Below are 230,686 nucleotides of genomic sequence, written 5' to 3'. Positions count from 1 at the left end.
GGTGGCTGGCGCCCGGGGCGATCACTTACTGTGAAATAGTGATGTTCTGCAAGGCGATGCGTGTGGGCGAGTTCACGCATGGCTGTTACCTGGCCCATCGTTCGTCCGCCGTTCGCGGGCTTTCTGCCCCGTCATCGGTGAGGCGCCGTGGCTCGCGTCAAGGGTGACGACCGGTGAGGTGGGTGGGCGACGAAGTTTTCAGGCGATTTCGTGACGATCTGGCCGATCTGTTGGGCAAGCGATCCAGCGGAGAGTCCGACCTGACCCACCAGCATGCCGACCGGGCCGTGCTGGGCGCTTCTGCCGGCGAACGCGCCAGCGGGCAAGGGGAACAGCTGCTTGCTGCTACGGCGCGGGACCACTCCGGCGGCGCTCCGGAAGTAACTTTGCCCCGCGCCGACGCGGAAGGGACCGCGCGGGCTTGGGATTGGCTCGATCAGCAACTGCCGGATTGGCCCGCTGGGCGGAGAGACGATATCGGGTTGACCCTGAGCGATACGACTGCGTATTCGGCTCGCTCTACCGGTAGGGATTCTCGCATCGTGTTGGAGACAACGGGCGAACGTGGCGATCGGGCACTACGTGTCCGGATTTTCGACCGAGGTGACAGCGCTCCGCCCGATGCTGTGCTCGATGATCCGGTATTCGGGCGACTCGACCACCGGTTGCTCGTGGACGATCCGGGCGGGTGGACCAGGGAGATTTCGTTCGGTGTCCGGGAGACGCCCGCGCTCCCGCAATGGCTCGGCGAGGCGTTGCAGTCGGCGCGCTACGTGAGGTTGAACGTGGGCGATGATCTGGCCATCGGAGTGCGGTCCAAATTCCTGCCGAAGCTGGAGGACTCGCTGGGTTCGTTCGCTGCCAGCGGATCTCCGATCGAGGTGGCCAAGGACAATATGGACGCCGGTTTGCGTCATGCGGCGCGAATCAACCACGGGCGCCTGCACGCGGGCTCGACCGATCTTCAGCCGTCCTATGTGCAGCTGCGCTCCGGAGACGAGCGAGTCGAGCTGAGTGTCTACCCGTTCTGGGACCAGGACTTTCGAGATGGACTACGCCACCTGGAGGTGAAGGACAACGGCAGTACTGTGGTCCCGGTTTCGGACTTCGCGAATGCTGTGATCGAGCGATTGGGCGAGCGCGCGGCCGAGCCCCGGCTGCCGGCTGATCCGGCCCCGTGAGGAGCGTGGCCGGGCCCTTCAGTGCTGTTTCGCGGCCTGGGCGGCCGGGCGGCGATCGTCGGCGAGTACTTCGTGCAGCCGGGCGGTGAAGGCGGCCGGATGAGTGGAAAGGCTGTGGCCGCCCGGGAATTCGGTGACCTCAGTGCCCAGTAGGGCCGCCAGTGCCCGGGCGCAGTCGTAGTTCCATATCTTCCGGGATCCGCGACCGGCGGCGGGCACGACGCGGACAGCGGTCGTGGCGAGTGCGGCGACACGCTCGGCGTGGAGACCCGATGACCGGATCTCGGGGAGATCCCGGGAGAGGAAGAAGTTCAGGTCGTTCAGGTCTCCGGGCTCGCGCGGTGCCGGCGGGACGACATCCGGTTCTGTATCGGAGAAATCGGCGTGGACGAGTTCGGCGAGTTTCCGGAGCGCGGATCGCGCGCCCTCTTTGCGGTAGACCTCGTCGAGGGCGGCGAGATCGCGTGCGGCGCGATCACGAGCCGGGACCGGTAGCAGGCAGATCGTGGCCGGGTCGTGGGCGACGAGAGTGCCGACCTGTTCCGGATGATCTCCGGCCAGGGTGAGTGCGATGAGCGCGCCGTAACTGGAACCGAAGATCCGGGCGGGCTCGTCGGTGAGGGCCGCCAGTAGACGATGGGTGTCGTCGGCGTGGGTGGCCACCGTGACCGGTGCGGCCGGATCGTCGAGTGTGCTGCCGGACAGGCCGCGGCGGTCGGGGAGGACCACGGTGTAGTCGGTGGCGAGGCGTTCGGCGAGGCCGGCGCCGCGGGCGGTATTGCCATCGCCGCCCTGTAGCAGCAAGAGCAGGGGGCCGGAGCCGCGGATCTCGTAGTTCAGGGACGCGCCGGGAACAGGAAGACGGCCGGTTCGGAAATCGCTCATACCGAGAAACCATAATTCATCCTTTTAGATACATCAAGAAAGATGTATTTGGAATGATGCGTTTCCGGTAGCGTGCCGGGGGTGAACGGAGTGGAACTTTTCCTGCTGGGGCGCACCCTGATGAAGATCGGCGAGGAGGCGATGCCGACCGAAGGGCTGCCGGGGTACTCGACCAGTGTGCGTTCGGTACTGATCGTGGCCAGCGATATCGTCGAGAATCCCGGTAGTGCGGTGGGGGAGATCGCATCGCGCACGAGTCTGCCGCAGAGCCAGGTCTCCGGGTGCGTCGCGCGGCTGCGGGAAGCGGGCGCGATCGTGAGCGAACCCGATCCGGCCGATCGGCGGCGCGTCCTCATCCGTCAGGCGCCCGAGGCATCCGATCGGGTCGATATCGTCCGGTCCACCACGATCGATACCGCGCTCGCCGCCGCGCTCGGCGCCGACGATCCCGACGATGTCGCGGGGGTCGTGACCGCGCTGGAGACACTCGCGCAGCGGCTGACGCCCGGAACCTTGTCCCGTCTGCGTTCCGGTTCCGGTCGGTCTCGGTCCCCGGCTCGCGACTGATCGCCCTGTCCGGACTCGCGGCAGGCGCCTGTGGCGTCCTCATCGGGTCGTGTACGCGCCGCCGTTGACATGAATCGTCTGTCCGGTGATGTGACGGGCGTGTGGCGAGGCCAGGAATTCGATCACGCCGGCCACATCGTCCGGGGTGCCGGCCCGGTTGTTGTGCGTGGACCCGATCAGCTGGGCGCGCCGCTGTTCTGTCATCGTCCCCTGGAAGAATTCGGTGTCCTCGATATAGCCCGGCGCGACCGTGTTCACGGTGATTCCGGTCGGTGCCAGCTGTGCCGAGAGGCCCGCCGACCACGCTTCCAGTGCCGCTTTCGCGGCCCCGTAGGACGATGCCGCGTATTCCGCGCCGATCGAGCCGATATTGATCACCGATCCGCCCGCGCGTAACCGGCCGCGCAATGCCGTGGTGGTCAGGACCGCGCTCAGCAGGTTCGCGGTCAGGTTCGCCTGCCACCGTTCGGTGAGCTTCTCCAGCGAGGTCGCGCCGGGTTCGGTGGCGGTGAGGTCAGTGTTGCCGCCGGCCATATTGACCAGGACGTCCACCACTGGTCCTGCCAATTCGGCGAATCGCTCGACCGCCGCCGGAACCCCGGCATCACAGACGATGCCGCGCACGCCCAGTTCCTCGGCCGCCTGCTGGACCCGCTCGGTGGATCGCCCGGTGATCACCACCGTGTCACCCGATTCGGCGAATTTGCGGGCCACCCGGCGGCCGATTCCGGCGGTCCCTCCGGTGACGACGACTGTCCGGCTCATTCGTCTCTCCTTCCGGTGCGTTCAGCACTGAACATATAGGGAGGGAAGCCGCCGACCGATCAGCGGCCGACCGCCCTGCTCGACGTGTTGGCGGCTTCCGGGATCGCCCGACCGGAACGGCCTCGTTCGAAGGTCGATCGGTGCGCCGGGACGATGCGTTCCCGCCGATGAGTTCCGGGCGGTCGGCACGTCCGCATTACCACCGCCGACCGAAGGGAATACCACGTGGATACACCAGAGATACTGCTCGAGGGGGTCCTGTTCGGTGAATCGCCGCGCTGGCACGAGGGGCGGCTGTGGTTCTCCGACTGGGGCGCGAACCAAGTGATCGCCGTCGACGGTCCGGGGCGTCGCGAGGTGGTCGCATCCGTGCCCTCGTTCCCTATGTGTATCGACTTCCTGCCCGACGGGCGGCTGCTGATCGTCGATTCGGTTCGGCAGCGGCTGCTGTGCCGCGACGCGGACGGCAGTCTGGCGACCTGGTCCGACCTCGCCGCCGAGACGGACAAGCCGTGGAACGATATTGTCGTCGACGCCCGGGGCAACGCCTACGTCAACAGCATCGGATTCGATTTCCCCGGTGGCGAGTTCGCGCCCGGTTTCGTGGTGATCGTGACGCCGGACGGCAGGGTGCGCCGGGTCGCGGAAGGTCTCGCGTTTCCCAACGGGATGGCGATCACCGCGGACGGCGCCACACTGATCGTCGCGGAATCCTATGCCGAACAGCTCACCGCCTACGACATCACCGCCTCGGGTGATCTCACCGGCCGCCGCGTCTGGGCACCCACCCCCGGCGACCACCCCGACGGCATCTGCCTCGATTCCGAGGGCGCGGTCTGGTACGCCGATGTCGGCAACCGGCACTGTGTGCGGGTGGCCGAGGGCGGAGCGGTGCTCGGCACCGCCGAATTCGACCGCGGTGCTTTCGCCTGTGCCCTCGACCGCGACCCCGACAGCCCCCGGCTCTTCGTGGTCGGCCAGGAGTACGGTGCCGATACACCTGAACCGACCGGCCGGGTGGTGGCTTTTCCCGCGCCCGCACCGGGTGCGGGAAGGCCCTGAAGCACCGTGGGCATGATGCCGGACGGGGGACCTGGCCGCGGGCCGTATCCGGCTAAGGGACGACGACCGTGACCGTTTCGCCCAGCTCGTATCCACCTGCTGGACTGGTGTCCGCGCAACCGCCGCGCGCGGTGATGGTGGAACCCGATTCGAGACCGGTGAGTGAGGTTTCGACGGTCTGGCCGGGGCCGGCCAGCGATTCCGGTTTCGCCTCGCCGAAGAAGGCGTGATTGTTGTCCGGGCCGATTCCGGCCTCCGCCCAGCACTGGCCGCGGTCGTTCGGATTGTGCAGGGTGGCGGTCACTGTTCCCGGCGCGGTGCCCGCGAAGGTGACCCGGGGTGCGGTGAAGGGCGCGTCGGCGACCGCGGGCGCGGTAGTGAAAGGTGCGAACGTCGCGGCGGCCAGAGCCAGCAGGGCAGCTCCATGAACTCGTCTGATCATCACACGATCAGATCGTGCCCGATAAACTCCACGGGCACAGCGGAATCCACCCAGATCGGGCGATCGAGACGCGGGTGCCGCGGGCTCCGGCGCAGTCCCCCCGAGACGGACGCGGCCCCGCGAAGGGGTCTGTGGTGACAGAACTCCTCCGCGGGGCCGGGCGCGGCGACCGGTCCGGTCGTGGTTCGGGTCCCTATCGGATCACCAGGACAGCGGTACCCACCGGTCGAGGAACCAGAAGCCGTGACCGTTCGGCTGGTCCGGTCCGCGGTTGTTGTCCTGATGATGCTGGTCCCAGTGCGGCTGGTTCTGCTGCGGCTGGTTCGAGTGCTGGTCCGGGCCCGGCTGTGCGCTCGCCGCGCCCGCGCCGAGGCCGACCATCCCCAGTCCGACACCGCCGACCACGGCCGCCTTCGCGAGCTTCGACTTCATCACCTTCGGCATTGCGAGATATTCCTCCTCTGGCATGCGGCCTGACCCTCAGGCCATCGGTCCGGGGCGAACCCGGTCCGACTCGGCCATCCTGTGCAACCGGGCTCGAGATGGCCTGCCAACAGCCTGCGAACTTCCTGGCAACCGGAAATTACCTGCTCAGGTCGCTCGGCCCGGATCGGAAAGCCGCGTGGTCGCGCGCGGCCCCCGGGGCCGCCGACTCCCAGCTTCTTCCCAGCCTGTCCCCAGGGGCGGGGGAGCATCGGCAGCGATCGTTGATCGCATGACCGACTATTCGAGCAGTTCCCACGGCACCGGCCGTCCCGTATGGGAGGTGGCGCGGTGACCACACTGATGGCGCGCCGCCCGGCCCCCGTGCCGGAGGCGGCGCCCACCCGGCGGAATACTGCCTGGGAGGGGATCGGCCTCGCGGTGCTGCTGGTGGGTACGGCTGCGGCCTATTTCTGGAATCTCACCGCGAACGGGTTCGCCAACTCCTTCTATGCGGCGGCCGTGCAATCGGGCGCGAAATCCTGGGAGGCGTTCTTTTTCGGCTCCTCCGACTGGTCCAATGCCATCACTGTCGACAAAACCCCCGCCGCGCTGTGGCCGATGGAGCTGTCGGCGCGATTGTTCGGGTTCGACAGCTGGAGCATGCTGGCGCCGCAGGTGCTGATGGCCGTCGCCTCGGTGGCGCTGCTGTGGGCGACGGTGCGCCGTTCGTTCGGTGCCGCGGCCGGGTTGCTGTCCGGTCTCGTGCTGGCGGTGACACCGGTCGCGGCGCTGATGTTCCGGTTCAACAATCCCGACGCGCTGCTCGTATTGCTGATGGTGGCGGCGGTATGGGCGATGGCCCGGGCGGTCGAGGACGGGCGCTGGCGCTGGCTGGTGCTCTGCGGCGCGTTCGTCGGGTTCGGGTTCCTGGCCAAGCAATTGCAAGTGATGCTGGTCCTGCCCGCATCGGCGCTGGTCTACCTGTTCGCCGGGCCGCCGCGACTGGGCAGACGTATCGGGCAGCTGTTCGCGGCCGCCGCGGCGATGGTGGTGGCGGCGGGCTGGTGGATTCTCGTCGCCCAGCTGTGGCCGCCGGATTCGCGGCCGTATTTCGGTGGCTCGGAGCACAACTCGATCATCGAACTGACCCTGGGATACAACGGGCTCGACCGGCTCAGTTCCGCCGGCGGCGGTCCGGGCGGTGGCTTCGGTAGTGACGCGGGTATCACGCGACTGTTCGGCGCGTCCATCGGAGGTCAGATCGGCTGGTTGATCCCGGCGGCGCTGATCCTGCTGGTCGCGGGCACGGTAGTGCGCGGGCGGGCCGTACGCACCGACCGGCAGCGCGCGACACTGCTGTTGTTCGGCGGGTGGGGCTTGGTCACCGGTGTGGTGTTCAGCTTCATGACCGGGACTTTCCACCAGTACTACACCGTGGCGCTGGCTCCGGCGGTCGCGGCGGTCATCGGTGCGGGTGGGGTCGCGGTATGGCGGGAACGCGACCGGCTGTGGGTGCGCCTGGTTCTCGCGGTGACCGTGGCACTGACCGCGGCGACCTCATGGGTGTTCCTGGGCCGGTCCGCGGAATTCGTACCGTGGCTGCGCTGGGTGGTGCTGGTGGCCGGGGCGATCGCCACGGTGGCCGTGCTGTTCCCGGCGCCACGGAAGGTCTCGATGGTTGCGGCGCTGACGGCGCTGTTCGTGGGACTGGCCGGACCGGTCGCCTATACCGTGGATACCCTGGCGACGCCGCATACGGGTTCGATCGTGCTGGCCGGGCCGAGTACCGGTTCGGGCGGGTTCGGCGGGATGGGCGGGGGACCCGGCGGTGCGCCCGGCGATATGGGTAGCGCACCGGGTGGTATGGGAACTGCCCCGGGTGATATGGATGCCGCCCCCGGTGCCTCGGGGGACGGAGACGCGATATCCGGCGAGCCCGGTGCCGCGCCCAGCGGGATAGGCGACAACGGCCGGGCCGACAGCGCGGACGGCCGGCCCGGGGGACGGGCCGACGGACAGCAGGGTGCCGATGCGGGCGCACCCGGACAGGGTGGTGGCCCCGGTGGCGAGAGCAGTGCGGCCGTCACCGCGCTGCTACAGCAGGACGCGGGTTCCTACACCTGGGCGGCGGCCGCCGTGAGTTCGATGAACGCCGCGGGTTATCAACTGGCCGGAGACGTACCGGTGATGTCGATCGGGGGCTTCGGCGGCGGCGACCCGTCCCCGACGCTGGAACAGTTCCAGCAGTACGTGGCCGACGACGCGATCCACTATTTCATCGCCGGTGGGCACGGTGGCGGCCCGGGATCGGGCACTGAATCGGAGGCGTCGAAGATCAGCCAGTGGGTACAGGACAACTTCACCGCCACCGAGGTCGACGGGGTCACGGTCTACGACCTTACCGGCGAGCCGGTGACCGGCCCCGCCTGACCGGCGCGAGGACAGGCAGGCTCAGGGACGGGCAAGCGCCCGCCGGGTGGTGAACCCGGCGGGCGCACAGCCGATTCCCGGTTGGTGCACAGCAGAGCGTGAGTTCCCCGATCTCTCCAGCCCGAGTGAGTGAAGGGTTCCCGCGCCCGCGCTGGGCGGAACCGTTTCGCGCGGCACCGGCGGATCACGCCCCGTCCACCGGGAGCAACCGGTCGGCGGCCGCCTCGATATCGGATTCGTTCAACAGGACGGTTGCGGCGGCGGGCCCCAGGGGCACGAAACTGTCCACACTGGTGACCCGGGCCAGGGCGCCGGTGAAACCGGCGTCCACCAGCGCCGCGCACACGGATTCGGAAACACCGCCGCTGTGCCGGGTCTCGTCGGCGATCAGGACCCGCCCGGTGGCCTCGGCGTGCCGGATCAGGTCCGCGTGGGGGAGCGGGCAGAGCCAGCGCAGGTCGAGGACGCGGACGCCGAATCCGCGCTGTGTGAGTCGGCGGGCCACCCGCAGGCTCATCGGCACCGAGTTGGCGAAGGCGACGATCGTCAGATCGGTACCGTCGCCGTACACACGAGCCCGGCCGATCGGCACATGGGCGGGGTCCGCGGCGGCCTGCGCCCACTGCCCGTCGCCGGGTTCGTGCAGGTCACGGGTGTGGTAGAGGGCGATGGGTTCGAGGAATACACAGACTCGGCCGTCCACGCGGGCGGCCGAGACGCAGGTGCGCAGCATCGCCGCCGCGTCGTCCGGCCGCGCCGGCGACGCCACGATCATGCCGGGTATATCGCGCAGTGCGGCAACGGAATTGTCGTTGTGGAAATGCCCGCCGAAACCGCGCTGGTAGGCGTAGCCGGCTATACGCACCACCATCGGGTTGCGGTAGCGGCCGGCCGAGAAGAACGAGAGGGTCGCCGCCTCACCTCGTAGTTGGTCGAGCGCGTTGTGGACATAGGCCAGGTATTGGATCTCCGGAATCGGTACGAATCCCGCGAGACCGGTGCCCAGTGCGGTACCGAGAACGCTCTGTTCGTCGAGCAATGTATCGAAGACCCGGCGCGGCCCGAACCGCTTCCGCAGCCCCTTGGTCACACCGTAGACGCCACCCTTGCGCGCGACGTCCTCACCGAAGACCAGGACATCGGGATCGCGCGCGAGCAGCTCGGCCAGTGTGCGGTTGACAGCCTGCGCCAGAGTTTCCGAATTCGGGTCCTGCGCGCCGCCGCCCCCGTGCGCGGCGACGGTACCGTGCGCGGCGACGGCACTGTGCCCGTCGGCTGTCCGGTGCGGTGGGGGCGTGGATGCTGCGGTTACCGGCCTCCGCGGATTCCGGCACTGTGCGTCGTCGTGCACCCGGTCCGGGTGGGCCGGGGCCGATGGGGCCATCACGGCCTCGGCGGTGGTGAGTTTCGGCTCCCGGCACACCTCTTCCGCGGTCGCGGCCACCCGGTCGGCCAGGTGGTCGTAGTGGCCGAGTAACTCTCGCGGAGTGCGGATACCGGCGCCGACCAAGAACCGCGCGGTCGCGGTGACCGGATCGCGGGCCAGATCGGCCTCGATCGCGGCGGTCTCGCGGTAGGCGGTTTCCACATCGGAACCGGCGTGCCCGAACAACCGCACCGTACGCAGATGCAGGAAAGCCGGACGGCGGTGGGCGCGCACCCAGTCGATCGCCGCCGTCGAGGTGGTGACCGCGGCGCGGAGATCGCCGCCGTCGGCCGCGAACCAGCGCAGGCCCGGCCGGTGCCCGTAGGCGTGTTCGATCCAGTCGGGCGGAGTGGGCACACTGATCCCGATCCCGTTGTCCTCACAGAGGAACAGCACCGGGACGGGAATGCCCAGATGCGCGGTGTGGACGGCGGTGTTGATCGCGCCCGCCGCGGTCGAGTGATTGGCCGAGGCATCGCCGAAACCGCAGAGCACCACCGCATCCGATGGCCACGGGCAGCGCACGCCGAGCCGATCGGCGCGGTCGAGGGCGAACGCGAGACCCACCGCGCGCGGCAGTTGCGAGGCGATGGTGGAGGTCTGCGGGACGATATTCGCCGCCGCGCTGCCGAATACCTTGTGCCGGCCGCCGGATATGGGGTCGGCCGCGGCGGCCACCACACCCATCAGCAGGTCGCGCACCGGGTCCGCCACCCCGGCTCGCCGGGCCCGGTGGATGAAGAAGGCGCCCGAACGATAGTGCGGCAGGACCGGATCGGTGATCCGGGTCGCCGCCGACAGCGCGACGTTCCCCTCGTGTCCGGACGATCCAATGCTGTAGAAGCCCCGCCCGCTCGCACCCAGCCGGCGGGCGGCGAGATCGGCCTGCCTGCTCAGCACCTGCGCTTCGAACAGGTCCAGGAAATCCTGATCGCCGAGCCCCGGTGGCAGAGCCGCTTCGGATGATGGCGCTGCGGGAATGCGCAGCGCCGCGATCTCCGCGCGGAACCGCTGGTCGGGGTCCTGGACGCTCACGGGGTCCTCACCGCAACCAGCCTATGCGTGCCGCGGTGATCCGGCGGCGTACCGGGCCCGGATCGTGTCGCGCATCGTGCGGCTCCGCGTAGGTCGCGGCGCCGCATGTCCCGATCGGTATCACCGAGCAGCTCGGGTCGTCCCGACTCGCGATCAGCCGAATCGGACGGTGTCGAGCATGCGCCGTGCCGCGGTCTCCGGATCGGTGGAGGAGGCCAGCGGTGAATCCTCCAGTGCGCCTTCGCGCCACAGCGAGGCGAAGCCGTGGACGAGCGACCAGGCCGCGAGCTGGACGGCCTGCTGATCGGCGTCCTGCCCACCGACCACGCGTGCGCGCAGCGCCGCGCCGGAACGAGCGCGCGCGGCGACGAGCTCCGTGTCATCGGTGCGCAGCAATCTGCGGCGGAACATGACATCGAAGTGCCCCGGATAACGCAGGGCGAACCGGATATAGGCCACCGCGGCCGTGCGCGCGTCCGATGTCGCCTCGATTTCGGCGGCGAGCAGTTCGAACCCCTCGGCCGCCAACGCGGTCAGCAGGCCCGCGCGGTCACCGAAATGATGGGCCGGCGCGGCATGGGAGACTCCCGCCCGGCGGGCCAGCGCGCGCAGGGAGATCGCATCGATACCCTCGGCCGCTATCTGGTCGGCGGCGGCCGAGAGTATCGCGGACCGCAGATCGCCGTGGTGGTATCCGGTTTTCGCCATATTCCGATCCTCACCCATAATCTTGCCATTGACAAGTTTGATCCGGCGCTCGTATCTTTGCGGTGTCAAGATTCGCTCGTGAGGAGTTCCGATGGCCCCGCTCATCACGCTCGTCGTAGTCACCGGGCTCGCCCGGCTCCTCGGCTGGGCATTCGGTCCGGAATGGCTCGATTCCTGGCCGCACGCCACAGCGCTGGGGCTCGCGGTCATGTTCCTGCTCACCGCGAGCGCGCATTTCCAGCAGCCGCGACGGGGCGGGCTGATCGCCATGGTCCCGCCGCGGCTGCCCAACGCACCCGCATTGGTCACGCTCACGGGTGTTCTCGAACTGGCGGGGGCGATCGGACTGCTGATACCGGTCACTTCGCGATTCGCGGCCGTCGCCCTGCTGGTCCTGCTGATCGTCATGTTCCCGGCCAATATCCGAGCCGCACGGGCGGATCTCGGTATCAAGACGATGCCGCTACCGCTGCGAACCTTGGTTCAGGTGTTCTTCGTCGGAGCCTGCGCGATGGTCGTCATCGGGTGACCCGTGGCGCCGCGCGCGGTCGCGGTTGCGTGGTCGGTCGCAGGTGAACGCGACCGGCCGCTCGTCGTGGAAGTGCTTCCGCGGTAACGGCACTCGTCGACTCGTATCCTCGGTTTCGCGCACCGCGGACCCGCGTCGGGCACCCGCCGGCCTCGGGTTGCGGTGGGGTGAGATCAGGTCGGGAGTGTGAAGCCTTCGGGCGGGGTGCCTTCGGTGAACAGCAGACGTATCCGCATCTTGCCCTCGCGGATCCGCCGGGCGCGGCGGTACTCCGGCGAGTCGTACCACTGTCGGATCCGGTCCATATCGGGAAATTCGATGATCAGGAGCCGGGGTAGATCCCAGCTGCCTTCGACGGTGTCGGACGTGGGTCCAGCGACCAGGTAGCGGCCGCCGTGGTCGAGTATCGACTGCTGGGCGACGGGGGCGTAAGCCCAACTCGCCTCCTCGTCCAGTACTTCGACATTGGCTATCACATAGGCGGGCATGCGTTTTCCCAACTGTGGACACGGTGTGTAGTAATGACACACATAAGACTATTGACGCTCGGTATCCTATCGAGGTGGTAGAGATCGTCAACCCATCCGATGCGGGAATACCGAGCCGCCGGGCGCGGCTGCGTGCGGAAACCACCCGGGAGATCGAGTCCATCGCGCTGAGGCAGATGGCCGAGGACGGTCCGGGGGCGATCTCACTGCGCGGAATCGCCCGGGAGATGGGAATGACCGCGCGTGCCATCTACAGTTACTTTCCGACCCGGGATGATCTGATCACCGCGCTGATCAGCGGAATCGGTGAATCCCTGGCGGAGTCGCTGCGAGCCGCGGTCGATTCCGTGCCCGCGGGCGACCCGGGCGGCAGATTAGTGGCCTGGGGTGCCGCGTTACGCACCTGGGCGCTGGCCGACCCGGAAGGGTTCCGGCTGTTCTACGGGCGTCCGGTGCCCGGGTATCGTCCGCCGGCGGACGGTCCGGTGGATCGCGCCGCGCGCCGCGTCTGCCGCGAACTCACCCGTCTCGTCGCCGCCGCCGACCCGCCGATGCCCGAGGGGAACTCCTGGGCCGAGCTGCACCCCGACTACGTGGCGAAGATCCGCGAAGACATACCGGAGGTGGCCCCGGCCGCGGCGGCGATGGCGCTGCGGGTGTGGGGTCGTATGCACGGCCTGGTGGCCCTGGAGATCGACGGTCATATCCATCCGGTGGCGCGTGATCCCGCCGCGCTGCACCATGCCGAAATGCTGGATCTCGTGGCATCGCTGGGCCTGGCCCGCCCGGCCACCGCGCCGACCGACTGATCGACGACCCCGGACCGCCGGAGTATCTTGCCCGACTCGCCTGTGGATCCCGGTGGTTTCAGGGCCGCGGTGATGTGTCGCCGGTGAAGAGCCCGGCGCGCGCGGCAGTCAGCGCGATTGCCGCCGCCGTATCGGCGGTACGGTCGTCCACCTTTTCGCCGGTAATCAGTACGCGCAGGTAGATGGGTGCCACGAGGGCTTTGATCAGCTCTGCCGCTTCAGTATCAGCGGGAAGCTCACCGCGCGCGACGGCCCGGGTGACCAGCGGGAGCGCGCGGCGGATGCGGTCACGAAAGACGTGGCGAACGGGATCCGAGGGAGTCGGTGCTCCAGTGGGGCCGGTCAGCATCACCGCGAGGACCGCCCGGCCGGCCGGGCTGGTGATCCACTCGACCAGGCTGCGGGCCAGGGTGCGCAGATCGTCGTCGATCGAACCGGTATCGGGAATGGGGATTTCCGTGGCGACGCTCGCGGTCAGCGCGTCGGCGATCAGGGTGTCGCGGTCGGGCCAGCGACGGTAGACGGTGGTCTTGTGCACGCCCGTGCGGCGGGCCACGTTCTCGATGGTGAACGCCGCATATCCGTGCTCGCCCAACTCGGCGATGGTCGTGGCCAGTACGGCTGCGCGAACCTTCGGTCCGCGGCCCAGTGGTGCGGCACTCATTGCAACTCCTTGTTGCGATATTTGCGGGAGACGGGCATGCTGACGATAACGCAACTCATTGTTGCGATATCGGTAAGGGAGTTCAGATGTGGTCGACACCCGTACGCGCGGCAGCGCTGTTGTTCCCCGGACTGCTGGCCGGGGCCTTCGGATACGGGGCGGTGAACGTGCTGTACGCGTTCCGTGAGGTACCCCTCGACGTTCGCTTCACGTTCCATACCGCGCTGATGCGGGTGAACGGCCCGGTCATGCAGTCGCTGATGGGCCTGGCGGTACTGAGCACACTGGTGCTGGCCGTGCGCACGCGCTCGCGGCCGCGCTGGATCGCCGGTGGCGCGTCGGCCCTGGCGTTCACGTCTTTCCTGGTCACCCGATTCGGGAACGTACCGATCAACCAGCACATCAAAGCGTGGGCCGTGGGAACGCCACCGGTGGATCACGCCGAGATCCTGCGCCGCTGGGAGATGTTCCACTTCCTCCGGACCGGTTGCGCGCTGGCCGCGTTCGTCCTGGTGATCGGCGTCGTCCTCGCGACCACCCGGGCCGAGCGTCGTGGCGACGGTGCCGGTTGCGCGGGACCGGAGGCGACAGTCGAGCGGCAGTCAGTTTAGGCCGGTGGCGGCGTCCTCATCCAGCAGAAATGTGGTGGACTCCGATCCGTGCGCACCCGCCGCCGGAATCTCCAGCGGGTCCACGCCTTTTATCGCCGCCGCCACCGGATCGGCCTTACCGGAACCGGAGACCACCAGGACCACGTGGCGGGAGCGGCGGATCGCCGGATAGGTCAGCGTGACCCGCACCGGCGGCGGTTTGGGGGAGTCGGTGACCGCCACGGCGTATTCGCGGTCCTCGCCGATCGTGTCGGCGTCACCGGGGAACAACGAATTGATATGCCCGTCGGGGCCCATCCCGAGCAGATGCAGATCGAAGGCGCCGTGGGCGGCGAGATGGGCGCGCACGGCGGTGGCGTATTCGGCGGCGGCCTCGACCGGATCGGGATATTCACCGTCGGAGGTGGCCACCGTGTGGATTCGCGCCGGGTCCACGGGAACGTGGTCCAGCAGTGCTCGATGGGCCTGGAGTTCGTTGCGCTCCGGATCGCCGGCGGGGACGAAACGTTCGTCGCCCCAGAACACATCGAGTTTCGACCAGTCGAGATCGCCCGGGTCGGCGCGGACCTTCTCCAGCAGGGTGATGCCGGTCCCGCCGCCGGTCACCACGACCGAGGCCGAACCGCGTTCGGCCTGTGCGGCTACCAGTACCTCGACGAACCGCCGGGCGGCGGCGGTGGTCAGCGCGTCGCCGTCGGTATGGACTTCGACGGTGGCTTCGGAGCTAGTGGTCATAGGTCACCCCTTCGATTCCGGCCAGGGCCTCGGCGTAGATCTCGTCCGCGTCCAGCCGGCGCAGTTCCTCGGCCAGGCAGTCGCGGGTTTCGCGGCGCGGCAGCGCTATCCGCTGCACGGGGTCGCCGGTGCGGGTGAGAGTGGCGGTGACGCCGGTCTGCGGGCGGGCGATGGCGACGGATACCGACTTCCGGTGCAACTCGACCCGCAGATCCCCGGTCCGCCGATGCACCGGGCAACCCAGGCGCCGGGACAGCCAGCCCGCGAGGATATCCAGGGCCGGTTCGTCGCGCAGACCCGAAACGGTCACCGAGTGCACGGGTTCGAACGGAGGCACGTCCATCGCGGCAGCCAGCAACGCCCGCCAATACGTGATGCGGCTCCATGCCAGATCGGAATCCCCGGCCGCGTAGGAACCGTGGCGTTTCTTGATGGTCGCCTGCGGATCCGGGGCGAAGGTGGCGTCGGTGATCCGCCGGGTCGCCAGCCGGCCCACCGCATCCTTCGACGGGAATTCGGGGGCGCCGCGCGGCCACCAGGCCACCACCGGGGTATCGGGCAGCAGGAACGGGATCACCACGCTGTTCTCGTGGTTCACCAGCTGGCCCTGCAACCGCAGCACGATCACCTCGGCGGCACCCGCGTCACCACCGACGCGGATCTGCGCGTCCAGCCGGGTCGCCGCGGACCGGTCGCCGCGCGCCAGCACCACCACCCGGCAGGGGTGTTCGCGGCTGGCGTCGTTGGCGGCGTCGATGGCGTCCTCGGCCTCGGAGCTGTCCAGCGTGCACACCACCAGGGTCAGCACCCGGCCCATGGTGATCACACCGTTGCTCTCGCGCAGCTGCACCAGGCGTTTGGTGACCGCGCCGGTCGTCGTGTCGGGGATATCGATGATCACGGCCGCCGCCATTCCCGGCCGGTGCGGGCCAGCATCGCGTCGGCGGAGTCCGGACCCCAGGTACCGGCCTCGTACTGTTCGGGTTTCCCGTCGGCGGCCCAATGCGCGAGCACCGGATCCAGGATGCGCCAGGACAATTCGACCTCCGCGTTGACCGGGAACAACGAGGGCTCGCCGAGCAGCACATCCAGGATCAGCCGCTCGTAGGCTTCCGGGGACGATTCGGTGAACGCTTCGCCGTAACTGAAGTCCATGTTCACATCGCGCACTTCCATCGACGACCCGGGCACCTTCGAGCCGAACCGCATGGTGATGCCCTCGTCCGGCTGAACCCGGATGACCAGTGCGTTCTCGCCGAGGTCCGCGGTCATGGTCTGATCGAAGGGCAGGTGCGGGGCGCGTTTGAACACCACCGCGATCTCGGTGACCCGGCGGCCCAGCCGTTTACCGGTGCGAAGATAGAACGGCACCCCGGCCCAGCGCCGGGTATCGACCTCGAGGGTCAGCGCGGCGTAGGTCTCGGTGCGCGACTGCGGATCGAAACCCTCCTCGTCCAGCAGGCCCACTACTTCCTGGCCGCCCTGCCAGCCGGCCGCGTACTGGCCGCGGGCAGTGGTCTCGTCGAGCGGTTCCACGAGTTTGGTGGCGGAGAGGACCTTGATCTTCTCGTTCTGCAACTGGCGGGGTTCGAAGCTGATCGGCTCTTCCATGGCGGTGAGCGCGAGCAACTGCAGCAGATGGTTCTGGATGACGTCGCGGGCGGCGCCGATACCGTCGTAGTAGCCGGCCCGGCCGCCCAGCCCGATATCCTCGGCCATGGTGATCTGGACGTGGTCGACGTAGTTGGCGTTCCAGATCGGATCGAACAACTGGTTGGCGAAGCGCAGCGCCAGGATGTTCTGCACCGTCTCCTTGCCGAGATAGTGGTCGATCCGGAATACCGTCTCCTCGGGAAAAACCCGATTCACCAGCGCGTTCAGCTCGCGCGCGCTGTCGAGATCGTGCCCGAACGGTTTCTCGATCACCACCCGGCGCCAGGGTGCGCGCCCGAGCGCGGCCGCCGAACTGGTCAGCTGGTGGCGGTGCAATTGGTCCAGCACCACCGGGAAGGCGTTCGGCGGAATCGACAGGTAGAAGGCGTGATTACCGCCGGTGCCGCGCTCGTCGTCGAGCCGGGACAGCGTCTCGGCGAGGCGGCCGAACGCGTCCCCGTCCTCGAAGGTCCCCTGGACGAACCGGAAACCCTCGGCCAGATGGTCCCAGACCTCCTGGCGGAACGGGGTCCGTGCGTGTTCGCGGACGGCCTCGTGCACGATCTCGCCGAAATCCTGGTCCGACATCTCCCGGCGGGCGAAGCCGACCAGCGCGAAACCCGGGGGCAGCAGCCCCCGGTTCGCCAGATCGTAGATGGCCGGCATGAGCTTGCGCCGGGACAGATCACCGGTGACCCCGAAGATCACCATGCTGCAGGGGCCCGCGATGCGCGGAATCCGTTTGTCCCGGCCGTCCCGCAGCGGATTACGCCACGGTGTGCCGGATGCCGTCTGTGTGCTCTCCGGAGCGCCGGCCATCTGAGTCAGTTACCTCCTGCGTCCGCAGCGTTGGGCCCGGAGGAGGTAGCCTGCGTGGCCACGGAGGGACCCGCGGAGGACGCCGTCGATACAGCGGACTGGAGTTCGGCCGCGGTGGCCTCCAGCAGTTCCTCCCAGGACTTCTCGAACTTCTCCACACCTTCGCGCTCGAGGACGACGAAGACATCGTCGAGATCGATTCCGGCGGCCCGCAGCTGGTCGAAAACCTCCGCCGCGGCCGCGCCGGTGCCGGAAACCGTATCCCCGCGGACCTCGCCGTGATCGGCGACGGCCTCGAGCGTCTTCTCCGGCAGTGTGTTCACCGTGTTCGGCGCGACCAGTTCGGTCACGTAGAGAGTATCCGAGTAGTCGGGGTTCTTGACGCCGGTCGAGGCCCACAGCGGCCGCTGCCGGTTGCCGCCGGCCGCGGCCAGATGCTGGTAGGTGGAGGCGTGACCGCCACCCGGTGCGAAGACGTCCTCGTATTCGGCGTAGGCGAGGCGGGCATTGGCCACCCCGGCCTTACCGCGCAACGCCAGCGCTTCCGGTGTACCGATGGCCTCGAGCCGTTTGTCGATCTCGGTGTCCACCCGGGATACGAAGAACGACGCCACCGAATGGATCTTGGCCAGATCGTGGCCGGCGACCCGCGCCTTGCGCAGACCGTCGAGGTAGGCGCCCATGACCGAGCGGTACCGCTGCACCGAGAAGATCAGCGTGACGTTCACGCTGATGCCCTCCTCGATCACCGCGGTGATCGCGGGCAGGCCCTCTTCGGTGGCCGGGATCTTGATGAACAGATTCGGCCGGTCGACGATCTTCCACAGTTCGACCGCCTGGGCGACCGTCTTGTCGGCGTCGAAGGCCAGGCGCGGATCGACCTCGATGGAGACCCGGCCGTCGACCCCACCGGTCTGTTCGAATACCGGGGCCAGCACATCGCACGCCGCGCGGACGTCATCGGTGGTGATGGTGCGGATCGCGGCGTCGACATCGGCGCCGCGGGCGGCCAGCTCGCGGACCTGTTCGTCGTAGGCGTGGCCCTTGCTGAGGGCCCCCTGGAAGATGGTCGGGTTGGTGGTGATGCCGACGATCCCGCGGGTGGCGATCAGTTCGGCGAGGTTGCCGGAGTTGATCCGATCGCGTGATAGATCGTCCAGCCACACCGATACCCCGGCCGCGGCCAGGGCGGCGATGTTCTCGTTCTGTGCCATGGGCACTTATCCCTTCACGTTGTCGAGCGTGCGCTGCGCAGCGGCCACGACAGCCTCCGGCGTGAAGCCGAACTCGCGGAACAAGGTCTTGTAATCGGCCGAGGCGCCGAAATGCTCGATCGAGACGATCTCGCCCGCGTCACCGGTGAACCGGTACCACGGCATCGCGATACCCGCCTCGACGACGACTCGAGCGGCGACCGCCGGAGGCAGCACCTCGTCGCGATACGCCTTGTCCTGCGCGTCGAACCACTCCACGCACGGCATCGAGACCACCCGGGTGCCGATGCCCTGCTCTTCCAGCGTAGTGCGCGCGGCGACGGCGAGCTGGAGCTCGGAGCCCGTACCGATGAGAATCACCTGCGGTACGCCGGTGGAGGCCTCGGCCAGGATGTAACCACCCTTGGCGACACCCTCGAGGCTGGTGCCCTCCTGTACCGGCAGGTCCTGGCGGGTCAGCGCCAGCGCGGCCGGGCCCCCGGTGCCCACGTCGTCACTCGAGACGAACGGCGAATTGTGCTTACCGCTGTGCTTCTCGATCACCGTGCGCCAGGCGTACGCGGTCTCGTTGGCGTCGCCGGGGCGTACGACCGACAGGCCCGGGATCGCGCGCAGGGCGGCCAGATGCTCGATCGGCTGGTGGGTCGGGCCGTCTTCGCCGAGACCGATCGAATCGTGGGTCCACACATAGGTGACCGGTACCCGCATGAGCGCCGCCAGCCGCACAGCCGGACGCATGTAATCGCTGAACACCAGGAAGGTGCCGCCGTAGGGGCGAGTGGGGCCGTGCAGGGCGATGCCGTTGAGGATCGAGCCCATCGCGTGCTCGCGGACACCGAAGTGCAGGGTGCGGCCGTAGGGGCTCGCCTTCCACATACCGGTCGAGATGGCCTCGGGGCCGAAGCTCAGCGAATCCGGGATGGTGGTGTTGTTCGATTCGGCGAGGTCGGCGGAACCACCCCACAGTTCCGGCAGCACCGGGCCCAGGGCGCCCAGCACCTTGGCCGACGCCTTACGGGTGGCCAGACCCTTGGCGTCGGGCTCCCAGGTGGGCAGGCCGTCGGCCCAGCCGGCCGGAAGCCGACCGTTGAACAGCCGGTCGAACAGCGCCTTGGCCTCGGGCGCGCGCTGGGCCCAGGCATCGAACTCGATGGTCCAGTCCGCGTGCGCCTTCGCGCCGCGCGCGGCGGCCTTGCGGGTGTGCGCGATGACCTCGTCGGTGACCTCGAAGCTCTGCTCGGGGTCGAAACCGAGGGCGCGTTTGGTACCCGCCACGTCGTCGGCCCCGAGCGCGGCGCCGTGCGCGGCACCGGTGTTCATCTTGTTGGGGGCCGGATAGCCGATGATGGTGCGCAGCAGGACCAGCGACGGCTTGCCCGTCTCGGCCTTGGCCGCGGCCAGCGCGGCCTCGATCGCGACGACATCCTCGCCGCCCTCCACCACCTCTACGTGCCAGCCGTAAGCCGCGTAGCGGGCCGCCACATCCTCGGTGAAGGCGATGGTGGTGTCGTCCTCGATGGAGATCTTGTTGTCGTCGTAGATCACCACCAGATTGCCCAGCTGCTGGGTGCCCGCCAGCGAGGAAGCCTCGGAGGTGACGCCCTCTTCCATATCGCCGTCGGAGGCGATCACGTAGATGTGGTGATCGAACGGGCTGGCGCCGGTCTCGGCCTCCGGGTCGAACAGGCCGCGCTCGCGGCGGGCGGCCATCGCCATACCCACTGCCGAGGCCAGGCCCTGGCCCAGCGGACCGGTGGTGATCTCCACACCCTTGGTGTGCCGGTACTCCGGGTGGCCCGGGGTCAGCGAACCCCATTTGCGCAGGTTGCGCAGATCATCGAGTTCCAGGCCGAATCCCGCCAGGTACAGCTGGATGTAGAGAGTCAGGCTGGAGTGGCCGCACGACAGCACGAACCGGTCGCGACCGACCCATTCGGGATCGGCGGGGTCGTGGCGCATGGTGCGCTGGAACAGGGTGTAGGCCAGCGGCGCGAGACTCATCGCGGTGCCCGGATGGCCGTTGCCCGCGGTCTGCACCGCGTCGGCGGCGAGGACCCGGACGGTGTCGACAGCTTTGGTGTCCAGATCCGTCCAGTCGTCCGGAAGGTTCGGCTGGGTGAGGGCGCGGATGTCGTCTGTCACTGACACGACCGTGTTTCTCCTGACATTTCGAGGCGTCGAAAATTGGGGGCGGGCTGGGCGGCGGACCGGTACGGCGCGGTGACTGTGGCGCCGCATACACCCCCCTACCCTAATTGCGCCCGGCCGCCCCTGTGCACGCCCCCCGGCTAGTGCCGCGAGCCGGTCATCGCCCGGATGGCCCCGGTGGCCGACCGCGTGGGCACACCCCGCGACCCGGCGCCCGGGTTGGTGCCCAGGGGCGCGCGGCGGCGCGCGCCGGGTGTGGGTCTACCATCGTGCGTAGTAGTAGCCGCGTCGCAGCCGCGCGCTGCTCCTTCCCAAACCGGATGCGAAGCACAGCGTGCGAGGAGAGATAGTGCGGATCGGTCATGACACGGGGGTCGGCGGCGCCCACGATTCCGCCCCGGCACCCGCGGACCGCGTCCTCGGCAGTGAGAAGCTCGCCCGCGTCGCCCACCGCCCGCTCTCCTATATCGCGCTCACCAAACCCCGCGTCATCGAACTGCTGCTGGTGGCCACCATCCCCACCATGCTGCTGGCCGATCGCGGTCAGATCGATATCGGGCTGATCCTGGCCACCTTGTTCGGCGGCTGGATGGGCGCGGCCAGCGCCAACACCCTCAACTGTGTGGCCGACGCCGATATCGACAAGGTGATGAAGCGGACCGCGAAACGGCCACTGGCCCGGGACGCGGTACCGACCTCGCACGCCTTCGTCTTCGGTGTCGTACTGGGTATCGGCTCGTTCGCCTGGCTGTGGTGGCAGGCCAATCTGCTCAGCGGTGTGCTGGTCGTCGCGACCATCCTGTTCTACGTTTTCGTCTACACGCTCGGCCTCAAACGGCGTACCTCGCAGAACGTGGTGTGGGGCGGCGCGGCCGGTTGTATGCCCGCCCTCGTCGGCTGGTCGGCGGTCACCGGCACCGTCGGCTGGCCCGCCCTGGCGCTGTTCGGGGTGATCTTCTTCTGGACGCCGCCGCACACCTGGGCGCTGGCCATGCGCTACAAGGAGGACTACCGGGCGGCCGGAGTTCCGATGCTGCCGGTGGTGGCCACCGAACAGACCGTCACCAAGCAGATCGTCGTCTACACCTGGCTGACCGTGCTGACCACCCTGGCGCTGGCCCCGGCCACCGGGGTGATCTACACGGCGGTCGCACTGGTCGCCGGTGCCTGGTTCCTGCTGATGGCCCACCAGCTCTATGCGGGAGTGCGGCGCGGTGAATCGGTGAAACCGTTGCGACTGTTCCTGCAGTCCAACAACTACCTCGCCGTGGTGTTCTGCGGTCTGGCGGTCGATTCGGTGCTCGGCTGGACCACACTCGGCGACGTCTTCTTCGGCTGAGCCGCCCCGTCACGCCTGTACGGCCGCGCCCGTCACCCGGCACCACTATTCGGTTACTCGAAACCGTCGCCGGTCAGCCGATCTGCCCGATATAGCCGTCCGGCCGGATCAGGATCCGCGTCCCGGCCACGACACCGTACGCGGCATGTGCATGGCCTTCGATATCGATCACCGCATGGCCCGGTGCCGTGGCGCCCGGCTCGACCACCGAGTAGCTCCGGGTACCGGGCAGGGCGGGCGATTCTCCCGTGGCGCCGAAACACAGCAGGGTCGCGTGTGGACCGCGGAAGAGATCGAACAGCCGCAGCGCCCGCCCGTCGGAGTTCTTCAGCGGTGCGTCGGGAGCGCGGTCGCCGGGTGCGACCGGGCGGGTGTCGGCCGGGTCGCGGTAGCTGATATCGAGCTGGCGGGTGTCCTCGCCGCGTTCCATCGCGTCGACCAGTTTGCCGAGCAGCTCCGAGCTGATACCGAGCACGCGGGCCGCGACGGTACGGCGCTCCGGTTCGTAGGTCGACAGCGGCCCGTCGTCGCCGTCCAGTGCGGCGGCGAGTTTCCAGCCCAGGTTGTAGGCATCCTGGATCCCGGTGTTCATGCCCTGCCCGCCGGTCGGTGGGTGGACGTGGGCGGCGTCTCCGGCGAGCAGCACCCGGTCGACGCCAGCCTGGCGATGATGTTCTGCCTCGTCCAGGCCATCTCCGCGGCGGTCGAGGACGGCGCGGTGCGGATGTCGGACGACGAAGCCGTCGAATCGCTGACGCGATTCGTCTACCGCGGCCTGACCGGACGCGACTACTGAGGCGCGCGCCCGGCCGAACGGGTCAGGGCAGCAGGACGATCGAACCGGTGGTCTTGCGGCTCTCCAGATCGCGATGTGCCCGCTCGGCATCGGCGAGCGGATAGGTCGCGCCGACCCGTACGGTGAGCGAACCGTCCGCGACGGCCTCGAAGATATCGCCCGCCCGCCAGTCCAGTTCCGCCCGATCGCGGGTGTAGTGGGCGATATTGGGCCGGGTCACGAAAACCGAACCCGCCGCGTTGAGTCGTTGCAGATCCACCGGCGGTACCGGGCCGCTGGCCGCGCCGAACAGCGCGAGCGTGCCGCGCACCCGCAGCGAGGCGAGGCTGGCGTCGAAGGTGGCCGCACCCACCCCGTCGTAGACCGCCGCGACGCCCTCGCCGCCGGTCAGTTCGCGGACCCGATCGGCGAGATCGTCGCCGTAGCGCAGCACTTCCCGGGCGCCGGCGCTGCGCGACAGTTCTTCCTTCTCGTCGGAGGACACGGTGGTGATCACCCGGATATCACGAGCGACCGCCAGCTGGGTGAGCAGCAGTCCTACGCCGCCCGCGCCCGCGTGGACCAGGATCGTCTCGCCCGGTTCCGGACGGTAGACCGATTCGATCAGGTAGTGCGCCGTCATACCCTGCAACAGTGCCGAGGCGGCCACCGCCGGATCGATATCACCGGGTACCGCGACCGCGACCGCTTCGTCTACCACCGCGCGCGGTGCGTAGCTGTTCGGCCCGGCCGCCCAGGCCACCCGGTCGCCGACGGCGAATCCGGTCACCCCCGAACCGATTTCGGCCACCACTCCGGTACCCTCGGAACCCGGAATGTAGGGCACCGGGCGCGGATAGGTTCCGGTGCGGAAATAGGTGTCGATGAAATTCACGCCGACGGCATCGATATCGACCAGTAGCTGATTCGGTCCGGGCTCCGGATCGGGAACCTCGGCGAGGGTCAGCACTTCCGGACCGCCGTGCCGGTCTACCTGGATCGCGCGCATGGGTCCAGTTCTACACGGGTACGCCCATCCGGGATACAGGGGTCCGCCACTGTTTCCACGACCGCCGCTCGGTGGGATGACCAGGCGCTTCGGACCGGGTTCCGGGACGTGTTCCTACTCGCCGGTAAACTCCTCGGCATGAGCGCAGATACCGCCACTGTCACCGCCGACGCCCCGAAGGAGATCGTCGAATCGGTGCGCAAGTTCGTCGCCGCGCACGGGGGTTCGGCCGAGGCCGTCCTGCAGCCGGTCGGCCGCCGGGGCGTCCGGATCACACTGGTCGGCTCCGATGGGGTCCTCGGGGATCGGATGGTCGCCGATACGGCCGTCGCGCGGGCCGTGGTCGACGCGGTGGACGGGCTCACCGCCGCCGAGGGCTGGGAGCGGGAATTGGTATCGCGCACAACTCCGCGGACCGGGCACTGGGCCAAGATGGCCGGCTGGGTCGCCGGTCAGGTGCGGTTTCCGAAGGCCCGCAACGAGAAATGACACCTGTGGGTGCTCACAGGCCGACCGCCGGGCGTCAGGTAGCTCGAACAGTTTCCCGAGCAAAAACTACTGACGAGTAACCGGTTCGCGCTACCGTTAGTGCCTCGAGCGTCAGCCCCGGGGTAAGAAGGAGCCGATATGACGGTCAGCAGTCCGACCCGTTCCAGACTCACGGTGTCCGGCCGTCCGATCTCGAACCACCTGCGGGATGTATCCACCCTGTCGCGTCAGATGGTCGGGCATTTCGTCGAACACGTCGCACCGTGCGGAACGCTGCCGGGCGACGCGCTCCAGGGTGATGTCACCGCGGTGACCCGGCTCTGCCTGGAACTCACCCTCAGCCGGCTCGACGGCCGGGAGCTACCGGAGAAGATCGAGCAGGTCCGGGAGGCCGCCGCGGAATGGGCGCGTGAGGGTATCCCGATCGACACCATCAACCACGCCATCCACGAGGGTTTCAAACTCGGTTTCGACCGCATCATGTCCACCGCGGGACCAGCGGATTCGGCCACACTGGTCGCTACCGCCCGCCGTATGCTGGAGATCCTGGACACGATCACCTCCGAAGTGGCGCTGGCGTATGTGGGTGAATACCGGGGCGTGGTCTCCGAACACCACACCGCGGTGCATACGCTGACCTCGGCACTGCTCGGCGGGCACAGCACGGCCACCATGGCCCGCGAATGCGGGATCGAGATCGCCGGGTCCTATCAGGTGCTGGCGCTGGCCCTGCCGCCGCATCCGGACGAATCCGCACAACAGGTCGACGGACGTATCGTCGCGCGGCGCAAACTGCGCCGGATCCAGGCCGAACTGGCCCGCAGCTGCGGTGAGAAGGCCCTCTCGCTGCTCAGCATCGACGGCGGCACGGTGCTGTTACCGGCCGACGGTTTCCCGGACGAGGCATTGGACGATCTGATCGCGCGGCTGGCGCAGGCCGCACAGGTGCCGGTCACCGGCACCGTGGTCACCGCGGCCACCGCCGAGATCCCCGACGCCACCGACCGCGCGCACGAACTCCTCGATACGGTGCAGCGCATCACCGACGGCGGTGGACTGCACCGGTTCACCGATCTGGCCCTGGAATTCCAGATCACCCGGCCCGGGCCGGCACGCGAACACCTCAGCGCCATCCTGGACCCGCTCGACGAACATCCCGAACTGCTGGAAACGCTGCGCCAGCACATCGCGAACAATTTCAACCGGCAGCGCACGGCCCGGCTCATGCATATGCACACCAATACGCTCGACTACCGGCTCAAAAGGGTCCGGATGCTCACCGGATTCGATCCGGCCGTCCCGACCGGACTGTGGTATCTGACCTCGGCGCTGGTCGCCCGCAGCTATCAGAACGGGCCGAGCGCGACCTGAGGTCGTCCCTCGCTCCGGCGGCGGAGCATCGGCTCTGTCGCTCGGCCGCGTCAGGCCGGCTGGGCGCTCGTTTCCGCTACCTCGGCGGGTAGCGGCTCGCGGGTTCGTAGGGAGGCCCACAGTGCGGCGGTCGCGGCGGTGCACAGCGCGGCGCCACCGACGTGGATCGCGACCAGCGCCGCCGGGACATCGGTGAAGTACTGGACGACACCTACCAGCGACTGCGCGAGAACCAGCCCGATCAGAACGAACAGGCGGTCGCGTACCGGTTTGGTGATACCGGTCGCGAAGAGACCGAAACCGAGACCGATCAGCAGGGCGAGGTAGCCGATCAGCAGCTGTGAATGCAGATGCACCAGGGTGACGATCTCGACCTCGAGCCGGGCCACTGGACGTTCGATGCTCTTATCGCCGGCATGGGGGCCGGCGCCGGTCACCAGCGTGCCCGCGACGAGGACCCCGGCCAGTGCGATCCCGCTCAGCACGGTGAGCCGGCGCAGCGGCTCCGGCGCACGGACCGTCTCGACACCGTCGTCGGGGGAGGCGACTTTCGCGTACATCACGGCGGCCACCCACACCATGAGCATCGAGGCGAGTAGATGTAGCGCCACCGTCCACCACAGCAGGCCGGACAATACCGTGATACCGCCGATGACCGCCTGCAGCACGGTCCCCGCCGGCATCAGCCAGGCGTAGACGAGTACTTCGCGCCGGCGCCGGGCCCGGGTGACGGCCAGGACGATGAGCGCGGCGCACAGCGTCACCGCGAAGGTCAGCATCCGGTTGCCGAATTCCACCGCTTGATGGATCACGGCGACTTCGGAGACTCCGACGGGAGTGAAACTGCCCGGGAAGCATTGCGGCCAGGTGGGGCAGCCCAGACCGGACGCGGTGACCCGGACGATCGCGCCGGTCACGGCGATACCGGCCTGGGAGGCGATCACCGCCAGCGCGATCAGCAGCTGGGTGCGCCGCGACGGCAGCGGTAGCCGGTCGACGAGTCGCAGGAATGCGCGATACAGCACGTCACGATGGTAGCGGGCGGTCACCGACGGCCCGCAGCCGGACTACTACGACTTGTCGTGGGCCGTTATTCGAAGCGGAACCAGCGGGCCGCCAGCAGCCCGGCACCGGTACCCCAGATGAGCAGCGCACCGACACCCAGCCAGTCGACACCACCGGCCAGCGCGTGTTCCAGCGCGACGGCCAGCGCGCCCGAGGGCACCAGTCGCACCAGCGTGTGCACCACGGCGGGTAGTTCGTCGGAGGCGAAGACCACACTGGCGATACCGAGCATGACGAACCAGAGGATATTCGCCAGCGCCAGCACCACTTCGGCCTTGAGCGTGCCGCCCAGCAACAGCCCCATCGCCGCGAAAGTGGCGGTGCCCAGCGCGATCAGGACCGCGCCCAGCAGTAGCCCCAGCGGTGTCGGCCGCCAGCCCAGCGCCACCCCGATCAACCCGAGCAGCACCGCCTGCAGGATCACCACGAGCAGTACCGCGCCGCTCTTCCCCGCGACGATCCCCCAGCGCGGAAGTGGTGTGGCGCCGAGCCGTTTGAGCGCGCCGTAGCGCCGATCGAAACCGATGGCGATGGCCTGCCCGGTGAACGCGGTCGACATCACCGCCACCATCATCACCGCAGGCACGATCTTGTCGATCTTGTCCGGACCCATATCGCCGAACGGGAGCAGCGCCAGCCCGATGAGCAAGGTGATCGGAATGAACATGGTGAGCAGCAATTGCTCCCCGTTGCGCAGCAGCAGCACCAGATCCAGCCGCGTCTGCGCCGCCAGCATGGCCAGGCGCGGCGCGGGCCGCGGCCCCGGCGCGAAGGTCCCCGGCTCGAACCGGTTGCCCGTCAGATCAGGCTTGGTCACGGGACTTCCTTCGGAGCTGTGGGATGCGATCCGCGGAGGCCGTAGCGAAGGCGGAGGTATCGCATCACGGGGCTTCCTTCGAGGCTGACAGATGCGGTCCGCGGAGGCCGCAGCGAAGGCGGAGGTATCGCAGTATCGCAGTATCGCATCATGCGCGCAGATCCCGTCCGGTCAACTCCAGGAAGACATCCTCGAGCCGGCGCTGATCGATCCGGATATCGGTGGCCAGCACGTTCACCCGGGCACACCAGGCGGTGACCGTGGCCAGTACCTGCGGATTGATCTCACCCTCCACCAGATACGAGCCGGGGCTGGTCTCCTGGGGGGCGAAACCCTCCGGCAGCGCCATCTGCAACAGCTCGAGGTCGAGTTTCGGCGGTGCCGCGAAACGCAATTGACCGGCTGCGCCGTGCGCCGTGACCTCCGCCGGAGTGCCCGAGGCGACGATCCGCCCGTGATCGACGATCACCAGATGATCGGCCAGTTCTTCGGCCTCGTCCATGAGATGGGTGGTGAGCAGCACACTCACACCGTCCCGCCGAAGCGCATCGATCAACTCCCACACCATGATCCGTGCCTGCGCGTCCATTCCGGCGGTCGGTTCGTCCAGGAAGACGATCTCCGGACGGCCCACCAGCGCGCACGCCAGCGACAGTCGCTGCTGCTGTCCGCCGGACAGCCGGCGATACGGGGTCCGGCGATGGTCGGCCAGGCCGAGGACGCCGAGTAACCAGCCTGGATCGAGTGGGTTCGCCGAATACGAGGCGACCAGATCCAGCATCTCCCCGGTCCGGGCGCCGGGATAGGCGCCGCCACCCTGCAGCATCACCCCGATCCGGGGCCGCAACTGTTCGGAATCGGAGATCGGATCGAGGCCGAGCACCCGCACCTGCCCCGAATCCGGGCGGACGAAGCCCTCGCACATCTCCACCGTGGTGGTCTTTCCGGCGCCGTTCGGCCCGAGAAGGGCGAACACCTGCGCGGGTTCGATGGTGAAACCGATACCGTCCACCGCGATCGTCTCGCCGTAGCGTTTGGCGATGTGGTCCACCTGGACGGCGGGTACGCGGGAAGCGGTCACGAGGTCCCACCGTAGGCCCCGGCCGGCTGTGACGGCGCCGACACCCCCTGCTGCGCCCGCCAGGGCAGCGCGTTCCGGGTGACCACGATGAACAGCAGTGACACGATCACCGTCGCGACGGCCGACCCCACGATCTGGAACACTTCCAGGTCGGCACCCCGTGGCATCAGGATCACGCTGACCACCGCGGAGATCCCGATCGCCGGAGCCCGGAAGACCGGGCGGGTGGCCCAGGCTGCCATCGGCACGATGGCCCACAGCAGATACCAGGGCTGGACCACCGGGAACAGCAGCACGATCGCGCCCAGCGAAACCCCCAGCGCGCCGACCGGATGCAATCGTCCGGTCCAGGTGGCGACGAGCATTCGCACGGTGATGAATCCCGCCACCACGGCGGCGATGGGCCGGGTGATGCTCAGCAGGGCGGTGGTGTGATCACCCAGGCCGAGTAGTACGCCGCCGAATCCGGTGACGATCCCCAGCGCCGTGGGCAGTGACATCCAGCTGCGTACCGCGTTGGCCGTATTCAACGTGTAGAGCCAGCCGAAACCGAGACCGCTCGCGGTGCTGATCACCACCGTCACCGCCACGGCGATCAGTCCGAGCAGTCCGGCGGCGGCCAGTATCGGCCGCAGGCCCGGACCCCAGCGGCGGGCCAGGGCCATGCCGGCGAATCCCAGGGCGATGATCGAGGTGACCTTGACCGACGAGGACAGGCTGATCACGACCGCCCCGCCGATCAGCAGCGCCCAGCCGCGACCGTCCAGCGGTGGTGGCCCGCCGTTACCGGGGATCCCGTGGATCGCGCGCAGCATGAACTCCAGACCGGCCAGCATCAGGCCGAGCATCAGTGCGTCGTTGTGCACACCGCCGATGAGATGGAACAGCACCAGGGGGTTGGCCACCCCCAGCCACAACGCGCTCACCGGGGCGACCCCGCAGCGCACGGACAGGCGTGGCAACGCCCAGACGATCAGTGCGACCCCCGCCAGCGCCAGTAACCGGTGTACCCAGACCCCGGCCAGGATGTTCTCCCCGGTGAGTTCGGCGATGCCGTGCCCTATCCAGAGGAACAGCGGGCCGTAGGGCGCCGGTGTCTCGCGCCAGATATTGGGGACATTGTTGGTGAGCACATTGTCGATGCCCAGCCCCGCGACGGGACCCTCCTGGTAGGGGTCGATGCCACGGGCGGCGATTTCGCTCTGCGCGAGATAGGAATAGACGTCGTTGCTGAACATCGGCGGCGCCACACACAGCGGAATGATCCAGAGCAGCAGCGTGCGATCGAACTGGCGCCGGGTGAGCCGGTGCAGTGGCGAACCGCCGAGCCCGCCGACAGCGAACCGCCCCAGTAGCAGCCACGCCAGTACGACGGTCACCGTGCCGACCATGCACATGGCCAGCGACCCGGTGTGCGCCCGCGCGAAAATGCCCAGGACACGCATCCCCGAGGTCGGATTCTGGTGTACCGGTTGGGCGCCGATGCCGAGGGCGCTGATCGCCATGAGCACAGTGCCGGTGGCGCCCATCAGCCGGATCCGGTCCAGCTGCGCCCGTTCCCGGCGGTCGAGGCCCGGGGCCTCTGATTCGTCGCTGTGCAGAATCGCGATGGTGTGGTCCGGGGGCGGGACATCCAGTCCGAGGGCGCGCCGCACCAGTTTCAGTGCGCGCTGCCCGCGCGACGCCACTGCGCCCGGGGCGCCTGCCTGTCCTGCCACGGTCACCGAGACTAGTTCGCCGCGGGCGCGGTGTGTCCCGTGGCCGCAGCATCACGTAGAGGTGTGCGAAGGAATCACCGCGCGCTCTCCGGGTTGCGGTCGCCGGATTCGGGCCCGGATACCTTCCAGCTACCGTGGAAATCAGTGAACGGGGCGGTGCCGGATGCCGCGGGGATCCGCGAACGACACCCGGGTTCGGGGGCCGCGCGTACGGCGGTTTCCCCGTCGGCCGGTGAGCGCGCGCGGCAGTGCATCCGGGCAGCGAATTTTCCGGCGGCGAACCGGGTGCGACGGCGGACCCCCGGCGCAGTGAAGCACATCACTCCACTGATCCGGTAAGGGCCTCGCGAGCGGGTCTTTCTCGCCCGAGCAGGAGATTTCGTCATTTCCGCCGGAGGGAGTGCCATCGGACGACCCGCCTGGTCAGGGCACCCTTATTAGATTTCGGGAACGAATTCCGCCACACTGATGTTGTGAAAACTATGGGTTTGCCGGATATGGACGAAAGGGCTGGTCACCGGGCCGGTACCGGGTCCGTCGGTGTGCCCGCGACCGGAGGTGAGGGACATACTCGCGCCGCTATCGTCCGGCTGCTGCTGGAGGAGGGACCGATCACCGCGACCGCGATAGGTAGTGCTCTGGGCCTGGCCCCAGCGGGGGTGCGCAGGCATCTGGACGCGCTCATCGAATCGGGTCAAGCCCGCGCCGGGCGTTCGGCGCCCTGGCAGCAGAAGGGCCGCGGGCGGCCCGCCAAGCAGTACCAGCTCACCGCCGCCGGGCGCGGCATGCTCGGCCACGCGTACGACGATCTGGCCGGCGCGGCCATCCGGCAGCTGCGCGAGATCGGTGGCGAGGAAGCGGTCACCGAGTTCGCCCGGAAACGCGCGCGCACCCTGGTCGACGGGATCGACCCGCTGCCCGCGCACAGTCCGGAGCCCGCCACGAGCAGCTCCGGCACCCGCAGCGCTACCGTGCAGTCCGGTACGGCGGAGAAGGCCGAGGAGATCGCGACCGCGCTCTCGGACGCGGGCTTCGCCGCCAGCACGCGCCGGGTGGGCGCGGGCGTGCAGATCTGCCAGCACCACTGCCCGGTCGCCCATGTCGCCGAGGAGTTCCCGGAGCTGTGCGAGGCCGAACTCGCGGCCTTCCGAGAGGTCCTGGGTACCCATGTCCAGCGTCTGGCGACCATTGCCAACGGTGACTGCGCCTGCACCACCCACGTACCGCTGACGGTGCTGCCGACATCGGCCGCCGACCGACCGAACAACGCTTCACCCTCAACCGTTGCACAGCCCGCAACGGACGCACCGAACGACTCCGGAAGGAGCGCCGAATGACGACCATCACCGATCAGGTGCCACCGCTCACCCAGGAGGAGGCGATCGCCTCACTGGGTAAATACGGTTACGGCTGGGCCGACTCGGATGCGGCGGGCGCCAGTGCGCAGCGTGGTCTGTCCGAGGAGGTCGTTCGTGATATCTCGGCCAAGAAGGACGAACCGGCCTGGATGCTGGAGAACCGGCTGAAGGCGCTACGCATCTTCGATCGCAAGCCCATGCCGAACTGGGGCTCCAACCTCGACGGTATCGATTTCGACAACATCAAGTACTTCGTGCGCTCCACCGAGAAGCAGGCCGAGAGCTGGGAGGACCTGCCCGAGGACATCCGTAACACCTACGACAAGCTGGGCATCCCGGAGGCGGAGAAGCAGCGGCTGGTCTCGGGTGTCGCCGCTCAGTACGAGAGCGAAGTCGTCTACCACCAGATCCGTGAGGATCTGGAGCAGCAGGGCGTCATCTTCCTCGACACCGATACCGCGTTGAAGGAGCACCCGGAGCTCTTCCGCGAGTACTTCGGCACGGTCATCCCGGCCGGGGACAACAAATTCTCCGCGTTGAACACCTCGGTGTGGTCGGGCGGCTCCTTCATCTATGTACCGCCGGGCGTGCATGTGGATATCCCGCTCCAGGCCTACTTCCGGATCAACACCGAGAACATGGGCCAGTTCGAGCGCACCCTGATCATCGTCGACGAGGATGCCTACGTGCACTACGTCGAGGGCTGCACCGCGCCGATCTACAAATCCGATTCGCTGCACTCGGCGGTCGTCGAGATCATCGTGAAGAAGGGCGGCCGCTGCCGCTACACGACCATTCAGAACTGGTCGAACAACGTCTACAACCTGGTCACCAAGCGGGCCAAGGCCGAGGCGGGCGCCACCATGGAGTGGATCGACGGCAATATCGGCTCCAAGGTCACCATGAAGTACCCGGCCGTGTGGATGACCGGTGAGCACGCCAAGGGTGAGGTGCTCTCGGTCGCCTTCGCCGGCGAGGGGCAGCACCAGGACACCGGCGCCAAGATGTTGCACCTGGCCCCGCACACCTCCTCGACCATCGTGTCCAAATCGGTGGCCCGCGGCGGTGGCCGTGCCTCCTACCGTGGTCTGGTACAGATCAACAAGGGCGCGTACGGGTCCAAGTCGACGGTGAAATGCGATGCGCTGCTGGTCGACACGATCAGCCGCTCCGATACCTACCCCTACGTCGACATCCGCGAGGACGACGTGACCATGGGGCACGAGGCGACCGTGTCCAAGGTGTCGGAGGAGCAGTTGTTCTACCTCATGAGCCGCGGAATGACCGAGGACGAGGCGATGGCGATGGTGGTGCGCGGCTTCGTCGAGCCCATCGCCAAGGAACTCCCGATGGAGTACGCGCTGGAGCTCAACCGCCTGATCGAACTGCAGATGGAAGGAGCCGTCGGCTGATGGCATTGGACAACGTTGCCGAGGCCGCCGAGGCTCGTCAGCCGGCGATCAACAAGGGGGAGGTGTTCACCTCCTTCGATGTGAACGCCTTCGAGATCCCCTCCGGTAAGGACGAGGCGTGGCGGTTCACCCCGCTGCGCCGGCTGCGCGGTCTGCACAACGGCACCGCCACCGCCGACGGGCAGGCCGGCGTCGAGGTCGGGCAGGTCGGTGGCGTCACCGTGGAGACCGTGGGCCGCGACGATTCCCGCCTGGGACAGGGCGGCACTCCGTCCGACCGGGTCGCCGCGCAGGCGTACTCCGGTTTCGAACAGGCGACGATCATCTCGGTGGGCAAAGAGACCGAGGTCGCCGAAGCCGTCATCGTGCGTATCACCGGACCGGGCGCGGAGAAGACGGCCTACGGCCACCTCCAGGTTCGACTCGCCGAATTCGCCACCGCCACCGTCGTGATCGATCAGCGCGGCAGCGGAACCTACGCCGAGAACATCGAATTCGTGCTCGGCGACAGCGCCAAGCTCACCGTGGTGGCGGTCCAGGATTGGGCCGACGACGTCGTGCACGCCACCGCGCACCACGCGCTGGTGGGCCGCGACGCGGTGCTACGGCACACCGCGGTGACCCTCGGTGGTGATCTGGTGCGGCTCACCGGCAATGTCCGCTACGCGGGTCCCGGCGGCGACGCCGAACTGCTCGGCCTGTACTTCGCCGACGCGGGCCAGCATTTCGAACAGCGTCTGCTAGTCGACCACGCGGTGCCGCACTGCAAATCGAACGTGCTGTACAAAGGCGCGCTCCAGGGCGATCCCCATTCGCCCAAGGGTGACGCTCGCACGGTCTGGGTCGGTGATGTGCTGATCCGGGCCGCCGCCGAGGGAACCGACACGTTCGAGGTCAACCGCAACCTGGTCCTCACCGACGGCGCCCGCGCCGATTCGGTGCCGAACCTGGAGATCGAAACCGGTGAGATCGTCGGCGCCGGTCACGCGTCGGCGACCGGCCGGTTCGACGACGAGCAGTTGTTCTATCTGCGTGCCCGCGGTATTCCGGAAGACGCCGCCCGCCGCCTGGTGGTGCGTGGTTTCTTCCACGAGATCATCCAGAAGATCGGGGTCGGCGAGGTCGCCGAGCGGCTCGAGGCGGCCATCGAGGCCGAACTCGCCGCGATCGGCGTCTGACCGGACCACCCCGCCCACAGCCACGAAGGAATTCGACAACCTATGACCACCCTGGAAATCAAGGACCTGCACGCCGAGGTCGCCACCCCGGACGGGGACACCGTCAAGATCCTCAACGGTGTGAACCTCACCGTGAAATCCGGCGAGACACACGCGATCATGGGCCCCAACGGCTCCGGTAAGTCGACGCTGTCCTATGCGATCGCCGGACATCCGAAGTACACCGTCACCTCGGGTTCCATCACCCTCGACGGTGAGAACGTGCTGGAGATGTCGGTGGACGAGCGGGCGCGGGCCGGACTCTTCCTGGCCATGCAGTACCCGGTCGAGGTTCCCGGTGTCTCGATGTCGAACTTCCTGCGCACGGCGGCGACCGCCGTCCGCGGTGAGGCGCCGAAGCTGCGCCACTGGGTCAAGGAGGTGAAGGAGTCGATGAACGAACTCGATATCGACGCCGCCTTCGCCGATCGCAGTGTGAACGAGGGGTTCTCCGGCGGCGAGAAGAAGCGCCACGAGATCCTGCAGCTGGGCCTGTTGAAGCCGAAGATCGCCATCCTCGACGAAACCGACTCCGGCCTCGACGTGGACGCGCTGCGTATCGTCTCCGAGGGTGTGAACCGCTACCGGGAGCGGGAGAACGGCGGGGTCCTGCTGATCACCCACTACACCCGCATCCTGCGGTATATCCAGCCGCAGTTCGTGCACGTCTTCGTGAGCGGGCGCATCGTCGCCGAGGGCGGCCCCGAGCTCGCCGAGGAACTCGACGCGAACGGCTATGTGAAGTTCACCCAGAGCGCACCCACCCCGTCGGCTTCGCCGACTGCCGTCCCCCATCCCGCCGGAGCCGGAGCCTGAGATGACCGCGACCCTCCCCGCCTTCGACGTCGCCCGGATCCGGGCCGACTTCCCGATCCTGAACCGTACGGTCCGGGACGGGAAGCCGCTGGTGTACCTGGATTCCGGGGCTACCGCGCAGCGGCCGCTGGCGGTGCTGGACGCCGAACGTGCCTTTCTTCTCGAGAGCAACTCCGCGGTGCACCGCGGAGCGCACCAGCTGTCGGAGGAGGCCACCGACGCCTACGAGGACGCCCGCGCGCAGATCGCGCGGTTCGTGGGTGCCGCGGCCGACGAGATCGTGTTCACCAAGAACGCGACCGAATCGCTGAACCTGGTGACCTACTCCTTCGCCGACGACCGGTTCCCGTACCACGTCGGCCCGGGTGACGAGATCGTGATCACCGAGCTGGAGCATCACGCGAATCTGGTGCCGTGGCAGGAACTCGCCCGCCGCACCGGTGCCACGCTGCGCTGGTACGGGGTCACCGACGACGGCCGGATCGACCTGGACTCGCTCGAACTGTCGCCCGCCACCAAGGTCGTTGCCTTCACCCACCAGTCCAATGTCACCGGTGCGGTGGCGCCGGTCGCCGAACTGGTGCGCCGGGCCCGTGCGGTCGGTGCGCTGGTAGTGCTCGACGCCTGCCAGTCGGTACCGCACGCGCCGGTCGACTTCCACGCGCTGGACGTGGACTACGCCGCGTTCTCCGGGCACAAGATGCTCGGTCCGTCGGGAGTCGGTGTGCTCTACGGGAAACGAGCACTGCTCGAGGAGACCCCGCCCTTCATCACCGGCGGATCCATGATCGAGACCGTGACCATGGCGGAGACCACCTACGCCCCGCCGCCGCAGCGATTCGAGGCCGGGGTGCCGATGACCTCGCAGGTCATCGGGCTGGGAGCCGCGGTGCGTTATCTGGACCGGATCGGGATGGACGAAGTCGCCGCCCATGAGCACAACCTCGTCGACGCCGCCCTCGCGGGGCTGGGTGCCGTACCGGGTGTACGGATCGTCGGTCCGACCGAGAACGTCGATCGCGGTGGCGCGGTCGCCTTTCTCACCGAGGGTATCCACGCCCACGATCTCGGCCAGATCCTCGACGACGAGGGTGTAGCCATCCGGGTGGGACACCACTGTGCCTGGCCGCTGCACCGGCGCTTCGGCGTCGCCGCCACGGCCCGCGCCTCGTTCGCGCTCTACAACACCGTGGACGAAGTGGACAAGATGGTCGCCGCGGTGCGGAAGGCCCAGAGCTTCTTCGGGGTTGGCTAGAGCATGCGCATGGAGCAGATGTACCAGGAAGTGATCCTGGATCACTACAAGCATCCGCACAATCGCGGGCTGCGGGAACCGTTCGGTGCCGAGGTGCACCACGTGAACCCCACCTGCGGCGACGAAGTGACGTTGCGAGTGCGGCTGGGCACCGACGGCGCTGTCGAGGACGTGTCCTACGACGGCCAGGGGTGCTCGATCAGCCAGGCGTCGGTCTCGGTGCTCACCGATCAGGTGATCGGGCTGCCGATCATCGAGGCGCTGGGTGTGGTCGATTCGTTCAACGAGATGATCGGCAGCCGGGGCACCGTCGAGGGCGACGAGGACGTCATCGGTGACGGAATAGCCTTCGCCGGCGTCGCGAAATACCCGGCCCGGGTGAAATGCGCACTGCTCGGCTGGATGGCCTTCAAGGATGCGGTGCTGCGGGTCGACGGTGCGGCCGATTCCATCGCGGTTCCCGGTGTCTCCGACACCGATCCATCACGAAACGGGGAAACAGCATGACCGAAACTCCTGCCACCGAGGCCACCGCGCCGGAGAGCGCGGCCGCCCCCGAAGTCGAGTTGTCGGCCGAGGATCTGGCGCAGCTCGCTGATCTCGAGGAGGCCATGCGCGATGTGGTCGATCCCGAACTCGGTATCAACGTGGTGGATCTGGGCCTGGTCTACGGTTTGCGGGTCGAGGAGACCACCGCCGTCCTGGATATGACGCTGACCTCGGCCGCCTGCCCGCTCACCGATGTGATCGAGGATCAGTCCCGGAACGCCCTGGTGCGCAGCGGCCTGGTCGACGATCTGAAGATCAATTGGGTCTGGATGCCGCCGTGGGGTCCGGACAAGATCACCGAGGACGGCCGGGAACAGTTGCGGGCGCTCGGTTTCACGGTCTGAGTCCGGCACACCCGCGCGGGTAATTCGCGACGGCGACCGATACGGTCGCCGTCGCGTTCTCGTCTGTACCCGAATTGGTCCGGACAGCGGGCGGGGAAGCGGGCCGCTGGTACGGACCGGTCGACCCATCCGGTACGCCGGTCGCATTTCGCCCGGTAATGGTGGGCCTTCACTGGAATACAGCTATTTCACGTTCCCGTGGTGACCGTCGCGGTGTCCGTTCGGCGGCCCGCATTGCGGATTTCGCCGGGGATCCGGGCCCGATTCGACCGGCCCGGTGCAGTATTGAATCTGTCTTGATATCAATTTTCCGGGCCCGCCGCCAATCGCCGACCGGCCGGTCTGTTTTTGGTGCTCCGCTGCTGGTGATAAGGGATGCGATCGAGGTGTGCGCTGGAGCACCCCCGGCCGCACGTGCGGCCCCGCCGGTGCCCGGCAGTGTCCGGCGTTCGTGATCTTCACCGGCGCAATACCTTTCCGCATTCTGCGAGGTCGCGGCCCTATCACGGAAAGGTGACAATCGATTATCGGCCGTTATTGAGAGAGTTCACCACAATGCTGCTACTGTGGGCGAGTCGTCGGGTTCCGGGCCATCGGAGGATGTGCTCCGATAGTCATCGATCGGCCGAATGACTTGTCCCTTAGTTACTTTCGAGTAGTCGAAAGTAACTAAGGGATATGTCACCGACCGTTATCGCGGTGCCCGGCACGGACCCTCATCCGGCCAGGGGCGAATATGGTCGGCGTCGCGAGGAAGGCGAAACGAAGTGCTGTGGCCCGCCACAGCACCGCGTGGCGCACCTCGAGCCCCGTCAACGACGAGAAAGCTGATGAATCTGAATACCGCCGTGCTGCTTCCCTGGATACTCGCCCCCATATTGGTGCTCGGCGTGGCGTGGTACGCCGTTCGGGCCGTGCGAGAACAACAGAAACGACTCGATGTGCTCGAGCGGGAGCTAGCCGTGCGCGAGGATGCGCTCGAGCATCTCGCGGCCAGCACCTTGCCCGCAGTCTCGGAGTCCTCGCGCCGGTTCGACCAGACCGCCGTCGCACCCGAAGTGCCTCCGGGACTGGAGAATTCGCGCTTCGCCCAATGCCTGCGCTGGATCATCGACCGCGTCTCGGAGGATCTGCGCACTGTGCAGACCGAGACCCGGGAAGCCGTCACGCGGGAGATGGAGGAGCAGGTCCGTACCTCCGTCTCCGCCGCGGAGCGCAACGTGCGTACCGAGGCCGACGCCGGCCGTGAGCGCTCGGAAAACCTTGCGCGTGAGGCCACCAGCGCGGCGGTCCGCTCGTTCGGTACCTCCGTGGTGAGCCTCGGGGCCGACGTCTCCCAGGTCGTGAGTTCCGCGCTGCGTGAACACCGCGACGACCGCGTCTACGAGACACTGATCCGTATCGACCACACCGTGCAGCAGATGATCCGTCAGGCGCAGTCCTACGTGATCGTCTGTGGTGGTCTGCCCGGTCGCCGCTGGCCCGCCCAGTCGCTCACCGACGTTGTCGGCGGTGCGACCGGTCGTGTCCGTGACTACCTGCGGGTGCGCCCCTCCCAGTTGGACCGGATCGTCATCAGTCGTGCGGTCGAACCGCTGGTGCATACGCTGGCCTCGCTCATCGACAACGCGCTGCGCTACTCGCCGCCGACCTCCTTCGTGGACGTGACCTTCCAGGAAGGTCATCACGGTGTCACCGTGATCGTCGACGACGCCGGCGTGCGGATGAACGCCGAGCAGATGGAAGAGGCCCGGCAGGTCCTGGCCAACGAACGCTCGATCGATATCCATCAGCTGGGCCCGGCTCCCAAGGTCGGCTTCCCCGGTATCGCCGCCCTGGCCCGCCGCTACGGGTTCACCGTCTACATCGACGGCCCCAATGCCTACGGCGGTATGCGCGCGATGGTCTATATCCCGGAGGCTCTGCTGGTCGCACCGAAGACCAACCAGGACAACGACGCCGTACTGCCCAACGGTGCCCCGGCTCAGCGTGAGCTCGCGGCGGTGCCCGGCGGCCAGACCTCGTCGGTATCGGGAAGCTCGGGTAACACCTTGGTCGGCAACGCCGTATCGTCCGGTGGGGGAGCACATTCGGCGACGACCACCGGCGCACACGCCGCGGTACCGGTATCGCCGGAGATCTCCCGCCCTGCCGAACGGACCCCGGCGGCAGGTGTCACCGACGAGACCGAGAGCGAGCAGCGTACGACAGTCCACGACATCACCAGCGGCGGCCTGCCCCGGCGCCGGCGCCGGGCCGCAGCCGTCCCTGGCGACATCAATGATCGCGTGTCCGGAGAGGACAGGACCGAAGCGGGGCAGCCCCGCCCCGATATCGCCGCCGCCTGGCAAAGCGGCTCCAAGAGCGGCCGTGCCGCCGCAACCGAACACACCGAAGGGATGACATCCTGATGGGTTCACCGAGGACAGTGGTATCCGACAGCACCAATAAACTGGGCTGGTTACTGGACGATCTCGAGGTTCCCGGCGTCCGATTCGCCGTCCTGCTGTCCGAGGACGGGCTGCGCATCGCCCATTCGGCGGGTATCGCGAAAGACGATGCCGAACGTTTCGCTGCCGCGGCCTCCGGGCTGCGTTCACTCGGCAAAGCGCTCGGCGAGTTCTGCGGCAGCAACGGAAACGACGTGCGGCAGAACATGACCGAATACGACCAGGGCATGATCATGATCACCGCGGCGGGCGAGGGCGCGCTCCTGGGTGTGGCGACCATGACCGATATCGATGTGGGCCTGATCGCGCATCGGATGAACGAGCTGGCCAGCCGAGTGGGCCACGAGCTCGGTAGTGAACCTCGCAGAGGCGCACACGGCGGCGATCTGCAATGAGCCGGTCGCGGCGTGATCCAGACCTGGTCCGTGCGTACGTGCGGACCGGCGGACGCTCCCGTCCGACCCGTGAGCTCGGCCTGGTAACCCTGGTCGTCGCTGTCGGGGATCCGGCGCCGGGCTCCACGCCGGACGCACGCCGGGTGGTCGATGTCTGTGCTCGCGGTGCCCTGTCGATCGCGGAGGTCGCCGCCTATCTCGACCTCCCGCCGTCGGTGGTGACGATCGTGGTGTCCGATCTGCTGGACAGCGGACATCTGAATATCCCGACCCCGGCGGAGATAATGCCGGAGATCGCCCTGCTCGAGGAGGTACTCAATGGGCTCCGTGCTCTCCCGGCCTGATCGGCCCGCGGATTACGGTCGCGCGGTCGACTATGTGCCGGAGACGGTGACCCGATCGGTGAAATTGCTGGTTGCCGGTAATTTCGGCGTCGGCAAGACCACCTTCGTGAGCAGTGTTTCCGAGATCAAACCCCTGCGTACCGAGGAGACCATCACCGAGGCCAGCGTCGGGATCGACGATCTGGGCGGGTTGGGATCGAAAACGCAGACCACGGTCGCGATGGACTTCGGCCGTATCACGCTCAACCCCGAACTGGCCCTGTACCTCTTCGGTACTCCGGGCCAGCAGCGGTTCATTCCGCTGTGGGAGGAACTGGCCAAGGGCGCACTCGGCGCCCTGGTCCTGGTGGACACCCGGCGTATCGAGAAGGCCGACGAGGTACTTGCCGTGCTCGAAGAGCGCGGTGTGCCGTACGCGGTCGGGGTGAACGAGTTCGAGGGTTCGAGTCGCTTCCCGCTGTCGGAAGTGCGCGAGGCGCTCGACCTCACCGAAGACACTCCGCTCATCGCCCTCGACGCTCGTGATCGGCGCACCTGCCTGCAGTCGTTGATCACGCTCGTCGAATTTTTGTTCCGCCGATTGGAGTCTCGTCTTTGACCACGCAGTTCTCTCCGGTTCCGCAACAACAACCTCCGTTCGCCGGATGCCCGGTCGTCCACGGAGACCCCACCGGGGGCATCGGCGATCGATTCAGCCTCTTTTCCGAAGAATTCGCCGGTGATCCGCATCGGGCCTATGCCGCGATGCGGAGCCGGTACGGATCGCTGGTTCCCATCGATCTGGCTCCGGACGTACCCGCCACCCTGGTGATCGGCTACGAGGCGGCGGTCCGGATCCTCAACGATCCCGATCGGTTCCCGGCCGATCCGCGGACCTGGCAGACGAGTATCCCGCCGGATTCGCCGGTCAAGCCGATGATGGAGTGGTACCCGAACGCCCTGCGCAACAGTGGCGATCTGCATCAGCGGTATCGCCAGGCCTATGTGTACGCGATCGAGGGTATCGACCTGCACGAGCTGCACCAGACGGTGGAGAAGACCGCGGTCCCGCTGATCAACTCCTTCTGTGGGACCGGCGAAGCCGATCTCGTCACCCAATACGCGTTCCCGCTGGTGTTCGAGGTGCTCAATCGGATGGTCGGTTGTTCACTGGAACTGGGTGAGCGGGTCGCCAACGGAATGGCCGCGCTGTTCGACACGGTCAACGCCGAATGGGGAATGAATCATCTCAGCGAAGCGCTGATGGAACTCATCTTCCAGAAGCGTTCCGATCCGGCCGACGACGTGACCTCCCGGCTGGTGCACCACCCGGCGAAGCTCGACGACGAGGAGTTGCTGTCCAACCTGATCAGCTTCTACGGCGCCGGGGTGGAGCCGCAGCAGAACCTGATCAACAACACGCTGCTGCTGATGATGACCGACGACCGGTTCGGCGGGAACATGCTCGGCGGTGCGCTGTCCACCCGCGACGCGCTGGACGAGGTGCTGTTCAACGACCCGCCGATGGCCAACTTCTGCACCACCTACCCGCGGCAGCCGATTCTCGTCGAGAACACCTGGCTACCGGCCCACCAGCCGGTGGTGATCAGCTTGTCCGCGTGCAACAACGATCCGGCCATCCGGGGCGCCGACCACACGGGTAACCGGTCGCATCTGGCCTGGAGTATCGGACCGCACGCCTGTCCCGCGCAGTCCCCGGCCTTCGTGGTGGTCCAGGAGGCGATCGACCTGTTGCTCGACGCGCTTCCCGAACTGGAGCTGGCGGTGGCGCCCGAAGAGCTCGTCTGGCGCCCCGGGCCCTTTCACCGGGCTCTGGCGGCTCTGCCGGTCGCCTTCCCGCCTTCTCCACCGTTGAACCTCGTGTAAGGAGTCAGTCGTTGGACCGCGAACTCATCGTCCTGGACATGGCCGGTGCGGATACCCAGGGGGAATCCGCACGGTTGCGTGCCCAGGGTCCCGCCGCGCTGATCGCACTGCCGGGTGATGTCCCGGCCTGGTCGATCACCGACGCGGCGGTACTGAAGAGTCTGCTGGCCGATCCGCGGGTGTCCAAGGACCCGCGCCAGCACTGGACGGCGTTCGTGAACGGCGAGATCACCGAGGACTGGCCGCTGCTGCCGTGGATCGCGGTGGAGAACATGTTCACCGCCTACGGTTCCGACCATCGCCGGCTGCGCCGGCTGGTGTCACCGGCGTTCACCCATCGACGGACCGCGGCGCTGCGCCCGCGCGTGGAAGCTCTGATCGCCGAACTGCTCGACCGATTGGCCGCCGTACCCGCCGGAACGGTGGTCGACCTGCGTGAGGGCTACGCCTACCCGGTTCCGATCCGGGTGATCACCGAGTTGCTCGGGGTCCCCGAGACGCTGGAAGCGGGCTTGCGGGTGTGTGTCGACCGGTATTTCGATACCACGATCGATCAGGCGGGGGCGCAGGCGAACTATGTCGAGATGTACGGCCTGGTCACCGAGCTGGTCGTCTATCGGCGCGATAATCCCGGCGACGATATCACCAGTGTGATGATCACCAGCCGCGACGAGGACGGTTCGCAGCTCACCGAGAAGCAGATCGTCGAGACGCTGATGCTGGTCATCAACGCCGGTCACGAAACGACGGTCAATCTGCTCGATCAGGCCATTGTCGCGTTGCTCACCCATCCGCAGCAGCGGGCGGCCGCCCTGGCCGGTGAGGTGAGCTGGTCGGAGGTGGTGGAGGAGACGCTGCGCTACGAGGCGCCGGTCGCACATCTACCGCTGCGGTTCGCGGTAGAGGACATCGAGATCGAGGGTCTGCGGATCGGCAAGGGCGAGGCCATCCTCGCCTCCTATGCCGCCGCCGGCCGCGATCCGAGGGTCCACGGCGCCACCGCCGATATCTTCGACGTGACGCGGGCGGCGAAGGATCATGTGTCGTTCGGGTACGGGGCGCACCACTGCATCGGCGCGCCACTGGCACGGATGGAAGCTGAAATCGCGCTGCCCGCGCTGTTCCGGCGCTTCCCGGATATCCGGCTGGCGGCGGATGTGAGCGAACTGACGCCGGTGGTCAGCTTCGTTTCCAACGGTCACCAGGAATTGCCTGTGTACCTGAGCTGAAACCGGTAGCGTAAAAGGTTCCGGTTACTACAACTTCATGCTGATGGCTCGTCGCGGACGTCGCTGAGCGGGATGTATGGGTCGGCGGATAGGTCTGCGAAAACGCACTATTCGCCGATTCATACGAACCTCGGAGTGTGACGCCTTGACCACAGCACAACACGAGCAGTACCGCGTTTCCGATCCACGCCTGGTGATCCACGGTTCCCCGATGGATCCCATCGGCCCCTATATTCCGCTGTATTCGGAGGAGTTCGCCGCCGATCCGCACAAGGTGTACCGGGAGATGCGGCAGCGTTTCGGATCGTTGGCCCCGGTGGAGTTGGCGCCGGGGGTGCCGGGCACTCTGGTGATCGGCTACCACACCGCGCTGCGAATCCTCAACGATCCGGAGCACTTTCCCGCCGATCCCCGGATATGGCAGCGCGGAGTGCCCGAGAACTGCCCGGTACTCCCCATGATGGAGTATCGGCCGAATCCACTGCGCACGGTCGGCAACGACCGCATCCGCTACCGATCGGCCGCGGTTTCGGCCATCGGTGCGGTCGATATGCACGAATTGCATTCCACCATCGAGCAGATCGCGGTCACGCTGATCAACTCGTTCTGTACCGATGGCTACTGCGATGTGGTCGGCCAGTACGCCTCGCCTCTGATCTTCGCCACGCTGAACGCCATGCTGGGTTGCCCGCCCGAACTCGGGCATCGCGCGGCCCGCGGCCTGGCCGCCATGTTCGATACTGTCGGGGCTGCCGAGGGCAATGCGACCCAGGCCGACGCGTTGCTGGAACTGGCGCGCCTCAAACGGGTCCGGCCCGGTGACGACATCACCACCCGGCTGGTCCAGCATCCGGTGCAGCTGAGCGACGAGGAGACGCGGCAGCAACTGGCGCTGCTGTACGGCGCGGGTACCGAACCGCCGCAGAACCTGATCGTGAACACGCTGCTGCTGATGCTGACCGATGAACGGTTCGCGGCGAGTGTGCTCGACGGCAGTCTGTCGACCCGGGACGCGCTGGACGAGGTGCTGTTCAACGATCCACCGATGGCCAACTACTGCATCAGCTATCCGCGGCAGCCGATGCTGATCGACGGTATCTGGTTGCCGGCTCATCAACCGGTGCTGATCAGTATGACCGCGTGCAACAACGATCCCGCCATCAAATCCGGTGGGCTGACCGACAACCGGTCACATCTGGCCTTCAGCGTGGGCCAGCACAGCTGTCCGGCACGTTCGGTGGCGCTGCTGGTCGTACAGGACGCCATCGATCAGCTGCTGGACGCGATACCGGAGATGGAACTGGCGGTACCGTCCACTGAATTGCGTTGGCGGCCGGGTCCGTTCCATCGAGCGCTGGTATCGCTTCCGGTCACCTTCCCCGAGAGTCACCCGATCCGGCTCGGGTGAGCACTATCCATCGATAGCGCCCGCCTGCGGGTCGCCGGAGGGGCGCGGGTGGACCCGTGGGCGCGGTGCCGACCGGTCGTCGTATTGCTTCGTCCCGGCTCTCCACCCACGGGGTGATGATGCCGGGACTGGGGAGCTTCCGGCGTCGGCGAATCGGTAATTCGACCAGTCGTCGCAGGTGGGAGGGAATGTGACCGTTTTCCGCCGGATCCTGAAGTGATTGTGGCGCTGCGAATTCGATCGCATCTGCTGTGTTCCGGGTAGAGTCGCGTGCTCAGCCCAGCGGTTGGAGCCCCGACCGCGATCAGACTCGCAGGAACCAGCAGACGTTGAATATCGACAGCGAACCCCTATCGCCGGCCGGGCCGAGGGATTCCGGCGGACCACGTATCCCTCTGTATACGGAGGAGTACGCGGCCGATCCGCACAAGGTGTACCGGGAGATGCGACGCCGCTTCGGGTCGTTGGCCCCCGTCGAACTGGCCCCGGGGGTACCCGCGACTCTGGTGATCGGGTACCACGCCGCATTGCAGATCCTCAACGACCCGGATCATTTCCCCGCCGATCCGCGTATGTGGGAGCGCAATATCCCGGCCGATTCACCGATCCGGCCGATGATGGAATGGCGGCCGAACCCCATTCGAAGTGCGGGCCGTGAACATATGCGGTACCGCTCGGCGGCCGCGTCGGCCCTGGGCAAGATCGATCTGCATCGGCTGCACCAGGTAGTCGAGGCCAATGCCATCCCGCTGATCAACGCGTTCTGCGCGGACGGTTACTGCGATGTGGTCAGTCAGTACGCGCTACCGCTCATCTTCGCGACGCTCAACGATATGCTCGGCTGCTCGACAGAGATCGGGCAGCGGGCGGCCACCGGTATGGCGGCCATGTTCGATACCGTCGATGCCGCCGCCGGTAACCAGATGCTGGCCGAGGCGCTGCTCGAGCTCACCCGCGTCAAGCGGGTCGAACCGGGCGCCGACGTCACCAGCTGGCTGGTGGAGCATCCGGTGAAGCTGGACGACGAGGAGATGTTGCACCAGCTCGCGCTGCTCTACGGCGCGGGCATCGAACCGCCGCAGAACCTGATCGTGAACACGCTGCTGCTCATGCTGACCGACGAGCGATTCGCGGCCAATGTGCTCGACGGCAGCCTCTCGACCCGGGACGCGCTGGACGAGGTGCTGTTCAACGACCCGCCGATGGCCAACTACTGCATCAGCTATCCCCGGCAGCCGATTCTTATCGCCGACCTCTGGCTCCCGGCACATCAGCCGGTGATGATCAGCATGGCCGCCTGCAACAACGATCCGGCCATCCGAACCGGCGATTTCACCGATAACCGGTCGCATCTGGCCTTCGGTACGGGCCCGCACGCCTGCCCGGCGCGGCCGGCGGCCCTGCTGATCGTGCAGGACGGTATCGACCAGCTGCTGGACGCCCTGCCGGAACTGGAACTGGCGGTGGCGCCCGAGGAACTGCGCTGGCGGCCCGGTCCCTTCCACCGGGCGCTGCAATCGCTGCCGGTCACTTTCCCGCCGAGCCCGCCGCTCAGCTCGGCGGGCATTCAGTAGTTCGCTTGTCGAGTGAGGAGTTCCCGATGCAGAACCGTTCCGTCCCCGTCGTCCTGGACCCCGGAGGCTCGGATATCCAGGGCGAGATCGTCCGGCTTCGGGAACAGGGCCCGGTGGCCCTGGTGGAGCTGCCGGGTGGTGTACGCGCATGGTCGGTGACCGACGCGACCATCCTCAAGGAGATCCTCTCCGGACCGCAGGTATCCAAGGACCCCCGGCTGCACTGGCCGGCCTTCCAGAGCGGTGAGATCTCCGCGGAGTGGCCGCTGCTGCCGTGGGTCGCGGTGAACAATATGTTCACCGCCTACGGTCCCGAACACCGCCGGTTGCGCAAGATCGTCGCCCCGGCGTTCACCCATCGGCGCACCGCGGCACTGCGGCCCCGGATCGAAGCGATCACCGAGGGTCTGCTCGATGCTCTCGCCGCCACGCCGGACGGTGAATCCGCCGACCTGCGGGAGGGTTTGGCCTATCCGCTGCCCATCCGGGTCGTCAGTGAGTTGATGGGTGTTCCCGACGAACTGAATCCGCAACTGCGCAAGGGCGTGGACAGGTTCTTCGACACCACGTTGTCCCCGGAGGAATCCCAGGCCAACTACATCGCGATGCACGGACTGCTCTTCCAGCTCGTTTCCTACCGCCGGGAGAACTCGGGCGAGGATATGACGAGCCTGCTCGTCGCCGATACCGACGATATCGAAACCCCGCTCACCGAACAGGAACTCGTCGACACCCTGATGCTGGTGATCAGCGCCGGACACGAGACGACGGTGAATCTGCTCGACCAGGCGATCTACCTGCTGCTGACCCGGCCGCAGCAGCGGGCGGCTCTGGCCGAGGGCCGGGTGAGCTGGCCGGATCTGGTGGAGGAGGCATTGCGGTTCGAGGCGCCGGTGGCACACGTCCCGCTGCGCTACGCGGTGGAGGATCTGGTTCTCGGCGATGTCGAGATCGCCAAGGGGGATGCCATCCTCGCCGGCTACGCGGGTGCCAACCGGGATCCGAAGATCCACGGGGACACCGCCGACGAATTCGACCCCGCCCGCAAAGTCAAGGATCATCTGGCCTTCGGTTACGGTGCCCATCACTGCCTGGGCGCGCCGTTGGCCCGGATGGAGGCGGTGGTGGCATTGCCGGCCGTTTTCGAGCGGTTCCCGAAGATGGAACTCGCCGCCGCGCCCGAGGAACTGGACGCGGTACCGAGTTTCATCTCCAACGGTCATCGCCGCCTGCCGGTGCACCTGAACGGGCGGTGACCGGCCGCACCGGATGACATCGGATCGTGCGCCGGATCCCGGTCCGGCGCACGATCTAGTTGGTCTGCAGGTCGCGGCGGCGGAACCCGAAGGCACCCGCCGCGCAAAGAAGTAGCGCCACCGCCAGGGTGAGCAGTACCGGCACGGCATCGAACCCCTGTGCCGGAACCAGTGGGATGTTGTCGAACGGCGACAGGCTCATCAGCCAGGCGGGGAATTTCAGTGTCGCGCCGAACATCAGCACCACCACACAGAACGCCATGGACAGCCAGGCCGCGGAGTTGACCAGTGGCGCGAAGCCGAACAGGAACAGTGTCACCCCGCCGAGTACCCAGACCGCCGGGAGATAGGTCAGCGCGGCACCGGTCAGGGTGATCGCCCGGGAGAGGTCGCCGGTCATCAGGCCGTAGGTGATACCCATTCCGAAACCGCTGAGGGCCACCACCACCGCCGAACCCGCCAGGACGATCGTCGTATGCCCGGCCGTCCAGCGCAGCCGGCCCAGTTCGGTGGAGAGCAGCGGTTCGGCGTGCCCGGTGGTTTCCTCCGCGCGCAGGCGCAGGGCGGCCGAGATGGTGTAGGCGGAAGCGATGATCGCCAGGATCGCGACGGCCATGGCGTAGAACGCGTCGGTCATACTGCTCATGTTCTGGCCGAGTACCTCGTTCAGATCGATATCACCCAGTAGATCGTCGACATCGTCGCCGATGGTGCCGAACGACAGACCACCGAAGAACATCCCGATCGCCCAGCCGTACAACAGCCCGCGCTGTAGCCGCCAGGCCAGCCCGAAGGTGCCGTGCAGGGACGCGGGGGCACGTGCCGGGCCCGGACGTGGCGGGAGCAGGCCCGCGCCGAAATCCCGCCGATCCAGGACCCGCGCCGCGGCGTACCCGATCGCGACCGCCACCACCACCGATAGCGCCGCGGGCCACCAGATTTCGCCGTCGTAGGGCCGCATAGCCTGACCCCAGCCCAGCGGCGAGAACCAGGAGAGCACCCCGTTACCGACATCGCCCACGGCACGAAGCAGATAGGAGACCGCCAGGGCGGTGCCGGTGATGGCGTAGCAGGCACGGGTGGTCGCGCTGATCTGCGCCGCGAGCAGCGCGACCGCTCCGAACACCCCACCGGCGCAGGTCGCTCCCACCCCCAGCGCCAGCGAACCCGCTACCGGAAGCCCGTAGCCGATCAGGCTGACAGCGATCGCGGCCCCGAGCACGATATTCGCGCTCACCGTGAGCAGTGCCGCCGCGGTCGGCGGCGCATAGCGGCCCACCACCGCGGAGCGAATGAGTTCGTCGCGCCCGGACTCCTCGTTCGAGCGGGTGTGCCGTCCGATGAGGAACATGCTCATCAGAGCGGCCACTGCCATGCCGAACGCACTGGATTGGAAGGCGACCTGGCCCTCCACCGTGTCGAGTACGCGGGGCGGCCCCGCCATGGCGATCATGGCGGCATTGCCGGACATACTCCGGGCAAGGGCGTCCAGATCGGCCTGGTTCGGGTAGGCCGCGTCCAGCGCGACCGCCTGTGACCAGTACACCAGGGTGCCGCCCACGATCCAGGCGATCAGCGGGAAACGTTCGCGCCGGAGCGCGAATCGGGTGAGCGCACCGGCGCCGGTGAGTGTGCCCGGGCTGCGGGTCGGGCGCGCGGTGATCATGATTCCGGCACTCCCGCGGCCGTGAGTTCCTCACCGTAGTGCCGGAGGAACAGTTCCTCCAATGTGGGCGGCTGACTGGTGAGGGTGCGGATTCCGAAGGAGGTGAGCTGGTCCATGGCCGCGCCCAGATCGACGGTATCGACCTGGAACCGGATCCGGGTGCCGTCGGCCACCAGGTCGTGGACTCCGCGCAGCTTCTCGAATCCGGTGACCGGACGCTGGGTTTCGGCCTCGATCGAGGTCCGGGTGAGATGCCGCAACTCGGCCAGAGTGCCGGACTCGACGGCCCGCCCGTGCCGGATGATGGTGACCCGATCACACAGGGCCTCGACCTGGGCCAGGATATGGCTGGACAGCAGCACTGTGCGGCCGTCGCGGCGGACCTCCTCCACATACTCCTGGAAAACCGCCTCCATCAGGGGATCCAGCCCGGAGGTGGGTTCGTCCAGCAACAGCAGTTCGACATCGGAGGCCAGCGCCGCGACCAGCGCCACCTTCTGCCGGTTGCCCTTGGAATAGGTGCGGCCCTTCTTCGTGGGGTCGAGATCGAATCGCTCCAGCAGATCGCGCCGTCTGCCCTCGTCCAGCCCACCACGCAACCGGCCGAGCAGATCGATCACCTCACCGCCGGTGAGGTTGGGCCACAGGTTCACATCACCCGGGACATAGGCCAGCCGGCGGTGCAGTTCCGCGGCGCCGGACCACGGATCGCCGCCGAGTAGACGGACCGTACCGCTGTCGGCGCGCAAGAGTCCCAGCAGGATCCGGATGGTGGTGGACTTGCCGGCGCCGTTCGGACCGAGGAAGCCGTGCACCTCGCCGGAAGCCACCTGCAGGTCGAGCCCGTCGAGCGCGCGTGTGCGGCCGAATGTCTTCTGCAGACCGGAGATATCGATCGCGGCAGTCATGTCAGCACAATATTCCGATCCGGGTGCATCGGGGGCTTTTTCCGCGCCTCCGCGGAGCGAGGGAGTCAGGTGGTGCGGTGCAGCTCCAGGAAGTCACCGACGGTGCGTCGCGGTGTCGGGGGTTGTGCCGCAGAGGTGGGTGCGGTGCCCACCCGGACCACGACCTGCGGGGCCGCCGGTTCGCGCAGCAGATTCGCGATGATGCGGCGGCTCACCGGGACTTCGGTGATATGGGTCAGCGGGCAAGTGGCCAGCCCGGCGGCCGTGCATTCCAGCAGTACGGCCGACAGGGCCTCACCGGCCCGCAGCCAGTTCAGTGGACGGTCCGCGGCGGAACCGATGACCAGCAGCCGAGAGGAGTCGGTGAGTTCGCCGCGCCGCAGCGAGGGTGGCGCGGCCGGAAAAGCCCGGCCCACCCCGACCTGCGCCAGTTCGGCAGCCGAGACCAGCGCGGAGATCGGCACTCCGTCGGCGGGGGAGTCGTTACCGGCCCACCAGTGCAGTTCGTTCAGATACTGCGGATCGTATTCACGCAGCGCCGCCGACTGCGCGGAGGCCGCGGCCAGCCGCAGCCGGGCGGAATCCTCCAGCACCTCGAGCGTGCCACCGTGCTCGGTGCCGGTGGTGTGCAGACGGGGTTCCACGCGCTCCCAGTCGCGGGGCGGCAGCATCGGTAGCCGATCGGTGTAGCGCCGGTCGATGGCGGCCGCGCGGGCCCGGACGGTATCGGAGACTTCCGACGCCGGGGCGAAGTCGACGGTCGCGAGATGGTCGGCCGCGGTATCGGGCAGCCGGATCACCTCGGTATCCCAGCCCGCGGCAGCGAACGCGGTCCGCGCGTGGTCCAGGATGGCCCCGCAGCTGATGATCAGCTGCCTGCCCTGGGGATCGGCCGAGAACAACTGCCGGCTGGTGTCGCGGTACAGATGCAACCGGTGGCCGTCGAAAACCCAGCGCCACGGCTGGGTGTTGTGCACCGACGGCGCACGCCGGGCGAGGGATAGAGCGGCCTGCACTGTCGGATGGTCGGGCACCCGAGCCGTACCGATGGCGTCCATCTCCCGAGTCTGCCCCTCACGATCGTGCCGGACCACCTCGCTGTCCGATTCGCGCCGAATCGTGGTACTCAGGGCATGGGGCCGATACCGGTGATCAAGGTCCGGTCACCGATTCGCATCGTCGTGACCAGTTGCGGGTTGTATCCCAGCGGCGCTGTACCGGGCCGGTACTCGGTGACGGCGACGGTGTACTGGCCGACGAACGCCCCGGGGGTGATCCGGACGCAGTAGGTGGTCCCGGCCGGGATGCCGTCGATACCGCGCTGGATATCGGCGGCCGGAGGTACGGCGGCATCCGCCGCGACCAGGGCGCGGGCCTGTTCCCCGGACCGGGCGACGTAGTAGGCGTGCTGGAACCCGAAGATGGCCTCCGGACCGGAATCGGCGCCGCCCGGGCCGTTGCCCTGCACGGTGTTGCCGACCCGCTCGGCCGCGCAGTGCGGATCGGTCCCGGGCGCGGCGGGGGCGGTGGCGCTGGGCGCGGCCGCGGCGGGAGCACGTGTTTCCTCCCCTCCCACGACCGCGAACTGCACATACACGGCGGCGCCGAGCGCGGCGACACCGGCGACACCGAGCAGTACCGGAACCGCTCGGATCCTGCCGCCGGCCGCGGCGCGGGCCGGTGCCGGAGCGGAGTGATCGGCCGGTGGGGTCAGCCGTCGGCGCAAGCGCTCCCGGGCGCCCGCCGGGGAACTGTCCGCGGCGGGTGGGGCCGGATCGTGTTCTTCTCCGGTGCCGGCCCCGGCCGGTTCGGGGGCGGCCACAGGGGGCCGAGCCCTCTCCGGGTCCGGCTCCTCGTCGGGACGGATTTCCGCTGGGTCGGTGCTCGCCCGCGCGACCCAATCCGACCACGAACCCTCGTAGGTGGCGTTGCCGCTGTCCCATCCGGGCAGGCGGAGTACCGGTATCGGTTCGGTCGGCATCGTATCGTCGGGGACCGGAGTGGCACCGTGGTGCGGCCGGTACAGCTCCGGCCGCCGCGACGCCGGGTCCGGGTCCGCATATCCGGCGTCCGGGGCAGGGTGTGAGTCCCGATCCCACGCCGGGCCGGCGGGGTCCCGGGGATACTGTTCCCCGTCGACGGGACCCGAGGGCGGTCGATCCATGGCGCGGCCCCCTTCATCGGTTCACGACGCGTGATCGCTCTCCATTGTTCTAGTGGATCGGCGCCCGGATCGCAGCGCGGGGGCGTCGCCGGGCGCGGCGATCCGCTCACCAGTGGATGTTCACCGGATCGCCGACACCCACATTCTCGTAGTACCAAGAGGCGTCGCCGGGAGCCAGATTGATGCAGCCGTGGCTCACATTGGAATTGCCCTGCTGACCGACCGACCAGGGCGCGGAATGGACGAAGACACCGCCCCAGGTGAGCCGCTCGGCCCATTCACCGTCGATCAGGTAACCCTCCGGGGAATCCAGCGGGATACCGATGGTGCGGGAATCGAAAATGAGGTTACGGAACTTCTCCAGTACCGGATAGGTGCCGGTGGGAGTCTCGTAACCGGGTTTGCCCATGGAAGCGGGCATGGTCCGCACCACCAGACCACCCATGCTGACGGTGAAGGTGTGGGTCGACATGTTCGCGTCGGCGATCACTCCGACGTTGGTGTCGAACTGTGTGCGGCGGTCACCGAAGTTCACGGTGAACGTCGTATTCGCCGGCAGATATCCACTGGGTGTCCAGGTCAGCTCCCGATCACCGCGCCAGGAGTACGAGCCGGGCAGCGGATCACCGGCGGTGACCGACAGCGACTTCTCGGCGCGGGCCCGATCGGTGACCGCTGCGGAGAACCGGACGGTAACCGGATGAGCGATTCCGACGACGGCGCCGTCGGACGGAGTCACCGAGGCCACGGGCGCGGGGCCGGGTCGATCGATCGTCATGGCGTTCGCCCCGGTGGGGGCGACGGCCAGCGAGAGTGCGACCGCGATCGCTAGAAAAAGGTGCCGGGCAACGATATTCATGGTGCCACCCCTTACGGACGACTGGTGGACAGACGTCCATCCTAAGGGGCCATGATCAACTCAACCACCCAAGATATCGTCCCGGCACCCGTTCGCGACGTAGGCACACCGCGTGATTGCTATTCGGTGACGAGTTTCCAGTCGTCCGGCAGGCCGTGGACGTGCATGGTCGCCCCCTCGGCGTGGATGCTGACCGTGGCAGAACCCAGTCGGAGATCCGTCAGGCCGACTTTGCCCCACTCCCGCGGTAACTGCGGGGTCACCCGCAGGACACGGTGCGGTACACACGGCGACAGACCGAGGAAGGAACGGACCAGCAGCAGCGGTGCCGCGCTCGCCCACGCCTGCGGGGAGCACGAGGTGGGGTAGGGCACCGGGGAGCGGAACTCGGTGCGGGCGAAACCGCAGAACAGCTCCGGCAGTCTGCCGCCGAAATCGATGGCCGCGTCGAGCAGGCCGGTGGTGAGCCGTTCGGCCAGCTCCGAGGCACCGGCGATATGCCGATAGCGCAGCAGCCCGGCCACCGCGATCGCGGTGTCGTGCGGCCACACCGAGCCGTTGTGGTAGCTCATCGGGTTGAAGGCGCCCATTCCGGCGGCCAGGGTGCGCAGGCCGAAACCGCTGTCCATACTCACATCGGCCAGCCGTTCGATCAGCTCGGCGGCGCGTTCGTCGGAGACGATCCCGGTCCACAGACATTGGGCGGCATTGCTGGTCAGCGAGTCGACCTGGTTCTTCTGCCCGTCCAGGGCCACGGCGTACCAGCCGTTCTTGGCGACCCAGAATGCCTCATCGAACCGGTCCTTGAGGTTTTCGGCCTGTTCGCGCAGGCGCGTGGCCGTACCGGTATCGCCGAAATGCTCGGCGAGCTGTGCACGAGCCAGCCGGGCCGCGTACACGTAACCCTGGACCTCGCACAGCGCGATGGACGGTTCGGCCAGATGACCGGACGCGTCGTTGATCGAATCGAAACTGTCCTTCCAGCCCTGGTTGCTCAGCCCGCGATCGGTCTTCCGGCGGTATTCGACGAATCCGTCGCCGTCGGCGTCGCCGTATTCGTCGATCCAGGCCAGGGCCGCGTCGGCGGCCGGGAGCAGTTCGCGGATCACCTGGTCACTCGCGCCCCAGCGCCAGCATTCGGCGAGCAGCATCACGAACAGCGGGGTCGCGTCCACCGAACCGTAGTAGACGGTGCCGCCCAGCACCTGGCCGCTGGCCGGGCCGTGCCGCATCTCGTGCATGATGCGACCCGGTTCCTCCTCGGTGATCGGATTGACCTTCGTCCCCTGCAGATCCGCCAACCGGCGCAGGGTGCCGACCGCGAGCGCGGAATCCAGCGGCAGGGCCATCCACGAGGTGAGCAGGCTGTCCCGGCCGAACAGGGCCATGAACCAGGGCGCCCCGGCGGCCACATAGGCCGGTGCGCCGTCGGTGCTGCCGTCGATGCGCAGCGCGCCGAGATCGCTCTCGGTGCGCTGCAGTACGTCCGACAGGGCCGGATCGGTCGCGGTGAGGTCGGTAGCGGTGGCCCGCCACGCCTTCAGGCGGCTGATCGGACTGTCCTCGTCGTCCCCGAACGCCATCTGCACCCGGCGGTGGGAGACGACCGGCTGGGCCAGGATCTCGGTGTCCCAGCGCCCGCGGGCCGGCACCACCACCTGCCAGGTGATGGTGCCGGGCAGCATGACCGCCCCGGCCGTGGCGCTGATGGTCAAGCCGCGCCCGGGTTCGGCGTGGTCGGTCAGGTGCAGATCGCCGTCGACGGCGTTCTGCTCTGCGCCGCCGCCGTGGTTACGGCCTTCCTTGACCGCGAACAGATCCGCGAAATCGGAGTCGACGAACATGGTGATGGTCATCGCCGTGTCCTCGTGTCCGAGGTTGTGCACGGTGACGGTCTCCTTGAGACCGTTGCCGATGAGCCGCCGCCGCACCACCAGCACGGTGCTGTCCGCCACCCCGGCGCGCGGGGGTTTGCGCAGAATGAAGCGAGCCTTGAAGGCCTCCGGGGTGAGCACCGTGAGGTGTTCGGCCGGTTGTCCGTCCAGGCGCAGTTCCCACCGTGAGATCACTCGGGAGTCCCGGTAGAACAGGCCCTGCGAGGTGCCGGAATGAATATCGCCGAGGGGGTCGGACAAGCAGAAGGTGCTCGCCTCGACCAGGGTGACCGTCCCCCCGCCGCCATTGATGGCGGCGGGCTGGCCGGAGTTGAGAATTCTCGGCGGTGCGTTCATGCCCTACTCCATACCGGTGTCGTGCCGGCGTCGGCGCGTAGCTCGGGTACCGAATTGCGGCGCATACCGACGGCGGTCAATGCTTGGCCCCTGTGGTGGGATTCGTCCCACGCATCGAGTATGCGGTAATAGGCCGCCTCGTACCCGGCACCCAGCTGATCCACGCCGAAATAATCCTCGACGCGGCGCCGGCAGGCATGCGGATCGAGTTCGCCGACCCGGGCGATGGCCGCCGGGAGTTCGTCGGGGTGATCGCAGATGAAACCGGTGACACCGTGCTCGATCACCTCGTCGACCGCGCCGCCGCGCAGTGCCACCACGGGGGTCCCGCAGGCCATGGCCTCGATCATCACGATGCCGAAGGGCTCTTCCCAGCGGATCGGGAACAGCAGGCAGCGCGCACCCGCGAGTAGTTCGCGTTTGGCGACCGCGTCGGCTTCCCCGAAGACGTGGTCGGTATCGGTGAGCAGGGGCTCGATCTCCTGGGCGAAGAACGCCTTCTCGGGCGGTTCGTTGCACTTACCGGCCAGTATCAGCTTTATCCCGGCCTCGTGCGCGGCGCGCAACGCGAGCTGAGGGCCCTTGTAGGAGGCGTAGCGGCCGAGGAACAGCGCATAGTCCTGTTTCTCGGTCCGGAAGGGCCATTCGCTGGGCCGCAAGGCGTTGTGCACGCGGCCGATCCAGTTGAAACTCGGCGCCAGTTCGCGCTGCCGATCGCTGATCGCGACGAGGCGGGTGTGTTCGTCGAGGGCGCCGTAGTACTCCCACATATCGTTGTCGACCGGCCCGTGCACGGTGACCGCGGTCGGAATACCCAGCGCCTCGTAGGCGGGAGCGTTCAACGGGCCGGCGAAAGTATGGTCGTGGATGATGTCGATATGCCGGGAGCGGGCGAGTTTCTCCACCACACGCCGCACCTTGAGCGCGTTGACGATTTCGGGGAAGGGGTCGCCCAGGCGGTCGGCCTGGATGCTCTCCCAGACCGGGACGAATTCGGCGTCGGTACCGGGCTTTCCGGCGCCCAGCAGCGTCACCCGGTGCCCACGCGCGATCAGAGTGTCGGCCAGTTCGGCCACCACGGCCTCGACACCGCCGTAACCGGCCGGGGGGACATCGAAATACGGCGGCGCGACCAGCACGATGTTCAGCGGGTGGTTACGACCGTTTCCGCCGAAACCAGCGCGTCGGGGTTTTCGCGCCGGGGTATCGGATTCGGATTCCGCATTCGTGAATATGGTGCTCAACTCGTCCTCCTCGATTAGTGGCCGCGTGGCATACCACAATCGCCACCCGGCCAATGGGTGGAGCTGATCGACAACCATTCGGGGTGAGAGCGGTGCAACTTATCGGAAGCGCGCCGGAATACCCGGCGCCGAAAGAAGCGCGGCGGGCGGTGAGTTTCCACCCGCCACGCGGGAATCAATCGCCGTAGTGCGCGGACCGCCCTGGCGAAATGCCGAACGGGGGTCGATCCGGGGCGGCCGAAGCAATGGCCAGGGTGAGACCGGCCCGTCTGAGGACCAGACAGTCGGGAGAACAGAGTCGATGGATACCGTGCGCGCGTCGGGCTTGGCCGAGCGTCAATACTCCTGGATCCGCCGAACAGTCGGCGATATTGGATACGACTCCGTGTTCGGTGATGACATCGATACCCGAATCCTGGGCTTCCGCCGCGAGCGGCGCCGATGTGTACCCGATCCTCACCGTTACCTCCTGCACTCGTCGAGCTGGGGCAAACAGTTCCCCGGCCGCCGGTGCCCCGCCGGCCGGTCTAGCTGATCGAGCCTGGTTCGAGCGGTGGAGCAGTGTGAATATCAGGAACGAGGCCCATTCTACGCGTGCTCCGTTGTTCACTTGATCTCGAATAATCCCAGTTCGGCATAAACCTGGTTAATTCGCGCGTGCTGATATGTGCACGCGAATCATCCGCCGCGGACCGCACGCAGCACCTCCAGGTGCAGCGAATCCGCGCGTGCGGTGATTTCATCGATCCGGCCCAGTGCCCAAGTGAATGCCGCGGCATGCTCGTCCGGAAGCGAGACGACATTGATCTCGATATTCAGTTGGGAGGTCACCGCGGCGGCCCGGGCCGCCGCGGCCGCAGCGCCGATATCGGTGACCACATTCGGATTACCGATCGGCAGCAATTCGGTTGCCAAGGCCAGGATTCCGTCCGCCTCGTCGATCACCGCGGCGGGTACCCGGGCGGCCTCGAGCAGTGCCTCGTGGATCGCCGCGGAACGCGCCGCGGTCTCGTCGTCGGTGGCCTTGGGCAGCTTGTAGGCGGCGCCGACGGCGGTGAACGCGTCGGCGTCGGCGTCGGCCAGGGCCAGGGCGCGCTCGCGGGCGGTATCGGCGGCTTCGATGATGCGGTCGATCACCGGCCGATGGTCGGCGTCCTTGGCCCGGGTGGTGTAGCGCGCGACCATGGCGACCAGTGCGGCCCCCTGCGCGGCATGCAGTGCGGCGACCGCGCCACCACCCGGTGCGGGCACCTTCGCCGCGAGTTCGCCAAGGTAGTCACCGATCGGCGAACCCCCGAAACCGCTGGCAGTGTGCTGAGGCGATTGGGTGGGCTGCGACACGATTCGGCCTTTCTCGATCAAAATTGCTCGAAGTTAGCTGTACTGCTCGAGTGGTTATGGGCTTCAACCTACAGCGTCCACCGGCGTGGCCGGTGCCGGGCCACCCCGTAGCCGGGATTATGTTGAGGGCATGCGGATCGGATTGAGCATCAACTACTCGGGCGGCTTCACCGAGGCGGCGGCGGAAGTGGCCGATTTGGAGCGTGCCGGGCTGGACATCGTGTTCGTGCCCGAGGCGTACTCCTTCGACGCGGTGAGCGCACTGGGCTACCTCGCCGCCAAGACCTCCCGGTTGCAGCTGGCGTCGGGGATCCTGCAGCTCTACACCCGCACGCCCACACTCACCGCGATGACCGCGGCGGGTCTGGATTTCGTCTCCGACGGCCGGTTCGTCCTCGGCCTGGGCGCCTCCGGGCCGCAGGTCATCGAGGGCTTCCACGGTGTACCCTACGACGCGCCGATCGGGCGGACCCGCGAACTCGTGGAGATCTGCCGCAAGGTCTGGCGCCGGGAACGGCTGGACTATCAGGGCAAGTACTACCAGATCCCGCTGCCCGAGGGGACCGGCACCGGCCTGGGCAAACCGCTGAAGCTGATCAATCACCCGGTGCGCGAACGTGTCCCGATCCTGCTCGCCGCACTGGGTCCCAAGAATGTGGAACTGGCCGCCGAGGTCGCCGAAGGCTGGCAGCCGATCTTCTTCCTGCCCGAGCGCGCCGACGCGGTCTTCGGTGACGCGCTGCGCGCCGGAAAGGCCGGACGGGACCCGGAGCTCGGCCCACTCGATGTGTACGCCGGGCCCGCCCTGGCCATCGGCGAGGACGTGGAACCGCTGCTGGGATTCGTGAAACCGATGCTGGCGCTCTACATCGGCGGAATGGGCGCCAAGGGCAAGAACTTCTACCACACCCTCGCCACCCGCTACGGCTACGGCGCCGAGGCCGACCGCATCCAGGAGCTCTACCTCGCGGGCAAGAAAGACGAAGCGACGCAGGTGGTTCCGGACGCGCTGGTCCGCGATATCTCGCTGATCGGCCCGGCGGGATATGTGAAGGAACGGGTGGCCGCCTTCGCCGAAGCGGGTGTCACCGTGCTCAATGTCGCGCCACTGGCCGCGACACCGGCCGACCGGGTCAAGCTCATCGAGCAGTTCCGCGCGATCTGCGACTGAGACACGGCCGGATACGCCCGGGCCGGTCCGGCGCAACGATCGTCGCGCCGGACCGGCCCGGTTGCCGGAGCGTGCGGCTCAGCCCGCCCGGAAGCTCGCCAAGGCGGCGTCCAGGGTGGTGTGTAGGGCGAAGACCTGGTCCAGCGCCGTCATCTTCAGCTGACGGCTGGTGGCCGGTCCGTCGGCCACCAACGCGATCGTGGTTTTGTCGCCGGCCCGCTGATACGCGGCGACCAGCGCGGCCATCCCGGCCGACGCCAGGAAACTCACCGCGGCCAGGTCGACGACCAGACCGGCCGGATCGGCATCGAGAGCCGCATCGATCGCGGTCTCCAGGGCAGGGGCCGTCGCGAGGTCGACCTCCCCGGTAACCGTGAGCACTGTGACGCCGTCGTGGTCGGCGAACGAGGTCGTCATCGTATCCGTGAGATTCGCGTCTGGAGGAGTGTTGGTCACATCTTCACAATCTGCCATGAGTCTCTCGATCTCGCTGCATCGTAGCCCCGCCGGACCGGTTCGCCGTCCCGCGCAGGGCGCTGGCCACCGGGAACGTGATCGCCGGAAGCGTCACCGACATCCGTACCCGGGTTCCGGGTCCCAGCTGGTGATCTATTTCGAGTTCTTCGGTCAGTGCCCGCATCATATCGATTCCGCGACCGCGCGGTCCCGGATCGGCCGGACGCGGACGCCAGGTCCCGGTATCGGTGGTCTCGATGACCACCCGGTCGCCGACACATTCGGCGGTGAGCACCACCCGTTCGGCTTCACCGCCACCGTTTCGGTAAGCGTGCTCGATACTGTTGCTGCACGCCTCGTTGGTGGCGGCGACCAGATCCGAGGTCAGGTGGTGCGGTACCGCCGCGGACGACAGCCACGCTGTCAGCGTACGGCGCAGCATGGCCAGCCGGTCCGGCCGGGCCGGTACATCCAGGCGCAGCGGCGCGGGCGGCTGCCGATAGACCACCATGGCGATATCGTCGTCGTAGCCGCCGTCGGGTCGCAGCGCCGACAGCACCGAATCGGCGACCTGACGGGGTAGTCGCTCGGCGGTATCGGCCAGGATGGTCGCGATCTTCGCGAAACTCTCGTCGATATCTTCACCGCGGCGTTCCACCAGGCCGTCGGTGAACAGCACCAGGGTCGCACCGGGTGGCAGCGGGGTGGTGGCCTCCGGGCGGCGGGCGGTCTCGAACGTTGCCAGCGGCACCGACCGGCCGCCCTCCAGCATGCGTCCGGCCTTGTCCACATCGGCGAGGATGGGTGGCATATGTCCCGCGTTGCTGTACCGCACCAATCCGCGCACCGGATCGAGTACCGCCGCGCATACCGTGGTGCACAAGGCCCCGGGGATCCGCGCCGCCACCGGGTCGAGTTCGGTGAGCAACTGGGCGGGTCCGGCACCGCGCAGCAGCAGTGCGCGGGCGGCCGTGCGCAACTGGCCCATCACCACGGCCGCGGACAGACCGCGGCCCACGCAGTCGCCGACCACCACTCCGATGGTGCCGTCGGGCAGCGGTACCACGTCGTACCAGTCGCCGCCGATCTCGAGCGGCGGCAGCGCCGGTTCGTAGTGCACCGAGAACCGCGGCGGGAGCTCGATGGGCCCGAGCATGGCGCGCTGCAAGGTCAGCGAAGTGGAACGTGCCTGATCGAAGTTGCGGGACCGCTGGACGGCCAGGCTCAGATGCCCGATGAGCAGCGAGAACAGTGTCCAATCGGCGGCGTCGACCACCCTGGGGACGGCGAAGCGCAGCCACAGCGCGGCATCGCTCTTCTCGCCGAGCGGCGCGACGATGCCCTGGGCGCTGCCCGCGCCCTCCGGAACGGCGATGAGCGTGCGGCCGGGCCGCAGGCGCGCGCGTTCCAGAATGGCTTCTGTCGCGGGTTCGAGCCGGTTTTCGGCCGCGGCGACCGGGGGAGTGCCGGAAACGTAGACCTCGGGTGCGGTGAGGCCGGCCCATACCGCCACCACCGCGGTCTCCGCGCCCACTGTGCGCCGCAACTCGTCCAGACCCACTTCGAGCACCTCGGCCACCGTGGTCGCCGCGGCGAGCGCGGTGGCCAGCCGGTTGGCGGCCTGATCACGGGCCTGGGCGTCGTGTTCGGCGGTGACATCACGGACGGTGCCGACGAAGATGTTTTCCTCGCCGTCGGGTTTCACCAGCGCACTGGTGCTCACCGCGACCCAGCGGCGGCGGCCGTCGCGGTGCTGGACCGGGACCACGAAACGGGAGGCCTCGGTGCCCAGATCCGGGTAGCGGGGGCCCTCCGGGATCGCCCACGGATGCGGTAGCGGATAGGGCACCCCCGCCGCACCGTAACCGGTGAGTTCCCCGAACGCCTTGTTCACCTCGATGATGCTGCCGCGCGCGTCGGCGACGAAGAACCCGTCCTGTAGCGATTCGACGAGCGCGGTGCGGAATTCGTCGCGGCCGGCGAGATCGTCGGCGCGGGAACGCTGCTGTTCGTACCGGCGGGTGCCGTCGAGGTAACCGCGGGTCGCGACATCCAGCGTGATCAACGTCTGCAGCAGGAATTCCAGCGCGTTCTCCGGGAGAGGGTTCTCCGGAAGGTAGCTACCCTGCGGCGCGGCCGTGACCGTGGCGCCGGGGGAGATCTCGGCAGCGGCGGCCTCGGACTGCACCTGTTTCACCACTCGGAAGTGGTGCTCGGTGAGATCGAGCAGGCTGATGCCCTCGACCAGGGCCCGGCGGCCCAATTCGTGGCCCTCGGCCAGGCCGTCACCTTCGGGCGCGTCGAGGTGGCGGCGCAGCGCGTCGGCGTAGGCGTCGAGGAACGCGGTGAGCACCGCGCTCATCGCCGGCCTCGCCGGATCACGACACTTCCCGCTGGGTGATTCCGTTCGAGACGCCGCGCACCCTGGCCGCGAGCACCAGGGCGTCGTCGGTGTCCTTGGCGTGCCGGTTCAGCAGTTCCTGCACGATCTCCGCGGTCGATTTCGCGAGGTCGACACCCTGGCCGGGTTCCATTTCCACCCCGTCGGTGGACATCAGCAGCAGATCGCCCGGCCGGACCGGCACGGTCTGCGGCTGCAACAGCGCCGGCAGCCGATAGCCCACGATGCCCCCGCTCTGCAGGACGGTCGCGCTGACCTGGGGGCCGGTGGGACTCGCGGTGAGTACATGCGATTCGACATTGCCGACACTGAGCCATTGCGTTTCCTCCGCGCCGAACAAAGCCAAGGTGACCGCGGCACCGCGAGTATCGGACATGGCCCGATGGCACAGCACCATCAGCACATCCAGCGGTTCGGTGCGGTTCTCGGCGAGTACCCGGGTCGCGCGGTCCACCGCCTCGGCGGCCGCCGCGCCGTGACCGAGACCGTCGAGTACCGCGAACAATCCGGCGCCGGTGCCGAGGTCCAAGACGAGGCACCGGTCCCCCGACACATCCTGCCCGGGGAGGGGGCGGCCGGCCATCGCCCATTCGATCCGGCCGATGAACCCGTCCTCATGCACCGTGCGGTACCCACTTCCACATCTCCACCAATGTGCCCCGGCCGGGCGCGGATTCGATGGCCATACCGTCCATCAGCCGTTTCGCGCCGGGCAGGCCCAGGCCCAGGCCCAGACCGGTCGAATAGCCGTCCTCCATGGCCCGGGCGATATCGATGATCCCCGGACCCTGGTCCTTGGCCTGGACGACGAGAGCGCGACGGCCGTCGCGCTCAGCTACTTGCAGTCGGATCTCGCCGCTGTTGGCGTAACTGGTGATATTCCGTGCGACCTCGGAGATCGCTGTGGAGATCATGGTTCGGTCGGTGAGCGTGAAGCCGAGCTCCTCCGCGAGGTCCCGCCCGGCCTGGCGCGCGGTCACGATATCGTTCGACATCGTGACCACGATTACCACCTGGTCAGCGGCCACTGCCACGACCATCCCGGCGCTGGTGCCGGGCCGAAGCCTTTCGGTTCAGCCAAGCCAAGCCCTCCTCGAGGTCCAGAGCTGTGTGCATATCCTCGAAGGTGAGGCCGAGTTGCACCATAGCGAAGGCGACCTCGGGCTGTAGACCGACAATAACGGTTTCCGCACCACGCAGCTGCGTCATATGGGCGATCGTCCGCAATGATCTGGCGGCAAACGAATCCATCACATCGATAGCAGTAACGTCCACGATGATTCCCTGTGCACGATACTTGCTGACCTGGTTCATCAAGTCGTCCTGTAGTCGCTCGGTGTCGGCGTCGGTCAGCGCCGACTGCACTGATGCGATCAGATACGTACCCTGTTTGAGTATCGGTACCGGCATGTCTGTTCCGGCTTAACGCGAATCGCGTTCGTTGCGGTCGGTTGCGCGGGACACTTCGTAGCCCAGCAACCGTTCCGCTTCTTCGATACCGCCCTGCAGGTCACCGACCGCGTTCACCTTCGACAGGTCCAGGCCGATGGTGACCAGCGTCAGCGCGATATCGGAGGACAGGCCGGTCATGATGACGCTCGCGCCCATCAATCCGGAGGCGTCCACGGTCTGCACCAGGTGGTTCGCCACGGTGGAGTCGATATCGGGCACACCGGTGATATCGATGACCACGACCTTGGCGCGGTTGTTCCGTATCGCCCTCAGCAACTGTTCGGTGAGCTGGCGGGCTCGCTGGCTGTCCAGCACCCCGATCATGGGCAGGATCAGCAGCTGTTCGCGGACCTGGAGCACCGGGGTGGACAGCTCACGGATCGCTTCCTGCTGCTGCCGGATGACGCGCTCGCGCTCCTGGACGAAGGAAACGCCCACCGTGTTGGCGATCCGATTCGCCGCGGGTTCGTAGGCATCGAGGACGGCGTTGAGTAACTCGAAGTTGGATTGGTACTTCTCGAACAGTGAGCGGGCCAGTACGTCCCGCAACAGCAGCACCATGCCGAGGATCTCGTCGGTCTCGACTCCTCTCGGGATGATGCGCTCCGAGAGATCGCGCGCGTAAGCCTGCAGCGCTTCGACGCTGCCGGTCTCCAGTACTTCCACGTAGTAGTCGTACGTGGAGGTCGCTTCGGAGAAGACCTCCTCCGGCGTCATCGCGGTCAGCAGTCGCGCCTCGCTGATACGTCGAGCCCATTCCTCGCGGAGTGCTGTGCGGTTCTGGCGCAGGTGCTCGACGAGCTGTGGCAACAGTTTGTCGACGGGCCGGGCCAGTGAGTCCGCCGAAAAGCTCGTGGACACCTCGGACATGTGACTTGTGCCCCTTTCGACGGCGGTCCGGTACATCGTAGTTACTTCGGCGGTCGTGCCGATACCGAGCCTAGTCATACCCCTCCGGAGCCGCCGCTGAAACCTCCCGGTCCAGTTCATGGGGCGGATGTGATCTGATTCGCGTCCGGAGTCGCGAAACCCCGCTCCAGCGCCGCCAGCGCGCGATCCAGATACACGGTCAGATCGGCGTCGGCGCGGGCCAGCCAGGCGTCGAAGGCGGCGCGGGAAGCGGCGAGGGTGGATCGTCCCACCGCCATCGGGATGAGGGTGTCGGTGGGCTCGCCCAGGCGGGAGGCCGCGAACTCACCGACTGCCCGCTCCCACGCGTCGTAGTGGGTACCGGCGGTGGCGGCCAGCGCGGGGACGGAGGTCACCAGCTTCATCCGGGTCCGTAGTTCCGGCACATCCTCGGCGCGGTATCGGTTGGCGTTCACCACCACCCGACGCACCGCCGCCATCATCGGCTCGGCGTCGGGCACGGTCGCGAACGCGGCCCGCAACGCGGTCACCTCGTCGTCGAACGAATACCAGAGCACCTCCGCCTTACCCGGGAAATAGCGGAAGAAGGTCCGCCCGCTGATCCCCGCGGCGGTCGCGATCTGTTCGACGGTGGTCTCGTCGAAACCCTGCTCACTGAACAACCGCATGGCGATCAGTTCCAGTTCGCGCTTGGTGGTTCCGCGGGGCCGACCCCGGGAATGCTGTGCCGTCACGCTGTAATTTTGGCGCCGCCTCCGGCGTCGTGTGGTTCGGGGCCCCTTAATTCTTTCGGACCCATGCCTTCGATGTCCTCGCGCTGCGTGCCGGGACGCCCACGCCCTTGATTATGTCAGTCGCTGACGTTAATGTCGCGGCATGATGGTGTCGGACCTCACATGGCCCGAAGTGGGTGCTCTGCGGGCTGCCCGCCCGGTGCTGGCCGTGCCGGTGGGATCGACCGAGCAGCACGGTCCGCAGCTGCCGCTGTCGACCGATACCGACCTGGCTGTCGCGCTGTCCGCCGGGTTGGCCGCCCGATTCCCGGAAGTCGTGGTGGCTCCCGCCCTCGCCTACGGCGCCAGCGGTGAGCACGCCGGCTTCCCGGGGACCCTCTCGATCGGCCAGGAGGCGCTCGAACTGGTGATCGTCGAACTGTGCCGCTCGGCCACCGAAACCTTCGAGCGCGTTGTCGTGATCAACGGCCACGGTGGCAATGTCGAGCCGCTGCGCCGCGCGGTCACCCGGCTGCGCGGCGAATCCCGCGATATCCGCCTGTACCTGCCGCGGTATGACGGTGACGCGCACGCGGGACGCACCGAAACCTCCCTCCAGCTGGCGCTTTCGCCGGATCGGGTGCGCATCGGGCGCATCGAGCCGGGAAATACCCGTCCGCTGGCCGAAATCCTGCCAGAGCTGCGGGAAGGTGGGGTGCGGGCGGTCAGCGCCAACGGGATCCTCGGCGATCCCGTCGGTGCCACCGCCGCCGCGGGGGCGCGGCTGCTCGAGTGCCTCATCTCCCAGTTGTCCGAACAGATCCGGCAGTGGTGGCCGGAACCAGTGGAAAGGATCCGACCATGAATCCGTGGTTCGAAACCGTCGCCGAAGCGCACCGGCGCGCGAAGAAACGGCTGCCGAAATCGGTATACGGCGCCCTGGTCGCCGGCTCGGAACGCGGCCTGACCATCGACGACAACCAAGCCGCCTTCGGTGAGCTCGGTTTCGCCCCGCACGTCGCCGGGCCCATCGGCGAACGGGACCAGTCGACCACAGTGCTGGGTCAGCAGATCTCGATGCCGGTGATCATCTCGCCGACCGGCGTCCAGGCCGTACACCCCGACGGTGAGGTCGCCGTGGCCCGCGCCGCCGCGGCCCGTGGGACGGCGATGGGGCTCTCGTCGTTCGCCAGCAAACCCGTGGAGGAGGTCGTCGCCGCCAACCCCGCCACGTTCTTCCAGCTGTACTGGTGCGGGAGCAAGGACGATATCGCCGGGCGGATGGCGCGGGCCGAGGCCGCGGGCGCGGTGGGTTTGATCCTCACCCTGGACTGGTCGTTCTCGCACGGCCGTGATTGGGGCAGTCCGTCGATCCCGGAGAAACTGGATCTGAAGACGATGGCGAGCTTCGCGCCGCAGGTGATCGCCAAACCGCGCTGGCTGACCACCTACCTGAAGTCGGGCTCACTGCCCGATCTCACCGCGCCCAATATGGCACTGGGGGAGGCACCGGCTCCGGGCTTCTTCGGTGCCTACGGTGAATGGATGGGTACGCCGCCGCCGGACTGGGCCGATGTGGCCTGGGTCTGTGAACAGTGGGACGGGCCGGTGATGCTCAAAGGTGTGATGCGGGTGGACGACGCGCGGCGCGCGGTCGACGCCGGTGTGGCCGCCATCTCGGTGTCCAATCACGGCGGTAACAACCTCGACGGCACCCCGGCCTCCATCCGTGCCCTGCCGGTGGTCGCCGACGCGGTGGGCCATGAGATCGAGATCCTGCTCGACGGTGGAATCCGCCGCGGCAGCGATGTGGTCAAAGCCGTGGCGCTGGGTGCGCGGGCGGTCATGATCGGCCGCGCGTACCTGTGGGGTCTGGCAGCGAACGGGCAGGCCGGCGTGGAGAACGTGCTGGACATCCTGCGCGGCGGGATCGATTCCGCGCTGCTCGGGCTGCGCAAGACCAGTGTCACCGAGCTGGACCGGTCCGACATCGTGATCCCAGAGGGCTTCGAACGACGGCTGGGCGTCGACGCGTCGACGCAGTTGCGGGTGCCGTAATCGACTGCCGAAGCGGTATGACACGCCCGGCGTAGTTGTCCGGTTCGTTCCGCGGTCACCACGTGGCCGGCCGTCTCGCCTCGGGAGAGCCGGCCGCGTCACCGCGGTGGCCCAGGGCCGGTCACTCCGTTCTCCGCGACACCTCTACGCCGCTGTGCGGATCGGATCGGGAGCGGGACGACCTGTGATACCGGTCATCCACCCACACCCGTGGGGCTCGCGAGCAGCTCGCTTACTTGCAGGTGAGGTATCGCACTGGAAAGTGTGTACTTGTCGGCCTCACCGGCCGCACCGACACTCGATCTCTGTGAACAGGACCGCAGAACCACCTCGAACAGCGCGTACGGGAGGCTCATCGGCCGATTCCGGTGACCGTGCTCGGCACCGGGTCGATGTCGATATGTCGTGGCACGCTCCGATGCACGAGCTGTTGCGCCGGGCGGTGGCCCGAGGTCGAGGCGAGCAGAGCATCACCGCGCTGATCGAGCTCATAGCTCCGACCGCCCGGGCCGCTGCCGACCTCGAACCCCGTAAGGAAGCATGAGCATGTGCCGAGCAGCCGGTTCGGTGACCGTTATCGGGCTCGGTCCGATGGGACGGGCGATGGTCGCGACGTTGCGTGCTTCGGGGGCCGTGGTCACCGTGTGGAACCGCAGTCCGGAGAAAGCGCACGCCATGAGGGAATTCGGCGCGGCCCGTGCGGATACGGTCGCAGAGGCTCTCGACGCCGGCGAAGTGATCCTGGTCAGCCTGACCGACTACGCCGCGATGTATGACGTCCTCGAGCCTGCCGTCGATCATCTGCCGGGGAAGACGATAGTCAACCTCTCGTCGGATTCGCCGGAGGAGACACGTGCGGCAGCGCGGTGGGTCCGTGCACGAGGGGGCCGGTTCCTCGCCGGTGGAGTGATGGCCGATGGCGCGGGCGTCGGAGGCGCGGACTCCTTCATCTTCTACAGCGGCGAACGCGAGGTATTCGACGCCTGCACCGAGGCACTCCGCCCCCTAGGCCGGCCTGAATACCTGGGTGTGGATGTCGGGCTCGCGCAACTGTATTACCAGGCAGTTCTCACGATCTTCCTGTCCGGACTGCTCGCGTTCGAACAAGCGCTGGCCATGATCGAGCGTTCGGGTGAACCGATCGAGCGGTTCCTGCCCTACGCGCAACGGTCGATGGGCGATATGACGGAGTTGTACGCCGCGGTCGCCGCCATGGCCGCCGATACCGGCGGGTGGCGCGATATCGGACATCTGCGGATGATGGCGGCCGGTGCCGGGCATGTGGTCGAGACCGCCGCGGCCGTCGGAGTGGGTACAGGCCTGGCGCGCGCGGTTCAGGATCACTGGCTGCACGCCCTGTCCGAGAGCGAGCGGGCAGATGAGCCGGTATCGACTTTCCAGCTGCTTCGAGGTGGTACGGCCTGACATCGGCCCCGACCGTGGTGGCCGGATACGGATGCGGTGCTTGTGGGCGATGGTTCATGCGGCGCCGGGGCCGGTAAGCCGCCGATCAGCGGGCCTCGTGGGTTACGATTTAGGTTTGCCTAACTCCAGGTGGTGTGGGGGTCTGCCGTTAGGCTCGCTGTGCTCGACCCCGGCGCAGTGGCCGTTCTCCGCGGCTGCGCCATGTTAGACCAGCAGCCCACTTCCAAAGGAGTGCGATCGGTGACCGCGCCCGAGTTCCGCTATTCAGACCTGCTCCCGATCGGCGCGGACGACACCCCGTACCGGCTGCTCACCACCGAGGGTGTCAGCACCTTCGAATCCGGCGGCCGGACCTTCCTCCAGGTCGACCCGGAGGTCCTGCGGATGCTGACCGCCGAGGCGATGCACGACATCAGCCACTATCTGCGGCCCGCGCATCTGGCTCAGCTGCGGCGGATCATCGACGATCCCGAGGCCAGCGGTAACGACCGTTTCGTCGCGCTGGATCTGCTGAAGAACGTCAATATCTCCGCCGGCGGCATCCTGCCCATGTGTCAGGACACCGGTACCGCCATCGTCATGGGTAAGAAATCCGAGGGCGTGCTCACCGGTGTCGACGACGCCGAATGGATCAGCCGTGGCGTTTTCGACGCCTATACGAAACTGAACCTGCGTTATTCGCAGCTCGCGCCGATCACCATGTGGGACGAGAAGAACACCGGGTCCAATCTGCCCGCCCAGGTCGAGCTGTACTCCGCGCCCGGCGATCCCGCGAAACCGTCCTATAAGTTCCTGTACATGGCCAAGGGCGGAGGTTCGGCCAACAAATCGTTCCTGTACCAGGAGACCAAGGCGATCCTGAATCCCACCCGGATGCTCGAGTTCCTGGACGAGAAGATCCGCTCGCTGGGTACCGCGGCCTGCCCGCCGTACCACCTCGCGGTGGTGATCGGTGGCACCAGCGCCGAGTTCGCGCTCAAGACCGCCAAATACGCATCCGCGCACTACCTGGACAATCTGCCCACCGAGGGTTCGATGACCGGGCACGCCTTTCGTGACCTCGAACTCGAACAGGAAGTCTTCAAGCTGACCCAGTCCTTCGGGATCGGCGCCCAGTTCGGCGGAAAGTACTTCTGCCACGATGTCCGCGTGGTGCGGCTGCCCCGGCACGGTGCCAGTTGCCCGGTGGCGCTCGCGGTCTCCTGCTCCGCCGACCGGCAGGCACAGGCGAAGATCACCCCCGAGGGTGTGTTCCTGGAGCAGCTCGAGCGCGAACCCGCGCAATATCTGCCCGAGCAGACCGACACGATTCTCGGTGGCGAGGTGGTGAAGGTCGACCTGAACCGGCCGATGGACGAGATCCGCGCCGAACTGTCGAAGTACCCGGTGAAGACCCGGCTCTCGCTGTCGGGCTCGCTGGTGGTGGCCCGCGATATCGCGCACGCCAAGATCAAGGAACGCCTGGACGCGGGCGAGGAGATGCCGCAGTACCTGCGCGATATGGCCGTCTACTACGCCGGACCCGCCAAAACCCCCGACGGCTACGCCTCGGGCTCGTTCGGCCCCACCACCGCCGGTCGCATGGACTCCTATGTCGACCAGTTCCAGGCGGCCGGTGGCTCGTTCGTGATGCTTGCCAAGGGCAACCGCTCCGCCCAGGTCACCAAGGCGTGCAAAGAGCACGGAGGTTTCTACCTCGGCTCCATCGGCGGTCCCGCCGCCCGGCTCGCGCTGGACTGCATCAAATCGGTCGAGGTCCTCGAATACCCGGAACTGGGTATGGAGGCGGTCTGGAAGATCGAGGTCGAAGATTTCCCGGCGTTCATCGTGGTGGACGACAAGGGCAACGATTTCTTCGCCGAAACCCAGAAGCCGATCGCGCTGCGGGTACGCACTCGGTCCAAAGAACGGGTCTGAGCCTCCCGGCGCGGCCCGAATCTCGTTGCGTCCCCGGAAAGCGACTCGGTCGTCGCGAGCCCTCCCCTCGGGAAGGTCGCGACGACCGAGTGAATCCGTCTGCGTGAGATCGACTTCGGAGTCCGGCGCTTACGGCCTGTCGAATGCTTCGTAAGCCCGTACCGTCCCGGCGCTCACTCGGCCCGCTGCGACAGGATCTCGACGTACCCGTCCGTTCCGTGCACCCGGATCCGCTGCCCGTCGCGGATCAACCGGGTGGCATGCTCCACGCCCACCACGGCGGGCAGGCCGTACTCCCGCGCGATCACCGCCCCGTGGGTCATCAGTCCGCCCACCTCCGTCACCAGACCTTCGATCGCGACGAACAAGGGGGTCCAGCTCGGATCGGTGTAGGCGGTGACCAGGATGTCGCCCGGTTCGAGGTCGGCCTGCGCCATATCCGAGACGACTCGGGCCCGCCCTTCGACGGTCCCGGCGGATACCGCCATTCCGGCCAGCGCTCCGGGCGGCAGATCCGCGCGCCGATACGCTCCGGCGAGGGTCTCGCCGTCCGAGGTGAGCACCCGGGGCGGTGTGAGCCCACGATACGAACGGAAAGCGTCCCTCCTCTCGCGAACGAGCTGGTCACGCGGTTGCCGTGTGCGCACGAGCTCGTGCAACTCGTCGAAGGTCAGGTAGAAGATGTCTTCTCGCCGGCGCAGTGCCCGGACCTCCACGAGACGCCCGGCCTCGCGCAAGAGGGCTTGTTTGTAGACGAAGTAGCGGCTGACCATGCCGTACTTCGGATACTCCCGGTATCCCGAGAAGGTACGGAGGCGGTCGATCACGCGCGCGGTCTCTTCGGCTTTCCGTTCCCCGTCCGGCAGGGTGCGCAAACGCTTCAGCAGCTCCTCTTCTTTCTGCCGCGCTTCGCGTCGGCCGTCCTCGAAGCGTCGCTCGGCCGCGCCCGGTTCGAAGCTCTTGATATTCCCCAGGATCGTCGGCACCAGTGCGGCGGGGCGTTCGCTCCAGCGCGGCCGCGTGAGGTCGATCTCGCCGGCGCAGCGCATACCGTACTCGTCGAGATAGGCCGCGATGGCCGCCCGTGCCTCGCGGCCGCCCGGCACATCCACCAACTCGTCCAGGAAGCTCCTGTCTTCGCGGCCCACGTCCTCGACGCGCCGCAGAAAGGCCACCACTTCCGGGTGCGGACGGATCACATCGGCGACGTCCAGCAGCGCCAGGCCCATCTCCGAGGTGACATTGTGCGGCACCGATTGCGCGAGCGTATCGGCCGCGTTCTTCTCCTCACCCAGCCATTCCCCGAGGTGGTCGTTGAGCCAGAAGGTAGCGTCCATACCCGCCACGATCGCCTGGTGGCTGCGCGGGTCGAACAGAAGTCGCTGCATCTCTCCGATATCGGCCCGGATGAAGTCGAGCAGTTCCGGTCCGGACCTGGTCCCGATATCGCGTATCAGGGCTTCGACGGAGGCCCGGTTGTCCGCGATGAGCTCGGCGACGATCGCCGGATCGGTCTCGATCGGGTCGGGGGTGCCACCGGTCGGCGCGGCGGCGGGCGCCGCTTCCGGGGCCGTCCGGACGAAGTCGTCCCGTTCGACGACGGTCCGCAACGCGTCACCGATGAGCGGATCGGATTTGCCGAGCGCGTCGATCACGCCCTGACGGGTCGCCGGCGACGACAGACGTTCGGTGACATCGACGAACAGCCGGCCGCCCGCGTGCCGCATGGGCGCCCGGCTGGTCAGCTGCCACATCGAGATCCCCAGCGGCTTCATGGGGTCGGTCATCATCTGCTGGTGACCAACGGAGACGTAGACGCGGTTCGCGTCGTCGGCGGCCTCGGGAATCGGGAACAGCGTGGTGATCGGCCGGCTCTGCACGATGCGGAACTCGTCGTCGACCAGGCACCATTCGATGTCCTGCGGGCTGCCGAAATGCGCCTCGATGCCGCGGCCCAGTTGCGCGAGGTCCACGATCTGCGCATCGGTCAGGACCTGCTGGTTCTGCCGCTCGTCCTCGATCTCCTGAAGGTGGGTGCCGCCGGCCGGTGCGGGCGCCACGGCGACCCGTTTGGTGGCAACGGTCCGCTCGGTGATCTCGCCGTCGCGCACCTGGTAGACATCCGCGTTCACCAGCCCGGAAACCAGGGCCTCACCGAGACCGAAACCGGCGTCCACGGACACAACCCTCCGGTTGGACGTGACAGGGTCCGCGGTGACGAGGATCCCGGCCGCCTCCGGAAACACCATCCGCTGCACGACCACCGCCATCTGCACCTTCCGGTGTTCGAAGCCGTTGCGCAGCCGGTAGGTGACGGCTCGTTCGGTGAACAGCGAACCCCAGCACCGGCTGATGTGCCGAAGCACCGCCTCCGGTCCCACGACGTTCAGATAGGTGTCCTGCTGACCGGCGAAGGACGCATTCGGCAGATCCTCGGCCGTCGCGCTGGATCGGACGGCGTACGCGTCGTGCGCACCGAGCTCGGCGACCGAGCCGGCGATCTCCGCCGCCACATCACCGTGGACGGCCGATCCTTCGATCGCCTGCCGTATCTCCGCGCTCAGTGCGCGAATCGGGTCCCGGTCGTCCGGCTCGAGGTGCGACAACCGCTCGAGCAGCTCGTCGATCGCCGGAGTGTCGGCCACGACCTGCCGGAATGCCGCGGTCGTCACGCAGAAACCGTCCGGCACCCGGATACCCTCGATCCGCGACAGTTCCCCGAGGTTCGCGCCCTTGCCGCCGACGACCGCGACCTGTGTGCGGTCGATCTCCTGGAAGCCCAGCACGTAACCCATTCACTGCTCCTCACCTGTGGTTTCCTGCGTACCGGGGCGATTATGGACCACAATCCGGAGCCTCATGAGGGCCGCGAATCGTGTATAACGTAGAAGGGGGATGGGGAGTGCGTTACGGCGTCTGCTCGGCTTTCGCCTCGTATCACCGCACATGCCCGGTGATGCTGTTCGGAGCGACCTGCGAGCCCTACTACGGGCTGGGCTGGTCTGTGCGCCGACAGCGAACGTGAAGCGTTTTCGCGCCGCCAGATGGTGCAGGATGTCGACAATGCATCCCGGCCCAGCGCGGGTGGTGTGCTCCAGATCCGGTATATCCGCGCGGCGCCGGCGAACCGTGGCCGGCCCGGTTCTCCGGTCGTGGCGAAGGAGGCGAAGGCGCGCGGCACCAGTCGATGGACAACCCATCAGGATCCTGACTCAGGCAAAGGGTAGCCCTGTATATCCGATTCGGGCGACGCTGCTGTGTACCTGCCGAACGGCCGCGGATTCGCTGTTCGGTTCAGCCGGCCGTCCAGGGCCGTAGTTTTTCCGGATTCCGGATCGCCCAGATGCGGGTGATCCGGCCGGCGGCGATATCGAAGGCGTAGACCGAGACGATGGTGTCGTCGAGCTGTGCCACCAGGCCGGGCTGGCCGTTCACCGTGCGCTCCTGGAGGGTGACCGCGGGGCCGCGGGCGGCGATTTCGATCCAGGCGCGGGCGATCCGCTCGCCGCCGTCGATGGGGTCGCGGAAGGCCGGTGCCAGACCGCCGCTGTCGGCCGTCGCGGTCGCCCGCGGATCGAGCAGGCCGATCAGGGCCTCGATATCCTTGCTCTCCCAGGCTCGTTTGAAATCCCGGACCACCTCGGCGCGTTCGGTACTCGACGGGCCGTGTGAGGTGTCGACGCGGCGGCGGGCGCTGGAGGCGAGCTGGCGGCAGGCGGCGGGGGTGCGCCCGACGATATCGGCGATCTCGGCGAAGGAGTAGCGGAAGACGTCGTGCAGGACGAACGCCACCCGCTCGGCCGGCGTCATGGAATCCAGCACGACGAGAAAAGCCATACTGATCGACTCGTCGAGGGTGACCCGGTCGGCGGGATCGACGGGGGCGGGGCCGTCGAGCCATTCGGACCGGCCGGGTATCGGCTCCGGAATCCATTTGCCCACGTAGTGCTCCCGTCTGGCGCGCGCCGAGCCGAGCAGATCGAGGCAGATCCGGCTGGCGACCGTGGTCAACCACGCGCCGGGCGCCGCTACCTCCTGCCGCTGCCGCTCGGAGAGTGCGTACCACCGCGCGTAGGTCTCCTGCACTACATCCTCGGCCTCGGCCAGGGAGCCGAGCATCCGGTAGGCGAGGTTGATCAGCCGGCGGCGTTCGCTGATCACCGCGGGCAGTTGCGGGTCGGTCATGGCCGGCTCCTTCGTTCGGTTCGTCCCTTACCGGAATCGACGAATCAGCGTCCCGAAATGTGAGCGACGCGAAGCGTCTCGATGAGGGGTGGTGGTCGGGCGACGGGCGCGGCGGCCTGACATTCCGGAGGGCTGTGTCGTCGAAAGCTCGTGACGCATTCAGCAAAGCAGGAGTCCGGAAAATGATCAGAATCGGCATCATCCTCGGCAGTACCCGGCCCAACCGCAACGGCCCGCAGGTCGCCCGGTGGGTTCTGGACTCGGCAGCGCAGCGGGCGGATGCCGAGTTCGCACTGATCGATCTGCGCGACCACCCACTACCTCATCTGGACGAGCCGGTGCCGCCGATGTTCGGCCCGTCGGTTCATGCGCATACCCGCGCTTGGGCAGAGCGGATCGCCCCGTTCGACGGTTTCGTGGTGGTGACCCCTGAGTACAACGGCGGCGCACCCGGCGTGCTGAAGAACGCCCTCGACCACCTGTTCGCGGAGTGGACCGACAAGGCGGTCGGGTTCGTCTCCTACGGCGCGGGCGGTGGCGCCCGAGCGGTGATGCAGCTACGGACGGTGTGCAGCACGCTGGGTATGGCCGATGTGAGCTATCAGGTCGCGATCTCGGTGCTCACCGATTTCGAGAACCGCACCACCTTCACACCGCGCGACCACCATGCCACCGCCCTGAACACGCTGCTGGATCAGGTCGTCGCATGGAGCACCGCCCTGGCGCCGCTGCGCCGGCCCGCCATTGATACCCCGGATATCGACTCGGAAGGAACCGAACGTGACGACTCCGAACGACTCTCGGTCACGCACTGATCGCCTCGCGGCGGACGAGATCGAGCTCCGCCGGCAGATCGACAGGGTGGTCGAAGGACTCCGAGCCAAGGATCTCGAGGCGCTGCGGCAGCTGTACACGACCGACGTCGTGTCCTTCGATGTCGAGCCGCCACTCCAGCATGTCGGGATAGCGGCGAAACTCGAGAACTGGGCGAAAGTGTTCCTCGTCTTCGCGAGCGTGATCTACGAGGTTCGCGACCCGGCCTTCACTGTGGGTGATGACGTGGCGTTCGGGCACGCGTTCGCTCGTCTCCGCGGCACTCTGAAGAACGGAGTGGTGGCGAGCGGTATGTGGGTCCGGGTCACGTACGGCATGCGGAAGATCGACGGCGCCTGGTTGATCGCGCACGACCAGGTCTCGGTACCGCTCGATATCGCGACCGGTAAGGGTGTGGTCGACCTCGAGCCCTGACCGTTGACGATGCGCCGGAGCGCAGCGCGAGCACAGCCTCCGGTGTGCAGTCCCCGCACGGCCGAACGGCAGGCGGAGTGAGCACGGACCTGGCGAGCGCGGTACAGAACCACCGGCTCCACGCCTTGTCCGAAGGCGAGCGGATCGGGGTGACCAGATCGTCAGAAGGCTCCCGTGCTCATGGACCGTCAGCATCGCGGAGCCCGCAGGCGACCGAATACTACGGCGGGCAGGCTGTCCGTCGATCGATGCCTTTGTGCAGACACGAAGCTGGCGTCATAGCTGTTCAGAGGCGTATTCGGCCGATGCGCGACTTCTGGGATTTCTCGTAGGACCCTGTGCGGATACGTTCCCGAGCGGACCGCGAAGGGCCGGCCACCCCGGGCGTACCGGCACGACACAGACCAGGTGAACGGCCTTGCCGAGGCGGCGGTATGACATCCGTCTCGGGTTCGCGGTGCGCGGGTGTGGCATGCTGGGTGGTGAGTACGGGTTGTTGAAGTGATCGCCCGGCTCGCAACAGGAAGTAAATCAAAAGTATGTCGCAAGGCAGTGTGAAGTGGTTCAACGGCGAAAAGGGCTTCGGGTTCATCGCGCAAGACGGTGGCGGTCCTGACGTTTTCGTCCACTACTCCGAGATTTCCGGCTCCGGCTTCAAGTCCCTGGACGAGGGGCAGCGGGTCGAGTTCGAGATCGGCCAGGGCCAGAAGGGCCCTCAGGCCCAGAGCGTCCGAGCCATCTAGAAGCCCGGTAGCCACGAAACCCGCGCCACGGCGCGGGTTTCGTGCTTTCCGCAGCTGGGAGCCGCGCCCGGCCCGGAAAGTGGTTCCCGGCAGGTCTACCGCAGAACGATCACCTGACATCCGAGGCCTGGTGTGAGTACCCAGTCGAATTTCGGCGAGCCGCTGACGGAACCCACGCCCTGCGGACCACCTCTCGACTTCCACATGCTCGGAAGGGCCGCCGCAGCCGCCAGCCATAGCCACTCGGGGTCGAGTAGGGAATCGAAGTAGCCCGCAGCGGGACAACCTGAAGAACCCCACGCACGCTGTTGATCCATGGTTATCGTGAAGCCGAAATCATTGTTGATCTCGATGACAGTGCGCAGTGAGTGCGCCTCGGCAACACCTGCCGCTGGATGGAGCGCGTGTCCGGCCACAGCCGACATCACACACGCCGGCAGTCTCGGGTCGCCCGGCCCGACTCTGAAGTACATGCCCATCCGCTCGCGCACGGAAGCGTCGATCTCACCTTGATGTTCGTCGCGCTGTAGGACCGCTGCGCCATCATCGGATACTGCCGATCCGGTCCGTGCTGACGCCTGATGTCATTTTCCCAGGTCACCCCACTGACATATTCAGGTCGCCTGCCCTCGTCGGTGTACTCGCGGCACCGGGCTTGCATGTACGTATATGTCTACTTATAGTTAGGCCACGGCATGTACGTATACATCTACTTATAGCTACGTCGCTGTCGATTCGGGATCGGGAGGGCCTTCCGTCATGTGCGCTCAACCCGGGGCCGTCCCCGTTTCGAACGACTCGACCTGGATCTGCGTGATGCCGGCCTGGCGGTGGGGCTTGCGGCCCCACTATTCAGTGATACTATCTACCAGTAGTCAGTGATGCTTAGTAGTGGAAGGGAGTGTTCGTGGGCAAGCAGGAGACGGAGATGCTCAAGGGAACGCTGGAGGGCATCGTGCTGGCGATCCTTCTCGGCCGCCCCGCGTACGGATACGAGATCACCGCATGGCTGCGGGAGCAGGGCTTCTCCGATATCGCCGAGGGCACTATCTATGCCCTGCTGGTCAGGATCGAGAAGCGCGGCCTCGTCGATGTGGAGAGGGTTCCTTCGGAGAAGGGCCCGCCTCGCAAGGTGTATTCGCTCAACGCCGCGGGACAGCAATATCTCGACGAGTTCTGGAGGACCTGGAGCTTCCTCGCCGAACGTATCGAACAGCTCCGTGTCAAGGGAGGCAAATAGTTATGGACATCTCGGATCTCACCTCGAAGGTGATCGGCGATCTCGGCGACAAGAAGCGGTGGCGGCAATACAAGGCGCGGGCCAAGCAGCTTCCCCCGAGTTATCGCACCGCGGTCGAGGCTTTCGAGCGGTACCTGATGTACGGCGGAGCGGGAGGTGGTGGCGTTGCGATGTTCGACGACCTCGCTGATCTGTTCGAGCAGAGTGCGGCCGATGACGTCCCGATCCGCGAGGTCGTCGGAGATGACCCCGTGGAGTTCATCGAAACGTTCGCGCGGAACTACCAAGAGGAGTCCTGGCTCAACCGGGAGCGGGCACGGCTGAACAGCGCCATCGAGCGCGCCGCCGGAGAAGGAAAGTAGGACCATTCGATGACGACACAGCAAACTCCGGCGATCCGTGTGCAGGGTCTGGAGAAGTCCTACAACAAGCTGGAGGTGTTGCGCGGGGTGGACTTCGAGGTCGAGCGGGGCAGCATTTTCGCTCTGCTCGGCTCGAACGGGGCCGGCAAGACCACCATTGTGCGGATCCTGTCCACACTGCTCAAAGCCGACGCGGGAACAGCCGGAGTCAACGGCTTCGACGTCGCCGACCAACCGGGCAACGTACGCGAATCCATCAGCCTCACCGGTCAGTTCGCCGCCGTCGACGAAATCCTCAGCGGCCGGGAGAATCTCGTGCTGATCGCCAAGCTGCGGCACCTGAAGAACGCGGACACGATCGCCGAGGACCTGCTCGAGCGCTTCTCGCTGACCGACGCGGCTACGCGGAAGGTGTCCACGTACTCCGGTGGTATGCGCCGCCGCCTCGACATCGCCATGAGCCTTATCGGCAACCCGCCGGTCATCTTCCTCGACGAGCCCACCACCGGGCTCGACCCCCAAGCGCGCATCGAGGTGTGGCAGGCGGTCAAGGAACTCGCCGAACACGGCACCACGGTGCTGCTCACCACTCAATATCTGGACGAGGCCGAACAACTCGCCGACCGGATCGCGATCCTGCACAAAGGCCGCATCATCGTCAACGGCACCCTCGCCGAGCTCAAAAAACTCCTCCCGCCCGCAAAGGTCGAATACGTCGAGAAGCAGCCGAGCCTCGAAGACGTCTTCTTCGCCCTCGTCGGAGACGAAGACGAAGACAGTGCCCCCGGCAATGACCGCAGCGCGGTACGGACGAAGTAAGGAACAATGATGACCACACATTTCTTCGCCGACACCACCCTGCTGCTGGGACGATCCCTGCGCCACATCACGCGCAGTGTGGACACCATCATCACGACCACGATCATGCCGATCGCGTTCATGCTGCTGTTCGTCTATGTCTTCGGCGGCGCGATCAATTCGGGGTCGGATTCGTACGTGCAATATCTGCTGCCCGGAATCCTGCTGATCACGGTCGCTTCGGGGATCTCCTACACCGCGTTCCGGCTTTTCCTCGATATGAAGAGCGGTATCTTCGAGCGGTTCCAATCCATGCCGATCGCACGGTCGTCGGTGCTGTGGGCACACGTACTGACCTCACTGGTCGCCAACCTGATCTCGCTCGTGGTCGTCGTGCTCGTCGCCCTGCTCATGGGCTTCCGATCAGGGGCCGGAATATTGGCCTGGCTCGCGGTCGCCGGCATCCTGATCCTGTTCACCCTCGCGCTCACCTGGATCGCGGTCATCCCCGGTCTCTCCGCGAAGACCCCGGACGGCGCGAGCGCGTTCTCCTACCCGCTGGTCTTCCTGCCGTTCATCAGCTCGGCGTTCGTACCGACCGACACCATGCCCGGCCCGCTTCGAGCCTTCGCCGAGAACCAGCCGGTGACCTCGATCATCAACGCCATTCGCCACCTGTTCACCCAACAGCCGGTCGGCACCGATATCTGGATCGCCCTTGCCTGGTGCGTCGGCATCCTCGTCGTCGCCTACCTCTTCGCCATGAACACTTACCGGCGCAAGATCTCCTGACAGCACTGTGACCGGCCCGGATGGGCGATAGGTCGACCTCGAAAGCCTGGTGTGGCCGGCTGACGGGCCACCGAGAAAACTCGAATATTCAGAAAAGGATCACAGCAATGGTAGGCACGCCGAACGAAACATCGAGGCAGGGCCCCTTTGTCGAGGAAGGCTGGGGGAAGGTCGCCGACGCGTTCCGCGCGAACTTCGAGGATCCCGGCGAATCAGGCGCGGCGTGCTGCGTCTACGTGGACGGTCATCGTGTCGTCGACCTGTGGGACGGTATCGCAGGTCGCGAGGTGGACGGCCCCGCCGGTCGCGAGGCGAACCGCCCATGGGGCCACGACACCGTCGTCCGGGTCGCCTCCTCGACGAAGGGCGCTACCGCGATCTGTGCCCATATGCTGGCACAGCGCGGTGAATTGAATCTGGACGCCCCGGTGGCCGAGTACTGGCCGGAGTTCGGTGCGAGCGGTAAGGACCGGATCCCGGTGCGCTGGTTGCTTTCCCACCAGGCCGGTCTACCGGTCGTCGACGGCCCGCTGACCTTCGAGCAGGCGTGTGCCTGGGACCCGGTCATCCGCGCACTCGAGGCGCAGCCGCCGCTGTGGGAGCCGGGCACCGAGCACGTCTACCACGGTGTCACGTACGGGTTTCTGGTCGGGGAGGTCGTGGGCCGGATCTCCGGCAAATCACTCGGCACGTTCTTCGCCGACGAGGTGGCCGCCCCGCTCGGACTGAGCGCCTGGATCGGTTTGCCCGAAGAACACGAGGGCCGATTGGCCCGGATCGACTACGCCGCTCCGTTCAGCGTGGCGGAGCTGACCGCCGGAATGATCAAGAGCACCGGGCTGGACGCGGACACGGTTACCGCATGGATGAACGCCGGCTGGGGTCCGGATTCGGTCGCGATGCGCGCCGGGTCGCTCGGCGGTGCGTTGGACAACATGGCCGACCCCGCGACCGCGTACTACACCACGCGTGCCTGGCGCGCGGCAGAGTTCCCGGCCGCGAACATGGTCGCCGACGCGCGATCACTGGCCCGGATGTACGCCGCCACGGTCAGCGATGTCGACGGCGTGCGGCTGCTCGATCCGCCCACACTGGAACGCGCGACAGCTGTCCAGACCGACAAGACCCGGATGCACGGGCTGCCGCCGGCGCTGGACATCCCGGCCGACCGCTCCTTCTACATGTCGCTCGGGTTCTGGCGGGCCTGCCCGCCACTGCCGATGCTCGGGCCGGGGTCGTTCGGCCATCCGGGCTCGGGCGGATCGATCGGCTTCGCAGACCCCGATTCCGGGGTCGGCTTCGGCTACGTCACCAACCTCTGGGACTTCCGGCCCGACGACCCGCGGGCGTCTAGCCTGGCCGAGGCAGTTCGATCCTGCCTCGGCTGACGGGAGTTCTCACGCCCTCGCCGGATCCGCCCCGACTGTGCATGCACAGTCGGGGCGGATCCGGCTACGAGAGCACTCGTCCGGTGGTGATGCTCACCGAGCTCCCGTCCCGGCCCCGAGATGCACGGCTCGGGTGTGCCGAGGCCGCCACTGCGTGTGCGCATAGTCGGGGCCGCACGAACTCGAACCTGAGAACCCCCGCCCACAGGGGTAAGGCCGGCAGGTGCGCTGACCAGGGCCGGTTCGATCGGCCGGCCTACGGATGTGCCCTGTCTGCTCGGTGAAGTGGCCAGAGCCCGTCCCGAAAACGTCCATGGGTCCCGGAACCGGCCCGCGGCGGCGACCACAGCGCCCGGCCGCCTCGCCGACGCCTCTGCGACCAGCAGCCTCCGGAATCCGATCGGGCGGCAGGTGACAGGACCGTGGCTTCCGGATCACGTTTGTGCAGCTCAGGGCAATCTTCCTCGGGCAGGGCAGCCGGGCGCCGATAAGATCGTCCGCATGATCAACCCCGCGCGCGCCCTGTCCCGCCCTACCGGTGTGACGGCCGCGATCCTGGCGGCCGCGGCCACCGGACTGGTGCTGGGCGCCGCGCCCGCCACCGCCGCGCCCGCTGCCGGGTTCCCGGTGCCGCCGCTCACGGAGGTCGCGGCGGCGGGGACCGAGGGTCTGGACCCGCTGCTGGCCCTCGCGTACACAATGGCCGAACAGGAGGCTCACGCGCAGGGCGTACCGATGTCGATCAATTCCGGCTATCGCACGCCCGAGGAGCAGCGCGCCATGTGGGAGGACGGGTTGCGCACCTACGGGACCCCGGAGGAAACCCGCCGCTGGGTGCTGCCTCCGGAGGAATCCACGCACGTCACCGGCCGGGCGGTCGATATCGCGCCCCGCGAGGGCGCCGCCTGGATGGAGGCCAACGGTAACCGCTGGGGGCTGTGCCGGACCTTCGACAACGAATGGTGGCATTTCGAGCTGGCCACTCTCCCCGGGACCGGGTGCCCGGCCCGGGTGCCCGACGCCGCGCACCGCTGACGGAATCGATAACGGGGCCTGTACCGGAACGAAGGCAGCGAGTGGTGGTATTTCGAGCCTCCCCCGGGTCCTCCGCGTACCGCTGAATGGACCGGGGCCGGGCCCCCGCCTGCTGTCGCTCGGGTGCCCGGTCGGGGCTCCCCGGATGCGGCGCGTGCGGGAACGAAGCGCACGCGCCGCCGTCGGCATCGGCGGGCCCGGGATCAGACGCCCGACAGCGACCGGAGTTCGTCGAGGAAAGCGCGGGTCCGTGGGTCGCCGGGGAAGTTCTCGACCAGTTCGTGCGCGACTTCGCTGCCGATGCACAGCAGCGAGGGCAGAGATCGCCGTTTCGCCTCGAACGCGCGCCGCCCCTCCTCGACCGCCAACTCCAGATCCCGTCCGCGGGCGGCCACCACGGCCAGGGTCAGCCGGGCTTCGGCGACCCGCATCGGATTGCGCACCGAACCGTCCAGGGTCACCGAATCGGCCAGTACCGCCTGGGCATACATCTCGGCGTGGCTGTCGTCGCCGACGACGCGGCAGCAGTCCATGGCGTAGAAATCGAATTTCTGCGGGTCCACCACGAAATGGTTCTCGAGGTCGTCGGGATGACCCAGCCGGTTCAGCAGCGTGCGACCCTCGGCCAGCGCCGCGTTCACCGCCGCGCGATCACCCAGCCGTGCCCAGGCTTTCGCCCGCTGGGCGGCGAGCTGTACCCCTACCCCGCTGGCCGCGCATTCGCTCGGCACCGCCTCGGCCGCTTGGATCACGCCGCGATGATTGCCCTGGGTGAGTGCGAACCAGGCCGCCAGTTCCGAACTCCAGCCGATGATCTCGGTATGCCCGGCCTCCTGGCCCAGCGACCTGGCCGCTCGCCGCGTGGCCTCGGCGCTGCTGCGCCGGCCGAGATCGTATTCGAGGCAGCCCAGCAGCAGCGCGACCCAGCCCGCCAGTTCCAGGACTTCCTTGTGCTGGGCCAGGGTGAGCCGGCTGTCGAGCAGCGCGGCGATACGGCGCAGCCAGCCCGACGCCTCGAGGTGGAGTTCGCGCGGATCGGAGGAGGCGTACTCGCAGCAGAGGCGCTGCGCGGTGATACGGACCGCGTCCAGCGTGGCGGTCGAAATATCGGACATCCGTAGGCGTCCCATGAATTCGAGCGTGTCCATCCCGGTGGCGGTGAGTAATTCGTCGTCGCGGCTCGGGCGGGCCTTCGGGAAGAACGCCGCGGCCACCGAATCGAAGGCGGCCGCGATGAGGGGAGCGTAGAAATCGTCGGGGCGTGATTCGCCCGATTCCCAACGCCGCCAATTACGTAGGAGCGTGCTGTCGGTCGGGAGATTATGGGACGACTTGGCGCGCAGGGCGCGGACGGCGTCCGCCTGTGACCACCCACGCGCATCGCGTTCCGAGCGCATCCGGATGGCCCACAGCGGACGATCTTCAGCAGCAGTCACGTCGCCAGTATTGCACCAGCAAACTTTCCGTGGACCGCAGAGGGCATCCAGATGTCCCCCGCATGACCTCTTCTGCCGTTGCCGGCGTTGGGTCATGATCGAATCGGACCGGCTCTGCGCCGGTTCAAGCAACACCCCCGCGAATGCGGGATAGGAGATCCCGGAGCAGGAAATGGTTCCCCGCCCCCGTGCGGGGAAGGATTCAGGAGGTTCGGGTGGAAGCGTTGGTGTACGGGTATTTACGCGACGATCTGGCCGCGGGCGACGGCGACGATATGGAGGCCCCGCTACGCGAGCTGGCCGAGGCCCGGGGACTGTGCTTCGCCGCGACGTTCCATGAATCACGTCCCGGTGACGGGACGGCGTTTGCCGAACTGACCCGGGAACTCCAGCGGGCGGACGCCCATCATGTGGTGGTCCCCTCGCTCGATCACCTCACCGGCCAGACGATTCCACGCGAACTGCTCATCGCGAAACTGGCCAGTGATGCCGCCGCCCGTATCTGGTCGGTGGCCGGCTGAACCGAGGACCCGGCGGCCCGGCGTACCCCCTCAGCGCCCGAAGCCGCCGGGTCCTCGTCTGCGCAGATACTTCTCGAATTCGGCGGCGAGGGCGTCGCCGTCGATCTTCGCCATCGCCTCGTTCACATCGATCGCGGCATCGCCGCGCTCCTCCAGCGAGCGGACGTATTCGGCGATCTCGTCGTCGGCGACGGTCATCTCGTTCACCGTCGACTCCCACTCCTCGGCCTGCTGCGGGAGCTCCCGCAGCGGCACCTCGATATCGAGAACATCCTCGACCCGGTGCAGCAGCGCGATCGTCGCCTTCGGATTCGGCGGCTGCGAGACGTAGTGCGGGACCGCGGCCCAGAACGACACCGCCGGGACGCCGGCCTTCACGCATTCGTCCTGGAGAACTCCGGTGATCCCGGTGGGCCCCTCGTAACGGGTCTGCTCCAGGTTGAACTGCTCGGCCGCCTCCTTGCTGTACGCGGAACCGGTCACCGGCACGGGGCGAGTATGCGGCGTGTCGGCAAGCAGTGCGCCCAGGATCACCACGGTCTGCACATTCAGCTGATCGATGAATTCGAGCAGATCGGCGCAGAAGCGCCGCCACCGCATATTCGGTTCGATACCGCGCAACAGCACCACATCGCGGTCGCTCCCGGGCGGGGAGCACACCGACAGTACGGTCGCCGGCCAGACGATCTCCCGGGTGACACCCTCCACCTGCCGGACCATCGGCCGGTTCACCTGGTAGTCGTAATAGTCCTCGGAATCGAGTTCGGCCAGCGGCCGCGCATCCCAGATCAACTCCAGATGCTCCACTGCGCCGCTGGCGGCGTCACCAGCGTCGTTCCAGCCTTCGAAGGCCGCAACGAGCACCGGGTCGCGCAAGGCGGGCAGTTCCCGATCCACTGGAGATTCACTCGAGCTCACCCCTGCCAGCCTACGGTGCGGCCCGCCACCGGCGCGCAGTATCGGTTCCTGCGCGCCTGTCGCGGCGCCGCCGGCTGTGGCCCCCCGCACAGGGCAGGAAGCAGGGGAACACCGTGACGGAGGCGCCCACTAGTCTGGAATCCATGTCTGCCTCCCGCTCCGCCGAGTTCGATACCACGTTGCTCGACACTCTCACCAGGCGTGTCGTGATCGGCGATGGTGCGATGGGCACGATGCTGCAGGCCGTGGACCTCACGCTCGACGATTTCCGCGGGCTCGAGGGCTGCAACGAGATCCTCAACGACACCCGCCCCGAAGTGCTGCGGCATATCCATCGCTCCTATTTCGAGGCCGGTGCCGACGCCGTGGAGACCAATACGTTCGGCTGCAACCTGCCCAACCTGGCGGATTACGGAATCGCCGACCGGATCCGGGACCTCTCGGAGAAGGGCACCCGGTTGGCCCGGGAGGTCGCCGACGAGATGGGACCGGGTCCCGACGGTGTGCCGCGCTATGTACTCGGCTCGATGGGTCCGGGTACCAAACTCCCCACCCTCGGCCATGCTCCGTACGCGGATCTACGCGACGCCTACACCGAGGCCGCGCTCGGCATGCTCGACGGCGGCGCCGACGCGGTGCTGATCGAAACCTGCCAGGACCTGCTCCAGGTCAAGGCCGCCATCACCGGGACCCACCGGGCGATGGAGAAGGCCGGGCGCCGGATCCCGATCATCACCCATGTCACCGTGGAGACCACCGGCACCATGCTGGTGGGTAGTGAGATCGGCGCGGCGCTCACCGCGCTCGAACCGCTGGGTATCGACCTGATCGGCCTCAACTGCGCGACCGGGCCGGACGAGATGAGCGAGCATCTGCGGTACCTGTCCCAGCACGCCCGTATCCCGGTATCGGTGATGCCGAACGCGGGCCTGCCGGTGCTCGGCGCGAACGGTGCCGAATACCCGCTGACTCCGGAGGAGCTGGCCGCGGCGCTGCGCGGTTTCGTCGCCGACTACGGACTGGCCCTGGTCGGTGGCTGCTGCGGTACCACTCCGGAACATATCCGCCAGGTCGCCGCGGCGGTCCGTGAGGTCGAGACCGGCCTGGCGCCGGTCGGGCAGCGCCGCTCGCCGGACCCCGAGCCGAGTATCTCGAGTATGTACACCGCGGTGCCGTTCCAGCAGGACGCGAGTGTGCTGATGATCGGCGAGCGCACGAACGCCAACGGTTCCAAGGCCTTCCGCGATGCCATGCTCGCCCAGGACTGGGCGAAATGCCTGGACATCGCCAAGGACCAGACCCGCGACGGCGCCCATATGCTCGATCTGTGCGTCGACTACGTCGGCCGTGACGGAAGCGCCGATATGTCGGAGCTGGCCTCGCGGCTGGCCACCGCGTCCACGCTGCCGATCATGCTCGACTCCACCGAGGCCCCGGTGCTGCGCGCGGGCCTGGAACATCTGGGCGGGCGCTGCGCGGTGAACTCGGTGAACTACGAGGACGGCGACGGTCCCGATTCGCGGTTCCAGCAGACCATGGCCCTGGTGGCCGAGCACGGTGCCGCGGTGGTCGCGCTGACCATCGACGAGGAAGGCCAGGCCCGCACGGCCGAGCACAAGGTGGCCATCGCCGAGCGGCTGATCGCCGATATCACCGGCAACTGGGGTCTGCACGAGAGCGACATCATCATCGACACCCTCACCTTCACCCTGGGCACCGGGCAGGAGGAATCGCGCCGCGACGGCCTGGAAACCGTGGAGGCCATCCGTGAACTGAAACGCCGGCACCCGGATGTGCAGACCACGCTGGGCCTGTCGAATATCTCGTTCGGTCTCAACCCCGCCGCACGACAGGTGCTGAACTCGGTGTTCATGCACGAATGTGTGCAGGCCGGGCTGGACAGCGCCATCGTGCACGCGTCGAAGATCGTGCCGATCAGCCGGATCCCGGACGAGCACCGGGAGACGGCCCTGGACCTGATCTACGATCGCCGTCGCGACGGCTACGACCCGCTGCAGAAACTCATGCAGCTGTTCGAAGGCGTCTCCACGGCCGATTCCCGGGCCTCCCGCGCCGACGAGCTGGCGGCGCTGCCGCTGTTCGAGCGGCTGGAGCGGCGCATCGTCGACGGCGAGCGCGGCGGTATGGAAGCCGATCTCGACGAGGCGATGCGGGAAGTACCGCCGCTGAAGATCATCAACGAGACCCTGCTGTCGGGGATGAAGACCGTCGGCGAACTGTTCGGGTCCGGGCAGATGCAGTTGCCGTTCGTGTTGCAGTCGGCCGAGGTGATGAAGACGGCGGTCGCTTATCTGGAACCGCATATGGAGGCCACCGACGACAGCGGCAAGGGCCGGGTGGTCCTGGCGACGGTCAAGGGCGATGTGCACGACATCGGTAAGAATCTGGTGGACATCATCCTGTCCAACAATGGCTACGAGGTGGTGAACCTCGGGATCAAACAGCCCATCGCGACCATCCTCGACGCCGCGCTGGACAAGAAGGCCGATGTGATCGGTATGTCCGGGCTGCTGGTGAAATCCACCGTGGTCATGAAGGAGAACCTGGAGGAACTCAACTCCCGCGGGGTATCCGACCAGTTCCCGGTCCTGCTCGGTGGTGCGGCGCTGACCCGGTCGTATGTGGAGAACGATCTCACCGATGTCTACGAGGGCGATGTGCACTACGCGCGCGACGCCTTCGAGGGCCTGCGCCTGATGGACGAGATCATGTCGCGTAAACGCGGCAACGGTACCGACCCGGACAGCCCGGATGCTGTGGCCGAACGGAAGAAGGCGGCCGAACGCAAGGCGCGCCACGAGCGTTCGCGCCGGATCGCTGAACAGCGCCGCGCGGCCGAGGTACCGATCGAGGTGCCCGCACGGTCGGATGTGGCCGCCGATGTGCCGGTCCCGGTGCCGCCGTTCTGGGGCACCCGGGTGATCAAGGGCCTCCCGGTGCACGAGTACTCCGGGCTGCTGGACGAACGGGCGCTGTTCCTCGGACAGTGGGGCCTGCGCGGCCAGCGCGGCGGCGAGGGGCCGAGTTACGAGGAACTGGTGGAATCCGACGGCCGCCCGCGGTTGCGGGCCTGGCTCGACGAGCTGAGCACTCAGGGGGTGTTGCAGCACGCCGCGGTGGTGTACGGCTACTTCCCGGCGGTCTCCGAGGGAGACGATGTCATCGTGCTGACCGAACCGGAACCCGATGCGCCGCAGCGGCATCGCTTCACCTTCCCGCGGCAGCAGCGGGACCGGTTCCTGTGTGTCGCCGATTTCATCCGCTCGCGCGAGCGTGCCCGGGAGACCGGGCAGGTGGACGTGCTGCCCTTCCAGCTGGTCACCATGGGGCAGCCGATCGCCGACTACGCCAACGAGCTGTTCGCCGCCGACAACTACCGGGATTACCTGGAGGTGCACGGTATCGGTGTACAGCTGACCGAGGCGCTCGCGGAGTACTGGCATCGGCGCATCCGCGAGGAGCTCACGGTGGAGGGGCACGCCGTCGCCGAATCCGATCCCGCCGAGATCGCCGAATACTTCAAACTCGGTTATCGCGGGGCGCGTTATTCGTTCGGTTACGGCGCCTGCCCGGACCTCGAGGATCGCGCCAAGCTGGTGGACCTGCTCGACGCCGCGCGACTCGGGGTGACGTTGTCGGAAGAACTGCAGCTGCATCCCGAGCAATCCACCGACGCGTTCGTCCTGTTGCACCCGGAGGCCAAGTACTTCAATGCCTGAGTCCGGGTAAACCTTCCAGCGCTGTGATTGTCGTCACTTATGGGCGGATTCGGGCGGTCCGACACCTGCTCGGATACGGAAATAGCAGGTGAGCAGGGTTCGGTGACCTAGGTAAACCCCTACTGCCCGCGCGGCTTCCAGGTGCCGCAGCGTAGGATTTCCGGGAATTTCCGCTGAGGTTCCCGGCCGAATCAGAAGTTCCGACAATGTCGTCGGTCAGATCGGCCGCGCCGTGCCGGAGCGGAGCCGTAGGCAGCCGCCTGTGACGCGCGGAGTGCTGGAAGACTCGGCGGCGAACAGAAGGGGCCACGACAGAGATGACCAAGGATCGGCTGATCGCCGGACGGTATCGGCTCACGGATCCCATCGGCACCGGCGCCATGGGTGTGGTGTGGCGGGCACTCGATATCCGGCTCCAGCGCATCGTCGCGGTCAAACAGGTGCTGCTCGGACCCAACCTGACCGAGCAGCAGACCGCCGAGGCGCGAAAACGCGCGCTGCGCGAAGGCCGGATCGCCGCGCGCCTGCACCACCCCAATGCCATCTCGGTGTTCGATGTCGCCGAGGAGGACGGTCAGCCGTGGCTGGTCATGGAATACATGAACGCGCCGAGCCTGGCGAGCCGGTTGAACCTCGACGGCACCATGAGTTCGCTCGAGGTCGCCAGACTCGGCGCCCAGGCTGCGGAAGCCCTCGCCGCGGCGCACGACGCCGGGATCGTGCACCGCGATGTGAAACCGGCGAATCTACTGGTCGGCGACGACGGCACAGTGAAGATCACCGATTTCGGCATCTCGCGGGCCACCGGCGATGTCACGGTGACGGCGACCGGGTTCCTGGCCGGCACACCCGCGTATCTGGCCCCCGAGGTCGCCCGCGGTGAGCAACCGATACCCGCCTCCGATGTGTTCGCGCTCGGATCCACGCTGTATCACGCACATACGGGCCGTCCGCCGTTCGGCGACGGCGACAATCCGCTGGCGGTCCTGCACGCGGTGGCCGGCGGCCAGGTCGAACCGCCCGCTGGGGCGGGCGCACTGGGTCCGGTCCTGATGCGGCTGCTGGCCACCGAAGTCGCGACCCGTCCCACCATGCACGAGGCGCGCGTCATGCTCGAGGAGGTGGCGGCAGGCCGGGCGCCCGAACCGATCGAACCGGTCGCGCCCGCCGCCACGAAGATCCTGCCCGCCGATATTGCCGCGACCACGCCGCTGTCGCCGGATGCCCCAGCCGCGGCCCCGGTGCCGCCACCGGGCAGTACTCCGCCCGCGTTCCGCGGTCCTCGGACAGCCGGAGCGAGCGGTCCCGGTGCCGTCCCGCCCGGTCCCGCCGGGGCCGCACCGCACCGCCCGCCGGCGAGCGGATCCGGGAAGCGCACCAGGACCGCGCTGCTGGCCGGTGCCGCCGCGCTGGTCCTGGTGGTGATCGCGGGACTGGTGCTGGCGAATTTCACCGGCGGCGACGACGCCGACGACCCGGCCGCGCTCGCCCCCGGCACTTCGCAGGCGCTCGCTCCCGAGACCGCCGAGTCCGATACCGCCACCACGACCCGGTCGACCACTACCGCGTCCCCGACCACCACCACGGCCGAAACCGGCCCGCCGACCGCCGCCCGGGTGGAGCAGTTCGTCCGCGGGTACTACGGCCTGCTGCCCGGTAATCCGTCGGCCGCCTGGGCCCAGCTGTCGCCCGCCTACCAGGCGACCACCGGCGGTTACGCCGAGTACACCCGGTTCTGGTCGGGTATCGCCGCCGTGAGTATCGGTGCGGTGACCCCGTCGGCCAACGGGTCGGCCGTCGCCACGATCACCTACACGATGAGCAACGGCTCGACGCAGTCGGAGAGCCGGTCGTTCCAGGTGGTGCCCGAGGGCGGCCAGTTGGTGATCACCGCGTCCCAGCTGCAGTGACCCGGTCGCGGGCCGGTGCGGACTCGCTTCCGTGGTGCCGTTACGGTCGGCCGGGGGCTACCGGCCGCGCGCCGTCGACGGCCTCCAGCGCAGGCGATGCGATCCACCGCGACGAAAGGTCTTGTGTATGACCCCGCCGGCCGGGGTGCTGTGGGATATGGACGGCACCCTCCTCGATTCGGAGAAGCTCTGGGATATCGGTGTCCGGGAGCTGGCCCGGGAGCTGGGCCGGGAGATGACCCAGGAGATCCGGCACGCGCTGATCGGGGCGTCCGGGGCGAACGCGCTGCGGATCATTTTCACCGAACTCGGTGTGCCGCCGGAGCCGGCGGCCGTGGCCGAAGCCGGACGTTTCCTGGAACAGCGGGTCACCGAACTCATGACCGGGCCGATCCCGTGGCGGCCGGGGGCGGTGGAGGCGCTCGAGATGGTGCGCGCGGCGGGTCTGCCCTGCGCGCTGGTGACCAATACCAAGCGATCGCTGACCGAATTGGCGCTGGAAACATTGGGTCGCGACAGGTTCGATATCTCGGTCTGCGGTGACGAGGTGCCGCACGGAAAGCCCGATCCGGCCGTCTACCTCCGCGCGGCGGAGCTGCTCGGTCTCGATCCCGGCGATTGTGTGGCTGTGGAGGATTCGGTCACCGGAGTGGCGGCCGCGGCGGCCGCCGGCTGCGGGGTGCTGGTGGTGCCGTGTGAGATACCGGTGCCGGTGCACCCGTCCCGGGTGCATCGCGAGAGCCTGATCGGGTTGGCGCGAACCGATCTGGACGAGGTGCTGCGGACAGTCCGCGCGGTCGCGGCGGGCGACCCCGGCGCCTCCTGAAAGTGCACGGTCGCCGCCGGATTGCCCGGTGTCATGGTGGTGATCGGTGAGGCGACGGCCCCCGTTGCTCGACTCCACCGCACTGATCCGCTGGATGCCATCGGTTTCGTGCCCGGTCTTCGTGTCCCGATCCGAATCACCCAATCATGGGCTGATTTGGTGCTCTTTACTCCGGATGACGGTGAACGGTGAACGGTGACCAAGGAGAACGCACGAACGGTGTTGTATCTCAACAAGACCGAACAGTCCGTGACCGTTCTCACCTGCTATCTCCGGCAAACACCGGGCGTGTCGCAGACAGTCCGATAACAATATCGCTATGGCCGCCACGGTGACCGAGATACGTAGCACGCCGGCCCGGTTTTTCAAGACCGGGCCGGCGCATCGACTTCAGGGTTCCCGGAACTCGCGGGGTTTGTGTCGGTCACCGTTGTTACAGTGCGCGCGTGCAACTCCGGTACAACTATCGTGTCTATCCGACGCCCGGTCAGCAGATCTTGCTGGCTCGGGCGTTCGGGTGCGCGCGGGTGGTGTACAACGACAACCTCCGAACCCGCGAACAAGCCCATGCGGCCGGGGTGAAGCTGTCCGATACCGAGGTTCAGCGGCGGGTGGTCACCGACGCCAAACATACGCGGAAGCGGGCGTGGCTTTCCGAGGTGTCGTCGGTGGTGCTGGTGCAGGCCTGCCAGGACGCGCGGACCGCATACCGGAACTGGTTCGATTCGCTGTCGGGGAAACGCAAGGGCTCGAAGGTAGGGAAGCCGAGGTTCCGGTCACGCAAGGATCATCGGCAGGCGATCAGGTTCACCCGCAACGGGTTCTCTCTCCGGGACAACGGGAAACTGTATGTGGCCAAGATCGGAGAGTTGACGGTGGTCTGGTCACGGGAACTGCCGTCGGTACCGTCGTCGGTCACGGTGATCAGGGACTCCGCGGGCCGGTATTTCGCTTCGTTCGTAGTCGATGTGAACAGCGAGCCGCTACCGATAGTCGAGTCCGAGATCGGTATCGACCTGGGTTTGGCTACGTTCGCGGTTCTCTCGGACGGAAAACGGATCGACTCGCCGCAGTTTCTGCGCCGAGCCGAACGACGACTGAAGAAATCCCAGCAAGCGTTGTCCCGGAAACAGAAGGACAGCAGCAACTGGGTCAAGGCCCGAATCCGGGTCGCTCACGCGCATTCGCGGGTGGCCGGTACGCGCCGGGATTGGGTGCACAAGCATTCCACGGCGATCATCCGCGACAACCAAGCGGTGTTCGTCGAGAATCTGTGCGTGAAGGGGCTCGCCCGGACTCGGTTGGCGAAGTCGGTGCACGATGCGGGGTGGGGCATGTTCGTCCGGATGCTGGAGGAGAAAGCCGCTCGTTACGGACGTACCTTCGCAAAGGTGGATCGATTCTTCCCGTCCTCGCAACTGTGCTCGGTGTGCGGGGTGCTCGATGGGCCGAAACCGCTGTCGGTGCGGTCGTGGACATGTGCGTGTGGCGCTGTCCACGATCGGGACCTGAATGCCGCACGGAACATTCTCGCCGCCGGACGGGCGGAGAGGTTAAACGCTTGTGGAGCAGATGTAAGACCCTCACTCGTGGGGGCGGTCGGCGATGAAGCAGGAACCCACCCGGACGCGGCGTAGCCGCGTGGTAGGAATCCCGGGCCTTCAGCGCCGGGAGGACGTCAACTTGGACGCGATCGTCGACACTTCCCGCTACCCGCTCGCGGAGCCCGGTGCGCCCGGGTGGCGCGCCGCGGTCGCGGCGGCACGGGCCGATCTCGCCGAGGACGGCTGCACCGTCCTGCGCGAGTTCATCCGGCCCGAACTGCACGCGTTGCTCGCGGAACAGGGCGCGCGGATGGCACCGCACGCCTACTACCGCACCGAGCGGGTGAACGCCTACAACATCCCACTCGACAGCGAACTACCCGAAGATCACCCCGGGCGGATCATCTTCGAGCGCGGTAACGCCTTCGTCCCGCGCGACCGTATCCCCGCCGACGCGCTCATCCACCGCCTCTACACCGACGAACTGTTCCAGCGATTCCTCGCCGACTGCTTCGGCCGGGACCGCCTGCACGAATTCGCCGACCCGTTGGCGGGACTGGTGCTCAATGTGGTCGCGCCGGGACAGTCGCACCCCTGGCATTTCGACACCAACGAATTCACCGTCAGCATGCTCACCGCCACCCCGGAATCGGGCGGTGTCTTCGAATACTGTCCGGGCATCCGTTCCCCACAGGCCGAGAACCTGGCGGATGTGCACGCGGTGCTCACCGGATCGGGGGAGAACCTCATCCGGCGGCTGGTTCTGCGGCCCGGCGATCTGCAACTTTTCCAGGGCCGCTTCTCGCTGCACCGGGTCTCCCCGGTGCAGGGGGCGGCCGCGCGGCATACGGCGATCTTCGCCTACAGCGACCGTCCCGGTGTCATCGGCACCGTGGAACGCACCCGTCAATTGTTCGGGCGGGTGCTCACCGATCATCTCGCGGCGGCCGACGCCGTCCGGGGTGACCGGCTGCTCGATTGATCGAGAACGCGATCGAGCGGATACAGCCCGAGGAGAGGAACACGACGTGTCAGTTCCGTTGCACACCACCGGGAAAGCGTCCTTCGACGATATCTACTCGAGGCCCGATCCACGCGACTACTACGCGCGCATGTCGGAGCTGGACTACGGCATCCCGGAACTGGCGAAACCGCATCTGCACCGGCAGATCGCCGAATACCGCGCCGCCGCCGGTGCGGCGCCCAGCGTCCTGGATATCGGCTGCTCCTACGGCGTGAACGCGGCGCTGCTGCGGCTGGACACCACCCTCGCCGAACTGGCCGGGTCGTACGCGGACCCGGATGCCGGCACCGACGAGTTCATCGCCCGGGACCGTGCCCGGCTGGCCGCCGCGGACGCGCTGCCGGGGGTGCGATTCATCGGTATGGACGCCTCCGCGCCCGCGCTGGACTACGCGTGCGCGGCGGGGCTGCTCGACGCCGTGGTGCACGCCGACCTCGAGGCCACCGACCCCACCGACGAACAGCGCGCCGTGCTGGCCTCGGCCGATCTGGTGATCTCGACCGGCTGCATCGGGTACGTCACCGAGAAGACGATCGCGCGTATCGCCACCGCTCATCCCGAACGGCGCCCCTGGATGGCCCACTTCGTACTGCGTATGTACGGTTTCGGACCCATCGAGGCGGAACTGACGGCACTGGGCTATCGCACCGAGCGGATGCCCGGCGAATTCGCCCAGCGTCGCTTCGCCTCGGCGGCCGAGCGCGAGCAGGTGCTCGGTACGCTGGCGAGTAACGGGATCGATACGACCGGCCTGGAGGACGAGGGTCGGCTGTATGCCAATCTCTATGTGTCCCGGCCGCTTTCGCCGCATACATCCATCGAATAGCGCGCCGGGCGCAACCCGACGACCGACGACCGACGACCGAACCGGAGAACGACTTGACCGAACCCACCTTCGCCGCCGAGGACCAGCTCCCGAGGGTTCCGCTGCCGACCCTCGAGGACAGCTGCGCGCGCTTCGTCCAGTGGTGCGCGCCTCTACTCACCGCGGAGCAGCTGGCCGCGACCGAAGACGCCGTCACCGATCTGCTGCGTCCCGGCGGCCCCGGGCGAGTCCTGCACGACGCGTTGCGCGAATACGACGAGACCCCGGGTGTGGGTAGCTGGCTCGACCGGTTCTGGCCGTCGCGCTACCTGGGCCGGCGGGACCGGATCGCGTTGAATGCCAACTTCTTCTTCCTGTTCCGCGACGACACCGCGCTGGCGAGTTCGACCGCGGCCGATCAGGCTGAGCGCGCCGCCGCCCTGGTCACCGCCGCGGTCGATTACAAACTGGCCCTGGACCAGGAGGCGATTCCGCCGGTCACCCAGCGGGGTCAGCGCCTGTCGATGTGGCAGAACAAGTACCTCTTCTCCGAAACCCGGATCCCGGGCGCCGAACAAGACACCGTGCGGGTGCCCTACAGCGACGCCGAACCCGGCCCCTCCACCGCCCGCCACATCCTGGTCCTGCACCGCGGTGCCCTCTTCCGGCTGGACGTCGTCGGCCCGGAGGGCGCCCCTTACGCCTTCGAGGACGTGACCGCCGGTCTGCGGGCGATCCTGAAATCCGCCACCGAACCGGCGCCGCCCGGTACCTCGGTCGGGCAACTGACCACCGCGGCGCGTGCCGACTGGGCCCGGGCCCGCGCCCGGTTGCTGAGCGATCCGCACAACGCGACGGCTCTCGACACCATCGAAACGGCACTGTTCGCCGTTTGCCTCGAGGATTTCGCCCCGCGCGACGACCTGCACGCCGCCGATACCCTGCTGCACGGTGACAGCGCCAACCGATGGTTCGACAAATCCGTATCGTTCATCGTCTTCGCCGACGGTCGGACCGGAATCAATATCGAACACTGCGGACTGGACGGCACCACCATCCTGTCCTTCGTCGACACGCTGCTGGAGACCTCCGTCGACGAACACGCCCAGCGGTCCGGGGCCCGAGGGCAGGGGCTGCCACCGGCCGAACAGATCGAGTTCCGGCTCGACGCGGAGCAGCGGGCCGAAGTGGTCGCGGCCGGCGCGGCGTTCGCGCAGTACGCCGCCGACAATGCCACGATCACCGTATCGTTCGAGGATTTCGGGACTGCCCGGGCCAAACAGCTCGGTATCTCCCCGGACGCGTTCGCCCAGCTCAGCTATCAGCTCGCGCACCGGCGCAGCAAAGGGCTCACCGGCGCCACCTACGAATCCATCGCCACCAGGCAGTACCGCAACGGCCGCACCGAGGCGATGCGCGTGGTGACCCCGGAGATGGTGGCCTTCGCCGATACGGTGCAGGACCCGGCGGCCGATACCGCCGCGAAACTGGCCGCCGCCCGCGCCGCCGCCACCGCGCATGTGGAACGGGCCAAACAGTGCCAGTCGGGGGCCGCGCCCGAACAGCACCTGTGGGAACTGGAATGGATCCAGCGTCGCCGCGGCGCCGAACTGGGGGTCACCGAGCCGATCGCGCTGTACTCCAGCCCGGGCTGGACCGTGCTGCGCGACGATTACCTCAGCACCAGCTCCGCGCCGTCGGTGAACATCAGCTACTTCGGTTTCGGGTCCACCAGCCCGAAATGTATCGGTATCGCCTACGTGCTGCTGCCCGACCGGTGGAACCTGTATCTGGCCACTCCGGCGGCCGTTGCCGACGAGATGCACGCCTTCGCCGGGCACCTGCGCACCGCGGTCGCGGAACTGGAGGCGCTGCTCTCCGAGGCCTGATCCGTTTCCGCGTCGCCCGCCCGAGCGGGTACTACGACACAGTGGTGCCCACTCGGGCGGAGTCGTGCCGCGGCGGTCGGGGCCCGCCCCGGTTCTGGAGCGACAGAGTGAAGGAGCGCAGCGACTGAGCGCCGGAGTGAAGAACCGGGGTTAATAGGGCCCCGACCCGCGACGCCGGAGGCGGCGCCATAAACACCGTCTGAAACAATGACCTGCCGTGAAGACTTTCGAGGCCCTGTTCGCCGAGCTCCAGGATCGCGCAGCCACCCGTCCCGCTGGGTCGGGTACCGTCGCCGCGCTGGACGCGGGCGTCCATACCCAGGGCAAGAAGGTGCTGGAGGAGGCCGGTGAGGTGTGGCTGGCCGCCGAACACGAAGGCGACGAGGCGCTCGCCGAGGAGATCTCACAGCTGCTCTATTGGGTGCAGGTCCTCATGGTCGGCCGCGGGCTGCGGCTGGAGGACGTCTACCGACATCTGTAGACGCCCCGACCATCCCTCCCAGCCGAAAGGACCAGCCATGCTGCGCGTCGCAGTACCCAATAAGGGCGCACTCTCCGAATCCGCGGTCGCCATCCTCACCGAGGCCGGTTACCGCAAACGCACCGACTCCCGCGAGCTCACCGTGCTCGATCCGGCCAACCAGGTGGAATTCTTCTTCCTGCGGCCCAAGGACATCGCCATCTACGTCGGCTCCGGTGAACTCGATCTGGGTATCACCGGGCGGGACTTGTCGCTGGACTCAGGTGCCCCCGTCGACGAACGGCTCTCCCTGGGATTCGGCGGTTCGAGCTTCCGCTACGCCGCCCCGCAGGGACAGGACTGGAAAGTCGAGGATCTGCAGGACAAGCGGATCGCCACCTCCTACCCGAACCTGGTGCTGGCCGATCTTTCCCGGCGCGGTATCGAGGCCGAGGTGATCCGGCTCGACGGCGCCGTCGAGATCTCCATCCAGCTCGGAGTAGCCGATGCGATCGCCGATGTGGTCGGGTCGGGCCGGACTCTGCGCCAGCACAATCTGGTCGCTTTCGGGGAATCGCTGTGCGATTCCGAGGCCGTCCTGATCGAACGTGCCGATTCCGATCAGCGGGACCGGGCCCGTAACCAGCTGATCGCCAGGGTCAAGGGTGTGGTGTTCGCTCAGCAGTATCTGATGCTCGATTACGACTGCCCGAAGAGCCTGCTGGAACGGGCCGCCGAACTGACTCCCGGCCTGGAATCGCCGACGGTCGCGCCGCTGGCCGACCCCGGGTGGGTAGCGGTGCGGGCGCTGGTGCCCCGCAGGCAGGGCAACGAGCTGATGGACCAGCTGGCCGAACTGGGCGCCCGGGCCATCCTGGCCACCGATATCCGCTCCTGCCGCGCCTTCTGATCTATTGGCGGCGCCTTCGGCGCCGCGGGGCGGGGCCCTATCAACCCCGGTTCTTCACTCCTTCGCTACGTCGCTCCAGAACCGGGGCGGGCCCCGCCGCTCGGGTAGGCCCATGCGGAGTAGATGAGAGGTGTGTGCTTGTGTGCACCTCGATCAGCTGAGGGAGGCTACGGCACCGACTTGTGGATGATCGGCGGCCTGTGATCGGTCGCTGCGCTCCTTCGGTTCGTCGCTCCGGAACCGGGGTGGGCCTCGCCCATGGAAGCCGACCATCCCGGGTGGACGGAGGGTCTGTGCGGACGTGCGCCTCGATCACCGGGGGAGGCTTACGGCGCTGTAGGTGCTCAATGGTCGCGACCTCAGACGGCTGGCCGCACGCGATCATCGCTGCGCTCCTTCGGTTCTCACTCCGGAACCAAGGTGGGCCCCGACCGATAACGGCCGACCCTTCGGAGGTTGTGCGTGTGCACGCTGCTGTGGGCTACTCGGGTGGGTCGAGGCGCGTCCCGGGGCGACTCGTCCGCCCGGTCCGAATGGTCGGTATCAGAAGCCGGGAACCCGTCCCGGTCTCCGAAGCTGCGCGGCCCGGCATTCGGAGGAGGGTGTCGATACAGCCCGCGGGGGGCGAGGGTATCGACACATTTTTATACCGATTCGGCGAAGGTCCCGGTCGGGGATTCGTCGTCCGCGGGCCAGCCGGGGTACGGCGGAGGAGTTCCGTCGAACGCCGGGCACAGGCTTTTGTAGGCGCAGTAATCACACAGCCAACTCGGATTCGGCGGAAAATCTCCGGTGCGGCCCGCGGTCCGCACCGCGTTCCACAGGGCGGTGAGGGTGCGTTCGAACCGGAGCAGTTCGTCCTCGTCCGGGGTGTAGGTGAGCAGTTCGGCGTCGGCGAGGTAGATCAGGCGCAGCTGCGTGGGGACCACCCCGCGGGTGCGCAGCAGCATCAGCGCGTAGAACTTCAGCTGGAACAGCGCGCGTGTCTCCTGAGTGGGGCCCGGTGACCGGCCGGTCTTGTAGTCCACCACTCGTAGCTCGCCCGTGGGCGCCACATCGATACGGTCCACGAAACCGCGGAGGGGGACGCCGTCGGGCAGGCGGACCTCCAGGCGCGTCTCGCACGATTCGGGGTCGAACCGGCGGGGGTCCTCGAGGCGGTAGTAGGTACGCACCAGCGCCCGGACCTCGTCGAGGAAAACCGCGACGTCGAGACCGGCGGCGAGAAGTTCGGCGGCTTCGGGGCGTTCGGCGACCACTCGCGCCCAGGCGGCTTCGGCCAGCGCTGTCGCGTGCTCGGGATCGCGCTCCGCGGCCGGCAGGGTGTAGAGGTCTTCCAGGACCGCGTGCACCACGGTACCGCGTACTGCCTGCCGGGTCGGTGGTTCCGGTATCCGATCTATGGTGCGTAACCGGTATTTCAGTGGGCACTGCTTGAAATCGGCTGCGCGCGAGGGGGACAGCGCCGGTCTGGAGGAGGCGGGTACCGGGTCGAGACCGGAACCGGCCGGGGGCGTGCTCGGTGGCGCTGACATACCTGGCAGGCTATCCGGCGGCACCGACACGGTGCCGCGCCCGGTTATCGGCTCGGGCGCAGTCCTCATCGCGAACGGAGATCCATGACGGCCAGACGGACCGGGCCATTCGTCGTCGGCGACCGGGTGCAGCTGACCGACGCCAAGGGCAGGCTGTACACGGTGCTACTGGAACCGGGCAAACAGTTCCACACCCACCGCGGCGGCATCGACCACGACGACCTGATCGGCGCCGACGAGGGCACTCTCGCCCATTCGAACAACGGCACGCCTTACCTGGCCCTGCGACCCCTGCTGACCGACTACGTGATGTCGATGCCGCGCGGGGCGGCGGTGATCTACCCCAAGGACGCCGCGCAGATCGTGCACGAGGGCGATATGTTCCCCGGCGCCCGGGTACTGGAGGCGGGCGCCGGTTCGGGTGCGCTGACCTGTTCGCTGCTGCGCGCGGTGGGGCCGGACGGAGCCGTGGTTTCCTACGAGATCCGCGAGGACCACGCTGAGCACGCGGTCCGCAACGTGGAGCGTTTCTTCGGCGAACGACCCGCGAACTGGCAGCTCACCGTGGGTGATGTGGCCGACTACGACGGGGAAAGGGTGGACCGCGCGGTGCTGGACATGCTGTCGCCGTGGGACGCGCTACCGGCCGTATCGCGGGCGATCGTGCCCGGCGGAGTGCTGATCGTCTATGTCGCGACGGTGACCCAGCTCTCCAAACTGGTGGAGGCTCTGCGCGAGCAGCAGTGCTGGACCGAACCGCGGTCCTGGGAGTCGATGGTGCGCGGCTGGCATGTGGTGGGTCTGGCGGTGCGGCCCGAACACCGGATGCAGGGCCATACGGCCTTCCTGGTGAGCGCACGGCGGCTCGCCGAGGGCGTGGTGACCCCGAAGCCGCAGCGCCGGCCGTCGAAGGGCTGAGCGGGCCTTACGGACGCCCGCGGGACCACCGGAAGGCCGGATCACCGGCTCGCTCCGTGGTCCCGCGGGGTGGTTCGTGGTCGCGCGGGCGCGCGACGGTCAGGCCGGGGAGCAGGGGATCTGGGCGAAACCGAACAGCACGCAGGCGCTGGCATCGGACAGCTTCCAGGTGCCGTCCTCATGCTCCCAGGTCAGCGGCATGGGCGGTGCGCTCTGGCCGGTGGGGCTGGTGATGGTGGTCTGACCGGTGGCGGTGTCACCGTCGACTGTGATCTCGCCGACCTGGAAGGTGATCCCGCGATAGGTCTGTAGTGCGGCGTTGAGCTGCTCGAGGATGCCCCGCCGGTTCTCGCCGTCGTCGATCAGCTTCACCTTCTCGTCCACCGGGACATCCGGGTTTGTGATCTGCTCGAGGTTGGACTGTAGGCTCTGCGCGGTGGGCGCCTCCGCGGTATCCCCGTGGTCGTGATCGTGCGCCGAAGCGCTGGTGGTGGCCGCGGCACTGCTGGGGGCAGCGCTGCTCGCGCCGGTCCCGGTGCCGTCGTCGTCGGACCCGCAGGCCGTCAGGCCCAGCGCCAGTGCGGCGGCTGCGGCCGTGGCCGCAGCGACGCGGGACAACCGCAGTCTCCGTGCGGGAAGTTGCATAGCTGGCAACCTTTCGGCTAGTCGGTGAGCATGCCCACCGTAAATGGGTTAGGGCAGGCTAACATGGTGTGACCAGCAGACGGCCGCGGACCAGATGTGATCACGACGAAACCGTGTCGGACAGCGCAAACGGGCCGCGCCCGGTAGCGTTGGTAGACCGGGACTGGGAGGAGCAGCACATGAGCCCCATCGAGAATTCGGATTCGGCGGCCTGGAGAGAACTCGAGGCAGTGCGCGCCGAAGCGGCTGCACTCCGGAGGCAACTCGCCGACTCACCGGATCGCTCACGGGAATTGGAAGCCCGTATCGATTCGCTGACCATTCGCAACACCAAGCTGATGGATACCCTGAAGGAAGCGCGGCAGCAACTCGTCGCGTTGCGTGAGGAGGTCGACCGGCTCGGTCAGCCACCGAGCGGTTACGGGATTCTGATCGGGGTGTACGAGGATCAGACCGTCGACGTGTTCACCTCCGGCCGCAAGATGCGATTGACCTGCTCGCCGAATATCGACACCACGACGCTGGCCTACGGCCAGACCGTCCGCCTCAACGAGGCGCTGACGGTGGTCGAGGCCGGGATGTTCGATGCGATCGGCGAGATCGGCACCCTGCGGGAGATCCTCGACGGAGGGCGCCGCGCGCTGGTCGTCGGGCATGCGGACGAGGAGCGGGTGGTCTGGCTGTCCGGGCCTCTGAGCAGGCTCGCCGAAGCCGACGATCTGGAGGATCCGGACTCCCCGATCCGCAAATTGCGGCCGGGTGATTCCCTGCTGGTCGATACGAAGGCCGGGTTCGCGTTCGAGCGTATCCCCAAGGCCGAGGTCGAGGATCTGGTGCTGGAAGAGGTGCCCGATGTCGGTTACGAGGACATCGGTGGTCTCGGCCGCCAGATCGAGCAGATCCGTGATGCCGTGGAGCTGCCGTTCCTGCACAAGGATCTCTTCCGCGAGTACGCGCTGCGCCCGCCCAAGGGTGTGCTGCTCTACGGTCCGCCCGGCTGCGGTAAGACACTGATCGCCAAGGCGGTGGCGAATTCGCTGGCCAAGAAGATCGCCGAGGCGCGGGGCGAGGACGCCAAGGAAGCGAAGTCCTACTTCCTCAACATCAAGGGCCCCGAGCTGCTGAACAAGTTCGTGGGTGAGACCGAACGCCATATCCGGATCATCTTCCAGCGGGCCCGGGAGAAGGCGTCGGAAGGTACGCCGGTGATCGTGTTCTTCGACGAGATGGACTCGATTTTCCGGACTCGTGGTTCCGGTGTCTCCTCGGATGTGGAGACCACCGTGGTCCCGCAGTTGCTGAGCGAGATCGACGGGGTGGAAGGGCTGGAGAACGTCATCGTCATCGGCGCCTCCAACCGTGAGGACATGATCGATCCCGCGATCCTGCGGCCCGGCCGGCTGGACGTGAAGATCAAGATCGAGCGGCCGGACGCCGAATCCGCGCAGGACATCTTCTCCAAGTACCTCACCGAGGGATTGCCGCTGCACACCGACGATCTCGAAGAGTTCAAGGGCGACAAGGTGGCCTGCGTCAATGCCATGATCGAGCGGGTCGTGGACCGGATGTACGCCGAGAGCGAGGACAACCGCTTCCTGGAGGTCACCTACGCCAACGGTGACAAGGAGGTCCTGTACTTCAAGGACTTCAATTCCGGCGCCATGATCCAGAACATCGTGGACCGGTCCAAGAAGTACGCCATCAAGGCGGTGCTCGACACCGGCAACCCGGGTCTGCGGATCCAGCATCTCTACGATTCGATCCAGGACGAGTTCTCCGAGAACGAGGACTTGCCCAACACCACGAATCCTGATGACTGGGCACGTATCTCGGGTAAGAAGGGTGAGCGGATCGTCTACATCCGCACGCTGGTCACCGGGAAGAACGCCAGTGCCAGCCGGGCGATCGATACCGAATCGAACACCGGCCAGTACCTGTAGCCGGCACAGTCACCGAGGCCGCGCTTCCGTCGGAAGCGCGGCCTCGGTCGTATGTGGGTACCCCTGCGGGTGGATCCCGGGTACGCCGCAATGGGCAGGGCCGGCCCCGTATCGTGCGCCCGGAATCGTCCGGCAGGTGGACGCCGTCGGGGTCCCGGCGCGGATATGTTCCGAGGGCCCGGTTCACGAAGCCCAGGAGTACCCGTGACCACGAAGACCGACACCGCCGCACCGCCGTCGGATATGCCCGCCGACCGTCCGTTCGCCACGGGACCCGTACTCGGCGTCGCCGCTGTGGCCGCCGTCGTGCTGGTGCTGTCGGCGACCCGCTACGGCTACTTCGGGGACGAGTTGTACTTTCTGGCCGCGGGCCGGCGGTTGTCCTTCGGCTACGCCGATCAAGGACCGGTGCTACCCCTGCTCGCGGCACTCGCCGATACCGTCGCACCGGGTTCCCTGGTGGCGCTGCGGCTGCCGGCGATCGTCGTCACGGTGGTGGCCGTGGTGGTCAGCGCCCTGATCGCACGGGAGTTCGGCGGCGGCCGCCCTGCCCAGGTGCTCACCGCGGTGGGATATGCGACCTCGCCCTTCCTGCTCATGCAGGCCAAGAACTTGTCCACCAATGCCATCGATTCCGCACTGTGGGTACTGATCACCTGGCTGATCGTGCGCTGGGTCCGAACCCGCCGGGACGGGCTGCTGCTGGCCGCCGCGGTGGTCACCGCGATCGATATGCAGGTCAAATGGCTTATCCCGTTCTTCTGGATCGCACTGGCGATCGGCTCGCTGTCGTTCGGTCCCCGGGATCTGGTGCGCCGGCCGCTGCTGTGGGTGGGTGGCGTGATCGTGCTGTCGGTCTCGATACCCTCGCTGCTCTGGCAGGCCGCTCACGGCTGGCCGCAGCTCGGCCTGGGTGCGGTGGTACGCGAGGAACAGCAGTACACCGGCGGTCAGGCAATGTTCGTACCCCTCGCGGTGCTCATCGCGGGTGCACTCGGCGCTGTGCTGCTGTGCTACGGCGTCTGGGCATTGCTGCGGTACGAAACGCTGCGCCCGTACCGGTTCCTCGGCGTGAGCACGGTGCTGCTGCTCGTGGTGTTCCTGGTCTCCGGCGGCCGGGTCTACTACCTGGCCGGAATGTACGGGATGGTGTTCGCCGCCGGATCGGTAGCTCTGGTGGGGGCGGTGCAGCGCACCGGATCGCGACGTCGTCGGCGAATACTCCTCGGTTCGGGAGCGGCGCTGGCCGCGCTGTCGCTCGTGCTGATCGCGGGGTCCACGCCCTGGCAGAACCCCGGTGATATCGCCCCGCCCGCGAACGATACCGAGGCCGCGATGAACATCGGGCTGTTCGGTGAATTCGGCTGGCCCGAACTCGCGGCGGCGGCGGTGGCCGCCCACCGATCGTTGACCCCCGCGGAGCAGGCGCATTCGGCGGTGCTCGCGGAGAGCTACTGGCAGGCGGGAGCATTGGACCAACTGGCGCGCGCGGAATTGCCCGAGGTGCACAGCCCGTCGCGTGGCTTCGGATACTTCGGCGCACCCGCCGATTCGGCCACCACCATGGTGTGCGTCGGCGGTGACGAGGATCGGATGCGGGCCCAGTTCGCGATCCTCGAACCGATCGGGCACGTCGACACCCGGCTCGGCTTCCTCGGCAACACCCTCGATGTCACCCTCTGGAAATGCGCGCAGCCCCGGCGGCCGTGGTCGCAGGTGTGGCCGGAATGGATGCATCTGTAGCCGACTACGCTCGCTGCTATGAGCACTCCGGAAACCGAGATCTGGCACAACCCGCGCTGCACCAAGAGCCGGGCCGCCGTGGCGCACCTGGATGCCACCGGAGTGGAGTATTCGGTCCGCCGGTATCTCGACGATCCGCCCACCGCCGCGGAGATCCGCGCGGCGCTCGACCGGCTCGGCGCGCAACCGTGGGATATCACCCGCACGAGTGAGGACATCGCGAAGGAACTGGGGATGGCCGACTGGGGCCGGACCGATGCCGACCGGGACCGCTGGATCGAAGCGCTCGCTGAGCATCCGCGGCTCATCCAGCGCCCCATCGTGTTCACCGCCGGGCGTGCTGTGGTGGCCCGCGATACGGATGCTCTGGATTCGCTGGGGTGACAGAAGGGCGATTGCCGGGGTGTAACGCGCATACCGCGGCGGCCCGGACGAGCCGGCGAATTCGCGACGCCCGTACCGTACGGCCGAACGGTCCGGTGGCGGTAGTGTCGGCTCATGAAAGTTGAACTGCGGCATAACCCGTCGTCGACGGTTGCCCGGTGTGTCCTCGCGGGCGGTGAACCGGTCCGGGTGGAATCCGGTGCCATGGTGGCGCATTCGGCGGGGGTGACGCTGGAGGCCAAGGCCGAGGGCGGCATCCTGGCCGGTCTGAAGCGTTCGATGCTGTCCGGCGAATCGTTCTTCGTCTCCACCTTCACCGCGCCACAGCAGGGCGGCTGGGTGGATGTCGCGCCGTCGCTGCCCGGGGACATGCTGGCGTTGCAGATCGCCCCGGATCAGCCGTATTTCATCAGTCGCGGTGGCTGGATCGCGAATTCGTCCGGTGTGCAGGTGGAGAGCAAATGGGGCGGCTTCGCCAACCTGTTCGGCGGTGAAGGCGGCTTCGGGTTGCGCGCGTCCGGCCAGGGCGAGGTCGTGGTGGGTGTGTTCGGCGCCATCGATGTCATCGACCTGGCTCCGGACGAGCCGGTCACCATCGATACCGGACACGTGGTGGCCTACGATCTGTCCATCCGGTTCACCATCCGGCGCGCGGTCTCGGGTCGCTCGCTGCAGTCGCTGAAATCCGGTGAGGGGCTGGTGTTCGATTTCGTCGGCCCCGGGCGGGTCCTGCTGCAGACCCGTAATCCCAGCGCCTTCGCCTCCTGGACGGCATCGGTTTCCTCGGGATAGGCGTACCTCCGCCTTCGCTCCGGCCGTGCGCGTTTTGCGTACCTCCGCCTTCGCTCCGGCCGTGCGCGTTCTGCGTACCTTCGCGTTCGTTCCGGCCGTGCGCGTTTTGCGTGCCTGCGCGTTCGTTCCGGCCGTGTGTGGATCGCGGACGGACTTGCCCAACTGCGCCTATCAGGCGGGGGCGGTCGTCCCGGAGGACCGCCCCTCCGATTACGCGTCCGGACCGACCACCGTGTAGCGCGCACAGGTGAATTCCCCATTGCGGGCCATTTCGGCGACCCGCAACTCCAGCCGGCGCGGCAGCAGGGGCGCCCCGGAGCCCAGCGTCACCGGGGCTGTCGAGACGATCACCTCGTCCAGCAGGCCGTGGTCGGCGAACTGGCCGGCGAGTTCGCCGCCGCCGACGATCCAGAGGTTCTTCCCGGCCGCCGCCTCGGCCATCGCCTTGTGGACGAGTTCGACCGGTTCTCCGGTGAACCGCACATCGCCGTCGGTGCGCGGCGCGAACTCACGATGTGTGCACACCCAGGTCGGGACCTCATAGGGCCAGGGCTCCGCGCTCTGATTGTCGAGCAACCACTGATAGGTGTTGGCGCCCATGACGATCGCGCCGACACCTGCCATGAATTCGGTCATCCCCATGGGGCCGTCCTCGTCGGCCTCACGGGTCAGTAACCAGTCCAGTGAGTGGCCGGTGGTGGCGATGAAGCCGTCGAGGCTGGTCGCCGTGTTGTAGATGGTCCGGGGCGCGGATGCGTGGGTGGTCATGTCAATCTCTCTTTTGCAGCCAGTCGATGGGGTCGCCCCAGCCGACGGGATCATCGGGTGATGTCCCGCGTATCCAGTACCGCACCAGTTGGCGGCGATACGCGGAGTAGGTGAGCACATGCGCGACGACGCTGCCCAGTACGAAACTCTCCGGTGGCTCGCACAGGGCGTCGATCAGGATGTCGCCCCAGCTGCCACGCCGGTCGATCTCGCGAACTGTGTCCAGCCAGCGTGGACCCACCTCGTCGAGACGGGCCATGAGCGCGGGGAGATCGTCGCCGCCGGCCACCGGGGTGTCGGCTCCCTCGATCGAGGCCAGCCACACCTCCTTGCTGCGGATCAGATGGTGCAGCACGGCGGCGACCGAATCCTCGGGACCGTCCCATGGCAGTACTGTTCCGCTGCCGCCGCGTGGCCGCCGGAACTCTTCCTCGCTCAGCCCCGCCGCGGCTTTCACCAGTAGTGCGGTGTCCTCGAGATCGTGGTGCAGCAGTAGTGCGGTCGGGTCCATATCGGAGCGTCCCTTCGGTTCTCCGTCGACCCACAGCGACATGGGCGGATGGAAATGGATGCCGTTCGCCGCCGGCAGCCGGCGCGGGGTCCGGCCGGTCAGCGGTGGAGTAGCGCTCGGCGAATGACCGAACGCGCGGGCGAACGCCCGGCTGAACCCCTCCACCGTGTCGTAGCCCGCGGCGAAAGCCGCCTCGGTGACTCCCGCGCCGCCGCCGAGCTGCCAGCAGGCGCGTTCCAGCAGCACGCGCCGCCGCAGGCCGACCGGAGATTCGCCGGTGCCGCGACTGAACTGCCGGGCGAAGTGATACCGCGACGCATACGCGCCGGCGGCCATCTGCCCGAGCGTGGTGTTGTTCTCGTCGAGAACCGCGTCCAGTAGTTCGCGTAGTCGGTCACGTCGGTTGTTCACCCGTCGAGTCTGTCGGTTCGACCACGCGCCGCGCTTGACCGATCTTGCGCAAGTCGCCCCCCGGGGTCGTCGCCCCGGCGGCACGCACGCCGACGCTCAGCGGTTGCTGCGGCGCTCCAGACCCTTCCGGTCGTAGAGGATCGTGAAGACGAGCCCGAGGACCAGACCGACACCCAGCCCGAACAGGCTCATCCCGACCCCGCGCGCCAGCCCTGGGTTGCCGTGGGCGTCGAAGTACAGGATGGCGCGAATACCCAGGTAGATCTGGTGCATCGGTTCGAAGGTGGCCAGCCAGGCCATATAGTGCGGCGTCGCCTCCAGCGGAATGGTGGCGCCGGCCGAGGGCAACCCGAGCACGATGAACAGGATCAGGTTGATCAGCAGACCGGCCGAGCCGAACACCGCCAGTACAGATAGTGCGGTGACCCCGACCGCGATGATCGCCAGGGTGCCGAAGAGGAACAGGGCGAGGCTGTGGTCGAGCGGCATGTCCAGCAGCGTGGCGATACCGATGAACAGGCCGGAGACAATCGGTGCCGCGACGGCGATCACCCCCCATTTCAGCAGCAGGGTGCGCACCCGGGAATGCGGGGAGGTGGGGTGGTGCACGAACCACGGTCCGTATTCGGTGGGGACGAAACCGAGTGCCGAATCCACCATGGTGTGGACGATCATGGCGCCGGTGAAACCGGCCAGCACCACCAGCAGCGTGTAGAAGAACGCGGACAGTCCCTGCCCGGTCCCGTCCGGCAGCGGCCGGTACGGCTCGATGAGGACCTGGATCGGTTCGGCCAGCATCAACCGGGCGGCGCCGGAGATCTCGGTACCGCCGCCCGGACCCGCCTTCAGCTCGTCGTCGACCGTGGCCGTCAGTTGTTTGCCGACCTCCGCGTTCACCTGGATCAGGGCCTGGCGGGCGACGGTCTGGGTGATCTGGGTGGCGTAGGTGCCGGTACGGGGGTTGGTCACCACGGTGATCACGGGCTGCTGGATATCACCGGGCACCACACTGCCCGTGCCGAGGATCGACAGTCGTTTGGACAGATCGCTGGGCAGGATGATCGCGCCGTAGACCTCCCCGTTGTCCAGGAGCCGCTGGGCCTCGCCGATTCCGATCACCCGCAGATCGACCTTGTCCGCGGGGACGCGTTCGGTGAGCGCCGAGGTGATCTGGTCACCGATATCTATCTGCTGTCCGTCGCGGATATCGCCGTCGTCCTGGTTCACCAGCGCGATCGGGAAATCGTGCAGATTCTTCTCCGGGTTCACCACGTAGCCCAGATACATCGTCGACAGCAAGGCCATCAGCAGCGTGATCACCACGATCGGGCCGGCCGAGATGCGGATGCGACGCCGGACCCGGGCGCGGGTGCCGGTCTCGCCCTCCTCGCTCGGTGCGGCGCGGGTGCCGGGTTCGTCGCCGGTGCTGTGGGTCCCCATCGTGTCCTCCGTGGAAGCTGCGCTTGCGGCCCGGTGCCACGGGCCGGTCGTCTGCCGGTACGGCCGGGTCAATGGTGGCAGTTACCCGGCCGGGTACCGGTACCCGGCCGGGTGTGTCTGCTCACTGCGGTGGGCGTATCAGCGCGGCGTGGCGGGCTGTGCCCGATTCAGGAGTCGATAGCTCGAATGCCAGAGCCACTCCACCGGACCGCGTTCGAACCGGCGCAGCCAGAGGTGCGCGAACAGCGCGATCACCGCGCACACCGTCAGATAGATCGCGACGGTGAAGGGCACCCGGGCTTCCGGGGCGAACCGTGCGGCCAGCCCGAATCCCCAGCCGTAGCAGAGGATCGACGCCACCAGATTCTGCAGGATGTAGCAGCTCAGCGCGGCCCGGCCGATCTCGGTCAGCCGGCGTCCGGCGAATCCGGTGCGCGGGCGGCGCACATAGAACTCGGCGACCAGCGCGAGAATCCCCAGCGAGACCACCGGAGCCACCAGATAGCGGGTGATCAGCACCAGATCACCACCGCCGGCCAGACCGGCCAGCAGATCGATCGGTGCGGCCACGCCGAAGCCCACGAGTACGAGCCGGCGCCGCAGCCGCGCGCCTTCGGGTCGGAACACCCCCGCATGGAAGAGCCGCGCGCCGAGCAGGAACAGCGCGATCGACAGCGGCAGGATCACGATCGCCTCGACACGGAACACCAGGGCGTTCTCGGCTCGGAACAGCACCAGATCCCAGAACGACCCGTCGGCGTACGGGTTCGGGGACAGCGGTGCCCGTTCCCGCGGGGCGGAGGGCTGCGCCAGCAGCAGTGAGCCGGCGTAGAGCGCGATCGCGGTGAGATGCACGCCGAGCATCGTGTAGAGCCAGCGGCCCTGTGCCCGCTCGCTGCGGGTGAGCAGGAACGCGACGACCAGGCCGGTCGCGGCGTAACCCATGAGCACATCGAATTCGGCGATCAAGAGGAAATTGAGCAGACCGTCGAGGAACAGCAGACCCGCGCGCAAGGGATAGCCGCCCGGCCAGGGGCGTCCGGCCCGGCGTGCCGAACTCTGCTGGATGGCCAGGCCGATACCGAACATCACCGTGAGCAGACCCAGGAATTTGCCCTGTGCCAATTGCTGCAGCACCTTCTCGGCCCACATCCAGCCGTCGGTGGGCGATATCGAGATCCGGCGCAGATATCCACTCAACCCCTCGGGGTCGGTCAATATCCATACATTCGTGCCCAGCGTGCCCAGAATGGCGATTCCGCGCAGCACATCCAGTGCCGCGAGGCGGGGTGGGCGGGAGGGGTTCGGTCCAGGAACGCGCGGGTCGGCGACGGTGCGGGTCATGGTCAGAGCATGTGGTCGTGCGGTACGCCACGGCATCGTCCGGAAGTACGACTCGACGGATGATTCGCCTTCCGTCGCCTACTCTCGAACTCATGCAGCGCATCATCGGTATCGAGGTCGAATACGGGATCTCCACGCCCACCGAGCCGTCGGCCAACCCGATCCTCACCTCTACCCAGGCGGTTCTGGCATATGCCGCGGCCGAGGGGGTGCCGCGCGCCAAGCGCACTCGATGGGACTACGAGGTCGAGTCGCCGCTGCGCGACGCCCGCGGTTTCGATCTGAGCCGGATGAACGGTCCGGCCCCGGTGATCGACGCCGACGAGGTGGGCGCGGCGAATATGATCCTCACCAACGGCGCCCGGCTCTACGTCGACCACGCGCATCCGGAATATTCCGCCCCCGAGGTCACCGATCCACTGGACGCGGTGATCTGGGACAAGGCCGGCGAACGGGTGATGGAAGCGGCCGCCCGGCACGCGTCCAGTGTCCCCGGCGCACCCCGGATGCAGCTGTACAAGAACAACGTCGACGGCAAGGGCGCCTCCTACGGCACCCACGAGAACTATCTGATGAGCCGCGAAACCCCGTTCAACGCGGTGATTCTCGGACTCACCCCGTTCTTCGTATCCCGTCAGGTGATCTGTGGGTCCGGCCGGGTCGGGATCGGGCAGTCGGGAGACAACGCGGGCTATCAGCTATCGCAGCGCTCGGATTATATCGAGGTCGAGGTCGGGCTGGAGACCACGCTCAAACGCGGCATCATCAACACGCGCGACGAACCGCACGCCGATGCCGACAAATACCGCCGACTGCACGTCATCGTCGGTGACGCCAATCTGGCCGAGATGTCGACCTATCTGAAGGTCGGGACCACGGCGCTGGTGCTGGATCTCATCGAATCCGGTGCCGATCTGTCCGATCTGCAGCTGGCCCGCCCGGTCACCGCGGTCCACACCATCAGTCACGACCCCACTCTCCGCGCGACGGTGGCGCTGGCCGACGGGCGCGAACTCACCGGGCTGGCGATCCAGCGGCTGTATCACGAACGGGTGGCGAAATTCGTCGAGGAGCAGGGCAACGACGACGAGCGGGTACGCGATGTGCTCGACAATTGGTCGATGGTGCTGGATCTGCTGGAACGCGATCCCATGGAATGCGCCGATCTGCTCGACTGGCCGGCCAAACTGCGCCTGCTCGAAGGGATGCGCAGCCGGGAGGGGCTGGGCTGGGCGGCGCCGAAACTGCATCTGATGGATCTGCAGTACTCGGATGTGCGGCTCGACAAGGGCCTGTACAACCGGCTGGTGGCGCGCGGGTCGATGAAACGACTCGTCACCGAGCAGCAGGTGCTCGATGCCATGACCAAGCCGCCCACCGATACCCGCGCCTACTTCCGGGGTGAATGCCTGCGCCGGTTCGGCGCCGATATCGCCGCCGCCAGCTGGGACTCGGTGATCTTCGACCTGGGCGGTGATTCGCTGGTCCGGATCCCCACCCTGGAGCCCCGCCGCGGTACCAAAGCGCACGTCGGGAAACTTCTCGACGGTGTCGATACTGCCGCTGACCTGGTGCGACAGCTCACCACCTGAGCGTTCACCGGAAATACCCCGGCGGTCGCGGCCACCGGGGTGGGACGTAATCCGACTACGTGTCGTCCTGGCTGGGTAGTGTTGAAGAACGAGCACAGAGGTGCTCACGATTCGTCCGGCACGCGAGCGCGGCCGGTCGGTGGAAAACAGAGGAGGTCGGCTGCGATGGCACAAGAGCAGACCAAACGCGCCGGGGGCGGCGACGATGACGAAGGCGTCGACGGAGTAGACGCCGCCGGTCAGGAGCGGCGCGAGAAGCTGGCGGAGGACACCGACGACCTGCTCGACGAGATCGACGATGTGCTCGAAGAGAACGCCGAAGACTTCGTTCGTGCCTACGTGCAGAAAGGTGGCCAGTGACCGCAGGTGACCCCTCGCGTCTCCATTTGGGGTACGCCCTGTCATCCTTTTCCGAACATCTACGCCAGCACGCACCGGACCTGCTGCCCAGCAACAGTTTCGATGCGCTGAGCCAGACCACCGCCGCCGGGAACCCCGGCGGCGGTGCCGCGGGGGATATCGCGCCGCACGGCACCACCGTGGTGGCGGTGTCCTATCGCGGCGGTGTCCTGATCGCCGGTGACCGGCGATCCACGCAGGGCAATCTGCTGGCGGGTCGCGATGTGGAGAAGGTGCACATCACCGATACCTATTCGGCGACCGGTATCGCCGGCACCGTGGGCATGGCCATCGAACTGGTGCGCCTGTTCGCGGTGGAACTCGAACACTACGAGAAGATCGAAGGCGTATCCCTCACCTTCGACGGCAAGGCCAACAAACTGTCGAAGATGGTGCGCGACAACCTGCCGGCTGCCATGCAGGGCCTGGCAGTGGTGCCGCTGCTGGTCGGTTACGACCAGCAGGCCACCGATCCGGACCGGGCCGGGCGCATCGTCTCCTACGACGTGGTGGGTGGGCGCAGCGAGGAGCGGTTCGGTTTCACGGCCGTCGGCTCCGGCTCCATGTTCGCGCGGACCTCGATGAAGAAGCTGTACACCAAGGGGATCGACGCCGACCGCGCGCTGCGGATCGCGGTCGAGGCCCTGGTGGACGCGTCCGACGACGATACCGCCACCGGCGGACCGGATCTGCTGCGCGGGATCTACCCGACCGCGATCCTGATCGATGACGACGGCGCCGCCGAGGTGGCCGAATCCCGGCTCGAGGAGATCGCGCGCGGTATCGCCGCCGACCGTCAGGCCGCAGAGGAAGGGAGCGCCCGGGCATGACCCTGCCGCTGTATGCGTCCGCCGAGCAGATCATGCGCGACAAGACCGAACTCGCGCGCAAAGGTATCGGCCGAGGCCGCAGTGTCGTGGTGCTCGCCTACGACAAGGGCGTGGTGTTCGTCGCGGAGAATCCGTCGGCGACCCTGCACAAGGTCAGCGAACTCTACGACCGGACCGGTTTCGCCGCCGTCGGCAAGTACAACGAATTCGAGAATCTGCGCCGGGGCGGCATCCTGCAGGCCGATCTGCGGGGCTACCAGTACGACCGGCGCGATGTGACCGGCCGGGCGCTGGCGAACGCCTACGCGCAGGCGCTGGGATCGATCTTCACCGATCAGCTCAAACCCTACGAGGTGGAGATCTGCGTCGCCGAGGTCGGCTATCCGGAGCAGGATCCGGTATCGGTGCTCTACCGGATCACCTTCGACGGTTCGATCGTCGACGAACGTGAGTACGTGGTGATGGGCGGTACCACCGAACCCATCGTCACCGCGCTGAAGGACTCCTATCAGCCGGGCCTGGACCTCTCCGCCGCCATCGGGGTTGCGGTCTCGGCCCTGCAGGCGGGAGTCCCGGAGGGCACCGACAAGGACAAGCGTTCGCTCGGTTTCGGGTCGCTCGAGGTTGCGACACTGGAGCAGGCTCGTCCCCGGCGGGCGTTCCGCCGGATCGAGGCCGCAGCGTTGGAGCGGCTGCTCTCCCCGGGCGGGGCGGGGTCGGCGGACGACGCCGAGGACGGCAAGTCTGGCGAAACGGAGAAGTGACCCGACCGGCCGGGCCCTGATCCGGGCAGCCGAGGGAACCAGGACCGGGCCGCACACCGATCGGGGTGTGCGGCCCGTTTTCGTGGGGTCACCGCCTCCGGCTGCGCTCACGGTTGCCGGGCCGGGCCCTTCGGGCAGGGTCGCGAGCCGGGCGTTCGGGCGTCCGGATGCCGCTTCGGCGAACGATCGCCGACCTAATCGTTGCCAAGCCGTATACATCGGGTTTTCCGCACCGCCCCGCAGGAATCATTCAGCGCTGTAACCTCGATAGTGTGCAGCGACGAATTATGGGGATCGAGACCGAATTCGGTGTGACGTGCACCTTTCACGGACACCGCCGGCTCAGCCCCGACGAGGTGGCCCGGTATCTGTTCCGCCGGGTGGTTTCCTGGGGGCGCAGCTCCAATGTGTTCCTGCGAAACGGCGCCCGGCTCTATCTCGACGTCGGTTCGCATCCGGAGTACGCCACCGCCGAATGCGACAGCCTGGTCCAACTGGTCACTCATGACCGGGCCGGGGAGCGAGTACTGGAGGAGCTGCTCATCGACGCCGAGCAGCGCCTCGCGGAGGAGGGTATCGGCGGGGACATCTACCTGTTCAAGAACAACACCGATTCGGCGGGCAACTCCTACGGATGTCACGAGAACTTCCTGGTCGTACGGGCCGGCGAATTCTCCCGGATCTCCGATGTGTTGCTGCCTTTCCTGGTCACCCGGCAGTTGATCTGCGGGGCCGGCAAGGTACTGCAGACACCGAAGGCCGCCACATTCTGCCTGTCGCAGCGAGCCGAGCACATCTGGGAGGGCGTCTCCTCGGCGACCACCCGCTCGCGCCCGATCATCAACACCCGCGACGAACCGCACGCCGACGCCGAGAAGTACCGGCGTCTGCACGTGATCGTGGGCGATTCGAATATGGCCGAGACCACCACCATGCTCAAGGTCGGCACCGCCGCCCTGGTGCTGGAGATGATCGAGGCCGGGGTGTCGTTCCGCGATTTCGCCCTGGACAACCCGATCCGGGCCATCCGTGAGGTCAGCCACGACCTCACCGGCCGCCGCCCGGTGCGGCTGGCCGGGGGGCGGCAGGCCAGTGCCCTGGATATCCAGCGCGAGTACTACGCGCGTGCCGTGGAGCATCTGCGCAACCGGGATCGTGATCCCCAGGTCGATCAGGTGGTCGATCTGTGGGGCCGGACCCTGGACGCGGTGGAATCGCAGGATTTCGCCAAGGTCGACACCGAGATCGATTGGGTGATCAAGCGCAAACTCTTCCAGCGCTACCAGGACCGCTACAGCATGGAGCTGTCCGACCCCAAGATCGCCCAGCTGGACCTGGCCTACCACGACATCAAACGTGGTCGTGGTGTGTTCGATCTACTGCAGCGCAAGGGCTTGGCCAAGCGGATCACCGAGGACGACGCGGTCGATGCCGCCGTCGACACCCCGCCGCAGACCACCCGCGCCAAACTGCGTGGCGATTTCATCACCGCCGCCCAGGCGGCCGGCCGCGATTTCACGGTCGACTGGGTCCACCTCAAGTTGAACGACCAAGCCCAGCGCACCGTGCTGTGCAAGGACCCGTTCCGCTCGGTGGACGAACGAGTGGATCGCCTGATCGCCTCGATGTGATCGTCGGTCACCGGCGCCGATCGGACCCTGGTCCGGTCGGCGCCGACGTCGTTTTTCGCTGATCGCCCGAACTCGGCCCTCGGGGTCGAGGCACCCGAGGTCCCCGGCCGTTCGGGTTTCGATACTCGCACCAGACCTGGGCAGTTTCCGCTCGGCCGAAGGTACCCAATGGTCGCTCCCGCCCGATGGCCGACCGCAGGTCCCGTGCGCTTCGAGGCCTGAACGGCGGGACCGGCCTCGAGTCCGGAACACCCTCTGTCTACTCCGGATGGTCCTACTCGGTGATCGGGGCTCGCCCGGTTCCGCAGCATGCGCAGAATCTATCCACAGAGCGAAACCATTGAGCCCTCATGGAGCCGTCAGCCTACCCAGACAACAAAGACGCCCGCCCGCACCAACCCTCCGCCCCCCATTTCACCCAGCCGCGGTAGCCCCGGTCGGCGGCCTCTTACTCCGGATGGTCCACCTCAACGGCGGGGCCCGCCCCGGTTCTGGAGCGACGTAGCGAAGGAGCGCAGCGACTGAGCGAAGGAGTGAAGAACCGGGGTTAACAGGGCCCCGCCCGCGGCGCCGAAGGCGCCGCCGATAAACACTGCATTATCCTGCTCGGGTGGCGATATCCAAGGTCGAGCGCCTGATGAATCTGGTCATCGCGCTGCTGTCGACTCGGCAGTTCCTGACTGCGGAGCGTATCCGGGAGAGCGTCGCGGGCTATGAGGACTGTGCCAGCGACGAGGCGTTCAGCCGGATGTTCGAGCGGGACAAGAACGAGCTCCGGGATCTGGGCATACCTCTCGAGGTGGGCCCTTCCGGGCGTTTTTCCACCGTTGAGGGGTACCGCATCAATCGGGACGCCTATGAGCTACCGGATATCGATCTGACCAGTGAGGAGTCGGCGGCGGTGGCCGTGGCGCTGCAGATGTGGGAGTCGCCGGAGTTGGCGGCGGCCGCGGCGGGGGCGCTGTTGAAATTGCGGGCCGGGGGTGTGCACGTCGAGACCGATACCGCGTTCGCGGCCATTCCGGCGGTGCCCGCGCGTACCCGCGGGTCCGAGCCGGTGCTGGGTAAGTTGCTCGCGGCGATCGACGGCGGTCAGGCAGTGCGGTTCGAGCACCGGGGCTCGAGCAATTCCCCGTATCTGATGCGTGATGTCGAGCCGTGGGGGGTGGTGACCTTGCGCGGGCGCTGGTACCTGGTCGGGCACGATCGGGACCGGGACGCGGTGCGGACTTTCCGGCTGTCGCGGATCGGTGAGCAGATCACCGCGTACGGGCCCCGTAATGCCGTGCATCCGCCCCCGGGTACCGATCTGCGGGAGATCGTCACCCAGGTGACCGGGAGTGCGCCGGTCACCGGTTCGGCGACCATCTGGGTGGCGCAGGGCCGGGGCCGGGATCTGCGCCGGATCGGCGATGTGGTGGGTAGCCGGACCGTCGGTGACCGGCCGGGCAGTGTGCTCGAGGTGCCTATCAGGTCGCAGCACTGGCTGGCCCGGTTGATCACCGGGTTGGGTGCGGATGCGCTGGTGCTCGAACCCGCGGAGCTGCGGGCCGATGTGGTGGCGCGGCTGCGTTCGGTCATCGACCGGACGGAGGTGGCGTTGTGAGCACCCGGTTGTCGGCGCGGCTGTCGCGACTGCTGAACATGGTTCCCTATTTCGTGGCCAATCCCGGGATCAGCGCGGCCGAGGCCGCCGCCGATCTGGGAGTGACGACCAAACAGTTGATGGCCGATCTGAATCAGCTGTGGATGTGTGGGTTGCCCGGCTACGGCCCCGGTGATCTGATCGATCTGTCCTTCTCCGAGGAGAGTGTGCAGGTCACGTTCACCGCGGGGATCGAGCGGCCGCTGCGGCTGACGTCGATCGAGGCGACGGCGGTGCTGGTGGCGTTACGTTCGATCGTCGACCTGCCCGGGATGGTCGATCCGACCGCCGCGCATTCGGCCATCGCGAAACTGGAATCGGCGATTTCCGGGGCCGCTCCGGCGCGGGTTTCGGGTGCCGGTCCGGCCGGGGGGCCGCCTATGGAGGCGCCCGCGGTGACCACGGTGCGGTCGGCGGTGGCAGCCCGGCGGGCGCTGCGGCTGGAGTACTACTCGGCGAGCCGCGATGTGGTGTCGAACCGGGTGGTCGATCCGATTCGGATCGTCGCGGTGGACGACAACAGTTATCTGCAGGCGTGGTGCCGCCAGGCCGAGGGCGTGCGACTTTTCCGGTTCGACCGGATCGAATCGGCGGAGGAGCTCGACGAACCGGCCCGTCCGCCGCGTGAGGCGCGCGATACCGAGGCGGGCCTGGATCTGTTCCAGGACGATCCCGCGGTTCCGCTGGCCCGGTTGCTGATCGCCGCCGACCACGGCTGGGTGCTGGACCAGTACCCGATGCACCGGGTGGCGGTACACGCCGACGGGAGTATCGAGGCGACCATGCGTTTCGCCACACTGGACTGGATGGCCCGGCTGGCACTCGGGTTCGGATCCGGGGTGACCGTACTGGGCCCGCCCGAGCTGGTGGCGGCGGTCCGGGACCGCTCCGACGCGGCTCTGGCCGCCTATCTGGCCGCTGAGCTCGACGCACCCGCCTGACAACCGGCGGGTGCGCCGCGCGCGTCCCCACCACCGGATGTGCCGGTGAACGGCGGAGTACCGGCGTGTGACGTGCGGGCATCCGCCCCAGGTTGGGTTCGATGCCGCCGTCTGGGCAGGTAGCATCGGAGAGACCACAGTCTTGGGAGGTAACCACAATGGGCAGTCTGAGCATCTGGCACTGGCTGATCATCGCGGCGCTGTTCGTGGTGTTCTTCGGCGCGAAGCGGATGCCCGACGCGGCCCGCAGTCTCGGCCGGTCGCTACGGATCTTCAAGAGCGAAGTGAGCGAGATGCACAACGACGGCAAGCCCGCGGGCGCCGCCACCGCGCAGCCCGCTCCGGAACTGCCGGCCGGTCGCGAGACGGGTACGCAGGCCACGGAGACCCGGAGCGAGTCGAAAACGCTCTGAGCCCGTATCCGCGGGTCCGGGCGCGCGCCCGGACCCCGATACGATTGCTGTCGACCCGGCGCTGCCGACCGGGCGCTGGCCGTAGCCCGCGCGGGGGACCGCCGGTGCACCGGGTAGCGCCGCAGGCCGAGCGGAGCGAGGCACGCTGATACGAGGGCATCCACACATCATGCGAATTCCGTTCGACCCCCGGCACAGCAAACGCCGGACCAACCCCGATGGCACCATGTCCCTGGTCGACCATCTGCGGGAGTTGCGCACCCGGCTGCTGATCTCCCTGGCGGCCGTGCTGGTCACCACGATCGTCGGATTCCTGTGGTACTCGCATTCGATATTCGGGCTGGAGAGCCTCGGCGACATCCTGCGCGGCCCGTACTGTTCGCTGCCCGATTCCGCTCGTGCCTCGCTGTCTCCGGACGGTGCGTGCCGGCTGCTGGCGACCGCGCCGTTCGAGCAGTTCATGCTCCGGTTGAAGGTCGGCCTCACGGCCGGTGTGGTGCTGGCCTGCCCGGTGTGGCTGTACCAGGCATGGGCGTTCATCACGCCGGGCCTCTACCCGAAGGAACGCAAGTACGCGGTCGGCTTCGTGATGACCGGGTCGGTGCTGTTCGTGGGTGGCGCGGTACTGGCCTACTGGGTTATCGCGCACGCCCTGAGCTTTCTGCTCAGTATCGGTGACAATGTGCAGATCACCGCGCTCAGCGGTTCTCAGTACTTCAGTTTCATCATCCAGTTGCTGATCATTTTCGGGGTCAGTTTCGAAACACCGCTGCTGATCATCGGTCTCAATCTGATCGGGGTGCTGCCCTACGAGAAGCTGAAGGCCTGGCGGCGCGGCATCATCTTCGGTCTGTTCGTCTTCGCCGCGATCGTCACTCCGCAGGATCCCTTCTCGATGCTGGCGCTGGCACTCGCGCTGACGGTGCTGTTCGAGTTCGCGGTGCAATTCGCCCGGTTCAACGACCGGCGCCGGGCCCGGATCGAGGAGCAGCAGCTGGGCGCACTCGACGACGAGGAAGCTTCGCGTATCGAGGCCCCGGGTTCGGTCGATGCGGCGGCGCCGATCCCGGCGGCCGATACCGTGCCCGCCCCGGGGCAGACCGGCCGGTCCACCTCGGACTATTCGGACACACTCTGACCGCCGCCGGATCATCCGCGGAATTTATCGGCGCGACCCCTGTCGGATTCCTCGATTAGTCTCGGAGCCGTGAGACCGAACGCGTCGCTGACCGCCGAACTGTCCCGGTTCGCCGCCCAGCTGACATTCGAGCTGGACCCTTTCCAGCGCCAGGCCTGTACCGCCCTCGAGGAGGGGCACGGGGTACTCGTCTGCGCGCCCACCGGTGCCGGGAAGACCGTCGTCGGTGAATTCGCGGTCCATCTGGCGCTGGCCTCCGGCGGGAAATGCTTCTACACCACGCCCATCAAAGCGCTGTCGAACCAGAAGTTCGCCGATCTCACCGCGCGCTACGGCCGGGAGCGGGTCGGTCTGCTCACCGGCGATCAGTCGATCAACCCGGATGCTCCGGTTGTGGTGATGACCACCGAAGTACTGCGGAACATGATCTACGCATCGTCGGATACGCTGCGCTCCCTGTCGCATGTGGTGATGGACGAGGTGCACTATCTGGCCGATCGGTTCCGCGGCGCGGTCTGGGAAGAGGTCATCCTGCACCTGTCGCCAGAGGTGCGGCTGGTCAGTCTGTCCGCCACGGTGTCCAATGCCGAGGAGTTCGGCGCGTGGATGGAAACCGTGCGCGGTAATACCGCCGTGGTGGTGGACGAGACCCGGCCGGTGCCGCTGTGGCAGCACGTGATGGTCGGGCGGCGGATGTTCGACCTGTTCGACAGCGAATCCTCGGATCAGCGGGTGCTGGTCGATTCCGATCTGGTCCGCTTCATCAAACAGCGGGAGAACGCCGACCGGATGGAGAGCTGGGGTGGCGGTCCGCGGGGACGTGGCGGTCCGCGGCGGTTCTTCCGTCCGCTGCCCCGGCCCGAAGTGCTGGCGCGGCTCGACGAGGAAGGCCTGCTCCCGGCCATCACCTTCATCTTCAGCCGGGCCGGTTGCGACGGCGCGCTGGCCCAGTGCCTGCGCTCCGGGCTGGATCTCGGTGGTTCCTCGGATCCCGAGGTGGTCGACGCGATCATCGAGAAGCACACCGGTGAGCTGCCCCGCGCCGACCTCGAGGTGCTCGGGTACTGGGAGTGGCGTGAGGCGCTGCACCGGGGTCTGGCCGCGCATCACGCGGGGATGCTGCCCGCGTTCCGGCACACCGTCGAGGAGCTGTTCGTCAAAGGGCTGGTCCGGGCGGTGTTCGCCACCGAGACGCTGGCACTGGGCATCAATATGCCCGCACGCACGGTGGTGCTCGAACGGCTGGTCAAATTCAACGGTGAGACGCACGCCGAACTGACGCCCGGTGAGTACACACAGCTGACCGGCCGGGCGGGGCGGCGCGGTATCGATGTGGAGGGTCACGCGGTCGTCCTCTGGCAGCCCGAGGTCGATACCAGCGCGGTCGCCGGTCTCGCGTCCACCCGGACCTATCCGCTGCGTAGTTCCTTCAAACCCGGGTACAACATGTCGATCAACCTGATCGACCGGCTCGGTGCCGAGGAGGCCCGGCTGCTGCTGGAACGTTCCTTCGCCCAGTTCCAGGCCGACCGATCCGTGGTGGGATTGGTCCGCGGTATCGAGCGCAACGAAGGTCAGCTGCGCAAACTCGCCGCTCAGCTGGGTGGTGAGGACGGCGACTTCCTGGAGTACTTCGGGCTGCGGGAACGGATCAAACAGCGCGAACGCCAGCTCAACCAGCAGACGCGGACCGATCGGCGTACCGCGGGTGTCGCCGCGCTCACCGAACTGCGGCGCGGCGATGTGATCGCTATCGGGGCCGGCCGCCGGGCGGGCTTGGCGGTGATCCTGGAGCCCGACGCGACCCCCGGCGACCCGCGGCCGCTGGTGCTCACCGAGGACAAATGGGCGGGCCGGGTCTCGGTCGCCGATTTCCCGGTACCGGCGCAGCCGCTGGGCCGGATGCGGCTGCCGCGCCGGGTCGATCATCGCACCGCGCGTACCCGCCGCGATCTCGCGTCGGCGCTGCGCAGTACCGGGATCACCGCACCGCACCGGCCGCGCCGCGATAAACGGGCCGCGGGCGCCGACGATTCCGAGTTGGGGGCCCTGCGCCGGGCGCTGCGGGCCCATCCCGCCCACACCCGGGCGGATCGCGAACAACTGGCCCGGATCGGGGAGCGCTACAACCGGGTGGCCCGGGAGACCGAATCGATGCGGCAGAAGGTCGCGACGACCACGAATTCGCTGGCCCGCACCTTCGACCGGATCGTCGGCCTGCTCGAGGAACGCGGGTTCGTCCACGAGGGGGAGGTCACCGGGGACGGGCGGCGGCTGGCCCGGATCTACGCGGAGAGCGATCTGCTCGTCGCGGAATGTCTGCGGCAGGGACTGTGGCGTGGGCTGGGGCCGGCCGAACTGGCTGCCGTGGTATCGGTTCTGGTGTACGAATCGCGTTCGGAGGGCGGCTATCTCGGTGCCACCGGGCCTACCGAACCCATCCGCCGCGCGGTGGCCGCGACCATCGCCGAGTGGTCACGGTTGCGCAACGACGAGTCCGAACACCGGCTGGCGCCCAGCCGCGAACCCGATCTCGGCTTCGTCGGCGGTATCTACAAATGGGCACGCGGTGACGCCCTGGCGGATTCGCTGCTGGCCAGCGGAGACCAGGGCACACCGCTATCGGCCGGCGATTTCGTGCGCTGGTGCCGGCAGGTGATAGATCTGCTCGACCAGATCAACAGCAACGCAGACGATACCGAGGTCGCGGGCACCGCGGCCAAGGCCGTCCGGGCGATTCGGCGTGGTGTCGTCGCGGTGGACGCGGCGTGAGACCATCGATTGTGATTTGATTTCAACCGCACGCGGGGGGCTACCGTGTGTTCGACGATGCGAGTGGAGGCAACCAGATGAGCGGGCCGTACGGACCGAACGACGCCCCGGGTACCGGGGAGGGACGTAACGATCCCACCCAGGTCTGGGGTGGGCAGCAGCCGCCCGGTGCGGCCCCGCAGTGGGGGAACCAGCCGCCCGCGCAGCCTCCGGTGAATCAGCCCGACCCACAGCAGGCGCAGCCCACCCAGCAGTGGGGGAGCGATCAAGGTGGTCAGCAGTGGCAGCCGGCCCCGCCGCCGCAACAGCAGCAGCAGTGGAGCCAGCCGCAACCGCAGCCGCAGCAGCCCCAGCCGCAGCAGTGGGGCGACCCCAACCAGCAGCAGTGGGGCCAGCAACCTCCGCCGCCGCAGCAGTGGGGCGCCCCCGATCCGCAGCAGCAGCCGCAGTGGAGTGATCCGAACCAGCAGTGGGGGCAGCAGCCGCAGGCCCAGTCCGGGCAGTGGGGCCAGCCGAACCAGCAGCAGTGGGCGCCGCAGCAGCAGCAGCCCTCCGGCGGCGGTAAGAAGACCGGGCTCATCGTCGGTCTGGTACTGCTCGTGGTGGTACTCATCGTCGGCGCCGTTGTCGGGATCTTGACCCTCACCGCCAAAGACCAGCTGGACCAGGCCGCCGTGCAGACCGGGGTCACGAAGGTTCTCTCGGAGTCCTACGGCATCGAGGACGTCAAGGATGTCCAGTGCCCCGCGGGCCAGGAGGTCGCCGTGGACGCCACGTTCACCTGCGATCTGAAGGTCGGCGGCGAGGCCAAGAAGGTCAACGTCAAGATCACCAAGGACGACGGTACCTACGAGGTCGGCCGTCCGAGCTGATCTGACCGGGTGAACCCGCCGGACGCTGCCATCCGGCGGGTTTTTCGCTGTTCCGGGCAGGTTCAGGAGCAGTTCGCCAGTGCCGTGACCAGCCGGGCGACGGGGCTTTCCGCGTTGTAGACGCGAGCCAGTTCCTGCAGTGCGTCGGCGTCGGCCGGGATGGGGTGCAGGTTGTCGGGCCGGGACAGGATCACATCCGCGTCGCGGACCACCCGCACCACAGGTGCCGCCGCGTCGAGATAGCCGGCCGCCGCGCGAAGTTTCGCCCGGATTCCCTGCGCGAGATCGGCGCCGGGATCGTCGACCGCTGCCCGCAGCGCCTCGAGCGAACCGAACCGGCTGATCAGGGTGGCGGCGGTTTTCTCACCGATCCCGGCGGCACCCGGTAGCCCGTCGGACGAATCTCCGCGCAGTGTCGCCATATCCGCGTATGCGGGACCCGCGTTCTCCTGCGGTACACCGTATTTCGCCGCGACCTCCGCGGGGCCGAACAGTTCGGCCTTGGCCAGCCCGCGGCCCGCGTACAGCACCCGCACCGGCGGTTCGGGCGTATCGCGGACCAGTTGCAGCAGATCCCGGTCGCCGCTGACCACGATCACCGGGTCGGTGAGCTCGGTGGAGGCCAGGGTGCCCAGCACATCGTCGGCCTCCAGTCCTTCCGCGCCGCCCGTGGCGATACCGGCGGCGGCCAGTACCTCGAGGATCATCTCGACCTGCGGGGTGAGCCGGTCCGGTACTTCCTCGGCGCCCGGTTCGGCCGTGGCGGAGGTGTCGAGGCGGTGGGCCTTGTAGGTGGGTACCAGGTCCACCCGGTACCGCGGTCGCCAATCCAGGTCCAGGCACACCACGAGCCGGGCAGGGCGGTGCTTGGTGACGAGGGAGGCGACCATATCGGTGAACCCGCGCAGGGCGTTCACCGACCGGCCGTCGGGCGCGGTGATCTTGTCCGGGATCGCGTAGTAGGCCCGGAACCACAGACTCGCGCCGTCCAGCAGCAGCAGCGGACACGGCGTGGATTCGGTCGTAGTCACCCGGTGAATCTACAAGGCGCCACCGACGTATCCGATGTGGTGTCCCCCGGGAGCGGGGTACCTTCGAGATCATGAGCGCGCACACGGAGTCACGGTTCGCGGCGGATGTCTACGGGCAGCGATTGGAGCGGGCGGTGCAGTTGATCCGCGATGCCCATCTGGATGCCCTGCTCATCACCCCCGGCCCGGATCTGCGGTATCTCATCGGATCGGCGGCCCAATCGTTCGAACGGCTGACCTGTCTGGTGATCACCTCGGACAAGGCCACACCGTCGGTGGTGATCCCGAAACTGGAGGTGTCCGCACTGCGGGATTCCGCGGTGGACGAACTCGGGTTGCGGGTCCTGGACTGGGTGGACGGGGTCGATCCGTATCAACTGGTCCAGTCGGCCCTGCACATCGGCTCCCGTGTCGCGGTGGCCGATTCCATGCCCGCGCTGCACCTGCTGCCGCTGGCGCGTAGTTTCAGCGGTCTCCCGGTCTCGGCGACGCCGGTGCTGCGTGAACTGCGCATGATCAAGGACGATGCCGAGATCGAGGGGCTGCGCCGGGCGGGCGCCGCCATCGACCGGGTGCACGCCCGGATGGGGGAGTTCCTGCGGGCCGGGCGTACCGAAGCCGAGGTCGGCAAGGACATCGCCGACGCCATCGTCGCCGAAGGGCATACCGAGGCGGCGTTCGTGATCGTCGGCAGCGGGCCCAACGGCGCCAACCCGCACCACGAGGTGTCCGATCGCCGTATCGATACCGGAGATGTCGTGGTCATCGATATCGGCGGGCCGGTGGATCCCGGTTACTACTCCGATTCCACCCGGACCTATGTGCTGGGCGAACCGGATCCGGAGATCGCGGCCCGCTGCGCCGAACTGGAACGCGCCCAGGCCGCGGCCGTCGCCGCGGTGCGTCCCGGCATCCGGGCCGAGGCTGTCGACGCGGCCGCCCGCGAACCGCTGGAGGCCGCCGGTTTCGGACCCGCGTTCGTGCACCGGACCGGGCACGGTATCGGCCTGTCGGTGCACGAGGAGCCCTATATCGTCGCGGGTAACGAGCTGGAGTTGCGGCCGGGAATGGCGTTCAGTATCGAACCCGGGATCTATTTCCCGGGCGAGTGGGGCGCCCGGATCGAGGATATCGTGGTCGTCACCGAGGACGGATGTGTGTCGATGAACGAGCGTCCGCACGGGCTCACCGCGCTCCCGGCCGACGGCTAGGCCGACCGGGCCCGCCCGACGGCCGGCCGATCGGGCTCAAGCCTCGCGCAACCGGACACCGCACAGCACCCGCTGGACCTCGATGGCCAGCACCACGCGGGTCGGATTCTCCCTCGGTACCCGGTAGCGCTCGGCATAACGCCGTTCGGCTTCCCGCACGGCGGGAGCGTCGTCGAGAACGACGGCCGGGCCCTCCAGGGTCAGCCAGCGCGCGCCGTCGACCTGGCCGACGGCCGCGTAACCCGACCGGCGCACATTACGGGCCTTCACCGAGGCCCCGTCGGTGATCACTCGGGCCAGACCGGAGTCGGGGTCCCAGGTGAAACCCACCGGCACCACGTGCGGAGTGCCGTCGGAGCGGAGGGTGGTGAGAGTGGCCAGATGTCGTTCGGTGAGGAACTCGACGGCCGCCGGGGACAATTCGACAGTACGCAGCGTCATGGACCGACCGTAGCGGGCGTCGCGCCGGCCCGGCACGTCTCCCGGCTCTCCATGCCGTTCCGTGCGGATGACAGACTGAGCGCATGGTTGTGCGTCGAACACGAGGGGTCGACCCGGGCACGGTGCTGGTACTGGGTGGACGCAGTGAGATCGGCCTGCAGGTCGCGCTGCGGCTCGCGCCCGGGCGGGCGGTGGTGCTGGCCGCGCGGCGCTGCGAGGACCTGGACTGCGAGACCGCGGCGCTCACCGCCGCCGGTGCGACAGCGGTGTATCCGGTGGAATTCGACGCCGACGATACATCGAGCCATGCCGCGCTGCTCGGCAAGATCGCGGCCGACTACGGGCCGATCGGGGTCGCGGTGCTGGCTTTCGGAGTGCTGGGCGAACAGGACCGGGCCGAGGCCGATCCCGCCCATGCCCTGGCGGTCGTTCACACCGATTACACCGCGCAGATCAGCGTGCTGACCGTGCTGGCCAACGAGATGCGAGCCCGGGGCAGCGGTCACCTGGTCGTGTTCAGCTCGGTGGCGGGGATCCGGGTGCGGCGCGCGAACTACGTATACGGATCGGCCAAAGCCGGATTGGACGGTTTCGCCTCCGGCCTGGCCGACGCGCTACACGGCAGTGGCGTGCATCTGCTCCTGGCGCGGCCGGGATTCGTCGTGGGCCGGATGACCGAGGGCATGAGCCCGGCCCCCTTCTCCAGTACTCCCGACCAGGTCGCCGCCGCGGTGGTGACCGCGCTGGGTCGACGGTCCGCGCGGGTCTGGATACCGGGGATTCTGCGTCCGGTGTTCTTCGGGATGCGCCTGTTGCCGCAGGCCGTCTGGCGGCGGCTGCCGCGGTGACCGCCGACCCCGCGCTCAGCTGGGCGGGGCCGCCGATTCCGGTGGTGGGTATCGGCGCCGACGGCTGGGCCGGGCTGCCCGACCGATCCCGGGGGGTGCTGCGCGACTGCGCGGTGCTGTTCGGTTCGGCGCGGCAGCTGGCATTGCTCCCCGCCGAGGTAACCGCGTATCGGGAACCGTGGCCGTCGCCGCTGCTGCCCGCTCTACCCGGACTGCTGGACCGGTATCGCGATACCCGGCTCGGAGTCCTCGCCAGCGGTGACCCCATGTTCTACGGGATCGGGGTCACCCTCGCGCGATTGCTCGGTCCGGGCTCGCTGCGGGTGTTCCCCCAGCCGTCGGCGGTATCGCTGGCATGCGCCCGGCTCGGCTGGCCGGTCGCGGACGTGGGAATCGTCAGCGCTGTCGGCCGTCCGCTCGAGCGCCTACTGCCCGAATTGGCCGAAGGGCGGCGGGTACTGGTGCTCAGCGCTGACGCCGGGACGCCGGCGAAGGTCGCGGAGTTGCTGCGCGGCAACGGTTTCGGATCTTCGGCGCTGACGGTGCTGGAGCAGCTGGGCGGGTCGTCGGAACGGCTGGTGTCCGGGATCGCCGGCACCTGGCGCGAATCCCCGGGCGACCCGCTCAATATCGTCGCCGTGACCGCGGCGACCGAACCCGGGCACACCCGCCGCACCAGGCTCCCCGGATTACCCGACAGTGCCTACAGCGGCGACGGGCAGCTCACCAAAACCGAGATCCGGACCCTCACGCTCGCGGCCCTCGCGCCCGGCCCCGGTGAGACCCTGTGGGATATCGGTGGAGGATCGGGCAGTATCGCTATCGAATGGTGCCGCACCCACCCCGCCTGCCGGGCGATCGCTTTCGAGATCCTGCAGCGGCGCCGGGACCAGATCACCGCCAACGCGACCGGGCTCGGTGTGCCCGATATCGAGGTGCGTGGCGAGGCCGTGGCCGAACTCGCCGGAGGCGCGGCACTGCCCGATCCCGATGCGATCTTCCTCGGTGGCGGCCTGACCACGCCGGGATTGTTCGAGCACTGCTGGTCGCGGTTGCCCGCCGGGGGACGGCTGGTGGCCAACGCGGTCACCGCGGAGTCGGAGGCGCTGCTGCTGAACTGGTCGGCGGCGCATGGCGGAGGTCTGCGCCGCTTCCAGGTCTACCGCGGGGAACCGCTGGGACGCTTCACCACGTGGCGGCCCCAGCTCCCGGTGACCCAGTGGTCGGTCGTGAAGGGCCGCGCCGGGGACACTTCCCGTATGTGACAACACGAATGGACGACTCGGGCATCGGTAGTAAGGTCACGGGAGTTCCTAGCGCGGGTCAGGCGGATTCGCGCGTGACGGGGAGATCGATTGTGAAATACAAGAAGTTCGCCGCGACCGCGATCATGGCGGCCGCGGCCACCGGTATCGCCGCGGGCACGGGCTACGCGGCGCCCGCTCCGGCGGCGCCCGCTGTCGAGCAGCAGGAGAACGCGGTTCCGGAGGTCACCGGTCACGATCGCGGCGTCGACTACACCCTGGGGCTGGCCCAGACCGGAAAATCGCTGGTCACCACGGTATCCGGCGGTGCGTTCAGTCTCGACACCACCAACAACGCGGTCGTGCTGAGCAACGCCGCCGGGGAGCACCTCACCAGTATCCCGCTCACCCAGTCCACCGGCGGCCAGGTGGTCGCGGTCGCCGCCACCATCGACGAGGGCAGCAGCCGGTTGACCCTGACTCCGCAGGCCACCCCGGTCGCGGGCGCGCCGTCGCAGGCGCAGTTCATCGGCTCCCAGCAGTGGTTCATGAGTGAACTGCAGGCGGCGTCGCTGGGCGCGGCCGTGGGTGCCGCCATCGGCGCGGGGATCGGGTTCCTGTTCCTGGGCGTCGGTCTCATCCCGGGTGCCATCATCGGCGCCGGTATCGGCCTCGCGGTCGCGGGCGGCCCGCCGCTGCTGGATTCGGCCATCGCCTATTTCAGCGGCCAGCCCTGAGAATTCTGCTGCTGGGCGGGACCGGGGAAGCCCGGGAACTCGCCCGATTGCTCGCCGGCGAGCGAGAACACGAGATCGTGTCCTCGCTCGCCGGTCGCGTATCCGACCCGATCCGGCCCGTGGGGGAGGTGCGGATCGGCGGGTTCGGTGGTGTCGAGGGGCTGCGGAAATGGCTGGAGGACAATCGGATAGAACTCGTCGTCGACGCCACCCATCCCTTCGCGGCCACGATGACCGCGCATGCCGCGCAGGCCACCGGGCAACTCGGCCTGTCCATGATCCGGTTGAGCCGGCCGGGCTGGCACGCCGAACCGGGCGACCACTGGCTTCGGGTGCCCGATCTGGCGGCCGCCGCGCGCGTATCGGCCGAACTGGGGGAGCGGATACTGCTGACCATCGGTCGTCAGGGGGTCGCGGCCTTCGCCGGTCACCCGCGGCCCTGGTATCTGATCCGTGCCATCGACCCGCCCGAGGGCGCACTGCCCCCGCGGCACGAAATCCTCTTGGCGCGTGGTCCGTTCACCGTCGAGGAGGAATCCGCTCTGCTGGCCCGGCACCGTATCGACGTCGTGGTCACCAAGAACAGCGGTGGTACGGCCACGGCCGCGAAACTCACCGCCGCGCGAACCGCCGGGATCCCGGTGGTGGTCGTGGACCGTCCGCCCGTGCCGACCGGGATCACCGTGGTCGGCACGGTCGACGAAGCGCGAGAAGTGTTGTCCACGTGGACCGCCGGGGGCCCGGGCAGCGGCCGCACCTGATGAAGGTGACCGCCCTCGGAAGGTCCGGAATCGCGTTCGCGGATCGATAGGTCCGCCGCGGCACCGCCGGTTGCGGCCGTGCGACACGGCCGGGTCCGGCCCACTGCGGCCGGTGCGGGGCCGAATCGCACTGCGGCTCGAAGGACGGTTCGTGGAGTGGGTCCGGTGAGTTCAGGAGCCGAGCAGTTCGGGGAGCCGATCGAACCAGTCGAGGACCGCGCGTTCGTATCCGATACCGAATTCGAGTGTCGCCCGCAGATGTGGGGACAGATCCGGGACGGCTTCCTCGGCGCGGTAACGGTCCAGCCGCTCCTGGTGGATCTTGCGGGCATTGTTGATGATCGAGGCCAGATGCGCGGGCTCGAGATGCCCGCCGAAATGCAGGGTCAGCAGGAGCGGGAACCGGATGGTCTCCGGGCTCGGGTCACGGGCTATCCATTCGGCGAATTCGGCGCGCCCCGCGTCGGTGATGCGGTACGGAGTGCGCTCCCGGGCGCCCGTTTCGCCCTTGACCACCAGACCCGCCGAGTCCATGGTGGCGAGCTCCCGGTACACCTGGCTCTGGGTGATGGTCCAGAAATCGCCGATGCGGTCCTGGGCCAGTGTCACCAGATCCCAGCCCGACATCGGTCCCTCGTGCAAAAACCCCAGAAGTGAGGCGGCCGTGGAGTTCAGCGGCCGCTTCTGTTTGCCGTTCACCACGTTGTCCCTTCCACCGACTATTCCATAGTGGAATGCTATCGGATGGGGTGTGCTCAGGTGGTATAGCGCCGCGCCGTATAGACCCGGGGTTGCTCGCCGGCGTCGACCACGGCGGTGGTGGAGGCTCCGATGATCAGCAGGGTCCGCATATCGACCTCGGCGGGTACCAGTTCGCCCAGCGTCACCACCCGTACCGATTCGGTCGGTCCGCCCACATCGCGCCCCAGCACCACCGGAGTATCCGGCGCGCGGTGTTCGAGCAGGATGTCCTTCATCGCGCCGACCTGCCAGGTGCGTTTGCTCGAGGCGGGGTTGTACACCGCGATCGCCATATCGGCGGCGGCCACGGCCGCGAGTCGCGCGGCCACCACATCCCACGGTTTGAGCCGGTCGGAGAGCGAGATGGTGGCGTAGTCGTGGCCGAGCGGGGCACCGACCCGGCTGGCCACCGCGTTCGCCGCGGTCATGCCGGGCAGCACCCGTACCGGAACGCCCGCCCACTGCGGGTCCGCGGATTCCTCCAGGACGGCCGCGGCCATGGCGAACACGCCCGGATCACCCGAGGAGATCACGGCGACCCGGGCGCCGCGGCGGGCCAGGTCCAGCGCCATGGCGGCGCGTTCGGACTCGACTTTGTTATCGCTGCTGTGGCGCCGCTGTCCCGGGCGGGCCGGGACGCGGTCGATATAGGTCGTGTAACCGACCAGATCGGTGGCGGCGGCAAGCGCCGCGGTCACCTCCGGAGTGGTCCACCGCGTATCGCCGGGGCCGAGGCCGACGACCACGACCTCGCCCACACCGGATGCGTCGCCGTCCGCGGCGGCCCCCGGTATCCCGGTCTGTTCGGCGCGCTCGATCGGTTCGACGCCGGTCGCGGCCCGTCCCGCGGGGATCGGCGTGGTCGGTTCGGGGCCCGGGACGATGGTGATCGCGAAGTACGGGACCTGGGATTCGTCCACGTCTCCGGCGGCCGATACCCGTTCGCGCCCGGTGCTGGCCCGCTCCACGTAATAGGCGCGATCGAGGCGGCCGGAATCGGCGAGGGCCTTGCGGACGGTGGGGTAGGTGCGGCCGAGTTTCATGATCGCGGCCGCGTCGCTGTCGGCGAGCCGGCGGGTGAGTTCGTCGGCGGGCAGTGTCGCGGGCAGGACCGTCAGTACCTGTTCGCCCTCGACCAGCGGAGTACCCAGCGCTGCCGAGGCCGCGCTCACCGAGGTGATACCCGGGATGATCTCGGCCTCGAACCGGTCGGCCAGCCGCCGGTGCATATGCATATAGGAGCTGTAGAACAGAGGGTCACCGGCGGCCAGCAGCGCCACCGAGCGCCCCGCCGCCAGATGGGCGGCCAGCCGTTCGGCGGCCGCGGTGTAGAACTCGTCGATCGCGCCCTGATACCCGCCGGGATGGTCGGTGGTCTCGGTGGTGACCGGATAGATCAGATGTTCCTCGAGCTGGCCCGGCCGCATATACGGTTCCGCGATACCGCGCGAAATACTGCGACCGTGCCGCGCGCTGTGGAAGGCGATCACATCGGCGTCGGTGATCACCCGGGCCGCTTTCACCGTCACCAGTTCCGGATCGCCCGGGCCGAGCCCGACCCCCCAGAGTTTCCCCGCACGCACTGTCATTCCACTTCACTCGCAATCGCATTCAACGCGGAGGCGGTGATCGCGCTCCCGCCGCGCCGCCCCCGCACCGTCAGGTAGTCGACCCCCAGGCTCGCGGCGAGCGCCTCTTTCGATTCGACCGCGCCGACGAAGCCCACCGGTATCCCGAGTATCGCGGCGGGTTTCGGCGCTCCGGCGGCGATCATGTCCAGGAGGTGGAAAAGGGCCGTCGGCGCGTTGCCGATGGCCACCACCGCCCCGTCGAGCCGCTCCCGCCACAGCTCCAGTGCCGCCGCCGATCGGGTCGTGCCCAGTTCGGCCGCCAATTCCGGCACCCGGGGGTCCCGGAGCAGGCAGAGCACTTCGTTGTCCGCGGGCAGCCGCGTACGGGTGACCCCGGAGGCGACCATATTCGCATCGCACAGGATCGGCGCGCCCGCGCGCAGCGCCGTCCGGGCCGCCGCGACCACGCCCGGGGTGAACAGCACATCCCCGGCCAGGTCGACCTGACCGCAGCCGTGGATCATCCGCACGACCACCTGCGCGATATCGGCCGGGAAGCGATCCAGGTCGGCCTCGGCTCGGATGATCGAGAACGACCGGCGGTAGATCTCGGCCGCGTCGGTGACGTAGCTGGTGCGCGTGTCGGGCATGCGGACACCCTATGCCGGGCGCGGCGCGCCGAGCCGGTGCGGGTGGGTCTGCGCCGACCCTGCGGGATCATTGCGGTGCCCTCGCCCATCACTGGTGGACGAGGGGCGTGCTCGCTGCGGTGCGGCCAGGAGACCGTGACAGTCGACCGGGCCCGGTATCGGCTCGCCACCTGCCGGAACCCACAGACATCGACCCGCGGGGTACCCGAGCCCAAGCCCGTGCCGGGTCGGAAGCTCGCCGCGAGGTTCGGAAGCTCGTGCCGGGCTCGGAAGCTCGCGCTGGGTCCGGAGGTACGCGGCGGGCCGCCGGCCGGGCACTGTGATGCGGTGGAGGGCCGGCGCCGAATCCGAGCGGATCCGGTCTACCCGGCCTCGCCGGTGTTGCCCCGCGGGCGTGGGCCGATTTGGTCGAGAAGAGCGTTGACCTCGTCCGGGAACCCGTTGGTGACCTGCTTGGGAGTCTTGTTCGGGAAGCGCCGCGCCACATGCTCTTCGGCCGCGGAACCGGGCAGCACGTAGACCGGTTCGGACTTGCTCTGTAGCGGCCGGACCACGTCGTCGAGATGGCCTCGGCGGTCGTCGAGGTAGGCGCCGATCACATCCTCGCCGGCCGGGCATACGGCCATGCAGTAGCCGGCTTTGTAATTCGGTTTGAACGACAGGCTCTGCCACATCGAGAACGATTCGCCGGTGGCGACGCGCTGCCGGTAGTCGTCACGATCGGCACTGTCGGCGACCGTTTCCGCCCAATCGGTGAAACCGCCCATGAATTCGCGGTAGTTGTGCGTGTAGCAGGCCTGGAAATCGAAGCCACCGTCCGGAGTGATCGCACCGACCGGGCAGGCCGAGACACAGAGTTTGCATTCGAGGCAGGGATTGAAATCCAGCGGCGCGCTCGGGGTATCGACCGCCGCATCGGTCACCACGGTGCCGAGCAGGACGAAATTTCCGAACCGGGGATGGATCACATTGCGGTGGATGCCCATGACCCCCAGTCCGGCGGCCTCGGCCACCACCTTGTGCGCGATCACCCAGATACGCCCGGGGAACTGCTCGACCTCCATCGGATATCCCGGTGCCGGGTACACGGCGCGATATCCGGCGTCCTGTAGTGCCCGGGTGATCCGGCGGGATACGTCGTTGGTCTCGTCGTCGGCGTGATTGAACTCGGTATTGGCGAGACTGCGTTGCGGACTGCGCAGATTATCCCGGTTCATCCGCACACAGAACGCGACGAAGGTGCGGGCGGTGGGCAGGATCCCCCGCGCGTGCTCCAGCTCGTCGGCCACCCGCGGATCGTCCACCGCGACGAACCCGGCATCGTCGGCACCGGCCGCGAGGCAGATCTCGCGGAGCCGGTCGGCGGACAGCACCGGATCGGGTTTCGTTCGTTCCCGGCCGGCCATCGCCTGGACGGTCGGATGCTGCGACAGCCGCCGCGGGGCGGCCGGGTCGTGGTCGGTATCCGGCATCGGGACTCCTTCTCGTCACGAGATCCACGCGGGTTCGAAAGGAAGGACGGTGCGGCGGAGCGGAATTCATCGGCCGACCGGACACACCCGTGCCGGGGCGGGCCGTGATCACCGGTGGTACGCGCGGTCGCGGTCAATGCGGGTGCAATGCCACCTCCGCCCGGCCGAGGCAGTATTCCCAGAGTGACAGCAGTTCGTGCTCCGGATAGCGGGTGTGCCGCAGATAGTGTTCGTCGCGGATCCGGCGGTCGTGCCAGAAATGACCCGAGAGCGGCGCCGGAGCGGTGGTGGCCAGCCATACCGCGGTATCGGCGCCCTCGTCGGCGGTGCGCATCGCCGGACGCAGCGCGGAACCGAAGCGGGGGAGGGCCGCGGTGATCCCGGGGGTATCGACCCAGCCCGGATGCATACTGTGCACGCTGACCCCGTGGTCGGCGAGACGTCCGTCCAGCAGCGGGCCGAACGCCACCTGGATACGTTTGGTGCGGGCGTAGGCGGTGGCGCCGCGATACTCGCCGCTGCGATACTGCGGATCGTCGACGGGCAGCGGCTGGACATACATCCCGCCCGAGGCCATGAAGATGATCCGGGCGTCGCCGGACGCCGCCAGCAGCGGGGTGAGCCGGTCGGTGAACCGCAGCGGTCCGAGGACATGGGTGGCCAGGGTCAGTTCGTTCCCGGCGGAGTTCTCGGCGCGGTCGGCGGGGAGCACACCCGCGTTGTGGACGAGGACATCCAGGGTCTCGAGGCGTTCGGCGAGGGTCCGGACGCAGGTGTCGACGCTGCCGGGTTCGGCGATATCGCAGATCGCCAGCTCCACCGCGGCACCGGGGACGGCGTCGAGGATCTCCCGGCGGGCCCGCTCACCGCGGCCCGGATCGCGGACCGCGAGCACGGTGCGGGCTCCCAGGCCCGCGAACCGGGTGGCGATCGATCGACCGATTCCCGAGTTCGCGCCGGTGACCAGCGCGGTTTTGCCGTGCAGGGCATCGGTGGGCGGATCGTTACGGGTCCAGCAGGCCTTGCGCAGGTGGTAACCGAGGCGGGTGTAGCCGGGAACTATCGTCCGGTCGAGGAGAGTATCGACTGCACGGATCATAGATCACACCTCGTCTCGTCTGGCCGGCACGACCTGCTCGGCATCCAAGTAGCCGCTGCGGACCCCAGCCGCGGCGTAGGCCGGATAGAACCGCCGCATCCGCTGTACACGGGGTCCAAGCCGAGCGCGCTCACCCGGTCGGTATACCCATCGAAGCGCTCCTGCCACAGGCGCAGGGTGTGCGCGTAGTACTCGCCGATCGAGAACCGCTCCGTGACCCGCAGGCCGGTGCCGCGGGCGACGGTATCGGTGATCAGCCGGGTGGCGGGCAGAAAACCGCCGGGGAAGATGTACTTCTGGATCCAGGTGTAGGTATCGCGAGTGGCGCGTATGCGATGGTCCGGCATGGTGATCGCCTGTAGCGCCGCCCGGCCACCGGGTGCCGGCTGCTTCTCGATAGATCGAAAGTAGATATCGAGATATTCGCATCCGACGTCTTCTACCATCTCGACCGAAACCACCGCGAACCGCCGGATGGACCGGCCTGTTCTGCACTCGACCATCACACTCCTCCACTCGGCGGTCACGGGCCGCTTCTCTGCATCGAGTATGCATCGTTTTGTGTTTATTGGCGACCCGGTGCGGAAATCGACGATCGAACGGGTGATGCGGCCGCGAGGTGGTTCGCGTACGCGCGGCGGCGGATGGGTGTGCCGGGCGGCGAGCGGGCGGGCGACTCAGCCGAGTTGCCGGACCGCCTCGGGCAGACTCGCCAGGCGTTCGACGGCCGCGGGGAGGATGACCACGTCCCAGCCCGGTCCGCCGACGAAGACGCGGGCACCCGCCGTGGTGCCCGCACGCACGCTGGAGGTCAGCGCGGTCGATTCGTGCTGGGACCACAGCACCAGGTCGGCGGGGCGCTCCAATCGGGCCAGCGTGTCGGTGAGGGCGCCGGTGGGGACATCCGCCCCGAGCATCTGGGCGCCGATCTCACGTTCGGCGAGTGCGGCCCGCAGCACCTCGAGCGGGAGGGCGTGCGTTTCGCCGCCGGTACAGGCGAGCACGATGGGCCGGGGCCGCAACCGGTCCGGTGGGTTGTTGCGGTGCAGCGCCGAGGTGATGCACCAGGAGAGCAGGTGCTCGATATCGATGCACCCCTCGCCGCCGAGCTGCCGGGCGACGATATCGGCGAAAGCGGGGCGGCACAGTCGCTCCCAGGTGTCCACCACACCGTTCGCCCGGAGATTCGCCATCAATTGGGCTGTCACCGAGCGGTAGTCGAGTGCGAAGGCGGCGGCGAGTAGCGAGGACGGATCGCCGGGTGCCGCGGTAGGTGATCGCACCACGGCCGCGGCACCGGCGGGGGTGGCGCCCCCGCGGATGAGTTCGATCATCCGGTTGAGCTGGGTGATATCCGTTTCGGTGTACAGGCGATGGGTGCCCGGCCGGTGCCCGGTGGGGCCGATCTCGTAACGCCGGTTCCAGCTGCGCAGGGTCGCCGTGGGGATGCCGAGCCGGTCGGCGACCGCGCGTACGGTGTAGCCGGCCGCGTCGGTGGCGGAGGCGGAACCGTCGGGCATCGTTTTATTCTGCCTGTTCCGATTCGCCGTCCCGGGCGGACCCGGGTGTTCGGGATGGGTGCCGCGGCCGCACGGCCGCGCTCATGGCGTCCTCGTCGCGGTAAGGCCCGCCGCGCCGCGCAGCAGGCCCCAGCCGGCGGTCACCGCGGCGGCCTTCGCGCGTTCGGGTCGCCCACGCAGCGCGGTGGCGAAGGCCCCGGCGTCGGAGAAATCGGAGAACACCCGGCAGCCCGTGGCGATACGCAGGGCGGCCGGGGTGGGGGCGAGGGCCGTGCCGAGGCCCGAGGCGAGATGGTGGTGGCGGGCCAGGGCGCGGCGGCCGGGGTGGTCGTCATCCCAGCCGCACGGCCGCAACAGCACGGCCGGGCGGATCGCCACGGCGAGTCCGTGACACGCCGTGGCCGCTCCCACGAACCGGGCGATTCGCATAGCTACCATCGATCCTCCTGGGTTGACCGGGTATGCATCGATTATGCATCTATATGAGCTAAAGTGGTCGAACACCGTCGAACGCGAGGAGTTTTTCGTGACAGCACATCGCACAGTTCGCCGCACGGCCGGCTTCGTGGCCGCCCTCGTCACCTTCGGTGCCCTCGCCTCCGGCGGTAGCGCGCTCGCCCAACCCCTACTGCCCCCCGGCCCGGCGCCTGTTCCCGCACTGGACCTGAACCGGTACCTCGGCGTCTGGAACCAGCTCGCCGCGGTACCCCAGCCGTTCAATCTCGAGTGCGCGCGTGACACCCGTGCGGAGTACACACTCGATCCGCAGGGGAATATCGCCGTGCACAACTCGTGTACCACCTGGTCCGGCGGTCTGAACGAGATCCGCGGTACCGCGAAGGTGAACGACCCGGTGACGGGCGCGCAGCTGCACGTCAGCTTTCCGGGGGTGCCGAGCCAGAATATGCTCGACGGCCCGACGAACTACATAGTCACCGCCCTCGCACCCGATTACTCCTGGGCGCTGGTGACCGACCCGAGCCGCTTGTCCGGTTTCGTGCTGTCCCGTTCGGCTGCGCTGGACGCCCCGACCTGGGAGCAGGTGAAGTCGGCGATCGCCGCGGCGGGGCAGACGCCGTGTATGTACCTCACCTCGCCCACCACCGGCGGTCGGTCCGATATCGCGCCGCTGTGCCTGCGATAGCGACCGTGGCACGTCGATCGGCAACCCGTTGGTCCGGGACCGAGACGTAGCGCACCTCGTCGCCGCACACGTGACGGTCGCCGCCGGGGTTCAGGTCGAGCCGGATCCCAACCGGTGCCCGTACGTTCCGCAGACGGGCACTGGTCACTCGAGGGGTTTCACCGCCGGAGCAGGGGCAGATCCCCCGACACCTCGATTTCGAGCCCGACCGCGGGTCCGCCGTTGCGGCGGAAGCGCCCGAGCAGCGTGACCAGTACGAAAACCCGGAACTCCGCACCGTATTTCGCGGTCATGGCCCGTCTGGCCACGCGCAACCGGTGCGAGGGCAGGATTCGGGCAGTGCCCGGTTGCCAGGTGCCGGTCGGTGTCCCGGCGAACGTGGAGCGCGCCACCTCGACCCGGGGGTCCTGCTCGATCCGCCGCACTTTCCAGGAGCGGGCCGGGGTGTATCCGTACCAGCGGCCGTCCGCGGGGGCCAGCCAGATCGTGGTGACGACCGGGGTGCCGTCGGCGCGGAAGGTGCGCAGTGCGAAGAACCGGTCGCCGTCGGGATCGTCGGTGAACGCCATGATCCGTAGTGTGACAGCCGGTCGCCGTGAGGACCCGCCGCACGACCCGGAGTGCGGGCGCCGCCGGTGTTCCGCTGGATAATGCCGGGTATGGCAGACGATTGGAACGACGGGATCATCGAGGAATTCCGCGCCAACGAGGGCCGGGTCGGCGGGCCGTTCGAGGGTGCGCCGCTGGCGTTGGTGCATCATCTCGGCCGGCGTACCGGTCGCGAATCGGTGACGCCGATGATGTACATGGCCGACGAACAGGCACCCGAGGACGTGGTCTACGTATTCGCCAGTAAGGCCGGCGCGCCCACCAATCCGGACTGGTACCACAATCTGACCACCGCCGGGCAGGCCACGGTGGAGCGGGGCACCGAGACCTACTCGGTCACCGTGACGGAACTCTCGGGCTCCGAGCGCGACCGGATCTACGGCGAACAGGCCCGCCGATACCCCGGATTCGCCGAATACGAGCAGAAGGCGGCCGGGTTCCGCACCATTCCCGTCCTGGCGCTGCGCCGCGTCTGATACCCGGCTCAGCCCCGATTCGTCGAAAACCTCGGATGGGCGCGGCCGGTCACCATCGGCAATTCGACCGACGTCCGGATACCCGGTTCGGCCGCGCATACGTACGGGATGGAGTTGACGCAGTGCGCGGCCGTCGCGGCTATTCCCGGGTTCTTGGCCTCCGGCGGATCGCCGGGTTCGGGTTGCCAGCCGCGGATGGTCACGAAAGTGCCCGGATCGCCGTCGATCTCGATCTCGAAACGTTCGCCCCCCGCGCCGAGGGTCCACGGTGGATCGAGGTGCTGCTGGCCCATCAGCCAGTTGACCCCGATCCGGACGACGGTCTCCTCGTTGGTCACCGCCTCCCAATGGAAGCGTTGACCGGCGACCTGCCCGGGTTCGATGGTGCCGATGGGTGATTCGATCGGCGCGGTCGCGACCGCCAGCTGATGTATCGTCCGGATCTCGGGAGACCCGGTGAATCCCAGGGTGTCCAGGATCATCCGGACCGATTGGCGGAATCCGGCATCGAGCAGCTGGGTCATCGGTCCCGCGGCGGCCTCGGCCGGAGTGGCGCCGAACCGCATGATGTGGCGGACCACGTCGGGTGCGCCGTAGGTCCGGATATCGGAGAACTCCTCGCCGCGGACGAAGGTGATCGCCGCGGACATGGCCGACAGCAGCAGCGGGAACACCTCGGTGACCCCGCCGGGATCGATACCGGTGCCGTGCAGGGTGGTCCCGCCCTCCGAGCAGGCCTGCTGTACCGGCTCGGCCTGTTCGTCGGTGGGGTAGAACCAGCCGACCGGTGTCACCACGTTCTTCCCGGACCGCAGCAGTGCCGCCACTTCTTTCGGGCGCGGCAGCAGCGGCGCGTAGACCACAGCGTCGGCGGGTAGCGCGAGGATCTCCTCGCGGCTGTCGGTCGCGGTCACTCCGAGGGGTGCCCGGCCGATGAACTCGCCCACATCGCGTCCGCGTTTATCGGGCGAGTGGACCCAGCAGCCCACCAGTTCGAGCTCGGGATGGTCGATGATGCATTCCAGTGCTGCCCGGCCGACCGATCCGGTGGCCCACTGTACGACCCGGTAACTCATAGGTCCTCCTCGTCGCATCCCGGCTCCGGCCGTGGTGCGGGTCCGATGCCGGTCGTGGTGCGATCAGCGGTCCGCGTCGGTGTAGCGGATGATGCCGCGGATATTGCGCCCGGCGAGCATGTCCTGGTACCCGTCGTTGATGTCCTCGAGCCGGTACTGCCGGGTGACCATATCGTCGAGATTCAGCTTGCCGACCTGGTACATCGACAGCAGGTGCGGGATGTCGTAGTGCGGATTGCCGCCGCCGAAGATGGTGCCCTGCAGATTCTTCTGCAGCAACGAGAGCATCGCCAGGTTCAGCGTGGTCTTGTTCTCGGTCAGATTGCCCATGGCGGTGAGCACGCAGGTTCCGGCTTTGGCGGTGATGCCCATCCAGCTGTCGACATCCTCGCCGTGCACCTCGCCGACGGTCACGATCACCTTCTTGGCCATCCCGCCCCAGGTGATCTCCGCGCAGCCGGCGGTCGCCTCTTCGATGGTCGCGTAGGCGTGGGTGGCGCCGAACTTCAGGGCCTGTTCGCGTTTCCACGGCACCGGATCGACCGCGAAGATGTAGCGCGCGCCCGCGTGGACGGCGCCCTGCAACGCGGAGATACCCACCCCGCCCAGGCCGATGACGGCGACGTCCTCGCCCGGCCGGATATCAGCGGTGCGGACGGCCGAGCCGTAGCCGGTGGTGACACCGCAGCCGACCAGGCAGGCGACCTCGAACGGGATCGACGGGTCGATCTTCACCACCGAACTCTCGTGCACCACCATGTACGGGGAGAAGGTGCCCAGCAGAGCCATCGGGTAGACATCCTGGCCGCGTGCCTGGATACGGAACGATCCGTCGGTCACCGAGGTGCCCGCGAGCAGGAGCGCGCCGAGGTCGCACAGATTGCGCAGACCCGCCTGACAGGATCTACATTTTCCGCACGACGGGATGAACGACAGTACGACGTGATCGCCGGCCGCGAGATCTTCCACACCTTCGCCGACCTCGGTCACAATGCCGGCGCCTTCGTGCCCGCCGAGTACCGGGAATCCCATCATGGGGATCCCGCCGGTCACCAGGTGGTGGTCGGAATGGCACATCCCGGCCGCTTCCAGCTGGATCTTCACCTCGTGTTTGCGGGGATCGCCGATCTCGATCTCCTCGATCTGCCACGGCTGATCGAATTCCCAGATGAGAGCGCCCTTGGTCTTCATCGGTGAACCTGCTTTCTCCTACCACTTCCGGGCCCGTGACGGCTACGGTCCCGGCTTATGCACAAGTGTATGGACATCAGTCCAGGCGACGATACGACACTCTGGTGCCAGGTGTCCCGGAATCCTCCGGGTATGCGGCCGACCACCCGCGCGGAGCGAGATGCTGAGATGATGACCTACTATTCGTCTCAGAGTTTCGCGCCGTTCGACAAGGAGGTCAGATCGTGGGTGCTCCGGATATCGCCGCCACATCCCGTCTCGTGGGGGCATCGATCGGACCCGGGTCGCTGACCTGGAAGTACGCCGGAGACCTGCGGAACATGCTGTTCCTCGGCCGCACCGGCATCCTGCAGAACATGCATCCGGCGGTGGGCGCCGCCCTGCAGGACCATTCGAACTTCTTCCGAGATCCCTGGGACCGTCTCATCCGCTCGCTACCGCAGATCCAGGGCATGATCTACGACGCTGACAACGAGGCGCAGGCGGCTCGGGTGCGGGACTACCACCGTCCGCTGAAGGGTACGGATTCCCGCGGCGAGCGCTATCACGCGCTTGATCCCGATGTGTACTGGTGGACCCATGCGACCTTCGTCGAGCTCACCATCGCGCTCAACGAACACTTCGGGATCCCGCTCACCGAGGCGGAGAAGGATCAGTTGATCGCCGAAGGCCTCACCTGGTGGCGGATGTACGGTCTGTCCGATCGGGTGCTGGTCGCGAATTACGCGGAATTCGAGGAATACTGGAACCGCACCATCGACGAGGTGCTCGAGGCCAACATCACCACCGATTTCGCGCTCCGGCTGGGCAGCGTCCGGATTCCGGCGATGCCCGGTATTCCCGAACCGGTGTGGTCGGTGATCTGGCGGCCGGTGATGGCGTTCAACGTCTGGCTGGCCAACGCGTTGATGCCCGAACGTGCCCGGGAGATCCTGAACCTGCGCTGGACAGCGGTCGATCAGCGGTTGTTCGGGATCTTCGCATCAGCGGTGCGCGCGGTCTGGCCGCTGCTGCCCGATCGCCTTCGGTACGCCCCGCGCGCCTACGCGGGTGTCCGGCGCGTCCGGGCCGGTTGACCTATGGTTTGCGACACAAATCGCGACGGGGGCCGACAGCGTACCGTACGTCACACCGGCTCGATTTGCCTTGGGGGCCTGCTGATCCCGGCTCCGAGCCGCTGACCGGCGGGTACGTGACCTGGGACACCCTCGCATTGATGCGAAGTTAATTCCCCATTACCGGGAAGTTTCCGAAAGTCCGGCGGTCGGACGCCGATACCATTTCCGCATGCTCACTGTTCAGGCCCGCCAAGGTAGTTCGTCGTTCGTCCCCGGAAATTCGAATCGGTCGAACGGATGCCCGGCAGCCGAAGTACGACCCGAGCAGCACACCGCCGGAGCCGTCCCCGTGTTCCCGGAGGATATGTCGGCGCGTGAGGAAGCCGAGCAGCTGCGCAAGCCGTCGGCTTCGCTGGCCGTCGCGGCGGTGATGGGGCTATTGATCGTCGTTCTCCTTCTCGCCAGTCACGGCAAACAGGACGACGGCGACCGTCGTTCGCGGCCGATCGAAAAATCCTCGACGTCACAGCAGTAGCGGACTACGCGGCCCGCCGGCCGCTGCCGGCGGCGGACGCCCCGGCGGAGTGCTCGGCGAGATCCACAACTCAGTCGCGCGGCAGTGCCACCCGGTACCCCTCGGGAGTGGCCGTGACCTCCGTGACCGCCACCGTCGGCCGGCCGCAACGGCGTTCGCAACCGGACCAGTGCTGCCGCCCGGTCGTAGTGATCTCACCGGCCGGGATCGGAGTATCGGAACCGGTACCGGGGCTATCCGTCCGGCCCGATTCGACGGCGGCCGCGGCGTCGGCCCGGATATCGGTATGCGATTTCGCGCACCCCGGCTGCCCCGCGCAGGCGGTGATCCGCAGCCACGGTGAGGTGGCGTCGAAGATGAGGCCCATCGGCGCCAGCACTCGGACGACCTGTTCGGCGGCGCCCTCTTCGAGGTCGGTGACGATCAGGCTGCGCCACGGGGTGAGCAGGATCGGGCGTTCGACGGCGGCGAGGAATTCGGCGGTCCGGGCGGGCAGAGAACCCAGGCGTACGCCCGCACCGAGCGCGACGAGATCGTCGTGCTGGGGCAGCCAGCCGATCGGCGGGTCGGCGGGGCCGGTGAATTCCAGCCGGTCGGGCCCGGGTTCCAGCCCCAGCAGTGCGGTCAGTCGCGCGACGCCGTCCTCGACCTCGTGCAGTCGCCACTGTCGGTCGGCGAGTTCGAGGAATCCGTGCGCCGCCGCCAGCAGTACCTCGGCCGCGTCGGTGCCGGTCACGCGGATCCCGCTGTCCCGGCCGGCCAGCAGGAGGGCGGATCGGTCGCCGCCGAGCGCGTGCAGACCGATATCCGGGCGCAGCGGGCTCACATCACCGCGGCCGTCGTCCAGGGTGAACAGCACCCGGCCGGGCAGTGCGGCCAGTCGCGGCGAGCCGAGCAGACCCGTGTCCAGCGCGGCCACCAGCGGCCGGATATCAGGGTGGTCACCGACTCGTCCGGACAGGGGAGAGGCGATGATATTGCGCACCCGCTCATGGGTCCGGCTCGGTAGCAGGCCGGCCGCGGCCAGACGTTCGGCGAGTGCGTTCGTATCCCGGATCCGGCGCAGTTGGATATTGCCGCGCGAGGTCAGTTCGACAGCGCCGTCCGCGAGATCGTGGGCCGCCGCGGCGAGCGTCTGCAACTGTTCGGGCGTGAGCGTGCCCCCCGGGACCCGGACCCGCGCCAGCGGGCCGTCGGCGGCCTCGTGCAGGCGCAGGACACCGGGGCAGGAATCGGGATCGGTACGTGCCATGATCCGACCAGGATACGGCGCCCGGCAGGGCCGGTTCAGCGCACCGCCTGGGTCTGGGTCACCTTCGCGACCAGCGTGCCCGCCTCATCGCGCACCTCGGTCTCGACCACGATGAACGACCGTCCGGCCTGGAGCGGACGAGACGAGGCCTCGGCGTGACCCGACCGCACAGCGCGTAGGAAGTTCGTCTTCGATTCCACCGTGGTGGTCGCCTGGGCGCCCTCGGGCAAATTGAGGAACGCGCAGACCGCGGCGGTCGAATCCGCCAGCGCCATCAGCACACCGCCGTGCAGCGCTCCGCCGAGCGTGCACAGTGTCGCGTCCCAGGCGATGCGGCTGCGCACCAGGGCGGGGCCGTGCTCGAGGACCTCGATGCCGAGGCGCTCGGTGAAGGGCATGGACTGGTGGAAGAGCGCGGTACCCGCGTCGTCGGTCATGGCGTGCAGCTAACCCTCGATGTGGGTGGATCGGCAAGTGAGCGTAGGGAGCGGGCAGCCGGGGAAAGGAGGGCCGCGGTGTTCGCGGTAGCATCCGGGGGCTCGACGGGCCACGAGGAAACCGGTGGAACTCCGGTGCGGTCGCGCCACTGACACAGCCAGACCCTCTCCGGCGAGCACACAACCCCCCACGGGCGCGTCACCCCAGGAAGGTCATCGCTGTGATTCTGCTGCTGTCCACCTCCGATACCGATCTACTGAGCGCGCGCGCCAGCGGCGCCGACTATCGGTGGGGTAATCCGGCCCGATTGCTGGTGGACGATCTGCCCGGTCTGCTCGCGGACGCCGATCTGGTGATCGTGCGAATTCTCGGCGGTAAGCGGGCCTGGGAAGACGGTCTGGCCGCGGTGCGGGCCAGCGGTGTGCCGGTGGTGGCAGTCGGTGGTGAGATGGCCCCCGACGCCGAGCTCATGGAATGTTCGACCGTGCCGGTGGGTGTGGCTTCCGACGCGCACAACTATCTGGCGGCCGGCGGTCCGCAGAATCTGCGGCAGCTGCACCACTTCTTGTCCGATACGGTTCTGCTCACCGGTCACGGATTCGAGCCGCCGGTGCAGTTGCCCAGTTGGGGCCGGCTCGAACGTACTGCCCGACATGCCGAACCGGTGGCCGGGAAACCGATCGTCGGTGTCGTCTACTACCGGGCGCAGCATCTGGCCGGAAACACCGGCTATGTCGACGCCTTGTGCGGCGCGATCGAGGACGCCGGCGCGGTACCGGTGCCTGTCTACTGCGCGTCGCTGCGTACCGCCGAACCCGAACTGCTGGACACTCTCCGGCAGGCCGACGCACTGGTGGTCACCGTCCTGGCCGCGGGCGGCAGTAAACCGGCACTCGCCTCGGCGGGCGGCGACGACGAGGCCTGGGATATCGGAGCCCTCGCCGAACTGGATGTTCCGATCCTGCAGGGGTTGTGCCTGACCAGTGGTCGTGCCCAGTGGGAGGCCAACGACGACGGACTGTCTCCCCTGGATGTGGCGACCCAGGTCGCGGTGCCCGAGTTCGACGGCCGGCTCATCACGGTGCCGTTCTCCTTCAAGGAGTTCGACTCCGACGGACTGTCCACCTACGTTCCCGACGCCGAACGTGCAGCCCGGGTCGCCGGGATCGCGGTGCGGCACGCACGGCTGCGGCATATTCCCGCGGATCGCAAACGTCTGGCGCTCATGATGTCGGCCTATCCGACCAAACACGCCCGGATCGGCAATGCCGTCGGACTCGACACTCCGGCCAGCACCATCGCGCTGCTCACCGAACTGCGTACCGCCGGATACGATCTCGGCGCCACGGGTGAGGTCCCGGGCCTGGCGGAACGTGACGGCGATGCGCTGATGCACGCCCTCATCGCGGCAGGCGGTCAGGATCCCGACTGGCTCACCGCCGAACAGCTCGAAGGCAATCCCGTGCGGATCGGTGCCGAGGTGTACACCGCCTGGTTCGACACCCTGCCCGGGGAACTGCGCACCGCGGTCGTCGAGGCGTGGGGACCGCCGCCGGGTGAGCTCTATGTCGACCGCTCCGCCGACCCCCGCGGCGAGATCGTGATCGCCGCACTGCGATTCGGCAATGTGGTGCTGATGGTGCAGCCGCCGCGCGGTTTCGGGGAGAACCCGGTCGCCATCTACCATGACCCCGATCTCCCGCCCAGCCATCACTACCTGGCCGCCTACCGCTGGCTTTCCACCGATCCCGAGGCCGGTGGCTTCGGCGCCGACGCGATGGTGCATCTGGGTAAGCACGGCAACCTGGAATGGCTGCCAGGTAAGACCCTGGGTATGTCCGCGGCGTGCGGTACCGATGCCGCCCTGGGGGATCTGCCGCTGATCTACCCGTTCCTGGTGAACGATCCGGGGGAGGGTACTCAGGCCAAACGCCGCGCGCACGCGACCCTGGTGGATCACCTGATCCCGCCCATGGCGCGTGCCGAGAGCTACGGTGATATCTCCCGGCTCGAACAGCTGCTCGACGAGCACGCGAATATCTCGACCCTGGACCCGGCCAAACTGCCCGCCATCCGGCAGCAGATCTGGACGCTCATGCGTGCCGCGAAAATGGACCACGATCTGGGGCTGGCCGAACGCCCGGACGAGGAATCCTTCGACGATATGCTGCTGCACGTCGACGGCTGGCTGTGCGAGATCAAGGACGTCCAGATCCGCGACGGCCTGCATATTCTCGGCCGCGCCCCGGCCGGTGACGGTGAGGTGGACCTCGTCCTGGCCATGCTGCGGGCGCGGCAGCTGTGGGGTGGGGAGGTGTCGGTGCCGGGTCTGCGAGAGGCGCTGGGGCTCAGCGAATCCGGTGGGGAGGCCCGGGAGCGGGTCGATACCGTCGAGGCGCGTGCGCGAAAACTGGTCGCCGCGTTGCAGGCCGCCGGGTGGGCGCCCGACGCGGTGGACGAACTCGTGGACGCTCACGCGGCCGAACTGTTCGACACCGCCGGTGCGGACCGCGCGGCCGTCGCCGCGGTGCTGCGTTTCGCCGCGACCGAGGTGGTGCCGCGGCTGCGCGGGACCGGGATCGAGATCGACCGTGTGCTGCACGCGCTGAACGGCGGTTTCATTCCCGCCGGTCCGAGTGGTTCCCCGCTGCGCGGCCTGATCAACGTGCTGCCCACGGGCCGCAACTTCTACTCCGTCGACCCGAAGGCCGTCCCGTCGCGGCTGGCCTGGGAAACCGGCCAGGCCATGGCGGAATCACTACTCGAGCGCTACCTCGCCGATCACGGCGAATACCCGCGCTCCGTGGGTCTCTCGGTGTGGGGCACCTCGGCCATGCGCACCTCGGGCGACGATATCGCCGAGGTGCTGGCGCTGCTGGGTGTGCGTCCGGTCTGGGACGAGGCCAGCCGCCGGGTCACCACACTCGAGGTGATCGATCTCGCGGAACTGGGCCGGCCGCGGGTGGATGTGACGGTGCGTATCAGCGGTTTCTTCCGCGATGCGTTCCCTCATGTGCTGGCTCTGCTCGACGACGCGGTACGACTCGTCGCCGAACTGGACGAGCCCGCGGAATCGAACTACGTGCGCGCCCACACCCGCGCCGATCTCGCCGAGCACGGTGACGAACGCCGTGCCACCACCCGTATCTTCGGATCGAAACCGGGTACCTACGGCGCGGGCCTGCTCCAGCTGATCGATTCCAAGAGCTGGCGTACCGACGACGATCTCGCGCAGGTCTACACCACCTGGGGCGGCTACGCCTACGGGCGCGACCTCGACGGCGCCCCGGCAGCCGACGATATGCGCACCGCGTACCGCCGGATCGCGGTGGCCGCCAAGAACACTGATACCCGCGAGCACGATATCGCCGACTCCGACGACTACTTCCAGTACCACGGCGGCATGGTCGCCACGGTGCGCGCGCTGACCGGGAAGAACCCGGAGGCCTATATCGGTGACAGCACCCGCCCGGACGCGGTGCGCACCCGCACCCTGTCGGAGGAGACCACCCGGGTGTTCCGGGCCCGGGTGGTGAATCCACGCTGGCTCGAGGCCATGCGCCGGCACGGCTACAAGGGCGCTTTCGAGATGGCGGCCACGGTCGACTATCTGTTCGGCTACGACGCGACCACCGATGTGATCGCCGACTGGATGTACGAGAAACTCGCCGACAGCTATGTCTTCGACGAGACGAATCGCAAGTTCATGGAGCAGTCCAACCCGTGGGCGCTGCACGGCATCGCCGAACGCCTTCTCGAAGCGGCCGAACGAAAGTTGTGGGCCAGCCCGGAATCGGAGACCCTGGACCGGTTGCGCCAGGTCTACCTGGAGACCGAGGGCGAGCTCGAGTAACCCGCCGATACGGCGTCAGAGGATCCAGCTGCTCTGCACGAAGTAGTCGCTGGTGGCGAAGAGGATCTTTGCCGGTGTCTGCTTCTCGTCGATGCCGAAGGCCACCAGTCCGTGGCGCGGCTGACCAGGCTCCAGGAAGCCGGACGGGTACGCACCGGGCACATCGGTCAGCGGATACACGGTCGTCCCGTCGGCAGTCACCATGCGCAGGTCGAGCGTCGGCAGGAAGTAGGGGTTGCCCGAGGTCTGTTCGGCGGTGACGTCGTAGACGAGTACCTGCTGACCTTCGGCGCGCGGCGCGACCTCGGTATCGGCGGCACCGACGGTGACGGCCATATCGCCCCCGGTGCGGACCGGGAATGTGGTGCCCAGCGGCCCGGCGGGAACGGGGTCCGCGGCGACCGCCACCGGCGGTTCGGGTATCACCGGTACCGGCTCGGCGACAGCGGCGGTGGCCGAGAACAGCGGCAGAACAACGGCAGCGGCGGCCATGACGGTCTTTTTCACGGGGATCCTTCGAAGTCGTCGGCCCTCGGGGGCGGTATCGGTGCCGGCACTCCGTTGGCCGGGCGATGCGTGCGGCGTCGCTGTAACGCCGTATCCGGACGAGCCGCCGTGGTTGCGGATACTCGGGCGGCGACCCTCCGCGAGCCTAGAAGCCGACCGCCGACCACCGCATCCCGGGCAACGGTTCTTACCGAATATGTGATTTTCGATCTTGCCGAGACCTTACCGTTACGTGGACCGCACGATCACACGCCCGCGCCGCCGTCCGCCGCGCCGAACAGATCCCGAGCCGCGTCCACAGCGCTGTCGGGGAGCACGCTTTCCTTCCGGATTCGCCGGTGCGCGCCGGCGGTTGTCACGGGTGTCGGGATTCGTCGGCCGTGTCCGGGACCGTGTTCGCCGGGTCCGCGGCCTGCTGGGCGTGTAGCCGGGCCTCCAGCCCGTCCAGTAGGCACAGCAAACCGAAATCGAAGCCGATCGCATTGCCGAGGGCGGAATCCTCCGACATGAGTGTCCGGTAGTCGGCGCGCATCTGCGGATAATCCGTACTCAGTTGCTCCAGGATCTGCCGCACCTGGTCCTGGTCGACGGGACCGCCGTGGGCTTTCTCCATCGCGATCAACGGGACGACCTGGCCGAGTACGAAACTGGTGATGGTGCCGCTGGCCAGGTAGACGTCCAGGCCTCGGAAGCCCGCATCGGTGAATGCCAGGCGTAGCCGCTCGGTCAGCCGGAAGGCCTGGGGGCCGAAACTCGGGATCTGGCCGATGAGTGTCGCCGACCACGGGTGGGCCAGCAACGCACTGCGGAAGTTGTAGGCGAAGGTACTGAGCAGCCCGCGCAGACCCGAGGCTCGCTCCAGACCGGCGTCGTCGATCGCCCCCCAGATCTCGTCCAGCGCGAGTTCGAGCAACTCGTTCTTGTTCGCGACATGCCAGTACACGCTGGTGGCGCCCGCCCCGAGTTCGGCGCCGAGTCTGCGCATGCTGAGCGCGTCCAGACCTTCCTTGTCCAGGATCGCCACCGCCGCCCGCACGATCCGTTCCCGGTCCAGGCCCGAGGTCCTGGGTGGGCGGGGGGTGCGGGTCCACACGCTACTGAACTGGTCGGCCACAGTTCGATCCTAACTGCTGTCGCACAGTGTGCGATTTCGTCGTACAGTGTGCGAGTGAACTCGAACACTGTACGAGACCCGCGCCGCTGGCTCGTCCTCGCCGCGCTCTGCCTGGCGCTGATGGTGCTGATGATCGACAGCACCGTGCTGAATATCGCGATCCCGTCGCTGATCCGGGAACTCGACGCCACCCCCTCCGATATCCAGTGGATCCTCGATTCCTATGTACTGGTCTTCGCCGGGCTACTGCTCACCGCGGGCAGCCTGTCGGACCGGTTCGGCCGCCGGCTGATGTTGATCCTCGGCCTGATAGTCCTGGGCGTGGGCTCATCGGCCGCGGTGCTGGCGACGGAACCGTGGCAGGTCGTCGCCGCCCGGGCCGTCATGGGTGTCGGCGGGGCGTTGCTGATGCCCTCGACGCTGTCGATCCTGATGACCACATTCGACGAGGACGAACGCCGGATGGCGCTGGCGGCATGGTCGACCGTCTCGATCCTCGGGATCGTCGCCGGCCCTACGCTGGGCGGTCTGCTGCTGGAGCGCTACTGGTGGGGTTCGGTGTTCCTGCTGAATATTCCGGTGGCCGTCCTGGCGATCGTCGCCGCCCTCGTGCTGATGCCCGAGACCAGAGGTGAACAACGCCCGATCGACGGGGTGGCTGTGGTGTTGTCGATCCTGGCTCTCGCCTCCACCGTGTACCTGATCATCGAGCGGGAGTGGAACATCCCGGTACTGGTGCTGGCGGTTGTGTCCGCCGTCGCGTTCGTGCTGTGGGAGCGTCGGCAGGAACACCCGATGCTGCCACTGGGACTGTTCGCCGACCGCGACTTCACCGGGACCTGCGCCACCGTGCTGCTCATGGTGTTCGGTATGGGCGCCGTGATGCTGATGCTCACCCAGTACCTGCAATTCGTACTCGGCTACGGTCCGATGAAAGCCGGTCTCGCGCTGCTGCCCTACGCCCTGGCGGGCGCGGTGTTCAACGGGCTCGGCGCCACCCTGGGCAGGAATCTCGCGAACAAGACACTGATCGTCGCGGGGTTGGCGGTCATGGCCGTCGCCTTCACGATCCTGGCCGTCGGCACCGGATACCTGTGGGTGCTGGCCAGCATGCTGGTCATGGGTATCGGTGGCGGTCTGGCCGGACCGGCCGCCTACACCGCGATCATGAACGCCATCCCGCTACGGCACGCGGGAGTGGGCTCGGCCTTGAACGACACTCTGCAGCAGGTGGGTATGGCATTGAGTATCGCGATCCTGGGCAGTGTGCTGGCCGGGGTCTTCACCGCGCAGATGCCGGCCGACGCGCCTTCGGCAGCCCGTGCATCCATCGGTGCGGCATTCGAACTCGGATACACCGACGCCGCGAAGACCGCTTTCACCGACGCGGTGTCGGTGGGGGCGTGGGTGAGCGCCGGCTTCAGCGTGATGGCCGCTCTGTTCGGCGCGATCGTACTGCGTGCACGCCCGGCCCCGGCCCGACTCGAAGAACCGGCCGCCGCGGAAACCCCGGTCCGTAATCCGTGACGTGGGCCCGCCCCCGGCCTACCGTGGAGCAATGAGCTGGGAGCAGTTGGCGCAGGCCAAATATGTTTCGCTGACGACCTACAAGAGGGACGGCTCGCCCGTCGGGACCCCGGTATGGGTGGCACCCGACGGCGACCGTCTCCTCGTGTGGACCGACCCGACCTCCTGGAAGGTCAAGCGGATCCGCCGTAACCCCGAGGTCACCCTGCAGATCTCGGACAATCGCGGGCGCACCGACGGCGGGGAGGTGCTGCCCGGCACCGCCGAGATACTGGATGCCGCGGGCACCGAGCACGCCCGGGCGGTGGTGGGTAGTAAATACGGCCTGGTCGGGAAGATCATGATCCGTGGTCACAAACTGCTGCGCGGGGCGGACGGGTCGGTGGGGATCGCGATCACCCGACGCTCCGGATCCCCCGGCTGACGAGTGCCACTACCGGTCACTGCCGAGAAGAATACGGAGCGGACGACTCGAAACAGTAACTTGCGCACTGTGCTACCGCTTTCGTAACGGGCCGGAGCGTTGTCGCCGGGCGCGGTCCGGTGTGGCACCCACCTCGTCGACAGTGCCGACCGTCGCGACCCGTCACTACTCACGATCCGGACGATCGTGGACTTCCCCGGTCGAGCTCGATAGCGTCCACGGGGAACCGGTCGGCGAGGGCCCGGTCGGCGTATGGACTGAGTGAGGTTCCGGATGCACCCGTTCCGTAAGGCCGTGGAGGACCGCGACACCGCCGCCATCGAGGCGCTGCTGGCCGACAATGTGGTGTTCACCAGTCCGGTGGCGTTCAAGCCCTACCCGGGCAAACCTCTCACCGCGGCCATTCTGCGCGGCGTGCTGCGGGTCTTCGAGGACTTCCGCTATATCCGGGAGATCGCCGACCCCGGTGGTCGCGATCACGCGCTGGTCTTCGAGGCGACGGTAGCGGGCAAACGGCTCACCGGATGCGATTTCCTGCATTTCGACGAGGACGGCAAAATCGACGATTTCATGGTGATGGTGCGCCCACTCTCGGCCGCGAGCGCGCTGGCCGAGGCGATGGCCGCGCAGTTCGACCGGATTCGGAGTGAGGCGATCGCCGCGATCGCGGAAGCGCGGTAGCGGTCCGGGCCCGGAGGCCGCTCGGCGCCACGGGCGCGGGCGAACCGCGCCGCGGTCGAATCGAGCGGCGCGGCGCCCGGGATCGTCGCGATACGGTATTCGGACCCGGTCAGCTGGTGAGCGGTGCTCCGTTGGGCTGGAGTGCCGGGCCGAGTGCCTGGAGGGTGCCGGGCTTGCGGCCCTTACCCCAGCCGATCTGCGCACGATAGCTGCCCAGTAGTCCGCTGCGGACCAGTTCGTCCTGGTCACCGGCCGCCGAGGATTCGGGTTCCGGGGTCGTGCGGGGGGAGACGAACAGCGCGTCGGCCGGGCAGTTCGCCTCGCACTGGAAGCAGGTCTGGCAATCGCTGTGCCGGCTGATCACCGGGATGCCGTCGGTGCCGCGGTCGAAGACATTGGTCGGGCAGACCGCGATGCATTTATCGCAGGCGATGCAGCGCTGCGCGGAGACGAGTTCGATCACGACGCCACCGCCGCGGGGATCGCCGCCTGTTCCGGCCGGACCCAGATCCGGTGCAGGCCACCGGTGATCAGCCGATGGTGCTGATCGGGATCCTGGTCGGGGAAATCGAGCCGTTTCGCCATCCCGCGGGTCTCGGTGCGCGCCAGTGCCGCCCGGTACATCCAGCGGGCGTGCGCGGTCATGGCCGCGGCCTGCCGGGTACGCACCCGTTCTTCACCGTCGCCGCCCAGGGATTCGCGGATATCCGTCCAGATCGTGTCCAGGGTGATCAGCGAATCGGCGAGCACACTGCCCCGGCGCAGGTAGTTCTTGTCGTAGGGCAGGACCTCGCGCTGCACCGCCTCCACCACCCGGCGCGGATCACGGTCGATCCGGCGGCCCTCCGGCCTGGCACCGACCGCGCCGATCCCGGTCACCCGGCGGCCCGCGGCTCCGGCGCCGAGCGCCAGCGCGTACCGGGCAGCTCCCGCGCCCGCCCAGGTGCCCGAGGAGATCGCCCAGGCGGCATTGTGGCTGCCGCCGCCGGTGAACCCGCCGCAGATCAGTTCGCGGGTCGCGGCATCGCCGGCCGCGTAGAGACCCGGCACGCTGGTACCGCATTCATCGGTGACGAGGCGAATACCGCCGGTGCCGCGTACGGTGCCCTCGGCGATCAATGTGATCGGGAATCTATCGGTGAACGGGTCGATGCCGAGCCGGTCGAAGGTGAGGAAGAAATTCGGCTGGGCGCGGCGCATGGCCGCTCGGGCCGGTTCGCCGGCCTGGTCGAGGCAGCAGAAAACCTTGTCGTGCAACAGTTCCGCCGCGATGGGGGAGCGATGGCGGCCGCTGGCGCCCTCGAGCACGCTGCCGTCGGCGCGATAGAAGGTGGCGAAATGGTAGAACGCCGTCTTCGTCACCGATGTCCCCTCCGGCGCGATGCCGTAGGCGTTGGAGAACTCCATCCCGGACAGTTCCGCGCCGGCTTCCACGGCGAACAGCGCGCCGTCGCCGGTGTTCACATCGCAGCCCAGCGCTTTGGATTGGAAGGCGCAGCCGCCGGTCGCCAGCACCACCGCGCCCGCCTGCACCCGGTAACTCTTCCCGGCCTGCCGCCGATAGCCCGCGGCTCCCGCGACAGCACCCGCCGCATCGACCAGGAGTTCGGTGACCGGGCTGTGGTCGAGGATACGTACTCCGGCGCGGCGCACCCGGATCCGCATCCGCCGCATGTACTCCGGGCCCTGTAACCCGTTGCGCAGTTGCCTACCGTCCGGTCCCACCGGGAACGGGTAGCGGGCTTCCTCGGCGAGTTCGTTCAGCCGATCGTAGGTTTCGTCCAGCACCCGTGCCGACCAGCGTCGATCGGCCAGATAGCCGCCCAGGCTCTCGCGGCCGGCGATCGCGGCCTCGCGCTCGACGGGGTCCGGCGGGACGTACCACACGCCGGTACCGGCCGAGGCGGTGGCGCCGCTGGTTCCGCAGTAACCCTTGTCGGCGAGCACCACATCGGCGCCGGCGCGCGCGGCACGCAGGGCCGCCCAGGTGGCGGCGGGACCACCGCCGATCACGAGAACATCGGCGCTCGACTCGTGCACATCCGTCATAAGAACCCCTCGTTCCGTGCGCGGTGACCGCGTCCACCTCGGCGCAGCGCGGGTCACAGTGACGAATGTCAGGCTGCACCGGGTCGTCCGGGCGGACAACGATTGGAATCGCGGGTAGTGCAAATCTCGTCGCCGATCGCCGGTGCCGTCATGATCACGCCATGCGTAAACGTGTGCCGGCCCTGTTCTTCGCGGTGCTCGCGGCCGTCTCTCTGGTGTCGGCGTGCGGCACCTCGTCGGAAGCCCGGACGACCGAAGACGGTAGAACGCTCATCCGGTACCAGGGCTGGGCAAGTCAGGTCACCTATCCCGAGCTCGCCGCCGATCTGGGCTATTTCGACAAGGTCGCCCTGGACTGGGTCGGCAATACGACCAGCGGCCCGCAGGACATCCAGTCCGCGGCCACCGGTGCCACCGATATCGGCGGGGCGTTCAACGGCGCCGTTGTCAAACTCGCCGCGGCTGGTTCACCGATCACCTCGGTGATCAGCTACTACGGCTCGGACAAGGAGAATTTCACCGGGTACTACGTGCTGGACAACAGCCCGATCCGCAGTGCCCGCGATCTGATCGGCAAGAAGTTCGGGGTGAATACCCTCGGTGCGCACCACGAGTTCGTGGCGCGGGAGTGGCTGGCCCAGCAGGGGCTGAGCAACGACGAGATCGCGCAGGTGGAGCTGACAGTCGTGCCGCCGGTGAATGCGGAGCAGGCGCTGCGCCAGGGGCAGATCGATGCTGTCGCGCTGTTCGATATCTGGCGCGACGAAGCGGTGGCGCGCGGCGGAGTCCGGCCGCTGTTCACCGACGGCGACCTCTTCGGCGCCTTCAGCTACGGCACCTATATCGTCCGTGACGATTTCCTGGCCCGGAACCGTGACGCCGTGGCCGATCTGACCCGGGGCACCGCCCGCGCCATCCGCTGGGCGCAGACCACACCGCGCGATCAGGTGATCGCGAAATTCAAGGACATCATCACCCGGCGTGGACGTGAGGGTGAGAGCGCGGACAAGGCTGACTACTGGAAGAGCACCGGCGTCGCCGGACCCGGCGGTGTGGTGCGCGAGCAGGAGATCCAGTTGTGGGTCGACTGGCTGGTCCGCAACGGTGAGGTGGAGAGCGGGAAGCTGGCCGCGAAAGACCTCTACACCAACGAGTTCAACCCGTACGCCAACGGCACGTATCCGGAGAACGCCGGACCGGACGGCAAGGTGATCGGGTAGCCGGCCGGTAGCGACCGAGCCGAACATATGACCTCCACCTGGACAACGCTGCGCCCGCTGCTGCCCACCGTTTTCCTCCCGTCCGCGGTGTTCGGAATCGGCCAGGGTGCCGGTTCCCCCGTGATCGCCCTGACCGCACGTGATCTCGGCGCCTCGGTAGGCGTGGCCGGGGTGATCGTGGCCCTCGTCGGTCTCGGCGCGGTACTGGGCGATCTCCCGGCGGGCCGGGTGGTGGCCCGGTTCGGGGAGCGTCGCTCGATCATCGCCGGATCGATGATCGGCACCGCCGGTGTGCTCCTGTCACTGCTGGCGTGGACCCCCGGGGTGCTGGCGGTCGGCGCCCTGCTGACCGGAGTGTCGAACGCGGTGTGGGGGCTGGCCCGGCAGAGCTATCTCGCCGAGGTGGTACCGGCGCCGATGCGAGCCCGGGCCATGGCGACCTTCGCACTCATGTGGCGGCTGGGATTTCTCATCGGGCCGTTCGTCGGTGCGCTGGTGATTCTCGGGATCGGGACGCGCGGCGGATTCGCTGTCCAATTGGCCGGTGTGGTCATCTCCGGCTATCTGATGTCGCGGGTGCCCGATCCGCCCCGGGCCCACGATGCCCCGGTCGGCGGGGTCTCGCTCGGTACGATTCTGCGCCGGCATCGCGGGTTGCTCGCGACGCTGGGCGCCGGGTCGCTGCTGATGGGCGCGGCGCGGGCGTCGCGGGAGGCGGCGCTGCCGCTGTGGGCCGACCATATCGGCCTGGACGCCGCGTCGGCCTCGCTGGTTTTCGGTGTCGGCGCCGCGTTCGATCTGCTGTGTTCCTATCCGGCCGGGCAGTTGATGGACCGCTACGGCCGCCGGTTCATCGCGGTGCCCTCGTTGCTGATCATCGCGCTGTCCTATTTCCTGCTCCCGCTGGCCCACGATGTGTGGACCATCGGCGCGGTGGCGGTGATCATGGGGATCGGCAACGGTTTCGGTAACGGTGTGATCATGACGCTGGGTGCCGACGTGGCCCCGGCGGCCACCCGCGCGGAGTTCCTGGCGGCCTGGCGGCTCACCCACGATTTCGGAATGTTCCTCGGGCCGTTGGCTGCCGGTGCCGCGGCCACGGTGGTCGCGCTCGGGGTAGCGGTGGCGGCGCTGGGTGTCGTCTCGGCGACCGGCGCGGGGGTGATGTTCCGCTATATCCCGCGATTCGTCCCGGCCCCCGGCCGGCCCGCTCCCGATCTGGTCTCCCGATAGCGGGTCGGACCCGGCATCCGGAGCGAAGCTGCCCGCCTGCGCGATATCGCCCGCCACATCGGTACCTGCCTGCGAGCGGATCCGGTGCGTCGGCGGCTCCTTCTGCGTCAGCCGACGGGCAGCGGTGGTGTGGGTGGAAAGGTGACCGGTAGTCCTGCGAGTGTGCGGTGCAGCGGCCCCGGCCGCCAGACCAACTCCTCCACCGGCACCGCCAGCTGTATCTCGGGCAGTGCGTCGAGCAATTGGTCGATGGCCTCTTGGGCGATCAGGTAGGCGGTGGGCTGGGCCGGGCACGCATGCGGGCCGGCGCCCCAGGCCAGATGGGCCCGGTTGCCGATGTGGTTACCGTCGCGGATCTCCGGATCGTTGTTGCATCCGGCGAGACTGATCACCACCGGTTGATGCGCGGGTAGCCAGACATCGTCGACGAGGATCGGCTGGCGGGGGTAGGTGACGCTGGCGTTGGGCAGGGGTGGGTCGTCGAAGAGCACATCGTCGAGTGCGTCCCGGGTGGACAGGGCGCCGCCGAGCATTTCGTCGGCCAATCTGTCGTCGGTGAGGATCAGGGACAGGGTGTTGATGATCAGGCTCTGCATCGGCCCCATCCCGACGCCGTAGAGGGCGACCACCTGGTGCGTCATCTCGGTGTCGTCCAGTCCGGCGGAATGGTGCAGCAACCGGGTGGTGACGTCGTCGCCCGGTTCGGAGCCCTTGGCGGCCACCAGTTCCCGCACGGCCTCCCCGAACATCAGGTTGCCTTTCTCCGAGTCGACCCCGTCGAAGATGGCGGCGGTCGCGGCGGCGGCGCGCGCGCTGATATCCGGTGGGCAGCCGAGCATCGCGTTGATGACCTCGAAGGTCAGCGGAAACGCGTACTGGGCCACGAGGTCGGCCGAACCGGTCGCGCAGAACGAGTTGATCAGCGGTACGGCGAAGCGCTCGACAGTACCGCGCAGCGCGTGCAGGTCGACCCCGTTCAGCGCCGTGGTGGTGGCGCCCCGGTAGCGGGTGTGCTCGGCGCCGGCACTGCGCGGGGCGTTCGGACGCCACTGCAATACCGGCAGCACCGGGCAGTCGGCGGGGACGGTCTTCTCCCAGTGACGCGGATCGGCGGGAAAACGGCCGGGGTCGTTGAGGATGCGCAGCGCGGCGCGGTAGCCGATCACCAGCGTCGCGGGTACACCGGGGGCCAGCTCCACCGGCACCAGTGCGCCGTAGCGTGCGTGCATCTCCCGGTACACACGGTGCGGATCGGCGGCGAATTCGGCGGAATACAGTGCGACACGCTGTTCGTCGTCCCGTCCGGGCACCTGCGGCGGCACGGGGTCGAGCGGCGTGTTCATGGTGAGTGCTCCAAGCATGTCGGCAGACAACGGCAGGGGCGATCGAGAAGCGTCGCCCCGGGAGGTGGTTCGGCCGGTTCCGCTGCGCTGCGGGCACCAAGATCATAGGTCATTTCCCGGCGGAGAGGTTGCGCGTGGGTTGCCGCTGGTGGGCACAGTAGGTCATCGACTTTCGACAGTGGGTGTCATATTGTCGGATCTACGGTAGAAGGTGCACATTCGGTGCGGATACGGAGTAACTCATGGGAAAATTGGGCGGCAAGGTCGCATTCATCACCGGCGCCGGGCGGGGCCAGGGACGAACGCATGCGCTGCGGTTCGCTCAGGAGGGCGCCGATATCGTGGCCGTCGATACGACGGCCCGGGTCGCCACCGTTCCTTACCCGTTGTCCGGCGCCGATGACCTCGCGGAGACGGTACGGCTGGTGGAGGCCACCGGTCGCCGCATCGTCGCCCGCGACGCCGATGTCCGTGATTTCGCCGCCCTGTCCGCAGCGGTCACGGCAGGCGTGGAGGCGTTCGGCCGCCTCGATATCGTCGTCGCCAATGCCGGAATCTCCAGCCCGGCCCCGACCTTGGAGATGAGCGAAGCCGTCTGGCAGGACATGATCGATATCAACCTCACCGGGGTGTGGAAATCGCTGAAGGCCGCCGTCCCGCATGTCATCGAGGGTGGTCGCGGCGGTTCCGTGGTGATCACCAGTTCGCTGGCCGCGTTCCATGCCAACGAGAACACCGCCCACTACTCGGCGTCGAAGTCCGGCCTGGTCATGTTGATGAAAGTGCTGGCCAAAGAACTCGCCCCGCACAATATCCGGGTGAACACCGTGCACCCGACGACCGTGGCCACGGAAATGATCCTCAACGAGGCGACCTACCGCCTCTTCCGCCCGGATCTCGCCGAGCCGGACCGGGCCGATTTCGAAGAAGCTGCCCGCACCCTCAACCGGCTCCCGGTCGCGGCCCTGGAACCGGAGGACATCACCGCGACCGTGCTGCACCTGGTCTCCGACGAGGCCCGCTATATCACCGGAACCACTCAGTTGATCGACGCGGGCGGGGCACTCTGAGCAGCGGTTCGATGTAGGCGGGGCCGTCGTCCCCGGGGCGCTTCGGGCTGCATGCGGCCACCTGGACCTGGTATGCCAAGCGACCGAGTGGGAACCGCGGGAGTGACTACAAGGACTTCGCAAGGTTCTCTCGAGCGCGCCGGATAGATTTGCGGTTGTGATGCACAGAGTTGTCCGCCGGGTGCTGCTCGGCGCGGGGTGGTGTGCGCTGCTGACCGGGGTGCTCGGGATCGCCCTCTATCTCGGGGGCTGGCAGCGACGGGAGCTGATCCTGCTGGCCTCCGGCGCGACCTACCTGATGCTCGCGACGGTGGTCGCGCTACTGCTGTTCCTGACCGCGCGCGGCTGGCGTAGCGCGGCGGCCGCGGTGATCGTACTGGCCGGTGTGCTGTGGACCCAGCTGCCGCTGTTCGTTCCGGACAGCCGGGCCGCCACCGGCGCCGAACTGACGGTGTTGCAGTCGAATCTGCTGTTCGGTGGCGCCGATACGAACGCGCTCGTCGACGCGGTCGGCGCACGTGACGTCGATGTGCTCACCGTGGACGAACTCACCCCCGAAGCCGTCGACGCGTTGGTGGCGGCCGGTCTCGGCACCCTGCTTCCGTACAGCTATCTGGATCCCGGTCCCGGTGGCGGTGGCACCGGTATCTACAGCCGCTTCCCGCTGTCGGATCCGGTGCGGCACCAGGAGTTCGTCCTGGGCAACTTGTCTGCGACACTCACCCATCCCGCTCTCGGACCGGTCGCGGTCTACGCGTTCCACCCGCTCCCGCCGACGGCGGACTCGGTGGTCTGGGCTAGGGAGATGAGCGCGGTCGATACGATTCTGCGGGAATCGTCGGGCCCGGCGGTGGTCGGCGCCGATTTCAACGCAACCAGTGATCACGCGGCCTTCCGGCGATTGGTGAGTGGCGATTTCGCCGCCGCCGCGGCACAGGCCGGGGCGGGAAGGCTGCTCACCTATCCGGCCGACCGAACCTGGGGTCCGCTGATCGGTATCGATCATATTCTGGTGTCCGGCGGCACCACCGATCACATCAGCACGTTCACCCTCGCGGGTACGGACCACCGCGCTGTCGTGGCCCGCCTCCGGCTCACCCCCTGACCCGCCACCGCGCGCCCGACCTTCCCCTCGAAAACCAGGAGAGAACATGTATTCCGGCATCCGTCTGCGCACCGTCACCGGCATCATGGTGATCGCCCTCGCGGCCGGTCTCGGCTCGGTCGCCTGTAGCAGCAAACGCTGGTGCGAATTCGACGCGACCGATACCAAGGTCGCCGATTCGTATTGCGAGAACGGAACTCCCGGCTACGAATGGGAGCCCGACAGCGACGGTAAGAACAACAGCAAGAAGAAGCCCAGCAAACCCACCACCTCCAAACGCAAGCACTGAGCCCGCGCGACCCGTGTCGCGCGGTGACGAACTCGGCGCGCACCCGGGCGATTCGGCGCGGGACCCCGATATCGTGAGGGGATGAAACGGGAGGAGGCAGCCACCTGGGCGACCTCTTGGCAGACCACGGTCGTTCCGGGGTTGCTCCCAACACGTGCGTATCGCCGAGCTCTGACCTGGGCGTTGCTGCCGAACGCCGCCACGGCCGAGGCGGACCGTCAGCTCGACCGTCAGCTCGACCGTCGACGGGTGGGCAGTTCGGCGGTGATCGCCGAGCAGATCGCGCACCCTGTCGAGTTGTCGGAAGCCCCGGGTGTCGAGATCCGTGTCGTACCGCTCGTCGCATCGTCGCCGAATCGCTTGCGTGGCGATCCGTGGTCTGCTCCGTCGACGCCGGTAGAGTCCTGAACGCTCGAGCATGCGTCAACAGATCTTGTCGGTAGCACGATGCGATCGGGGTGGCAATGGACAGGCGTCGGGTGTTGTCGTTGCTGGCCGCGGGCACCGTGGCGGCATTGACCGGCTGCAACGCCGCTCAGGGCGAATCGGCCTCGGCGGGCGAGGTGCGGGTACCGGAAGCTGCGGACCCGCCGGTTCCACCGCTGTCCCCGCTGCTGCCACCCCCGCCGGGCGGTCCACGCACGCCGATTCCGGCCGGTGTGATCACCGCGCTTCCCGGGCCGGGCAGCAGTATGGCGCTCACGGTGGACGACGGGGTGAGTTCCGAGGTCGTCGGCGCCTATCTCCGGTTCGCCCGGGATACCGGTGCTCGCTTCACCTTTTTCGTCACCGCCGGTTACGACTCCTGGCATACGCATCGGGACGAACTGCGTCCGCTGGTGGAATCCGGGCAGGTGCAGCTCGCGAACCACACCTGGGCGCACGCCGATCTCACCGCCGTCTCGGAGGTTACGGTCGCCGACGAGATATCACGCTGTAAGTTGTTCCTGCACAACACTTTCGGAGTCACCGGCGCTCCGTACTATCGGCCGCCGTTCGGTCGGCGCAATGCCACGGTCGATCGGATCGCCGCCGACCTGGGGTATACCGTCCCGGTCATGTGGTACGGCTCCCTGTCCGATTCCGGCCTCATCACCGAGCAGTACCTGGTGGAGTGCGCGCACAAGTACTTCAACTCCCAGGCGATCGTCATCGGGCACGCGAACTTCCCGCCGGTCACCCGCTGCTACGGGCAGTTGGTGGACATCATCCGGGAACGCAACCTCTCGCTGGTCACACTCGACGATGTCCTGGTGGTGGCCTGACTCATCGCGGTTTCTCGCTCGGTTTGCGCCGGTATCACGCAGCGGAATTCGATTCGGCTCGACAGCTGTTACCTGCATCGATCGCCGATGAGCAATGATTGGACGCTATAAAATAGACTGACCGGTGTCATTTTCGAATTTTCGGAAGGGTGCCGGTGTCGCGGATTCCGGACGAGTACGTCGCGTTCGCGAATCGTCTGTCCACCTACCTACAGTCCTACGTCCGGAAGGTCCGGGCCGAAGTCGACGATCTGATCGACTCCGGGCCCGGGGCCGGGCCCCGGACGCTTGCATCGGGGGATGCCGCGGGCGCGGCGCGGATCCGTGGGACCGAGCCGCCCGAACACCGAGGGGTTCCGCTGCGCGTGGTCGATCCGGACCGCGAGCGGGACGGTCCGGCGTCGACGAGCGGGCCGGAGGGGCAGCGGACCTCCGCGCGCCCCGATCGGCGGCGAGTGGTCGCGATCGTCCGGAGTGCGGGGTCGCACGGCGGAAATTTCGGGATCGGCCGGGCGGGCCGGCCCGAAGCGGACGCCGCCGGTCTGGCCTGGGTGGGCGCCGAGCCACGCCGATTGCCGTACGGCGACGCTTATCGGTGGGTCAGCGCTGACGGCTTGCGGCAGTATCGCCCGCCGCAGCAGAAGCCCTCCGGGCGCGGTGTGGAGGCCAACTACGAGTCGCGGTCGGCGGCCGCCCGCCATTGGGAGAGCAATGCGCATCTGGAGATCGAGCGGTGATGAGAGCGGAGCTCAAGGGGATGTACAGCCCGGATGCCGATCTCGCGGATCCGGCGGCGGTGGGTGCGGCCGATGCTCTGCTGGTGCAGTTGATGATCGGCCCGGCGGGCGCCGCGGGGGAGGAGGCGTTCGATCTCGTCGTTCGTGCCGCCGGGAGTGGCGGGGTGGACGCGGGGAGGCGCGGATTCGACCCGGCCGGACGCGCTCTCGTACTCGACCGCATGGATATCGCCGTGGTGCGCCGGTACATCGACGATTTCCTGCGTGATCTCGAACGCCCCACCTGGCAAGCGCTGGCGGGCGTCATCGGCCGGATCGCACGCTGGGAATTCGCCGATTATCGACCTGGTCGGGAGGCGGGCGAATAGCCCCGTCGGTCGACATCGACGCCGATCTCGCCCAATTCGGACGCACCGGCTACCGGCCGTAGCGGGTATGTCACACGCTGTTCTGATCCAGGCCGGCAGAAGCGCGGCCCCGGCGGTATCCGCGTCCGGCGCGGGGACGGACGCGGATACCTGTTCACGTCAGTCCGAAGCCGTATCGGCTGCCCGGCCGAGGTGGTGGGCGAAGAACCGGGCCGCGCTGACGCGTTCGTATTCGGGCACCTGGTTGTACCTGCCCGAGTGGGCGTGCAATATCTTCTCCTTCGAGGCGAAGGCGTCGAACAACGCGATCCCGGATGTGCGGTCGAATTCCTCGTCGTCCCACGGAATCCGGTACTCGACCGGGACGGTGATCTTTCCTGCCGCCTCGATCAGAGCGTCGGACACGAAGACCCCACCGAGGCTCAGGGCAGCGATCCGGGCTTCGACCGCCGTCAACGTCAGCCCGGTCGCGACGCCCAACGTCATGCCGCCGTAGCCGATCGGGGCTTGGCCGCCGATCTCGGGCAGTGCCTGCAGGGCGTCCAGCGTCGCCTGCCATTCCGGCACCGCACGCTCCGCCAGCGACATGTTGTAATCGATGACGATCGGGGCGATCGGCTCGCCCGCCGCCCGGGCCTGATGGATCGCCTCGGCCCACCGTTGATCCTGAAGGTTTCGCGGCCGGTCACCATGTCCGGGCGCGTCGATGGCGGCGACGGTGAATCCGTAGGCGGTCACGCTGTGGAATGCCCCGGCTACCAGCCCCGGCGCCTTCTTGTGCATACCGCCGGAGTGACCCGACAGCAGCAGCGGTGCGCCGACGGTTCCGGATGTGGGTGACCAGAGCACGCCGGTGATCTCATCCAGAATGAAATGACGTTCGATGACACCGTTCGACGATGTCTCAGAGGTGAAACGCATGGTGTTGCCTTTCGGGATTGCCTTGTTCAGGCGCTCCCGGCGACACCTACGTCTATCGCCGAACCGTGAACACGAGTGGGAGCACCCACCTGGTTACTGCGTTCATGGGTCTCACCTCCTCGCGTGATGTCACGGTCTCGCGCACGCTATCAACTTGCACCGAATCCCGTCCAACCTATTTCTGCCCACCGACCCGACCTGCTGCGGGCGATCACGTCGGCCATGACCGAATGCGCGACGAAATCGAATCGACGAATACGGCAAGCGTCGCCGAACGGGCGAGCCGGGAACCGTGCCGCCGGCCGGCCCCGCCGTAACGCGGTTCGGCCGGTCAGGCGGTTTCGGCGAAGCTGTCCGCGGTCCAGATCTCGGCCAGCTCCTCGACGGGGAGTTCGAGGACGCGGCTCAGGGAAACGACGGTGCCGAAGCCCGGTGAGGGGAGGCGGCCGGTTTCGATTTTGCGGAGAGTCTCCGGGGAGATACCGGCCGCGCGGGCGACCTCGGCGAGGTCGCGCCCATCGCGGGCGATACGCAATCGGGCTCCGAGGCGGCGGCCGGCGTCTATCTGAGTGGCGGTGAGGGGTAGGCGGACCATGCCCTCCACTCTAGGAGTGGTATTAATGTACCGCAATGACGGTATAGAAATACCGAGGACTGTGGAGGTTGTCATGGTGGAATTGAAATCGCCCGACGAGATCGAGCGGATGCGCGTAGCGGGCGCGTTCGTGGCCGAGATCCTGGCGGAGCTGCGCGCGGTCGCGGCGGTGGGGGTGAACCTGCTGGAACTGGAGATGATCGTGCGCGAACGGATCCGGCAGCGGGGCGCGGTGTCGTGCTACTGGGACTACGCGCCCTCGTTCGGGCGGGGGCCGTTCCGCAATACGGTCTGTCTATCGGTCAACGATGCCGTGCTGCACGGCCTGCCCTTCGACTACGCGCTGCGCGACGGTGATGTGCTGACCGCGGACCTCGCGCTGGGTATCGACGGCTGGGTCGCCGACGCGGCCACCACCGTGATCGTCGGAACGGCCGATGCCGAGGATCTGCGCCTCGTGCGGGCCACCGAAGAAGCCCTGGCGGCGGCGATCGAAGCCGCCCAGCCCGGTAACCGGATCGGTGATATCTCGGCCGCCATCTCGGCCGTCGCCGCTGCCCACGGCTATCCGGTGAATACCGAATTCGGTGGTCACGGGCTCGGCCGGACCATGCACGAGGACCCGCACGTCTCCAACGCCGGGCGCGCGGGCCGGGGCTTCCGGCTGCGGCCCGGGCTCACGCTCGCCCTGGAACCGTGGTTCGCCGCGACCACCGACCGAATCGTCACCGACGCGGACGGCTGGACCATCCGCTCCGCCGACGGCTCCCGCACGGCCCATTCGGAGCACACCGTCGCCATCACCGCCGACGGTCCCCGGGTTCTCACCGCGGCAGCTTGACGGATCGGCGCCGGGCACGCTGCGTGCCGGCCGCGACAGCCGGCCACGAGGAGGTGCGCGCACCGCACACCCGGGCGGACAGCTGATGGCGACCACGCCGCGGTGACTGCCCGAGATGGACTGCTGGGCGCTCGCGACCGAAGGCCACGCCGACCGGGCTCAGGTCGCCCGGCTCACCGACGACATGTGGAAATCCGGAATCCGCAGCGGCGGCATGGCGGTGCGGGTGAACCAGTCCTTCCATTCCCGCGGCAGCGTGAGTTCGGTGGCTCCGGCCTCGGTGACCCGGCGCAGCAGGTCCAGTGGACTCTCGTTGAACCGGAAATTGTTCACCGCCCCGGTGACCTCGCCGTTCTCGACCAGATACACGCCGTCGCGGGTGAGGCCGGTGAGCAGCAGGGTGGCCGGGTCGACCTCGCGGATGTACCAGAGCGTGGTCAACAGCAGACCGCGTCCGGTCCGGGCGATCATCTCGTCCAGTGTCGCCGCGGAACCGCCGGTGAGCAGCAGATTCTGCACCGGGACGGTGGGGGCGGTGTCGTAATCGGCGGCGATGGCCCGCGGGTACACCAGATCGGCTATCGCCCCCTCGCGCAACCAGTCCACCCGCTGCCCGGGCAAGCCGTTGTCGAACACCGATACCGTCTCCGACGAGGCCTGGGTGACCACGAACGGCAGGCATTGCAGGCCGGGCGCCTCCGGATCGGAGAAGAGCGTCAGCGGGATATCGGTGAGTTTCTCGCCGACCCGGGTACCGCCCGCGGCGGCGAAGGCGGTATGGCCCTCCTGTGCGCCCCGGCCCTCCATCGACCAGTACATGTAGATCAGCAGATCGGCGACCGCCGACGGCGGGAGCAGCGTCTCGTACCGTCCGGCAGGCAGATCCACCCGGCGCGCCGACCAGTCCAGTCGCCGGGACAGCTCCGCGAGCAGACCCGGGGTGTCCACATCGGTGAAATCGGTGGTGCCGGCGCCGACCCAGGCGCTGGCCGGCGCCACGCCGTCACCGCGTTTGCCGTTGATCTCCACCGATCCGGTGGGCTGGGTGTAGCGGCGCCGGATACCGGTGGAGGTCCCGAGCCAGGTGGTCTGCACCTGATGGTGTGCGAATCCGTAGAGGCGGTCGGTGCCGTCGAAACCGGTGGAAAGGTCGCCCGCCAGGCCGGTGAACACATCGATTCCGGTGCCGGCCGGGGCCTGCTCCCAGTCCGGGGCCGCGGGCGCCGAATCCGCGTCCAACAGCGGCATGGCATCGCGGGCCGGTTCGGCGGTTCGGGCGGCTTCCTCGCTGGCCCGGACCACGGCCTCGATATCGGCGGGGTCGACACTGGTCGAGGCCACGCTGCCGACCCGCGCCGTACGCGGACCGTCCCGGAACACCGAGACCACCGACCAGCGCCGCGATACCGAGGCGCCGTTCGTGGTCATGGAGTTCCCGGCCCAGCGCAGCGAGGCCTCGTACTCGTCGGTGACGATGACGATCGCCTCGTCGGCCCGCGACGCGGCCAGGGCCTGCTCGACCACCGTGCCCGCGGGCAGCACACCCGCACCGATGACTGTCATCGCCCTGCCTCCGTCCGGGTGTTGAGTACGTTCACTCCGCGCACCAGCACCGACGGGCAGCCGTGGCTGACCGCCGCGACCTGGCCGGGCTGGGCCTTACCGCAGTTGAACGCACCGCCCAGCTGCCAGGTCGACGGGCCGCCGACCGCCTCCAGCGAACCCCAGAAATCCGTGGTGGTCGCCTGATAGGCCACATCGCGCAGCTGACCGTCCAGCTCTCCGTCGCGGATCCGGAAGAAGCGCTGCCCGGTGAACTGGAAGTTGTAACGCTGCATATCGATCGACCAGCTCTTGTCGCCGACGATGAAGATCCCGTCGGAGACCCGCGAGATCAGCTCCGCGGTGCTGGTATCTACGTCGGGATCGGGTTGTAACGAGACGTTGGCCATCCGCTGGATCGGCACATGATGCGGGGAATCGGCGTAGGAACAGCCGTTGGAACGCTCCAGGCCCAGCCGTGGCGCGAAGACCCGGTCGAGCTGATACCCCACCAGCACTCCGTCGCGCACCAGATCCCAGCGCTGACCGGCCACCCCGTCGTCGTCGTAACCGACGGTCGCCAACCCGAACGGCTGCACCCGGTCGGCGGTGACATGCATGATCGGAGTGCCGTAGCGCAATGTGCCCAGCAGGTCCGGGGTCGCGAAAGAGGTTCCGGCGTAGGCGGATTCGTAGCCGATGGCACGGTCGTACTCGGTGGCGTGACCGATGGATTCGTGGATGGTGAGCCACAGATTGGTCGGGTCGATCACGAGGTCGGTGGGCCCGGCGGTGACGGTCGGCGCCTTCACCTTCTCGGCGAGCCATTCCGGGATCCGGGCCAGTTCGGTATCCCAGTCCCAGGTTTCGTCCGCGCCGGTGACGTACTCCCAGCCCCGGCCGACCGGCGGCGCCAGGGTGCGCATGGTCTCGAAGGCGCCCGAGGCGGTATCGACGGTAATCGCTTCCAGTTGCGGCTGCAGGCGCACGCGCTGCTGGATGATCGAGGAGCCGGCGGTGTCCGCGTAGTAGGTCTGCTCCTTGACCTGCAACAGGGTCGCGGTCACGTGATCGACACCGTCGGCGGCGGTGAGGCGGCCCGAATAGTCCTGTAGCAGGGCCACTTTGTCCGCCGAGGCGACGGTGAACGGATCGATCCGGTAGTCCGAGATCCAGCGCGCGTTCTCGTAGCGCGGTTCGGCGGCGAGTTCGACGCGTTCCCGGTTCAGCGCGCGCAAGGTGGTCGCCACGGCCACCGCCGAGCGCGCGACCTCGGCCGCTGTCTCCCTGGTCAGTGCCGCGTGCGAGGCGAAACCCCAGGTCCCGTCGACGATAACGCGTACCGCGAACCCGAGCTCGACAGTATCGGTGAGTGCCTCCACCCGGCCGTCGCGCAACCGCAGTGTTTGCGTACACAACCGGTGCACTCGCAGATCGGCATGTTCGGCCCCGGCCGCGCGGGCCGCCGAGAGGGCCGCCTCCGCCAGCGCCGTCAACGGTAGGTCCGCGAACTCCGGATCGATATCGTGTCCGGGCGGTAGGCCGCCCGATTCGGTGGAGGTTGTCGCCGTCACTCTGCACAACTTAGTCCGCCGCGGCGAATCGCGGGCGGTGTGCCCGTGCTCAGCCGAACTGCTGCCAGCCCAACCGGATCACCATCGCCACCACGACCACCAGCAACACCACGCGCACGAACTCCGCGCCCCGGTCCAGGGCCATCCGCGAACCCACCACCGCGCCCGCGATATTGGCCAGCGCCATCGCCCCACCCAGCGCCCACAACACATGGCCGGTGGAACCGAAGTAGATCAGCGCCCCGATATTCGAGCCGCAGTTGATCACCTTCGCCATCGCGGCCGCTCGCACGAACTCGGTGCCGAGCAGGGTGGCGAAGGTGATGATGAGAAATGTTCCGGTACCGGGGCCGAGCAGGCCGTCGTAGGCGCCGATCAGGCCGGCGGCCAGTGCCACCACCAGTACGACCTTGCGCCGCGACGGCGGATGGGTGGCCAGGGTGATCCCGATCGACGGCCGGGCCGTCACGAAGATCGCCACCGCGATCAGCACCGCGAGCACGATCGGGATGAACAGGTCCCGGTCGATGAGCGAGACCGCCGCCGCGCCCGCGGCCGCGGTAGCCGCCGCCAGCACCGCGGCGGGTATCAGCAACCACCACTGGATCGGGACCTTCCGGGCGAAGGTGGCCGCCGCCGCGGCGGTCCCCGCGACGGCCGACAGTTTGTTGGTGCCCAGCGCGGTCTGCGGGGGGAGGCCGGGGGCCACCAGCAGCAGGGTCGGCAGCACGATCAGTCCGCCGCCGCCCACCACGGCGTCCACCCAGCCGGCGGCGGCCGCGGCCGGCAGCAGCATCAGCCAGTCGGTCACATCCACCCGCCCAGCAAACCAGACGGTTTGCGGGTTCCGGTCACCCGCTCACGCATACCGTGGCTGCTCGCCCGGTGTCTGCGCCCAGAGTCCTGCCGCGCTCCGCCGCAGGATGACTGGCACCCCGGCGCGCGTCAGCACCACCTGATCCGGTCCGGGCAGGTCCTGCTCGCGACGAGGTCCTCTCCGGCAAGGCGCTCGCCTACGAACACCGACCTCGACCGAGGAATCGGCAATCTAGGCTGGGCGGGTGCGCCGGTTCAGTTTGTGGCTCCGAGACAACCCCATCTTCGCCGACTCCGTGCTCGCGGTGATGTTGCTGCTCCTCGACCTCGCGGTGGCCCGGGACAGCACCAACCTCCCCGCATTCCTGGTGTTCTCGGTGCTCATCCCGCTGCCGATCGCGCTGCGCCGGATCTACCCGCGGGCGATGGCGGTGACGTTCATGGCGTTGTCGTTCTGCGCCAGCACCATCGGCTATATCGTCGGCGACCCCACGGTGCACGGCGCGCTGCTCGGTCACGGGATCATGCTGTACACGCTGGTGGCCTACGTCGGCCGGCGCGCCGGGCTCTGGTACGTCCTGGCGCTGGTCGCCGACACCGCCTACGGGATGGCGTTGGTGAGCGGATTCAAGGCCGGTGACGGTGCGTTTCTCTCCGTGTTCTTCGCTCTGTGCTGGGCGCTGGGGGAGTTCACCGGTGCCCGCCGCGCCTACGACGCCGAGGTGGCGGCCCGGCTCGCAGTCTCGGACTCCGATCGGGAACGCCGCGCACACGACGCGGTCTCGGCCGAGCGCACCCGGATCGCCCGGGAACTCCACGATGTGGTCGCGCACGCGGTGAGCGTGATGATCGTCCAGGCCGACGGCGCGCGATTCGCCCTGCGCACCGACCCCGACACCACGGAACAGGCGTTGGTCACCATCGCCGGAACCGGGCGTGAGGCCCTGCGCGAACTCCGTCGCACCGTCGCGCTGCTACGGACCGAACACGCTCCCGACGAAGTACCCCAGCACGGCACGGCGGGGCTCGCGGCGGTGGTGCAGCTGATGCGGGACGCGGGGCTGGCGGTCGAGCTGGAACTGTCCGGTGAACTGGACGGCGTCGAGCCCGAGATCAGCCTGGGTACGCATCGCATCGTGCAGGAGGCGCTGACCAACACTCTCCGCCACGCCGGCGCCCATCCCAAGGCGTGGGTGCGAGTGCGACGCCACCCCGATCACATCGAGGTGGAGGTCACCGACTCCGGCGGCGTGCCGGTGCGGCCGGAAGACCGTATTCAGGGCAGCGGACTGGGCCTGGCCGGTATGCGCGAACGGATGGCGGTGCTCGGCGGCAGCCTCGAGGCCGGGCGCCGGCCCGACGGCGCCTGGCGGGTGTACGCGCGGATTCCGCTGTCGACACCGGATCCGGAATAGGCAGCGTCCGCCACTACATTGGATTCCGTGCCGATCACCGTGCTCGTTGTGGACGACCAGGAACTCATGCGCGTAGGGCTGAAAATGGTGCTCGGCGCGCATCCCGATATCGAAGTGGTCGGTGAGGCCGACAACGGTGCCACCGCTGTCGCCCGCGCCGCCGAACTGGTCCCCGACGTGGTGCTGATGGATGTCCGGATGCCGGTCGTGGACGGGGTCACCGCCACCGGCCGCATCATCGAGGCCGATCACGGCACCAGGGTCCTGGTGATGACGACCTTCGATCTCGACGAACACGCACTGGGCGCGCTGCGCGCCGGCGCGAGCGGCTTCCTGCTCAAGGACACCCCGCCCGAAGATCTGATCTCGGCCATCCGCAGTGTCGCGGCCGGGGACGCGGTGGTGTCGCCGAAGGTGACCAAACGCCTGCTCGACCGGCTGATCGCCGAAGAGCCCGCACCCTCGCGCGATCCGGAGATCCTCGACGTGCTGACCACCCGGGAACGCGAGGTGCTCGAACAGATCGCCGCCGGTCGCTCCAACGCCGAGATCGCCGGCCAGCTCTTCCTGTCCGAAGCGACCGTGAAGACCCATGTCGGCCGGGTATTGACCAAACTGGGACTACGCGACCGGGTGCAAGCGGTGGTGCTGGCCTACGAAACCGGGCTGGTGCGACCGGGCGGCTGAGAGGCCGGGGCCGGGTGGCCGGAGGCTTCGGGATCCGACTCACAGGGTCCGGGAGCAAAACGGACATCTCGTTCGTTGCACGGGTAGTCCGACCGAAAGGTTCGCCCATGCCCGCCCTTGGTTTCCTCGTCTACCTCGTCGTCGAGATCGCCGCCTTCACCGCCGTCGTCGCCTGGCTCGGCGCGATTCCCGCGATTCTGCTGTTGATCGTCAGCTCCGCCGCCGGCATGTTGCTGCTCGGATCACAGTGGCGACGGGTGGGTGAGCAATTCCGCCGTGCGTCTCGCGGCGAGATCACCCCCGGTGCCGCGGTCGCCGACGGCGCGCTGGTGGGACTGGGCAGCCTGCTGATGTTCGTCCCCGGTCTGGTCACCTCGGTGGTGGGGCTGTTGATGCTGCTCCCACCGACGCGCGCACTGTTCCGCCCCGTCCTGGCCGCCCTGGCGGCGCGGCGGGTCGCGAAAATCGCCGCCGCCGCGCCGTATCGGCCCACGGTGATCGACGCCGATATCGTCGACGGTGTCGTGGTGAGCGAGTGGTACACCGACGAGCGGCCGAAATCGGGTACCACCCTGGAACTGCGTCCGGCGGCGACGGAACAGCGGAACCAGGGCGAGCCGGCTTAGCTCGGCACACCTGTGTCCCAGGGCTACGGCTTCAGGACGATCCTGCCGAAGACCTCTCCGGCATCCATTTTCCGGTGCGCCGTGACAGCTTCGTCCAGCCGCAGTACTTCGTGCACCACGGTCGCGAGTTCGCGGCGGCTCGCGGCGGCGAACTGTTCAACTCGCACAGCCTGCCGGTGGTCGGGGCGGACGGTGTCGGCGCTGAAGGTGGCGAAGGAGAGCGACTTCCGGAACGCGTCCATCAGCTTTGTGCCGAAGTCCGCCGGGGGCGGGCCCGCGACGATACCGACCGCGACCATCCGGCCGTTCGGGGCGAGCCGGTCGAAGAACAAGGGCATATCGGGCCCGGCGACGATATCGATGATCACGTCGTAGTCCGCCGGGGCCTGCGCTCCCGCGTCGCCGGAACGGTCCGCCACATGGGTGGCGCCCAGCTCCCGTAGCCGCCGCCCCCGTTCCGGCGACGACGTGGTGACCGCCACCGCCGCGGCCTCCAGCCGGGCCGCGAGCTGCACGGCGGCGATCCCGATACTTCCAGCGGCGCCGCGGACCAGTACTTTCTCGCCCGCCCTGAAATGGGCACGTGCGAGGGCGAAATGGGCGACGACTCCGGAGCTGCCGAGTGTCACCGCGTCGACCGCGGAGAGGCCGTCGGGAAGGGGGAGGATCTCCTCGACCGGGGCGAGGGCCTGTTCCGCGTAACCGCCACCGGTCCCGGTGAAACCCCACACCCGGCGACCGATCCACGACGCATCGGTATCGTCGCCGACCGCGGTGACGATACCTGCCACTTCGCTACCGGGCACAAAACCCTCCGGGAAACCGTACGAGGCCAGGGTGCCGCGGCGGATGACGGCGTCCACGCCGCCGACGCCCACCGCCTCCGTGGTGATCAGGACTTGACCCGCGGCCGGTCGCGGTGCCGGAATATTCACCACCGACAAACCTTCGGGTTCTCCGTACGACCGGATCGCTATGGCGTGCAACGTCGACCTCTTCCCTCGTGCCGATTGGTGCTGATCGCCGCCTCCGCGGGGAGTCGGCGCCCGGTCGCTCCGGGCGGGCGGCGGGTCCACGCCGAGCTGAGCGGGTCCACGCCGCTGTGCTGCGCGTCCACCGGCTGGTGATCCCTGGTCGACGGTAACGGACGCCCCCGTCCGTTTAGCTAAAGTGGGAGCATGATCGACGATTTGTCTCGGATGCGCTCCGATGCCCGGGACAACCGGGAGCGACTTCTCGACGCGGCCCGCGCGCTGTTCCGCGCCGACGGCCTGAATGTGCCGATGCGCGAGATCGCCCGCCGGGCCGAGGTCGGGCCGGCCACGCTGTACCGGCACTTCGCGACCAAGCAGGAGTTGGTGGCCGGGGCTTTCGCCGATCAGTTGCGTGCGTGCCGTGCCATCGTCGACGAGGGCTGTGCGGATCCCGATCCGTGGCGGGGTTTCTGTTTGGTGATCGAGAAGATCTGCGAACTGCACACCCGCGATCGAGGCTTCACCGAGGCGTTCATGTCGACCCTGCCGGCCGCGAGTGTCGCCGCATCGCGGGCGCATACGCTGAGCGCGGCGGCCGGGCTGGCTCGTCGAGCCCAGCGGGCGGGGCGCCTGCGCCCGGATTTCGTCATCGACGATCTGGTACTCGTACTCATGGCGAACAAAGGCTTCCGTGATATCCCGGAACAGGCCCGGGTAGCGGCTTCCCGGCGCCTCGCGGGGCTCGTGATCCAAGCCTTCGAAGCCGGCCCGGCCCATTCCGCGCTACCGCCGGCGGTAGCGCTCGCGGCCGCAGTACAGTCCGTCGGCTGAGCTAGGAATCGTCGGCCATGCGGTACTCGCCGCTCTCCAATCGGGCGAGCACCCCGGCGGTCCAGCCGGTGAGGTTGTCGAAGACACCACTCCATAGTTCGAGCAGATCGGTGGCGTGCGGCGGTTCGTGGCGGCCCGGATAGTCGCCGACCATGGTCATCAGGTCGTCGCGGATCGCGCGACTGTTATCGCGCTGTTCGCGTAGCTTCGCGATCACGTGGGCGCGCGGCAGGGCGTCCATGAACGCGATTCCGGCGCCGAGTTCCTCCATATCCACGCTGGTCAGAGCTTCGTCCATCCGTTCCAGGAACTCTGCCTCGCCGGTGTCGGTCAGTTCGAACAGGGTCCGGCCCGGCCCGCGGCCGCCCTCCTCGGTGCCCAGGGTGCGGAGCTTTCCCTCCTGGGTGAGCTGCTTGACGGCGTGGTAGATCGAACCGGGCTGCACATTGGTCCAGGTATCGGCGCGCCAGGACAGCAGTTCGCGGCGTACCGCGTAACCGTGGGTCGGCTGCTGCCGACGTGCCACCCCGAGAACCAGCAACCGTACCGCCGCCATCGTCACTCCTTCCGATATCGGAACAGTACGGTACTCAAATTTGACTTCCCGCCCCGGCGCGACCTACCCTCCAATAGTCAAACTTGACTATTGGAGGGATTCTCGATGGGAGATACCGCGGTACCGGTGCTGCCCACCCATGATCTGGTGCGCACACTCGGCTTCTACCGGGCGCTCGGGTACACGGTCACTTACGAACAGACCCGGCCCTATGTTTACGGAGCGCTCACGGCCAACGGCTGCGACCTGCACTTCGCCGATCCGCCCGCCGGTCGCGAACAGCGCGACAATACGGGCTGTCTGGTCTTCGTGGATGACGTCGCCGGGCGCCATCGCGCGTTCACCACCGCGCTACGCGAACAGTTCGGCCGAATTCCGGCCAAGGGGTTCGGCCGGATCACCCGGTTCCGGCCCGGGCAGTCCCGGTTCAGCGTGATCGACCCGGACGGCAACTGGGTCACCTATATACAGAGGGACGAGCCGGAGGACCTCGAATACGGTGGTTCGGTGGAATTGTCGGGTCTGGCCCGGGTCCTCGACAACGCCCGGATCCTGCGTGATTTCAAGAACGACGACAAGGCCGCCGAACGGGCGCTCGAATCCGGGCTGCGCCGGCACGGCGCCGAGGCCGGTCCGGTGGACCGGGCCCGAGCCTTTGCGGCACTGCTCGAACTGGCGGTCGCGCGCGACAATCCGGACAAGGCCGCCGAGCGCCGGGCCGACCTGGCGGCGCTCGAGTTGACCGAGGCCGAGCGGGCGGAACTGGCCGGTGAACTCGGCGCGGCGGACGACCTCGAAGAGTGGCTGCGGCCTCGAGCCTGACGACCTGTCAGGACGGGTCGAGGGTCCGCTCGGCGGTCGGCTCGGCGCGCGGGGTGATCTCGATGCCGACGGTGCCCGACTTTCCGCGGCGCAGCGTGCTGCCGAACACCACCAGCGGGCCGGTGAGCCGGTATTTGCGGCGGATCAGGCGGCGCACCCGCGCACCGCCGTCGGCGTCGAGGACGCGTCCGGTGCCGTGGACGACCGCACCGCGCGGAGTGCCCTTGTAATCACACGGCTGCAGCGTCACCTCCGGATTGCGCCGCAGCCGCTTCACCTTCCAGCTGTCGGTAACGGTCCAGACATAGAGTTTGTCGTCCTCGGCCACCGCCCACAGCGGTGTCGGCACCGGGGTGCCGTCCTTGCGGAAGGTGGTGAGCAGGACATAGTCGGCCGCGCCGACCGCACCGAGCGTGTTGTTCATGGAAGGCAGCGTAATTCGCCGTCGCCCGGCGAGTGATCCGGCGTCGTGGCGGCCCACCCCCGGTCCTATGACGGCGGGACCGGGCCGCGCGGCCGACGGGGCGGTGCGGCAGACTGGACACCCGTGAGTACGCAGCTGCTGGTCGGAGGCCGGATCTACAGTTCGAGTGCGCCCGATGCCACCGCCCTGGCGGTGACCGACGGCGTCGTCGTATGGCTCGGCGCCGACCATGTGGGCCGCGCACTGCATCCGGACGCCGAGGTCGTCGAACTCGACGGCGCTTTCGTGACCCCCGCTTTCGTGGAACCCCATCTGCACACCACCGCGCTCGGTTTGCAGCGCTCGGGCCTCGATCTGTCCCCGGCGCGATCTCTCACCCACTGCCTGGAACTGATCGCCGGATACGCCACCCGTCATCCCGGCGACGCGATCCTGGCCGACGGCTGGGACGAGAGCCGCTGGCCGGAGGGCCGACCGCCGACGGTCGCCGAAGTGGATGCCGCCGCCCGGCCCGGGCAGGTGGTCTATCTGGCGCGGGTGGACGCGCATTCGGCGGTGGCCTCCTCGGCGCTGCTGGACGAAGTACCGGGATTGCGTTCCGCGTTCGGCTTCGCCCCGGGTGAGCCGGTCCGGGCGGCGGCGCACCACATGGTGCGGTCCGCCGCCCGGGCCCGGCTCACCCGGGATCAGCGGGATGCCGCGCGGCGGACCGCGCTGGACGCCGCGGCCGCGCACGGAGTGGCGGTGGTGCACGAATGCGCGGGCCCCGATATAGAAGGAGAGACCGATCTGCGCGAGCTGCTCGCCTTCGAGCACGGCGTGCAGGTGCGGGCCTACTGGGGGCAGGCGGTGCGCACCGCGGACGAAGCGCGCGCACTGCTGTCCGGACTCGGCGCGCACGGGCTCGCCGGTGATCTGTTCGTCGACGGGTCGATCGGCTCGCATACCGCCTGGTTGAGGGACCCCTACGCCGACGACCCCGGGACGGGCGTCTCCTATCTCGATACCGCGGATATCGCCGCCCATGTGCGGGCCTGTACCGAAGCGGGCGTCCAGGCGGGCTTCCACGCCATCGGTGACGGCGCGCTCGAAGCGGTCGTGGCCGGGTTCGGGCAGGTTGTCGCCGACCTGGGTGGCCCGGCCGTCGCCGCCCGCGGCCACCGGGTGGAGCACGCGGAACTGCTCGACGCGGCGCATATCGAGGCCCTTGCCTCCTGGGGGGTGATCGCGAGTGTGCAGCCCGCGTTCGACCTGGCCTGGGGCGGGCCCGACGGAATGTATGCCGAACGTCTCGGCGCCACCCGCGCGGCGGCCTCGAACCCGTTCGCCGCCATGGCCGCGGCCGGGGTTTCGCTGGCCATCGGCTCGGACGCGCCGGTGACGGCCCTCGATCCGTGGTCGGCGGTCCGCGCGGCGGTGCACCACCGCACCCCCGGGCACGGCCTCTCCCCGCGGGCCGCCTTCGCGGCCGCCACCCGCGGCGCCTGGCGAGCGGGCGGGGTGCGGGACGGGGTCGCGGGGACCCTGGTTCCCGGCGCACCCGCGTCGTACGCGGTATGGGACGCCGGTGCGTTGGTGGTCGCCGCGCCCACGGATTCGGTACAGCGCTGGTCCACCGACCCCCGGTCGCGGGTACCCGGCCTGCCGTCGCTGACACCGGACGCCGAGCTGCCGCGGTGCCTGCGCACCGTGCACCGGGGCGTCACCATCTACGAAGCGTGATCTCGGCTCGAGCGGAACAGGAACCAGTAGTGAACCAGGGTGACAGTGCGGCGATCCGGTGGACCGGCGGGCTCACTCGCTACCCGGTGGTGGTGCGGTCGGTGGCCGCGGTATTCGCCGGTGTACTGCTGTTCGGCAGTTTCCCGCCGCGGCCGTGGTGGTTCCTCGCACCCGCCGGAATCGCGCTGCTCACCCTGATCGTGCGCAGCGGGACCGGTTTGCGTTCCGGTTTCGGTTACGGCTTCCTCGCCGGACTCGGCTTCTTCCTGCCGCTCCTGCCGTGGACCGGGATCTACGTGGGTCCGCTGCCGTGGCTGGCCCTGTCCACCGCGTGCGCGGTGTATCTGGGCCTGTTCGGGGTGCTCGGCCGGATACTCGGCCGGTTGCCGGGATGGCCGCTGTGGCTGGCCCTGGCCTGGACGGCCGCGGAATGGGGCCGGTCCAGCTTCCCCTTCGGTGGGTTTCCCTGGGGGCGATTGGCGTTCGGTCAGGCCGACGGTTGGTTTCTGCCGCTGGCCGCCTACGGCGGCGCGCCTCTGGTGAGTTTCGCCGTCGCGCTCAGCGGCACCTGCGGGGCGGCGGTGGTGCTCGGGTTGCTCCGGGAATCGGGTTCCCCGCGCGGCGGGCGGGTGGCCACCGCGGCCGCGGCGTCGACCTGTGTGCTGCTCGCCGCGGCCGGGCTCGGACTCGGCGCGACACTGCCCGGTCCGATGGAGGGGGACCGGACCATCACCGTGGCCGCGATCCAGGGCAGCGTGCCGCGGCTGGGTCTGGATTTCAACGCCCAGCGTCGAGCCGTCCTCGACAATCATGTCCGCCGGACCGAACAACTGGCCGACGACGTGACTTCCGGTCTGTTTCCGGCCCCGGATGTGGTCGTATGGCCCGAGAATTCCTCCGATATCGACCCATTGCGCAATCCCGACGCGGCGGCGCTCATTTCGGCGACGGCACGCCGCATCTCGGCACCGATTCTGGTGGGAGCGGTGCTGGTCAACGGGGACGGAACCACTACCAATTCGGTAATGGTCTGGACCGCGGAAAGCGGTCCGGGAGACCGCCACGACAAAAAAATAGTACAGCCTTTCGGCGAATACCTGCCGATGCGTGGATTCTTCCGTCTCTTTTCGGACTATGCGGACAGGGCAGGGTACTTCGTGCCGGGTCACGGCGACGGAACAATTCGGGCCGCAGGTACGGAAATCGGGGTGGCAACCTGTTATGAGGTCGCTTTCGACCGGGCTTTCCGGGATTCGCTGCACTCGGACGCGCAATTGCTCGCGGTCCCGACGAACAATGCGACTTTCGGCGAAAGTGAAATGACTTACCAGCAACTTGCGATGTCCAGGGTGCGGGCGGTCGAACACGGGCGCTCGCTGGTCGTGGCCGCCACCTCGGGGGTCAGCGCGATCATCGCCGCGGACGGATCGGTGCGGCAGGAGAGCGCGCTGTTCGTGCCCGAGGCACTGGTCGCCGAGGTGCCGCTACGCGGTTCGCACACCCCGGCAACGGTGCTGGGGCCTTGGCCGGAACTGGTCGCCGTGTTCGTGACGGTGGCCGGTGTGGTGATCTCGATCGTCGGGCGGCGAGTCCGCCGGCGGGCCGAGACCGCCACGGCGCCCGCGCGGGACTGACCGCGGAACCGGTTTCTCGTCGCGACCGGCGGGTCCGCGATGACGCGCGGGCTGCCGGCGGTTCTCACGATTTGCCCCGTGTTTATTTTTGGTATCGAAGGGTAAACATGCTGGCCCTTTGTGCGTAGTATCTAGGCAGTCGCCCGGCCTGCCGGGTCAGAAGTGAAGCGATCTTCCGCGTCTCGGCGTCACCAGGGCACCGGAATTCGGACACTGTGGTCCGATAGCTGTTCCGGCTCCAGATAACCATTCGGTTTCGACTGCAATCCATTCAACGTGATGCTCCGAATAACCAGTCGTGAATCACACCCCCACGGCCGGTACGGGCCGTTGTGGGCTGTTCGGGGAGTGTCGAGCTGTAGAACGGAGTGATTGATGAGATCGTCGGCCACTGGGGTCGATAGCAGTTCGCCGGCCGAACTTTCGGCCGAACCGTTTCCGCTCACACCCGCACAGACGGCGATGTGGTATGCCCAGCGAATCCAGCCGGATATCCCCCTCGTCATCGTCGAATACGTGGAGTTCCATGGTGAGCTGGATCCGGGTCTGCTGCTGTACGCGATCGAGCGTTTCGGGATGGAGACCGAGGTCGGGTTGCAGCGCATCGTGCAGATCGACGGGGTACCCCATCAGGTGATCGACCCGACCATGCGGCCCGGCTGGGCACGACTGGATCTGCGGTCCGAGGCGGACCCGCACAAGGCCGCGCTGGAATGGATGAAGGAAGACGCGCGCACTCCCATCGATTTCGAGCACGATCCGCTCGTCTTCAACGCCGTGCTGCGCACCGGCGACCGCGACTACATCTGGTATGCGCGGGCCCATCACATCGTCGTCGACGGCTATGCGGCGATGAACGGGCTGGTCCGGACCTCGGAGATCTACACCGCCTATTACGAATCCCGGGAACCGGCGGTTTCGCGTGCCACACCGCTGGCCGAGCTGTACGCGGGGGAGAACGAGTACCGGAACTCGCAGCGGTTCGACAACGATCGCGCCTACTGGAGCGAGATCCTCGACGGCGCGGGACAGGTCGTGAGCCTGTCCACGGTCACCAATCCGCCGGCCACGGTGGACGCGGGCCGACGGTTGGCCACCGCGGTCCTCAGCGAAACCACTGAAGCGGCCGTCACGGCGGCCGCCGCGCAGCGCAACGCCTCCAACCCGATCCTGTTCGCCGCGGCCATGGCTTGCTACGTCCGGTCCATGACCGGGGAGAACGACGTGGTATTGAGCCTGCCGGTATCGGCGCGCACCACGGTCTCGCTGCGCCGGTCCGCCGGAGTGGTGTCGAATGTGGTGCCGCTGCGGATCCGGTTCGAGCCCGATACCACCGTCGAGGATGTGGTGCGGGCGGTGGAACGCCAGATCACCGGGGCCCTACGCCATCAGCGCTACCGGCACGACGATATCCGCCGCGATTGCGGTTACGACCGCGACACCCGCGGGTTCTTCGGCCCGATGATCAACATCATGCTGTTCAGCCGGCCGCTGCGGTTCGCCGAACTCGAGGTATCGGCGCACGTGCTCGCCACCGGGCCGGTCGAGGATCTCTCGGTCAACCTGTACACCGGCGACGGCGGCCGGGCCCACCTCGACTTCGAGGCCAACCCGCTGCTCTACAGCGAGACCGAGGTCGAGGCCCATCACCGCCGGTTCCTGAACTTCGTGGATCGCTTCCTCACCACCGAGGTGGACACCGTTGTCCGGGAACTGCCCGTTCTCACCGAAACCGAACAGCGGCAGGTACTGCACACCTGGAACGATACGGCCGAACCGGCCGAATCCGGCACGCTGGCAAGTATCTTCGCCGCGCAGGTGGAACAGTGCCCGGATGCCGTGGCGCTGGAGTTCGAGGGTGCGGCGCTGACCTATCGCGAACTCGACGACCGTGCGAACCGGTTGGCCCGGCTACTGATCGCGGCGGGCGCCGGACCGGAACAGGTGGTCGGGCTGTGCCTGCGGCGCAGCCTCGAACTGGTGGTCGCGATGTACGCCGTGATCAAGACCGGGGCCTCCTATCTCCCGCTGGACCCCGAGCATCCGGTCGCACGGCTGGAGGGGATCGTGGCCCGGGCACGTCCGGTGGCACTGCTGGTCGCCGCGCGGGACGGTCTCGAACTGCCCGGCAACGCCGATCTGATCGCGGTCGATACCGTCGCACTCGCCGGGTTCGATTCCGCACCCGTCACCGATGCCGACCGTATCTCGCCGTTGCGCGGTGACCATCTCGCCTATCTGCTGTTCACCTCCGGTTCCACCGGCACCCCCAAGGGGGTCGGTATCACCCACGAGGCGATCGTGAACCGGCTCCGGTGGATGCAGCACGAATACCCGCTCGACCACACCGATGCCGTATTGCAGAAGACCCCGGCGACCTTCGATGTCTCGGTATGGGAGTTCTTCTGGCCGCTGCAGACCGGCGCCCGGCTGGTGCTGGCGCGCCCGGACGGCCACCGCGATCCGGCCTACCTTGCCCGCGTGATCCGCGAGAAGCGCGTTACCACAGCACATTTCGTTCCGTCGATGCTCTCGGTGTTCGTCACCGATACCGAAGTAGGCGATTGTGTCTCGCTGCGCCGGGTGTTCTGTAGCGGTGAGGCGCTGCCCCCGGCGACCGTGCGCGATTTCCACGCCGCGCTGCGGGGTCCGCAGCTGTACAACCTGTACGGACCCACCGAGGCCGCGGTAGATGTCACCTACTGGCACTGCCCGCCCGAACCCGATGTGGTCCCCATCGGTTCGCCGGTGTGGAACACCCGCACCTATGTCCTGGACGCGGCATTGCGCCCGGTCGCGCCCGGAGCAGTGGGTGAGCTGTACCTGTCCGGTATCCAACTGGCCCGCGGCTACCTCGGGCAGGCGTCGCTGACCGCCGAACGGTTCGTCGCCGATCCGTTCACCCCCGGCGCGCGGATGTATCGCACCGGAGACCTGGCCCGATGGCAGCTCGGCGCCGAGGGCAGCCGTCGCGGAGTTCTGGAATACCTGGGACGCACCGATTTCCAGGTCAAGATCCGCGGTCTGCGGATCGAACTCGGCGAGATCGAATCCGCGCTGCTGGCCGATACCCGGATAGCCCGCGCCCTCTGCGTCGCATACCGTGCCCCCGCCGGCGATCAGCTGGCCGCCTATGTGGTGGCCCGCGGTGCGGCCGACCTCGACCCCGAGGTGGTCCGGGCGGGTCTGGCCCGCTCGCTGCCCGGGTACATGGTGCCCGCCACGGTGACCGTGCTCGACGAAATGCCGCTCAACAGCAACGGCAAGATCGATCGGGCGGCGCTTCCGGCCCCCGTCCCCTCCGAACAGCGCGCCCGTACGGCACCGCGTAATGAGGTAGAAGAAGCGCTGGCCACCATATTCGCCGGACTCCTGGGCGTCCCGGAAGTCGGTATCGACGACGGGTTCTTCGAACTGGGCGGGAATTCGCTGGTGGCAGCCCGGGCGGTCGCGCGGATCAACACCGCGCTCGGTACCGCACTGACCATCCGCGATCTGTTCGAGGCCGGCACCATCGCCGAGCTGACCGACCGGTTCTCGGTACACGAACCGGACCTCGCCTCACCGCAGCTGGTTCCGGTGGCCCGGCCCGACCGGATCCCGCTGTCCCCCGCCCAGCAGCGGCTGTGGATCCTGAACCGTTTCGCCGAGCACGCCGCCGCCTACAACATGCCGCTGGCGATCCAGCTGGACGGCATCCTCGATACCGAGGCGCTGGAGGCCGGGCTGCTGGATGTACTGGAACGACACGAGAGCCTGCGCACCACCTTCCCCGATTCCGGCGAAGGCCCGTACCAGCGGATCCATCCGGTCGCCGAGATCGGTCGGGCGCTCGAAGTGATCGCCGCCGACAGCACCGAGATCACCGGTCTGGTCACGGAATTCGTCTCGCGCCCGTTCGATCTGCGCAGCGATATCCCGGTGCGGGTGGCGCTGTACGCTACCGACAACGATTGCCATGTCCTCGTCATGGTGCTCCACCACATCTGCGGTGACGGCTGGTCGGTCGCGCCGCTGGCTCGGGACCTGACCTCCGCGATCGAGGCGCGGGCGGCCGGCCGGGCGCCGCAGTGGACCCCGTTGCCGGTGCAGTACGCGGATTTCGCGCTGTGGCAGCGGGAACTACTCGGGGACGAATCGGACCCCGCGAGCGCCCTCAGCCGGCAGGTCATCCACTGGCGGGCCGAACTCGCCGGCCTACCCGATCAGCTCGACCTCCCGCTGGACCGGCCGCGTCAGGTGCGCCGCTCCACCGGGGGCGGCCGGGTCGCGTTCACCATTCCGGCCGGAACCCGCCGTGCGGCAGCCGAACTGGCCGCCGCGCGCGGGGCCAGCATGTTCATGGTGGTACACGCCGCGTTGGCCACACTGCTGGCCCGGATCTGCGGTAGCACCGATATCGTGATCGGCACCCCCATCGCGGGCCGTACCGATCCGGCCCTGGACGAATTGGTCGGGATGTTCGTCAACACCCTGGTCCTGCGCACCGAGGTCGATCCCGGTGCCGATTTCGACCGGATGCTCGATATCGTCCGGGAGACCGATCTGAACGCCTTCGCCAATGCCGACGTACCGTTCGAGCGGCTGGTCGAGGTGGTGAACCCGGAACGCTCCGGGGCACGTCATCCGCTTTTCCAGGTGATGCTGTCCTACGACAACGCCGGCGAACTCGAACTGGAGCTACCGGGGGTGCGTACCGAGATCCTTCCGCTCGACGGCGCCGTCGCGAAGTTCGATCTTCAGCTCGAGGTGCACGACGACAACACCGGTGGCGAACTGCATGCCGAGATCGGTTACGCGACAGATGTGTTCGACGAGCGGACGGTCGCCGCGATCGCGCGCAGGTTCGTCGCCGTCCTGGACGCGGCGGTGGGTGATCCCCGGCGCCCCGTCGGTGATATCGAGGTGCTGGAGCGTCGGGAGCGCGGCAATCTGGTCCCGCTGGCCGGTGGTCCCGCCGAACCGCCGGTCGTACTGGCCGAGCTGCTCGGCCGGTCCGCGGTACGCGATCCCGACGGGGTCGCCGTTCGCTACCTGGGCAGGGACACTACCTATCGGGAGCTGGACGAACGCGCCAATCAGGTGGCGCGACTACTGATCGAGCAGGGCGCCGGACCCGAGACAGTGGTCGCGCTGGCGCTACCGCGTGGCCTGGACGCGCTCACCGCGATCTGGGCGGTCGCCAAAACAGGCGCCGCGTACGTGCCGGTCGACCCCGGCTATCCGCCGGAGCGGATCGCGCATATGCTCACCGATTCCCGTGCCCGGCTCGGGGTCACCGGTCTCGACCAGGTCCCCGCCCTGGCCGAGGTACCGGGCGCCGTCGAATCGTGGCTGATCCTCGGCTCGCCGGAGTTCGAAAATGATTGTGCTGCAGTATCTTCGGCGCCGGTCACAGACCGCGATCGGATCACCCCGCTGCGCACCACGCATCCGGCCTACCTGATCTACACCTCCGGTTCCACCGGCACTCCGAAAGCCGTGGTCGTCACCCATGCCGGGCTGGCCTCGTTCGCCGCCGAACAGTGCTACCTGTTCGGCGTCACCCCGGATTCACGGACCCTGCACTTCTCTTCGCCGAGCTTCGACGCCTCGGTGCTCGAATTGCTGCTCGGGTTCGCCTGTGGTGCGACCGTGGTGATCGCGCCGCCGGATATCTACGGCGGCGGCGAACTCACCGACCTGCTGCGCACCGAAGCCGTCACCCACGCCTTCGTCACACCCGCCGCCCTGGCCACGGTCGACCCGGCGGGGCCGGAGCATCTGCGCACCGTCATGGTGGGTGGCGAGGCGTGCAGTCCCGAACTGGTGGCGACCTGGGCCGACCGGTACCGCATGCACAATATGTACGGCCCGTCCGAGGCCACGGTGGCCGCCACCATGTCCGGACCCATGCGCCCCGGCCGCCCGGTTCCGCTGGGACATCCGGTACGCGGTATGCGGTTGTTCCTGCTGGATTCCCGGTTGCGACCGGTACCGCCCGGCACCCCGGGCGAACTGTACGTCTCGGGACCAGGTGTGGCCCGCGGCTATCTGGGCCGGCACGGCCTGACCGCGACCCGTTTCGTCCCCAATCCGTACGGCCGGCGCGGCGAACGGATGTACCGCACAGGCGATCTGGTGGTGGCCGACCGCTCCGGGCGGCTCCGGTTCCTGGGCCGCGCCGACGATCAGGTGAAACTCCGCGGCTTCCGCATCGAACTGTCGGAGATCGACCATGTGCTGCGCGGCCATCCCGGGGTACGGTCCGCGCTGACCGTCGTGCACACCGACGCGCACGCCCGGCAGCGGCTGGCGGCCTATATCGTCGCCGACGCCGGTCTGGACCCCGTCGAGGTACGGGCGACCGCGCGCGGGCAACTGCCCGGGTATATGGTCCCCGACGCTGTCACCGTGCTGCCGGAGTTCCCGAAGGCGCCGTCGGGCAAGCTCGATCGCAAGGCGTTGCCCGAACCGGTCTTCCTGCCCGCGGCGACCACCTCCCGCGCACCCGCCACCGAGGCCGAACGCCGAGTCGCCGAGGTCTTCGCCGAAGTGCTGGGGTGCGAGGTCACCGGTGCCGAGGACGGGTTCTTCGATATGGGCGGCAACTCGCTGCTGGCGACCCGGCTGGTGGGCGCGCTCTACGAGCGGTTCGGGGTGGACCTGCCGGTGCGCACCGTGTTCGAGTCCCCGACCGTCGCGGCGCTGACCGAACAACTCCTGCGCACTCCGGCCACCGCCCGGGTTCCGCTGGCCGCCTACGATCCGCGACCGCAGCGATTGCCGTTGTCGCTGCCGCAGCAGCGGCTGTGGTTCCTGAACCGGTTCGCACCCGAGTCCAGTGCGTACAACATCGCCTTCGTCCTCGATATCGAGGGCAGCCTGGATATCCCGGCGCTACGGGCCGCGCTCGGCGATATCGTCGAACGGCACGAGGTGCTGCGCACTGTCTTCCCCGACGACGGTGCGGGCGCCCACCAGCGGATCCTCCCGGCCGCGTGGGCGCTGCCCGCGCTGGAACTGCGGGAGACCGATCCGGCCGGGGCCGAAGCCGCGCTGCGGGAATCGGCCACCACCGGGTTCGACCTCAGCGCGGGTACACCGTTGCGGGCGACACTGCTGCGTACCGGCACGGACCGGTATCGGCTCGGTGTGGTGGTTCACCACATCGCCGCCGACGGCTGGTCGCTGGCCCCGCTGACCCGTGATCTGGCCGTGGCCTATCAAGCCCGGCGTACCGGGGAAGAACCGCAATGGTCGCCGCCGGCGGTGCAGTACGCCGATTTCGGCCTCTGGCAGCGCGAACATCTCGGAGACGAAAGCGATTCGGACAGCCTCGCCGCGCGTCAGCTCGGCTACTGGCGAGAGCAGCTCGCGGGCCTGCCCGACGAACTACCGCTGCCCTACGACCGGCCCCGGCCCGCCGAACCCGAGCACACCGCCGCCTCGGTACGCCGGGGTATTCCCGAGCCGGTGCGCAGCGCACTCGCGGAGGTGGTCCGTGCCCAGGGCGTGAGCTCGTTCATGCTGCTGCGTTCGGCGCTGGCGGTGCTGTTGCGCTCGGTCACCGGCGGTCGCGATATCGCCATCGGTACACCCGTCGCCGGCCGGGCCGATCGCAAGCTCGACGAGTTGGTCGGGATGTTCGTCAATACCCTCGTGCTGCGCTCGGAGGTCGACCCCGCTCGCCCGTTCACCGATCTGCTACGCGCGGACCGGGATACCGAATTGGCCGCCCTCGCGCACTCCGATATCCCGTTCGAGCAGGTGGTGGCCGCACTCGGACACGACCCCCGCGCCACCGGCCGCCACCCGCTGTTCCAGGTCGCGCTCACCGTGCAGGACACCCCCGTGCCCACGCTGGAACTACCCGGGTTGTCGGTGGACGCGGCCGCGCTCGATATCGCGCGCGCCAAATTCGATCTGGAACTGCGCGCCGGGGATATCGCCGCCGGCGAACTCGAATTCGTCTACGCCGATGAACTGTTCGACGCGGCGACCGTAGAGATCCTGGCGGATCGTTTCATCCGGGTGCTCGCCGCGATCGCCGCGCGGCCCACTGTCCCGGTGGGCGATATCGACACCCGCACCGATACCGAACACAACATGTTGTGCCCGGCGCGCGGCCCCGTCCCCGGGATCCCGCGCACCCTGGGCGCGCTGTTCGGGGCCACCGCGCTCGCGCACGGCCCCCGCCCGGCGCTGTACGAGGACGATACGGTGCTCACCTACGCCGAACTCGACCGTCGCGCCAATCGACTGGCGCGCGCGTTGATCCGGCGCGGGCTAGGTACCGGCGACAAGGTCGCACTGGGTCTCACCCGGTCCGCGGACTCGGTGACGGCGATGCTCGCCATCGCCAAATCCGGGGCCGCGTTCGTACCGGTGGACCCCAACTATCCGGCCGAGCGGGTCACGCATATGCTCGCCGACTCCGGCTGCTCGGCCGGCATCACCCGGACCGGTCACGCCGAACGGTTGCGCACGGCGGGCGGCGCGGAGATCGACTGGCTGCTACTGGATTCCCCGGCCGGCCGTAGCGAGATCGGCGGTGAGCCCGCGGATCCGGTGACAGACCGCGACCGCATGCGCCCGGTCCGGGTCACCGACGCGGCCTATCTCATCTATACCTCCGGTTCCACCGGAAAGCCCAAAGGCGTCACCGCGACCCACGGCTCGCTCGCCGATCTCGCCGACGAGTTCCGGGACCGCATGGCGGTGAACCCGGCCGCGCGTACCCTGCACTTCTCCTCGCCGAGTTTCGACGCGGCGGTCCTGGACCTGCTGCTCGCGATCGGCGCCGGCGCCGCCATGGTGATCGCGCCGCCGGAGGTCTACGGCGGTGACGAACTGGCCGAGCTCATGACCCGCGCCGAGGTCACGCACACCTTCATCACCCCGGCCGCGCTCGCCACCATCGACCACGAGCGCTGGCCGTTGCCCGCGCTGCGGGCTCTGATGGTCGGCGGTGAGCATCTCGGCCCGGAACTGGTGGCGCGCTGGGCGCCCGGCCGGCGCATGTTCAACGCCTACGGGCCCACCGAAACCACCGTCGTCGTCTCGGTGACACCGGTCGCCCTGGACCGCCCCGCCGAACTGGGCGGACTGATTCGCGGGACCCGCGCCCTGGTGCTCGACGAACGCCTGCGTCCGGTGCCCACGGGGGTGCCCGGTGAGCTCTATCTGGCCGGCCCCGGGCTGGCTCGCGGGTATCACGAGCGGTTCGGGCTCACCGCGGCCCGGTTCGTCGCCGACCCCTACGGACCGGCCGGTGCCCGGCTCTACCGCACCGGTGACATCGTGCGCTGGTCGCGTGAAGGTGGCCTGCGCTATCTGGGCCGCAGCGACAACCAGGTGAAGATGCGCGGGTTCCGGATCGAGCTCGGCGAGATCGCCGACGCGCTCGCTGCCCATCCGGCGGTGCATTTCGCCCATGTCGAGGTGCGCCGGCTCGGCGATTCGGACCGGCTGGTCGCCTATGTGCATCCGGCCGACCCCGAGCACCGGCCCGAACCCGAAGAACTGCGCGATCATCTGAACCGGCGCCTGCCCCGGCATATGGTCCCGGCCGCGTTCACGTTGCTCGACGAGATCCCGCTGACCCCGGTCGGCAAACTGGATATCGCCGCGCTGCCCGAGCCCCGGGCCCTGCTCGCGACCGCACCCGGCCGCGCGCTCGGTTCGGATACCGAACGCCGGGTCGCCGCGATCATGGGCGAACTGGTGGGCGCCGTGATCGCCGACGCGGACGAGAGTTTCTTCGATATCGGCGGCAACTCGCTGCTGGCCACCCAGCTGGTGGGCCGGATCGACGCCGCCACCGGCGTACGGCTGCCGGTGCGCGTGGTGTTCGCCGCACCGACGGTCGCCGAACTCGCGGCGCGCCTCGATGGTGAGACAGCCGGTACCGGGGCCGCGCTGGTGCGCCGGGAACGGCCCGAGCGGATCCCGCTGTCGGCTGCCCAGCAGCGATTGTGGTTCCTCAACCGTTTCGGTGGCGCGGACGGTGGTGCCTACAACATCCCGGTGGTGCTGCGGCTGCGCGGTCCGCTCGATCACGCCGCGTTGCGCCGCGCGCTGCACCTGTTGCAGGAACAGCACGAAACCCTGCGCACGGTGTTCCCGGAGATCGGCGGGGAGCCCGCCCAGGTGGTGCTCGACGCCGCCGAAGCCGCTGTCGCCCTGCGGACACCGCCGGCCGGTGACGCGGGCCATGGCGCCGCGATCGAGCGGTTCATCACCCCCGGATTCGATCTGTCCTCTGAAATACCTTTGCGGGCAGCGCTTTTCGTTGTGGCGCCGGATGAGCACATCCTGGTTCTCGTGGTGCACCACATCGCGATGGACGGCTGGTCGCTGGAACCGCTCGCCGCCGATGTGGCGGCGGCCTACCGGGCGATCCGGCTCGGCGCGGATCCGCGGCCCGATACCGAGCAGCTCCAGTACGTCGACTACACGCTGTGGCAGCAGGATCTGCTCGGCGACGAGGCCGATCCCACCGCGCCGATCCGCCGCCAGCTCGACTACTGGCGTACCCGGTTGGAAGGGCTGCCCGAACTGCTCGCGGTTCCCGCCGATCGTCCGCGCCCGCCGGTTCCGTCCTACCGCGGTGGCACGGTGGAACAGCGGGTCGACGCCGAGGTACACCGGGAATTGCGCGCTCTCGCCGCGCGCCACAATGTGAGCCTGTTCATGGTGCTGCACGCCGCGCTGGCGGTACTGCTGCACCGGATGACCGGCGTCGGCGATATCGCCGTCGGGACCCCGGTCGCCGGGCGTGGCCGGCCCGAACTCGACCGCATGATAGGTATGTTCGTCAACACGCTGGTCCTGCGGACCCCGGTGGCGCACGACGACCGCTTCACCGATCTGCTCGATACCGTGCGTGATACCGATCTCGACGCGTTCGGTCACGCGGATCTGCCGTTCGAGCGGCTGGTCGAGGTGCTCAACCCGGTGCGTTCCCAGGCGCACCACCCGCTGTTCCAGGTGATGCTGTCGGTGCGCGACGAACCGGTGCGGGCGCTGGAACTCCCGGGGCTGAGCATCGAGGCGATGGATATCGACGCCGGTATCGCGAAATTCGATCTCCAGTTCACCCTGACCGAATCCCGCACCGCCGATCGGTCGCCGGACGGGATCAGCGTATCCGTGAACTACAGCGGGGATCTGTTCGACGAACCGACCGCGGCCCGGCTCAACCGGCGCCTGGTCCGGTTGCTCGCCGCCATCGCCGCCGATCCGTCCGTGGTCGTCGGTGACCTGGAACTGCTGGAACCCGAGGAGTGGTCGGCGCTGGCGCCGCTGCGCCGCGCCGACCCCGATCAGCCCTGCACCCTGGCCGAGGTCTTCGCCGCGGCGGTGCACACCGACCGGCAGGCGGTGGCGCTGGCCGGTGCCGGGGTGGAGATCACCTACGACGCGCTCGACCGCTGGAGCAATCGACTGGCCCGGGTGCTGGTGGGCTACGGCGTGGGACCGGAAACGCTCGTGTCACTGGGTATTCCGCGGACAGTCGAATCAGTGGCCACGGTACTGGCGGTCACCAAGACCGGCGCCGCTTTCGTCCCGGTGGACCCCGGCTACCCCGCCGCGCGGATCACGCATATGCTCTCCGATTCCGGCGCCGCCCTGGGGCTCACCCTGGCCGAATACCGCGATCAGCTGCCGGGTGAGGTCCGCTGGCTGGCGCTCGACGATTCCGAAGTACGCGAACAGGTGTTGCGGGCCTCCAGCGCGCCGATCACCGACGCGGATCGGATCGCTCCACTGCGGATGGACAATCCGGCCTACGTCATCTACACCTCCGGTTCCACCGGGACGCCGAAGGGCGTGGTCGTCACCCATCGCGGGCTGTCCAACTTCGCGGCGGAGACCGCACATCGGTTCGATGTCCGGCCGGGCAGCCGCATCCTGCATTTCGCGACCCCCAGTTTCGACGCCGCCATGCTGGATCTGCTGTTCGCGCTCGGCGGTTCGGCCACCCTGGTGCTCACCCCGCCGGGCGTGGTCGGCGGGGCGGAACTGGCCCGGGTGCTCATCGCGGAACGGATCACGCACGCCTTCATCACCACGGCCGCGCTCGCCACCGTGGACCCGGTGGGCATCACCGATTTCCAGCATGTGCTGGTCGGTGGCGAGGCGCTGCCGGCCGAAGTCGTCGCACGGTGGGCGCCCGGCCGGAATCTGCACAACGTCTACGGCCCCACCGAGACCACTATCGTCACCGTGATGTCGCCGCCGCTGGTGCCGGGCGGGCCGATCCCGATCGGCGAACCGATCCGCGGTGTGGCGGCCATGGTGCTCGACGCCCGGCTACGCCCGTCCCCGCTGGGAGTAACCGGCGAGTTGTACCTCGCGGGCGGGGCGCTTGCTCGCGGATACCACGACCGGCCGGGTCTCACCGCGCAGCGGTTCGTCGCCAATCCGTACGGGAAACCGGGTGAGCGGATGTACCGCACCGGCGACCTGGTGCGTATCCGCACCGCCGAGAACGGCGGCCCCGGCGGTATCGAGTACGTCGGGCGAACCGACCACCAGGTGAAGATCCGCGGTTTCCGGATCGAACTGGGTGAGATCGACGCGGCACTGAGCCGGCATCCGGCGGTGGAGTTCTCCTATACCGCCGGGCACGACACGGCCGCGGGAGCCACCGCGCTGGTGTCGTATGTGAAGGCCGGACCGGACACCACCGCGGCCGAACTGGCCGCGCATGTGTCCGAACTGGTGCCCAATTACATGGTTCCGCAGTCGATCATGATGATCGACAGATTGCCGCTGACCCCGGTCGGCAAACTCGACCGGGCCGCCCTGCCCGAGCCGGTGTTCACCGCCGCTGAAGGCTATCGAGCACCCGCCAACGCGGTGGAAGCCGCGCTGTGCGAGATCTTTGCCGAAGTGCTCGGGGTACAACGAGTAGGCGCCGGGGACGGATTCTTCGAACTGGGTGGTAATTCGCTGCTGGCCACCAAGGTCGTCGCCCGGGCCCGCGAGGCCGGATACGAACTGCCGATGCAGTTGCTGTTCGGCGAATCCACCCCGGCGGCGCTGGCCGCACGGCTGGGCGACGGTACCGCCGCCGACGCGATGGAACTGGCGCTCGCCCCGCTGCTGCCGCTGCGCCCGGATACCGGTACCGGCCGGCCGCCGCTGTTCTGCGTGCATCCGGCGATCGGTCTGGCCTGGTGCTATGCCGGGCTGCTCGCAGAACTTCCCGCCGACCAGCCGGTCTACGGTCTGCAAGCGCCGCAGGCGAGCGGGAATCCCGGATTCGGTTCGATCGGCGAGGCCGCCGAGCACTACATCGCCCATATCCGGACCGTGCAGCCGCACGGGCCCTATCAGCTGCTCGGCTGGTCGCTGGGCGGTCTGATCGCACACGAGATCGCCGTGCGGTTGCAGGCGGAGGGGGAGAAGGTCGCGCTGCTCAGCATGCTGGACAGTTACCGGCTCTCCGACGAACTGGCCACCGATGCCGTACCCAGCGTCGCCGAGATCCTGGGCGAATTCGGTGGCGATCTCGTCCCCGACGGGGCCGAACCGACGCTGGCCGAGGCGGCCGAACTGCTGCGGTCGCGTCCCGGACCGTTCGCGGCGCTCACCCTGGATCATCTGGAACGGCTGTACGCCGGCTACGCCGACGGCACCGTCCAGGCGAACGGGTTCAGCCCGGGAGTGTTCGACGGTGACCTGCTGTTCTTCGCTGCCGCGACCGATCCGGTGAACCTCGCGGCCACGGACCGCGAACCCGGAGCCTGGCTGGCCTTCGTCACCGGCGCGGTGCACCCGCACGATATCGCCTGCACCCACGCGGAGATGACGACTCCGGAGTCGCTGGCAGTGATCGGCCCCGTGCTCCGGATGCATCTCGGTGGTCGGACGACCGTGACGGACGCACGAGCACAGCCCGTTGTCGACACGAAGGAGAGCGCTCAGTGAAGCCCGCGGTGCAGATCGCCGGTCTGGTGAAGAACTACGGCCGGGTCTGCGTTCTGGACGACTTCGATCTCGAAATCCCCGAAGGCACGGTGATGGGGCTACTCGGCCCCAACGGCGCGGGTAAGACCACTGCCGTCCGGATCGTCACCACCCTGCTGCGGCCCAATGCCGGATCCGTCCGCGTCGCGGATGTCGACGTCCTGCACGACCCGGCCGCAGCGCGCAAACTCATGGGACTGTCCGGTCAGTACGCGGCGGTGGACGCCAATCTCACCGGCTACGAGAACCTGCGTATGGTCTCGCGGCTCTACGGGATGTCGCGTGAACGCGCCGTCGCCCGGGCTCGGGAACTACTGGGCGAATTCGGGCTCGAGGAGGCCGCGGACCGCCGGGCCGGAACCTACTCCGGCGGGATGACCCGCCGTCTCGATCTGGCCGGCGCCCTGGTCGCTCGCCCGCCCGTGGTGGTTCTCGACGAACCGACCACCGGACTGGATCCCCGCGCCCGCAACGATATGTGGCGGGTTATCGGCGAACTCGTCCGCGACGGCACCACGGTCCTGCTGACGACCCAGTATCTCGAGGAAGCCGATCGGCTCGCCGATCAGATCACGGTGCTGGACAAGGGCCGGGTCATCGCCCGCGGTACCGCGGACGAACTCAAATCCTCGATCGGTGGGGACCGGCTGACCGTCACCCTGAGCTCCGGACAGGATCCGGCGCCGGCGCTGCGAGTCCTTGCCGAGATCGGCATCGGTGAACCCGCGCACGAGGCGAGTGTGGACGAGGTGTCGGTGGTGGTCGCCGATGGCTCCCGCACCATGGTTCAAGCGCTGCGCCGGCTCGATGACGCAGATGTGAACGTCGTCGACGCCCGGGTGCACCGGCCCAGCCTCGACGACGTCTTCCTGTCCATCACCGGCTCGCCGGCGCTGCCGGACACCGAGCCGCGCACCAGTGACGTACCCGAGGAGATCATGTCGTGAGCACCGCAGAAGTCGCGGTCGAATCCGAAACCACCAGCCCGACCGATGAGATGGAGGCGGAACTGGCACACGCGACCGGCTCCCACCGGATTCCGAAGTCCACCGAACCCCGGTTCCGGTTCTTCCGGGACAGTGCGATCGTGGCGCACCGCAATCTGCTCACCATCATGCGGGTGCCGACGCTGCTGGTCACCGCCACGGTGCAGCCGCTGATGTTCGTCTTCCTGTTCGCCTACGTGTTCGGTGCCTCACTCGGCGGCGGCATGTATCGGGAGTTCCTCATCGCCGGGATCATGGCCCAGACGGTCGCCTTCAGTGCCGCGTTCACCACCGTGGGGCTGGCCGGCGACCTGGAAAAAGGCATCATCGACCGGATGCGTTCGCTGCCCATGTCCCGGCTGGCTGTGCTGATGGGGCGCACGCTCTCGGATCTGGTGGTGAGCATGGTCAGCCTGGTGGTGATGACGGTGTGCGGGTACGTGGTCGGCTGGAGCATCAACGGAAGTGTGGCCGATGCGGTACTCGCCTACGGGGTGATCCTGCTGTTCGCGTTCGCCATGTCGTGGGTCGGCGCGCTCACCGGACTTCTCGCCCCGAACGTCGAGGTCGCCCAGAGTGCCGGGCTGATCTGGTTGTTCCCGCTGTCGTTCATCTCTTCGGCGTTCATCTCGGCCCAGACTCTGCCCGGCCCGCTCGCCACCATCGCCGAATGGAATCCGATCACCGCGGTCGCGGCGACCGGCCGGAAACTGTTCGACAACAGCGCGCCGCCGATGTTCCGCCCCGCGACCGGCTGGCCGGCCGAGCACTGCGTCGAATACGCGGTTCTCTGTTCGGGGGTCATTCTGCTGATCGCCATACCGTTGGCGTTGTTGCAGTACCGCCGGGTGGCCAGTCACTGAGCCGGACCGCGACAAAGGCCGTGCCCGCCGGAAATCCGGCGGGCACGGCCTCGTTCTGTGTGGGTCGGCTACCCGGACACTCAGCCCCGGCGGCGGGTCTTGAGCAATTCCAGCCGCTCCTTGAGCAATTCCTCGAGCTCTTCTTTGCTCCGCCGCTCCAGCAGCATGTCCCAGTGCGTACGCGGCGGCTTCACCTTCTTCGCCTCCTGCGTGGTGCCTTCGAGCAGCACGCCTTCCTGGCCGTTGCGGCACAACCAGGTCGGCGGGATCTCGGCGTCATCGGCGAACGGGACGTCGAACTCTTCACCATTGTCGGTCCGGTACCGGGCGATCCGGCGGGGTGCCAGATCATGGTCGCGGTCGGTTTCGTAGCTCACCGCTCCGAGCCGGCTGCCCCGGAGTACGCGATCTGCCATCTGTACAGGTCCTCTCTGTGTTTGTCGGCGCGTTGCCGCGCGCGGGCTCGCAGTTCCCGGCCGCTGGGATCCGGTGTTCCGGAGCGGAAACACCTGTGGTGTATCCGCCGCGGGGGCACCGGAACCGGTACCGGGGCGCGAACCGGTGGGTTGACCCCTGTTGTTCTGCTACCGCTTCCTCGTGGGTCGCGTTTCGCCGGCCGTTGTCGTCCGCCGACCGTTCGGGTCACTGCGCGGGCCGTTCGCTGTGCCACGAATCGAGAATTCGTGCCGGTCCAGGCCGTGCGCCCTGTTCATGTCAACGTTCGTGAGGGTCGTTCCGTTCCCAGTTCGGGAGAGCTTTGTAATTGTACGGGGTTCCGCGAACGGGGCTGCGCGGTGTGCGGTGTGTGCTCCTGCGAGAGTGCCTATTAGGGTGTCGGGTCATGTCGCGCCGGTTGGAGTCGTGCCTGTGGTGTGGTCGGGAAATAGTGGATTCGGAAGCAGGGCGGCGCCGCCGCTACTGCCGACAGTCCTGTCGCCAGCGTGCCTATGAGCACCGCAACAATGTGAAGGGCACTGGGATCCCCGCCGATTCGGTCGTGCTCAGTGCCGCCGAGGCCACCGCGCTGGCCGACCGTTGGTTCGCCGCGCGCTGCGCCGCCGAGGATGTCGCGACAGCGGTCGACGAGGGCGCCGACCGGGACGAGCTCGCGCGTCTCAGCGCGGTTCTGGTCGAACTCGCCCTGGACGCCGAACGGTTGCGCTGACCTCGGCCGAATCGCGCTGCAGGGCCGGATGCGCGGTCGGCTCGACCGGTGGGGCCGGGGTGGAGCGGAGGGCGGTCGCGGCGAGAATCGTGACCAGAACACCCAGGCCGAGCACCGTGAGCAACGTGACGGTATCGGGGTGCGCGAGTGACTGGCCCCGCATCGCCTGCCAGAACGTGATCGCCTGCAGGCCGCCCCAGCCCAGGATCACCACCCCGATCAACCGGCTGCGGGTTCGAGCCGGGCGCAGCCGGGGGTAGCGCGCCGCACACCACGCCAGCACCAGTACCGCGGCCAGTACCACCTGGATTCCGTGCAATCCGACGAAATGCGGAATCCGCAGGTCCCCACCCAGCGTGCTCCAGTGCGTGATCGGCATACCCGCCACCGCGTCCGGCGCACCGACGGCCTGCCGGGTTCCGGCGTCGACGACGGTGTGCCCGGCGGCCAGTTCGACCAGGCGCCCGTCCGCGGTCCGGGTGAGCTGGGTGCCGGTGAATCCCATGAGGTAGCCCAGCGCCATCGAGACCACCGCCATCGCCAGCCCGCCGCGAATCGCCCAGACTGTCGGCCGATCCGCCCCCGGACGTATCGAAACGATCACGGCGATCACCAGATTCGCGAGGAAGAGACCCGGTACGCCGGAGGCGAACACCTTTTGCCCGATCTCGTTGACCGCATCGGTCTCGGTATTGAAATGACTGAAGGTGCCGCGTGCGGCCTGGACCACGATGAATCCCACGTCCACGAACGCGGTGACGGAGAAGACGACACCCAGCCACCAGGTGGCCCGCCGGCCGCGGTGCGGCAGCGACAGCAGCCAGGCCAGGGTCAGTGAGTACAGCAGGAAAGCGAGCCCGAATTTGACCGGTTTGAGCCAGACCGATTCGCCGAGCAGGACACGATCGTCGACGACCATCGCGATCAGGCCCACAACCACCAGACCGGCCATCGCCGCGGAACTGAGCAGCAAAGGCCGGTGCAGGCGTCCGATCACCCGACAGAGATCGGAAGTAGTGAAGCGTCCGGAACGGGCCGGTACGCCGGGGAACAGGAGTGCGGACATGGACCGACGGTAGGAACGGGGATCCGGCCGCAGCGTCCCGCTACGGGACTGTATGCGGCCGGTACCCCGGTACGCCGGGGCCCGCCGGATGGATCGGAGGTAGGGTCAGTCGGGGATGTTGCCCAGATCGAGACCGCGCCCGGCGAGATAGGGTGCCGGGTCGACCGGGCCGACGCCGGGCTGGTGGACCTCGTAGTGCAGGTGCGGTCCCGTGGACTGGCCACGGCTGCCGACGGTGGCGATCACGTCACCGGCGCTCACCTGCTGGCCGACCGATACCAGGATGTCCTGCATATGGCCGTACACACCGACGCTGCCGTCGTCCTGCTGGACGCGGACCCACAGCCCGAACCCGGTGGCGGGGCCGGCCTCGATCACGACGCCGTCGGTGACCGTCCTGATCGGTGAACCCATACCGGCGGCGAAGTCGATGCCGTTGTGGGCGGTGCCCCAGCGTGCCCCGAAGCCCGAGGACACCACGCCGTCGGCGGGATATACCGTGGTGGGCCGCGGCGGCTCGAAGGACGGGAACGAGACGGGGACGGGCTGGTGGTCTGCGGCGGCCTGGTGAGGATCCCAGGCGGCGGGATCGTGCGAGATGGCGGGCCGCTCGGCGGGTGCCCGATCGGCTGTGTCGGCCGGGGCTTCCGAAGTGGCGGCCACCGGGGTGATCTGTTCGTTACCGGAATCGGTTCCTGCGGCGAACAGGGCGAAACCGGCGCAAAGGGCGGTCGAGGTGGCGACGACCTGCGTCGTGATGTGGCGACGGCCGATCGGCGGCACCGTGAACTTACGGAAAGGTAACGGAAGGGTCACGGGCATGGTTACAAGCTAGGGGACCGACACGCCGATCCAGCAAGCTTGTGGCAACAGTCACGAGATCATATAAGCCCAGGTCGTGTATTACCGAACGGTAACGAAACCGGAGATTTCGGCCGACGAGCTGCACAAATGAGACATTGATCTAGATTTGACCGGAGTGTGCCAGAAGATCGACACTATTTCAGTGGTCGCTAACAGAGTTGCGCCGCTGATCGCCCTGGCCGACCCCACCAGGCGCGCGATATTCGAAGCGCTGCCCGGCGGACCGCGCTCGGTGGGAGAGCTCGCGGCGCACGTCGGAATCAGTAGTTCGGCGGTATCCCAGCATCTGCGGGTCCTGCGGGACGCGCGGCTGGTGATGATGCGGCCGGTGGGCAATCGCCACCTCTACTCGCTGGACCCGCGGGGTCTGGGCGATGCCCGCGACTACCTCGAACAGTTCTGGCAGAGCGCGCTGGCTGCCTACGCCGCCGCGCTCAGTGATGCGAGTGAGCAGGCCTAACCCTCAGCCGACCCTGCGGTACGCCGCACCGGTCACGCTCGCCTCGCCGCGACGTTTGTCCAGCTGCCGGTCCAGTGCCGCGATCACCTCGGCCGAGCCGATCTGCAGCAGGCCGGGGTCGGGGCTGGCAGCGAAGCGGTCGCCGGTACGCCCGGCCCACAGCACTTCGTGCCGGTTCAGCAGATGGCGCGGCGGTCCGCTCTGCTCCGGTGCGGTGGGGCCGAACAACTGGACGGTGCGGGTACCGAAGGCGGTGGCCAGATGCGCGACGCCGGTATCGCCGCACAGGACGACGGATGCCTCGGCCACGGTGGCCGACAGTTCGATGAGATTCTGGTTGCCGGCCAGCACCCGGTGCTCGGAGAGTCCGGCGCGCGCCGCGATCACCAGCGCGTTCTCGCGGTCGTATTCGTCGCCGGTCAGCACCACCTCGTGACCGAGGACCAGCAGATGCCGGATCACCGCCGCGAACCGGTCGGCGGGCCAGCGCCGGGCCGGGGCGCCGGCACCGACGTGCACGACCACACTGTCGCGGTGGTTGGTGGTGGCCACCGGCGGCACCAACCCCAGATTGCGCCGGTCCGCGCCGATCCCGTCGAACTCGAGCAGATGACACCAGCGGTCGACCGGATGGTGCTCGGGCTGCCAATCAGGCGCCGGGATCTCCGGAAACGCCGGATCCCGGTAGGTGAGGATACGTTCGGCACCGGTCTTGCCGAGTTGCACGATAGGGGCGGCACCGGCGCCGTGCAGATTCACCGCCAATTTCGGCGGCGGACCGTCCCAGCGCAACCCCTCGGGATCGGCGAGGGGAACGATCTCGTCCACACAGGCGATCACGTCGACGATAGGACGCAGGTGATGGGGGGCGGCCAGCACCAGATGATCGTTGCGACGGGCCCGGCGCAGTGCACGCAATGCCGGGACCGCGGTGAGCAGATCACCGAGACCGCGTGCCTGAAGCACGAGAACTACCGACACCCGACTCTCCTAGCCACCTGTTGCCCGTTGCGCCGCCCCCTCCCGAACCGTTCTGGTGAGGAACGGACCACGCGAGAGCATTTCCTTGGATGACTACCCGTGGTATCTGGTGGCAAACGTGGGTCGTTCGCGTCCTGGATCACATGCTGTGCGTTCGCCTGACGCGCCCGTACTGCCTGTCACCTGCCGAGACCGGCGTCGCGGTGATGAGTCGATGGTCACCCGGGCGGTGCTCGAGTAATGTGTCCGGTGTCCGTAGGGAAGTCCGGTGTGAATCCGGCGCTGTCCCGCAACTGTGTGGCTTGTCCAGAGCCGCAGCCAGATACCTGCGGATGAACCAGGAATGGTCATGATCACGTGGGTATTGATCGATGCGCCGAACGAGCCGCCCGTTTCGCGGCCCGTTTCGCATGTCTTCGTCGCGTGAAACTGCCTGACGCGACGGGAGTCGGATATGCGTTGTACACCATCGAGGCAGAGCCGCCGATCATTTCTGATCGGCAGCGCGCTGGCCGCGGGAGCGCTGGCCGCCGGATGCGGTCGCGGATCCACCTCCGATACCGGCACTTTCACCGCTGCCTTCCAGGGCTCCGGTGCCGGGGAGGGGATAGATCCGGGGGTGAATACGCTGTTCATCGACGAAGCACGGATGAAGGCCGTCTACGACGGCCTGTTCGAAGTGGACGGTTCGATGACTCCGATCCCGCGGTTGGCGGAGTCGGCGGAGCCCGATGCGGACGGCACCCGGTGGCGGATCGCGCTACGGGACGCGGCCTGGCACGACGGGAAGAAGTTCACCGCACGTGATGTGCTCTACACCTTCTCGCGGGTCCTGGGACCCGCGCAGCAGCGTCCGTTCATCGCCGCGACCTCACTGGACCAGGTGGATCTGTCCGCCAGCCGCGCGGTCGACGACCGGACCGTCGAGATAGTGCTGAAGCGGCCGTCCTTCGAGTTCCTCATCGCGCTGTCGGTATACGGCACCAAGATCGTCCAGGACGGCGCCGCCGATTTCACCCGCCCGGTCGGCACCGGCCCCTTCGTTTTCGACTCCTTCGAAGCAGGCAGGCAGTTCACCGCGCACCGGAACGAACACTATTGGGACGGTGCGCCGAATATCCGCCAGTTGCGGATAGTCAGCGCCGAGGCCGACGCCCGGGTGAACGCGGTACGCAGCGGCGAGATCGACTATGCCGACAACCTCACCCCGTCGGCCGCGCGGACACTGACGGCCGGATCCGGTGTCACGCTGGTCTCCACGCCCGGCAGCGGGATCTACTTCTTCGCCATGAAGACCGATCGTCCGCCGTTCGACAATCCGGACGTACGCCGCGCCGTCATGCGGATGGTGGACCGGGCGGAACTGGTGAAGGTGGCGCTCGAGGGTCAGGCGGAGGTCTCCAACGATGTCTTCGGCAAGGGTTACCAGTACTACGCCGACCTGCCGCAGCACGAATACGACCCCGACGAGGTGGGCAGGCTGCTGCGGCGCGCGGGTGTCCGGGATCTGACCTTCGATCTGTTCACCGCGCCGGTCGCCTACGGATTCGTCGAAGCCGCCCGGCTGTTCGCCGACCAGGCCGCTGTATGCGGGGTGAAGGTGAACGTGGTGCTGGGTTCCAAGGACAGCTACTACACCGACGCGCTGCGGACCGGTCATCTCACGATGGGCCAGTCCGGGCCGCTGCCGATCCCCAATCATTTCGCCTCGCGGCTGCTGACCGGTTCGCCGCAGAACCGCACCAAATGGTCCGACCCGCGGTTCGACGCGCTCTACACCACCGCGCAGGCCACGCCGGACCCGCAGCGCCGCGCGGCGCTCTACCGCGATATGCACGAAATACTGCACGATCGAGGAGGTTTCGTGTTCTTCGGCACCACCCACTGGAACAGCGCGGCCCGCGATACGTTCCAGCAGCTCCCGGCCGCCGTACCCAATTCGCACGACTGGGCGCGTTTCGACGCGGTGGCGCCGCGATGACCGCGGCACGGCTGGACCCGGGCCGGGCACGGTACTGGGTCGAGCGCTGGGATCGCCAGCAGGAGCGCTATATGCCCGACCGCGAAGCCCGGTTCGACGTACTGGGCGATGTGCTGATCGAACTGCTCGAGCGGCCCGATCCGCTGATCGTCGATCTCGGTGTCGGCCCGGGGACACTGTCGGGGCGGTTGCTGACCAGGCTCCCCGGGGCCACCGTCGTCGGGGTGGATGCCGACCCGCTGTTGCTGACCCTGGCCGAGACCGTCTACGGATCGGCGCGGTTCCGCACCGTTTTCGCCGATCTGCGCGAGCCCGGCTGGTTCGCGGCACTCGACCTGGCGCGGGCACCCGACGCGTTCGTGAGTACCACGGCACTGCACTGGATGAACCGGTCACCGCTGCGCGCGCTGATCGAGACGTGTGCCCGGGCACTGCCACCGGGCGGAATTTTCGTCGACGGTGACCATCTGTACGAAGGGCCCGGCGGCCCGCGGCTCGACAGTCTGGGCCGGGCGCTGACCGCGCGGCGGGCGCAGCGGGTGGGCACCGCCACGGCGGAGGACTGGTCGGCCTGGTGGTCGGCGGTCGGCGCGGCACCCGAACTCGCCGACCTGGTGCGCCGCCGCGCCGGTGGGTTCGAGCACACGGTCACCGACCGGCCCACCGCCGGCGACTACACGGACTTCCTGCGCGACGCCGGTTTCGCCGAGGCCGGGACGGTCTGGCAGTACGGCGACGACCGCGTCGTGGTCGGGATCCGGTAGCGGCCCGGTGGCCGGGGATTCGCGCGTCTTCCTGCGGTTGGTGGCGCGCCGGGCCGGACTGGGCGCCGGTCAGCTGGTGATACTGCTCGTTCTGGTGTTCGTGTTGTCGCTGCTGCTGCCCGGTGACGCCGCCGATATCCAGAACAACACCATCCTGAGCGAGGCGCAGCAGCAGACTGCCCGCCAACTGCTCGGGCTCGATATCTCGCCGGTGACCCGATTTCTCGACTGGATCGGTCGAGCGGTGCGCGGAGATCTGGGCACCTCCTACGCGAGCGGCGAGCAGGTCGGCGCCGTGATCGCGGGCCCGTTCCTGATCACCGGACTGCTCGCCGGGGTGGCATTGATCCTGCTGGTACCGATCGCGGTGACCGCGGGCTTCGCGGCGGGAACACGGCCGGGTTCGGCGCGGGACCGGTGGATCACCTCGATCAGCATCGGATTCGATTCGATTCCCGACTTCGTACTCGCCGTCCTGCTGGTGACGTTCCTGTCGATCCGCCTCGATCTGCTGCCCGCGACGTTTTTGGGCGTCGATCCGGACACGCTGCTGGACCGGCCCGAATATCTGGTGCTCCCGGTGCTCGTCACCGTGGCGCGGGTGGCGGCCCCGCTGGTGCGTCTCGTGCGGGCCGGGGTCGTCGATGTGCTGGACCGGCCGTATATCGCACAGGCCCGCCGCGCCGGGGTCGGCCGGGTATCGCTGCTGGTCCGGCATATCGCGCCCAACGCCCTGGCGCCGGCGATGCAGGAGCTGGGCCGCACCGGTGACGGGCTGCTGTCGGGGGTGCTGATCGTGGAGGCGGTTTTCGCGGTACCCGGTATCGCCTCGGAGCTGATCGGCGCCCTCGCCAATCGGGACGATCCGGTGATCCTGGCGATCGTCGCAGTGACCGGAACGATCGCCGTCGTCGTCAACACAGTGATAGATATCGCGGGTTACCGGATGAATCCGCATGCCGCGGCGGAGCAGTGGAGATGAGCCCACGACGCGGGCTGTACGCGGTACTCGTGGCGATACCCCTGGTATTCGCGCTGGCCGGACCACTGCTCGCGCGGTCCGCCCCGGCCGGGCGTGCGGCTCCGTTCGGTCCGTCGGAGTGGTCGCCACTGGGTACCGACCGGCTCGGACGCGATGTACTGGCGGCGGCGCTCACCGGCGGGCAGGCTTTTCTGCTGACCGGTCTGCTGACCGTCCTGGGCGCCTATTCCGCCGGATTCCTGATCGGGGTGGCCGCGGCCGCCGCGCCGCGAGTCTGGCTCGACGAACTGCTGATGCGCCCGATCGATGTGCTGCTGTGCGTGCCGTCGCTACTGATCATCATGGTCGCGGCGCTACGCACGCAGGGGTCGGCAGTGGCGATCGCCTGCGCGATCGGGCTGGCATTGCTGGCCCCGATCGCGCGGTTCGTCCGGATGGCGGCCTGCGGTGTGGTGCACGGGCCGGTAATGGACGCCCTGCGCATGCAGGGACAGAGCCGGACTTTCCGCTACGGGCGCTACGCGGTGCGGGAGATGGCGCGGCCGATCGCCGCGGACCTCGGTGTCCGCTTCACCGCCGCGATCTATTTCCTCGCCTCCGCCAATTTCCTCGGACTCGGCTTCGACACCACCTCCACCGATTGGGCGGTATCGGTCGCGGCGAACAAGGACGCCCTGCTGATCGCGCCGTGGGCGGTGGTGCTGCCCGGCGCGCTGATCGTGCTGCTGGTGGTCGGTACGAACCTCTTGGTCGACGACCTGCTCTCCGATCCCCGGGCGGTCGCGGCCGGAGATCTGCGCCGGGCGGGTGGATATGCCCGACCCTAGGCCGATCTCGGTGCGCGAGCTCGGTGCCCGCGCGAACGGCGCGGTGATCCTGCGCGATATCGGATTCGGTATCGCGCCCGGCGAGATCCTCGCCCTGTTCGGGCCCTCGGGCGCCGGTAAAACGACCATCGCCACCGCCTTGGCGGGTACGGCCGGGCCCGGAATCGAACTGTCCGGTGCGATCCATCGCGCGCCGGGGGTCCGGGTCGGATACCTGCCGCAGCACGCGGCGTCGACCCTCAACCCGGCGCGGCGGATCGGTGCGGCACTGGGTGAACTGGTGGCCCTGCACACTCGGCGCGCGGCCGGCGGGCGGCTGCGCGCGGGTGAGCGGCGGGCGCGGATCGCCCGGGTACTCGCCGCCGCGGCCTTCGAACTCGACGACCGCGACCTGACCCGGGCGCTGCGCAGGTACCCGTTCGAATTCTCCGGCGGCGAACGGGCTCGGCTGGCGTTGGCGCAGGTCCTGACCGGTGCGCCCGATGTCCTGGTGGTCGACGAACCTACGGTCGGTCTGGACTCCCTCGCCCGCGCGACGCTGCTCGACGGGTTGCGCGGACTGCGCGCCGCGGGAACGGCCGTGGTCCTGATCACCCACGACTCGTTCGCGGTCGAGCGAGTCGCGGACCGGATCCTTTTCGTCCGCGACGGGCGGCTCGACCCGGCCGGTTCGATCGAATCCGCTCCGGCGCATCCACGACCGGTCGCGACACCGGCGGTTACCGGACCGGCCGTGGAGATCCGCGATCTCACGGTGCGTCACCGCGGCCGTCCGGTCCTCGACCGCGTCGACCTCGACCTGTATCCGGGGGAACATATCGGGCTCGTCGGGTTGTCGGGCGCCGGTAAGACGACCTTGGCCCGGTGTATCGCCGGGCTCACTCGCCCGGACGCCGGTGAGATCGTGGCGTGGGGGGAGCGGCTACCGGAGTTGCGGCGCAGGTCGCGTCGCCGGCTCGCCGATATCCAATACGTATGGCAGGAGTCGGCGGCGTCGTTCGACCCCCGCCGCAGCGTGCTGGACCAAGTCGCCGCCACCGGCACCGGGTTGTGCGGGATGACCCACACCGAAGCACGCGCCGCCGCGACGGATCTGCTGGCCGGACTGGGGATCGACGAGGCCCAGGCGGCGCGGCCGCCCGCCGGTCTCTCCGGCGGGCAACTGCAGCGTGCCGCACTGGCCCGGGCTCTACTGGCCCGTCCGCGGGTACTGCTGTGCGATGAGGTGACCACCGCGCTGGACGAACCCACCGCCCGGCGGATCCTCGATCGGCTGGACGACTATCGCGAGCACAACGGCGCGACACTGGTGTCGATCAGCCACGATCTGCGTGGCCGGTTGGACCGCTGTGACCGCATCGCGGTACTCGACGGCGCGAGGATCACGGAGATCGGGGCGCCCGCGGAGCTGAGGGAACGCCCGCGCACGGAGATACTGGCCCGGCTCGTGTGTGCCGACGGCGCCGATCTCGGGGACCGGTTCTCCCAGCATCAGCTCGAGCGCAATCGGTGACGGCGCCGGGCCGGCCGCCGAGACTCGTCGCTGTGACAGCAACCCCGCAGCATGCGTTGTCGGCGATCGGTACGGCGACACACCCACACCCGGCCGCCTCCGGCCGGGACGACCGAGGAGCCGACCGTGTCTCGTGAACTCCATCTGGCAGGCTTCCTGATCGCCTCGCATGTCACTCATTCACATGCGGCGTGGCGCCATCCCGCGTCGGAGACCGACTACCTGGGGCCCGGCTACTACCAGCGGGTGGCCCGGACCCTGGAGCGGGGCAAGTTCGATTTCCTGTTCTTCGCCGATCTGCTGGCGACCCCGGTCCGGTACGGCAACGATATCCGGGTGCCACTGCAGAGCGGCACCCAGGCGTCGGCAACCCTGGATCCGTCACTGGTCGCGGCCGGGCTGGCGAACGTGACCGACCGGATCGGCCTGGCGATCACCAAGTCCACCACGTATTTCCATCCCTACGAGGTCGCCCGGATCTTCGCCACGCTCGACCATCTGTCCGGCGGCCGGGCGGGCTGGAATGTGGTGACCTCGCTCAATCAGGCCGAGGCGCAGAACTTCGGGGCGCAGGACCATCTGGGGCACGACGAGCGCTACGAGCGCGCCCAGGAATTCCTCGAGGTCGCCTACAAACTGTGGGGCAGCTGGGATACCGATGCCCTGGTGCGGGACAAGGTCTCCGGTGTCTTCGCCGACCCGGACAAAGTGCGGACCGTCGATCACGAGGGCACCTGGTTCAAAACCCGCGGGCCGTTGACCGTTCCGCATTCCCCGCAGAGCCGTCCGGTGATCATCCAGGCCGGTTCGTCGCCGGTGGGCAAGGATTTCGCGGCCCGCTGGGCGGAGGCGATCTTCGAGATCGATCCGACGCCCGAAGGCCGCCGTGCCTACTACGACGATGTGAAATCGCGGGCGGTGAACTTCGGTCGCAACCCCGACGACATCAAGATCTTCCCGTCGTTCGTGCCGTTCGTCGGTGAGACCGAATCGATCGCCCGGGAGAAGCAGGCGTTCCACAACGAACTCGCCGATCCGATCTCCGGGCTCATCACGCTCTCGGTGCACACCGATCACGATTTCTCCCGCTACGACCTGGACGCTCCGCTCGAGGATCTCGTCGTTCCGGGTACGCAGGGGCTGTTCGACGTGGCCCGCCGGCTCAGCGCGAGCGAGAACCTGACCCTGCGCGATATCGGCAAGCTGTACGCCCAGGGTGTGCTGCTGCCGCAGTTCGTCGGCACCGCCGAACAGGTCGCCGATCAGATCGAAGCCGGATTCACCGGCGGCGAGGCGGACGGCTATATCCTCTCCGCGGCCCAGGCACCGGGTACTTTCCACGATTTCGTCGATTTCGTGGTGCCCGAACTCCAGCGCCGTGGGCTGTTCCGCACCGAATACACCGGTAGCACCCTGCGCGACCATCTGGGTCTGGGGCCGGCGTCGCTGACCCCGGCCGCCCGGCGCGCGAGCGTCGTCGCCTGAACAGGCCACCGGGGCCCGGTCGCGGTGGCCGGGTCTCGGGACGGTCAGCTGTCCGCGTTCGTGAGCAACAGGTCCCGTGCCGCGGGGCCGCCGTCGAAGGTCCGGGTGACGCGGTGGCTGATCCGCCAGCCCTGCGAAGTGCGGGTGAGCCGGAAACTGTTCGCCCCCGCCCGCCACACCCGGTATCCGTCTTCGTATCGGCGCACCAGCAGCGATTCGCAGACCGCCGTCGCCTCGTCACCGTCGATCACGACCCGGGCCGGGCCGAGGAAATGCGCACAGCCCGTATCGATCAGGGACCGGTGCGCCGTCGACTCCACCATCGCGTGGATATCCGCGCGACTACGCATATGCCAGTCCTCGACATCGTATTCCCCGTTCTCGGTCCACAGGTTCGCCACCTGCGGCGCGGCCCCGGCGTCGACGAAAGGGCCGTAGGAGGCGAGGAGGCGGGTGATCTCCACTTCGTCTTCGAGCCGGCGCACTCGTTCCTCGAGGCGTGCCAGTCGATCCTCGTCCATAGCTGTCCTTTCCGGTGCGGATATCAGAGCGGAGCGGCCACTGCGATCAGGGCCGCGAGCTGGTCGCAGTAGTGATCGATATCGGTGGCCCGGACAGCGCAGCAGGCGACGGTGGCACCGATATCGCGCAAGCCGGTGAGCCGCCGCCGCGTGCCGCCGGGGTCGGCCAGCGGGTCCAGCGCGCGACCGGGACTCAGGACCACTTCGAAACCGGATGGCCGGGAGACCGCGGCCAGATACGCGGCCAGTGCGTCCGCGGGCAGACCGAACGGGACCCAGCCGGAGCCCAGGGTCACGGCCCGGCGCAGAGAACGGCGGGTGCGGCCGCCGACCCACAGGGGTGCGGTGGTCGAGGTCGCGGGCGGATCGAGGACGAAATCGCCGACCTCCCGCCGGCCCCACGCAACGCGCAACACGGCGAGCGCGCGGTCGGCGGCGGTGCCCCGCTCGGCCCACTGCGCGTCCAGCAGCGCGAATTCGGCCTCCAGCGATCCGACGCCCACCCCCAGCACAACCCGGCCGCCGCTCAGCCGATCCAGCGTGCCGTAACTCTTCGCGAGTGCCAGCGGGTGGTGGTATCCCAGGACGACGACCGAGGTCGCCAAACGGATCCGGGTGGTGCGTGCCGCCAGATAGGACAGTGTCGCCAGGGGGTCCCAGTAGGTCGAACCGCGGGCGGCGGCCTCTGCCGCGGGTACCGCGATGTGCTCGGAGCAGGTCAGATGGTCGAAGCCGAGATCATCGGCGGTTTCCGCGATTCGGGTGAGTTCGGCGGGACCGCCGCCGACCTCCCAGGGTGAGGCGATTTCGGGCACCCGGACCACGATCGGGGTGGACAGGCCGATTCTCACCGGTGCGGGTCCTCGGTGGCGCCGATGAGGCGGCGCATCATCCGGTCGGCCCCCAGTACCGCCGCCACGCGATCGGGATCGCTGCGCCGGATGGCGAGCTGTTCATGGGCGCCGACGACGTGGACCGGGCCCCCGCCCAGCGCGGCCAGACCTTCGGACGCCACCTCGGCGGGTTCGGAAACGGGCAGACCGGGGATGTCGAAGTCGAGACCGACCTTTTCCATCGCCGGTGTACGTGTCACTCCGAGTACGAGTTCGAGCACGTCCACGCCGTGCTCGCGCAGTTCGAGCCAGAGGCTCTCGGCGAAGATCCGCCCGAATGCCTTCACACCGCCGTAGACCGTATGCCGCCGCGTACCCAGATATCCGGCCAGCGAGCCCACCAGCAGTATCCCGCCGCGCCGCCGGTCGCGCATCGGGTTGCCGAACCCGTGGACCAGGGCGAGCGGTGTGGTGATGTTGAGATCGACGACGTGCTGGAAGGCGGCTGGGTCGCCGTCGAGGAAATCGGCACTGTGGGTGTTGGCACCGGCGTTGTGGACCAGTAGTCCGACCTCGACATCGGAAACCGCGTCGAGTACCGCGGCCGCCGCGTCCGGATGGGTCAGGTCGGCGGTCAGGGTGCGGACCTCGGCGCCCAGGGCCCGGCACTGCTCGGCGGTTTCCGCCAGGGGACCGGGCCGCCGGGCCACCAGCAGCAGGTGGATTCCGGATTCCGCGAGTTGCAGGGCGAACGATCGGCCCACACCTTCGGAGCCGCCGGTGATCACCGCCCAGGGGCCGTAGCGCACGGGGTCGAGGTGGGTCATAACTGTGTCTCCGTTCGGGTCCGCGGTCCGGCCACACCCAGTTCTACAACCGGCGGCACGGAAATACTAGAGTGAATTCTACTTTTCCGATCGGAGGTACACAGTGCCACGGATTGCCGAACCCCGGGAGCCGGGCCGGGCGACCACCACCACCCAGCACGCCCGCCGCCGCGCGATCCTGCGGGCGGCCGCCCGGCTCGGTGCCGAAGAGGGGCTCGAACGAGTCCAGATGTCCGATATCGCCGCGGCGGCCGGGGTCGCGCTGGGGACGCTGTACCGCTACTACCCGTCCAAACACCACCTCTACTCCGGCGTACTGGAGTCGGCCGTCGCCGACCTGCCGCTTCCGGCTCGGGCACCGGACGATCCGGTGGGCGCGGTCGCCGACCTGCTCGAATCCGCGGTGACCGGCCTGCTCCGGCGACCCCTGCTGGGCCGGGCCATGCTGGTCTCGGCCAATGCCGTCCGGTCTGCCGGAACAGTGGCGGTCGACACCACGATGCGTGATCGGATCATCGCCGCCGCCGGTATCACCGACCCGGACGCCGCGGATCAACAGCTGGCCCGGCTGGTCGAGCAGTGCGGCTACGGCATCCTGACGTGGGCGACGGCCGGTCAGCTGAGTACGGAGCAGGCGGTGACCGATATACGCCGTGCCTGCACCCTTCTGCTCGGTCCATGGGCCGGCCGGTAGCTGCTCGAACGGTCAGCCGCTATCGCGGGGCGCCGGAGCCGGTTGTAGTGCAGTGGGTGCGCGCCGGCGCTCCCACATCCGTGCCAGCACGATCGCCAGCCCGACGTACACCCAGCCCAGCAGCACATCGATCACATAGTGCTCGCCCCCGTAGACCAGGGTGAACCCCATCGCGACCGGGAAGACGGCCAGCGGGACCCGCCACCACCAGTGCCGGGCCAGTGGCCACAACGCGACCGAGACCAGTAGCGCGAAAGCCGCGTGCAGCGACGGTATCGCGGCGACGGGATTGCTGTGCGCGGCCAGCCAGTCCGCGCCGATATCGACCGAGTACATCCGGAGCCCGAACCCGGTGCTCCGCTGGATCTCGGTGTGGATCACGCCGGCGCGGGCGGCATACCAGGGCGGCGCGGCGGGAATCAGTACGTAGGTCAGCAGGCCCAGGTAGGACAGCAGCAGGATCCGGCGCATATATTTCGACCAGCGTTCCCGCGACTGGACATAGAAGATCGCGGCGATCAGCCACGGCACCAGGAAATGGCTGGTGTACACGAGTCCGGTGAGCACGGTCCACCATTGATATCCGCCGTCGCCGGCCAGATGCTCCTGTAGCCAGACCGTCGGGACGGTTCCGCCGAACAGGCCGCGTTCCACCACGGCCGGCTCCTGGACCCGAACCGGCATCCCGAGTGTGTTGGCGATACCCCGGCTGTGGTCGTAGACCACCAGCGCCGCGATCAGCGGCACCCAGTCGACGAGAATACGTATCTGGTCGCGCCACGGACGGTCCGGAGTGAAAGCCGCGATACCCACGACGATCCACAGCGCCTGATAGATCCGCTGGGTCGGCGGGCCGAAGAGCACGGTGACGACGACGAGCGCGAGCAGATACGCCGACCACACACCACTGCGCAACAGCCTGCGGTGCCGTTGCGCGGCAAGTAGCTCGGTGGTGGGGGCACCCATCCCCACAGTTTTCATCAGCCGCGCCGGAGTCTCCGCCGTCTCCGCCGCGACCTGTGGAAACGACGCGTGATCGAGACCGCCGCCGGGCCGCGGATCAGCGTCGGCCGAACGCTCCGCGGTATGCCGCCGCAGGATGCGATTCGGGCAACCGGTCGCGTCCGGTCGCTTTGCGGTGGGAGGTGCCCACGGCATACTCGGTCTTCGCCGGGCCGCGGGTACGCAGGACCGGCAGGACATGGTCGATGAACTCGTCGTAGCTGCCCGGGATGGTCGCGTTGGTGACACCGACTCCGTCGATACCGGCGGCGCGCCACACCTCGAGCTGGTCGGCGATCTGCTCGGGGGTGCCGACGACCCGGCCGTAGCGGCTGCGCAGCCGGGCGAGATCGCGCACGGTCGGCTCCCGGTCCGGAACCGCTTCGTGCGACCAGGCCAGGGTGCTGCGGGTGCCCTCGGTCTCGATATCGCCGATCGGGGTGTCCAGCTCGTAGAAGCCCAGATCGTGGCCGAGCCCGCCGGCCGCGTGCGCGATGATCGTGGTCGGGTCGATCACTTCGTCGAGTTCGGCGGCCTTGCGCCGGGCTTCGGCTTCGGTACTGCCGATAACGAACGACAACCCCTGGAAGAACTTCAGATCGTGCGGGTCGCGGCCGGTCGCGGCGACCAGCCGCCGGGTGTCGTCGATGAGTGATTTCGCTGCCGCGGGGGTGGGGGAGACGATCCACGTGCTCGGTGGATTCACGAGGCTAGGCTCGGTCGGTATGAGCCTGGGCGAGGTGGCCGCCGATCTGTACGGGGTGGCGCCCGGGGATTTCGTCGCGGTGCGCGACGCGCGCGCCCGGGCGGCCGGGGAATCCGGCGATCGCGAGCTGGCGGCGGCGATCACCGCCCTGCGCAAACCCACGGTCGCGGCGTGGGCGGTGAATATGCTGGTGCGCGCGGCGCCCGGCGATGTCGAGGCACTGCTTCGGCTCGGCGCCGATCTGCGGACGGCGCAGCGGCAGCTGTCCGGGGAACGGCTGCGCGAGCTGACGCGTCAGCGCCGGCAGGCGGTGGACGCACTCGCCGTGCGGGCGGGCGAGGTGGTCGCCGGCCACGGCCGGCCCGTCTCGGAAGCGGTACTGCGGCAGGTGAGCGAAACGCTGACCGCGGCTCTGGCCGATACGGAGACCGCCGAACGGGTCCGGGCCGGCACTCTGGCGGCGGCGGTGAGTTACGCGGGTTTCGGTCCGGTGGAGCCGGACCTCAGCGTGGTCCGGGAAGAGCCGAAGCCGGCCGGCACCGGTTCGCCGCGGAAAACGAAACGCACTGCCGAATCCGCGGCGGACCGAGATCGCGAACCGCGGGCCGAGGCCCGACGAGTACGTGAGCAGGAGCGGGCACGCGCGGCGGAGACAGCCGCGCAGGAGACCCTCGCCGCCGTCGAACAGGAGGCGCGGCAGGCCGCCGACCACCTCGGGGCCACCGAAGCCCGGCTGGCGGAGCTACGCGCCGAGCTCACCACTGTGGAGGCGCAGCACCGGTTCGCCCGTAACGCCGACCGTGCCGCCCGGGACGCCGTCCGGGCGGCAACAGTCGAACTGGAGCGGGCGCGGCGCCGGTCGCGGTGAACCCGGTGGTGCCGGGGAATCGATTCCGATCCTCGCTCTTCACATCGTGTGGGTCCGGGCACCCTTACCCGTTTCCGTCAGAGATTTCCGGCTCGAGAGAAGACCCCGCGCCCACTCGGTGCTGCAGTGGTAGCGGATTCCCGTCCTGTTCCCCGGTCCGCTGGATGGCCTCGGCGATGCTCTTGATCCGGCGTAGCCGGGCATCCCAGGCCGCCCCCACCGACGACAGTTGGGCGACCGCTCGGGTGAGTTGTGCCTCGTCCACGCGGTATCTGCGTTCCCGGCCGGTGGGAGTGGCGTGGACCAGTCCGGCACGGTCGAGCACGCCGAGATGTTTCGCGACGGCCTGCCTGGTCACCGGTAGTCGTTCGCTGAGGCCGGTGGCGGTCCCGTCGCCCGCGGCGAGCAGCAGGTCGAGCATGCGGCGGCGGGTCGGATCGCCGATCGCGGACCACAGTTCGTCGTCGACTGCGGTGGTCACGGGGTGGAGACCAACCGGGCGACGTACTCGCCGAGGCGCGGCAGGTACAGATCCCAGCCGCCGATATGCTCGCGGTGCTCCTCCTGCGCCTTCGCGACTGCCCAGCCCATTTCCCGGAAACCGGTCTCGGTGAGCCGGATCCTGGTCCCGGTTCCCGCGGGTATGAGTTCGAAGGTGACCAGCAGCGAACCGGTGGAATCGTCGACGGTGTCGCCGGGGTAGCACCAGCGGAACGAGAACAGGCGCGGTGGGTCGACGTCCACGACCGATATCGGCGAGACCTGTTCGCGGTTACCCCAGACGAGTTCGCCGGTCGCGCCGGGGGCCCGTTCGAAACCGGCATCGTCGGTCCACCACTGTGCGATGTGTTCCGGGCGGCTGACCACGTCGAAGACCACCTCGGGAGCAGCCTCTACGTGAATTTCGCGTTCGATACTGCCGTACTCCATCTGCTTCCTCCAATGTGCAACTTTCGGTTGCGCTTCACAGTAGCGCTCGACGCCGAGATGCGCAACCGTTGGTTGCTCATCTCGGCGTCGAGCCGGTTCGGGCGGGTAACCGAATCGGTTCGCCCGGTCACCCATGCCGCCGCGTTATCGCAGCATCGGCTCCGGGTCGCGAACGGTGCTGTCGTCCGCCACTCCGGCCGCGGGGACGGGGTCGAAGTGCGGCAGCGCGATCTCGAGGGCCGCCGGCGATGTGGTGAGCAGTGGCACGGTGCCGATGCGCTGCTCTCCGACCGGGCGGGCAGGCGTCGGTGTAGCGGCGGGGGCCTGTTCACGGTATCCGGGCGGGGCGAGCAGATAACCGAACCGCCCCGCCCAGGTCTTCGCGTTCTTGATCTCGCGGAGCATCGAGGCGAATTCGCCGTAGTTCACCTTTATCGGGTTCCGGGTGTCGATATTGTGCACCAGTCCGTACCGCACCGGCTCGATCTCCTCGGCGTAACTGCCGAACAGGCGGTCCCAGACGATGAAGACACCGCCGTAGTTCTTGTCCAGATACGGATTGTTGGAGCCGTGGTGTACGCGGTGATGCGACGGAGTGTTGAAGAGGTACTCGATCGGGCCCCACAGCGTGCGCACCCGTTCGGTGTGAATCGGGAACTGGAACACCAGATTCAACGATTGCATCAGCAGCACCATCCACACCGGAATCCCCAGCAGTACCGCCGGAGCGAAGAACATCCCACGTACCAGCATCGACGGATTCAGCCAGGGCAACCGTATCGCGGTGGTGAGATTGAAGTACTGCGACGAGTGGTGCACCGAATGTGAGGTCCACATCAGCCGCACCCGGTGATCCGCGCGGTGGGCCCAGTAGTAGCAGAAATCCACCACCATGAAGGCCAGCGGCCACACCCACCACGAACCGGTGTCCAGCTGGAACGGGGCGAGGGCGGCGGCCAGCGCCAGCGGGCCGACGACGCTGATCGCGGTCAGGATCGGCTTGGTGACACGGCCGAGCAGGAATGTCGCGATATTGGTCGCGACCTCACCGCCGTCGTAGCCGTGCATACCCGGCCGGGTATCCGGATCGGTCCGGCTCGCGATCCATTCCGCGAGCATCAGGAGCGCGAAGGCGATCATGGTGGGGACCGCGAAGAGTAGATCGTGCATCTGCCGAACCTTTCGCCGGGGAATTCGCTGGTCACCGAGAACGATGCCGTGTGATGGTGGGGCATCGGTATGGCCATGATGAGGAGTTTCTGAGGAACCGCCGCACCCGCATGGTTCGCGAGCCGGCCGGCACTCCGGCGGCTCACGGCTGGTAAGGGCCATTGCCCGACGGAGAACCGGACGGCCGCGGCGGCACCGGCGATCCGGCCGCTCGATTCGACTGTATCGGCTGGTCAGGGGATACGTGGGGGCGGAGATCCGCCACGACGGCCGCACGTATGCTCGGTCCGAAGACGCAGTGGGCGCGCATTTTCCGATGATGCCACCGGCGCGTCGCCGGGAGACGGCTCGGCGGTTCGACTGTAATGGTCGGCGCCCGATCGGTTTACGAGTGTGGTGTCCTCCCTGTCAGGAAGGTGTTGCATGCGTCGTTCTGTGATGGCTCTGGGTTCTGTGGTGTTCGCGGTGGTGGTGACCTCGGCCGCGGGCAATACCGCGCACGCCGCGACCGGGCAGGTCGCGCTGCGGTGGACGGTCGACGGCAGCCGGGTGGAGAAAGTCATCGACAACCCCAGCGGCTGTATCGATCTGAGTGCTGTGGGTGTCACCGGCCGCGCATCGGTCCGCAATCTCACCGACCGGAAGGTCAAACTCTGGAACGGTATCGGCTGTCGTGGGACCTACGGCGGCGGTATCGAACACGGCGAGCGCAACGGGCGGTGGGGTTTCCCGGACTGGAGCATCTACATCTCGTCGTAGCCCGGGCCGCGACAGTGGGTGGGCCGGCTCTCCGAATGGTTCGGTCCGTGAGCGGAGCCGATTTCGGGGTATTCCGCCGACGAGACCCACTGGAGGTGGTTTGTGAAGGCCGAAGACGAGGATGCCGTGCCTGTTTCGGTGAGCCCGTTCAATCCGGCGGACCCGCTCGATCCGAGTAGTCCGGTCAATCCGGCAAGTCCGGTGGATCACGAAGGTACGCTCAACCCCGCGGGCACGGTGGTACCCGTGATCCCCCTGACCGAGGAACAGCCGATGCGAACCTGGTTGTGGCCGACGCTGATCATCTTCGGCCTGGTGGTCGGTGTCGCGCTCCTGGTGATGATCCTGGTGAGCACAGCGGATTTCGGCAGTGATCCGGCGCAGGTCACGCCGACACCGGACCAATGCCAGACGTTCTGCACGACGACGGTCGCGCCACCGTCGCGGTGACCACCCGACGGGGGCGCCCGCGCAGGGCGCCCCCGTCTACGGTCCTGAGCGCTATTGCGCGCCTTGCTGTCCGGTGTCCGGATCCTCGGCCGCGCGCAGCGCCGTCTCGAGTTCCCGGCGAAGTTTCGCCGCCGCCGCCTCGTTGCCCGAATCTTCGGCGGTGGTGATGTCCTGGTGAAGTTGGGCGATGGTGTCCTGAATGGTCATCGATCCTCCGTTCCCTTTCGTGGGGCGGGCGCGCCGCGCGACTGTCCGCCGGTTGCGGCGCCCGTCACGGGCCGCATGACCGTTTTCGCGCGTCCGAAACACGACGGGCTCATCCGCCGGGCCGACCATCTCGCGGCACCCGCCGCGGGATTCGCACTCGCGGGTTTTTCAGATTACGTTTCGATCACCGTGCGATGCGGGTATCCCTCGTCCAACGAGACGATTGGGAAAACCCGAGGAGCCTCTGGTGAACGAAACGACCGAAGCCATTACCGACCATCGCCCGGAAGACCGTGCGGCGAGCACCGGCCATATGCCGGGAGACGGTGACAGCTACGACAATATCGAACCGCTGTTCGCCGAACTCGCGGCGCTGGCGCCCGAGGATCCGCGCCGCCGGGCCGTGCGCGAGCAGATCGTGCGCCGCTGCCTACCGCTGGCCGAACATATCGCGCGGCGTTTCGCCGGTCGCGGCGAAGCGTTCGACGACCTGCTCCAGATCTCCCGCCTCGGCCTGGTGCAGGCGGTGGACCGCTTCGACGAGGCGCGGGGCAGTTCGTTCCTGTCTTTCGCCATCCCGACCATCATGGGCGAGGTGCGCCGCCACTTCCGCGATCACACCTGGGCGGTGCGGGTGCCGCGTGGGACGAAGGAACTGCATCTGCGGATCGGCCCGGCCACCGAAACCCTCTACCAGCGGCTCGGCCGAATGCCCACCGCCCGGGAGATCGCGGCCGAACTCGATGCCGATCTCACCGATGTCACCCGCGCGCTCATCGCCGGCAACGCGCATACCAGTAATTCGCTGGACGCCACCGGCGACGACCAGGACGACGACACGTCGCCGCCGGCGGTGCTGGCCCGGCTCGGCGGAGAGGATCCCTGCTACCGGTTGCTCGAGGACGCCATGACGCTGCGCCCGTTGATCGCGCAACTGCCGCAGCGGGAACGGCAGATCCTGGTGTGGCGGTATTTCGCGAATATGACCCAGGTCCAGATCGCCGAACGACTCGATATCTCGCAGATGCAGGTATCGCGGATCCTCGCCAAAACGCTGCGAACACTGCGCGAACAAGCGCTGGCCGAACCCGAGGACGCCGGTTCGATCACCACGGCCGCCTGATCCGCGGCGGCCGGACCCGCTTCACCGGGTACAGGAGCACGGCCGAGCCGGTATCGAGGATCTCGAGCAGGAACCACGGTCGGCGAACACCACAACGACGCGCGGCGCGCCACCGGGTCGACCGGGGTTCGACTCAGCCCGAGCGGGATCCGCGACCGGCGCGGCGCCGGCGGTTAACGTGCTCGGGGTGGATCTGGAACTGAACGGAAAACGGGCGATCGTCACCGGCGGCAGCAAAGGGATCGGACTGGCCGTCGCGCGCGGGCTGGCGAGTGAGGGTGCGGATGTGGTGCTCGCGGCCCGCTCGGCCGAGCCGCTCGCGGCCGCTGCCCGCGCCCTGGCCGACGAGACCGGTCGGCGCGTACTCGCCGTACCCACCGATACCGGCGACGACGAGCAGGTCCGGGAACTCGTCGCGCGCACGGTCGCCGAGCTCGGCGGGGTGGATATCCTGGTCAATGCCGCGGCGACGCCGTGGAGCGCGGGGGCACCGGCGGATCTCGCCGCCACTACCGACGAGATCGTGCGCCGTGAGGTCGAGATCAAGGTTCTCGGCTATCTGCGCACCGCGCGAGCGGTCGCGCCGCATTTCGTCGCGCAGCGGTGGGGCCGGATCATCAACATCAGCGGACTCGGAGCGCGGCAGGCCAACTCCATCGCGCAGACCATACGCAATATCAGCGTTTCCGCCCTGACCAAGAACCTCGCCGACGAACTCGGCCCCCAGGGCGTCAACGTGACGGTCGTGCATCCCGGACTGACCAGGACCGAACGGCTCACTCAGCGGCTGGCGGACCGGTCCGCGGAGTCCGGCACACCGGTCGCCGAACTGGAGAGCGAGCTGGCCCGCAATTCCGTGGGGCGGATCATCGATGCCCGTGAGGTCGCCGATGTAGTGACCTTCCTGGCGTCACCACGCAGTATCGCCATCACCGGCGACGCGGTCGCGGTGGGCGGCGGCGTGCCGGGCCCGGTCTTCTACTAGACGGATACGGCCGGGCGTCGCGGCCGCCCGGGCGGGACGGCCTGATATACACGGCGCATGCCGGCGAACTCGGAATCCGACTCCCACGCCTTCGACGACCTGGTAGCCGCCGCCGACGCACCGGTCTACCTGGTCACCGTCTCCGCGGGTGGGGAGCGGTCCGGCTGCCTGGTCGGGTTCGCCTCCCAGGTCGGGATCGATCCCGCCCGCTTCCTGGTGTGTCTGTCGAAGGCGAACCACACCTATCGGGTCGCACCGCACGCGGAGTTCGCGGCCGTGCACCTGGTGGGCGCGGACGATACCGGCCTCGCGGCGCTGTTCGGGGCCGAAACCGGCGACCGGACGGACAAGTTCGATCGGTGCCGCTGGCGGCCCGGTCCGCACGGGGTGCCGGTGCTCCTCGATGCCGTGGCCTGGTTCTGCGGCCGGATTCTCACCCGATACGACTTCGGTGATCATGTCGGCTTCGTGCTTGCGCCCGAGGACGGCGAGGCACCCGCGGATGCCCCGGCCGTGCTGCGTTTCCATCATGTCGCCGCGATGCGGCCCGGCCACCCGGCCTGACACCGCGGCCGGTGGGTCAGACCTCGCCGGTGGTGATCCAGTGGTTCATCGCCGCGAAGGTCTGTGGTGCGCTGGGGTGCAGGGTGAGGTTGTGGGCGACCCCGGGTGCGATCAGCGCGTCGAAATCGGCGGCGCCGCTGTAGTAGGGCGCCTCGTTGGCGGCGATCGCTCCGGCGTCGCGGCAGCTGACCGTGAAGTTGCAGAAGATATCGTCCTCGGCGCCCATCACCACCAGAACCCGGGCGGTGATGGCACGGCTCACGTTCACCGGCGCGGGGCTCAGCAGCGTGGTCATCGATTCGGCGACCTCACCGACCGTGGTCACATCCTTCGTACGTTCATCGTGCGCGATCACCGCGGGGTCGGCCGTGCGTGGATTGTAGAAAGCCGCGCCCCGGCGGCCGGGCAGGGTGGTCAGGTAGCCCGAATCACGCCGATGTCCCTGCGCGATCGGGTCGAGCGGGGCCGGGTAGAGGCTGGTGAAGAAACTGCTGGAATTCAGACCGACTCCGGGGAGATGGATCACACCGGTGAGGATCACCCGCTCCAGATCGTGCCAGCGGGACGCCTCGTGGGTGAGAGTCGCCGAGCCGAGCGAATGGCCGATGGCATTGACCTCGGTGTACCCCTGGTCGTGTACCCAGCCGATCAGCTGGTGCAGGACGAACGCGTCGCTGGACACGGTCAGCTCGCCGCTGGGTGGGCGGGTACCGGCGCCGGTGCCGAGGCGGTCGAAATTGAAACTCGCGCGCCCGGCGGCCAGCGTGTCGTCGACATAGGAATAGGTTTCCGGGTCGAACGAGGAGTCCCAGTACTCACGGTTGTAGGTCGCGCCCGCGACCAGGACGTCGGCCTGCCGCGGGCCGTCCGCCCACGTGCGCGGGGTGCACAAGGTCGCGGCGACAGTGTTGTCGGCCGGCCCGCCTTCGGTGACCGCCACCGGAATCGAAACCTCCCGGCACGAACCGGGTTTGTCGTATTCCGCGGCGGCGGGTGCGCCGCCCGCGGTGACCACCGCGAGCAGCGTCGCCGACAGCAACACCGCTCTCCGCGCGGTGGTCCTCCGGCGGCGGGGGGTCTCGGACAGGGACGGGTCGGACATCGTTCACCTCGTGGAGCGCCGGTCGCGGGAGGCGGGCCGGGATCGAAACGGAAGAGCCGGCGGAAGTCCCCGCCGGCGGGGTGCAGAGTGGGGGTTCAATCGTCCGTGCGAACCAGCAAGTGCCGGGGCCCACGGATGACCCGCGACGGGCAGTACTCGGGTCTGCCCACCGCGCGCACCCGGGGAAAACGGCGGTAGAGGCCGCGCAACGCGATCTCCCCCTCCATCCGGGCCAGACCCGCCCCCAGGCAGTAGTGGACACCGGCCGCGAACGATAGATGCTCACGTGCGTTCGGCCGGGTGATATCGAAACGGCCGGGTTCGGTGAACACCTCCGGATCGCGGTTGGCGGCGGCCAGCAGGGCGACCACAGGGGTACCCCTGGTCAGCTGCCGACCGGCCAGTTCGAGTGGTTCGCCCACCACCCGGACGCTGTACTGGGCGGGAGCTTCCCACCGCAGGGTCTCCTCCACCACGGCACCGGCCAGGCCGGGGTCGGCGGCGAACATCTCGTGCTGATCGGAGTTCTCCGAGAGCGCGATCACCGCATTGCCGATGATATTGGCGGTGGTGACGAAACCACCGATGAGCAGTGCCTGGCAGGTGGATACCAGACCGGCCTCGGTCATGGCGCCCTCGTCGACCGCGGCGGTGAGGGCGGTGATCAGATCGGGGCCGGGCTCAGCGCGCCGCGCTGCGACCGCCGCCGCGAAATAGTCGGTGAGTTCGGCCAGCAGCACCTGGGTGCGGCGGCGTTCGCGCGCTCCGCGCGCCCCGTCCACCGTGGCGCCGAATTCGATTCCCCAGCGTGCGAAATGATCGTGATCGGCGGCCGGGAGACCGAGTAGTTCGGCGATGACCAGACTCGGGATCCGCAGTGCGAAGGCATCGATGAGATCGACCGGTTCGCCGCCGTCGAGAGCGTCCAACTGCCGCTCGACCAGTTCTTCGACGAATTCGCGGCGCGCCCGCATCTGCGCGGCGCCGAAGAGCGGGGCGACGAGTTTGCGCAGTGCGGTGTGCTCCGGTGGGTTCGCCGAGGCCAGGGAGTCGTCGAGCGGGTGCACCAGGAAATCGGTCCGCTGCCCCGGCAGCGGGCGCAGTTTCAGCCGGACCGCCGAGGTGGGGGCGACCTTGAACCGGTTGTCGCGCAGCACCTCGTTGCAGACGGCGTGCGAGGCCGACATGCACAATCCGCTGCGCCCTCGGACGAGTTCGCCGCGGGACCGGATCCGCTCGTAGTGGGTATGGCCCTCGGCGCCGCGGGGCAGGTTCAGCACAGAGGCGACCGGATCGCCCAGCACAGTGGAGGTGTGCAGGCGCAGCGAGTTCCGGTACAGCCGGGCGATGGTGCGTAATTCGCCGCTCATCGGGTCTCCTGCGGTGCGCGTAGTTTCGGGGCACGGTCGATTCCGCGCTCTTCCAGTTCGGCCCGGATACGTTCCCGCAGTACGTATTTCTTGATCTTGGTACCCGACATCGGCCATTCGTCGATGAATCGGACGTAGCGGGGCGCCCGATACGTCGCGATACTGCCGAGGCAGTAGTCGATGATCTCCTGTTCGGTCACGGCCGCGCCCGGCGCGAGTTCGATGAAGGCGGCCGGAACCTCGATGTAGTAGGCGTCGGGAGCTGCGACCACCTGCACGATATGGACCGCGGGGTGGCGGAGCAGGAAATCCTCCACCTCGACCGCGGAGACGTTCTCCCCACCCACTTTCAGCATGTCCTTGAGGCGGCTCACGAAGGTGACCCGGCCCTCGGCGTCCATCACCGCCACATCGCCGGTGTGGAACCAGCCCTGTTCGTCGAAACACCGAGCGGTCAGTTCGGGATCGTGCAGGTAGCCGTCGAAACAATTGGTCCCGCGGAACAGGAGCTCGCCTTCCGCGCCGGGCGGCAGATCGAGTCCGGTCCCGGGATCGACCACGCGGCACTCCATCCCGGGTAGGGGCCTGCCCCCGGTGGTGGTCCGCTGCTCCTGGGTGTCGGTCTGCTCGCTCAATGAGAGGAACGACGAGGCCTCGGTCATCCCGAAACAGGAGACCTGCACCGCGTGCGGCAGGCGGTTCGCCATATCGCGGACGCGTTCGGGGACGCCGACGGTCATCACCAGGCGTAATGCCGACAGGTCGCGGGTGGCGAAATCGGGATGGTTGAGTACCGGCAGCCAGACCGTCTCGAAACCGGGCAGTGCGACGGTGGCGCGTTGTGACTCCAGCTGTTCCAGCGCGGCGTCGGGGGTGAAGAAGCCGACATGACAGTAGGTGCAGCCCGCGTAGATACTGGCGATCGCAAAGGCGACGGCACCGATATGGAACAGGGGTAGCGGTGTCCACACGCGGTCGTTCTCGTCGAGTTCGAGCCGGGTGTGCGCGGCGCCGATCGCGAAGCGGATCAATGCCTCATGGCTGATCATGGCGCCCTTCGGGCTGGCGGAGGTGCCCGAGGTGTACATGACGACCGCGGTATCGCGGACGCGGATGTAGCGGGTTCGCTCCTGAAGCGCGCCGGGGTCCAGTTCCGTTGCGGCGCGGAGGAAATCGCTCTCGCCGCGGATACCCTCCCGTGGCTCGCCGGAGCCCAGCTCGACCACCTCGCGCAGCTGTTCGGCCTGCTGCCGTACCGTATCGGGAACCGGTGTCTCGGAATGGACGAACAGCAGTCGCATTCTGGAGTGGTTCACCACCTGGGCGAGTTCGTGTTCTTTGAACCGGCTGTTGATCGGAACGGGAAGGGCGCCGATCCGGGTCACCGCGAAAAGCGCGGCAATGGAATCGGGGCAGTTGGGCAGCAGGATCCCGACCGCGTCCCCGGTCGTCACACCGGCGGCGAGCAGTCCGCGGGCGAGCAGGTCGGCCCGGGACGACAGTTGCGCGTAGGTCACCTCGATATCGGGAAAGGCCAGGGCGGCGCGTTCGGGATGCTCGTATGCCCGGCGATCCAGCAGATCGCCCAGTGTCGTGACATCGACCCAGCGAAGCGGCGTGCGATCTCCACGGTTCATTTGCGTGACTCCAAATCCACCAGAACAGCGCCTCCGGCAGGCGGGAACGTACCGCACCGATTGCAGTGCCGCAAACGGTAGCTCGAAAACCGAGAGGGGGATGGCAACGAAGTCCGAAGGACGTTCCCGGGTCGTGGAAAAGGTCTGTCCTGTGTCCGATTTCGCGCGTTTGCGCAAGTTAGTCCCTTCCCGTTGTTGGGAACCGCAAACGAGGTTGCGTTGTGTTAGCTTCGCCGGTGTCGGCGTCTCGTTCGCCGTGAGAATGTCCCCAGTGGCACGCGGAGTGAAATGTGAACAATCGGAATACTTCTGGCTACCTTCATTTCCCGGAAAACACTCCGCGATAGTCGACATGCTTTCCACTCATCTCGAAAATCGTGCGCTGTCGGTCGATCGAGTGGTGGCGGAGGCCTGTGAGTACTTCCGCAGGGCTCAGCAACCGGATGGATCGATCGCCGAGGACCCCTCGATACTGGTGTTCCAGGAGTGGGACTCCGTCAATGCGCTGAAGGCGATCGCGCTGTGGCAGAAAGTTTTACCTGCTGGTTACGGCTCTGTAACTGACGGGGTTCTCGCCTTCCTGGCCGGTCGCGAGAAGCCGACCGGTATGCTCAGCTGGGGCGCGGCGGAGATCGGCCCCGCCGAGTACTGCACGGAGACCAGCAGCGAATACATCTCGGCGCTCGCGCTCCTCGGATACGAGGAGAAGGCCCGGCGAAAAGCGGAATTCCTGCGCAGCAGACAACTGCCGGACGGGCCGTGGGAAGAAGTGCACAGTCATATCCCCAGAGCATTTCAATTGGAGCCCTCGGTAACCGGGTTTGCCCTGTGCGCGCTGGACGACGCGGGGATCGATCCGGACCGTCTCGACGAGGCCCTCGAATTTCTCGCCGGCAAACAGGTCGACGAAGGCCATTTCGGTATCAACTGGTACTACTACTGCACGCACTACTACCTCATGCGCCCCGCGGTCGCCGCCCTCGTGCAATTCGGCAACTTCGCCGCCGCGGCCCGGGCCCGGGATTTCGTACTGAAACAGCAGCGGCCGGACGGGAGCTGGTTCTCCGAGGTCCCCGGATTCCGCGGCGAGCCGTCGGTACCCGAACTGCAGACCGCGCTCGCGCTGATGACTCTCGCCCAGACCGGTATGGGAGTCGGCGACCCCCCGGTGCGGCGCGCGGTGGACTGGCTGCTGGATCGGCGACGCGGCGACGGGTCCTGGTTCGGTGGCCGCTACCCGTACCCGGAGACCGAGAGTTACAGCTCGTTCCGGGCGACTCAGGACGTCTACACCACGGCGCAGGTGCTCGCCGCATTCAAATATCTGGAGCAGCAATGAACTACAGCGACAGCGAGCCCGTGGCCATCATCGGTATCGGATGCCGGTTACCCGGCGGCGTCTCCGGACCCGGGGAACTGTGGGAGCTGCTCGAACAGGGGGTGGACGCGATTACACCCACCCCCGAGAACCGCTGGGACGTCGACCGGTTCTATTCACCGAAACCGCAGCAGCCCGGCCGGATCAGCGCGCGCCGGGGCGGCTACCTCGCGGAAGTCGACACCTTCGACGCGGCCTTCTTCGGAATCTCGGGACGTATCGCCGAACAGATGGACCCACAGCAGCGCCAGCTACTGGAAGTGTCCTGGGAGACCTTCGAGGACGCGGGTATGGTGCCCGGCGCCGCCGCGGGCACGCGGACCGGTGTGTTCATCGGTGCGTGCAGCCAGGACTACGGTGCGCTCCAGTCCGCGCCGAGTGAGGTGGAGGGGCTCGGGCCGCATTCGGCCACCGGCACCTTCATGAGCATCGTCTCCAATCGCCTGTCCTACACATTCGACCTACGCGGGCCGAGTATGACCATCGATACGGCCTGCTCCTCGTCGCTGGTCGCGGTGCATCTGGCCGTGCAGAGCCTGCGCCGCGGGGAGAGCGAACTGGCCCTGGCCGGTGGTGTGAACCTGATGCTGACACCACAGTTCGGTATCGCGCTGAGCCAGGCGGCGATGCTCTCACCCGACGGCCGGTCCCGGGCGTTCGACGCCTCGGCGAACGGCTACGTGCGTGGCGAGGGGGTCGGGTTGGTGCTGCTGAAACCGCTGAGCGCCGCGCGCGCCGACGGCGACCGGATCTATGCGCTGGTCCACGGCAGCGCGGTGAATCAGGACGGCCGCACCCAGGGCATCACGGTGCCCAGTGGCGAATCGCAGGAGGCCAATTTCCGGGCCGCGCTGGCGGCGGCGGGGATCGCACCCGCCGAGATCGGTTACGTCGAGGCGCACGGAACCGGTACGCCGGTGGGCGATCCGATCGAGGCGAACGCGCTCGGCCGCGTCCTGCGTGCGGGACGGGAGCCGGGCCGGGCCGCGCTGCTCGGCTCGATCAAGACGAATATCGGTCACCTCGAGGCGGCCGCGGGGATCGCCGGGTTGATCAAGGCCGCCCTGTGTGTGCGGTATCGCCGCGTGCCGCCGAGCCTGCACTACCGCGAGGGTAATCCGGATATCGACTTCGAGACGCTGCCCATCTCGGTGGCCGCGGCGGGACAGGCATGGCCCGCGGGGTATTCCGCCGCCTACGCCAGCGTCAACTCTTTCGGCTTCGGCGGTACGAACGCGAATGTCGTACTGGGTGAGTCGATCGCGGAACCGGTGCCCGGCCCGGAGCCCGCCGGATCCGTTGCCGGCCCGGTACCCGACGTGCTCACCTTCAGCGCGCGCAGCGCGGCGGCACTCGACGAACTGGGTACGCGGCACGCGCAGGCACTCGACGCGCCCGGTGCCGATCTGGCCGCCTACAGCGCGGCCACCGCGCTGCGGCGTGGACACCACGAGTTCCGCCGCGCGGTCGTCGCCGCCGACGCGATGGAAGCCGCGGCGAAACTGCGCGCGGGTGCGGGAGTCACCGGACAGGTCCGCCGGGGTGGCAGCGGGAAGGTCGCGTTCGTCTTCAACGGGCAGGGCCCGCAGTGGTACGCGATGGGGCGCGGCCTGCTGGAGACCTCTCCGGTGTACCGGGACAAGATTCTCGAATGCGACCGGTCGGCGCGGCAGTACATCGACTGGTCCATCTACGAAGCGCTCACCGCCGATGAGGAAACGTCGCGGATCGGGGAGACGCGCTACCTGCAGCCGACCATGTTCGCGCTGCAGGTGGCGCTGGTCGAGCTCTGGCGATCCTGGGGGATCGAACCGGACGCGGTGGTCGGGCACAGTATGGGTGAGATCGCCGCCGCGCACGTTTCGGGGGCGCTGAGCCTGTCCGAGGCGCTGAAGGTGATCTGCCACCGGGCGCGGATCCAGGACGAGGCCGACCCTACCGGCGGCATGATGTTCGTCGCGGTATCGGAAACGCAGGCGGCGGAACTGGCCGCGGAGCATCCCGACGATGTGTGGGTATCGGCCCTCAACAGCCCGAAGGCGAGCACCCTGTCCGGGCGGCGCCCGGTACTCGAAACGCTGGCCACCGAACTGGCCGACCGCGGTGTCTTCGCGCGGTTGCTGCGGGTGAACTGCGCCTGCCACAGCCGGGATATGGACCCGCTGCGGGCGGAGCTGCTCGACGCGCTCGGCGAGATCACGCACGCGAATACCATGATCCCGCTGTATTCGACGCTCACCGGCGCTCGTATCGAGGGTTCGGAACTCGGCACCGAATACTGGTGGCGTAACTTCCGGCAGCCCGTGCTGTTCGAATCGGCCATCCGGGCGATGCTGGCCGACGGCTACGACACCTTCGTCGAGCTGAGCCCGCATCCGGTCCTGGCCAACTCGGTCACCGAGATCTCCGCCGACGCCACCATCGTGCCGTCCCTCATGCGGAAGAAGGACGACTGGGCGGTTTTCCTCGACACTTTCGCCCGGCTCTACACCGGCGGCGGCGCGGTGGATTGGCAGCGCCGCCATCCCGCCGGTGTGCCGGTCCTCGAGGTGCCCAAGAACCCGTGGATACGGCAGTCGTTCTGGAACGAGAGCGAGGTCTCGCAGCGTTACCGGGCCGGCGGGCAGCGCCATCCGATGCTCAAACCGGTGGACGGTGCCCGTCCCACCTGGGAGATCAGCTGGGACGACCACCGGCTGTCCTGGGTGCGTGAACATGATGTGTTCGGATCGGTGATCGTACCCGGCGCGGCCTATATCGAGGCGGCGCTGGCCGCGGCGGCCGAGGCGACCGGGCGATCGTGCGCACTGGAGTTCGTCGAGTTCGAGCGTGCGTGTGTGCTGTCCGACGAACCCCAGATCAGCCGGCTCGAACTCGATCCGGAGGACGGGACCTTCGAATTCCACCAGCGCTCGGTGCGCGGTGATACCTGGATGCGCAACGCGCGCGGGCGTTTCCACGTCCTGGACTCCGGTGCCGGGAGCGCCGAGGTCTTCGATCTGGCCGCGATCCGCGAACGGTGCACGAACACCGTGAAAGCCATCGATGTGTACGGCCGCTTCGCCGACCGCGGCTATGCCTACGGGCCCGCGTTCTGCGGTATCGACCGAATCGATATCGGCCCGGGCGAGGCGCTCGCCCGTATCCAGGTCCCGCGCGTGCTGCGACGTCGTCGTGACGGTTATCTGCTGCATCCCGCGGTGCTCGATGCTTGCTTCCAGAGCGCCATCCTGCATCCCGTTCCGCAGTACCCGGGCCGCCTGCTTCCGATCAGCTATCTGCCCACCGGTATCGAACGGGTCCGGGTGTACGACCGGGTCGAATTGCCGGTGTGGTGCTACACCCGGCCGCGGAAGAACGATGACACCCTGCTCGTCGATATCTACCTGCTCGACGATTCGGGTGCGGTGCTCGCCGAGTACACCTCGCTGTCCGGTAAGGCGGTGCGTACCGCTGCCGACAGCGGGACTACCGACCTGGACGAGCATTTCTACACCCTCGAATGGCAGTCGACCGGTCCGGTGTCGCCGCCCGAGCACAGCGCGCTCACCGCGGAGCCCGCCGCACTCGCCGCCGAGATCGCGCCGCTGGCCGAACTGCTGTCGCGGCAGCTCGACAGCACCACCTACGCCACCGGGTATCAGCGCGATATCGCCCGGTTGTGCACGACCTATATCGCCCGCTGCCTGGACGCGTTCGGTCCGGCGCACGAGTTCACGGTGGCGGAGCTTCCCGGCCTGCTCCCGAAGTATCGCCGCGCTCTGCAGGGCCTGCTGCGGCTGCTCGTCGACCACGGCACGCTGCACGAGAGCGGTGAGCAGTACCGGCCCACCGGGGAGACCGCCGATGACGCGGATGCGCAGTGGGCCGCGCTCTTCGCCGAATACCCCTCCTGTGCATGGGAATTGCTGCTGTTGCGCCGGACGGGTCCGCGTCTGCACGAGGTACTGACCGGTGCCGCCGACCCCGTCGAACTGCTGTTCGCCGAGGGATCCCTGGTCGATCTCGAGGCGATCTACCAGAACTCGCCGATCGCCCGGTTCTACAACGCGCTGGGCCGGGAGGTAGTGCGCAGGCTCTCCGATTCCGCCGACCCCCGGCGCACCATCCGGGTTCTCGAAGTCGGTGGCGGCACCGGTGGACTCACCGCGAGCCTGCTGCCGGTCCTGCCCGCCGACCGATGCGAATACGTCTTCACCGATATCTCGCCGGCTTTTCTCGCCTCGGCCCGGGAACGTTTCGCCGGCCATGATTTCGTGGACTACCGAGTCCTGGACATCGAGCACGAACCTGCCGCTCAGGGGATCGATCCCGCGACATTCGACCTCGTGGTCGCTTCCGATGTGGTGCACGCGACCGCCGACGCCAAGAAGACACTGCTCTACCTGCAGGACATGCTCGCACCGGGCGGCATGCTCATGCTGCTGGAGGCGACTCCGGACAACCCCTGGCTGGATCTGACCTTCGGTCTCACCGAGGGCTGGTGGTCGTTCCGGGACCAGCGGCTGCGGCCCCGGACCCCGCTGCTACCGGCGTCGGGTTGGGACGAGCTGCTGCGGTCGCTGGATTTCGACGAGGTGGTCGCGCTGGGGGATCCGGCGCATCCCGGCGCCGGATCACAGTCGGTGATCGTGGCGCGCACCGCCGCGGATCCGCTGTCGCCACCGCGTACGACCGCCGCGCAGCCGCCGGCCACCTGGCTCGTCCTCGCCGACGGTGATCCGCTGGCCGAGGCACTGGCCGGCGAGCTGGAACAACACGGCGGACGCGCGGTCGTGGTGCGGGAACCGGGCGATATCGATATCGACGAGGTCTCGCCCACCGCGATCATCGACGTACGCGGCGGGCGCGGCGGTTCGGTCGAGGAAGAGCTCACCGCGACGACCCTCGCCGTCCTCGATCTCCTGCGCCGGGTGTGCCGCGACGACCGCGACGAATGGCCCCGAGTGGTCGAGGTGACCAGGGGAGCGCATGCCTTCCGGAGCGCCCGGACCGACCCGGCCGGTGCTGCGGTGTGGGGGCTGGCGGCGGTGGTCGCCGTGGAAGTGCCACGCTTGCGTTTCACCGCGATGGATCTGGGCACCGAGCCCGCGCCCGGCGATCTCGACGCGGTCCGGGCCGAGATACTGACCGACGGCCGCGAACGGGAAGTGCTGATCCGCGGCGGTGAACGGTTCGTGCGCCGGCTCGAATCCTGGTCGCCGCGACCGGAACTCGTCTCCGGGACGACGGTGCCGGAGGAGCACGGCTTCGTCCTGACCTCGGGGGCGCCGGGCGCACTGGATTCGCTGCGCTACCACCAGCGCGACCGTATCCCGCCCGCGGCCGGCGAGGTCGAGATCGAGATCGTCGCCGCGGGCCTGAATTTTCTGGATGTGATGATCGCGCTCGGCCAGATCCCGCCGTTGGAATCGGCCACCGAACCGCGTTTCGGCGCCGAATGCGCGGGCGTGATCACACGGGTGGGCAACGAGGTGGACGAACTGCGGGTGGGTGACGCGGTGGTCGCGGTCAGCCCGGCGCAGGGCAGCCTCGGCACCCATCTCACCGTATCCGCGGCATATGTGGTCCCGAAGCCGGAAACGCTCGGCTTCGACGCGGCCGGATCGGTCCCCATCGTATTTCTCACCGCCTGGTACGCCCTGCACGAACTCGCACGGCTGAGCGCGGGGGAGCGGGTCCTGATCCATGCCGGTACCGGTGGTACGGGTATGGCCGCCGTGCAGATCGCCCGCGCGGCCGGTGCCGAGGTGTTCGCGACGGCCGGCAGCCCCGCCAAACGTGATCTGTTGCGCGCGCTCGGCGTACGCGAGGTGTTCGATTCGCGGTCACTGGATTTCGCCGATCGGATCCGCGCGGCCACCGGCGGCGCGGGTGTGGACGTGGTGCTCAACTCCCTCGCCGGGGAAGGGGCCGCGCGCAGCCTGGCCTGTCTGGCCCCCTACGGGCGGTTCGTCGAACTGGGCAAACGCGATCTGCTGC

207 protein-coding genes and 1 riboswitch (1 of these 208 cut by a window edge) are annotated in these 230,686 nt (G+C 68.0%); of the genes, 118 read left to right on the top strand and 89 right to left on the bottom strand.

Annotation, left to right across the window (positions count from 1 at the left end):
* Nucleotides 1–542 precede the first annotated feature (542 nt).
* Nucleotides 543–1,181: a hypothetical protein gene (locus tag IEY68_RS02360; protein WP_189093974.1), complete on the top strand. Its 639-nt coding sequence runs from the start codon at nt 543–545 to the stop codon at nt 1,179–1,181.
* Between the two features lie 18 nt (nt 1,182–1,199).
* Here IEY68_RS02360 and IEY68_RS02355 read toward each other — a convergent pair whose 3' ends face one another.
* Nucleotides 1,200–2,066: an alpha/beta fold hydrolase gene (locus IEY68_RS02355; protein ID WP_062995767.1), complete on the bottom strand. Its 867-nt coding sequence runs from the start codon at nt 2,064–2,066 to the stop codon at nt 1,200–1,202.
* Nucleotides 2,067–2,147: 81 nt separating this feature from the next.
* Here IEY68_RS02355 and IEY68_RS02350 point away from each other — a divergent pair, with 81 nt between their 5' ends.
* Nucleotides 2,148–2,633 (top strand): MarR family transcriptional regulator, encoded by a 486-nt coding sequence (locus IEY68_RS02350; RefSeq protein ID WP_229718565.1) that lies wholly within the window; start codon nt 2,148–2,150, stop codon nt 2,631–2,633.
* Between the two features lie 39 nt (nt 2,634–2,672).
* Here the strand turns inward: IEY68_RS02350 and IEY68_RS02345 are convergent, their stop codons facing one another.
* Nucleotides 2,673–3,398, bottom strand: coding sequence for an SDR family NAD(P)-dependent oxidoreductase (locus IEY68_RS02345; protein WP_062995765.1), 726 nt, complete (start codon nt 3,396–3,398; stop codon nt 2,673–2,675).
* Nucleotides 3,399–3,623: 225 nt separating this feature from the next.
* Here IEY68_RS02345 and IEY68_RS02340 point away from each other — a divergent pair, with 225 nt between their 5' ends.
* Nucleotides 3,624–4,460: an SMP-30/gluconolactonase/LRE family protein gene (locus tag IEY68_RS02340; protein ID WP_062995763.1), complete on the top strand. Its 837-nt coding sequence runs from the start codon at nt 3,624–3,626 to the stop codon at nt 4,458–4,460.
* Between the two features lie 52 nt (nt 4,461–4,512).
* Here the strand turns inward: IEY68_RS02340 and IEY68_RS02335 are convergent, their stop codons facing one another.
* Both IEY68_RS02335 and IEY68_RS02330 read right to left on the bottom strand, forming a co-directional pair.
* Nucleotides 4,513–4,902, bottom strand: coding sequence for a hypothetical protein (locus IEY68_RS02335; protein WP_062995761.1), 390 nt, complete (start codon nt 4,900–4,902; stop codon nt 4,513–4,515).
* 201 nt (nt 4,903–5,103) lie between these two features.
* On the bottom strand, nt 5,104–5,370 hold the full coding sequence (locus IEY68_RS02330; protein ID WP_062995759.1) for a hypothetical protein: 267 nt from the start codon (nt 5,368–5,370) through the stop codon (nt 5,104–5,106).
* A gap of 306 nt (nt 5,371–5,676) precedes the next feature.
* Here IEY68_RS02330 and IEY68_RS02325 point away from each other — a divergent pair, with 306 nt between their 5' ends.
* The gene (locus IEY68_RS02325) at nt 5,677–7,758 is read left to right on the top strand and encodes a glycosyltransferase family 39 protein (protein ID WP_373292933.1); all 2,082 of its coding nucleotides are present in this window, start codon (nt 5,677–5,679) and stop codon (nt 7,756–7,758) included.
* Nucleotides 7,759–7,942: 184 nt separating this feature from the next.
* Here the strand turns inward: IEY68_RS02325 and IEY68_RS02320 are convergent, their stop codons facing one another.
* Nucleotides 7,943–10,165, bottom strand: coding sequence for a thiamine pyrophosphate-dependent enzyme (locus IEY68_RS02320; protein WP_229718600.1), 2,223 nt, complete (start codon nt 10,163–10,165; stop codon nt 7,943–7,945).
* Nucleotides 10,166–10,372: 207 nt separating this feature from the next.
* Nucleotides 10,373–10,927, bottom strand: a complete 555-nt coding sequence (locus IEY68_RS02315; RefSeq protein WP_062995809.1) for a TetR/AcrR family transcriptional regulator — start codon at nt 10,925–10,927, stop codon at nt 10,373–10,375.
* Nucleotides 10,928–11,018: 91 nt separating this feature from the next.
* Here IEY68_RS02315 and IEY68_RS02310 point away from each other — a divergent pair, with 91 nt between their 5' ends.
* Nucleotides 11,019–11,456, top strand: a complete 438-nt coding sequence (locus IEY68_RS02310) for a DoxX family protein (RefSeq protein ID WP_062995755.1) — start codon at nt 11,019–11,021, stop codon at nt 11,454–11,456.
* Nucleotides 11,457–11,629: 173 nt separating this feature from the next.
* On the opposite strand, the gene IEY68_RS02305 is transcribed toward IEY68_RS02310, so the two are convergent.
* Nucleotides 11,630–11,944: a DUF1330 domain-containing protein gene (locus IEY68_RS02305; protein ID WP_062995752.1), complete on the bottom strand. Its 315-nt coding sequence runs from the start codon at nt 11,942–11,944 to the stop codon at nt 11,630–11,632.
* A gap of 74 nt (nt 11,945–12,018) precedes the next feature.
* On the opposite strand from IEY68_RS02305, the gene IEY68_RS02300 reads away from it, so the two are divergent.
* Nucleotides 12,019–12,753 carry a TetR/AcrR family transcriptional regulator gene (locus IEY68_RS02300; protein ID WP_189093973.1) on the top strand — a complete coding sequence of 245 codons (735 nt, stop codon included), beginning with the start codon at nt 12,019–12,021 and terminating at the stop codon, nt 12,751–12,753.
* Nucleotides 12,754–12,811: 58 nt separating this feature from the next.
* Here IEY68_RS02300 and IEY68_RS02295 read toward each other — a convergent pair whose 3' ends face one another.
* Nucleotides 12,812–13,417: a TetR/AcrR family transcriptional regulator gene (locus IEY68_RS02295; protein WP_062995751.1), complete on the bottom strand. Its 606-nt coding sequence runs from the start codon at nt 13,415–13,417 to the stop codon at nt 12,812–12,814.
* Nucleotides 13,418–13,503: 86 nt separating this feature from the next.
* On the opposite strand from IEY68_RS02295, the gene IEY68_RS02290 reads away from it, so the two are divergent.
* Complete coding sequence (locus IEY68_RS02290) at nt 13,504–14,028, top strand: anthrone oxygenase family protein (protein ID WP_062995749.1); 525 nt, start codon at nt 13,504–13,506, stop codon at nt 14,026–14,028.
* Here IEY68_RS02290 and pgl read toward each other — a convergent pair.
* From pgl to tkt, 5 genes are read right to left on the bottom strand one after another with little or no spacing between them, the layout of a single operon-like run.
* A complete protein-coding gene (gene pgl / locus IEY68_RS02285; RefSeq protein ID WP_062995747.1) occupies nt 14,020–14,763 on the bottom strand; it encodes a 6-phosphogluconolactonase in 744 nt (247 codons plus the stop codon). The genes IEY68_RS02290 and pgl overlap by 9 nt on opposite strands.
* Nucleotides 14,753–15,664: a glucose-6-phosphate dehydrogenase assembly protein OpcA gene (gene opcA, locus IEY68_RS02280; protein ID WP_189094039.1), complete on the bottom strand. Its 912-nt coding sequence runs from the start codon at nt 15,662–15,664 to the stop codon at nt 14,753–14,755. The genes pgl and opcA overlap by 11 nt, the downstream gene beginning before the upstream one ends.
* Nucleotides 15,661–17,235: a glucose-6-phosphate dehydrogenase gene (gene zwf, locus IEY68_RS02275; protein ID WP_062995744.1), complete on the bottom strand. Its 1,575-nt coding sequence runs from the start codon at nt 17,233–17,235 to the stop codon at nt 15,661–15,663. The genes opcA and zwf overlap by 4 nt, the downstream gene beginning before the upstream one ends.
* Nucleotides 17,236–17,240: 5 nt before the next feature.
* Nucleotides 17,241–18,449 (bottom strand): transaldolase, encoded by a 1,209-nt coding sequence (tal, locus tag IEY68_RS02270; protein WP_189093972.1) that lies wholly within the window; start codon nt 18,447–18,449, stop codon nt 17,241–17,243.
* 6 nt (nt 18,450–18,455) lie between these two features.
* The gene (gene tkt, locus IEY68_RS02265; RefSeq protein WP_062995742.1) at nt 18,456–20,597 is read right to left on the bottom strand and encodes a transketolase; all 2,142 of its coding nucleotides are present in this window, start codon (nt 20,595–20,597) and stop codon (nt 18,456–18,458) included.
* Nucleotides 20,598–20,946: 349 nt separating this feature from the next.
* Here tkt and IEY68_RS02260 point away from each other — a divergent pair, with 349 nt between their 5' ends.
* Nucleotides 20,947–21,936, top strand: a complete 990-nt coding sequence (locus IEY68_RS02260; RefSeq protein WP_062995740.1) for a heme o synthase — start codon at nt 20,947–20,949, stop codon at nt 21,934–21,936.
* A 73-nt stretch (nt 21,937–22,009) separates the two neighbouring features.
* On the opposite strand, the gene IEY68_RS02255 is transcribed toward IEY68_RS02260, so the two are convergent.
* Entirely contained in the window at nt 22,010–22,582 is a 573-nt protein-coding gene (locus tag IEY68_RS02255; protein WP_308434932.1) for an FAD-dependent monooxygenase, read from the bottom strand.
* Here IEY68_RS02255 and IEY68_RS35895 point away from each other — a divergent pair.
* Entirely contained in the window at nt 22,550–22,732 is a 183-nt protein-coding gene (locus tag IEY68_RS35895) for a hypothetical protein (protein ID WP_229718614.1), read from the top strand. The genes IEY68_RS02255 and IEY68_RS35895 overlap by 33 nt on opposite strands.
* Nucleotides 22,733–22,754: 22 nt before the next feature.
* Here IEY68_RS35895 and IEY68_RS02250 read toward each other — a convergent pair whose 3' ends face one another.
* Nucleotides 22,755–23,720 (bottom strand): quinone oxidoreductase family protein, encoded by a 966-nt coding sequence (locus tag IEY68_RS02250; protein ID WP_062995738.1) that lies wholly within the window; start codon nt 23,718–23,720, stop codon nt 22,755–22,757.
* A 138-nt stretch (nt 23,721–23,858) separates the two neighbouring features.
* Here IEY68_RS02250 and IEY68_RS02245 point away from each other — a divergent pair, with 138 nt between their 5' ends.
* Both IEY68_RS02245 and IEY68_RS02240 read left to right on the top strand, forming a co-directional pair.
* Nucleotides 23,859–24,209 (top strand): hypothetical protein, encoded by a 351-nt coding sequence (locus tag IEY68_RS02245; RefSeq protein ID WP_062995805.1) that lies wholly within the window; start codon nt 23,859–23,861, stop codon nt 24,207–24,209.
* Between the two features lie 138 nt (nt 24,210–24,347).
* Complete coding sequence (locus IEY68_RS02240) at nt 24,348–25,580, top strand: PucR family transcriptional regulator (protein WP_062995736.1); 1,233 nt, start codon at nt 24,348–24,350, stop codon at nt 25,578–25,580.
* A 50-nt stretch (nt 25,581–25,630) separates the two neighbouring features.
* Here the strand turns inward: IEY68_RS02240 and IEY68_RS02235 are convergent, their stop codons facing one another.
* From IEY68_RS02235 to mptB, 4 genes are all read right to left on the bottom strand, one after another.
* Complete coding sequence (locus IEY68_RS02235) at nt 25,631–26,605, bottom strand: COX15/CtaA family protein (RefSeq protein WP_062995803.1); 975 nt, start codon at nt 26,603–26,605, stop codon at nt 25,631–25,633.
* 65 nt (nt 26,606–26,670) lie between these two features.
* Entirely contained in the window at nt 26,671–27,462 is a 792-nt protein-coding gene (locus tag IEY68_RS02230) for an ABC transporter permease (protein WP_062995734.1), read from the bottom strand.
* A 148-nt stretch (nt 27,463–27,610) separates the two neighbouring features.
* Nucleotides 27,611–28,543 carry an ABC transporter ATP-binding protein gene (locus tag IEY68_RS02225; protein ID WP_058855528.1) on the bottom strand — a complete coding sequence of 311 codons (933 nt, stop codon included), beginning with the start codon at nt 28,541–28,543 and terminating at the stop codon, nt 27,611–27,613.
* Complete coding sequence (mptB, locus tag IEY68_RS02220; protein WP_373292932.1) at nt 28,540–30,261, bottom strand: polyprenol phosphomannose-dependent alpha 1,6 mannosyltransferase MptB; 1,722 nt, start codon at nt 30,259–30,261, stop codon at nt 28,540–28,542. Before mptB ends, IEY68_RS02225 begins: the two co-directional genes overlap by 4 nt.
* Before the next feature lie 482 nt (nt 30,262–30,743).
* Between mptB and IEY68_RS02215 the strand changes: the two genes are divergently transcribed.
* From IEY68_RS02215 to IEY68_RS02140, 16 genes are all read left to right on the top strand, one after another.
* A complete protein-coding gene (locus tag IEY68_RS02215) occupies nt 30,744–31,598 on the top strand; it encodes a helix-turn-helix transcriptional regulator (RefSeq protein WP_058855531.1) in 855 nt (284 codons plus the stop codon).
* On the top strand, nt 31,595–33,031 hold the full coding sequence (sufB, locus tag IEY68_RS02210) for a Fe-S cluster assembly protein SufB (RefSeq protein WP_058855532.1): 1,437 nt from the start codon (nt 31,595–31,597) through the stop codon (nt 33,029–33,031). The genes IEY68_RS02215 and sufB overlap by 4 nt, the downstream gene beginning before the upstream one ends.
* Nucleotides 33,031–34,209: a Fe-S cluster assembly protein SufD gene (sufD, locus tag IEY68_RS02205; RefSeq protein ID WP_058855533.1), complete on the top strand. Its 1,179-nt coding sequence runs from the start codon at nt 33,031–33,033 to the stop codon at nt 34,207–34,209. Before sufB ends, sufD begins: the two co-directional genes overlap by 1 nt.
* 42 nt (nt 34,210–34,251) lie before the next feature.
* Nucleotides 34,252–35,064, top strand: a complete 813-nt coding sequence (gene sufC, locus IEY68_RS02200; protein ID WP_058855534.1) for a Fe-S cluster assembly ATPase SufC — start codon at nt 34,252–34,254, stop codon at nt 35,062–35,064.
* A gap of 1 nt (nt 35,065) precedes the next feature.
* Nucleotides 35,066–36,319, top strand: a complete 1,254-nt coding sequence (locus IEY68_RS02195) for a cysteine desulfurase (RefSeq protein WP_058855535.1) — start codon at nt 35,066–35,068, stop codon at nt 36,317–36,319.
* Nucleotides 36,320–36,322: 3 nt separating this feature from the next.
* Nucleotides 36,323–36,826: a Fe-S cluster assembly sulfur transfer protein SufU gene (sufU, locus tag IEY68_RS02190; RefSeq protein ID WP_058855536.1), complete on the top strand. Its 504-nt coding sequence runs from the start codon at nt 36,323–36,325 to the stop codon at nt 36,824–36,826.
* Nucleotides 36,823–37,212, top strand: coding sequence for a metal-sulfur cluster assembly factor (locus IEY68_RS02185; RefSeq protein WP_058855537.1), 390 nt, complete (start codon nt 36,823–36,825; stop codon nt 37,210–37,212). The genes sufU and IEY68_RS02185 overlap by 4 nt, the downstream gene beginning before the upstream one ends.
* 830 nt (nt 37,213–38,042) lie before the next feature.
* On the top strand, nt 38,043–39,623 hold the full coding sequence (locus IEY68_RS02180) for an ATP-binding protein (protein ID WP_058855538.1): 1,581 nt from the start codon (nt 38,043–38,045) through the stop codon (nt 39,621–39,623).
* Entirely contained in the window at nt 39,623–40,057 is a 435-nt protein-coding gene (locus IEY68_RS02175) for a roadblock/LC7 domain-containing protein (RefSeq protein WP_058855539.1), read from the top strand. Before IEY68_RS02180 ends, IEY68_RS02175 begins: the two co-directional genes overlap by 1 nt.
* Entirely contained in the window at nt 40,054–40,401 is a 348-nt protein-coding gene (locus IEY68_RS02170) for a DUF742 domain-containing protein (RefSeq protein WP_030521401.1), read from the top strand. Before IEY68_RS02175 ends, IEY68_RS02170 begins: the two co-directional genes overlap by 4 nt.
* A complete protein-coding gene (locus IEY68_RS02165; protein ID WP_058855540.1) occupies nt 40,376–40,999 on the top strand; it encodes a GTP-binding protein in 624 nt (207 codons plus the stop codon). Before IEY68_RS02170 ends, IEY68_RS02165 begins: the two co-directional genes overlap by 26 nt.
* Entirely contained in the window at nt 40,996–42,267 is a 1,272-nt protein-coding gene (locus IEY68_RS02160; protein ID WP_058855541.1) for a cytochrome P450 family protein, read from the top strand. Before IEY68_RS02165 ends, IEY68_RS02160 begins: the two co-directional genes overlap by 4 nt.
* 11 nt (nt 42,268–42,278) lie before the next feature.
* Nucleotides 42,279–43,496 carry a cytochrome P450 family protein gene (locus IEY68_RS02155; protein WP_229718564.1) on the top strand — a complete coding sequence of 406 codons (1,218 nt, stop codon included), beginning with the start codon at nt 42,279–42,281 and terminating at the stop codon, nt 43,494–43,496.
* Nucleotides 43,497–43,707: 211 nt separating this feature from the next.
* Nucleotides 43,708–44,904, top strand: a complete 1,197-nt coding sequence (locus IEY68_RS02150; protein WP_058855776.1) for a cytochrome P450 family protein — start codon at nt 43,708–43,710, stop codon at nt 44,902–44,904.
* 443 nt (nt 44,905–45,347) lie between these two features.
* Nucleotides 45,348–46,478 carry a cytochrome P450 gene (locus IEY68_RS02145; protein ID WP_373292931.1) on the top strand — a complete coding sequence of 377 codons (1,131 nt, stop codon included), beginning with the start codon at nt 45,348–45,350 and terminating at the stop codon, nt 46,476–46,478.
* A gap of 26 nt (nt 46,479–46,504) precedes the next feature.
* Nucleotides 46,505–47,734: a cytochrome P450 family protein gene (locus IEY68_RS02140; RefSeq protein WP_058855543.1), complete on the top strand. Its 1,230-nt coding sequence runs from the start codon at nt 46,505–46,507 to the stop codon at nt 47,732–47,734.
* Between the two features lie 55 nt (nt 47,735–47,789).
* On the opposite strand, the gene IEY68_RS02135 is transcribed toward IEY68_RS02140, so the two are convergent.
* The 9 genes from IEY68_RS02135 to IEY68_RS02095 all read right to left on the bottom strand — a co-directional run bounded on the left by IEY68_RS02135 (nt 47,790) and on the right by IEY68_RS02095 (nt 58,147).
* Complete coding sequence (locus IEY68_RS02135; protein WP_062995732.1) at nt 47,790–49,400, bottom strand: ABC transporter permease; 1,611 nt, start codon at nt 49,398–49,400, stop codon at nt 47,790–47,792.
* Nucleotides 49,397–50,308: an ABC transporter ATP-binding protein gene (locus tag IEY68_RS02130; protein WP_058855545.1), complete on the bottom strand. Its 912-nt coding sequence runs from the start codon at nt 50,306–50,308 to the stop codon at nt 49,397–49,399. The genes IEY68_RS02135 and IEY68_RS02130 overlap by 4 nt, the downstream gene beginning before the upstream one ends.
* Nucleotides 50,309–50,373: 65 nt before the next feature.
* Nucleotides 50,374–51,366 carry an Acg family FMN-binding oxidoreductase gene (locus IEY68_RS02125; protein WP_058855777.1) on the bottom strand — a complete coding sequence of 331 codons (993 nt, stop codon included), beginning with the start codon at nt 51,364–51,366 and terminating at the stop codon, nt 50,374–50,376.
* Nucleotides 51,367–51,434: 68 nt separating this feature from the next.
* A complete protein-coding gene (locus IEY68_RS02120) occupies nt 51,435–52,472 on the bottom strand; it encodes a DUF8176 domain-containing protein (RefSeq protein WP_058855546.1) in 1,038 nt (345 codons plus the stop codon).
* Between the two features lie 106 nt (nt 52,473–52,578).
* Nucleotides 52,579–53,331 carry a L,D-transpeptidase gene (locus IEY68_RS02115; RefSeq protein ID WP_058855547.1) on the bottom strand — a complete coding sequence of 251 codons (753 nt, stop codon included), beginning with the start codon at nt 53,329–53,331 and terminating at the stop codon, nt 52,579–52,581.
* A gap of 119 nt (nt 53,332–53,450) precedes the next feature.
* Nucleotides 53,451–55,562 carry an amylo-alpha-1,6-glucosidase gene (locus tag IEY68_RS02110; RefSeq protein ID WP_058855548.1) on the bottom strand — a complete coding sequence of 704 codons (2,112 nt, stop codon included), beginning with the start codon at nt 55,560–55,562 and terminating at the stop codon, nt 53,451–53,453.
* Nucleotides 55,559–56,710: a glycosyltransferase family 4 protein gene (locus IEY68_RS02105; RefSeq protein WP_229718599.1), complete on the bottom strand. Its 1,152-nt coding sequence runs from the start codon at nt 56,708–56,710 to the stop codon at nt 55,559–55,561. The genes IEY68_RS02110 and IEY68_RS02105 overlap by 4 nt, the downstream gene beginning before the upstream one ends.
* A gap of 271 nt (nt 56,711–56,981) precedes the next feature.
* Nucleotides 56,982–57,266, bottom strand: a complete 285-nt coding sequence (locus IEY68_RS02100) for a hypothetical protein (protein WP_156426255.1) — start codon at nt 57,264–57,266, stop codon at nt 56,982–56,984.
* 218 nt (nt 57,267–57,484) lie between these two features.
* Complete coding sequence (locus tag IEY68_RS02095) at nt 57,485–58,147, bottom strand: cyclodeaminase/cyclohydrolase family protein (protein ID WP_082681483.1); 663 nt, start codon at nt 58,145–58,147, stop codon at nt 57,485–57,487.
* Between the two features lie 130 nt (nt 58,148–58,277).
* Here IEY68_RS02095 and IEY68_RS02090 point away from each other — a divergent pair, with 130 nt between their 5' ends.
* On the top strand, nt 58,278–59,318 hold the full coding sequence (locus IEY68_RS02090) for an LLM class F420-dependent oxidoreductase (protein WP_058855550.1): 1,041 nt from the start codon (nt 58,278–58,280) through the stop codon (nt 59,316–59,318).
* Nucleotides 59,319–59,396: 78 nt separating this feature from the next.
* Here IEY68_RS02090 and IEY68_RS02085 read toward each other — a convergent pair whose 3' ends face one another.
* The 7 genes from IEY68_RS02085 to mftR all read right to left on the bottom strand — a co-directional run bounded on the left by IEY68_RS02085 (nt 59,397) and on the right by mftR (nt 65,231).
* A complete protein-coding gene (locus tag IEY68_RS02085) occupies nt 59,397–59,735 on the bottom strand; it encodes an STAS domain-containing protein (RefSeq protein ID WP_058855780.1) in 339 nt (112 codons plus the stop codon).
* 43 nt (nt 59,736–59,778) lie between these two features.
* Nucleotides 59,779–62,136: a SpoIIE family protein phosphatase gene (locus tag IEY68_RS02080; protein WP_058855551.1), complete on the bottom strand. Its 2,358-nt coding sequence runs from the start codon at nt 62,134–62,136 to the stop codon at nt 59,779–59,781.
* Nucleotides 62,137–62,152: 16 nt separating this feature from the next.
* Nucleotides 62,153–62,797, bottom strand: a complete 645-nt coding sequence (locus IEY68_RS02075) for a SpoIIE family protein phosphatase (RefSeq protein WP_058855552.1) — start codon at nt 62,795–62,797, stop codon at nt 62,153–62,155.
* Entirely contained in the window at nt 62,790–63,203 is a 414-nt protein-coding gene (locus IEY68_RS02070; protein WP_058855781.1) for an anti-sigma regulatory factor, read from the bottom strand. Before IEY68_RS02070 ends, IEY68_RS02075 begins: the two co-directional genes overlap by 8 nt.
* The gene (locus IEY68_RS02065; RefSeq protein ID WP_058855553.1) at nt 63,193–63,585 is read right to left on the bottom strand and encodes an STAS domain-containing protein; all 393 of its coding nucleotides are present in this window, start codon (nt 63,583–63,585) and stop codon (nt 63,193–63,195) included. The genes IEY68_RS02070 and IEY68_RS02065 overlap by 11 nt, the downstream gene beginning before the upstream one ends.
* A gap of 12 nt (nt 63,586–63,597) precedes the next feature.
* Nucleotides 63,598–64,497 (bottom strand): STAS domain-containing protein, encoded by a 900-nt coding sequence (locus IEY68_RS02060; RefSeq protein ID WP_058855554.1) that lies wholly within the window; start codon nt 64,495–64,497, stop codon nt 63,598–63,600.
* A gap of 116 nt (nt 64,498–64,613) precedes the next feature.
* Nucleotides 64,614–65,231, bottom strand: a complete 618-nt coding sequence (gene mftR, locus IEY68_RS02055) for a mycofactocin system transcriptional regulator MftR (protein ID WP_058855555.1) — start codon at nt 65,229–65,231, stop codon at nt 64,614–64,616.
* 145 nt (nt 65,232–65,376) lie between these two features.
* Between mftR and mftE the strand changes: the two genes are divergently transcribed.
* The 5 genes from mftE to IEY68_RS02030 all read left to right on the top strand — a co-directional run bounded on the left by mftE (nt 65,377) and on the right by IEY68_RS02030 (nt 70,610).
* Nucleotides 65,377–66,075 (top strand): mycofactocin biosynthesis peptidyl-dipeptidase MftE, encoded by a 699-nt coding sequence (gene mftE, locus IEY68_RS02050; RefSeq protein ID WP_082681484.1) that lies wholly within the window; start codon nt 65,377–65,379, stop codon nt 66,073–66,075.
* The gene (gene mftD / locus IEY68_RS02045; RefSeq protein ID WP_058855782.1) at nt 66,072–67,268 is read left to right on the top strand and encodes a pre-mycofactocin synthase MftD; all 1,197 of its coding nucleotides are present in this window, start codon (nt 66,072–66,074) and stop codon (nt 67,266–67,268) included. The genes mftE and mftD overlap by 4 nt, the downstream gene beginning before the upstream one ends.
* A gap of 400 nt (nt 67,269–67,668) precedes the next feature.
* Nucleotides 67,669–67,812 carry a hypothetical protein gene (locus IEY68_RS02040; protein WP_189094056.1) on the top strand — a complete coding sequence of 48 codons (144 nt, stop codon included), beginning with the start codon at nt 67,669–67,671 and terminating at the stop codon, nt 67,810–67,812.
* A 2-nt stretch (nt 67,813–67,814) separates the two neighbouring features.
* Complete coding sequence (locus IEY68_RS02035) at nt 67,815–68,693, top strand: NAD(P)-dependent oxidoreductase (RefSeq protein WP_229718563.1); 879 nt, start codon at nt 67,815–67,817, stop codon at nt 68,691–68,693.
* A gap of 201 nt (nt 68,694–68,894) precedes the next feature.
* Nucleotides 68,895–70,610 (top strand): fumarate hydratase, encoded by a 1,716-nt coding sequence (locus IEY68_RS02030; protein ID WP_058855558.1) that lies wholly within the window; start codon nt 68,895–68,897, stop codon nt 70,608–70,610.
* 173 nt (nt 70,611–70,783) lie between these two features.
* Here the strand turns inward: IEY68_RS02030 and rph are convergent, their stop codons facing one another.
* Together rph and sigJ are read right to left on the bottom strand one after the other, a co-directional pair.
* Nucleotides 70,784–73,405: a rifamycin-inactivating phosphotransferase gene (gene rph / locus IEY68_RS02025; protein WP_058855559.1), complete on the bottom strand. Its 2,622-nt coding sequence runs from the start codon at nt 73,403–73,405 to the stop codon at nt 70,784–70,786.
* 499 nt (nt 73,406–73,904) lie between these two features.
* Nucleotides 73,905–74,795, bottom strand: coding sequence for an RNA polymerase sigma factor SigJ (gene sigJ, locus IEY68_RS02020; RefSeq protein WP_058855560.1), 891 nt, complete (start codon nt 74,793–74,795; stop codon nt 73,905–73,907).
* Between the two features lie 182 nt (nt 74,796–74,977).
* Here sigJ and IEY68_RS02015 point away from each other — a divergent pair, with 182 nt between their 5' ends.
* The 9 genes from IEY68_RS02015 to IEY68_RS01975 all read left to right on the top strand — a co-directional run bounded on the left by IEY68_RS02015 (nt 74,978) and on the right by IEY68_RS01975 (nt 82,401).
* Nucleotides 74,978–75,610 carry an NADPH-dependent FMN reductase gene (locus tag IEY68_RS02015; protein ID WP_058855561.1) on the top strand — a complete coding sequence of 211 codons (633 nt, stop codon included), beginning with the start codon at nt 74,978–74,980 and terminating at the stop codon, nt 75,608–75,610.
* Nucleotides 75,576–76,043: a YybH family protein gene (locus tag IEY68_RS02010; protein ID WP_058855562.1), complete on the top strand. Its 468-nt coding sequence runs from the start codon at nt 75,576–75,578 to the stop codon at nt 76,041–76,043. The genes IEY68_RS02015 and IEY68_RS02010 overlap by 35 nt, the downstream gene beginning before the upstream one ends.
* A gap of 539 nt (nt 76,044–76,582) precedes the next feature.
* A complete protein-coding gene (locus IEY68_RS02005) occupies nt 76,583–76,786 on the top strand; it encodes a cold-shock protein (RefSeq protein WP_030517997.1) in 204 nt (67 codons plus the stop codon).
* Nucleotides 76,787–77,693: 907 nt separating this feature from the next.
* Nucleotides 77,694–78,026, top strand: a complete 333-nt coding sequence (locus IEY68_RS02000) for a PadR family transcriptional regulator (RefSeq protein ID WP_058855783.1) — start codon at nt 77,694–77,696, stop codon at nt 78,024–78,026.
* Nucleotides 78,027–78,028: 2 nt separating this feature from the next.
* Nucleotides 78,029–78,388, top strand: coding sequence for a DUF1048 domain-containing protein (locus tag IEY68_RS01995; RefSeq protein ID WP_058855564.1), 360 nt, complete (start codon nt 78,029–78,031; stop codon nt 78,386–78,388).
* Between the two features lie 9 nt (nt 78,389–78,397).
* On the top strand, nt 78,398–79,207 hold the full coding sequence (locus IEY68_RS01990) for an ABC transporter ATP-binding protein (protein ID WP_058855565.1): 810 nt from the start codon (nt 78,398–78,400) through the stop codon (nt 79,205–79,207).
* A 9-nt stretch (nt 79,208–79,216) separates the two neighbouring features.
* Nucleotides 79,217–79,978, top strand: coding sequence for an ABC transporter permease (locus IEY68_RS01985; RefSeq protein WP_058855784.1), 762 nt, complete (start codon nt 79,217–79,219; stop codon nt 79,976–79,978).
* Nucleotides 79,979–80,085: 107 nt separating this feature from the next.
* A complete protein-coding gene (locus IEY68_RS01980) occupies nt 80,086–81,366 on the top strand; it encodes a serine hydrolase domain-containing protein (protein WP_058855566.1) in 1,281 nt (426 codons plus the stop codon).
* A gap of 501 nt (nt 81,367–81,867) precedes the next feature.
* Nucleotides 81,868–82,401, top strand: coding sequence for a M15 family metallopeptidase (locus IEY68_RS01975; RefSeq protein ID WP_058855567.1), 534 nt, complete (start codon nt 81,868–81,870; stop codon nt 82,399–82,401).
* Between the two features lie 203 nt (nt 82,402–82,604).
* Here the strand turns inward: IEY68_RS01975 and IEY68_RS01970 are convergent, their stop codons facing one another.
* Nucleotides 82,605–83,837 (bottom strand): XRE family transcriptional regulator, encoded by a 1,233-nt coding sequence (locus tag IEY68_RS01970; RefSeq protein ID WP_229718562.1) that lies wholly within the window; start codon nt 83,835–83,837, stop codon nt 82,605–82,607.
* Between the two features lie 215 nt (nt 83,838–84,052).
* On the opposite strand from IEY68_RS01970, the gene IEY68_RS01965 reads away from it, so the two are divergent.
* Nucleotides 84,053–84,358, top strand: a complete 306-nt coding sequence (locus IEY68_RS01965; protein ID WP_058855786.1) for a hypothetical protein — start codon at nt 84,053–84,055, stop codon at nt 84,356–84,358.
* A 30-nt stretch (nt 84,359–84,388) separates the two neighbouring features.
* On the opposite strand, the gene IEY68_RS01960 is transcribed toward IEY68_RS01965, so the two are convergent.
* Nucleotides 84,389–85,276 (bottom strand): PAC2 family protein, encoded by an 888-nt coding sequence (locus IEY68_RS01960; protein WP_062995730.1) that lies wholly within the window; start codon nt 85,274–85,276, stop codon nt 84,389–84,391.
* A gap of 143 nt (nt 85,277–85,419) precedes the next feature.
* On the opposite strand from IEY68_RS01960, the gene metH reads away from it, so the two are divergent.
* From metH to hisG, 9 genes are all read left to right on the top strand, one after another.
* Nucleotides 85,420–89,016, top strand: a complete 3,597-nt coding sequence (metH, locus tag IEY68_RS01955) for a methionine synthase (protein WP_058855568.1) — start codon at nt 85,420–85,422, stop codon at nt 89,014–89,016.
* A 317-nt stretch (nt 89,017–89,333) separates the two neighbouring features.
* Nucleotides 89,334–90,926, top strand: a complete 1,593-nt coding sequence (locus IEY68_RS01950; protein WP_058855569.1) for a serine/threonine-protein kinase — start codon at nt 89,334–89,336, stop codon at nt 90,924–90,926.
* A gap of 127 nt (nt 90,927–91,053) precedes the next feature.
* Nucleotides 91,054–91,752: an HAD family hydrolase gene (locus tag IEY68_RS01945; RefSeq protein WP_058855570.1), complete on the top strand. Its 699-nt coding sequence runs from the start codon at nt 91,054–91,056 to the stop codon at nt 91,750–91,752.
* 446 nt (nt 91,753–92,198) lie between these two features.
* Nucleotides 92,199–93,389 (top strand): RNA-guided endonuclease InsQ/TnpB family protein, encoded by a 1,191-nt coding sequence (locus tag IEY68_RS01940; protein WP_058855571.1) that lies wholly within the window; start codon nt 92,199–92,201, stop codon nt 93,387–93,389.
* Between the two features lie 46 nt (nt 93,390–93,435).
* Entirely contained in the window at nt 93,436–94,278 is an 843-nt protein-coding gene (locus IEY68_RS01935) for a HalD/BesD family halogenase (protein WP_156426256.1), read from the top strand.
* Between the two features lie 46 nt (nt 94,279–94,324).
* Nucleotides 94,325–95,146, top strand: a complete 822-nt coding sequence (locus IEY68_RS01930; protein WP_058855572.1) for a class I SAM-dependent methyltransferase — start codon at nt 94,325–94,327, stop codon at nt 95,144–95,146.
* Between the two features lie 53 nt (nt 95,147–95,199).
* Nucleotides 95,200–97,014, top strand: coding sequence for a choline/carnitine O-acyltransferase (locus IEY68_RS01925; RefSeq protein WP_058855573.1), 1,815 nt, complete (start codon nt 95,200–95,202; stop codon nt 97,012–97,014).
* 217 nt (nt 97,015–97,231) lie between these two features.
* Nucleotides 97,232–97,495, top strand: a complete 264-nt coding sequence (locus tag IEY68_RS01920; protein ID WP_030521337.1) for a phosphoribosyl-ATP diphosphatase — start codon at nt 97,232–97,234, stop codon at nt 97,493–97,495.
* A 37-nt stretch (nt 97,496–97,532) separates the two neighbouring features.
* Nucleotides 97,533–98,384 carry an ATP phosphoribosyltransferase gene (hisG, locus tag IEY68_RS01915; RefSeq protein ID WP_058855574.1) on the top strand — a complete coding sequence of 284 codons (852 nt, stop codon included), beginning with the start codon at nt 97,533–97,535 and terminating at the stop codon, nt 98,382–98,384.
* 644 nt (nt 98,385–99,028) lie between these two features.
* Here hisG and IEY68_RS01910 read toward each other — a convergent pair.
* Nucleotides 99,029–99,919 carry a RecB family exonuclease gene (locus IEY68_RS01910; protein WP_082681451.1) on the bottom strand — a complete coding sequence of 297 codons (891 nt, stop codon included), beginning with the start codon at nt 99,917–99,919 and terminating at the stop codon, nt 99,029–99,031.
* 84 nt (nt 99,920–100,003) lie between these two features.
* Between IEY68_RS01910 and IEY68_RS01905 the strand changes: the two genes are divergently transcribed.
* Complete coding sequence (locus tag IEY68_RS01905) at nt 100,004–100,837, top strand: tRNA (adenine-N1)-methyltransferase (protein ID WP_058855575.1); 834 nt, start codon at nt 100,004–100,006, stop codon at nt 100,835–100,837.
* Between the two features lie 99 nt (nt 100,838–100,936).
* On the opposite strand, the gene IEY68_RS01900 is transcribed toward IEY68_RS01905, so the two are convergent.
* Nucleotides 100,937–101,482 carry a nuclear transport factor 2 family protein gene (locus IEY68_RS01900; RefSeq protein ID WP_058855576.1) on the bottom strand — a complete coding sequence of 182 codons (546 nt, stop codon included), beginning with the start codon at nt 101,480–101,482 and terminating at the stop codon, nt 100,937–100,939.
* A gap of 179 nt (nt 101,483–101,661) precedes the next feature.
* Here IEY68_RS01900 and arc point away from each other — a divergent pair, with 179 nt between their 5' ends.
* The 4 genes from arc to IEY68_RS01880 all read left to right on the top strand — a co-directional run bounded on the left by arc (nt 101,662) and on the right by IEY68_RS01880 (nt 106,341).
* Nucleotides 101,662–103,422: a proteasome ATPase gene (gene arc, locus IEY68_RS01895; protein ID WP_058855577.1), complete on the top strand. Its 1,761-nt coding sequence runs from the start codon at nt 101,662–101,664 to the stop codon at nt 103,420–103,422.
* Nucleotides 103,423–103,626: 204 nt separating this feature from the next.
* Complete coding sequence (locus tag IEY68_RS01890; RefSeq protein ID WP_229718561.1) at nt 103,627–105,165, top strand: glycosyltransferase family 39 protein; 1,539 nt, start codon at nt 103,627–103,629, stop codon at nt 105,163–105,165.
* Between the two features lie 18 nt (nt 105,166–105,183).
* The gene (locus IEY68_RS01885; RefSeq protein ID WP_058855579.1) at nt 105,184–105,549 is read left to right on the top strand and encodes an arsenate reductase family protein; all 366 of its coding nucleotides are present in this window, start codon (nt 105,184–105,186) and stop codon (nt 105,547–105,549) included.
* A gap of 114 nt (nt 105,550–105,663) precedes the next feature.
* Complete coding sequence (locus IEY68_RS01880; protein WP_058855580.1) at nt 105,664–106,341, top strand: TIGR00266 family protein; 678 nt, start codon at nt 105,664–105,666, stop codon at nt 106,339–106,341.
* A 210-nt stretch (nt 106,342–106,551) separates the two neighbouring features.
* Here IEY68_RS01880 and IEY68_RS01875 read toward each other — a convergent pair whose 3' ends face one another.
* From IEY68_RS01875 to IEY68_RS01860, 4 genes are all read right to left on the bottom strand, one after another.
* Nucleotides 106,552–107,109: a dihydrofolate reductase family protein gene (locus IEY68_RS01875; protein WP_058855582.1), complete on the bottom strand. Its 558-nt coding sequence runs from the start codon at nt 107,107–107,109 to the stop codon at nt 106,552–106,554.
* 1 nt (nt 107,110) lies between these two features.
* Nucleotides 107,111–108,031 carry a helix-turn-helix domain-containing protein gene (locus IEY68_RS01870; protein ID WP_058855583.1) on the bottom strand — a complete coding sequence of 307 codons (921 nt, stop codon included), beginning with the start codon at nt 108,029–108,031 and terminating at the stop codon, nt 107,111–107,113.
* 96 nt (nt 108,032–108,127) lie between these two features.
* Complete coding sequence (locus IEY68_RS01865; protein ID WP_082681452.1) at nt 108,128–109,471, bottom strand: YhgE/Pip domain-containing protein; 1,344 nt, start codon at nt 109,469–109,471, stop codon at nt 108,128–108,130.
* Between the two features lie 138 nt (nt 109,472–109,609).
* Nucleotides 109,610–110,815 (bottom strand): DUF418 domain-containing protein, encoded by a 1,206-nt coding sequence (locus tag IEY68_RS01860; RefSeq protein ID WP_082681453.1) that lies wholly within the window; start codon nt 110,813–110,815, stop codon nt 109,610–109,612.
* A 92-nt stretch (nt 110,816–110,907) separates the two neighbouring features.
* Between IEY68_RS01860 and dop the strand changes: the two genes are divergently transcribed.
* The 11 genes from dop to IEY68_RS01805 all read left to right on the top strand — a co-directional run bounded on the left by dop (nt 110,908) and on the right by IEY68_RS01805 (nt 123,812).
* Nucleotides 110,908–112,407 (top strand): depupylase/deamidase Dop, encoded by a 1,500-nt coding sequence (dop, locus tag IEY68_RS01855; RefSeq protein ID WP_058855584.1) that lies wholly within the window; start codon nt 110,908–110,910, stop codon nt 112,405–112,407.
* 165 nt (nt 112,408–112,572) lie between these two features.
* Nucleotides 112,573–112,767 carry a ubiquitin-like protein Pup gene (locus IEY68_RS01850; protein WP_030521323.1) on the top strand — a complete coding sequence of 65 codons (195 nt, stop codon included), beginning with the start codon at nt 112,573–112,575 and terminating at the stop codon, nt 112,765–112,767.
* Nucleotides 112,764–113,636 carry a proteasome subunit beta gene (gene prcB / locus IEY68_RS01845; protein WP_058855585.1) on the top strand — a complete coding sequence of 291 codons (873 nt, stop codon included), beginning with the start codon at nt 112,764–112,766 and terminating at the stop codon, nt 113,634–113,636. Before IEY68_RS01850 ends, prcB begins: the two co-directional genes overlap by 4 nt.
* Entirely contained in the window at nt 113,633–114,400 is a 768-nt protein-coding gene (prcA, locus tag IEY68_RS01840; protein WP_058855586.1) for a proteasome subunit alpha, read from the top strand. Before prcB ends, prcA begins: the two co-directional genes overlap by 4 nt.
* Nucleotides 114,401–114,672: 272 nt before the next feature.
* Complete coding sequence (gene pafA, locus IEY68_RS01835; RefSeq protein ID WP_189093968.1) at nt 114,673–116,031, top strand: Pup--protein ligase; 1,359 nt, start codon at nt 114,673–114,675, stop codon at nt 116,029–116,031.
* Between the two features lie 610 nt (nt 116,032–116,641).
* Nucleotides 116,642–117,637, top strand: a complete 996-nt coding sequence (locus tag IEY68_RS01830) for a helix-turn-helix transcriptional regulator (RefSeq protein WP_156426257.1) — start codon at nt 116,642–116,644, stop codon at nt 117,635–117,637.
* Nucleotides 117,634–118,617: a helix-turn-helix transcriptional regulator gene (locus tag IEY68_RS01825; RefSeq protein ID WP_058855588.1), complete on the top strand. Its 984-nt coding sequence runs from the start codon at nt 117,634–117,636 to the stop codon at nt 118,615–118,617. The genes IEY68_RS01830 and IEY68_RS01825 overlap by 4 nt, the downstream gene beginning before the upstream one ends.
* 158 nt (nt 118,618–118,775) lie before the next feature.
* Nucleotides 118,776–119,030, top strand: a complete 255-nt coding sequence (gene tatA / locus IEY68_RS01820) for a Sec-independent protein translocase subunit TatA (protein ID WP_058855589.1) — start codon at nt 118,776–118,778, stop codon at nt 119,028–119,030.
* A 169-nt stretch (nt 119,031–119,199) separates the two neighbouring features.
* Nucleotides 119,200–120,168: a twin-arginine translocase subunit TatC gene (gene tatC, locus IEY68_RS01815; RefSeq protein ID WP_058855590.1), complete on the top strand. Its 969-nt coding sequence runs from the start codon at nt 119,200–119,202 to the stop codon at nt 120,166–120,168.
* Nucleotides 120,169–120,237: 69 nt separating this feature from the next.
* Complete coding sequence (locus IEY68_RS01810; RefSeq protein WP_062995718.1) at nt 120,238–122,940, top strand: DEAD/DEAH box helicase; 2,703 nt, start codon at nt 120,238–120,240, stop codon at nt 122,938–122,940.
* A gap of 77 nt (nt 122,941–123,017) precedes the next feature.
* Complete coding sequence (locus tag IEY68_RS01805) at nt 123,018–123,812, top strand: DUF4333 domain-containing protein (protein WP_058855591.1); 795 nt, start codon at nt 123,018–123,020, stop codon at nt 123,810–123,812.
* Nucleotides 123,813–123,874: 62 nt separating this feature from the next.
* Here IEY68_RS01805 and IEY68_RS01800 read toward each other — a convergent pair whose 3' ends face one another.
* Nucleotides 123,875–124,843 (bottom strand): 5'-3' exonuclease, encoded by a 969-nt coding sequence (locus IEY68_RS01800; protein ID WP_058855592.1) that lies wholly within the window; start codon nt 124,841–124,843, stop codon nt 123,875–123,877.
* A 71-nt stretch (nt 124,844–124,914) separates the two neighbouring features.
* Between IEY68_RS01800 and IEY68_RS01795 the strand changes: the two genes are divergently transcribed.
* The gene (locus IEY68_RS01795) at nt 124,915–126,054 is read left to right on the top strand and encodes a M24 family metallopeptidase (RefSeq protein WP_058855593.1); all 1,140 of its coding nucleotides are present in this window, start codon (nt 124,915–124,917) and stop codon (nt 126,052–126,054) included.
* A gap of 36 nt (nt 126,055–126,090) precedes the next feature.
* Here the strand turns inward: IEY68_RS01795 and IEY68_RS01790 are convergent, their stop codons facing one another.
* Nucleotides 126,091–126,495, bottom strand: coding sequence for a pyridoxamine 5'-phosphate oxidase family protein (locus IEY68_RS01790; protein ID WP_058855594.1), 405 nt, complete (start codon nt 126,493–126,495; stop codon nt 126,091–126,093).
* Nucleotides 126,496–126,578: 83 nt separating this feature from the next.
* Here IEY68_RS01790 and dprE2 point away from each other — a divergent pair, with 83 nt between their 5' ends.
* The 4 genes from dprE2 to IEY68_RS01770 all read left to right on the top strand — a co-directional run bounded on the left by dprE2 (nt 126,579) and on the right by IEY68_RS01770 (nt 130,085).
* The gene (gene dprE2, locus IEY68_RS01785; RefSeq protein WP_058855595.1) at nt 126,579–127,343 is read left to right on the top strand and encodes a decaprenylphospho-beta-D-erythro-pentofuranosid-2-ulose 2-reductase; all 765 of its coding nucleotides are present in this window, start codon (nt 126,579–126,581) and stop codon (nt 127,341–127,343) included.
* The gene (locus IEY68_RS01780) at nt 127,340–128,608 is read left to right on the top strand and encodes a bifunctional cobalt-precorrin-7 (C(5))-methyltransferase/cobalt-precorrin-6B (C(15))-methyltransferase (protein WP_058855596.1); all 1,269 of its coding nucleotides are present in this window, start codon (nt 127,340–127,342) and stop codon (nt 128,606–128,608) included. Before dprE2 ends, IEY68_RS01780 begins: the two co-directional genes overlap by 4 nt.
* A gap of 92 nt (nt 128,609–128,700) precedes the next feature.
* Nucleotides 128,701–129,324 (top strand): DUF8020 domain-containing protein, encoded by a 624-nt coding sequence (locus IEY68_RS01775; RefSeq protein ID WP_058855597.1) that lies wholly within the window; start codon nt 128,701–128,703, stop codon nt 129,322–129,324.
* On the top strand, nt 129,321–130,085 hold the full coding sequence (locus IEY68_RS01770) for a cobalt-precorrin-6A reductase (protein ID WP_082681454.1): 765 nt from the start codon (nt 129,321–129,323) through the stop codon (nt 130,083–130,085). The genes IEY68_RS01775 and IEY68_RS01770 overlap by 4 nt, the downstream gene beginning before the upstream one ends.
* 171 nt (nt 130,086–130,256) lie before the next feature.
* On the opposite strand, the gene IEY68_RS01765 is transcribed toward IEY68_RS01770, so the two are convergent.
* From IEY68_RS01765 to IEY68_RS01730, 8 genes are all read right to left on the bottom strand, one after another.
* Nucleotides 130,257–130,784, bottom strand: coding sequence for a PadR family transcriptional regulator (locus tag IEY68_RS01765; protein ID WP_058855793.1), 528 nt, complete (start codon nt 130,782–130,784; stop codon nt 130,257–130,259).
* A gap of 56 nt (nt 130,785–130,840) precedes the next feature.
* Nucleotides 130,841–132,415 (bottom strand): precorrin-2 C(20)-methyltransferase, encoded by a 1,575-nt coding sequence (locus IEY68_RS01760; RefSeq protein ID WP_058855598.1) that lies wholly within the window; start codon nt 132,413–132,415, stop codon nt 130,841–130,843.
* Nucleotides 132,412–133,047 carry a precorrin-8X methylmutase gene (locus IEY68_RS01755; protein WP_058855599.1) on the bottom strand — a complete coding sequence of 212 codons (636 nt, stop codon included), beginning with the start codon at nt 133,045–133,047 and terminating at the stop codon, nt 132,412–132,414. The genes IEY68_RS01760 and IEY68_RS01755 overlap by 4 nt, the downstream gene beginning before the upstream one ends.
* A gap of 362 nt (nt 133,048–133,409) precedes the next feature.
* Nucleotides 133,410–134,519, bottom strand: a complete 1,110-nt coding sequence (locus IEY68_RS01750) for a 4Fe-4S binding protein (protein WP_063916177.1) — start codon at nt 134,517–134,519, stop codon at nt 133,410–133,412.
* A 133-nt stretch (nt 134,520–134,652) separates the two neighbouring features.
* Nucleotides 134,653–135,618 carry an SDR family NAD(P)-dependent oxidoreductase gene (locus IEY68_RS01745; protein ID WP_058855600.1) on the bottom strand — a complete coding sequence of 322 codons (966 nt, stop codon included), beginning with the start codon at nt 135,616–135,618 and terminating at the stop codon, nt 134,653–134,655.
* Nucleotides 135,615–136,064, bottom strand: a complete 450-nt coding sequence (locus IEY68_RS01740) for a class I SAM-dependent methyltransferase (RefSeq protein ID WP_229718560.1) — start codon at nt 136,062–136,064, stop codon at nt 135,615–135,617. The genes IEY68_RS01745 and IEY68_RS01740 overlap by 4 nt, the downstream gene beginning before the upstream one ends.
* 231 nt (nt 136,065–136,295) lie before the next feature.
* Nucleotides 136,296–137,138 (bottom strand): MerR family transcriptional regulator, encoded by an 843-nt coding sequence (locus IEY68_RS01735; RefSeq protein WP_058855602.1) that lies wholly within the window; start codon nt 137,136–137,138, stop codon nt 136,296–136,298.
* 81 nt (nt 137,139–137,219) lie between these two features.
* On the bottom strand, nt 137,220–137,576 hold the full coding sequence (locus tag IEY68_RS01730) for a hypothetical protein (RefSeq protein ID WP_199804956.1): 357 nt from the start codon (nt 137,574–137,576) through the stop codon (nt 137,220–137,222).
* An 88-nt stretch (nt 137,577–137,664) separates the two neighbouring features.
* On the opposite strand from IEY68_RS01730, the gene IEY68_RS01725 reads away from it, so the two are divergent.
* Entirely contained in the window at nt 137,665–138,282 is a 618-nt protein-coding gene (locus IEY68_RS01725) for a lipocalin family protein (RefSeq protein WP_058855794.1), read from the top strand.
* A gap of 158 nt (nt 138,283–138,440) precedes the next feature.
* On the opposite strand, the gene IEY68_RS01720 is transcribed toward IEY68_RS01725, so the two are convergent.
* Nucleotides 138,441–138,851 (bottom strand): PPOX class F420-dependent oxidoreductase, encoded by a 411-nt coding sequence (locus tag IEY68_RS01720; RefSeq protein WP_058855604.1) that lies wholly within the window; start codon nt 138,849–138,851, stop codon nt 138,441–138,443.
* 90 nt (nt 138,852–138,941) lie between these two features.
* Here IEY68_RS01720 and IEY68_RS01715 point away from each other — a divergent pair, with 90 nt between their 5' ends.
* Entirely contained in the window at nt 138,942–139,367 is a 426-nt protein-coding gene (locus tag IEY68_RS01715) for a nitroreductase/quinone reductase family protein (protein WP_058855605.1), read from the top strand.
* A gap of 8 nt (nt 139,368–139,375) precedes the next feature.
* On the opposite strand, the gene IEY68_RS01710 is transcribed toward IEY68_RS01715, so the two are convergent.
* Complete coding sequence (locus tag IEY68_RS01710) at nt 139,376–140,443, bottom strand: NAD(P)H-dependent amine dehydrogenase family protein (RefSeq protein WP_058855606.1); 1,068 nt, start codon at nt 140,441–140,443, stop codon at nt 139,376–139,378.
* A 63-nt stretch (nt 140,444–140,506) separates the two neighbouring features.
* A complete protein-coding gene (locus IEY68_RS01705; RefSeq protein ID WP_058855607.1) occupies nt 140,507–141,634 on the bottom strand; it encodes an NDMA-dependent alcohol dehydrogenase in 1,128 nt (375 codons plus the stop codon).
* A 224-nt stretch (nt 141,635–141,858) separates the two neighbouring features.
* Here IEY68_RS01705 and IEY68_RS01700 point away from each other — a divergent pair, with 224 nt between their 5' ends.
* Complete coding sequence (locus IEY68_RS01700) at nt 141,859–142,710, top strand: oxygenase MpaB family protein (protein WP_229718559.1); 852 nt, start codon at nt 141,859–141,861, stop codon at nt 142,708–142,710.
* 211 nt (nt 142,711–142,921) lie between these two features.
* Nucleotides 142,922–143,227, top strand: a complete 306-nt coding sequence (locus tag IEY68_RS01695) for a hypothetical protein (protein WP_058855609.1) — start codon at nt 142,922–142,924, stop codon at nt 143,225–143,227.
* A gap of 70 nt (nt 143,228–143,297) precedes the next feature.
* Here the strand turns inward: IEY68_RS01695 and cobG are convergent, their stop codons facing one another.
* Both cobG and IEY68_RS01685 read right to left on the bottom strand, forming a co-directional pair.
* Entirely contained in the window at nt 143,298–144,479 is a 1,182-nt protein-coding gene (cobG, locus tag IEY68_RS01690; RefSeq protein ID WP_058855610.1) for a precorrin-3B synthase, read from the bottom strand.
* 35 nt (nt 144,480–144,514) lie between these two features.
* Nucleotides 144,515–144,916, bottom strand: a complete 402-nt coding sequence (locus tag IEY68_RS01685) for a PaaI family thioesterase (RefSeq protein WP_058855611.1) — start codon at nt 144,914–144,916, stop codon at nt 144,515–144,517.
* A gap of 221 nt (nt 144,917–145,137) precedes the next feature.
* Here IEY68_RS01685 and cobN point away from each other — a divergent pair, with 221 nt between their 5' ends.
* Nucleotides 145,138–148,770 carry a cobaltochelatase subunit CobN gene (gene cobN / locus IEY68_RS01680; protein WP_062995717.1) on the top strand — a complete coding sequence of 1,211 codons (3,633 nt, stop codon included), beginning with the start codon at nt 145,138–145,140 and terminating at the stop codon, nt 148,768–148,770.
* A gap of 15 nt (nt 148,771–148,785) precedes the next feature.
* Here cobN and IEY68_RS01675 read toward each other — a convergent pair whose 3' ends face one another.
* Nucleotides 148,786–149,277: a DUF4352 domain-containing protein gene (locus IEY68_RS01675; RefSeq protein WP_156426258.1), complete on the bottom strand. Its 492-nt coding sequence runs from the start codon at nt 149,275–149,277 to the stop codon at nt 148,786–148,788.
* 355 nt (nt 149,278–149,632) lie between these two features.
* Complete coding sequence (locus IEY68_RS01670) at nt 149,633–150,391, bottom strand: TetR/AcrR family transcriptional regulator C-terminal domain-containing protein (protein WP_063916176.1); 759 nt, start codon at nt 150,389–150,391, stop codon at nt 149,633–149,635.
* Nucleotides 150,392–150,445: 54 nt separating this feature from the next.
* Here IEY68_RS01670 and IEY68_RS01665 point away from each other — a divergent pair, with 54 nt between their 5' ends.
* From IEY68_RS01665 to IEY68_RS01655, 3 genes are all read left to right on the top strand, one after another.
* Complete coding sequence (locus IEY68_RS01665; RefSeq protein ID WP_229718558.1) at nt 150,446–151,918, top strand: MFS transporter; 1,473 nt, start codon at nt 150,446–150,448, stop codon at nt 151,916–151,918.
* Nucleotides 151,919–151,949: 31 nt separating this feature from the next.
* Nucleotides 151,950–152,342: a PPOX class F420-dependent oxidoreductase gene (locus IEY68_RS01660; protein WP_058855613.1), complete on the top strand. Its 393-nt coding sequence runs from the start codon at nt 151,950–151,952 to the stop codon at nt 152,340–152,342.
* 273 nt (nt 152,343–152,615) lie between these two features.
* Nucleotides 152,616–153,023 (top strand): nuclear transport factor 2 family protein, encoded by a 408-nt coding sequence (locus tag IEY68_RS01655; RefSeq protein ID WP_062995728.1) that lies wholly within the window; start codon nt 152,616–152,618, stop codon nt 153,021–153,023.
* 109 nt (nt 153,024–153,132) lie between these two features.
* Here IEY68_RS01655 and IEY68_RS01650 read toward each other — a convergent pair whose 3' ends face one another.
* Both IEY68_RS01650 and IEY68_RS01645 read right to left on the bottom strand, forming a co-directional pair.
* The gene (locus IEY68_RS01650) at nt 153,133–153,486 is read right to left on the bottom strand and encodes a 4Fe-4S dicluster domain-containing protein (RefSeq protein WP_058855614.1); all 354 of its coding nucleotides are present in this window, start codon (nt 153,484–153,486) and stop codon (nt 153,133–153,135) included.
* Nucleotides 153,483–155,072 (bottom strand): FAD-dependent oxidoreductase, encoded by a 1,590-nt coding sequence (locus tag IEY68_RS01645; RefSeq protein WP_058855615.1) that lies wholly within the window; start codon nt 155,070–155,072, stop codon nt 153,483–153,485. Before IEY68_RS01645 ends, IEY68_RS01650 begins: the two co-directional genes overlap by 4 nt.
* Before the next feature lie 161 nt (nt 155,073–155,233).
* Here IEY68_RS01645 and IEY68_RS01640 point away from each other — a divergent pair, with 161 nt between their 5' ends.
* Together IEY68_RS01640 and IEY68_RS01635 are read left to right on the top strand one after the other, a co-directional pair.
* Nucleotides 155,234–156,292 (top strand): ABC transporter substrate-binding protein, encoded by a 1,059-nt coding sequence (locus tag IEY68_RS01640; protein ID WP_058855616.1) that lies wholly within the window; start codon nt 155,234–155,236, stop codon nt 156,290–156,292.
* Nucleotides 156,293–156,319: 27 nt separating this feature from the next.
* Nucleotides 156,320–157,525 carry an MFS transporter gene (locus tag IEY68_RS01635; RefSeq protein ID WP_058855617.1) on the top strand — a complete coding sequence of 402 codons (1,206 nt, stop codon included), beginning with the start codon at nt 156,320–156,322 and terminating at the stop codon, nt 157,523–157,525.
* A 107-nt stretch (nt 157,526–157,632) separates the two neighbouring features.
* Here the strand turns inward: IEY68_RS01635 and IEY68_RS01630 are convergent, their stop codons facing one another.
* Complete coding sequence (locus tag IEY68_RS01630) at nt 157,633–158,868, bottom strand: cytochrome P450 family protein (RefSeq protein ID WP_058855618.1); 1,236 nt, start codon at nt 158,866–158,868, stop codon at nt 157,633–157,635.
* A gap of 242 nt (nt 158,869–159,110) precedes the next feature.
* Here IEY68_RS01630 and IEY68_RS01625 point away from each other — a divergent pair, with 242 nt between their 5' ends.
* The 7 genes from IEY68_RS01625 (at nt 159,111) to IEY68_RS01595 (ending at nt 163,702) form a co-directional block, all read left to right on the top strand.
* Nucleotides 159,111–159,938: a mycofactocin-coupled SDR family oxidoreductase gene (locus IEY68_RS01625; protein ID WP_058855619.1), complete on the top strand. Its 828-nt coding sequence runs from the start codon at nt 159,111–159,113 to the stop codon at nt 159,936–159,938.
* 160 nt (nt 159,939–160,098) lie between these two features.
* Nucleotides 160,099–161,043, top strand: a complete 945-nt coding sequence (locus IEY68_RS01620; RefSeq protein ID WP_063916175.1) for an endonuclease/exonuclease/phosphatase family protein — start codon at nt 160,099–160,101, stop codon at nt 161,041–161,043.
* A 46-nt stretch (nt 161,044–161,089) separates the two neighbouring features.
* Entirely contained in the window at nt 161,090–161,332 is a 243-nt protein-coding gene (locus IEY68_RS01615; protein WP_058855620.1) for a hypothetical protein, read from the top strand.
* Between the two features lie 81 nt (nt 161,333–161,413).
* On the top strand, nt 161,414–161,740 hold the full coding sequence (locus IEY68_RS01610; RefSeq protein WP_058855621.1) for a Scr1 family TA system antitoxin-like transcriptional regulator: 327 nt from the start codon (nt 161,414–161,416) through the stop codon (nt 161,738–161,740).
* A gap of 56 nt (nt 161,741–161,796) precedes the next feature.
* Complete coding sequence (locus IEY68_RS01605; RefSeq protein WP_058855622.1) at nt 161,797–162,597, top strand: polysaccharide deacetylase family protein; 801 nt, start codon at nt 161,797–161,799, stop codon at nt 162,595–162,597.
* A gap of 155 nt (nt 162,598–162,752) precedes the next feature.
* A complete protein-coding gene (locus tag IEY68_RS01600) occupies nt 162,753–163,334 on the top strand; it encodes a hypothetical protein (RefSeq protein ID WP_156426259.1) in 582 nt (193 codons plus the stop codon).
* The gene (locus IEY68_RS01595; protein WP_082681456.1) at nt 163,334–163,702 is read left to right on the top strand and encodes an Imm8 family immunity protein; all 369 of its coding nucleotides are present in this window, start codon (nt 163,334–163,336) and stop codon (nt 163,700–163,702) included. Before IEY68_RS01600 ends, IEY68_RS01595 begins: the two co-directional genes overlap by 1 nt.
* A gap of 159 nt (nt 163,703–163,861) precedes the next feature.
* On the opposite strand, the gene IEY68_RS01590 is transcribed toward IEY68_RS01595, so the two are convergent.
* Together IEY68_RS01590 and IEY68_RS01585 are read right to left on the bottom strand one after the other, a co-directional pair.
* A complete protein-coding gene (locus IEY68_RS01590) occupies nt 163,862–164,623 on the bottom strand; it encodes an alpha/beta fold hydrolase (RefSeq protein WP_058855625.1) in 762 nt (253 codons plus the stop codon).
* 331 nt (nt 164,624–164,954) lie between these two features.
* Entirely contained in the window at nt 164,955–165,218 is a 264-nt protein-coding gene (locus IEY68_RS01585; RefSeq protein WP_058855798.1) for a helix-turn-helix transcriptional regulator, read from the bottom strand.
* A gap of 73 nt (nt 165,219–165,291) precedes the next feature.
* Here IEY68_RS01585 and map point away from each other — a divergent pair, with 73 nt between their 5' ends.
* Nucleotides 165,292–166,059, top strand: a complete 768-nt coding sequence (gene map / locus IEY68_RS01580) for a type I methionyl aminopeptidase (protein ID WP_058855626.1) — start codon at nt 165,292–165,294, stop codon at nt 166,057–166,059.
* Between the two features lie 159 nt (nt 166,060–166,218).
* Here map and IEY68_RS01575 read toward each other — a convergent pair whose 3' ends face one another.
* The 3 genes from IEY68_RS01575 to IEY68_RS01565 all read right to left on the bottom strand — a co-directional run bounded on the left by IEY68_RS01575 (nt 166,219) and on the right by IEY68_RS01565 (nt 169,992).
* A complete protein-coding gene (locus tag IEY68_RS01575) occupies nt 166,219–167,601 on the bottom strand; it encodes a metallopeptidase TldD-related protein (RefSeq protein ID WP_058855799.1) in 1,383 nt (460 codons plus the stop codon).
* A gap of 17 nt (nt 167,602–167,618) precedes the next feature.
* The gene (locus IEY68_RS01570) at nt 167,619–169,124 is read right to left on the bottom strand and encodes a TldD/PmbA family protein (protein ID WP_082681491.1); all 1,506 of its coding nucleotides are present in this window, start codon (nt 169,122–169,124) and stop codon (nt 167,619–167,621) included.
* A 100-nt stretch (nt 169,125–169,224) separates the two neighbouring features.
* Nucleotides 169,225–169,992 (bottom strand): TSUP family transporter, encoded by a 768-nt coding sequence (locus IEY68_RS01565; protein ID WP_058855628.1) that lies wholly within the window; start codon nt 169,990–169,992, stop codon nt 169,225–169,227.
* A gap of 244 nt (nt 169,993–170,236) precedes the next feature.
* On the opposite strand from IEY68_RS01565, the gene IEY68_RS01560 reads away from it, so the two are divergent.
* The 3 genes from IEY68_RS01560 (at nt 170,237) to IEY68_RS01550 (ending at nt 172,719) form a co-directional block, all read left to right on the top strand.
* Nucleotides 170,237–171,406, top strand: a complete 1,170-nt coding sequence (locus IEY68_RS01560) for a sensor histidine kinase (protein WP_058855629.1) — start codon at nt 170,237–170,239, stop codon at nt 171,404–171,406.
* A gap of 27 nt (nt 171,407–171,433) precedes the next feature.
* Entirely contained in the window at nt 171,434–172,093 is a 660-nt protein-coding gene (locus IEY68_RS01555; protein ID WP_058855800.1) for a response regulator, read from the top strand.
* A 107-nt stretch (nt 172,094–172,200) separates the two neighbouring features.
* On the top strand, nt 172,201–172,719 hold the full coding sequence (locus IEY68_RS01550) for an FxsA family protein (protein WP_058855630.1): 519 nt from the start codon (nt 172,201–172,203) through the stop codon (nt 172,717–172,719).
* Nucleotides 172,720–172,742: 23 nt separating this feature from the next.
* Here the strand turns inward: IEY68_RS01550 and IEY68_RS01545 are convergent, their stop codons facing one another.
* A complete protein-coding gene (locus tag IEY68_RS01545) occupies nt 172,743–173,657 on the bottom strand; it encodes a zinc-binding dehydrogenase (RefSeq protein WP_229718557.1) in 915 nt (304 codons plus the stop codon).
* A gap of 240 nt (nt 173,658–173,897) precedes the next feature.
* On the opposite strand from IEY68_RS01545, the gene IEY68_RS01540 reads away from it, so the two are divergent.
* Nucleotides 173,898–174,524: a TetR/AcrR family transcriptional regulator gene (locus tag IEY68_RS01540; protein ID WP_058855632.1), complete on the top strand. Its 627-nt coding sequence runs from the start codon at nt 173,898–173,900 to the stop codon at nt 174,522–174,524.
* Nucleotide 174,525: 1 nt separating this feature from the next.
* Here the strand turns inward: IEY68_RS01540 and IEY68_RS01535 are convergent, their stop codons facing one another.
* Nucleotides 174,526–175,080, bottom strand: coding sequence for a PadR family transcriptional regulator (locus IEY68_RS01535; RefSeq protein ID WP_058855633.1), 555 nt, complete (start codon nt 175,078–175,080; stop codon nt 174,526–174,528).
* Between the two features lie 105 nt (nt 175,081–175,185).
* Here IEY68_RS01535 and IEY68_RS01530 point away from each other — a divergent pair, with 105 nt between their 5' ends.
* Nucleotides 175,186–175,902, top strand: a complete 717-nt coding sequence (locus tag IEY68_RS01530; RefSeq protein WP_058855801.1) for a DUF8817 family protein — start codon at nt 175,186–175,188, stop codon at nt 175,900–175,902.
* Between the two features lie 7 nt (nt 175,903–175,909).
* Here IEY68_RS01530 and IEY68_RS01525 read toward each other — a convergent pair whose 3' ends face one another.
* Nucleotides 175,910–176,326, bottom strand: a complete 417-nt coding sequence (locus IEY68_RS01525; RefSeq protein ID WP_058855634.1) for a PPOX class F420-dependent oxidoreductase — start codon at nt 176,324–176,326, stop codon at nt 175,910–175,912.
* Between the two features lie 123 nt (nt 176,327–176,449).
* On the opposite strand from IEY68_RS01525, the gene IEY68_RS01520 reads away from it, so the two are divergent.
* The 5 genes from IEY68_RS01520 to IEY68_RS01500 all read left to right on the top strand — a co-directional run bounded on the left by IEY68_RS01520 (nt 176,450) and on the right by IEY68_RS01500 (nt 195,490).
* Entirely contained in the window at nt 176,450–178,048 is a 1,599-nt protein-coding gene (locus tag IEY68_RS01520; protein ID WP_058855635.1) for an amidohydrolase, read from the top strand.
* Between the two features lie 29 nt (nt 178,049–178,077).
* Nucleotides 178,078–179,682 carry an apolipoprotein N-acyltransferase gene (gene lnt, locus IEY68_RS01515; protein ID WP_229718556.1) on the top strand — a complete coding sequence of 535 codons (1,605 nt, stop codon included), beginning with the start codon at nt 178,078–178,080 and terminating at the stop codon, nt 179,680–179,682.
* Between the two features lie 375 nt (nt 179,683–180,057).
* Nucleotides 180,058–193,602, top strand: coding sequence for a non-ribosomal peptide synthetase (locus IEY68_RS01510; protein WP_082681457.1), 13,545 nt, complete (start codon nt 180,058–180,060; stop codon nt 193,600–193,602).
* Nucleotides 193,599–194,588, top strand: coding sequence for an ATP-binding cassette domain-containing protein (locus IEY68_RS01505; protein ID WP_058855636.1), 990 nt, complete (start codon nt 193,599–193,601; stop codon nt 194,586–194,588). The genes IEY68_RS01510 and IEY68_RS01505 overlap by 4 nt, the downstream gene beginning before the upstream one ends.
* Nucleotides 194,589–194,638: 50 nt before the next feature.
* On the top strand, nt 194,639–195,490 hold the full coding sequence (locus IEY68_RS01500; RefSeq protein ID WP_082681493.1) for an ABC transporter permease: 852 nt from the start codon (nt 194,639–194,641) through the stop codon (nt 195,488–195,490).
* Between the two features lie 80 nt (nt 195,491–195,570).
* Here the strand turns inward: IEY68_RS01500 and IEY68_RS01495 are convergent, their stop codons facing one another.
* Nucleotides 195,571–195,906: an RNA polymerase-binding protein RbpA gene (locus IEY68_RS01495; protein WP_058855637.1), complete on the bottom strand. Its 336-nt coding sequence runs from the start codon at nt 195,904–195,906 to the stop codon at nt 195,571–195,573.
* 425 nt (nt 195,907–196,331) lie between these two features.
* Here IEY68_RS01495 and IEY68_RS01490 point away from each other — a divergent pair, with 425 nt between their 5' ends.
* Nucleotides 196,332–196,655 carry a hypothetical protein gene (locus IEY68_RS01490; protein WP_058855638.1) on the top strand — a complete coding sequence of 108 codons (324 nt, stop codon included), beginning with the start codon at nt 196,332–196,334 and terminating at the stop codon, nt 196,653–196,655.
* On the opposite strand, the gene IEY68_RS01485 is transcribed toward IEY68_RS01490, so the two are convergent.
* Both IEY68_RS01485 and IEY68_RS01480 read right to left on the bottom strand, forming a co-directional pair.
* Nucleotides 196,606–197,721 (bottom strand): hypothetical protein, encoded by a 1,116-nt coding sequence (locus tag IEY68_RS01485; RefSeq protein WP_189093967.1) that lies wholly within the window; start codon nt 197,719–197,721, stop codon nt 196,606–196,608. The genes IEY68_RS01490 and IEY68_RS01485 overlap by 50 nt on opposite strands.
* A gap of 105 nt (nt 197,722–197,826) precedes the next feature.
* Nucleotides 197,827–198,543, bottom strand: a complete 717-nt coding sequence (locus IEY68_RS01480) for a M23 family metallopeptidase (RefSeq protein WP_058855639.1) — start codon at nt 198,541–198,543, stop codon at nt 197,827–197,829.
* Nucleotides 198,544–198,727: 184 nt separating this feature from the next.
* Here IEY68_RS01480 and IEY68_RS01475 point away from each other — a divergent pair, with 184 nt between their 5' ends.
* Nucleotides 198,728–199,045, top strand: a complete 318-nt coding sequence (locus tag IEY68_RS01475; RefSeq protein ID WP_058855640.1) for an ArsR/SmtB family transcription factor — start codon at nt 198,728–198,730, stop codon at nt 199,043–199,045.
* A gap of 3 nt (nt 199,046–199,048) precedes the next feature.
* On the opposite strand, the gene IEY68_RS01470 is transcribed toward IEY68_RS01475, so the two are convergent.
* Nucleotides 199,049–200,026: a glycosyltransferase family 9 protein gene (locus tag IEY68_RS01470; RefSeq protein ID WP_058855641.1), complete on the bottom strand. Its 978-nt coding sequence runs from the start codon at nt 200,024–200,026 to the stop codon at nt 199,049–199,051.
* A 236-nt stretch (nt 200,027–200,262) separates the two neighbouring features.
* Nucleotides 200,263–200,374, top strand: a riboswitch (cobalamin riboswitch).
* Between the two features lie 106 nt (nt 200,375–200,480).
* Between IEY68_RS01470 and IEY68_RS01465 the strand changes: the two genes are divergently transcribed.
* From IEY68_RS01465 to IEY68_RS01440, 6 genes are all read left to right on the top strand, one after another.
* Entirely contained in the window at nt 200,481–202,007 is a 1,527-nt protein-coding gene (locus IEY68_RS01465; protein WP_058855642.1) for an ABC transporter substrate-binding protein, read from the top strand.
* Nucleotides 202,004–202,771 (top strand): class I SAM-dependent methyltransferase, encoded by a 768-nt coding sequence (locus IEY68_RS01460; protein WP_058855643.1) that lies wholly within the window; start codon nt 202,004–202,006, stop codon nt 202,769–202,771. The genes IEY68_RS01465 and IEY68_RS01460 overlap by 4 nt, the downstream gene beginning before the upstream one ends.
* 7 nt (nt 202,772–202,778) lie before the next feature.
* On the top strand, nt 202,779–203,753 hold the full coding sequence (locus tag IEY68_RS01455; RefSeq protein WP_058855644.1) for an ABC transporter permease: 975 nt from the start codon (nt 202,779–202,781) through the stop codon (nt 203,751–203,753).
* Nucleotides 203,750–204,580 (top strand): ABC transporter permease, encoded by an 831-nt coding sequence (locus IEY68_RS01450; protein ID WP_058855645.1) that lies wholly within the window; start codon nt 203,750–203,752, stop codon nt 204,578–204,580. Before IEY68_RS01455 ends, IEY68_RS01450 begins: the two co-directional genes overlap by 4 nt.
* Nucleotides 204,567–206,093: an ABC transporter ATP-binding protein gene (locus IEY68_RS01445; protein WP_063916174.1), complete on the top strand. Its 1,527-nt coding sequence runs from the start codon at nt 204,567–204,569 to the stop codon at nt 206,091–206,093. The genes IEY68_RS01450 and IEY68_RS01445 overlap by 14 nt, the downstream gene beginning before the upstream one ends.
* Nucleotides 206,094–206,219: 126 nt before the next feature.
* Nucleotides 206,220–207,578 carry an LLM class flavin-dependent oxidoreductase gene (locus tag IEY68_RS01440; RefSeq protein ID WP_058855647.1) on the top strand — a complete coding sequence of 453 codons (1,359 nt, stop codon included), beginning with the start codon at nt 206,220–206,222 and terminating at the stop codon, nt 207,576–207,578.
* Nucleotides 207,579–207,622: 44 nt separating this feature from the next.
* Here IEY68_RS01440 and IEY68_RS01435 read toward each other — a convergent pair whose 3' ends face one another.
* Genes IEY68_RS01435 through IEY68_RS01425 form a run of 3 tightly spaced genes read right to left on the bottom strand, consistent with a single transcriptional unit; the run spans nt 207,623 to nt 209,759 of the window.
* Nucleotides 207,623–208,099, bottom strand: coding sequence for a nuclear transport factor 2 family protein (locus IEY68_RS01435; RefSeq protein WP_058855648.1), 477 nt, complete (start codon nt 208,097–208,099; stop codon nt 207,623–207,625).
* Nucleotides 208,100–208,122: 23 nt separating this feature from the next.
* Complete coding sequence (locus tag IEY68_RS01430; RefSeq protein WP_058855649.1) at nt 208,123–208,950, bottom strand: TIGR03619 family F420-dependent LLM class oxidoreductase; 828 nt, start codon at nt 208,948–208,950, stop codon at nt 208,123–208,125.
* Nucleotides 208,947–209,759, bottom strand: a complete 813-nt coding sequence (locus tag IEY68_RS01425; protein ID WP_058855650.1) for an SDR family NAD(P)-dependent oxidoreductase — start codon at nt 209,757–209,759, stop codon at nt 208,947–208,949. Before IEY68_RS01425 ends, IEY68_RS01430 begins: the two co-directional genes overlap by 4 nt.
* A 103-nt stretch (nt 209,760–209,862) precedes the next feature.
* On the opposite strand from IEY68_RS01425, the gene IEY68_RS01420 reads away from it, so the two are divergent.
* Nucleotides 209,863–210,453: a TetR/AcrR family transcriptional regulator gene (locus IEY68_RS01420; RefSeq protein ID WP_058855651.1), complete on the top strand. Its 591-nt coding sequence runs from the start codon at nt 209,863–209,865 to the stop codon at nt 210,451–210,453.
* Nucleotides 210,454–210,465: 12 nt separating this feature from the next.
* Here IEY68_RS01420 and IEY68_RS01415 read toward each other — a convergent pair whose 3' ends face one another.
* Both IEY68_RS01415 and IEY68_RS01410 read right to left on the bottom strand, forming a co-directional pair.
* Nucleotides 210,466–211,419 (bottom strand): phosphatase PAP2 family protein, encoded by a 954-nt coding sequence (locus IEY68_RS01415; protein WP_082681458.1) that lies wholly within the window; start codon nt 211,417–211,419, stop codon nt 210,466–210,468.
* Nucleotides 211,420–211,513: 94 nt separating this feature from the next.
* Entirely contained in the window at nt 211,514–212,161 is a 648-nt protein-coding gene (locus IEY68_RS01410) for an LLM class flavin-dependent oxidoreductase (protein ID WP_373292930.1), read from the bottom strand.
* 19 nt (nt 212,162–212,180) lie between these two features.
* On the opposite strand from IEY68_RS01410, the gene IEY68_RS35890 reads away from it, so the two are divergent.
* Nucleotides 212,181–213,029, top strand: coding sequence for a hypothetical protein (locus IEY68_RS35890; protein ID WP_058855652.1), 849 nt, complete (start codon nt 212,181–212,183; stop codon nt 213,027–213,029).
* A gap of 64 nt (nt 213,030–213,093) precedes the next feature.
* On the opposite strand, the gene IEY68_RS01405 is transcribed toward IEY68_RS35890, so the two are convergent.
* The 3 genes from IEY68_RS01405 to IEY68_RS01395 form a co-directional block, all read right to left on the bottom strand.
* The gene (locus IEY68_RS01405) at nt 213,094–213,510 is read right to left on the bottom strand and encodes an ArsR/SmtB family transcription factor (protein ID WP_082681461.1); all 417 of its coding nucleotides are present in this window, start codon (nt 213,508–213,510) and stop codon (nt 213,094–213,096) included.
* Nucleotides 213,507–213,959 (bottom strand): SRPBCC domain-containing protein, encoded by a 453-nt coding sequence (locus tag IEY68_RS01400; RefSeq protein WP_058855653.1) that lies wholly within the window; start codon nt 213,957–213,959, stop codon nt 213,507–213,509. Before IEY68_RS01400 ends, IEY68_RS01405 begins: the two co-directional genes overlap by 4 nt.
* A gap of 144 nt (nt 213,960–214,103) precedes the next feature.
* Nucleotides 214,104–215,129 carry a sterol desaturase family protein gene (locus IEY68_RS01395; protein ID WP_063916173.1) on the bottom strand — a complete coding sequence of 342 codons (1,026 nt, stop codon included), beginning with the start codon at nt 215,127–215,129 and terminating at the stop codon, nt 214,104–214,106.
* A gap of 423 nt (nt 215,130–215,552) precedes the next feature.
* Between IEY68_RS01395 and IEY68_RS01390 the strand changes: the two genes are divergently transcribed.
* Nucleotides 215,553–215,888, top strand: a complete 336-nt coding sequence (locus IEY68_RS01390) for a hypothetical protein (protein WP_156426261.1) — start codon at nt 215,553–215,555, stop codon at nt 215,886–215,888.
* A gap of 102 nt (nt 215,889–215,990) precedes the next feature.
* Nucleotides 215,991–216,338, top strand: a complete 348-nt coding sequence (locus IEY68_RS01385) for a hypothetical protein (RefSeq protein ID WP_058855655.1) — start codon at nt 215,991–215,993, stop codon at nt 216,336–216,338.
* 51 nt (nt 216,339–216,389) lie between these two features.
* On the opposite strand, the gene IEY68_RS01380 is transcribed toward IEY68_RS01385, so the two are convergent.
* Nucleotides 216,390–216,545: a hypothetical protein gene (locus tag IEY68_RS01380; RefSeq protein ID WP_156426262.1), complete on the bottom strand. Its 156-nt coding sequence runs from the start codon at nt 216,543–216,545 to the stop codon at nt 216,390–216,392.
* 313 nt (nt 216,546–216,858) lie between these two features.
* Between IEY68_RS01380 and IEY68_RS01375 the strand changes: the two genes are divergently transcribed.
* The 3 genes from IEY68_RS01375 to IEY68_RS01365 all read left to right on the top strand — a co-directional run bounded on the left by IEY68_RS01375 (nt 216,859) and on the right by IEY68_RS01365 (nt 219,217).
* Nucleotides 216,859–217,668, top strand: coding sequence for an RNA polymerase sigma factor SigF (locus IEY68_RS01375; protein ID WP_058855806.1), 810 nt, complete (start codon nt 216,859–216,861; stop codon nt 217,666–217,668).
* A gap of 187 nt (nt 217,669–217,855) precedes the next feature.
* Complete coding sequence (locus IEY68_RS01370; RefSeq protein WP_062995724.1) at nt 217,856–218,653, top strand: SDR family NAD(P)-dependent oxidoreductase; 798 nt, start codon at nt 217,856–217,858, stop codon at nt 218,651–218,653.
* Between the two features lie 57 nt (nt 218,654–218,710).
* Entirely contained in the window at nt 218,711–219,217 is a 507-nt protein-coding gene (locus IEY68_RS01365) for a flavin reductase family protein (RefSeq protein ID WP_058855656.1), read from the top strand.
* Between the two features lie 16 nt (nt 219,218–219,233).
* Here IEY68_RS01365 and IEY68_RS01360 read toward each other — a convergent pair whose 3' ends face one another.
* From IEY68_RS01360 to IEY68_RS01350, 3 genes are all read right to left on the bottom strand, one after another.
* Entirely contained in the window at nt 219,234–220,319 is a 1,086-nt protein-coding gene (locus IEY68_RS01360) for an alpha/beta fold hydrolase (RefSeq protein ID WP_058855657.1), read from the bottom strand.
* A gap of 95 nt (nt 220,320–220,414) precedes the next feature.
* Nucleotides 220,415–221,689 carry a cytochrome P450 gene (locus IEY68_RS01355; protein ID WP_058855658.1) on the bottom strand — a complete coding sequence of 425 codons (1,275 nt, stop codon included), beginning with the start codon at nt 221,687–221,689 and terminating at the stop codon, nt 220,415–220,417.
* A complete protein-coding gene (locus IEY68_RS01350) occupies nt 221,686–223,326 on the bottom strand; it encodes a class I adenylate-forming enzyme family protein (RefSeq protein WP_058855659.1) in 1,641 nt (546 codons plus the stop codon). Before IEY68_RS01350 ends, IEY68_RS01355 begins: the two co-directional genes overlap by 4 nt.
* 352 nt (nt 223,327–223,678) lie before the next feature.
* Here IEY68_RS01350 and IEY68_RS01345 point away from each other — a divergent pair, with 352 nt between their 5' ends.
* The gene (locus IEY68_RS01345; protein WP_058855660.1) at nt 223,679–224,665 is read left to right on the top strand and encodes a prenyltransferase/squalene oxidase repeat-containing protein; all 987 of its coding nucleotides are present in this window, start codon (nt 223,679–223,681) and stop codon (nt 224,663–224,665) included.
* On the top strand, nt 224,662–230,686 hold the 5' portion of the coding sequence (locus IEY68_RS01340) for a type I polyketide synthase (protein ID WP_058855661.1). It continues 1,361 nt past the right edge of the window; the window shows 6,025 of its 7,386 coding nt (coding positions 1–6,025); it begins with the start codon at nt 224,662–224,664; its stop codon lies beyond the right edge, outside the window. Before IEY68_RS01345 ends, IEY68_RS01340 begins: the two co-directional genes overlap by 4 nt.

Source organism: Nocardia jinanensis (genome assembly GCF_014645735.1).
Lineage (GTDB): Bacteria > Actinomycetota > Actinomycetes > Mycobacteriales > Mycobacteriaceae > Nocardia > Nocardia jinanensis.
The sequence above is the reverse complement of the archived record's forward strand: the minus strand, read 5'-3'. Positions and strand labels throughout refer to the sequence as shown.

What these genes read in the sequence shown, in the direction of transcription:
- sufC (WP_058855534.1), top strand. Translation starts at nt 34,252, where the DNA reads ATGACCACCCTGGAAATCAAGGACCTGCACGCCGAGGTCGCCACCCCG.
- IEY68_RS01950 (WP_058855569.1), top strand. Translation starts at nt 89,334, where the DNA reads ATGACCAAGGATCGGCTGATCGCCGGACGGTATCGGCTCACGGATCCC.
- IEY68_RS01990 (WP_058855565.1), top strand. Translation starts at nt 78,398, where the DNA reads ATGACGACACAGCAAACTCCGGCGATCCGTGTGCAGGGTCTGGAGAAG.
- IEY68_RS02150 (WP_058855776.1), top strand. Translation starts at nt 43,708, where the DNA reads ATGGATCCCATCGGCCCCTATATTCCGCTGTATTCGGAGGAGTTCGCC.
- IEY68_RS02065 (WP_058855553.1), bottom strand. Translation starts at nt 63,585, where the DNA reads ATGCCGGTACCGATACTCAAACAGGGTACGTATCTGATCGCATCAGTG.
- IEY68_RS01610 (WP_058855621.1), top strand. Translation starts at nt 161,414, where the DNA reads ATGAAACGGGAGGAGGCAGCCACCTGGGCGACCTCTTGGCAGACCACG.
- sufB (WP_058855532.1), top strand. Translation starts at nt 31,595, where the DNA reads ATGACGACCATCACCGATCAGGTGCCACCGCTCACCCAGGAGGAGGCG.
- IEY68_RS02165 (WP_058855540.1), top strand. Translation starts at nt 40,376, where the DNA reads ATGGGCTCCGTGCTCTCCCGGCCTGATCGGCCCGCGGATTACGGTCGC.
- IEY68_RS01540 (WP_058855632.1), top strand. Translation starts at nt 173,898, where the DNA reads ATGATCGACGATTTGTCTCGGATGCGCTCCGATGCCCGGGACAACCGG.
- IEY68_RS01875 (WP_058855582.1), bottom strand. Translation starts at nt 107,109, where the DNA reads ATGACCACCCACGCATCCGCGCCCCGGACCATCTACAACACGGCGACC.
- mftE (WP_082681484.1), top strand. Translation starts at nt 65,377, where the DNA reads ATGGTGTCGGACCTCACATGGCCCGAAGTGGGTGCTCTGCGGGCTGCC.
- IEY68_RS01755 (WP_058855599.1), bottom strand. Translation starts at nt 133,047, where the DNA reads ATGCCCGACACGCGCACCAGCTACGTCACCGACGCGGCCGAGATCTAC.
- IEY68_RS01985 (WP_058855784.1), top strand. Translation starts at nt 79,217, where the DNA reads ATGACCACACATTTCTTCGCCGACACCACCCTGCTGCTGGGACGATCC.
- IEY68_RS01735 (WP_058855602.1), bottom strand. Translation starts at nt 137,138, where the DNA reads ATGCCCGACGGTTCCGCCTCCGCCACCGACGCGGCCGGCTACACCGTA.
- IEY68_RS01465 (WP_058855642.1), top strand. Translation starts at nt 200,481, where the DNA reads ATGCGTTGTACACCATCGAGGCAGAGCCGCCGATCATTTCTGATCGGC.
- IEY68_RS01980 (WP_058855566.1), top strand. Translation starts at nt 80,086, where the DNA reads ATGGTAGGCACGCCGAACGAAACATCGAGGCAGGGCCCCTTTGTCGAG.
- rph (WP_058855559.1), bottom strand. Translation starts at nt 73,405, where the DNA reads ATGGGTTACGTGCTGGGCTTCCAGGAGATCGACCGCACACAGGTCGCG.
- IEY68_RS02115 (WP_058855547.1), bottom strand. Translation starts at nt 53,331, where the DNA reads ATGAATATCGTTGCCCGGCACCTTTTTCTAGCGATCGCGGTCGCACTC.
- sigJ (WP_058855560.1), bottom strand. Translation starts at nt 74,795, where the DNA reads ATGACCGACCCGCAACTGCCCGCGGTGATCAGCGAACGCCGCCGGCTG.
- IEY68_RS02305 (WP_062995752.1), bottom strand. Translation starts at nt 11,944, where the DNA reads ATGCCCGCCTATGTGATAGCCAATGTCGAAGTACTGGACGAGGAGGCG.
- IEY68_RS01630 (WP_058855618.1), bottom strand. Translation starts at nt 158,868, where the DNA reads ATGAACACGCCGCTCGACCCCGTGCCGCCGCAGGTGCCCGGACGGGAC.
- metH (WP_058855568.1), top strand. Translation starts at nt 85,420, where the DNA reads ATGTCTGCCTCCCGCTCCGCCGAGTTCGATACCACGTTGCTCGACACT.
- IEY68_RS02140 (WP_058855543.1), top strand. Translation starts at nt 46,505, where the DNA reads ATGCAGAACCGTTCCGTCCCCGTCGTCCTGGACCCCGGAGGCTCGGAT.
- IEY68_RS01905 (WP_058855575.1), top strand. Translation starts at nt 100,004, where the DNA reads ATGACGGCCAGACGGACCGGGCCATTCGTCGTCGGCGACCGGGTGCAG.
- IEY68_RS01655 (WP_062995728.1), top strand. Translation starts at nt 152,616, where the DNA reads ATGCACCCGTTCCGTAAGGCCGTGGAGGACCGCGACACCGCCGCCATC.
- IEY68_RS02215 (WP_058855531.1), top strand. Translation starts at nt 30,744, where the DNA reads ATGGGTTTGCCGGATATGGACGAAAGGGCTGGTCACCGGGCCGGTACC.
- IEY68_RS01620 (WP_063916175.1), top strand. Translation starts at nt 160,099, where the DNA reads ATGCACAGAGTTGTCCGCCGGGTGCTGCTCGGCGCGGGGTGGTGTGCG.
- IEY68_RS01645 (WP_058855615.1), bottom strand. Translation starts at nt 155,072, where the DNA reads ATGACGGATGTGCACGAGTCGAGCGCCGATGTTCTCGTGATCGGCGGT.
- IEY68_RS01865 (WP_082681452.1), bottom strand. Translation starts at nt 109,471, where the DNA reads ATGGGGACCCACAGCACCGGCGACGAACCCGGCACCCGCGCCGCACCG.
- IEY68_RS01490 (WP_058855638.1), top strand. Translation starts at nt 196,332, where the DNA reads ATGTCGCGCCGGTTGGAGTCGTGCCTGTGGTGTGGTCGGGAAATAGTG.
- IEY68_RS01695 (WP_058855609.1), top strand. Translation starts at nt 142,922, where the DNA reads ATGCTCACTGTTCAGGCCCGCCAAGGTAGTTCGTCGTTCGTCCCCGGA.
- IEY68_RS01995 (WP_058855564.1), top strand. Translation starts at nt 78,029, where the DNA reads ATGGACATCTCGGATCTCACCTCGAAGGTGATCGGCGATCTCGGCGAC.
- IEY68_RS02180 (WP_058855538.1), top strand. Translation starts at nt 38,043, where the DNA reads ATGAATCTGAATACCGCCGTGCTGCTTCCCTGGATACTCGCCCCCATA.
- arc (WP_058855577.1), top strand. Translation starts at nt 101,662, where the DNA reads ATGAGCCCCATCGAGAATTCGGATTCGGCGGCCTGGAGAGAACTCGAG.
- IEY68_RS02175 (WP_058855539.1), top strand. Translation starts at nt 39,623, where the DNA reads ATGGGTTCACCGAGGACAGTGGTATCCGACAGCACCAATAAACTGGGC.
- IEY68_RS01790 (WP_058855594.1), bottom strand. Translation starts at nt 126,495, where the DNA reads ATGACGCTGCGTACTGTCGAATTGTCCCCGGCGGCCGTCGAGTTCCTC.
- IEY68_RS01510 (WP_082681457.1), top strand. Translation starts at nt 180,058, where the DNA reads ATGAGATCGTCGGCCACTGGGGTCGATAGCAGTTCGCCGGCCGAACTT.
- IEY68_RS02125 (WP_058855777.1), bottom strand. Translation starts at nt 51,366, where the DNA reads ATGGACGCCATCGGTACGGCTCGGGTGCCCGACCATCCGACAGTGCAG.
- IEY68_RS01495 (WP_058855637.1), bottom strand. Translation starts at nt 195,906, where the DNA reads ATGGCAGATCGCGTACTCCGGGGCAGCCGGCTCGGAGCGGTGAGCTAC.
- tatA (WP_058855589.1), top strand. Translation starts at nt 118,776, where the DNA reads ATGGGCAGTCTGAGCATCTGGCACTGGCTGATCATCGCGGCGCTGTTC.
- IEY68_RS01350 (WP_058855659.1), bottom strand. Translation starts at nt 223,326, where the DNA reads ATGAACCGTGGAGATCGCACGCCGCTTCGCTGGGTCGATGTCACGACA.
- IEY68_RS01860 (WP_082681453.1), bottom strand. Translation starts at nt 110,815, where the DNA reads ATGACCCGCACCGTCGCCGACCCGCGCGTTCCTGGACCGAACCCCTCC.
- IEY68_RS02110 (WP_058855548.1), bottom strand. Translation starts at nt 55,562, where the DNA reads ATGAACGCACCGCCGAGAATTCTCAACTCCGGCCAGCCCGCCGCCATC.
- zwf (WP_062995744.1), bottom strand. Translation starts at nt 17,235, where the DNA reads ATGGCCGGCGCTCCGGAGAGCACACAGACGGCATCCGGCACACCGTGG.
- cobG (WP_058855610.1), bottom strand. Translation starts at nt 144,479, where the DNA reads ATGGCACGTACCGATCCCGATTCCTGCCCCGGTGTCCTGCGCCTGCAC.
- IEY68_RS01535 (WP_058855633.1), bottom strand. Translation starts at nt 175,080, where the DNA reads ATGGCGGCGGTACGGTTGCTGGTTCTCGGGGTGGCACGTCGGCAGCAG.
- IEY68_RS02030 (WP_058855558.1), top strand. Translation starts at nt 68,895, where the DNA reads ATGTTAGACCAGCAGCCCACTTCCAAAGGAGTGCGATCGGTGACCGCG.
- IEY68_RS01945 (WP_058855570.1), top strand. Translation starts at nt 91,054, where the DNA reads ATGACCCCGCCGGCCGGGGTGCTGTGGGATATGGACGGCACCCTCCTC.
- IEY68_RS01480 (WP_058855639.1), bottom strand. Translation starts at nt 198,543, where the DNA reads ATGCCCGTGACCCTTCCGTTACCTTTCCGTAAGTTCACGGTGCCGCCG.
- prcA (WP_058855586.1), top strand. Translation starts at nt 113,633, where the DNA reads ATGACCCTGCCGCTGTATGCGTCCGCCGAGCAGATCATGCGCGACAAG.
- IEY68_RS01805 (WP_058855591.1), top strand. Translation starts at nt 123,018, where the DNA reads ATGAGCGGGCCGTACGGACCGAACGACGCCCCGGGTACCGGGGAGGGA.
- IEY68_RS02040 (WP_189094056.1), top strand. Translation starts at nt 67,669, where the DNA reads ATGTCGTGGCACGCTCCGATGCACGAGCTGTTGCGCCGGGCGGTGGCC.
- dprE2 (WP_058855595.1), top strand. Translation starts at nt 126,579, where the DNA reads ATGGTTGTGCGTCGAACACGAGGGGTCGACCCGGGCACGGTGCTGGTA.
- IEY68_RS01760 (WP_058855598.1), bottom strand. Translation starts at nt 132,415, where the DNA reads ATGACAGTGCGTGCGGGGAAACTCTGGGGGGTCGGGCTCGGCCCGGGC.
- IEY68_RS02295 (WP_062995751.1), bottom strand. Translation starts at nt 13,417, where the DNA reads ATGAGTGCCGCACCACTGGGCCGCGGACCGAAGGTTCGCGCAGCCGTA.
- dop (WP_058855584.1), top strand. Translation starts at nt 110,908, where the DNA reads ATGCAGCGCATCATCGGTATCGAGGTCGAATACGGGATCTCCACGCCC.
- IEY68_RS02005 (WP_030517997.1), top strand. Translation starts at nt 76,583, where the DNA reads ATGTCGCAAGGCAGTGTGAAGTGGTTCAACGGCGAAAAGGGCTTCGGG.
- IEY68_RS01345 (WP_058855660.1), top strand. Translation starts at nt 223,679, where the DNA reads ATGCTTTCCACTCATCTCGAAAATCGTGCGCTGTCGGTCGATCGAGTG.
- IEY68_RS01550 (WP_058855630.1), top strand. Translation starts at nt 172,201, where the DNA reads ATGCCCGCCCTTGGTTTCCTCGTCTACCTCGTCGTCGAGATCGCCGCC.
- IEY68_RS01615 (WP_058855620.1), top strand. Translation starts at nt 161,090, where the DNA reads ATGTATTCCGGCATCCGTCTGCGCACCGTCACCGGCATCATGGTGATC.
- IEY68_RS02345 (WP_062995765.1), bottom strand. Translation starts at nt 3,398, where the DNA reads ATGAGCCGGACAGTCGTCGTCACCGGAGGGACCGCCGGAATCGGCCGC.
- IEY68_RS01525 (WP_058855634.1), bottom strand. Translation starts at nt 176,326, where the DNA reads ATGAACAACACGCTCGGTGCGGTCGGCGCGGCCGACTATGTCCTGCTC.
- IEY68_RS01745 (WP_058855600.1), bottom strand. Translation starts at nt 135,618, where the DNA reads ATGATCCGTGCAGTCGATACTCTCCTCGACCGGACGATAGTTCCCGGC.
- IEY68_RS02240 (WP_062995736.1), top strand. Translation starts at nt 24,348, where the DNA reads ATGACGGTCAGCAGTCCGACCCGTTCCAGACTCACGGTGTCCGGCCGT.
- IEY68_RS01750 (WP_063916177.1), bottom strand. Translation starts at nt 134,519, where the DNA reads ATGCCGGATACCGACCACGACCCGGCCGCCCCGCGGCGGCTGTCGCAG.
- IEY68_RS01730 (WP_199804956.1), bottom strand. Translation starts at nt 137,576, where the DNA reads ATGGTAGCTATGCGAATCGCCCGGTTCGTGGGAGCGGCCACGGCGTGT.
- IEY68_RS02310 (WP_062995755.1), top strand. Translation starts at nt 11,019, where the DNA reads ATGGCCCCGCTCATCACGCTCGTCGTAGTCACCGGGCTCGCCCGGCTC.
- IEY68_RS02170 (WP_030521401.1), top strand. Translation starts at nt 40,054, where the DNA reads ATGAGCCGGTCGCGGCGTGATCCAGACCTGGTCCGTGCGTACGTGCGG.
- pgl (WP_062995747.1), bottom strand. Translation starts at nt 14,763, where the DNA reads ATGACCACTAGCTCCGAAGCCACCGTCGAAGTCCATACCGACGGCGAC.
- IEY68_RS01740 (WP_229718560.1), bottom strand. Translation starts at nt 136,064, where the DNA reads ATGGTAGAAGACGTCGGATGCGAATATCTCGATATCTACTTTCGATCT.
- IEY68_RS02060 (WP_058855554.1), bottom strand. Translation starts at nt 64,497, where the DNA reads ATGTCCGAGGTGTCCACGAGCTTTTCGGCGGACTCACTGGCCCGGCCC.
- IEY68_RS01850 (WP_030521323.1), top strand. Translation starts at nt 112,573, where the DNA reads ATGGCACAAGAGCAGACCAAACGCGCCGGGGGCGGCGACGATGACGAA.
- IEY68_RS01425 (WP_058855650.1), bottom strand. Translation starts at nt 209,759, where the DNA reads ATGACCCACCTCGACCCCGTGCGCTACGGCCCCTGGGCGGTGATCACC.
- IEY68_RS01710 (WP_058855606.1), bottom strand. Translation starts at nt 140,443, where the DNA reads ATGAGTTACCGGGTCGTACAGTGGGCCACCGGATCGGTCGGCCGGGCA.
- hisG (WP_058855574.1), top strand. Translation starts at nt 97,533, where the DNA reads ATGCTGCGCGTCGCAGTACCCAATAAGGGCGCACTCTCCGAATCCGCG.
- IEY68_RS01415 (WP_082681458.1), bottom strand. Translation starts at nt 211,419, where the DNA reads ATGGGTGCCCCCACCACCGAGCTACTTGCCGCGCAACGGCACCGCAGG.
- IEY68_RS02035 (WP_229718563.1), top strand. Translation starts at nt 67,815, where the DNA reads ATGTGCCGAGCAGCCGGTTCGGTGACCGTTATCGGGCTCGGTCCGATG.
- IEY68_RS02330 (WP_062995759.1), bottom strand. Translation starts at nt 5,370, where the DNA reads ATGCCAGAGGAGGAATATCTCGCAATGCCGAAGGTGATGAAGTCGAAG.
- IEY68_RS01400 (WP_058855653.1), bottom strand. Translation starts at nt 213,959, where the DNA reads ATGGAGTACGGCAGTATCGAACGCGAAATTCACGTAGAGGCTGCTCCC.
- IEY68_RS01900 (WP_058855576.1), bottom strand. Translation starts at nt 101,482, where the DNA reads ATGCAACTTCCCGCACGGAGACTGCGGTTGTCCCGCGTCGCTGCGGCC.
- IEY68_RS01590 (WP_058855625.1), bottom strand. Translation starts at nt 164,623, where the DNA reads ATGCGTTTCACCTCTGAGACATCGTCGAACGGTGTCATCGAACGTCAT.
- IEY68_RS01585 (WP_058855798.1), bottom strand. Translation starts at nt 165,218, where the DNA reads ATGGTCCGCCTACCCCTCACCGCCACTCAGATAGACGCCGGCCGCCGC.
- IEY68_RS01910 (WP_082681451.1), bottom strand. Translation starts at nt 99,919, where the DNA reads ATGTCAGCGCCACCGAGCACGCCCCCGGCCGGTTCCGGTCTCGACCCG.
- IEY68_RS02130 (WP_058855545.1), bottom strand. Translation starts at nt 50,308, where the DNA reads ATGACTGCCGCGATCGATATCTCCGGTCTGCAGAAGACATTCGGCCGC.
- IEY68_RS01500 (WP_082681493.1), top strand. Translation starts at nt 194,639, where the DNA reads ATGGAGGCGGAACTGGCACACGCGACCGGCTCCCACCGGATTCCGAAG.
- IEY68_RS02145 (WP_373292931.1), top strand. Translation starts at nt 45,348, where the DNA reads ATGCGACGCCGCTTCGGGTCGTTGGCCCCCGTCGAACTGGCCCCGGGG.
- IEY68_RS02290 (WP_062995749.1), top strand. Translation starts at nt 13,504, where the DNA reads ATGTGGTCGACACCCGTACGCGCGGCAGCGCTGTTGTTCCCCGGACTG.
- IEY68_RS01445 (WP_063916174.1), top strand. Translation starts at nt 204,567, where the DNA reads ATGCCCGACCCTAGGCCGATCTCGGTGCGCGAGCTCGGTGCCCGCGCG.
- IEY68_RS02080 (WP_058855551.1), bottom strand. Translation starts at nt 62,136, where the DNA reads ATGAGCGCGGTGCTCACCGCGTTCCTCGACGCCTACGCCGACGCGCTG.
- sufD (WP_058855533.1), top strand. Translation starts at nt 33,031, where the DNA reads ATGGCATTGGACAACGTTGCCGAGGCCGCCGAGGCTCGTCAGCCGGCG.
- IEY68_RS01885 (WP_058855579.1), top strand. Translation starts at nt 105,184, where the DNA reads ATGAGCACTCCGGAAACCGAGATCTGGCACAACCCGCGCTGCACCAAG.
- IEY68_RS02245 (WP_062995805.1), top strand. Translation starts at nt 23,859, where the DNA reads ATGAGCGCAGATACCGCCACTGTCACCGCCGACGCCCCGAAGGAGATC.
- IEY68_RS01365 (WP_058855656.1), top strand. Translation starts at nt 218,711, where the DNA reads ATGCCGGCGAACTCGGAATCCGACTCCCACGCCTTCGACGACCTGGTA.
- IEY68_RS02335 (WP_062995761.1), bottom strand. Translation starts at nt 4,902, where the DNA reads ATGATCAGACGAGTTCATGGAGCTGCCCTGCTGGCTCTGGCCGCCGCG.
- IEY68_RS01705 (WP_058855607.1), bottom strand. Translation starts at nt 141,634, where the DNA reads ATGAAGACCAAGGGCGCTCTCATCTGGGAATTCGATCAGCCGTGGCAG.
- IEY68_RS02135 (WP_062995732.1), bottom strand. Translation starts at nt 49,400, where the DNA reads ATGATCACCGCGCGCCCGACCCGCAGCCCGGGCACACTCACCGGCGCC.
- IEY68_RS02195 (WP_058855535.1), top strand. Translation starts at nt 35,066, where the DNA reads ATGACCGCGACCCTCCCCGCCTTCGACGTCGCCCGGATCCGGGCCGAC.
- IEY68_RS01485 (WP_189093967.1), bottom strand. Translation starts at nt 197,721, where the DNA reads ATGTCCGCACTCCTGTTCCCCGGCGTACCGGCCCGTTCCGGACGCTTC.
- IEY68_RS01395 (WP_063916173.1), bottom strand. Translation starts at nt 215,129, where the DNA reads ATGCACGATCTACTCTTCGCGGTCCCCACCATGATCGCCTTCGCGCTC.
- IEY68_RS01635 (WP_058855617.1), top strand. Translation starts at nt 156,320, where the DNA reads ATGACCTCCACCTGGACAACGCTGCGCCCGCTGCTGCCCACCGTTTTC.
- IEY68_RS01375 (WP_058855806.1), top strand. Translation starts at nt 216,859, where the DNA reads ATGCCGGGAGACGGTGACAGCTACGACAATATCGAACCGCTGTTCGCC.
- mftD (WP_058855782.1), top strand. Translation starts at nt 66,072, where the DNA reads ATGAATCCGTGGTTCGAAACCGTCGCCGAAGCGCACCGGCGCGCGAAG.
- tatC (WP_058855590.1), top strand. Translation starts at nt 119,200, where the DNA reads ATGCGAATTCCGTTCGACCCCCGGCACAGCAAACGCCGGACCAACCCC.
- IEY68_RS01355 (WP_058855658.1), bottom strand. Translation starts at nt 221,689, where the DNA reads ATGAGCGGCGAATTACGCACCATCGCCCGGCTGTACCGGAACTCGCTG.
- IEY68_RS01530 (WP_058855801.1), top strand. Translation starts at nt 175,186, where the DNA reads ATGGGAGATACCGCGGTACCGGTGCTGCCCACCCATGATCTGGTGCGC.
- IEY68_RS01660 (WP_058855613.1), top strand. Translation starts at nt 151,950, where the DNA reads ATGAGCTGGGAGCAGTTGGCGCAGGCCAAATATGTTTCGCTGACGACC.
- IEY68_RS01435 (WP_058855648.1), bottom strand. Translation starts at nt 208,099, where the DNA reads ATGGACGAGGATCGACTGGCACGCCTCGAGGAACGAGTGCGCCGGCTC.
- IEY68_RS01795 (WP_058855593.1), top strand. Translation starts at nt 124,915, where the DNA reads ATGAGCGCGCACACGGAGTCACGGTTCGCGGCGGATGTCTACGGGCAG.
- IEY68_RS01715 (WP_058855605.1), top strand. Translation starts at nt 138,942, where the DNA reads ATGGCAGACGATTGGAACGACGGGATCATCGAGGAATTCCGCGCCAAC.
- IEY68_RS02085 (WP_058855780.1), bottom strand. Translation starts at nt 59,735, where the DNA reads ATGACGACCTCGTTCGCCGACCACGACGGCGTCACAGTGCTCACGGTT.
- IEY68_RS01640 (WP_058855616.1), top strand. Translation starts at nt 155,234, where the DNA reads ATGCGTAAACGTGTGCCGGCCCTGTTCTTCGCGGTGCTCGCGGCCGTC.
- sufU (WP_058855536.1), top strand. Translation starts at nt 36,323, where the DNA reads ATGCGCATGGAGCAGATGTACCAGGAAGTGATCCTGGATCACTACAAG.
- IEY68_RS01595 (WP_082681456.1), top strand. Translation starts at nt 163,334, where the DNA reads ATGAGAGCGGAGCTCAAGGGGATGTACAGCCCGGATGCCGATCTCGCG.
- IEY68_RS01975 (WP_058855567.1), top strand. Translation starts at nt 81,868, where the DNA reads ATGATCAACCCCGCGCGCGCCCTGTCCCGCCCTACCGGTGTGACGGCC.
- IEY68_RS01460 (WP_058855643.1), top strand. Translation starts at nt 202,004, where the DNA reads ATGACCGCGGCACGGCTGGACCCGGGCCGGGCACGGTACTGGGTCGAG.
- IEY68_RS35890 (WP_058855652.1), top strand. Translation starts at nt 212,181, where the DNA reads ATGAGCCTGGGCGAGGTGGCCGCCGATCTGTACGGGGTGGCGCCCGGG.
- IEY68_RS01605 (WP_058855622.1), top strand. Translation starts at nt 161,797, where the DNA reads ATGGACAGGCGTCGGGTGTTGTCGTTGCTGGCCGCGGGCACCGTGGCG.
- IEY68_RS01880 (WP_058855580.1), top strand. Translation starts at nt 105,664, where the DNA reads ATGAAAGTTGAACTGCGGCATAACCCGTCGTCGACGGTTGCCCGGTGT.
- IEY68_RS01450 (WP_058855645.1), top strand. Translation starts at nt 203,750, where the DNA reads ATGAGCCCACGACGCGGGCTGTACGCGGTACTCGTGGCGATACCCCTG.
- map (WP_058855626.1), top strand. Translation starts at nt 165,292, where the DNA reads ATGGTGGAATTGAAATCGCCCGACGAGATCGAGCGGATGCGCGTAGCG.
- IEY68_RS02015 (WP_058855561.1), top strand. Translation starts at nt 74,978, where the DNA reads ATGATCAGAATCGGCATCATCCTCGGCAGTACCCGGCCCAACCGCAAC.
- IEY68_RS02120 (WP_058855546.1), bottom strand. Translation starts at nt 52,472, where the DNA reads ATGGATCGACCGCCCTCGGGTCCCGTCGACGGGGAACAGTATCCCCGG.
- IEY68_RS01380 (WP_156426262.1), bottom strand. Translation starts at nt 216,545, where the DNA reads ATGACCATTCAGGACACCATCGCCCAACTTCACCAGGACATCACCACC.
- tal (WP_189093972.1), bottom strand. Translation starts at nt 18,449, where the DNA reads ATGGCACAGAACGAGAACATCGCCGCCCTGGCCGCGGCCGGGGTATCG.
- IEY68_RS02355 (WP_062995767.1), bottom strand. Translation starts at nt 2,066, where the DNA reads ATGAGCGATTTCCGAACCGGCCGTCTTCCTGTTCCCGGCGCGTCCCTG.
- IEY68_RS01720 (WP_058855604.1), bottom strand. Translation starts at nt 138,851, where the DNA reads ATGGCGTTCACCGACGATCCCGACGGCGACCGGTTCTTCGCACTGCGC.
- IEY68_RS01360 (WP_058855657.1), bottom strand. Translation starts at nt 220,319, where the DNA reads ATGTCCGACCCGTCCCTGTCCGAGACCCCCCGCCGCCGGAGGACCACC.
- IEY68_RS02090 (WP_058855550.1), top strand. Translation starts at nt 58,278, where the DNA reads ATGCGGATCGGATTGAGCATCAACTACTCGGGCGGCTTCACCGAGGCG.
- IEY68_RS01625 (WP_058855619.1), top strand. Translation starts at nt 159,111, where the DNA reads ATGGGAAAATTGGGCGGCAAGGTCGCATTCATCACCGGCGCCGGGCGG.
- IEY68_RS01390 (WP_156426261.1), top strand. Translation starts at nt 215,553, where the DNA reads ATGCGTCGTTCTGTGATGGCTCTGGGTTCTGTGGTGTTCGCGGTGGTG.
- IEY68_RS01685 (WP_058855611.1), bottom strand. Translation starts at nt 144,916, where the DNA reads ATGACCGACGACGCGGGTACCGCGCTCTTCCACCAGTCCATGCCCTTC.
- IEY68_RS02315 (WP_062995809.1), bottom strand. Translation starts at nt 10,927, where the DNA reads ATGGCGAAAACCGGATACCACCACGGCGATCTGCGGTCCGCGATACTC.
- IEY68_RS02185 (WP_058855537.1), top strand. Translation starts at nt 36,823, where the DNA reads ATGACCGAAACTCCTGCCACCGAGGCCACCGCGCCGGAGAGCGCGGCC.
- IEY68_RS02250 (WP_062995738.1), bottom strand. Translation starts at nt 23,720, where the DNA reads ATGCGCGCGATCCAGGTAGACCGGCACGGCGGTCCGGAAGTGCTGACC.